General features: G+C 45.6%; 208 protein-coding genes, 2 tRNA genes and 1 riboswitch (2 of these 211 cut by a window edge). Of the genes, 140 read left to right on the top strand and 70 right to left on the bottom strand.

What is annotated here, in order from left to right:
• Both dapE and VEJY3_RS11715 read right to left on the bottom strand, forming a co-directional pair.
• Positions 1–896 carry the 5' portion of a succinyl-diaminopimelate desuccinylase gene (gene dapE / locus VEJY3_RS11720; protein ID WP_014232687.1) on the bottom strand. Its footprint begins 241 nt before the window's first position, so only the first 896 of its 1,137 coding nucleotides appear in the window; its start codon is at positions 894–896; its stop codon lies off the left edge, out of view.
• 18 nt (positions 897–914) lie between these two features.
• Positions 915–1,265, bottom strand: coding sequence for an ArsC family reductase (locus tag VEJY3_RS11715; RefSeq protein ID WP_014232686.1), 351 nt, complete (start codon positions 1,263–1,265; stop codon positions 915–917).
• 329 nt (positions 1,266–1,594) lie between these two features.
• Here VEJY3_RS11715 and VEJY3_RS11710 point away from each other — a divergent pair, with 329 nt between their 5' ends.
• Positions 1,595–1,882 (top strand): helix-turn-helix domain-containing protein, encoded by a 288-nt coding sequence (locus VEJY3_RS11710; protein ID WP_014232685.1) that lies wholly within the window; start codon positions 1,595–1,597, stop codon positions 1,880–1,882.
• 67 nt (positions 1,883–1,949) lie between these two features.
• On the opposite strand, the gene VEJY3_RS11705 is transcribed toward VEJY3_RS11710, so the two are convergent.
• Together VEJY3_RS11705 and VEJY3_RS11700 are read right to left on the bottom strand one after the other, a co-directional pair.
• Entirely contained in the window at positions 1,950–2,279 is a 330-nt protein-coding gene (locus VEJY3_RS11705; protein ID WP_014232684.1) for a DUF4156 domain-containing protein, read from the bottom strand.
• A 1-nt stretch (position 2,280) separates the two neighbouring features.
• Positions 2,281–2,637: a DUF2956 domain-containing protein gene (locus VEJY3_RS11700; protein WP_014232683.1), complete on the bottom strand. Its 357-nt coding sequence runs from the start codon at positions 2,635–2,637 to the stop codon at positions 2,281–2,283.
• Positions 2,638–2,857: 220 nt separating this feature from the next.
• Here VEJY3_RS11700 and VEJY3_RS11695 point away from each other — a divergent pair, with 220 nt between their 5' ends.
• The 49 genes from VEJY3_RS11695 to VEJY3_RS11450 all read left to right on the top strand — a co-directional run bounded on the left by VEJY3_RS11695 (position 2,858) and on the right by VEJY3_RS11450 (position 51,077).
• Entirely contained in the window at positions 2,858–3,343 is a 486-nt protein-coding gene (locus tag VEJY3_RS11695; RefSeq protein WP_014232682.1) for a DUF2919 domain-containing protein, read from the top strand.
• 46 nt (positions 3,344–3,389) lie between these two features.
• A complete protein-coding gene (locus VEJY3_RS11690; protein ID WP_014232681.1) occupies positions 3,390–4,292 on the top strand; it encodes a Dyp-type peroxidase in 903 nt (300 codons plus the stop codon).
• Between the two features lie 166 nt (positions 4,293–4,458).
• Positions 4,459–5,592 carry a flagellin gene (locus tag VEJY3_RS11685; protein WP_014232680.1) on the top strand — a complete coding sequence of 378 codons (1,134 nt, stop codon included), beginning with the start codon at positions 4,459–4,461 and terminating at the stop codon, positions 5,590–5,592.
• 262 nt (positions 5,593–5,854) lie between these two features.
• On the top strand, positions 5,855–6,988 hold the full coding sequence (locus VEJY3_RS11680) for a flagellin (RefSeq protein WP_014232679.1): 1,134 nt from the start codon (positions 5,855–5,857) through the stop codon (positions 6,986–6,988).
• 300 nt (positions 6,989–7,288) lie between these two features.
• Positions 7,289–8,419 carry a flagellin gene (locus VEJY3_RS11675; protein WP_014232678.1) on the top strand — a complete coding sequence of 377 codons (1,131 nt, stop codon included), beginning with the start codon at positions 7,289–7,291 and terminating at the stop codon, positions 8,417–8,419.
• A gap of 63 nt (positions 8,420–8,482) precedes the next feature.
• The gene (gene flaG / locus VEJY3_RS11670; protein WP_014232677.1) at positions 8,483–8,917 is read left to right on the top strand and encodes a flagellar protein FlaG; all 435 of its coding nucleotides are present in this window, start codon (positions 8,483–8,485) and stop codon (positions 8,915–8,917) included.
• Between the two features lie 184 nt (positions 8,918–9,101).
• Positions 9,102–11,108: a flagellar filament capping protein FliD gene (gene fliD, locus VEJY3_RS11665; protein WP_014232676.1), complete on the top strand. Its 2,007-nt coding sequence runs from the start codon at positions 9,102–9,104 to the stop codon at positions 11,106–11,108.
• A gap of 3 nt (positions 11,109–11,111) precedes the next feature.
• Positions 11,112–11,417 (top strand): flagellar protein FliT, encoded by a 306-nt coding sequence (locus VEJY3_RS11660; protein WP_014232675.1) that lies wholly within the window; start codon positions 11,112–11,114, stop codon positions 11,415–11,417.
• Positions 11,418–11,430: 13 nt separating this feature from the next.
• The gene (gene fliS / locus VEJY3_RS11655; RefSeq protein WP_014232674.1) at positions 11,431–11,844 is read left to right on the top strand and encodes a flagellar export chaperone FliS; all 414 of its coding nucleotides are present in this window, start codon (positions 11,431–11,433) and stop codon (positions 11,842–11,844) included.
• Positions 11,845–12,128: 284 nt separating this feature from the next.
• Positions 12,129–13,595: a sigma-54 dependent transcriptional regulator gene (locus tag VEJY3_RS11645; protein WP_014232672.1), complete on the top strand. Its 1,467-nt coding sequence runs from the start codon at positions 12,129–12,131 to the stop codon at positions 13,593–13,595.
• Positions 13,596–13,774: 179 nt separating this feature from the next.
• On the top strand, positions 13,775–14,806 hold the full coding sequence (locus VEJY3_RS11640; protein WP_014232671.1) for a PAS domain-containing sensor histidine kinase: 1,032 nt from the start codon (positions 13,775–13,777) through the stop codon (positions 14,804–14,806).
• A gap of 27 nt (positions 14,807–14,833) precedes the next feature.
• Positions 14,834–16,243, top strand: coding sequence for a sigma-54 dependent transcriptional regulator (locus VEJY3_RS11635; protein WP_014232670.1), 1,410 nt, complete (start codon positions 14,834–14,836; stop codon positions 16,241–16,243).
• Positions 16,244–16,388: 145 nt separating this feature from the next.
• Positions 16,389–16,700, top strand: a complete 312-nt coding sequence (gene fliE / locus VEJY3_RS11630) for a flagellar hook-basal body complex protein FliE (protein WP_014232669.1) — start codon at positions 16,389–16,391, stop codon at positions 16,698–16,700.
• Between the two features lie 14 nt (positions 16,701–16,714).
• Entirely contained in the window at positions 16,715–18,457 is a 1,743-nt protein-coding gene (gene fliF / locus VEJY3_RS11625) for a flagellar basal-body MS-ring/collar protein FliF (RefSeq protein ID WP_014232668.1), read from the top strand.
• Positions 18,450–19,505 (top strand): flagellar motor switch protein FliG, encoded by a 1,056-nt coding sequence (gene fliG / locus VEJY3_RS11620; RefSeq protein WP_014232667.1) that lies wholly within the window; start codon positions 18,450–18,452, stop codon positions 19,503–19,505. The genes fliF and fliG overlap by 8 nt, the downstream gene beginning before the upstream one ends.
• Positions 19,506–19,574: 69 nt before the next feature.
• Positions 19,575–20,375, top strand: a complete 801-nt coding sequence (fliH, locus tag VEJY3_RS11615) for a flagellar assembly protein FliH (protein WP_014232666.1) — start codon at positions 19,575–19,577, stop codon at positions 20,373–20,375.
• Positions 20,376–20,378: 3 nt separating this feature from the next.
• Positions 20,379–21,698, top strand: coding sequence for a flagellar protein export ATPase FliI (gene fliI, locus VEJY3_RS11610; protein WP_014232665.1), 1,320 nt, complete (start codon positions 20,379–20,381; stop codon positions 21,696–21,698).
• A gap of 5 nt (positions 21,699–21,703) precedes the next feature.
• The gene (fliJ, locus tag VEJY3_RS11605) at positions 21,704–22,147 is read left to right on the top strand and encodes a flagellar export protein FliJ (protein ID WP_014232664.1); all 444 of its coding nucleotides are present in this window, start codon (positions 21,704–21,706) and stop codon (positions 22,145–22,147) included.
• Positions 22,148–22,318: 171 nt separating this feature from the next.
• Complete coding sequence (locus VEJY3_RS11600; RefSeq protein ID WP_014232663.1) at positions 22,319–24,253, top strand: flagellar hook-length control protein FliK; 1,935 nt, start codon at positions 22,319–22,321, stop codon at positions 24,251–24,253.
• Between the two features lie 79 nt (positions 24,254–24,332).
• Positions 24,333–24,836, top strand: coding sequence for a flagellar basal body-associated protein FliL (gene fliL / locus VEJY3_RS11595; protein WP_014232662.1), 504 nt, complete (start codon positions 24,333–24,335; stop codon positions 24,834–24,836).
• A 7-nt stretch (positions 24,837–24,843) separates the two neighbouring features.
• Entirely contained in the window at positions 24,844–25,890 is a 1,047-nt protein-coding gene (gene fliM / locus VEJY3_RS11590; protein ID WP_014232661.1) for a flagellar motor switch protein FliM, read from the top strand.
• A gap of 59 nt (positions 25,891–25,949) precedes the next feature.
• Positions 25,950–26,360: a flagellar motor switch protein FliN gene (fliN, locus tag VEJY3_RS11585; protein WP_005448377.1), complete on the top strand. Its 411-nt coding sequence runs from the start codon at positions 25,950–25,952 to the stop codon at positions 26,358–26,360.
• Positions 26,360–26,785 carry a flagellar biosynthetic protein FliO gene (gene fliO, locus VEJY3_RS11580; protein WP_014232660.1) on the top strand — a complete coding sequence of 142 codons (426 nt, stop codon included), beginning with the start codon at positions 26,360–26,362 and terminating at the stop codon, positions 26,783–26,785. Before fliN ends, fliO begins: the two co-directional genes overlap by 1 nt.
• The gene (gene fliP / locus VEJY3_RS11575) at positions 26,772–27,641 is read left to right on the top strand and encodes a flagellar type III secretion system pore protein FliP (protein WP_014232659.1); all 870 of its coding nucleotides are present in this window, start codon (positions 26,772–26,774) and stop codon (positions 27,639–27,641) included. The genes fliO and fliP overlap by 14 nt, the downstream gene beginning before the upstream one ends.
• 24 nt (positions 27,642–27,665) lie before the next feature.
• Positions 27,666–27,935: a flagellar biosynthesis protein FliQ gene (fliQ, locus tag VEJY3_RS11570; protein WP_014232658.1), complete on the top strand. Its 270-nt coding sequence runs from the start codon at positions 27,666–27,668 to the stop codon at positions 27,933–27,935.
• Between the two features lie 8 nt (positions 27,936–27,943).
• Complete coding sequence (fliR, locus tag VEJY3_RS11565; RefSeq protein ID WP_014232657.1) at positions 27,944–28,726, top strand: flagellar biosynthetic protein FliR; 783 nt, start codon at positions 27,944–27,946, stop codon at positions 28,724–28,726.
• A 9-nt stretch (positions 28,727–28,735) separates the two neighbouring features.
• Complete coding sequence (flhB, locus tag VEJY3_RS11560) at positions 28,736–29,866, top strand: flagellar biosynthesis protein FlhB (RefSeq protein WP_014232656.1); 1,131 nt, start codon at positions 28,736–28,738, stop codon at positions 29,864–29,866.
• Positions 29,867–30,071: 205 nt separating this feature from the next.
• A complete protein-coding gene (gene flhA, locus VEJY3_RS11555; RefSeq protein ID WP_014232655.1) occupies positions 30,072–32,171 on the top strand; it encodes a flagellar biosynthesis protein FlhA in 2,100 nt (699 codons plus the stop codon).
• Between the two features lie 30 nt (positions 32,172–32,201).
• Entirely contained in the window at positions 32,202–33,722 is a 1,521-nt protein-coding gene (gene flhF / locus VEJY3_RS11550; protein WP_014232654.1) for a flagellar biosynthesis protein FlhF, read from the top strand.
• Between the two features lie 14 nt (positions 33,723–33,736).
• Positions 33,737–34,624: a MinD/ParA family protein gene (locus tag VEJY3_RS11545; RefSeq protein WP_020333595.1), complete on the top strand. Its 888-nt coding sequence runs from the start codon at positions 33,737–33,739 to the stop codon at positions 34,622–34,624.
• Positions 34,617–35,351, top strand: a complete 735-nt coding sequence (locus VEJY3_RS11540) for an RNA polymerase sigma factor FliA (protein ID WP_014232652.1) — start codon at positions 34,617–34,619, stop codon at positions 35,349–35,351. The genes VEJY3_RS11545 and VEJY3_RS11540 overlap by 8 nt, the downstream gene beginning before the upstream one ends.
• A gap of 46 nt (positions 35,352–35,397) precedes the next feature.
• Positions 35,398–35,766, top strand: a complete 369-nt coding sequence (cheY, locus tag VEJY3_RS11535; RefSeq protein ID WP_020333593.1) for a chemotaxis response regulator CheY — start codon at positions 35,398–35,400, stop codon at positions 35,764–35,766.
• A gap of 115 nt (positions 35,767–35,881) precedes the next feature.
• Positions 35,882–36,622 carry a protein phosphatase CheZ gene (locus VEJY3_RS11530; RefSeq protein ID WP_014232650.1) on the top strand — a complete coding sequence of 247 codons (741 nt, stop codon included), beginning with the start codon at positions 35,882–35,884 and terminating at the stop codon, positions 36,620–36,622.
• Between the two features lie 9 nt (positions 36,623–36,631).
• The gene (locus VEJY3_RS11525) at positions 36,632–38,818 is read left to right on the top strand and encodes a chemotaxis protein CheA (RefSeq protein WP_014232649.1); all 2,187 of its coding nucleotides are present in this window, start codon (positions 36,632–36,634) and stop codon (positions 38,816–38,818) included.
• 29 nt (positions 38,819–38,847) lie between these two features.
• Complete coding sequence (locus VEJY3_RS11520) at positions 38,848–39,960, top strand: chemotaxis response regulator protein-glutamate methylesterase (RefSeq protein WP_014232648.1); 1,113 nt, start codon at positions 38,848–38,850, stop codon at positions 39,958–39,960.
• 8 nt (positions 39,961–39,968) lie between these two features.
• A complete protein-coding gene (locus VEJY3_RS11515) occupies positions 39,969–40,745 on the top strand; it encodes a ParA family protein (protein WP_014232647.1) in 777 nt (258 codons plus the stop codon).
• Positions 40,738–41,778: a chemotaxis protein CheW gene (locus VEJY3_RS11510; protein ID WP_014232646.1), complete on the top strand. Its 1,041-nt coding sequence runs from the start codon at positions 40,738–40,740 to the stop codon at positions 41,776–41,778. The genes VEJY3_RS11515 and VEJY3_RS11510 overlap by 8 nt, the downstream gene beginning before the upstream one ends.
• Positions 41,779–41,813: 35 nt before the next feature.
• Positions 41,814–42,308: a chemotaxis protein CheW gene (locus tag VEJY3_RS11505; protein ID WP_014232645.1), complete on the top strand. Its 495-nt coding sequence runs from the start codon at positions 41,814–41,816 to the stop codon at positions 42,306–42,308.
• A 14-nt stretch (positions 42,309–42,322) separates the two neighbouring features.
• The gene (locus tag VEJY3_RS11500) at positions 42,323–42,814 is read left to right on the top strand and encodes a DUF2802 domain-containing protein (RefSeq protein WP_014232644.1); all 492 of its coding nucleotides are present in this window, start codon (positions 42,323–42,325) and stop codon (positions 42,812–42,814) included.
• 242 nt (positions 42,815–43,056) lie between these two features.
• A complete protein-coding gene (ccmA, locus tag VEJY3_RS11495; protein WP_014232643.1) occupies positions 43,057–43,674 on the top strand; it encodes a cytochrome c biogenesis heme-transporting ATPase CcmA in 618 nt (205 codons plus the stop codon).
• Position 43,675: 1 nt separating this feature from the next.
• Entirely contained in the window at positions 43,676–44,344 is a 669-nt protein-coding gene (gene ccmB, locus VEJY3_RS11490; protein WP_014232642.1) for a heme exporter protein CcmB, read from the top strand.
• Positions 44,345–44,464: 120 nt separating this feature from the next.
• Complete coding sequence (locus VEJY3_RS11485) at positions 44,465–45,208, top strand: heme ABC transporter permease (RefSeq protein ID WP_014232641.1); 744 nt, start codon at positions 44,465–44,467, stop codon at positions 45,206–45,208.
• 11 nt (positions 45,209–45,219) lie between these two features.
• Positions 45,220–45,426, top strand: a complete 207-nt coding sequence (gene ccmD, locus VEJY3_RS11480) for a heme exporter protein CcmD (protein WP_014232640.1) — start codon at positions 45,220–45,222, stop codon at positions 45,424–45,426.
• A complete protein-coding gene (gene ccmE, locus VEJY3_RS11475; RefSeq protein WP_014232639.1) occupies positions 45,423–45,908 on the top strand; it encodes a cytochrome c maturation protein CcmE in 486 nt (161 codons plus the stop codon). Before ccmD ends, ccmE begins: the two co-directional genes overlap by 4 nt.
• Positions 45,905–47,890, top strand: coding sequence for a heme lyase CcmF/NrfE family subunit (locus VEJY3_RS11470; protein ID WP_014232638.1), 1,986 nt, complete (start codon positions 45,905–45,907; stop codon positions 47,888–47,890). The genes ccmE and VEJY3_RS11470 overlap by 4 nt, the downstream gene beginning before the upstream one ends.
• Positions 47,883–48,437, top strand: a complete 555-nt coding sequence (locus tag VEJY3_RS11465) for a DsbE family thiol:disulfide interchange protein (protein WP_014232637.1) — start codon at positions 47,883–47,885, stop codon at positions 48,435–48,437. The genes VEJY3_RS11470 and VEJY3_RS11465 overlap by 8 nt, the downstream gene beginning before the upstream one ends.
• A complete protein-coding gene (locus tag VEJY3_RS11460; protein WP_014232636.1) occupies positions 48,434–48,919 on the top strand; it encodes a cytochrome c-type biogenesis protein in 486 nt (161 codons plus the stop codon). The genes VEJY3_RS11465 and VEJY3_RS11460 overlap by 4 nt, the downstream gene beginning before the upstream one ends.
• A complete protein-coding gene (gene ccmI, locus VEJY3_RS11455) occupies positions 48,919–50,133 on the top strand; it encodes a c-type cytochrome biogenesis protein CcmI (RefSeq protein WP_014232635.1) in 1,215 nt (404 codons plus the stop codon). Before VEJY3_RS11460 ends, ccmI begins: the two co-directional genes overlap by 1 nt.
• 173 nt (positions 50,134–50,306) lie before the next feature.
• Positions 50,307–51,077: a VacJ family lipoprotein gene (locus tag VEJY3_RS11450; RefSeq protein ID WP_014232634.1), complete on the top strand. Its 771-nt coding sequence runs from the start codon at positions 50,307–50,309 to the stop codon at positions 51,075–51,077.
• Between the two features lie 76 nt (positions 51,078–51,153).
• Here the strand turns inward: VEJY3_RS11450 and VEJY3_RS11445 are convergent, their stop codons facing one another.
• From VEJY3_RS11445 to VEJY3_RS11430, 4 genes are all read right to left on the bottom strand, one after another.
• Positions 51,154–52,449, bottom strand: a complete 1,296-nt coding sequence (locus VEJY3_RS11445; protein WP_041170257.1) for an outer membrane protein transport protein — start codon at positions 52,447–52,449, stop codon at positions 51,154–51,156.
• Positions 52,450–52,757: 308 nt separating this feature from the next.
• Entirely contained in the window at positions 52,758–54,020 is a 1,263-nt protein-coding gene (locus VEJY3_RS11440) for an outer membrane protein transport protein (RefSeq protein ID WP_014232632.1), read from the bottom strand.
• Between the two features lie 305 nt (positions 54,021–54,325).
• The gene (locus tag VEJY3_RS11435) at positions 54,326–55,054 is read right to left on the bottom strand and encodes a DUF3379 domain-containing protein (RefSeq protein WP_014232631.1); all 729 of its coding nucleotides are present in this window, start codon (positions 55,052–55,054) and stop codon (positions 54,326–54,328) included.
• Positions 55,047–55,595: a sigma-70 family RNA polymerase sigma factor gene (locus VEJY3_RS11430; RefSeq protein WP_373423024.1), complete on the bottom strand. Its 549-nt coding sequence runs from the start codon at positions 55,593–55,595 to the stop codon at positions 55,047–55,049. The genes VEJY3_RS11435 and VEJY3_RS11430 overlap by 8 nt, the downstream gene beginning before the upstream one ends.
• Before the next feature lie 771 nt (positions 55,596–56,366).
• Here VEJY3_RS11430 and fadI point away from each other — a divergent pair.
• A complete protein-coding gene (fadI, locus tag VEJY3_RS11425) occupies positions 56,367–57,674 on the top strand; it encodes an acetyl-CoA C-acyltransferase FadI (RefSeq protein ID WP_014232629.1) in 1,308 nt (435 codons plus the stop codon).
• Positions 57,674–59,785 (top strand): fatty acid oxidation complex subunit alpha FadJ, encoded by a 2,112-nt coding sequence (fadJ, locus tag VEJY3_RS11420; protein WP_014232628.1) that lies wholly within the window; start codon positions 57,674–57,676, stop codon positions 59,783–59,785. Before fadI ends, fadJ begins: the two co-directional genes overlap by 1 nt.
• Before the next feature lie 73 nt (positions 59,786–59,858).
• Here the strand turns inward: fadJ and VEJY3_RS11415 are convergent, their stop codons facing one another.
• Both VEJY3_RS11415 and VEJY3_RS11410 read right to left on the bottom strand, forming a co-directional pair.
• Complete coding sequence (locus VEJY3_RS11415; RefSeq protein ID WP_014232627.1) at positions 59,859–60,107, bottom strand: hypothetical protein; 249 nt, start codon at positions 60,105–60,107, stop codon at positions 59,859–59,861.
• Positions 60,108–60,231: 124 nt separating this feature from the next.
• Positions 60,232–63,009, bottom strand: a complete 2,778-nt coding sequence (locus tag VEJY3_RS11410) for an insulinase family protein (protein ID WP_014232626.1) — start codon at positions 63,007–63,009, stop codon at positions 60,232–60,234.
• A 375-nt stretch (positions 63,010–63,384) separates the two neighbouring features.
• Between VEJY3_RS11410 and sixA the strand changes: the two genes are divergently transcribed.
• Positions 63,385–63,849, top strand: a complete 465-nt coding sequence (gene sixA, locus VEJY3_RS11405) for a phosphohistidine phosphatase SixA (RefSeq protein ID WP_014232625.1) — start codon at positions 63,385–63,387, stop codon at positions 63,847–63,849.
• A gap of 80 nt (positions 63,850–63,929) precedes the next feature.
• On the opposite strand, the gene smrB is transcribed toward sixA, so the two are convergent.
• Positions 63,930–64,460 (bottom strand): endonuclease SmrB, encoded by a 531-nt coding sequence (smrB, locus tag VEJY3_RS11400; protein WP_014232624.1) that lies wholly within the window; start codon positions 64,458–64,460, stop codon positions 63,930–63,932.
• 62 nt (positions 64,461–64,522) lie between these two features.
• On the opposite strand from smrB, the gene prmB reads away from it, so the two are divergent.
• Positions 64,523–65,455 carry a 50S ribosomal protein L3 N(5)-glutamine methyltransferase gene (gene prmB / locus VEJY3_RS11395; RefSeq protein ID WP_014232623.1) on the top strand — a complete coding sequence of 311 codons (933 nt, stop codon included), beginning with the start codon at positions 64,523–64,525 and terminating at the stop codon, positions 65,453–65,455.
• A gap of 190 nt (positions 65,456–65,645) precedes the next feature.
• Positions 65,646–66,731, top strand: a complete 1,086-nt coding sequence (gene aroC, locus VEJY3_RS11390; protein ID WP_014232622.1) for a chorismate synthase — start codon at positions 65,646–65,648, stop codon at positions 66,729–66,731.
• A 59-nt stretch (positions 66,732–66,790) separates the two neighbouring features.
• Here the strand turns inward: aroC and VEJY3_RS11385 are convergent, their stop codons facing one another.
• A complete protein-coding gene (locus VEJY3_RS11385; RefSeq protein WP_014232621.1) occupies positions 66,791–67,414 on the bottom strand; it encodes a trimeric intracellular cation channel family protein in 624 nt (207 codons plus the stop codon).
• Positions 67,415–67,677: 263 nt separating this feature from the next.
• On the opposite strand from VEJY3_RS11385, the gene VEJY3_RS11380 reads away from it, so the two are divergent.
• From VEJY3_RS11380 to VEJY3_RS11370, 3 genes are all read left to right on the top strand, one after another.
• Positions 67,678–68,208 carry an elongation factor P hydroxylase gene (locus VEJY3_RS11380; protein WP_014232620.1) on the top strand — a complete coding sequence of 177 codons (531 nt, stop codon included), beginning with the start codon at positions 67,678–67,680 and terminating at the stop codon, positions 68,206–68,208.
• 15 nt (positions 68,209–68,223) lie between these two features.
• Positions 68,224–68,487 carry a YfcL family protein gene (locus VEJY3_RS11375; protein ID WP_014232619.1) on the top strand — a complete coding sequence of 88 codons (264 nt, stop codon included), beginning with the start codon at positions 68,224–68,226 and terminating at the stop codon, positions 68,485–68,487.
• A 147-nt stretch (positions 68,488–68,634) separates the two neighbouring features.
• Complete coding sequence (locus VEJY3_RS11370) at positions 68,635–69,159, top strand: NADPH-dependent FMN reductase (protein ID WP_014232618.1); 525 nt, start codon at positions 68,635–68,637, stop codon at positions 69,157–69,159.
• Positions 69,160–69,347: 188 nt separating this feature from the next.
• Here the strand turns inward: VEJY3_RS11370 and mnmC are convergent, their stop codons facing one another.
• Positions 69,348–71,366, bottom strand: a complete 2,019-nt coding sequence (gene mnmC, locus VEJY3_RS11365; protein WP_014232617.1) for a bifunctional tRNA (5-methylaminomethyl-2-thiouridine)(34)-methyltransferase MnmD/FAD-dependent 5-carboxymethylaminomethyl-2-thiouridine(34) oxidoreductase MnmC — start codon at positions 71,364–71,366, stop codon at positions 69,348–69,350.
• A 129-nt stretch (positions 71,367–71,495) separates the two neighbouring features.
• Between mnmC and fabB the strand changes: the two genes are divergently transcribed.
• On the top strand, positions 71,496–72,707 hold the full coding sequence (gene fabB / locus VEJY3_RS11360) for a beta-ketoacyl-ACP synthase I (RefSeq protein ID WP_014232616.1): 1,212 nt from the start codon (positions 71,496–71,498) through the stop codon (positions 72,705–72,707).
• A 230-nt stretch (positions 72,708–72,937) separates the two neighbouring features.
• Here the strand turns inward: fabB and VEJY3_RS11355 are convergent, their stop codons facing one another.
• Positions 72,938–74,761, bottom strand: a complete 1,824-nt coding sequence (locus tag VEJY3_RS11355; RefSeq protein ID WP_014232615.1) for an alpha-L-fucosidase — start codon at positions 74,759–74,761, stop codon at positions 72,938–72,940.
• A 331-nt stretch (positions 74,762–75,092) separates the two neighbouring features.
• Here VEJY3_RS11355 and VEJY3_RS11350 point away from each other — a divergent pair, with 331 nt between their 5' ends.
• A complete protein-coding gene (locus tag VEJY3_RS11350; RefSeq protein WP_014232614.1) occupies positions 75,093–75,845 on the top strand; it encodes a DeoR/GlpR family DNA-binding transcription regulator in 753 nt (250 codons plus the stop codon).
• Positions 75,846–75,971: 126 nt separating this feature from the next.
• Here VEJY3_RS11350 and VEJY3_RS25730 read toward each other — a convergent pair whose 3' ends face one another.
• Both VEJY3_RS25730 and VEJY3_RS11345 read right to left on the bottom strand, forming a co-directional pair.
• Positions 75,972–76,127: a hypothetical protein gene (locus tag VEJY3_RS25730; protein WP_158308261.1), complete on the bottom strand. Its 156-nt coding sequence runs from the start codon at positions 76,125–76,127 to the stop codon at positions 75,972–75,974.
• A 359-nt stretch (positions 76,128–76,486) separates the two neighbouring features.
• Entirely contained in the window at positions 76,487–78,406 is a 1,920-nt protein-coding gene (locus tag VEJY3_RS11345; protein ID WP_014232613.1) for an ABC transporter substrate-binding protein, read from the bottom strand.
• A 541-nt stretch (positions 78,407–78,947) separates the two neighbouring features.
• Here VEJY3_RS11345 and VEJY3_RS11340 point away from each other — a divergent pair.
• The 10 genes from VEJY3_RS11340 (at position 78,948) to VEJY3_RS11295 (ending at position 94,762) form a co-directional block, all read left to right on the top strand.
• Positions 78,948–80,081 carry a 4-phosphoerythronate dehydrogenase gene (locus VEJY3_RS11340; protein ID WP_014232612.1) on the top strand — a complete coding sequence of 378 codons (1,134 nt, stop codon included), beginning with the start codon at positions 78,948–78,950 and terminating at the stop codon, positions 80,079–80,081.
• Positions 80,078–81,091, top strand: a complete 1,014-nt coding sequence (locus VEJY3_RS11335; RefSeq protein ID WP_014232611.1) for an aspartate-semialdehyde dehydrogenase — start codon at positions 80,078–80,080, stop codon at positions 81,089–81,091. Before VEJY3_RS11340 ends, VEJY3_RS11335 begins: the two co-directional genes overlap by 4 nt.
• A 200-nt stretch (positions 81,092–81,291) precedes the next feature.
• Positions 81,292–85,380 (top strand): FimV/HubP family polar landmark protein, encoded by a 4,089-nt coding sequence (locus tag VEJY3_RS11330; protein WP_014232610.1) that lies wholly within the window; start codon positions 81,292–81,294, stop codon positions 85,378–85,380.
• A 124-nt stretch (positions 85,381–85,504) separates the two neighbouring features.
• The gene (gene truA / locus VEJY3_RS11325; RefSeq protein ID WP_014232609.1) at positions 85,505–86,299 is read left to right on the top strand and encodes a tRNA pseudouridine(38-40) synthase TruA; all 795 of its coding nucleotides are present in this window, start codon (positions 85,505–85,507) and stop codon (positions 86,297–86,299) included.
• 195 nt (positions 86,300–86,494) lie between these two features.
• Positions 86,495–87,421: an acetyl-CoA carboxylase, carboxyltransferase subunit beta gene (gene accD / locus VEJY3_RS11320; RefSeq protein ID WP_014232608.1), complete on the top strand. Its 927-nt coding sequence runs from the start codon at positions 86,495–86,497 to the stop codon at positions 87,419–87,421.
• 45 nt (positions 87,422–87,466) lie between these two features.
• A complete protein-coding gene (gene folC, locus VEJY3_RS11315; protein WP_014232607.1) occupies positions 87,467–88,729 on the top strand; it encodes a bifunctional tetrahydrofolate synthase/dihydrofolate synthase in 1,263 nt (420 codons plus the stop codon).
• A gap of 14 nt (positions 88,730–88,743) precedes the next feature.
• The gene (locus VEJY3_RS11310) at positions 88,744–89,337 is read left to right on the top strand and encodes an SPOR domain-containing protein (protein WP_014232606.1); all 594 of its coding nucleotides are present in this window, start codon (positions 88,744–88,746) and stop codon (positions 89,335–89,337) included.
• A gap of 61 nt (positions 89,338–89,398) precedes the next feature.
• Positions 89,399–89,890: a CvpA family protein gene (locus VEJY3_RS11305; protein ID WP_014232605.1), complete on the top strand. Its 492-nt coding sequence runs from the start codon at positions 89,399–89,401 to the stop codon at positions 89,888–89,890.
• A 36-nt stretch (positions 89,891–89,926) separates the two neighbouring features.
• Positions 89,927–91,441 carry an amidophosphoribosyltransferase gene (gene purF, locus VEJY3_RS11300; RefSeq protein WP_014232604.1) on the top strand — a complete coding sequence of 505 codons (1,515 nt, stop codon included), beginning with the start codon at positions 89,927–89,929 and terminating at the stop codon, positions 91,439–91,441.
• A gap of 417 nt (positions 91,442–91,858) precedes the next feature.
• Positions 91,859–94,762: a polysaccharide lyase family 8 super-sandwich domain-containing protein gene (locus VEJY3_RS11295; protein ID WP_049794638.1), complete on the top strand. Its 2,904-nt coding sequence runs from the start codon at positions 91,859–91,861 to the stop codon at positions 94,760–94,762.
• Between the two features lie 112 nt (positions 94,763–94,874).
• On the opposite strand, the gene VEJY3_RS11290 is transcribed toward VEJY3_RS11295, so the two are convergent.
• Positions 94,875–95,750, bottom strand: coding sequence for a LysR family transcriptional regulator (locus VEJY3_RS11290; RefSeq protein ID WP_014232602.1), 876 nt, complete (start codon positions 95,748–95,750; stop codon positions 94,875–94,877).
• 297 nt (positions 95,751–96,047) lie between these two features.
• Here VEJY3_RS11290 and VEJY3_RS11285 point away from each other — a divergent pair, with 297 nt between their 5' ends.
• The 7 genes from VEJY3_RS11285 (at position 96,048) to recR (ending at position 101,997) form a co-directional block, all read left to right on the top strand.
• Entirely contained in the window at positions 96,048–97,145 is a 1,098-nt protein-coding gene (locus VEJY3_RS11285) for a response regulator (RefSeq protein ID WP_014232601.1), read from the top strand.
• 230 nt (positions 97,146–97,375) lie between these two features.
• Positions 97,376–97,504: a hypothetical protein gene (locus VEJY3_RS26080; protein WP_014232600.1), complete on the top strand. Its 129-nt coding sequence runs from the start codon at positions 97,376–97,378 to the stop codon at positions 97,502–97,504.
• A 74-nt stretch (positions 97,505–97,578) separates the two neighbouring features.
• Positions 97,579–97,926, top strand: a complete 348-nt coding sequence (locus VEJY3_RS11275; RefSeq protein WP_237333481.1) for a YbaN family protein — start codon at positions 97,579–97,581, stop codon at positions 97,924–97,926.
• A 162-nt stretch (positions 97,927–98,088) separates the two neighbouring features.
• Positions 98,089–98,634, top strand: coding sequence for an adenine phosphoribosyltransferase (gene apt, locus VEJY3_RS11270; protein WP_014232598.1), 546 nt, complete (start codon positions 98,089–98,091; stop codon positions 98,632–98,634).
• 8 nt (positions 98,635–98,642) lie between these two features.
• Positions 98,643–100,793, top strand: a complete 2,151-nt coding sequence (dnaX, locus tag VEJY3_RS11265; RefSeq protein WP_014232597.1) for a DNA polymerase III subunit gamma/tau — start codon at positions 98,643–98,645, stop codon at positions 100,791–100,793.
• Positions 100,794–101,037: 244 nt separating this feature from the next.
• Positions 101,038–101,367: a YbaB/EbfC family nucleoid-associated protein gene (locus tag VEJY3_RS11260; protein WP_014232596.1), complete on the top strand. Its 330-nt coding sequence runs from the start codon at positions 101,038–101,040 to the stop codon at positions 101,365–101,367.
• 30 nt (positions 101,368–101,397) lie between these two features.
• Positions 101,398–101,997, top strand: coding sequence for a recombination mediator RecR (gene recR, locus VEJY3_RS11255; RefSeq protein ID WP_014232595.1), 600 nt, complete (start codon positions 101,398–101,400; stop codon positions 101,995–101,997).
• Between the two features lie 80 nt (positions 101,998–102,077).
• Here the strand turns inward: recR and aqpZ are convergent, their stop codons facing one another.
• From aqpZ to VEJY3_RS11240, 3 genes are all read right to left on the bottom strand, one after another.
• Positions 102,078–102,776 (bottom strand): aquaporin Z, encoded by a 699-nt coding sequence (aqpZ, locus tag VEJY3_RS11250; RefSeq protein ID WP_014232594.1) that lies wholly within the window; start codon positions 102,774–102,776, stop codon positions 102,078–102,080.
• A gap of 179 nt (positions 102,777–102,955) precedes the next feature.
• Entirely contained in the window at positions 102,956–103,204 is a 249-nt protein-coding gene (locus VEJY3_RS11245; protein ID WP_014232593.1) for a YkgJ family cysteine cluster protein, read from the bottom strand.
• A 124-nt stretch (positions 103,205–103,328) separates the two neighbouring features.
• A complete protein-coding gene (locus tag VEJY3_RS11240) occupies positions 103,329–103,577 on the bottom strand; it encodes a GlsB/YeaQ/YmgE family stress response membrane protein (RefSeq protein ID WP_014232592.1) in 249 nt (82 codons plus the stop codon).
• A 185-nt stretch (positions 103,578–103,762) separates the two neighbouring features.
• Between VEJY3_RS11240 and VEJY3_RS11235 the strand changes: the two genes are divergently transcribed.
• Both VEJY3_RS11235 and VEJY3_RS11230 read left to right on the top strand, forming a co-directional pair.
• Positions 103,763–104,200 carry a YcgN family cysteine cluster protein gene (locus VEJY3_RS11235; protein WP_014232591.1) on the top strand — a complete coding sequence of 146 codons (438 nt, stop codon included), beginning with the start codon at positions 103,763–103,765 and terminating at the stop codon, positions 104,198–104,200.
• Positions 104,201–104,479: 279 nt separating this feature from the next.
• Positions 104,480–106,090, top strand: a complete 1,611-nt coding sequence (locus VEJY3_RS11230; protein ID WP_372378679.1) for a mechanosensitive ion channel family protein — start codon at positions 104,480–104,482, stop codon at positions 106,088–106,090.
• Positions 106,091–106,308: 218 nt separating this feature from the next.
• Here the strand turns inward: VEJY3_RS11230 and VEJY3_RS11225 are convergent, their stop codons facing one another.
• The 6 genes from VEJY3_RS11225 to gap form a co-directional block, all read right to left on the bottom strand.
• Complete coding sequence (locus VEJY3_RS11225; RefSeq protein ID WP_014232589.1) at positions 106,309–107,886, bottom strand: alkaline phosphatase; 1,578 nt, start codon at positions 107,884–107,886, stop codon at positions 106,309–106,311.
• A gap of 158 nt (positions 107,887–108,044) precedes the next feature.
• Positions 108,045–108,404: a hypothetical protein gene (locus VEJY3_RS11220; protein WP_014232588.1), complete on the bottom strand. Its 360-nt coding sequence runs from the start codon at positions 108,402–108,404 to the stop codon at positions 108,045–108,047.
• A gap of 242 nt (positions 108,405–108,646) precedes the next feature.
• Positions 108,647–109,594 (bottom strand): ChaN family lipoprotein, encoded by a 948-nt coding sequence (locus VEJY3_RS11215; RefSeq protein WP_014232587.1) that lies wholly within the window; start codon positions 109,592–109,594, stop codon positions 108,647–108,649.
• Positions 109,595–109,688: 94 nt separating this feature from the next.
• Positions 109,689–110,513: a 23S rRNA (guanine(745)-N(1))-methyltransferase gene (rlmA, locus tag VEJY3_RS11210; RefSeq protein WP_014232586.1), complete on the bottom strand. Its 825-nt coding sequence runs from the start codon at positions 110,511–110,513 to the stop codon at positions 109,689–109,691.
• A gap of 206 nt (positions 110,514–110,719) precedes the next feature.
• On the bottom strand, positions 110,720–111,604 hold the full coding sequence (locus tag VEJY3_RS11205) for a D-hexose-6-phosphate mutarotase (protein ID WP_014232585.1): 885 nt from the start codon (positions 111,602–111,604) through the stop codon (positions 110,720–110,722).
• Between the two features lie 136 nt (positions 111,605–111,740).
• On the bottom strand, positions 111,741–112,736 hold the full coding sequence (gene gap, locus VEJY3_RS11200; RefSeq protein ID WP_014232584.1) for a type I glyceraldehyde-3-phosphate dehydrogenase: 996 nt from the start codon (positions 112,734–112,736) through the stop codon (positions 111,741–111,743).
• A 337-nt stretch (positions 112,737–113,073) separates the two neighbouring features.
• Between gap and msrB the strand changes: the two genes are divergently transcribed.
• Complete coding sequence (gene msrB, locus VEJY3_RS11195; protein WP_041170255.1) at positions 113,074–113,484, top strand: peptide-methionine (R)-S-oxide reductase MsrB; 411 nt, start codon at positions 113,074–113,076, stop codon at positions 113,482–113,484.
• Between the two features lie 109 nt (positions 113,485–113,593).
• On the opposite strand, the gene VEJY3_RS11190 is transcribed toward msrB, so the two are convergent.
• Positions 113,594–114,415 (bottom strand): DUF2989 domain-containing protein, encoded by an 822-nt coding sequence (locus VEJY3_RS11190; RefSeq protein WP_014232582.1) that lies wholly within the window; start codon positions 114,413–114,415, stop codon positions 113,594–113,596.
• 99 nt (positions 114,416–114,514) lie between these two features.
• Here VEJY3_RS11190 and VEJY3_RS11185 point away from each other — a divergent pair, with 99 nt between their 5' ends.
• Positions 114,515–114,799, top strand: coding sequence for a YeaC family protein (locus VEJY3_RS11185; RefSeq protein WP_014232581.1), 285 nt, complete (start codon positions 114,515–114,517; stop codon positions 114,797–114,799).
• A 70-nt stretch (positions 114,800–114,869) separates the two neighbouring features.
• Here VEJY3_RS11185 and ansA read toward each other — a convergent pair whose 3' ends face one another.
• The gene (ansA, locus tag VEJY3_RS11180; RefSeq protein WP_014232580.1) at positions 114,870–115,883 is read right to left on the bottom strand and encodes an asparaginase; all 1,014 of its coding nucleotides are present in this window, start codon (positions 115,881–115,883) and stop codon (positions 114,870–114,872) included.
• Positions 115,884–115,995: 112 nt separating this feature from the next.
• Complete coding sequence (gene sppA, locus VEJY3_RS11175; RefSeq protein WP_014232579.1) at positions 115,996–117,846, bottom strand: signal peptide peptidase SppA; 1,851 nt, start codon at positions 117,844–117,846, stop codon at positions 115,996–115,998.
• Between the two features lie 224 nt (positions 117,847–118,070).
• On the opposite strand from sppA, the gene VEJY3_RS11170 reads away from it, so the two are divergent.
• The 3 genes from VEJY3_RS11170 to VEJY3_RS11160 all read left to right on the top strand — a co-directional run bounded on the left by VEJY3_RS11170 (position 118,071) and on the right by VEJY3_RS11160 (position 122,883).
• A complete protein-coding gene (locus VEJY3_RS11170; protein ID WP_014232578.1) occupies positions 118,071–120,083 on the top strand; it encodes an NADPH-dependent 2,4-dienoyl-CoA reductase in 2,013 nt (670 codons plus the stop codon).
• 186 nt (positions 120,084–120,269) lie between these two features.
• Positions 120,270–120,818, top strand: coding sequence for an NAD(P)H nitroreductase (locus VEJY3_RS11165; RefSeq protein WP_014232577.1), 549 nt, complete (start codon positions 120,270–120,272; stop codon positions 120,816–120,818).
• Between the two features lie 100 nt (positions 120,819–120,918).
• Positions 120,919–122,883, top strand: a complete 1,965-nt coding sequence (locus tag VEJY3_RS11160) for a DNA topoisomerase III (RefSeq protein ID WP_014232576.1) — start codon at positions 120,919–120,921, stop codon at positions 122,881–122,883.
• A gap of 108 nt (positions 122,884–122,991) precedes the next feature.
• Here the strand turns inward: VEJY3_RS11160 and VEJY3_RS11155 are convergent, their stop codons facing one another.
• Positions 122,992–123,681 (bottom strand): SDR family oxidoreductase, encoded by a 690-nt coding sequence (locus VEJY3_RS11155; protein ID WP_014232575.1) that lies wholly within the window; start codon positions 123,679–123,681, stop codon positions 122,992–122,994.
• Positions 123,682–123,809: 128 nt separating this feature from the next.
• On the opposite strand from VEJY3_RS11155, the gene VEJY3_RS11150 reads away from it, so the two are divergent.
• Positions 123,810–124,727, top strand: a complete 918-nt coding sequence (locus VEJY3_RS11150; protein ID WP_014232574.1) for a histone deacetylase — start codon at positions 123,810–123,812, stop codon at positions 124,725–124,727.
• 60 nt (positions 124,728–124,787) lie between these two features.
• Here the strand turns inward: VEJY3_RS11150 and VEJY3_RS11145 are convergent, their stop codons facing one another.
• The 4 genes from VEJY3_RS11145 to VEJY3_RS11130 form a co-directional block, all read right to left on the bottom strand.
• Positions 124,788–125,513 (bottom strand): amino acid ABC transporter ATP-binding protein, encoded by a 726-nt coding sequence (locus VEJY3_RS11145; protein WP_014232573.1) that lies wholly within the window; start codon positions 125,511–125,513, stop codon positions 124,788–124,790.
• A gap of 19 nt (positions 125,514–125,532) precedes the next feature.
• Entirely contained in the window at positions 125,533–126,477 is a 945-nt protein-coding gene (locus tag VEJY3_RS11140) for an amino acid ABC transporter permease (RefSeq protein WP_024373041.1), read from the bottom strand.
• An 88-nt stretch (positions 126,478–126,565) separates the two neighbouring features.
• Positions 126,566–127,372: a transporter substrate-binding domain-containing protein gene (locus VEJY3_RS11135; protein ID WP_014232571.1), complete on the bottom strand. Its 807-nt coding sequence runs from the start codon at positions 127,370–127,372 to the stop codon at positions 126,566–126,568.
• A gap of 180 nt (positions 127,373–127,552) precedes the next feature.
• Positions 127,553–128,830 (bottom strand): PLP-dependent aspartate aminotransferase family protein, encoded by a 1,278-nt coding sequence (locus tag VEJY3_RS11130; protein ID WP_014232570.1) that lies wholly within the window; start codon positions 128,828–128,830, stop codon positions 127,553–127,555.
• A gap of 188 nt (positions 128,831–129,018) precedes the next feature.
• Here VEJY3_RS11130 and VEJY3_RS11125 point away from each other — a divergent pair, with 188 nt between their 5' ends.
• Positions 129,019–129,492 (top strand): Lrp/AsnC family transcriptional regulator, encoded by a 474-nt coding sequence (locus VEJY3_RS11125; RefSeq protein WP_014232569.1) that lies wholly within the window; start codon positions 129,019–129,021, stop codon positions 129,490–129,492.
• Positions 129,493–129,554: 62 nt separating this feature from the next.
• Here VEJY3_RS11125 and fecE read toward each other — a convergent pair whose 3' ends face one another.
• Genes fecE through VEJY3_RS11110 form a run of 3 tightly spaced genes read right to left on the bottom strand, consistent with a single transcriptional unit; the run spans position 129,555 to position 132,285 of the window.
• A complete protein-coding gene (gene fecE / locus VEJY3_RS11120) occupies positions 129,555–130,319 on the bottom strand; it encodes a Fe(3+) dicitrate ABC transporter ATP-binding protein FecE (protein ID WP_014232568.1) in 765 nt (254 codons plus the stop codon).
• Positions 130,319–131,287: an iron ABC transporter permease gene (locus VEJY3_RS11115; protein WP_014232567.1), complete on the bottom strand. Its 969-nt coding sequence runs from the start codon at positions 131,285–131,287 to the stop codon at positions 130,319–130,321. Before VEJY3_RS11115 ends, fecE begins: the two co-directional genes overlap by 1 nt.
• Complete coding sequence (locus VEJY3_RS11110) at positions 131,284–132,285, bottom strand: iron ABC transporter permease (protein WP_049794637.1); 1,002 nt, start codon at positions 132,283–132,285, stop codon at positions 131,284–131,286. Before VEJY3_RS11110 ends, VEJY3_RS11115 begins: the two co-directional genes overlap by 4 nt.
• Before the next feature lie 331 nt (positions 132,286–132,616).
• On the opposite strand from VEJY3_RS11110, the gene VEJY3_RS11105 reads away from it, so the two are divergent.
• Entirely contained in the window at positions 132,617–134,743 is a 2,127-nt protein-coding gene (locus VEJY3_RS11105) for a TonB-dependent siderophore receptor (protein WP_041170253.1), read from the top strand.
• Positions 134,743–135,627: a Fe(3+) dicitrate ABC transporter substrate-binding protein gene (locus VEJY3_RS11100; protein ID WP_014232564.1), complete on the top strand. Its 885-nt coding sequence runs from the start codon at positions 134,743–134,745 to the stop codon at positions 135,625–135,627. The genes VEJY3_RS11105 and VEJY3_RS11100 overlap by 1 nt, the downstream gene beginning before the upstream one ends.
• Before the next feature lie 323 nt (positions 135,628–135,950).
• Here VEJY3_RS11100 and VEJY3_RS11095 read toward each other — a convergent pair.
• The 3 genes from VEJY3_RS11095 to VEJY3_RS11085 all read right to left on the bottom strand — a co-directional run bounded on the left by VEJY3_RS11095 (position 135,951) and on the right by VEJY3_RS11085 (position 138,255).
• Positions 135,951–136,041: transfer RNA gene (locus VEJY3_RS11095), tRNA-Ser, on the bottom strand.
• Between the two features lie 155 nt (positions 136,042–136,196).
• The gene (locus VEJY3_RS11090; RefSeq protein WP_014232563.1) at positions 136,197–138,005 is read right to left on the bottom strand and encodes a DUF3413 domain-containing protein; all 1,809 of its coding nucleotides are present in this window, start codon (positions 138,003–138,005) and stop codon (positions 136,197–136,199) included.
• Between the two features lie 22 nt (positions 138,006–138,027).
• Entirely contained in the window at positions 138,028–138,255 is a 228-nt protein-coding gene (locus VEJY3_RS11085) for a YejL family protein (RefSeq protein ID WP_014232562.1), read from the bottom strand.
• A gap of 85 nt (positions 138,256–138,340) precedes the next feature.
• Here VEJY3_RS11085 and yejK point away from each other — a divergent pair, with 85 nt between their 5' ends.
• From yejK to VEJY3_RS11070, 3 genes are all read left to right on the top strand, one after another.
• Entirely contained in the window at positions 138,341–139,339 is a 999-nt protein-coding gene (gene yejK, locus VEJY3_RS11080) for a nucleoid-associated protein YejK (protein WP_014232561.1), read from the top strand.
• A 213-nt stretch (positions 139,340–139,552) separates the two neighbouring features.
• On the top strand, positions 139,553–140,845 hold the full coding sequence (locus VEJY3_RS11075; protein ID WP_014232560.1) for an Hpt domain-containing protein: 1,293 nt from the start codon (positions 139,553–139,555) through the stop codon (positions 140,843–140,845).
• Positions 140,846–140,953: 108 nt separating this feature from the next.
• On the top strand, positions 140,954–142,117 hold the full coding sequence (locus tag VEJY3_RS11070; protein ID WP_014232559.1) for a hypothetical protein: 1,164 nt from the start codon (positions 140,954–140,956) through the stop codon (positions 142,115–142,117).
• An 80-nt stretch (positions 142,118–142,197) separates the two neighbouring features.
• On the opposite strand, the gene nhaC is transcribed toward VEJY3_RS11070, so the two are convergent.
• Positions 142,198–143,631 carry a Na+/H+ antiporter NhaC gene (gene nhaC, locus VEJY3_RS11065; protein WP_014232558.1) on the bottom strand — a complete coding sequence of 478 codons (1,434 nt, stop codon included), beginning with the start codon at positions 143,629–143,631 and terminating at the stop codon, positions 142,198–142,200.
• A gap of 431 nt (positions 143,632–144,062) precedes the next feature.
• Here nhaC and asd point away from each other — a divergent pair, with 431 nt between their 5' ends.
• A complete protein-coding gene (gene asd / locus VEJY3_RS11060) occupies positions 144,063–145,178 on the top strand; it encodes an aspartate-semialdehyde dehydrogenase (protein ID WP_014232557.1) in 1,116 nt (371 codons plus the stop codon).
• Between the two features lie 33 nt (positions 145,179–145,211).
• Here the strand turns inward: asd and VEJY3_RS11055 are convergent, their stop codons facing one another.
• Together VEJY3_RS11055 and VEJY3_RS11050 are read right to left on the bottom strand one after the other, a co-directional pair.
• Positions 145,212–146,084: an ion transporter gene (locus VEJY3_RS11055; RefSeq protein ID WP_020334532.1), complete on the bottom strand. Its 873-nt coding sequence runs from the start codon at positions 146,082–146,084 to the stop codon at positions 145,212–145,214.
• 35 nt (positions 146,085–146,119) lie between these two features.
• Positions 146,120–146,758, bottom strand: coding sequence for a YchE family NAAT transporter (locus VEJY3_RS11050; protein WP_014232555.1), 639 nt, complete (start codon positions 146,756–146,758; stop codon positions 146,120–146,122).
• Between the two features lie 702 nt (positions 146,759–147,460).
• Here VEJY3_RS11050 and adhE point away from each other — a divergent pair.
• Complete coding sequence (gene adhE, locus VEJY3_RS11045; RefSeq protein ID WP_014232554.1) at positions 147,461–150,163, top strand: bifunctional acetaldehyde-CoA/alcohol dehydrogenase; 2,703 nt, start codon at positions 147,461–147,463, stop codon at positions 150,161–150,163.
• A gap of 154 nt (positions 150,164–150,317) precedes the next feature.
• On the opposite strand, the gene VEJY3_RS11040 is transcribed toward adhE, so the two are convergent.
• From VEJY3_RS11040 to sodB, 3 genes are all read right to left on the bottom strand, one after another.
• Complete coding sequence (locus VEJY3_RS11040; protein WP_014232553.1) at positions 150,318–151,001, bottom strand: SDR family oxidoreductase; 684 nt, start codon at positions 150,999–151,001, stop codon at positions 150,318–150,320.
• A gap of 182 nt (positions 151,002–151,183) precedes the next feature.
• On the bottom strand, positions 151,184–151,687 hold the full coding sequence (locus tag VEJY3_RS11035) for a VC2046/SO_2500 family protein (RefSeq protein ID WP_014232552.1): 504 nt from the start codon (positions 151,685–151,687) through the stop codon (positions 151,184–151,186).
• 154 nt (positions 151,688–151,841) lie between these two features.
• Complete coding sequence (sodB, locus tag VEJY3_RS11030) at positions 151,842–152,426, bottom strand: superoxide dismutase [Fe] (RefSeq protein WP_014232551.1); 585 nt, start codon at positions 152,424–152,426, stop codon at positions 151,842–151,844.
• 283 nt (positions 152,427–152,709) lie between these two features.
• Here sodB and VEJY3_RS11025 point away from each other — a divergent pair, with 283 nt between their 5' ends.
• The gene (locus tag VEJY3_RS11025; RefSeq protein WP_014232550.1) at positions 152,710–153,045 is read left to right on the top strand and encodes a Grx4 family monothiol glutaredoxin; all 336 of its coding nucleotides are present in this window, start codon (positions 152,710–152,712) and stop codon (positions 153,043–153,045) included.
• Positions 153,046–153,121: 76 nt separating this feature from the next.
• Complete coding sequence (locus tag VEJY3_RS11020) at positions 153,122–153,751, top strand: DsbA family protein (protein ID WP_014232549.1); 630 nt, start codon at positions 153,122–153,124, stop codon at positions 153,749–153,751.
• 84 nt (positions 153,752–153,835) lie between these two features.
• On the opposite strand, the gene VEJY3_RS11015 is transcribed toward VEJY3_RS11020, so the two are convergent.
• Complete coding sequence (locus VEJY3_RS11015; RefSeq protein ID WP_014232548.1) at positions 153,836–155,161, bottom strand: Na+/H+ antiporter family protein; 1,326 nt, start codon at positions 155,159–155,161, stop codon at positions 153,836–153,838.
• Between the two features lie 21 nt (positions 155,162–155,182).
• Positions 155,183–155,833: a ribonuclease T gene (gene rnt, locus VEJY3_RS11010; protein WP_014232547.1), complete on the bottom strand. Its 651-nt coding sequence runs from the start codon at positions 155,831–155,833 to the stop codon at positions 155,183–155,185.
• A gap of 318 nt (positions 155,834–156,151) precedes the next feature.
• Here rnt and VEJY3_RS11005 point away from each other — a divergent pair, with 318 nt between their 5' ends.
• Complete coding sequence (locus VEJY3_RS11005) at positions 156,152–157,033, top strand: OmpA family protein (RefSeq protein ID WP_014232546.1); 882 nt, start codon at positions 156,152–156,154, stop codon at positions 157,031–157,033.
• A 78-nt stretch (positions 157,034–157,111) separates the two neighbouring features.
• On the opposite strand, the gene VEJY3_RS11000 is transcribed toward VEJY3_RS11005, so the two are convergent.
• From VEJY3_RS11000 to VEJY3_RS10955, 10 genes are all read right to left on the bottom strand, one after another.
• Positions 157,112–157,546, bottom strand: coding sequence for a DUF2753 domain-containing protein (locus tag VEJY3_RS11000; RefSeq protein WP_014232545.1), 435 nt, complete (start codon positions 157,544–157,546; stop codon positions 157,112–157,114).
• A 141-nt stretch (positions 157,547–157,687) separates the two neighbouring features.
• Positions 157,688–158,104 (bottom strand): lactoylglutathione lyase, encoded by a 417-nt coding sequence (gene gloA / locus VEJY3_RS10995; RefSeq protein WP_014232544.1) that lies wholly within the window; start codon positions 158,102–158,104, stop codon positions 157,688–157,690.
• A gap of 32 nt (positions 158,105–158,136) precedes the next feature.
• On the bottom strand, positions 158,137–158,778 hold the full coding sequence (gene nth, locus VEJY3_RS10990; protein WP_014232543.1) for an endonuclease III: 642 nt from the start codon (positions 158,776–158,778) through the stop codon (positions 158,137–158,139).
• 75 nt (positions 158,779–158,853) lie between these two features.
• Entirely contained in the window at positions 158,854–159,546 is a 693-nt protein-coding gene (locus VEJY3_RS10985; RefSeq protein ID WP_014232542.1) for an electron transport complex subunit E, read from the bottom strand.
• The gene (gene rsxG, locus VEJY3_RS10980) at positions 159,543–160,175 is read right to left on the bottom strand and encodes an electron transport complex subunit RsxG (RefSeq protein WP_014232541.1); all 633 of its coding nucleotides are present in this window, start codon (positions 160,173–160,175) and stop codon (positions 159,543–159,545) included. The genes VEJY3_RS10985 and rsxG overlap by 4 nt, the downstream gene beginning before the upstream one ends.
• 7 nt (positions 160,176–160,182) lie before the next feature.
• Entirely contained in the window at positions 160,183–161,229 is a 1,047-nt protein-coding gene (gene rsxD, locus VEJY3_RS10975; RefSeq protein ID WP_014232540.1) for an electron transport complex subunit RsxD, read from the bottom strand.
• Complete coding sequence (gene rsxC / locus VEJY3_RS10970; RefSeq protein ID WP_014232539.1) at positions 161,229–163,610, bottom strand: electron transport complex subunit RsxC; 2,382 nt, start codon at positions 163,608–163,610, stop codon at positions 161,229–161,231. Before rsxC ends, rsxD begins: the two co-directional genes overlap by 1 nt.
• 8 nt (positions 163,611–163,618) lie before the next feature.
• Positions 163,619–164,215 carry an electron transport complex subunit RsxB gene (rsxB, locus tag VEJY3_RS10965; RefSeq protein ID WP_014232538.1) on the bottom strand — a complete coding sequence of 199 codons (597 nt, stop codon included), beginning with the start codon at positions 164,213–164,215 and terminating at the stop codon, positions 163,619–163,621.
• A 3-nt stretch (positions 164,216–164,218) separates the two neighbouring features.
• Positions 164,219–164,797: an electron transport complex subunit RsxA gene (rsxA, locus tag VEJY3_RS10960; protein WP_014232537.1), complete on the bottom strand. Its 579-nt coding sequence runs from the start codon at positions 164,795–164,797 to the stop codon at positions 164,219–164,221.
• A gap of 339 nt (positions 164,798–165,136) precedes the next feature.
• Positions 165,137–165,212 (bottom strand) — tRNA-Asn (locus tag VEJY3_RS10955).
• Positions 165,213–165,782: 570 nt separating this feature from the next.
• On the opposite strand from VEJY3_RS10955, the gene uvrB reads away from it, so the two are divergent.
• The 3 genes from uvrB to luxU all read left to right on the top strand — a co-directional run bounded on the left by uvrB (position 165,783) and on the right by luxU (position 169,846).
• Positions 165,783–167,813 carry an excinuclease ABC subunit UvrB gene (gene uvrB, locus VEJY3_RS10950; RefSeq protein WP_014232536.1) on the top strand — a complete coding sequence of 677 codons (2,031 nt, stop codon included), beginning with the start codon at positions 165,783–165,785 and terminating at the stop codon, positions 167,811–167,813.
• A gap of 330 nt (positions 167,814–168,143) precedes the next feature.
• Positions 168,144–169,505, top strand: coding sequence for a quorum-sensing sigma-54 dependent transcriptional regulator LuxO (gene luxO / locus VEJY3_RS10945; RefSeq protein ID WP_049794667.1), 1,362 nt, complete (start codon positions 168,144–168,146; stop codon positions 169,503–169,505).
• Positions 169,502–169,846 carry a quorum-sensing phosphorelay protein LuxU gene (luxU, locus tag VEJY3_RS10940; protein WP_014232534.1) on the top strand — a complete coding sequence of 115 codons (345 nt, stop codon included), beginning with the start codon at positions 169,502–169,504 and terminating at the stop codon, positions 169,844–169,846. The genes luxO and luxU overlap by 4 nt, the downstream gene beginning before the upstream one ends.
• 77 nt (positions 169,847–169,923) lie before the next feature.
• On the opposite strand, the gene VEJY3_RS10935 is transcribed toward luxU, so the two are convergent.
• Positions 169,924–170,820: a YvcK family protein gene (locus VEJY3_RS10935; protein WP_014232533.1), complete on the bottom strand. Its 897-nt coding sequence runs from the start codon at positions 170,818–170,820 to the stop codon at positions 169,924–169,926.
• Between the two features lie 180 nt (positions 170,821–171,000).
• Positions 171,001–171,138, top strand: a riboswitch (molybdenum cofactor riboswitch).
• Here VEJY3_RS10935 and moaA point away from each other — a divergent pair.
• The 12 genes from moaA (at position 171,127) to VEJY3_RS10875 (ending at position 182,709) form a co-directional block, all read left to right on the top strand.
• Positions 171,127–172,116 (top strand): GTP 3',8-cyclase MoaA, encoded by a 990-nt coding sequence (gene moaA / locus VEJY3_RS10930; RefSeq protein ID WP_014232532.1) that lies wholly within the window; start codon positions 171,127–171,129, stop codon positions 172,114–172,116. (Overlaps the previous riboswitch by 12 nt.)
• A gap of 100 nt (positions 172,117–172,216) precedes the next feature.
• Entirely contained in the window at positions 172,217–172,729 is a 513-nt protein-coding gene (gene moaB, locus VEJY3_RS10925; RefSeq protein ID WP_014232531.1) for a molybdenum cofactor biosynthesis protein B, read from the top strand.
• 27 nt (positions 172,730–172,756) lie between these two features.
• Positions 172,757–173,236, top strand: coding sequence for a cyclic pyranopterin monophosphate synthase MoaC (gene moaC / locus VEJY3_RS10920; RefSeq protein WP_014232530.1), 480 nt, complete (start codon positions 172,757–172,759; stop codon positions 173,234–173,236).
• On the top strand, positions 173,233–173,490 hold the full coding sequence (gene moaD, locus VEJY3_RS10915) for a molybdopterin synthase sulfur carrier subunit (RefSeq protein ID WP_014232529.1): 258 nt from the start codon (positions 173,233–173,235) through the stop codon (positions 173,488–173,490). The genes moaC and moaD overlap by 4 nt, the downstream gene beginning before the upstream one ends.
• 1 nt (position 173,491) lies before the next feature.
• Positions 173,492–173,947 carry a molybdopterin synthase catalytic subunit MoaE gene (gene moaE, locus VEJY3_RS10910; protein WP_014232528.1) on the top strand — a complete coding sequence of 152 codons (456 nt, stop codon included), beginning with the start codon at positions 173,492–173,494 and terminating at the stop codon, positions 173,945–173,947.
• A 561-nt stretch (positions 173,948–174,508) separates the two neighbouring features.
• Entirely contained in the window at positions 174,509–176,194 is a 1,686-nt protein-coding gene (locus tag VEJY3_RS10905; protein WP_014232527.1) for an ABC transporter substrate-binding protein, read from the top strand.
• A gap of 129 nt (positions 176,195–176,323) precedes the next feature.
• A complete protein-coding gene (oppB, locus tag VEJY3_RS10900; RefSeq protein WP_014232526.1) occupies positions 176,324–177,244 on the top strand; it encodes an oligopeptide ABC transporter permease OppB in 921 nt (306 codons plus the stop codon).
• 15 nt (positions 177,245–177,259) lie between these two features.
• Positions 177,260–178,162 (top strand): oligopeptide ABC transporter permease OppC, encoded by a 903-nt coding sequence (oppC, locus tag VEJY3_RS10895; protein ID WP_014232525.1) that lies wholly within the window; start codon positions 177,260–177,262, stop codon positions 178,160–178,162.
• A 25-nt stretch (positions 178,163–178,187) separates the two neighbouring features.
• Complete coding sequence (locus tag VEJY3_RS10890; RefSeq protein ID WP_014232524.1) at positions 178,188–179,159, top strand: ABC transporter ATP-binding protein; 972 nt, start codon at positions 178,188–178,190, stop codon at positions 179,157–179,159.
• Complete coding sequence (oppF, locus tag VEJY3_RS10885; RefSeq protein WP_014232523.1) at positions 179,156–180,148, top strand: murein tripeptide/oligopeptide ABC transporter ATP binding protein OppF; 993 nt, start codon at positions 179,156–179,158, stop codon at positions 180,146–180,148. Before VEJY3_RS10890 ends, oppF begins: the two co-directional genes overlap by 4 nt.
• 172 nt (positions 180,149–180,320) lie before the next feature.
• Positions 180,321–181,271 (top strand): glutathione S-transferase family protein, encoded by a 951-nt coding sequence (locus VEJY3_RS10880; RefSeq protein WP_014232522.1) that lies wholly within the window; start codon positions 180,321–180,323, stop codon positions 181,269–181,271.
• A 163-nt stretch (positions 181,272–181,434) separates the two neighbouring features.
• Positions 181,435–182,709, top strand: coding sequence for an MgtC/SapB family protein (locus VEJY3_RS10875; RefSeq protein ID WP_014232521.1), 1,275 nt, complete (start codon positions 181,435–181,437; stop codon positions 182,707–182,709).
• Positions 182,710–182,787: 78 nt separating this feature from the next.
• Here VEJY3_RS10875 and pta read toward each other — a convergent pair whose 3' ends face one another.
• Positions 182,788–184,932, bottom strand: coding sequence for a phosphate acetyltransferase (gene pta / locus VEJY3_RS10870; protein WP_014232520.1), 2,145 nt, complete (start codon positions 184,930–184,932; stop codon positions 182,788–182,790).
• Positions 184,933–185,069: 137 nt separating this feature from the next.
• Complete coding sequence (locus tag VEJY3_RS10865) at positions 185,070–186,266, bottom strand: acetate kinase (RefSeq protein WP_014232519.1); 1,197 nt, start codon at positions 186,264–186,266, stop codon at positions 185,070–185,072.
• Positions 186,267–186,611: 345 nt separating this feature from the next.
• On the opposite strand from VEJY3_RS10865, the gene yfbV reads away from it, so the two are divergent.
• From yfbV to VEJY3_RS10835, 6 genes are all read left to right on the top strand, one after another.
• Complete coding sequence (yfbV, locus tag VEJY3_RS10860; RefSeq protein ID WP_014232518.1) at positions 186,612–187,064, top strand: terminus macrodomain insulation protein YfbV; 453 nt, start codon at positions 186,612–186,614, stop codon at positions 187,062–187,064.
• 377 nt (positions 187,065–187,441) lie between these two features.
• On the top strand, positions 187,442–188,407 hold the full coding sequence (locus VEJY3_RS10855) for an ABC transporter substrate-binding protein (RefSeq protein ID WP_014232517.1): 966 nt from the start codon (positions 187,442–187,444) through the stop codon (positions 188,405–188,407).
• A 232-nt stretch (positions 188,408–188,639) separates the two neighbouring features.
• A complete protein-coding gene (locus VEJY3_RS10850; RefSeq protein WP_014232516.1) occupies positions 188,640–189,575 on the top strand; it encodes an ABC transporter permease in 936 nt (311 codons plus the stop codon).
• Positions 189,572–190,366: an ABC transporter ATP-binding protein gene (locus VEJY3_RS10845; protein WP_014232515.1), complete on the top strand. Its 795-nt coding sequence runs from the start codon at positions 189,572–189,574 to the stop codon at positions 190,364–190,366. Before VEJY3_RS10850 ends, VEJY3_RS10845 begins: the two co-directional genes overlap by 4 nt.
• A 156-nt stretch (positions 190,367–190,522) precedes the next feature.
• Complete coding sequence (malZ, locus tag VEJY3_RS10840) at positions 190,523–192,349, top strand: maltodextrin glucosidase (RefSeq protein WP_014232514.1); 1,827 nt, start codon at positions 190,523–190,525, stop codon at positions 192,347–192,349.
• Between the two features lie 77 nt (positions 192,350–192,426).
• Positions 192,427–193,890 carry a diguanylate cyclase gene (locus VEJY3_RS10835; RefSeq protein WP_014232513.1) on the top strand — a complete coding sequence of 488 codons (1,464 nt, stop codon included), beginning with the start codon at positions 192,427–192,429 and terminating at the stop codon, positions 193,888–193,890.
• A gap of 49 nt (positions 193,891–193,939) precedes the next feature.
• Here VEJY3_RS10835 and dusC read toward each other — a convergent pair whose 3' ends face one another.
• Positions 193,940–194,908, bottom strand: coding sequence for a tRNA dihydrouridine(16) synthase DusC (dusC, locus tag VEJY3_RS10830; protein WP_014232512.1), 969 nt, complete (start codon positions 194,906–194,908; stop codon positions 193,940–193,942).
• A 169-nt stretch (positions 194,909–195,077) separates the two neighbouring features.
• On the opposite strand from dusC, the gene VEJY3_RS10825 reads away from it, so the two are divergent.
• A complete protein-coding gene (locus VEJY3_RS10825; protein ID WP_014232511.1) occupies positions 195,078–195,686 on the top strand; it encodes an SEC-C metal-binding domain-containing protein in 609 nt (202 codons plus the stop codon).
• 78 nt (positions 195,687–195,764) lie between these two features.
• Here the strand turns inward: VEJY3_RS10825 and dsbB are convergent, their stop codons facing one another.
• Complete coding sequence (gene dsbB, locus VEJY3_RS10820; protein WP_041170251.1) at positions 195,765–196,301, bottom strand: disulfide bond formation protein DsbB; 537 nt, start codon at positions 196,299–196,301, stop codon at positions 195,765–195,767.
• A gap of 83 nt (positions 196,302–196,384) precedes the next feature.
• Positions 196,385–197,971, bottom strand: a complete 1,587-nt coding sequence (gene nhaB / locus VEJY3_RS10815) for a Na(+)/H(+) antiporter NhaB (RefSeq protein WP_014232509.1) — start codon at positions 197,969–197,971, stop codon at positions 196,385–196,387.
• Between the two features lie 641 nt (positions 197,972–198,612).
• On the opposite strand from nhaB, the gene fadR reads away from it, so the two are divergent.
• The gene (fadR, locus tag VEJY3_RS10810) at positions 198,613–199,452 is read left to right on the top strand and encodes a fatty acid metabolism transcriptional regulator FadR (protein WP_014232508.1); all 840 of its coding nucleotides are present in this window, start codon (positions 198,613–198,615) and stop codon (positions 199,450–199,452) included.
• Between the two features lie 80 nt (positions 199,453–199,532).
• On the opposite strand, the gene VEJY3_RS10805 is transcribed toward fadR, so the two are convergent.
• Both VEJY3_RS10805 and metG read right to left on the bottom strand, forming a co-directional pair.
• Positions 199,533–200,339, bottom strand: coding sequence for a hypothetical protein (locus tag VEJY3_RS10805; RefSeq protein ID WP_014232507.1), 807 nt, complete (start codon positions 200,337–200,339; stop codon positions 199,533–199,535).
• 215 nt (positions 200,340–200,554) lie between these two features.
• A complete protein-coding gene (gene metG / locus VEJY3_RS10800; protein ID WP_014232506.1) occupies positions 200,555–202,630 on the bottom strand; it encodes a methionine--tRNA ligase in 2,076 nt (691 codons plus the stop codon).
• A gap of 161 nt (positions 202,631–202,791) precedes the next feature.
• On the opposite strand from metG, the gene apbC reads away from it, so the two are divergent.
• The 3 genes from apbC to VEJY3_RS10785 all read left to right on the top strand — a co-directional run bounded on the left by apbC (position 202,792) and on the right by VEJY3_RS10785 (position 206,965).
• Entirely contained in the window at positions 202,792–203,868 is a 1,077-nt protein-coding gene (apbC, locus tag VEJY3_RS10795) for an iron-sulfur cluster carrier protein ApbC (RefSeq protein ID WP_014232505.1), read from the top strand.
• A gap of 191 nt (positions 203,869–204,059) precedes the next feature.
• Complete coding sequence (gene udk, locus VEJY3_RS10790) at positions 204,060–204,701, top strand: uridine kinase (protein WP_014232504.1); 642 nt, start codon at positions 204,060–204,062, stop codon at positions 204,699–204,701.
• A gap of 188 nt (positions 204,702–204,889) precedes the next feature.
• On the top strand, positions 204,890–206,965 hold the full coding sequence (locus tag VEJY3_RS10785; RefSeq protein ID WP_014232503.1) for an AsmA family protein: 2,076 nt from the start codon (positions 204,890–204,892) through the stop codon (positions 206,963–206,965).
• Between the two features lie 66 nt (positions 206,966–207,031).
• Here the strand turns inward: VEJY3_RS10785 and cobO are convergent, their stop codons facing one another.
• Positions 207,032–207,637, bottom strand: coding sequence for a cob(I)yrinic acid a,c-diamide adenosyltransferase (gene cobO / locus VEJY3_RS10780; RefSeq protein WP_014232502.1), 606 nt, complete (start codon positions 207,635–207,637; stop codon positions 207,032–207,034).
• Positions 207,638–207,759: 122 nt separating this feature from the next.
• Between cobO and VEJY3_RS10775 the strand changes: the two genes are divergently transcribed.
• Complete coding sequence (locus VEJY3_RS10775) at positions 207,760–208,209, top strand: low molecular weight protein-tyrosine-phosphatase (RefSeq protein ID WP_014232501.1); 450 nt, start codon at positions 207,760–207,762, stop codon at positions 208,207–208,209.
• A gap of 235 nt (positions 208,210–208,444) precedes the next feature.
• Here VEJY3_RS10775 and VEJY3_RS10770 read toward each other — a convergent pair whose 3' ends face one another.
• Both VEJY3_RS10770 and rne read right to left on the bottom strand, forming a co-directional pair.
• Complete coding sequence (locus VEJY3_RS10770) at positions 208,445–210,004, bottom strand: SulP family inorganic anion transporter (protein ID WP_014232500.1); 1,560 nt, start codon at positions 210,002–210,004, stop codon at positions 208,445–208,447.
• Positions 210,005–210,326: 322 nt separating this feature from the next.
• Entirely contained in the window at positions 210,327–213,416 is a 3,090-nt protein-coding gene (gene rne / locus VEJY3_RS10765; protein WP_014232499.1) for a ribonuclease E, read from the bottom strand.
• A 640-nt stretch (positions 213,417–214,056) separates the two neighbouring features.
• Between rne and rluC the strand changes: the two genes are divergently transcribed.
• Complete coding sequence (gene rluC, locus VEJY3_RS10760; RefSeq protein ID WP_014232498.1) at positions 214,057–215,001, top strand: 23S rRNA pseudouridine(955/2504/2580) synthase RluC; 945 nt, start codon at positions 214,057–214,059, stop codon at positions 214,999–215,001.
• Positions 215,002–215,057: 56 nt separating this feature from the next.
• On the opposite strand, the gene VEJY3_RS10755 is transcribed toward rluC, so the two are convergent.
• The gene (locus VEJY3_RS10755) at positions 215,058–215,639 is read right to left on the bottom strand and encodes a nucleoside triphosphate pyrophosphatase (protein ID WP_014232497.1); all 582 of its coding nucleotides are present in this window, start codon (positions 215,637–215,639) and stop codon (positions 215,058–215,060) included.
• A gap of 149 nt (positions 215,640–215,788) precedes the next feature.
• Between VEJY3_RS10755 and yceD the strand changes: the two genes are divergently transcribed.
• From yceD to ptsG, 16 genes are all read left to right on the top strand, one after another.
• On the top strand, positions 215,789–216,313 hold the full coding sequence (gene yceD, locus VEJY3_RS10750; protein ID WP_014232496.1) for a 23S rRNA accumulation protein YceD: 525 nt from the start codon (positions 215,789–215,791) through the stop codon (positions 216,311–216,313).
• Positions 216,314–216,372: 59 nt separating this feature from the next.
• Positions 216,373–216,543 carry a 50S ribosomal protein L32 gene (gene rpmF, locus VEJY3_RS10745; RefSeq protein ID WP_014232495.1) on the top strand — a complete coding sequence of 57 codons (171 nt, stop codon included), beginning with the start codon at positions 216,373–216,375 and terminating at the stop codon, positions 216,541–216,543.
• A gap of 10 nt (positions 216,544–216,553) precedes the next feature.
• On the top strand, positions 216,554–217,579 hold the full coding sequence (gene plsX, locus VEJY3_RS10740) for a phosphate acyltransferase PlsX (protein WP_014232494.1): 1,026 nt from the start codon (positions 216,554–216,556) through the stop codon (positions 217,577–217,579).
• A gap of 5 nt (positions 217,580–217,584) precedes the next feature.
• A complete protein-coding gene (locus VEJY3_RS10735; protein WP_014232493.1) occupies positions 217,585–218,535 on the top strand; it encodes a beta-ketoacyl-ACP synthase III in 951 nt (316 codons plus the stop codon).
• 76 nt (positions 218,536–218,611) lie between these two features.
• Complete coding sequence (fabD, locus tag VEJY3_RS10730; RefSeq protein ID WP_014232492.1) at positions 218,612–219,535, top strand: ACP S-malonyltransferase; 924 nt, start codon at positions 218,612–218,614, stop codon at positions 219,533–219,535.
• 41 nt (positions 219,536–219,576) lie between these two features.
• Positions 219,577–220,311, top strand: coding sequence for a 3-oxoacyl-ACP reductase FabG (gene fabG, locus VEJY3_RS10725; RefSeq protein WP_014232491.1), 735 nt, complete (start codon positions 219,577–219,579; stop codon positions 220,309–220,311).
• A 247-nt stretch (positions 220,312–220,558) separates the two neighbouring features.
• A complete protein-coding gene (gene acpP, locus VEJY3_RS10720; RefSeq protein ID WP_004406112.1) occupies positions 220,559–220,792 on the top strand; it encodes an acyl carrier protein in 234 nt (77 codons plus the stop codon).
• Between the two features lie 93 nt (positions 220,793–220,885).
• Positions 220,886–222,136 carry a beta-ketoacyl-ACP synthase II gene (gene fabF / locus VEJY3_RS10715; RefSeq protein WP_014232490.1) on the top strand — a complete coding sequence of 417 codons (1,251 nt, stop codon included), beginning with the start codon at positions 220,886–220,888 and terminating at the stop codon, positions 222,134–222,136.
• Positions 222,137–222,261: 125 nt separating this feature from the next.
• Positions 222,262–223,077, top strand: coding sequence for an aminodeoxychorismate lyase (pabC, locus tag VEJY3_RS10710; RefSeq protein WP_041170250.1), 816 nt, complete (start codon positions 222,262–222,264; stop codon positions 223,075–223,077).
• The gene (gene mltG, locus VEJY3_RS10705; protein WP_014232488.1) at positions 223,074–224,090 is read left to right on the top strand and encodes an endolytic transglycosylase MltG; all 1,017 of its coding nucleotides are present in this window, start codon (positions 223,074–223,076) and stop codon (positions 224,088–224,090) included. The genes pabC and mltG overlap by 4 nt, the downstream gene beginning before the upstream one ends.
• The gene (gene tmk / locus VEJY3_RS10700) at positions 224,087–224,719 is read left to right on the top strand and encodes a dTMP kinase (RefSeq protein WP_041170249.1); all 633 of its coding nucleotides are present in this window, start codon (positions 224,087–224,089) and stop codon (positions 224,717–224,719) included. The genes mltG and tmk overlap by 4 nt, the downstream gene beginning before the upstream one ends.
• A 25-nt stretch (positions 224,720–224,744) precedes the next feature.
• Positions 224,745–225,707: a DNA polymerase III subunit delta' gene (locus tag VEJY3_RS10695; RefSeq protein WP_014232486.1), complete on the top strand. Its 963-nt coding sequence runs from the start codon at positions 224,745–224,747 to the stop codon at positions 225,705–225,707.
• Entirely contained in the window at positions 225,698–226,465 is a 768-nt protein-coding gene (locus VEJY3_RS10690; RefSeq protein WP_014232485.1) for a TatD family hydrolase, read from the top strand. The genes VEJY3_RS10695 and VEJY3_RS10690 overlap by 10 nt, the downstream gene beginning before the upstream one ends.
• A gap of 445 nt (positions 226,466–226,910) precedes the next feature.
• The gene (locus tag VEJY3_RS10685) at positions 226,911–228,527 is read left to right on the top strand and encodes a PTS transporter subunit EIIC (RefSeq protein ID WP_014232484.1); all 1,617 of its coding nucleotides are present in this window, start codon (positions 226,911–226,913) and stop codon (positions 228,525–228,527) included.
• Positions 228,527–228,985: a hypothetical protein gene (locus VEJY3_RS10680; RefSeq protein ID WP_014232483.1), complete on the top strand. Its 459-nt coding sequence runs from the start codon at positions 228,527–228,529 to the stop codon at positions 228,983–228,985. Before VEJY3_RS10685 ends, VEJY3_RS10680 begins: the two co-directional genes overlap by 1 nt.
• A gap of 485 nt (positions 228,986–229,470) precedes the next feature.
• Positions 229,471–230,686 carry the 5' portion of a PTS glucose transporter subunit IIBC gene (gene ptsG / locus VEJY3_RS10675; protein WP_014232482.1) on the top strand. 215 nt of this gene lie beyond the right edge of the window, so only the first 1,216 of its 1,431 coding nucleotides appear in the window; the start codon lies at positions 229,471–229,473; its stop codon lies off the right edge, out of view.

Raw genomic sequence — 230,686 nt, 5'->3', positions numbered from 1 at the left:
GTGTCGGTTAAGAATGGGTCACCGTTGAACGTCCAGTTCAGCTCATAGTCCAGGGCATGCTTGTCTAGCGTTTCTGTCACTCTTTGAACAATAGTGTCGTTATTCAACTCTGTGCTAAAACGCAGGTTGAATTGAACATTGAACTCGCCCGGAATGACGTTTGAAGCACCGGTACCTGCCGACACGTTTGGAATCTGGAAGCTGGTTGGCGGGAAGTAGTCGTTACCCTTATCCCATTCCGTGGTTGCTAACTCGTGAATGGCTAACAGAGAAGAGTGAACAGGGTTATTAGCCAGATGTGGGTAAGCAACGTGTCCCTGAGTACCTTTAACCGTCAGGTCACCAGTGATTGAACCACGGCGACCATTTTTCACGACATCACCAACGATCTCGGTACTTGAAGGTTCACCCACGATACACATATCAATGTTTTCACCACGTTCCATCAGCGCCTCTACCACGCGAACGGTACCGTTGATGAAAGGACCTTCTTCATCTGAAGTAATCAAAAAGCCGATAGAGCCTTTATGATCAGGGTTCTCTGCAATAAAACGTTCCACAGCGACAATCATTGCCGCCAGAGAGCCTTTCATATCCGCCGCACCGCGACCATGCAGGTAGCCATCGATTATTGTTGGCTCAAATGGATGCGTATCCCATTGTTCAAGCTTGCCCGCAGGCACTACGTCAGTGTGGCCAGCAAAGGCAAATAGCGGTGCTTCGGTGCCACGGCGAGCCCAAAAGTTGGTTGTATCTTCAAACACCATGACTTCGATTTCAAAACCAAGCGCTTTTAGTCGCTCGATCATTAAGTCCTGGCAGCCCGCGTCTTCAGGCGTTACGGATTGTCTGCTGATTAGGTCTTTCGCAAGAGCCAGTACTGGACTGTCTGTCATCCTTGAGTGTTCCTTAATTTATGAGTTAAAAATCGTTGTGTATTGATCAGCTTTAAAACCAATATGGAACTGATCATTCACTTTTAAAATTGGGCGCTTAATCATCGCTGGGTTTTCCACGAGCAGCTTGATAGCATTTTCTTCATTCAGAGAATCTTTCTGTTCCTGAGTTAACTGGCGGAAAGTGGTACCACGTTTGTTGAGCACGATTTCCCAGCCTAGAGCATCACAAAATTCTGTCACCAATGCTTCATCTACGCCTTGTTTGCGGTAGTCATGAAACTCATACGCGATATCTTCGGCTTCTAACCATTTCTTGGCTTTTTTAATTGTGTCGCAGTTTGGGATACCGAACATGGTAATCGTCATAATTGTTTCCTTTTATCTTTACTTTGTTTTTATGCACAGAGGCTGAGATTCTCTGGTGCTCAAGCAATTTTGGGCTGTGTACCGCATCCTACCAAGAAGCAATCAAACTGACAAAATGCGAAAGAAAATAATTTATGACCTCGAAGCACGCCAAATTGCCGAGTTGGAAACGTTGATAACTTACAGAATGAGCGTAAATGGGAATTAACTTGTAGGAATTTGAGTAAAAAGACACCAAAAAAGGGTGGATAAGTCGAGTTATTGATCAAACGCAACATCTCTCTGTGCAAAAACGAAATAATGATTCAGCACAAGTTTAGGAGGTGTCAATGGAGTTGAGTCCTGTTTTTGCAAGGCGGTTATATTTGGCCTTGTTGGTCGAAAGCCTGGAAAGGCCAAATGTACCAAAATTAATCGAACAAACGGGTTGGCCTCGACGTACAATTCAAGATGTACTCAAGGCATTACCGGGTATCGGCATCGAGCTTATATTTGTTCAAGATGGTCGACGTCACAATGACGGCTATTACCAACTTTCGGATTGGGGACCTTTTGATAGTCAATGGGTTCTGGAGCGAGAGCGTGATATCGCTAGTAGCCTTGGATTTCGTGCATAAGCCAGCAATTGCTGGCTTTTTTTATCTGTCGAGGCAGGAGATACATTCCCTGAATAGGCAAGATGAATTACTTGCAGCGGTAGGCAACACCTAACAGGTTGAAAGACGTGACGAAATATTGAGGAGACACCATAAATACCGTATCAGCACCCATGGTCATCGCGTTGTTTTTTAGGTCGTTAACCGCACCTTTGATCATGCCATCATTGCTGTAGAACAGGTAGTTATACCAATGCCCTTCATTGCCAGTTACTTCACCAAGGTACTCGCACTGAGCAGGGTCGAACTGGCCATCAATCCTCACTTCGACCTGTTGGCTTTTATCGTGAGAATTGAGAGGTGTCGATGAGCAGCCAAAGAGAGTAAAGATTGATATGGCGACAATGATTCGAAGCATATTATTTTCCCATGAAAATAGTGGCGGCGAAGCCAATCCAACTGAGAACAAGTAGCACCCATGGCAGCGCGGATGATTTAGCCGTTGAGGACTCTACCGCAGTTTGAGGCTCATGTTGTGTTTGTTCTTCGGTCTCGCGTTGTTTTTCTCTTTGCTGTTTCTTTTTCGCTTTGTCTGCTTGGCGGCTTCGCTCTTTTTGTTGTTTTTTATATAACGCAATGCCTTTCTCGATACCCTGAGCAATGAGTTTGGTTTGTTCCTTTGTTTGCCCTGGTTTCTGAGTCGCTCTGGCGATGTTCATTGCTTCGTTCTGAGTTTCTTGGGAAGGAACGGGAGCTGCTGTATTTTTCTTTTTCATGTTTTTATTTACTCGGCGCTAGGAGCCTGCGTTTGAAATTACTTAAGCCTAGTCTACTCGCCAAGTTGGTTGAAATGAACCTTAGAGCGCAAGTTCTCTGAACAAGCTTTCGCTTTTTGCGTGGGGTGTGAGGCTTTATTACTGGCGGGAGGTACTTGCGTTGCAGTTTCGCTGCGATCAGGTAAAGTGACCACAGTAAGTTATTAAAGAAGAAGATATTGTGCGCTACGCATTTGATCAATATGACGCTCATGGCTTTTTAAAAGCGCCTATTTTTGTTTGGTTAGGGTGGATGTTTCTTGCCCGATCTTGGGTGGTGTTTGCCATGGCCGGTGTGAGCCGGGAGAGTGGAAGTAAACTGCTGTCGATTGTTTATCCAGATTCGAGCACACTGTATTTGGGTTTGTTAGCCGGTGTTCCCAGCTTACTATTGATGTGGTTGATGGGTTTACGCCAGCCAGACCGAAAATGGGTGAACAAAGTGATGAGCTACGGGCGAGAGGTGACCTTGATCTTGTGTAGTATTCAGCTTGCTCAGACCATGTATCATGTCTACCTGGAACATGGTGTATTCAATTGGGCAAACGCTCTTACCATCACCTTAATTACCTGGTTTATGATCTACCTTTTGAACGGAAGGTGGGTAAAAGACTGTTTTAATGTGCCACACTTTGAGCATAATAAAGAACAGCCTTCAAAGAATTAAAAATCAACAACTTCCCGCACAGGGGCAAAGTATAGAGGAAACCTCAATGTTACAAGCTCAAACGGCAATTGTGCCAGAAGCAGGACCATTTGCACTGTACACTCAACTGAAAGTAAACCAAAACCGTGAAAACGTATTGGCGAAGCTAAAAGCCCTTCCAGAGCTGGTTGAAGAGCTAAATAACAGCCAGCCAGGTGCTGACCTCACACTATCTATCGCATTCACAAAATCATTCTGGCAGCACTTAAATATCGATGCGCCTGAAGAGTTGATTGACTTCCCACAGTTAGGGGAAGGGGATGTTGTGGCGCCAGCAAGCGATGTTGATGTGCTCATTCACTGCCACTCAACTCGTCACGATTTACATTTTTATGTTCTGCGTAAATTCCTGGTCGACACGGCAGAAGATGTGACTGTCGTTGATGAAACGTATGGCTACCGTTACCTGGACGCTCGTGATATGACTGACTTTATCGATGGCACAGAGAACCCAGAAGGTGAAGCACGAGCTGAAGTTGCCTTGATCAAAGAAGGCCCATTTGCTGGTGGTAGCTACGTAATGGCTCAGCGTTTCGAACACAACCTTCCTGCATGGAATCGTTTGAACGTAAAAGCACAAGAGAAAGTGATTGGCCGTACTAAGCCAGATTCTGTTGAGTTGGATGATGTGCCGGCTGCGTCGCACGTTGGCCGTGTAGACATCAAAGAAGAAGGTAAAGGCCTGAAGATCGTTCGTCACAGTTTGCCATACGGCACCGTGACGGGGGCTCATGGCCTGTTGTTCATCTGCTACTGTCATACACTGCATAACATTAAAGTGATGCTTGAGAGCATGTACGGTGTGACGGATGGCAAAACCGACCAGCTTCTGCGCTTTACTAAAGCCGTCACTGGTGCGTACTTCTTTGCGCCATCTCAGGCTATGCTGGCGGAACTTGCGATTAAGTAATTCTAAGCCGGTAATTTTGAAGCTCTCCAATCGGAGAGCTTTTTATTTTCTGTATCTTTCCCGCATCCTATCTTTTTGCTCGTAATCCTATTTCTAAAAGCACTAAACCTTCCTAGAATCCGGCCGATAAATATCCAATACCTTCATCTTATTGGAGCACATATTTGTGGCTATCACCGTTAATACCAATATTTCAGCTCTGGTGGCACAGCGTCATTTAACTAACGCAACGGATATGTTGAACCAGTCCATGGAGCGTTTGTCTTCAGGGAAGCGCATTAACAGCGCGAAGGATGATGCCGCAGGTTTGCAGATTTCTAATCGCTTGCAAGCGCAAATGCGTGGTCTGGATGTCGCAGTTCGCAATGCAAACGATGGTATTTCAATCATGCAAACCGCTGAAGGCGCAATGAATGAAGTCACCAATATTATGCAGCGTATGCGAGATCTCTCCTTACAGTCGGCAAATGGTTCAAACAGCAATGCAGAACGTATGGCATTGCAAGAAGAAGTCAGCGCATTGAATGATGAACTGAATCGTATCGCGGAAACCACTTCGTTTGGTGGACGCAGATTGCTCAATGGCAGCTTCGGTAAATCAGCGTTTCAGATTGGCGCGGCTTCAGGAGAAGCGGTACAAGTTGAATTAAAGTCAATGCGTACTGATGGGCTAGATATGGGTGGATTCAGTTACATTTCGCGGGGCAGAGCAGGGTCTGATTGGAAAGTGAAGAGTGACTCAAACGAGCTTACTATGTCCTTTGTTAACCGCTTGGGTGAAACAGAGCAAGTCCATATTAGCGCGCAAGCCGGTGACGACATTGAAACGTTAGCCACTTACATAAATGGTCAAACCGACAAAGTGTCAGCGTCAGTGAATGAAGATGGGCAATTACAGATCTTTATGGCTGGCAAAGAAACGTCTGGCACGATTTCATTTTCCGGCGATTTGGCGAACGAGTTGGGTTTGGAGCTAAAAGGTTATCAAGCGGTCGATAGCATTGATGTCACCAGCGTTGGTGGTGCGCAGCAAGCTGTGGCGGTTCTGGATACGGCAATGAAGTATGTGGATAGTCACCGTGCCGAGCTCGGTGCCTATCAAAACCGTTTTAATCATGCGATAAATAATTTAGACAACATTCATGAGAATGTGGCAGCTTCTAATAGTCGAATTTTAGACACCGACTATGCCAAAGAAACCACACAAATGGTCAAACAGCAGATTTTACAACAGGTCAGTACTTCTATTCTTGCTCAAGCGAAACAAGCGCCAAATCTGGTTTTGTCTTTACTGGGGTAATGTCATTCCCGTTTAAAATTTAGAAAAAAACTGCCTGTATCGACAGGTGAAAAAGAAGCTTTAGTGAAAATTTAACGTTTTTTGTCTTTTTTACCTATTTCGTCACGATCCCCCCTAAATATGAACTTTTTCTAAAAAAATCGAACATTTTTCCTAAAGAAATCAGATTGTGCGTCGTTAATAAAAGTAACTTTGAGAGAACTACTTGGTTTTCCGAGACGTCGGAAACCGCTACACCGGAAAATCAATTGGAGAAATCACCATGGCAGTGACTGTAAACACAAACGTATCAGCGATGACCGCTCAGCGTTACCTTAACAATGCAAACTCAGCTCAACAAACGTCGATGGAGCGTCTGTCTACAGGCTTTAAAATCAACAGCGCAAAAGATGATGCAGCTGGCCTTCAAATCTCGAACCGTTTGAATGTGCAAAGCCGTGGTCTGGATGTGGCTGTTCGCAACGCGAATGACGGTATCTCTGTTGCACAAACTGCTGAAGGTGCGATGAACGAGACAACCAACATACTGCAACGTATGCGTGACCTGTCACTTCAATCTGCAAACGGTTCTAACTCAAAAGCAGAACGTGTTGCGATTCAGGAAGAAGTAACTGCACTGAACGACGAGCTTAATCGTATCGCGGAAACCACTTCATTTGGTGGTAACAAACTTCTTAACGGCACATACGGCACCAAATCGTTCCAAATCGGCGCAGACAATGGTGAAGCAGTCATGCTTGAGCTGAAAGATATGCGTTCTGACAACCAAATGATGGGCGGTCTTAGCTACCAAGCTGAAAATGGCAAAGGTAAAGACTGGAATGTTTCTGCCGATAAATCAGACCTGAAAATCAGCCTGACAGACAGCTTTGGTCAAGAGCAAGAAATCTCGGTTAATGCAAAAGCAGGCGATGATATCGAAGAGCTGGCAACGTACATCAACGGTCAGACTGACTTGGTAAAAGCTTCAGTGAATGAAGATGGCCAATTGCAAGTCTTTGCTGGTAACAACAAAGTGGAAGGCGAACTGTCATTCTCTGGCGGTCTATCTGGCGAATTAGGTCTGGATAAAGGCAACAGCGTCACGGTTGATTCTATTGATGTTACTTCTGTGGGCGGCGCACAAGAATCAGTAGCAATTATTGATGCTGCTCTGAAGTACGTAGACAGCCACCGCGCGGAACTAGGTGCATTCCAAAACCGTTTCAACCATGCAATCAACAACTTGGATAACATTAACGAGAACGTGAGTGCATCGAAGAGCCGTATTAAAGATACCGACTTCGCAAAAGAAACGACAGAAATGACCAAGTCACAAATTCTATCGCAGGCGTCAAGCTCAATCCTTGCGCAAGCGAAACAAGCGCCGAACTCAGCGCTAAGTCTGCTAGGTTAAGGGTTATACCCAGATTAACCTCAGACGAGAACCTCATTGGCTCGTGGTGAGAGATGAGCGAGTAAACCCAGCTTCGGCTGGGTTTTTTTCTATCTGAGGAAAGCACGCTGACGTGTTAATTTGGTCACAGTTGATACCGGTCACACTTCTCTAAGTAGAGGATACTAATCGCAAAAAAATGGGAAATTCTCCTAAAGGATATGTATTGATCGCCGTTAAAGGGATTGAGAGAAATGAGATGTACCTAAGTGAGGTGAGAGACACGAAGGTACATTCACAAAAGCCTTAAGGAGAACAACTATGGCGATTAACGTTAATACTAACGTTTCTGCGATGACCGCACAGCGTTACCTGAATCAGGCCGCTGAAGGTCAACAAAAATCAATGGAGCGTTTGTCTTCAGGCTATAAAATTAATAGCGCGAAAGACGATGCTGCAGGTCTACAGATTTCAAACCGCTTGAACGCGCAAAGCCGTGGTCTGGACATGGCAGTGAAAAACGCCAACGACGGTATTTCTGTTGCACAGGTTGCTGAAGGTGCAATGAATGAATCTACTAACATCCTACAGCGTATGCGTGACCTTTCGCTTCAGTCTGCGAACGGTTCTAACTCAAAAGCAGAACGTGTCGCGATTCAGGAAGAAGTAACAGCCCTAAACGATGAGTTAAACCGTATTGCGGAAACGACATCTTTTGGTGGTAACAAACTTCTTAACGGTACTTACGGTACACAGTCTTTCCAAATCGGTGCTGATTCAGGTGAAGCAGTAATGCTTTCTTTGGATAGCCTGCGTTCTGATACTTCTGCTATGGGTGGTAAGAGCTACGCTGCAGAAGAAGGCAAAGATGCATCTTGGGCTGTTGGTGAAAAAACTAAGCTTGAAATGAGCTACACCAATACACAAGGTGAAGAGCAAAAGCTGACTATCAACGCGAAGCAAGGCGATGATCTTGAGCAGTTAGCGACTTACATCAACGGTCAGAGCGATGACGTGAAAGCGTCAGTAGGCGAAGACGGTAAGTTGCAAGTATTTGCTTCTTCTCAGAAAGTAATTGGTGAAGTTGAATTCTCAGGCAACCTGGCTGGCGAAATTGGTTTCGGTAATGCTAAAGACGTCACGGTTAAAGACATCGACGTTACATCGGTAGCTGGCTCTCAAGAAGCTGTGGCTGTTATCGACGGTGCACTTAAGTCAGTAGACAGCCAGCGTGCGTCTCTTGGTGCTTTCCAAAACCGATTCAACCACGCGATCAATAACTTAGATAACATTAATGAAAACGTTAATGCGTCTAAGAGCCGTATTCAAGATACTGACTACGCGAAGGAAACAACGGCAATGACTAAGTCGCAAATCCTTCAGCAAGCGAGTACTTCGATCCTGGCACAAGCGAAGCAGTCACCATCTGCAGCGCTAAGCTTGTTGGGCTAATTAGGCTGGATTAGTCAAGCGATAGACCCTATCGTTAGCTCATAAGTTGGAAGGGAGATTGTAATGGAAATAGCCTCCTACACATCGAACATCCAGTCTTACGGTGCAGAGGATGGCACCAAAGTTGCTAGTAAAAATGGCTATGGCATAGGCGTGCCGGACCCAGCAAGTTCAGTCGGTGATATTTCTCTGTCAAAAGTGAAAGACACCGAGCGTGATTTCTCTGTTCAAGCTGCAATCAAAATGGCGGAAAGCCGTCAGGAGCTGAACAGAGAAGAACGTGAAAAAATGGTCGCACAAATGAATGAATTTGTGACATCCATAAATAAGGGAGTGGCGTTTCGCGTGGATGAAGAATCTGGCCGAGACGTTGTTACGATTTACGAAGCCAAAACGGGCGACGTGATTCGTCAAATTCCTGATGAAGACATGCTGGTCGTTTTACGTCGCCTAGCTGAGCACACAGCTAACAGCGGTTTGTTAGTTGAAAAAGTTTAATACCAATCGTAGTAAATAACTGGTCATTCTAGCTTGTTAAAATACTCGATAACGACGTTAAAATTTTTGATTGTAGAATAACTACTTATCGAAAAATTTTGCCTTGTTCTCAAGCATTTTTCCTACGCTATTTCTGATCACTTACTTACTGTGATTGGTATAAGCCGTTTTTAGAGGTGATTTAATGAGTTTAGGCCCGTTGGGGATGTCTGGTGGCATGGATATTAATGCCATGGTCAGCAAAATTGTCGATGCCGAGCGTGTACCAAAGCAGCAGAGCATTAACAATGAACGCACGACGATAGATGCCAGCATCAGTGCTTATGGGCGACTCAGAGAATCGTTGGATACGATGAAAAACCTCATGGTGAACTTCCGTCAGGAAAAAGCTTTTGCTGCCCGGACGGTTGATACCACGGACGATAAAATCGTATCTGCCACTGCAACTACCGATGCTATAGCTGGTAAGTATGCTATCGATGTGTTGCAGCTTGCACAAAGCCATAAAGTTGCGTCTGATGTGTTACCAGAAGACGCAAAGCTTGGTCCGGGTAAGCTGCATATTTCGCTTGGTGACGACAGCTTTAACATCAATGTCCGTTCAAGATCTAAGCTCGTAGATGTGGTACGTAGCATCAACGGTGCGAAAGACAACATCGGCGTTCGTGCTTCACTTATCAACGATGCCGAAGGCCCCCGCCTTATCCTTGCCTCAAACCAATCTGGTAAGGATCACCAAATTACCGTCACAGTGGACGCCGAACAAGGCAATCCACTCAAAAAATTCGCATATCAAACACTTGAAGAGCGAGTACGAGCTTTGGAAGAAGCACGTGCTGCCGCTGAAGAGGTGTTAGGTCCTTTGCAAGATCCTCAATCAGCCGAACCTGTTTTACTGGATGAAAGCGGCAACCCTCTACCTCCCGAAATGCAATCCTCGCAAGAGGAACTAGCAACTCAACAGGGGAGTGCAGTTGGTGAGCCTGTTTCTGCTGCCGGCGCAGATGCTGCCAAAGCGGGACAAGATGCACTCGATAAAGCGCAAGAACGCGCAAGTTGGCGTCCAGAGGATCGCATTCCTGGCTGGACGGAAACGGCCTCAGGCACCTTACTGGATTCATACCAAGAGCCAGAGCTGGAGCTGGACGAAAAGGCGATTGAAAAAGCGCCTGATGTTCCGGGTTGGAGCAATGCTGCATCTGGTACGCTGACCGACTCTTATGTCACCACCAAAGAAGCAAAGCAGCGGCTTGATCAAGAAAAAGCAGAAATTGAGCAGAGCATTGCTGATGAAAAGCAGGAGCTTGATGCGAAAGTAAAACGTGGTGAGTTGACGCAAGAACAAGCGAAGCAAATCCATCGTGCTCAGCTTTCACCTGAAGAGCGCGAGCGACTCGAAAAAATAGACGCTGCCGAAGCCAAAATTGCTCAGGCCGAATCTATGTTCGAAGGTTATAGCGGCATGACCGAAGTTCAGGCCGGCCAAGACTCGGTCGTGTTACTCGATGGCGTTGCGAAACTCTCGAGTCACAACAACGTGATTGAAGATGCGATAGAAGGCGTAGACCTCACATTGAAAGGGAAGTCTGAACCTAATCAAGCACCGGCGGAAATAGGCGTTGAATATGATCGTCAGGGCGTTCGCAGCGATATAGAAAACTTTGTTGCGGCTTATAATTCGTTTTATCAAACCTCTCGGGCGCTCTCGAGCGTTGATCCTCTTACCGGACAAAAAGGCCCTTTATCGGGCGACAGCACCGTGCGAAGTGCTGATGCCAGACTTAAATCGGTCTTTTCCGCCCAAATTGATAAAGCGCCAGAAAACCTCAAATCACTCACTGAGTTTGGTATCACCACGACTCGTCAGGGAACGCTCGAAATTAACTACGACATGCTCGATCGTCAGTTAAATAACAACTTCAATGAACTGGAAAGTTTCTTTGGTGGTAACACTGGTTTCGCAAAGCGCATTGAAGATGCCATTCATGGCATTACCGGAGTTACTGGCAGCATTCGTACCCGCGAAAAAAGTCTTACAGAACAGAATTACCGTTTAAATGATGATCAAACGGCCCTCGATCGCCGCATGGCGAGCTTAGAAGAGCGTACTCATGCAAAATTCTCTGCCATGCAAGATGCAACAGGCAAAATGCAAGGCCAGCTAGGCGCATTAATGAGTGCACTGGGTTAATCAATGCAAAGCGAACTTATTGAAATTAACGATTTGGATCAACGCATTAGCCAAGAGCTGCAAAAAGTCGATATTAATACTGAAGAAATTCTTCGTTTGGTCGATATCAGAGAAAGCTTATTGCAAAACTTGCTGTCAGTGGTTCAGAAAAACCCATTGGTTAAGCAAGACGTCGAGTGGCAAGACTTGCTTGCTCGTACCCAAAGTATTGTTGAACTGATGCAATCAGAGACGTCAAAAGTTGGAAAAGAGTTGCATAAATTGCGCTATGGCCAACGTTCGCTTCAGCAGTACAAAAAGTTTATTTAGAAAGAGGATTACTATGCGCGGATCTTTGCAAGCATACAAAAAGGTATCAGTCGACAGCCAGCTAAGCGCGGCTTCTCCGCACAAAGTCATTCAAATGCTAATGGCGGGAGCAATTGAGCGTCTTATTCAAGGTAAAGCAGCGATGCAAGCTGGCAACATACCAGTAAAAGGTGAGCGTTTGGGTAAGGCATTAGACATTATCATTGCGCTGAGAAGTTGTTTGTCAATGGATGATGGTGGTGAGATTGCCTCAAACTTAGATTCACTTTATGAATTCATGATTACGCAGATTTCTGCGGCAAATCACCAAAATGATCCGCAACTTATTGATGACGTTATCGATATTATTCGAGAGATAAAATCAGCGTGGGATCAAATTCCGGCAGAGTTTCACAACCTAACGGCCGAAGAGGTCGGTATTTATTAAATAAAACAAATCGTTATATTGACTTGAATATATATTGAGCGCCTAAGCAACAAGTTGTGCAGCAAGGTCACAATCACGCTTAGAGCTCTCGATTGCTTGGTTGCCTTATTTTTATATTCAAATAAAATAAGCGCCATTAGTAGCCCTAATGGCTTTTTTTGTTGCTGATTTCCCCTTTGTCTCTCGTGCATTGAGTGTGGCGTTCCCGCCTTTCTGAACACTCATTTGAGCTAATCAAGGTTTGGCCGCAACACATCCAAAAATAAAGGCAATCATTCTTAGTTATGCAAGGTTTGGCAAAACTGCTTGTAATTGATGACGATGCTTCAAGTCGTTTAAATTTAAGCAATATATTGGAATTTGTTGGAGAAAGTTGCGAAGCGGTCAGTTCTGATCAGCTAGGTGATGTTGATTGGTCTGAACTCTGGTCTGGTTGCATTATCGGCAATATTTCTTCATCTTCAGCAGCGACAACAGTCATGGCGCATCTTAGCGATGCTTACCACATTCCATTGCTCGTAATGGGGCGCTTATCGCTACCTGTTGATGACTTGCCAAGTTACGTCGGTGAGTTGGAACTGCCTTTAAACTACCCTCAACTTAGTAACGCCTTGCGTCATTGCAAAGACTTCCTGGGTCGAAAAGGTGTGAACGTGATCGCAAGTGAGCGCAAAAATACACTTTTCCGCAGTTTAGTGGGTCAGAGTCGTGGCATTCAGGAAGTTCGTCACCTTATTGAGCAAGTCGCCAAAACCGAAGCTAACGTTTTAATCCTTGGTGAGTCGGGCACGGGTAAAGAAGTAGTTGCGCGTAACATCCACTACCATTCCACGTACTCTAGTGGACCATTTGTGCCAATTAACTGTGGTGCGATTCCTCCTGAGCTTTTAGAGAGTGAGCTGTTTGGTCATGAAAAAGGTGCTTTTACCGGGGCGTTAACCTCGCGTAAAGGTCGTTTTGAATTGGCTGATGGCGGAACCTTATTCCTTGATGAAATTGGTGATATGCCAATGCCAATGCAGGTGAAGCTACTTCGTGTGCTTCAAGAGCGTTGCTTTGAGCGAGTGGGTGGTAACAATACGATTAAAGTGAACGTTCGCATCGTAGCTGCGACGCATCGCAACCTCGAGAGCATGATCGAAGAAGATACCTTCCGAGAAGACTTGTTCTATCGTCTCAACGTATTCCCAATTGAAATGCCTGCGCTGAAAGAACGTAAGCGTGACATTCCTCTGTTGCTGCAAGAATTGATGGCTCGTCTGGAAGCTGAAGGTGGACAGCCTATCTGCTTTACTTCGCGTGCGATTAACTCTTTGATGGAACACGACTGGCCGGGGAACGTGCGTGAGCTGGCAAACCTGATCGAGCGCATGGTGATTCTTTACCCGAACAGCCTGATCGATGTGAATCACTTGCCGACGAAATACCGTTACAGTGATATCCCGGAATTCCAGCCTGAAGGGAATCCTTTTGTCTCAGTCGAAGAGCAAGAGCGTGATGTCTTTCAGGATATCTTCTCGGGAGATTTCAGTTTTGATGAACTCAATGAGTTAGAGAGCAATGCAAATGCGCCGCAGGAGCTTCCTCCTGAAGGCGTAAACCTAAAAGAGCTATTGGCAGATCTGGAAATCAACATGATCAGCCAAGCGCTTGAAGCCCAAGGTGGTGTTGTCGCACGAGCAGCCGATATGCTGGGCATGCGCCGCACGACTTTGGTTGAGAAAATGCGTAAGTACAACTTGCAACGCTAACTCTGCACGCCCAATGAGTGGTTTTCTCCAAGACAAAACCGCTCAAATTCTTATGTCAATTTGGTGTCAACTTATTGTCGCTAATATAAGTTGCTGATAAATCGATTAAAATGGCTTGGTATGCTTATTGCTTACTAAGCTGTTTTACTATTTAGTGGCGATATTTCGACAGGCAGTTAATGGAAGATAACACCAACCAATCCCATTTAGACTCAGTAGAAAACCAGGTCGAACGTTATAAACAGGTTCTGGATGTGATGCCTGCGGGAGTCATCCTGCTCGATACGTTCGGTGTTGTGCGCGAAGCGAACCCGGAAGCACACCGCATTCTTGAAATACCCTTGGTCAACGAAAAGTGGTTTAACGTCATTCAGGCAGCATTTGACCCGCGTGAAGATGACGGCCATGAGGTTTCTCTGCGCAATGGCCGCAAAGTGCGTTTAGCGATTTCTGCTTCTGAAACGGGTCAGCTCATCCTTATTACTGACTTGACCGAAACGCGCTTACTTCAATCCCGAGTGAGTGACCTGCAGCGATTATCGTCTTTAGGACGTATGGTGGCTTCTCTTGCTCATCAAGTCAGAACGCCTTTATCCAGCGCGATGCTGTATGCGTCAAATCTGGCTGCGCCGAATCTACCTGCGAATACGAGAGATCGATTTCAAAGTAAATTGATGGATCGACTGCACGATTTGGAAAAGCAGGTTAACGATATGCTGCTCTTTGCTAAAGGTGGCGACAATAAAGTCATTAAGCCATTTACGATTGCTCAGTTGGTTTCGGAATATCAACCAATGGTTGAAGCTGCCTTAAAAAACAACAACATTGACTACTTTCTTGAAGTAGAGGAAGAGCAAACTGACCTGCTTGGAAATGCTAATGCGATTGCATCTGCCTTGAGTAACTTAGTCATGAATGCGATTCAGATGTCAGGTAAAGAATCGCAAATTGATATTTTCTTCCGCCCGGTCAACGGTGAGCTGCGCATTTCTGTGCAGGATAACGGACCGGGTGTGCCTAAAGAGCTACAAAGCAAAATCTTAGAGCCATTTTTTACCACCCGTTCTCAAGGAACAGGGTTAGGCCTTGCGGTAGTTCAAATGGTTTGCCGTGCCCATGACGGTCGATTAGAGCTTATTTCTGAGCAGGGTGATGGAGCCTGCTTCACCATGTGCATTCCGCTAGAGCGAGTGCAAGCAGAAGTGCAATAGTCGCTTCTGCCAATAAGGAGAATCAAAATGGCGCAAAGCAAAGTGCTGATCGTAGAAGATGACGAAGGTCTTCGTGAGGCCCTGGTAGATACTCTGGCTCTGGCAGGCTATGAGTGGTTAGAAGCGGGCTGTGCAGAAGAAGCTCTGGTTAAGCTGAAATCAAACACAGTAGACATTGTCGTCTCTGATGTGCAAATGGCTGGCATGGGCGGTTTGGCCTTGCTAAAAAACATCAAACAGAACTGGCCCAATCTTCCTGTTCTGCTGATGACGGCGTACGCGAATATTGAAGATGCGGTCTCAGCAATGAAAGACGGTGCGATAGACTACATGGCGAAGCCATTCGCACCTGAAGTGTTACTTAATATGGTCAGTCGTTACGCGCCTATCAAAAGTGACGATAGTGGCGATGCGGTGGTTGCAGACGAAAAAAGCCTGCGACTGCTAGCGCTGGCCGAACGAGTGGCGCGTACTGACGCCAACGTAATGATCCTAGGCCCAAGCGGCTCAGGTAAAGAAGTCATGTCGCGTTACATCCATAATGCTTCAAGCCGTAAAGATGGTCCTTTTGTCGCGATAAACTGTGCTGCCATTCCAGATAACATGCTTGAAGCCACGCTATTTGGCTACGAAAAAGGCGCTTTTACCGGTGCTGTTCAAGCGTGTCCGGGTAAATTCGAACAAGCGCAAGGCGGGACGATTTTGCTGGATGAGATCAGCGAAATGGACCTCAACCTTCAGGCCAAGCTGTTGCGTGTACTACAAGAACGCGAAGTCGAACGTTTAGGCAGTCGCAAGAGCATTAAACTGGATGTTCGAGTCTTGGCAACCAGTAACCGCGATCTTAAACAATATGTGTCGGAAGGTAACTTCCGTGAAGATTTATATTACCGCCTTAACGTTTTCCCAATTGCATGGCCAGCGCTGTGTGAGCGTAAAGGGGATATTGAGCCATTAGCCAAACATCTGGCGGAACGTCATTGTGGCAAGATGGGTATGCCTGTACCTAAAATCTCGGCATCTGCGGTAGATAAACTGCTCAACTATCCTTGGCCGGGTAACGTGCGTGAACTCGATAACGTCGTTCAGCGTGCTCTGATTCTGAGTGAAAATGGCGACATTGATGGCGAACATATTTTGCTCGAAGGTGTCGACTGGCAAGACGCGAACAGCCTGCAACGTGTGGTGCAAAATGCACAAACTTTGGTACCAGACGTCAAGCCGGTTGCTCAGGCAGAAAGCGTGAGTCGTATTGTGTCTGGTGGTGAAGGGTTAGGCAGCGAGCTACGCGACCAAGAGTATGCCATCATCCTTGATACCCTGGTTGAGTGTAACGGTCGTCGAAAAGACATGGCGGATAAACTTGGTATCAGTCCACGCACACTGCGCTACAAACTGGCTAAGATGCGTGATGCGGGTATCGACATTCCCAATTAGTTCTGCTGAGTTTAGCTGAGCCTTTTGCGTATAGAGTCACAATGCTTGGGCAAAACCAAACAAATCATTACCGCCTTATGGCACGTTAATTGCTTCGATAATGAACAATTTTATTAATAGTCAAAGATTTGGCTCCGGGGTGGTAATGAAAATTGATGGTATTCAAGCAGATATGCGCGCCATGATGGTAGAAGCAACGAACACGGCGCCTGTGGCAACAGGTGCCAAAGTTGGTGCCGATTTTGGTGATCTCCTCACATCCGCTATCAATAACGTAAATTCACTTCAAAAAGCCTCGGGTGATCTTCAAACCCGCTTTGACCGTGGCGACGCCGATGTTTCTCTTTCAGACGTGATGATTGCCCGAAACAAATCCAGTGTGGCGTTTGATGCCACAGTCCAAATCCGCAATAAGCTCGTCGAGGCCTACAAAGACCTCATGAATATGCCAGTGTAATTTAGGTAATCAGTGTGGCAGACAAGTCTACAGATTTAACCGTCACTGATGGCGGTGCAGATGGTGCGCTTATCGCGAACTCTGAACTGGATGTGGAAAGTCAAAATCCAGATTTGGAAGAGCGCAGCGCGTCAAAACTAGATATGGCCGTAGGCGATCTTGATTTACTTCGTCAGGTCGTGCTGGTGTTGTCCATTTCCATCTGTGTTGCGTTGATCGTGATGCTATTTTTCTGGGTGAAAGAGCCAGAAATGCGTCCGCTTGGCGCGTACCAGACCGAAGAACTGATCCCGGTTCTGGACTATCTTGATCAGCAAAAAATTGACTACAAACTGGATGGTAATACCGTCTCGGTTGAAGCGAGTGATTACAACTCGATCAAACTTGGTATGGTGCGAGCGGGGGTCAATCAGGCTACAGAAGCTGGCGATGACATTTTGCTGCAAGACATGGGTTTTGGGGTTTCCCAGCGTCTGGAGCAAGAGCGTCTGAAACTCAGTCGTGAGCGACAACTTGCTCAAGCGATTGAAGAAATGAAGCAGGTTCGCAAAGCTAGGGTGTTACTGGCATTGCCTAAACACAGTGTTTTTGTTCGCCATAACCAAGACGCTTCGGCCTCCGTTTTTCTGACTTTATCCACTGGGGCTAACCTCAAGCAGCAGGAAGTCAACTCTATCGTCGACATGGTCGCCAGCGCGGTTCCGGGAATGAAAACCTCGCGTATCACCGTAACGGATCAGCATGGTCGTTTGCTGAGTTCAGGCTCTGAAGATCCGGCGTCGGCTGCTCGTCGAAAAGAGCAAGAGTTGGAGCGAAATCAAGAACAAGCGCTACGTGAAAAAATTGATTCCGTGTTACTGCCAATTTTGGGTATCGGCAATTACACCGCGCAGGTTGATATCAAAATGGACTTCAGCGCGGTAGAACAAACCCGAAAACGTTTTGATCCAAATACGCCAGCGACACGCAGTGAATATGCACTGGAAGATTACAACAACAGCAACACGGTGGCTGGGATTCCAGGCGCTCTGAGTAACCAACCGCCAGCCGATGCGTCGATTCCTCAAGATATTGCTCAGATGAAAGATGGGTCGTTATCAGGGCAAGGTTCCGTGCGTAAAGAATCGACACGTAACTTTGAATTGGACACCACCATCAGCCATGAACGTAAACAGACTGGTACCGTTGCGCGTCAAACGGTTTCTGTGGCAATCAAAGACCGCCGGGAAGTTAATCCAGACACCGGTGAAGTCACTTACACGCCGATGTCTGAACCCGAAATTAATGCGATTCGTCAGGTGTTAATTGGCACCGTCGGTTTTGATCAGTCGCGTGGTGATTTACTCAATGTATTGAGTGTCAAGTTTGCAGAGCCCGAAGCGGAGCTGCTTGTCGACCAACCAATTTGGGAACATCCAAACTTTAACGATTGGGTTCGCTGGTTTGCCAGCGCCTTGGTCATCATCGTGGTGGTGTTGGTTCTGGTTCGCCCTGCAATGAAGAAACTGCTTAACCCAACCAGCGACAACGAAAATGAAATGTACGGCCCAGATGGCATGCCTATTGGTGCGGACGGTGAAACCAGCCTGATTGGCAGTGACATTGAGAGTAGCGAGCTGTTTGAGTTTGGTTCAAGTATCGACTTGCCGAATTTACACAAAGATGAAGACGTACTGAAAGCGGTTCGTGCGCTGGTGGCAAACGAACCAGAACTGGCAGCTCAGGTTGTGAAAAACTGGATGAATGAAAATGGCTAACGATATCGTACCTCAGGGTGAAAATGGCGCAGGCATGCCAGTGGAGTTTGATGCATCAACCATCAGCGGTGAAGATAAAGCCGCCATTTTGTTGTTGAGCCTCAATGAGCAGGATGCGGCGGGCATCATTCGCCACCTGGAACCAAAACAGGTACAGCGTGTTGGTGGTGCGATGGCTCGAGCAAAAGATCTGAGCCAGGAAAAAGTGTCTTCTGTACACCGTGCTTTTTTGGAAGATATCCAGAAATACACCAATATCGGTATGGGCAGTGAAGACTTCATGCGTAATGCGCTGGTAGCCGCTCTGGGTGAAGACAAGGCGAATAATCTGGTTGATCAGATTCTGCTTGGAACGGGTTCAAAAGGTCTGGATTCATTGAAATGGATGGATCCGCGTCAAGTCGCAAGCATCATTGTCAATGAGCACCCACAAATCCAAACCATTGTTTTGTCGTATTTAGAAGCAGATCAGTCGGCAGAAATTCTGTCACAGTTCCCGGAACGTGTGCGTCTGGATTTGATGATGCGTATTGCCAACCTGGAAGAAGTTCAGCCATCGGCGTTGGCGGAGCTGAACGAAATTATGGAGAAGCAGTTTGCTGGTCAGGCTGGCGCGCAGGCTGCCAAGATTGGTGGTCTGAAGGCAGCAGCCGAAATCATGAACTACCTCGACAACAATGTCGAAGGCATCTTGATGGACCAAATCCGAGATCAGGACGAAGACATGGCGACGCAAATTCAGGATTTGATGTTCGTATTCGAGAATCTGGCGGAAGTCGACGATCAGGGTATTCAGAAATTGCTGCGTGACGTTCCACAAGATGTACTTCAGCGAGCACTGAAAGGTGCCGACGATTCTCTGCGTGAGAAAGTATTTAAGAACATGTCAAAACGTGCGGCTGAGATGATGCGTGACGACATTGAAGCGATGCCGCCAGTGCGTGTCGCTGATGTGGAATCAGCGCAGAAAGAAATTCTTGCGATTGCACGCCGTATGGCGGATGCGGGCGAGCTCATGCTCTCTGGTGGCGCAGACGAATTCTTGTAATCTGTTTTGCCCTGCTATTTTCCTACCGCAGGGCAACTTCAACACAAATCAAATATGCATAGGTAACCCATGGTTGGCGATAGAAAACGTGGATTTATTCGTCCTGATGAAAATGATGCGATGATCGAACCGCAACGCTGGGGGTTGCCTGACTATGGCGAGCCAAAAACCAAGCAAGCCAGACAAACGGCGTTGAATTACGATCCGGGCTGGACTCCAAACTTTGATGAGCCAGAAGAAGAGCAAGTTCTTGAACTGACCGAAGAGCAGATTGAGCTGATCAAGCAAGGTGCTTATCAGGAAGGATTGCACCAAGGTCAGGAGGCGGGCTTTAAACAAGGTTACGATAAAGGCAAAGAAGAAGGTTTGCAGGCGGGTCATGCTGAAGGTTTAGAACTCGGTAAAGCAGAAGGTGTGAGTGCCGGACAAGAGTTTATTCAGCAGCAGGTGGAAGTATTCATGAATCTGGCCAATCAGTTCGCGCAACCTCTGGAGCTGATGAATGCTCAGGTTGAAAAACAGCTGGTGGACATGGTGCTTTGCCTTGTTAAAGAAGTGGTTCACATCGAGGTTCAGACCAATCCTCAAATTATTCTCGATACGGTCAAGCAGTCGGTTGAAGCACTACCTATCTCCGGTCATCCCATTACGTTACACCTGAATCCGGAAGACGTGTCCATCATTCGCTCTGCATACGGTGAGCAGGAATTAGATTGTCGTAACTGGACGCTGGTTGCTGAGCCTTCACTCAATCGTGGTGATGTGCAGATCGCAGCAGGTGAATCGAGCATTAATTATCGTATGGAAGAGCGGATTAAAAATGTACTGCAGAGCTTTTGTGGCGCAAACCGTCACCAAGAGGGTGAGTAACCCATGTTAGCGCTGGCGGACCGTCTCAAAAACTACAAAGTCGAAGGGTTGACCACAAGACCGGTGGCATCTGGCAAGCTTGTTCGTGTGGTCGGTTTGACCTTAGAAGCGACAGGATGCCGGGCTCCGATTGGCAGTTTATGTCTGGTCGAGACCATGTCCGGGCACATGGAAGCTGAAGTGGTGGGCTTTTCTGGCGACAACCTGTTTTTGATGCCGAGTGAACAAATCACCGGTATTTTGCCTGGCGCAAAAGTAACGCCATTGACCACTGACGCAGGCTTACCAGTAGGAATGGAGCTACTTGGGCGTGTTATTGACGGTGTGGGTAATCCACTCGATGGCCTTGGCCCTATCTATACCGACCACCGTGCTTCATTTAATGCGGAGCCCATCAACCCACTGGCGCGCAAACCGATTTCAGAACCTCTCGATGTGGGATTAAAAGCGATTAACGGATTGCTGACGGTTGGTAAAGGTCAGCGTATTGGTTTGTTCGCCGGCTCTGGTGTGGGTAAATCGGTCACGCTGGGCATGATGACCAGAGGCACTACCGCGCAAGTTGTGGTCGTAGGGCTGATTGGTGAGCGTGGACGAGAAGTTAAAGAGTTCATCGAAGAGATCTTGGGTGAAGAAGGGCGTCGTCGATCTGTTGTGGTCGCAGCGCCTGCCGATGCTTCTCCACTGATGCGGTTAAAAGGCTGTCAAACCGCGCTGACTATTGCAGAGTACTTCCGCGATCAAGGGTTGGACGTGCTGTTGCTTATGGACTCTTTGACCCGTTTTGCTCAGGCGCAGCGTGAGATCGCCTTATCTGTCGGTGAGCCGCCTGCAACCAAAGGTTATCCGCCATCGGTGTTTGCCAAATTGCCGGCATTGGTCGAGCGGGCGGGTAACGGCGGCGCAGATCAGGGCTCAATCACTGCATTTTTTACCGTTCTAACCGAAGGTGACGACCTGCAAGACCCGATTGCCGATGCATCTCGTGCGATTCTTGACGGTCATATTGTGCTGTCTCGTGAAATGGCGGATGCGGGACACTACCCGGCGATTGATGTCGAGAAATCCGTCAGCCGTGTGATGCCGCAAATCACAACCGAAGAGCACGTACTGATGTCGAAAGCCGTTCGTCAGGTGCTGTCGATTTGCCGCAAAAATCAGGACTTGGTTTCGATTGGTGCTTACAAACCGGGTACCGACCCTGCTATCGACAGTGCGTTTACGCTTAAGCCGAAGTTAGACGAATACTTGCAACAGCGTATGAAAGAATCCGTTCCATATGACATGTGCGTCAACATGCTGAGAAGTATTTTAGGTGGGTAATCGCTATGAATAACGCTATGGAATTTTTGTTTGATCAAGCAAAAGAGCGGGAAGAGCAAGCTGTATTAGCTTTGAATAAAGCGCGTGCTGAATTAGAGGATTACTACCGTCAAGTTGAACAAATTGAAAAGTATCGGCTCGATTACTGCCAGCAGTTGGTGGACCGGGGACAGGCTGGATTAACGGCAAGTCAGTATGGTCATTTGAATCGATTTCTTACTCAGCTGGATGAAACCTTGTCTAAGCAGAAGCAAGCGGAAAGCCACTTTAGAGCGCAAGTCGAAAACGGCAAAGAGTACTGGCTAAAAATGCGTCAAGAGCGCATGTCTTATGAGTGGATGATTGAGAAGCGAGCTAAAGAGAAACAAGCCGCTGAAGCCAAGCGTGAGCAAAAGCAAATGGATGAGTTCTCGACGTTGCTCTACAGCCGTAAGGTCAAAATGTTCTGACCATTACTCAGAGAGCTTTTGCACGATCACGTTGATGTTCTTTCAGCGTCAGGAAAATTACGTTTTGTATTGGCGTGATTTTTGCAGATTCACCTTTTAATAATTCAACTTACCTCTGACATGTGATTTGGCTGAGCGAAGTCGTTCAATGCCAAAAACGAGAATGTTTATATGAATGTGAATTTGTCTAATGTTGCTGCGACGAATAAGACCTCGGTGTCTGAGGTTGGCGCAAAAACGTCTACAGAAGGCTCAGAAAGCAAAGGTTTTATGGAAACTTTAGCTGGAGTATTCGCAGATTCACTCAAAGTTGAAGTGACTGATGAAAAATTGACGCCAGAGGTACCTGAAGCTACAGAAACGAGTGATAACGCTCGTGCTTCTTCCGTGGAAACCTCTGAAGCAGAAAGTGAAGTTGAAGAGGCCGTTGTATCTGAAGGACAAAGCGAAAATCAGTCAACCAAGGCATTGTTAGAACAAGACAATGAGCAGGCAGAGCCTGAAGAACAGGTAATGCCGTCGGTAACGCGCGAGAGTGGAAGTCAGGAGATAGCGACGAGCAATCAGGTCGCAACTAAAAAACAAGCGCTGTCTGATCTTGAACATGCAGTTGTGGAGACAGACAAGCCTGAGCCGAAAATTGCCAAAACTGATGAAGTTGTCGACCTTGATGTCACTCGTTCTATGGACGAAGGACAGCAACTGCTCGGACGAATTGAACAAGCGAATCAAGCCCTGAACTCTGTCAATCAAGAGCTAGAGCGTGGCAAGGTTTTGCCTCCCAAGACGACTGATGTTTTAGATCACGTTGGCAGCAAGAACGCTAAACACCCAGAGGATTTAGAGCTCGTTGAACCTTTTGAGCCTGTTGACGATGTCGAAAGTGTCAGAGGCGTTGTTTCTGAAGATGAACTGAAGCCCGCTGTCATTGAAGCAAAAAATCATGTTTCTGATTTGGCTGGTGGGAAAGATGGTTCTCCTTTGAGCTCAGAGCCTGAAACAACACTGGAACCAAATGCCGTCAATATCGAGGCTATGGCGTACACAGCGAATGCTATTAGCAACGATGAGCCAGGTGTCATGAGTGCGAATGCAGTTCAGCGCGTCTCGATTGAAGAACTTGAAGTTATCGACACCAAACTGGCTCAGGGTAAACCACTGACGAACCAAGAGTCTGACATTATTGACGGTTTGAAAACGGGAGCCGTTCTCGCGGAGTTATCCGACGATGAACTTTCTCAATTAGTGGCTTTTCCAAACGAAGTAAAACTCGCAATATCAGAGCCACAAACGGCGCAACACAACGTTACGCGCCACCAGATGAACGCTTCGACTCCGACACCGCAAGTGGCGGCTCAAGAGTTGAAAGCCGCGGTTGGACAAGTACCAACGCAGGTGGCTGAAAAAGCCGATTTACCTGCCATGCCAGAAGGGCTAACGACGGCTACTATCAATCCTGCGATTGGGCAGACGCTGGCAAATACAGAAGCCAGCCACAAAGCGATGAACTCAGCATTAGCGGCCGGAATCCTCAAAGCTACGACGGATAAGCAGGATAAAACCGAGCCACAGCAGGGGTTAGCTGGTCAGTTGCAAGCCGCTGTCAGTCAGCATGGCGTAACCACGCCACAGCAAGCCCGAATCGATGCCGCGCAGCAAGCACAATTACCATTGCAGTTGACCAAGGAGTTGGCTAACGATCAGGTAGCAGAAAAAGTGCAAATGATGATGTCGAAAAACTTGAAGAACCTTGACATCCGCCTTGATCCACCTGAGCTTGGCCGGATGCAGATTCGCATGACTATGAACAGCGATTTGGCCAATGTTCACTTTACGGTATCCAATCCGCAGGCGCGCGAGATCATTGAACAAACACTGCCTCGACTGCGAGAAATGCTTGCCCAGCAGGGTATGCAGTTGGCTGACACTTCGGTTCAACAGCAAAATAGTGGCCAGCAGCAACGTGGATATTCTGCGGCGGAGCAAAATAAGAAAGGTGGCTTTGGGCGAGGTTTCTCAGGTCAGACTGATGAAGACTTTGATGGCGGCGTTGAACTTAATGTGAATGTCACCTCGCCGCGTGATGGGATTAGTTTCTACGCATAACATTATTGAATTTGGATGATGAGAACCAATATGGCCTCGTTATCCGCCAGATTAAATAAAACAAAAATAAGAGAAAAGAATGGCTGAAGAACAGTTACAAGGGGTGGGCGCACCAAAAGGCAAAGGTAAGCTACTGATTATCATCGCAGTCGTGGTCCTTTTGTTGGGAGGCGGTGCAGCTGCGTTCTTTTTCATGGGATCGGATGATTCGGAGAAGTCGAGTAATGCGGAACCGCAACAAGCTCAAGTAGCCGCAGCCGAAGTTCCCATTGCGTATGTAAATCTTCCCCAGCCGTTTGTTTTCAACGTGACCGGAGACAGTCGCGACAGACTGGTACAAATCAAAGCTCAGTTGATGGTACGTGGTTCAGAGAATGAACAACTGGCGCGTTATCATTCGCCACTGATCGAAAGTTCACTGTTGTCGACGTTCGCTTCGGCAACCGTAGAGCAGTTGCGCTCGCCAACGGGACGAGTGGAGTTACGCGATCGCGCGTCTGAAGATATTAAAGCAGCACTGAATGCCGCTGTCGGAAAGTCAGTGATTGAAAAAGTACTGTTTACAGATTTTGTTATTCAATAGGTAAAACGTGACCGATCTATTAAGCCAAGACGAAATTGATGCGCTATTGCATGGCGTTGACGATGTTGATGACGTTGACGATTCCATCGATGACGATCCCGGTGGTGCTGTCAGTTTTGACTTCTCATCTCAAGACCGAATAGTCCGTGGTCGTATGCCGACGCTCGAGCTTATCAACGAGCGTTTTGCCCGACATATGCGTATTAGCCTGTTCAATATGTTACGCAAAACGGCAGAAGTGTCGATTAACGGCGTTCAGATGATGAAATTTGGCGAGTACCAGAACACCTTGTATGTTCCAACCAGTTTAAACATGGTTCGCTTTCGACCGCTAAAAGGTACGGCGTTGATCACCATGGAAGCGCGCTTGGTATTTATTCTGGTAGAAAACTTTTTTGGTGGTGATGGTCGATTCCACGCCAAAATTGAAGGCCGCGAATTTACGCCGACTGAGCGACGTATTATCCAACTGCTGTTGAAAGTCGTCTTTGAAGATTACAAAGAAGCATGGTCGCCAGTCATGGGCGTGGAGTTTGAATATTTAGATTCTGAAGTCAACCCGAGCATGGCCAACATTGTCAGCCCAACAGAAGTGATTGTGGTCAGTTCTTTTCACATCGAAGTCGATGGTGGCGGCGGTGATTTCCACGTGGTCATGCCGTACTCCATGGTTGAACCGATCCGCGAACTGCTGGATGCCGGTGTACAGTCAGACAAGATGGAAACTGACGTTCGCTGGAGCTCGGCTCTGCGCGAAGAAATCATGGACTGCCCGGTTAACTTCCGCGTGAACCTGCTGGAAAAGAACATTTCGCTGCGTGATCTGATGGAGCTGCAACCCGGAGACATCATCCCGATAGAAATGCCGGAGCATGCGACCATGTTCGTCGAAGACTTGCCGACCTATCGAGTAAAAATGGGACGTGCAGATGACAAGCTGGCGGTACAGATTTCACAAGAGATTGAGCGACCTCACGTCGTGAAAACCGATTTAGCTTTCTTGAGTAAAGACATCATGTCTGAACTTGAGAAGGACAACCAAACAGAAGATTAAGACACCTTACAGGGCTCCTATGTAGAGGGGGCAAGTAAGGAAAAGCACAGGATAGAAAAATGGAACCAAGTGACGATCAAAAACTAGCGGACGAATGGGCGGCCGCTCTGGGTGAGGACCCGTCTGCACCGTCAATTGACGTTGATGAAGTTTTAGCAGCACCACTGGAGGAGCTGAAAGACACCTCAAGCCCAATATCTGATGATGAACGTCGTAAACTCGACACCATCATGGATATTCCGGTAACGATTTCTATGGAAGTTGGCCGTTCGCAAATCAGCATCCGCAATCTATTGCAATTGAACCAAGGCTCCGTGGTGGAACTGGATCGTCTGGCGGGTGAATCACTGGATGTGTTGGTTAATGGCACTCTGATTGCGCACGGTGAAGTGGTTGTGGTCAACGACAAGTTCGGTATCCGTTTAACAGACGTGATCAGTCAGACTGAACGCATTAAGAAGCTTCGCTAATGAGCATTGGTTCAAAAAGATGGAAGCAAATAGCTGGCGCGCTGAGTTGCACACTAAGTGCGCCACTGGCTCTGGCTTCTTCTGCTTCGATGTCTGCGCCAAGCAGTTTTGATTTGCTGACGACACTCGGTTCTCTGGTGCTGGTTATCGGGGTGATATTGCTGCTTGCCTGGTTGTTGAAGCGCATGCAAGTGCCAGCATTCGGGCAACAAAAAGGCTTAAAAATCGTCAGCCAGTTACCTGTGGGAACCAAAGAGCGAATTGCAGTGATTCAGGTTGGTGAAGAGCAATTTTTAGTCGGCATCACTAGCCAATCTATCCAAACGCTTGCCAAGCTCGAGAAGCCTCTCAAAGAGGAAGAGTTGGCGAATAATGCTTTTGCTAATCAATTTAGTCAGCTGATAAAGAAAAATGACCAACGCTAACCCAATTCGTCTCATCATGAGCACCTTTATTTTGCTGGCGAGCGTACTGTTTTCTTCACTTTCGTTTGCTCAGGTGGAGGAGTCTTCACTGCCTGCTAATTTGGCAGAAGGGAACAGCGTAACCGTTCAGGCGATGCAGACTGATACAGGCGCTAGCCGCACGATGTCGGTCACCAATAGCGGTGGAATACCAGCGTTTACCATGACCACCAATTCGGATGGTAGCGAAGATTATTCCATCACGCTGCAAATCCTCGCCTTAATGACCATGCTTGGCTTCTTGCCAGCAATGGTGATTTTGATGACGTCATTTACGCGAATTGTCGTGGTCATGTCGATTCTTCGTCAGGCGATGGGCCTGCAACAAACGCCTTCCAATCAGGTGATCATTGGTATCGCACTTTTCCTTACTTTCTTTGTGATGTCACCGGTGCTAAACGAGATAAACGATACCGCCATTCAACCTTATTTGAATGAGCAAGTGACTGCCAGAGAAGCGTTTGATGCCGCGCAGGTGCCAATAAAAGCCTTTATGCTCAAACAGACTCGAATTAAAGACCTAGAAACCTTCGTCAATATGTCGGGCGAGCAGGTGACAAACCCAGAAGACGTTTCTATGGCTGTACTGATTCCGGCGTTTATTACCTCTGAGCTGAAAACCGCCTTCCAAATTGGCTTTATGTTGTTCTTGCCGTTTTTGATCATCGACCTTGTCGTCGCTTCAGTACTTATGGCGATGGGTATGATGATGTTGTCACCGATGATTGTATCGTTGCCGTTTAAGCTGATGTTATTCGTGCTGGTGGATGGCTGGAATTTGATACTGTCGACGCTCGCCGGCAGTTTTGCCCTGTGATTGGCGCGGAGTAGAGGATAAGACATGACTCCAGAAATGTTTGTCGAGCTGTTCCGCGAAGCACTGTGGATGGTGCTGATCATGGTCTGCGCCATTATCATACCAAGCCTGCTCGTGGGGCTGATCGTGGCCGTTTTTCAGGCGGCAACTTCAATTAACGAACAGACCTTAAGCTTTTTGCCTCGTTTGATCATCACTTTGCTCGCTCTGATGCTCTTTGGACACTGGATGACACAAATGTTGATGGAGTACTTCTACGGTTTGATTGAGCGCCTGCCTCAAGTGCTGTACTAGGGACGAGCATGGAATACCCGTCTGGTATCATTTTAGAGTGGATTGCCAACTATTTTTGGCCGTATGTCCGCATCTCTTCCATGTTGATGGTGATGACCGTTACCGGGGCACGTTTTGTGTCGCCTCGAATTCGTCTCTACCTGGGGCTCGCCATTACGTTTGCGGTCATGCCTGCCATTCCTACTGTTCCGCAAGATATAGAGTTGGTCTCATTTCGAGGTTTTATGACCATTGCCGAGCAGATGATTATCGGCATTGCGATGGGCATGGTGACTCAATTCATGATTCAGACCTTTGTCTTGTTAGGTCAAATTCTTGGCATGCAATCCAGTTTGGGCTTTGCTTCGATGGTTGATCCGGCTAATGGACAAAATACCCCGTTGCTCGGTCAGCTGTTTATGTTTTTAACCACCATGTTCTTTCTTGCCACAGACGGGCATTTAAAAATGTTGCAGCTGGTGGTTTTCAGCTTTAAAACACTACCTATCGGCTCTGGCACTCTAACGGCAGTGGATTTCCGTGAGTTGGCGGGGTGGCTGGGCATCATGTTCAAAACGGCATTAAGTATGTCGCTATCAGGCATTATTGCTCTGTTGACCATCAACTTATCGTTCGGTGTGATGACGCGTGCAGCACCGCAGTTAAACATCTTTTCACTCGGCTTTGCATTCGCCTTGATGGTCGGTTTGTTAATTTGTTGGTACATCTTGGCTGGCTTGTACAGCCATTACGAGTTGTACTGGGCTGTGGGTGAGGAGCAGATTTGTCGCCTCATTCGCCTAGATTGTTAGGAGGCTGGTTTGGCAGAGTCAGACGGTCAGGAACGCACCGAAGAAGCCACGCCCCGACGGTTACAACAAGCCAGAGAAAAGGGGCAGGTTGCTCGGTCTAAAGAGCTTGCGTCAGCGTCGGTATTGATAGTTGGGGCTATTTCGCTGATGTGGTTTGGTGAGACATTAGCACGCGCGTTATTTTCCATCATGAGCCGTCTGTTCAATCTGAGCCGTGATGAAATTTTTGATACCGCTAAGTTGTTCGATATCGCGTTAGGCGCGATGACGGAACTGTTTTTCCCACTCTTCCTTATTCTGGCCACCTTATTTGTCGCCGCGATGATAGGTGCAGCGGGTGTTGGTGGCATCAGTTTTTCTGCCCAGGCGGCCATGCCTAAGCTGTCAAAAATGAACCCGCTTAGTGGCCTCAAACGTATGGTTGGCATGCAAAGTTGGGTTGAGCTGATCAAATCGATCTTAAAAGTCGTACTGGTGACTGGATTCGCTATGTATTTGATTCAGGCGTCTCAAGCGGACTTGATTCAACTCAGTATGGACGTTTATCCGCAGAATATTCTCCATGCCCTCGATATCTTGCTGAACTTTATCTTACTGATCAGTTGCTCGTTACTGATAGTGGTTGCTATCGACATTCCCTTTCAGATTTGGCAACACTCCGATCAATTGAAAATGACCAAGCAAGAGGTCAAAGATGAATACAAAGAGACAGAAGGTAAGCCTGAGGTTAAAGGGCGAATCCGTATGTTGCAGCGGGAAGCAGCACAGCGCCGAATGATGGCTGACGTACCTCAAGCGGATGTCATCATCACCAACCCTGAGCACTTCTCGGTTGCGCTGCGCTATAAGCAGAAAACGGATCGTGCCCCTGTGGTTATCGCCAAAGGCACCGACCATATGGCAATGAAAATCCGCGAGGTGGCTCGTGAGCATGACATTACCATTGTCCCTGCGCCACCATTAGCTCGTGCGCTCTACCACAGTACGGAACTGGAGCAGGAGATCCCGGATGGTCTGTTTACCGCAGTGGCGCAAGTACTCGCATTTGTCTTCCAGTTAAAACAGTACCGCAAGCGTGGTGGTCAGAGACCTAAGCTTCAGGACTATGACTTGCCTATCCCACCGGAACATCGTCACTAGACGGCGTAGCGCGTCAAATAAAAGTTCTTTGATTCAATGATTTGTGACCTGTTGAGCCTTTAGTCATTATTTTGGCGTAAATCATGGTACGCAGATTGCTAAGAATGATGTAACTATCAACAATTCCTAAACTTTTAGGCTAAAGCCGTCGCGCATAATCTCGTTACCAACGCGATGCTTTCACTCGATTGAGATACCTTGCAGTATGAAGTTAAACCTGCCATTTGCAGATAAATTGCCACGAATTCCTCAGCGTGAAATGCCAGCCATTGGCGCACCTGTTATGGTCTTGGCCACCCTTGCAATGGTGGTGTTGCCGATACCTGCATTCCTGCTGGATATGTTTTTCACCTTCAATATCGCGCTATCTATGGTGGTGTTGTTAGTGACGGTTTACACCCGGCGTCCGCTCGACTTTGCGGCATTTCCTACTGTTCTGCTTATCGCGACGTTACTGCGTCTGGCACTAAACGTCGCGTCGACGCGTGTCGTATTGCTGCATGGTCATGAAGGCGGAGATGCGGCAGGTAACGTTATCGAGGCGTTTGGTAACGTAGTAATTGGCGGCAACTACGCAGTTGGTTTGGTTGTTTTCCTCATCTTGATGATCATTAACTTTATGGTGGTCACCAAAGGTGCCGGTCGTATTTCAGAGGTGAGCGCTCGCTTTACTTTGGATGCTCTACCGGGCAAACAGATGGCGATCGATGCTGACTTGAATGCGGGTCTAATCGATCAGGAACAAGCGCGCGTGCGCCGTTTTGAAGTGACCAAAGAGGCGGATTTTTACGGCTCAATGGACGGTGCATCGAAGTTTGTGAAAGGGGATGCGATTGCCGGTATCCTGATTCTGTTTATCAATATTATCGGTGGTCTTTCCATCGGTATGGCGCAATACGGTTTAGGTTTTGGTGATGCGATTGAAATCTACACGCTGTTGACCATTGGTGACGGCCTTGTCGCACAGATACCGTCACTATTGCTGTCGATTGCCGCTGCAATGATGGTGACGCGTCAGAACACGGATGAAGACATGGGCGAGCAGTTGGTGTTCCAAATGTTCGATAATCCCAAAGCGTTGATGATCACTGCAGCGATTCTTGGTGTGATGGGTATCGTCCCGGGCATGCCACACTTTGCGTTTTTATCGTTAGCCGTTGTGGCAGGAGCGGGCGCTTACTTTATCGATAAGCGTCAAAAACAGAAAGCCAAAGAGCCTGCTTTACCCGCGACAGCCGATGAGGGTAATGAGCCATCTTCACAACGTGAGCTTTCGTGGGATGACGTTCAACCCGTTGATATTATTGGCTTAGAAGTCGGCTATCGTCTGATTCCGCTTGTTGACCGTGATCAGGGTGGTGAACTGCTGGAGCGTGTCAAAGGTGTGCGTAAAAAGTTATCTCAGGACTTCGGCTTCCTCATCCCCGCCGTCCATATCCGAGACAATCTGGAACTGACCCCAAATAGTTACCGCATTACTTTAATGGGCGTCGCGGTAGGTGAAGCAGAAATCCGTCCGGACCAAGAACTCGCGATTAACCCCGGGCAGGTTTACGGCATGATTGATGGGGAACCAACCATTGATCCGGCATTTGGACTTGAAGCCGTATGGATCCGTGAGGAGCAGCGCGAGCATGCTCAGGCGCTGGGTTACACAGTGGTGGATTCGTCCACGGTACTGGCAACGCACCTCAGTCAACAGCTGACCAACAATGCCTCGCAATTGATTGGTCATGAAGAAGTTCAGAACCTGATGGAAATGCTGGGTCGAAGTGCACCTAAGCTGGTGGAGAGTTTTATACCCGATCAGCTACCGCTGGGTGTGGTGGTGAAAGTACTGCAAAACCTGCTTAACGAAGCGATTCCAATTCGAGATATCCGTACCATCGTGCAAACCTTGGCGGAGTACTCCAGTAAGAGTCAAGAACCTGACATTTTAACGGCGGCCGTTCGTATCAGTCTGAAACGTTTAATTGTTCAGGAAATCAATGGTATAGAGCCTGAATTGCCAGTGATTACGCTGATTCCTGAACTGGAACAGATATTGCATCAAACAATGCAGGCGTCGGGCGGCGAATCTGCAGGTATTGAACCTGGGCTTGCCGAACGATTGCAGTCTTCACTGAGCCAAGCAACGCAAGAACAAGAATTGAAAGGCGAACCTTCTGTTCTGCTAACTTCTGGCGTTCTGCGCTCCACGTTGGCTAGATTTGTGAAGAACACAATCCCTAATCTTCGGGTACTTTCCTATCAGGAAATACCGGATGAGAAACAGATCAGAATTGTGCAAGCCGTGGGTAATTGATTCTCACGCCTTTTTTAATGGATTGATAGTTTGAAAATAAAGCGATTTTTTGCCAAAGACATGCGAACAGCGCTGCTCCAAGTAAAAGAGGAGTTGGGTGCGGAAGCGGTAATCATGTCGAATAAGAAAGTGGCTGGGGGGGTAGCTATCGTGGCTGCCATCGATAGTGAATCAAACTCGTCTTCACCACAGGCTTCTGCGCAACCTAATCGCGCTACCTCTCTACCTAATCGCTACAACGAACATCGTCAAATGTCCTCTTCAGCGGCTGAGCGCTTTCAGGAACGCAGCTTAGAAGAAGATAAAATCAGCCTGCGTAGCAATAAAACGGATTCTCACGAAAAATCAGGCTCAATGACGCAGCGTTTTGCGAGCATGCTTAAGCATTACAGTGGTGGTGCAGAGGACCCGGATGAGTACGTTGCTGAAAATGAAGATTCACTGTCAGCACTCTTAAAGCGCCAAAACAAGCAACGTGACGAATATAGCCAAGAAAGAGCTGCGCCTTATCAGCCCGATTCTCCGTTGGCGAAGCTGATCGCTCAAGACGATCGCTTTGAACGTCCAAAGCCAAAACTCGACCCAACACGTTACGATCGCCGCAGACCTTCAGATGCCCGTGATGACTCACCGACAGAGCTGGAAAATATGCGCGAAGAGATGACATCAATTCGACGTCTTTTGGAGCATCAGGTTTCTGGGTTGATGTGGCAGGAAGTAGAGCGCCGCGAGCCGTTAAGAGCCATGCTCATCAAACGATTAGAACGAATGGGCGTGTCTCCTGAGCTGGCGGATCAAATGGCGTGTTATATCCCAGAAGATACCAAACCAGCACGAGCATGGAAGGCGCTACTTTCTCTCGTCGCGGACCAAATCCATATTCCAAAGCAAGATATTTTAAAGCGCGGTGGTGTGGTTGCATTGCTTGGACCAACAGGCGTTGGAAAAACCACAACCGTGGCAAAGCTGGCGGCCAGGGCTGCGATGGAATACGGTGCCGACAACGTGGCACTGGTGACTACAGATACTTATCGTATCGGTGCCCATGAGCAGCTCTCAATTTATGGAAGAATTATGGGTTGTCCCGTAAGAGTTGCTAAAGATTCTAAAGAGTTAGCCGATGTAATATATCAGCTACGAAACAGAAGATTGATTTTGGTTGATACGGCAGGGATGGGCCAACGAGATGTGAGGCTGACCGAGCAACTCGACACCCTGATGCAAGAGAGCGGAGAAGTGATTCACAGCTACCTTGTTTTGCCCGCTACCGCACAACGCCGCGTTCTGCAAGAAACACTGGAACACTTCAGACGCATCCCACTGTCAGGTTGTATAATGACTAAACTTGATGAATCCCTGAGTCTAGGGGAGTTCATCAGTGTGGTGATTCAAAATGCACTGCCAGTGGCTTACATCGCTAATGGTCAGCGCGTGCCAGAAGACATTGTGATAGCACAACCAAAATACATGCTTGCGAAAGCAAATGAACTGTTAGAGAAGTCGATAGAGAACGAACCTCACTTTTGGAACAGTGAAAGTGAAGGACTCTAGGGCGACGGATTACTATGACTGAGAATATGATACACGATCAAGCAAGCGGCCTCCGTCGCTTAACACAGCCATCATTAACCAAAGTAATTGCTGTTACTGGTGGTAAAGGTGGTGTGGGTAAATCAAACGTAACACTGGGTCTTGCGATCTCTATGGCTCGTCAAGGCAAGAAAGTAATGGTTCTTGACGCTGACCTAGGCCTGGCTAATGTTGACGTAATGCTCGGGATTCGTTCAAAGCGCAACTTAGGACATGTCCTGGCTGGGGAGTGTGAGTTAAAAGATGCGATTGTTGAAGGACCTTATGGCATTAAGATAATTCCGGCAACATCTGGCTCACAGAGCATGACTGAGCTTTCTCATTCACAGCATGCTGGGCTTATTCGTGCATTTGGCAGTCTTGAAGATGAAATGGATGTCCTACTGGTTGATACCGCTGCAGGTATCTCAGACATGGTGATCAGTTTCTCACGAGCCGCCCAAGATGTGGTTGTGGTTGTGTGCGATGAGCCGACGTCGATCACTGACGCTTACGCACTAATCAAACTGTTGAGTAAAGAGCATCAGGTCCAACGCTTTAAAATCGTCGCGAACATGGTTCGAAGCTATCGTGAAGGGCGAGAACTGTTTGCAAAACTGACACTTGTCACTGAACGATTCCTGAATGTAAGCCTTGAACTCGTCGCCTGCATTCCTTTAGATGATAAAGTCCGTCAGGCCGTTAAACGCCAGAAAATTGTCGTAGATGCGTTCCCTCGCTCTCCTGCAGCGTTAGCGATCAGTTCTTTAGCGAATAAAGCATTAACGTGGCCAATACCAAAAACGCCAAGTGGACACTTGGAGTTTTTTGTCGAAAGGCTGCTAAATCGTAGTGAATTCACAGAGGACCCATTTGGTGAATAATGCAGTAACCTACGATCAACGCGGGAAAGTAAACAGTCAACAGGCGTTCATAGAGCGTTATTCTGTGTTGGTTAAGCGTATTGCTCATCACCTTTTAGGCCGCTTACCGCCGAGTGTTCAGGTAGAGGATTTAATCCAGGCCGGCATGATCGGTCTTATCGAAGCTCAGCAGAATTATGACGGCACGAAAGGTGCGAGCTTTGAAACCTATGCTGGTATCCGTATTCGCGGCGCCATGTTAGACGACATGCGCAAAGGGGATTGGGTTCCGCGTTCGGTTCATAAAAACAATCGTGAAATTAATCAAGCTATTGCAGAGCTCGAAGGCATTCTCAACCGTGACCCGACAGACTCTGAAGTGGCGGCACATCTCGAAATGACGTTGGATCAATATCATAGTGCGCTAACTGATATAAACTGCTCAAAGTTAGTCGGTATTGAGGATTTAGGCGTTTCAGATGATGTCATTTCTCCGTCAGATGAAAGTGATAACAGCAACCCATTTAAAGGTGTGGCTGACGAATCTTTTCGTAAAGCACTGATTGAATCAATAAAACAGCTTCCAGAGCGTGAAGCATTGGTACTTTCGCTTTATTATGACGAAGAACTTAACTTAAAAGAAATTGGCGATGTTTTGGGCGTAAGCGAATCTCGCGTAAGTCAAATTCTGAGTCAATCGATGCAACGTTTACGCACCAAGCTGAGTGCGTGGACACAAAATAATTAGAAAACACTGACTTTATGATTCAGTGGAGGCAATTTTGAATAAAAACATGAAGATCCTTATTGTTGATGATTTCTCAACAATGCGCCGTATTGTTAAAAACCTGCTTCGTGACTTGGGTTTCAATAACACTCAAGAAGCGGATGACGGTTTAACTGCATTACCAATGCTGAAAAAAGGTGACTTCGATTTTGTGGTAACTGACTGGAACATGCCAGGTATGCAAGGTATCGATTTGCTAAGACATATCCGCGCGGATGCTGAACTAAAGCACCTTCCTGTTCTTATGATTACAGCTGAAGCGAAACGTGAGCAGATCATCGAAGCGGCTCAAGCTGGTGTTAATGGTTACATTGTTAAGCCATTTACCGCTGCAACACTAAAAGAAAAACTAGAGAAAATTTTCGAGCGTTTATAACTCTTTTATTCTTTGTTAGTCGAGTCATTCATACCAAATAAAAAAACCTCAACAATGACTCGATTAGTGTTTCCCAAAGCGATAAGAAGAACTAAACGTAAAAGGTCTATTCAGAATGATCTCACTAGAGCAGGCGAAGTCGCTCGTTCAAATGTTAGAGAACGGGCAACAAGAGCAAGCCAATATGCTCGTTGCCTCGTTATATGAAGGCGTTGAGAATCCAATGCTTCAAGAAATTGGAGCCTTAACTCGCGATCTTCACGATTCACTCAAGCAGTTCAACTTCGATCAGCGCATGACCGAAATAGCTCAGGATGAAATCCCGGATGCACGGGATCGTCTTAACTATGTGATTGAGAAAACGGAGCTGGCAGCCAACAAAACGATGGATGCAGTCGATTGCTGCCTTCCCATCGCAGATAACTTGCATGAAGGTCTTCTGCAAGTCCGTCCTCAATGGAATGAACTGATGCGCGGTCGTATAGAGTTAAGTGAATTTAAAGCACTTTGCCATCGTATCGACAAGCTATTGGTTCAGGTAGAAGGCGACAGCACCGAATTGCGCGGCCAATTGACCGAAATTCTCATGGCACAAGACTTCCAAGACTTAACAGGCCAAATCATTCGACGAGTGATCACACTGGTGAATGAAGTGGAAGGCCGTTTGGTAGACATCCTCACCGTATTCTCTGGTAACAAACCAGAAGAACAGACTCAAGTTTTGACAACATCGGCAGATAAAAAGAATAAACCATCAAGTGAAGCCGAGGGTCCGATTCTTCACCCTGAACTGAGAGAAGATGCGGTTTCATCGCAGGACGAAGTCGATGACTTGTTGTCCAGTCTTGGATTTTAAAGGTAACGTATGAGCTACGATTTAGACGAAGATATTCTGCACGACTTTCTCATTGAAGCGGGCGAAATTCTAGAGCTGCTTTCCGAGCAATTAGTAGAACTGGAAAACAACCCGGAAGACAAAGACTTACTCAATGCTATTTTCCGCGGTTTCCATACTGTAAAAGGAGGCGCTGGCTTCCTTTCATTAGCTGAGCTAGTGGATACATGCCATGGTGCGGAGAACGTTTTCGACGTATTGCGTAATGGTCAACGCTCAGTAACGCCAAGCCTGATGGATACCATGCTTAAGGCGCTGGATACGGTCAACACTCAATTCCAGGCAGTACAAGCCCGTGAAGTGCCAGAAGTCGCAGAACCTGCACTCCTCGCAGAGCTACACCGTTTATGTAAGCCTGAATCCGAAGATGAGGCAGTGACAATCGCAGTTGAAGAGCCTGTGACTCCATCAGAGCCAGCCGCTCCGCAGCAAGAACTGTCGTTACCGACTGCTGGTTCAAGTATTGGTTCTGTAGACGAAATCACTCAAGACGAATTTGAAAAGCTGCTGGATGAATTGCATGGTAAAGGCAGCGCACCGGGTGTCTCTAAATCTGAACCTAAACCAACACAAGCAAACGCTTCTGTTAGTGATAGCGGTGATATAACCGACGACGAATTTGAACGTCTTCTGGATGAACTGCATGGTGTTGGCAAGAGCCCATCATCGTCGACTTCTGCGCCAGTTGAGCCACCAAAATCGCCAGAACCAGCCGCTCCGGTTAGTTCTTCATCATTTTCGGATAACGACAGTGATCTGATGACGGATGAAGAGTTCGAGAAGTTACTCGATGAACTGCACGGTACGGGTAAAGGACCATCGGTTGAAGAGCTCGACATGGCGACTAAGCCCGCCTCTACAAACCCAGCTCCAGTAGCACCGAAAGCGACAGCAGCACCTGCACCACAGACAACTGCCAAGCCAGTCGCGGTGAAGGAAGAAACCAAAGCTTCGGCACCCGCGGTCAAGAAACCACAGGCGGAGGCAACGGTACGTGTTGATACCTCCACGCTTGATACCATTATGAATATGGTTGGTGAGCTGGTATTGGTTCGTAACCGTCTATTAAGTCTTGGACTTAACAGTAACGACGAAGAAATGTCGAAAGCAGTGGCAAACTTAGATGTTGTCACGGCCGATCTGCAAGGTGCGGTCATGAAAACGCGCATGCAGCCAATCAAAAAAGTGTTTGGTCGCTTCCCGCGTGTTGTTCGCGATCTGGCGCGTAACCTGAATAAAGACATCGTGCTGGAAATGCGCGGTGAAGAAACGGATCTGGATAAAAACCTGGTGGAAGCCTTGGCCGATCCATTGATCCACTTAGTGCGTAACTCGGTCGATCACGGCATTGAAATGCCAGAAGATCGCGTAAATGCGGGCAAATCACGCACTGGTAAAGTGATTCTTTCTGCGTCTCAGGAAGGGGATCATATTGAACTGGCGATCGTCGATGACGGTGGCGGTATGGACCCGAACAAACTTCGTGGTATCGCCGTCAAACGCGGCATGATGGACGAAGATGCCGCTGCTCGCTTGACCGACAAAGAATGCTTCAACTTGATCTTTGCTCCTGGTTTCTCAAGTAAAGAAAAGATCTCTGATATCTCAGGTCGCGGCGTTGGTATGGATGTCGTAAAAACCGCCATCAATACCCTCAATGGTTCAATCGATATTGATTCTGAGCTTGGTAAAGGCACCAAGATTACCATCAAAGTGCCGTTGACACTGGCTATCTTACCAACACTGATGGTGGGTGTTGGTGGTCATCCGTTCGCGTTACCTTTGGCGTCTGTGAATGAAATCTTCCATTTAGATTTAAGCCGCACGAACGTTGTCGATGGTCAGCTGACGATTATTGTCCGTGATAAATCAATCCCGTTGTTCTATCTGCAAAACTGGCTAGCGACTAAGTCCCCACGAGTTCAGGAGCGCACTGGTCATGGTCATGTTGTCATCGTGCAAATAGGCAGCCAACGTGTTGGTTTTGTCGTTGATACGCTGATTGGACAGGAAGAAGTGGTGATCAAACCGCTGGATAAGTTATTGCAAGGTACCCCGGGTATGGCGGGAGCAACAATCACCAGTGATGGTCACATCGCATTGATTCTTGATGTGCCTGATTTACTGACGCGATACGCATCGGGTTCACGCATTTAACCGAAGCGGTCGTTTAGAAAAGGAATAAAATGGCGATTAAAGTACTAGTCGTTGATGATTCGAGTTTTTTCCGTCGTCGCGTTAGCGAAATCATCAACTCAGAATCGCGCCTTGAGGTGATTGACGTTGCTGTTAACGGCAGAGAAGCGGTAGAAAAAGCCAAATCTCTTAAGCCTGACGTCATTACCATGGACATTGAAATGCCCGTGATGGATGGTATCACGGCAGTTCGTGAAATCATGGCTGCGTCACCGACGCCAATCCTGATGTTTTCGTCACTGACTCATGATGGAGCGAAAGCAACGCTGGATGCGCTGGAAGCGGGCGCTCTGGATTTCTTACCGAAAAAATTTGAAGACATCGCGCGCAACCGTGATGAGGCGGTTTCGCTACTTCAGCAACGTATCATTCAGATTGCGTCCAAGCGTGCTTTCTTACGTCGTCCTGTTGCCCGCACATCTTCAGCGGCAACCACGTCACTGACTCGGCCGCTTGCGACGCGCGATCCGATCCCGGCTGCACCAAAGCCTCGCTCTTCGGTGGCGAAGTATCGAGCATCCGGTAAAAGATATCAGCTGACAGCTATCGGCACGTCGACAGGTGGCCCTGTGGCACTGCAAAAGATTTTGACGCGTTTGCCTGTGAATTATCCGCATCCGATCGTGCTTATTCAGCACATGCCGGCAACTTTTACCGCCGCTTTCGCCAGTCGCCTGAATACGCTGTGCAAAATTCAAGTGAAAGAAGCGCAGGATGGCGATGCATTGCAAGCTGGCGTGGCGTATCTCGCTCCGGGCGGTAAACAGATGATGGTCGATGGCCGCGCAGGTGTAGCGAGACTACGCATTATTGATGGCGGCGATCGAATGAACTACAAACCGTGTGTCGATGTGACCTTTGGTTCAGCTGCGAAAGTGTACGGTGATAAAGTGCTCTCGTTAGTGCTCACGGGAATGGGTGCTGATGGCCGTGAAGGCGCACGCATGTTGAAATCTGCAGGTTCAACCATTTGGGCGCAAGACGAAGATAGCTGTGTGGTTTACGGTATGCCTCAGGCTGTTGCGAAAGCGGGGATTTCGTCTGAAGATTTACCCCTGGATCGCATTGCTGAGCGCATTCTGGTCGAAGTGGGGTTAGCGTAGGATAAAGCATGATCGTTTGGAGTGTAGCTAACCAAAAAGGTGGGGTAGGCAAAACCACCACCACAGTGACATTAGCCGGTCTTTTAAGTCAAAAAGGTCATCGCGTGCTCATGGTCGATACCGATCCGCATGGTTCACTTACGACTTATCTCGGTTATGACGCTGATAACGTGGCATCAAGCTTGTTTGATCTTTTTCAGCTTAAGACCTTCACGCATGAAACCGTAAAGCCGTTGATTATTAAAACGGAACTGGACGGTATGGACATCATTCCTGCCCACATGTCTCTTGCGACGCTGGATAGGGTGATGGGCAATCGCAGTGGTATGGGGCTTATCCTGAAGCGAGCGCTCAAAGCGGTTTCCCAAGATTATGATTACGTGCTGATTGACTGTCCGCCGATTCTTGGTGTGATGATGGTGAATGCGCTTGCCGCCAGTGACCGTATTTTGATTCCGGTGCAGACAGAGTTTTTGGCGATGAAGGGGCTTGAGCGCATGATGCGCACCCTGAGTATCATGAAAAAATCACGTCCGAATGGCTTTAACGTCACGATAGTGCCAACCATGTACGACAAGCGCACGCGAGCTTCATTGCAGACCCTGACCCAACTGAAGCAGGACTACCCAAATCAGGTGTGGTCATCGGCCGTGCCGATTGATACTAAGTTTCGTGATGCGAGCCTGAAGCATCTGCCCGTTTCGCACTTTGCATCCGGCAGTCGCGGTGTCTTTGCGTATAAGCAGTTACTGATTTATCTGGAGAGGTTAGCACTCGATGAGTAATCATGATGTCATATCCAGTGAACAGGCACTTGATGATTACTTCTGCGCATTGCTAGACGAAGACACTGAGCTTGAAGAGCTGGATGAAGAATTTGACTTACTTGCTCAAGAACTTGCATCTTCAGAGCCAGAGCCAGAGCCAGAGCCAGAGCCAGAGCCAGAGCCAGAGCCAGAGCCAGAGCCAGAGCCAGAATTGCAGTTGCAACCTATTCAAGATGAGCCTTCTTCATTTCGAGAAAACAATACTCCTGAGCTGGAAGCCCCTAACTTAGAAGACGTAGAACGTTTATTAAGTCAGCTTGAGTCGACCAATGTGGTTGACGAACTGGATATCGAAGAGATTCTGGCTGAGAACACTATGGCGATTGCTCAGCAAGCTAAGCCGAGTTTGGCAGAGGTTTCCCAGTCTGCAGAAATGACTGAAGAAATTCAGGAATGGGTTACCGAAGTGCCGGTTATCGAAGTAAACCAGCCTGAAATAATTTCGGTTCAACCAGAACTCGAACAAGTTATCGAACCTGAGCCAGAACTGGCAGAGGCTTCTGAGTCCAAAGTTTTAGCAGGCTCATGGGAAACGACTCAGCGAAATGAAGATTTTCAGGTGCTTTACTTCGATGTGAACGAAGTGATGTTTGCGGTCGCTCTCGATGAGTTAGGTGGCATTCATCGTATCACTGAACTGAATCATTTGATTGGTAAACCCGAATGGTACTTAGGATTGCAGACCAATCGAGAGCAAAAGTTTGATGTGGTTGATACCGCAAAGTGGGTGATGGCCGACAAGCTTTGCGGTGAAGAATATAAAGATAACTACCAATATGTCGTCATGCTTGGGGAGAGCATGTGGGGGTTAGCCAGTAACCAGTTGATGGGGACTGAGACACTCAATGTCGACAACGTTCGCTGGCGTGAAAAGGCGGGAAAACGCCCATGGCTAGCGGGCATGGTGAAAGAAAAAATGTGTGCTTTAATTCACGTCCAAGCACTTATTGACATGCTATACGCTGGTTTAGATGTCAAATCAATGAATTAGAATGAAGTCGGGAACGACATTAACGAGGATTAACTATGTCTCAAGCTTTTGAAGTTGAAGTGAAGAAAGATGCCACAAATGACGAAGTGCTTCAGTGGGTGACGTTCCAGCTAGAAGAAGAAACGTACGGCATTAACGTTATGCAGGTACGTGAAGTTCTTCGTTATACAGAAATTGCACCTGTACCTGGTGCGCCAGATTACGTGCTGGGTATTATTAATCTGCGTGGTAACGTCGTTACTGTTATCGATACGCGTTCACGCTTTGGCTTAATTGAAGGCGAAGTGACGGATAATACACGTATCATCGTTATCGAATCTGAGCGTCAGGTGATTGGTATTCTGGTCGACAGTGTTGCTGAAGTGGTTTACCTGCGTTCTTCTGAGATCGACACCACACCTTCTGTGGGTACTGACGAAAGTGCGAAGTTCATTCAAGGCGTTAGTAATCGCGATGGCAAGCTTCTTATTCTGGTTGATTTGAACAAGCTATTGACTGAAGACGAATGGGATGACATGGCTCATCTGTAATTGGCTGAATGATCATGGCTGAAGTGAATTTTTTATCTATCCCCGTCATTGCTGGTGGTGTCGCTTTTATAGTGCTCGTACTGCTCGTTTTGCAACTGCGTATTCGCTCCGGTTTGCAAAGGAAAATCGAACAGCAAAGAGCCCAAACTCGACATACTGAGAAAGAAGTACAGAAACTGAGTAAGCAGCTACTGGAAGTTCGATCTGTGGTTGTTGGCTTAGGGCAAAAGGTTACCGAGCAACAAGATATTATCCAGCACCTCAACGAGCGTATTCGCGAGCTGGAACATGCCGATACAGACGGGCGCTTGTATAGCCGAGCCTCCAAAATGGTTCAACTCGGCGCGGATATTAACGAGTTGATTGAAGAGTGCGAATTACCTAAAGCTGAAGCTGAGCTAATGTTATCGCTACAGAAAAAGCTGGCCGGGAAAGAGAAAATTCCGCCACTCAGTAGCCGTCCTTCAGAGATGTCGAGGTATCCATCGTCAGGCATACGACGTTAGTTATAAAAGAAGCTTCGGCTTCTTTTTTTAATCTACCGCCCAAAACGGTAGGTTTTCTCCCTTATGAAATTAAGGCCTCATCCTCATTAATCTTTATAACCATTTATGGTTATATTTATCGAATTGTGTAAGTAAGTTAACAAAAATTCATGAACTTACTTACATCTCTTGGCTCTTGTTCTGTTTCGTCTTATCTAAGCTGTGCTAATATAGCCGCTCGTTCATTATTTAGTTGAAGCCCTATGTTAGAAGTGTCTAACCTTACTGCGATCCGTGACGAAAGGGTCCTGTTTGAAAACCTGAAATTTACGATAAAACCAGGCGAACTAGTCCAGATTGAAGGGCGAAACGGAACGGGCAAAACGACGTTATTACGCATTGTTACAGGGTTAGGCGACAGAGAAGACGGTATTATCAAATGGAAGGGAGAAGAGGTTGAAAAGTCTCGTGACATCTTTCACCGGGATCTACTGTTTCTGGGACACCAAACGGGCGTAAAACGTGAACTTACCGCATTAGAAAACTTACGTTTTTACCAGTCTATTCATAACAACCAAATCTCCGATGAAGAAATCTTTACTGCGTTAACTCAAGTTGGGTTAGCAGGAAGAGAAGATATTCCCGTCGCTCAACTTTCAGCTGGTCAGCAACGCCGCGTAGCGCTGGCGAGGCTTTGGCTAAGCAAGCAAATCTTGTGGATTCTGGATGAACCACTTACGGCGATAGATAAGCAAGGTGTCAAAGTGTTAGAGGCTTTGTTTGCTAATCATGCTGATAATGGTGGAATTGTGATTTTGACCACACACCAAGATATGTTTTCTGATAGCCCGAAACTTAGAAAAATAAAACTGGGTGATTAATATGATATCGGCCATGACTACTATTATCCGACGTGAACTCTTGATTGCGTATCGCCGTCAAGCCGACATTCTGAACCCACTTTGGTTCTTTATTATTGTTATCACATTGTTTCCTCTGAGTATTGGCCCCGAGCCTAATTTGTTAGCACGTATTTCAGCAGGCATTGTTTGGGTTGCTGCATTGTTGTCTGCATTATTATCATTGGAGCGGCTGTTTCGTGACGACTTTCAGGATGGTGCATTAGAGCAAATGATGCTTATGCCTATTCCATTGCAACTTGTGGTGATTTCGAAAGTCATAGCACATTGGCTATTAACCGGATTGCCTCTGATTTTGATAAGTCCTCTGTTGGCGGTTTTACTTTCTCTGGATTTCGATACTTGGCTGGCGGTTGTACTTACGTTATGTATCGGGACTCCGGCGTTAAGTTTTATTGGTGCCATTGGGGTGGCACTGACAGTTGGGCTACAAAAGGGTGGGGTACTTTTAAGTTTACTCGTTCTTCCGCTCTATATCCCGATTCTGATTTTTGCAACGTCTGCCATTGATGCCGCAGCGCTTGGTGTAGCGTATAACGGCCAACTGGCGGTGCTAGGCGCGATGCTGATGGGGGCGATGACCCTCACACCATTTGCAATAAGTGCAGCGTTGCGAGTTAGTGTTAACTAACATTAACCAAATAGTCCTTTACTACGATTGGTATTAAAAGGACTTAAATAATGATTAAAGCACAGCGATGGTTTCGGCCTCAGAGATTGTGCCCCTATAAAGCAAAAGTGAGATTGAAATATGTGGAAATGGCTACATCCTTATGCCAAGCCTGAAGCAGCGTACCGCCTTAGTGGTAAGTTTCTGCCTTGGTTTTCTGTATTGGCCCTCGTATTTTTAACGGCAGGGACCATTTGGGGACTGGCATTTGCGCCTTCAGATTACCAACAGGGTGATAGTTTCCGAATCATTTATATCCATGTCCCGTCCGCAATGTGGTCTATGGGGGCTTACCTGTCGATGGCAATTGCTGCTTTCATCGGTTTGGTATGGCAAGTTCGACTTTCAGATATGGCGGCGTTAGCAATGGCCCCTATCGGAGCGGTATACACCTTTATCGCACTTGTGACTGGTGCTGTATGGGGTAAGCCGATGTGGGGGACTTGGTGGGTATGGGATGCTCGCCTGACTTCTGAGCTCATTCTTCTGTTTTTATATCTGGGTGTTATTGCGCTTTATCATGCTTTTGACGACCAGAAGACCGCAGCAAAAGCAGCAGGTATTCTAGCGATCGTTGGTGTTGTGAACTTACCGATCATTCACTTTTCTGTGGAATGGTGGAATACGCTACACCAAGGCGCAACCATCACAAAATTCGAACAACCATCCATCTCAGCTGACATGCTTTGGCCTCTGCTGCTGAATATCTTTGGTTTTGCGTTCTTCTTTGGCGCTGTGACTATGGTGCGTTTCAGAAATGAAATCATCAGCAAAGAGAGTCACCGCCCTTGGGTACGTCAAATTGCAACAGAAAAAACTCAGTGAGGTAGTGAATTATGTATTTTGAATCTCTGAGCGACTTTTTTGCCATGGGTGGCTACGCATCATACGTATGGAGCTCATTTGGCATCACTTTTCTATCGATGCTGATTCTCTTAATCACCAGCCTTCGTCGCGGTGATGCATTATTGAATGAAGTGAAAGCAAAAATAGACCGTCAAGCTCGAATTGACGCAGCGAAGAATATGGAGAACACCTTATGAACCCGAGACGTAAAAAGAGGCTAGGTATTGTACTGGCTATCTTTGTCGGTATTAGTGCCACCATTGGTTTGATGCTTTACGCGCTCAACCAGAATATGGACCTTTTCTACACGCCTACGGAATTGGTCAATGGTAAGCCTGATGGTACTAAACCTGAAGTTGGTCAACGTCTACGTATCGGTGGCATGGTAGTAAACGGCTCAGTTCGTCGTGATCCTGACTCTTTGAAAGTAAGTTTCGACCTACACGATATCGGCCCGAAAGTGACCGTAGTTTATGAAGGTATTCTTCCGGATTTGTTCCGTGAGGGGCAGGGTATTGTTGCACAAGGTGTTTTGCGTGATGCGACCACGATTGAAGCATTTGAAGTACTAGCAAAACACGATGAAGATTACATGCCGCCAGAAATCGCTGCAGCGATGGAAAAGACGCATGAACCAATGAAGTACAGCTCTGAGCAGACACAAGGAAGCGGCCAATGATTGCAGAAATCGGTCACTTTGCCCTCATACTATCGCTTGCGATGGCAGTGCTGCTGAGCATACTGCCACTCTGGGGGGCATCAAATAACAACACCATGCTGATGAACACCGCTCGTCCACTGTCGTGGTCGATGTTTCTCATGTTGTTGTTCTCGTTCATTATTTTATGCTGGGGCTTTTATACCAACGATTTTACCCTGCAATATGTGGCAAGTAACTCGAACAGCCAGCTACCTTGGTACTACCGTTTAACTGCGGTGTGGGGTGCGCACGAAGGCTCACTACTTCTTTGGGTGTTGATTCAGGCTGCTTGGACTGTTGCTGTCGCGACATTCAGCCGTGGTATGCCGCAAGAATCTGTCGCGCGCGTACTGGCAGTAATGGGGATGATTTCGGTCGGCTTCCTGATGTTTATTATTTTCACATCAAGCCCATTCCTGCGTACCTTGCCGTTCTTCCCGATTGACGGTCGTGACTTGAACCCACTTCTACAAGACCCGGGGCTGATTGTTCACCCTCCGATGCTTTATATGGGGTATGTAGGTTTCTCGGTTGCGTTCTCATTTGCTATTGCTTCTCTGATGACGGGCCGTTTAGATACCGCCTGGGCTCGCTGGTCTCGTCCCTGGACAACGGCGGCGTGGGTATTTTTAACTCTAGGTATCGCGCTAGGTTCATGGTGGGCATATTACGAGCTCGGCTGGGGTGGCTGGTGGTTCTGGGATCCAGTAGAGAACGCGTCCTTTATGCCTTGGTTGGCTGGTACCGCACTGATGCACTCTTTGGCCGTCACCGAAAAACGCGGCACCTTTAAAGCGTGGACAGTACTGCTTGCTATCTCTGCATTCTCATTGAGTCTGCTGGGGACGTTCCTGGTGCGTTCAGGTATTTTGGTTTCAGTGCACGCGTTTGCCTCTGACCCGGCTCGCGGCATGTTTATTCTTGCTTTCCTTGTATTTGTTATCGGCGGCTCGCTGCTACTGTTCGCGGTAAAAGGCGCATCGGTTCGTGTCCGTGGTAACTTCGATTTAGTGTCACGAGAGAACGTTTTACTTGGCAACAACGTACTGTTGATCGCAGCACTGGTTGTTGTTTTAGTCGGTACATTGTTACCGCTGGTGCATAAGCAAATTGGTCTTGGCTCTGTCTCAATTGGCGCGCCATTCTTCGACATGCTGTTTGCATGGTTGATGATGCCATTTGCTTTCTTATTGGGTATTGGTCCGCTTATTCGCTGGAAACGAGATCAATTGTCTTCAATCGTTAAGCCGATGGTGATCTCTGGCGTGACTGCTCTGGTACTGGCGGCGGTTTGCGTATACCTATTCGCAGATTTCTTCCAAATTATGGCTTACATCGGTTGGGTAATGGCAATTTGGATCATCGTCATGCACGGCTTCGAGCTTCACGAGCGTGCAACTCACCGACATAGCTTCGTCGAAGGCGTAGGTAAGTTGCAGCGCAGTCACTGGGCAATGATGTTAGGTCACATTGGTTTGGCGGTAACCGTTATCGGTATCGCGATGGTGCAGAACTACAGCATTGAGCGTGATGTGCGTTTAGCTCCGGGAGAACACTTCCAAATCCAGGGTTATGATTTCTATTTCTCTGGCTTGCGAGACAAAGATGGCCCTAACTACGATGGTTATATCGCGGATTTTGAAGTTACGCATAACGGTAACTACGTCAATACGCTGCATGCAGAGAAGCGTTTCTACCGTACTGCTAAGTCTATGATGACAGAAGCAGCGATTGATCGTGGCGTAACGCGAGATCTTTACATTGCGATGGGTGAGCGTTTAGAAGACAACCGTTCATGGGCTGTACGTATTTACTACAAACCGTTCGTTCGTTGGATTTGGGCTGGTGCTTTGATCATGGCAATTGGTGGTGGTCTGGCTATTTCAGACAAGCGTTACCGCTTCCGTAAGTCATCTAAGAAGAGTGCTAAGGCAAAGGAGCAGGTCGCACAATATGAATAAGAAAGTCTTGTTTATCCCGTTAGTCGCTTTTATGGTCCTAGCGGGGATCTTTGCAACCCAGTTGATGCGTAACCAAGAGGGTGATGACCCGACAAAACTTGAGTCGGTATTAGTGGGTAAACCTGTACCAGCTTTTCACCTTGAAGACTTGGCTGAGCCGGGTAAAGAATACGATCAATCTATTTTCAAAGGCGAACCTTTACTGCTCAACGTTTGGGCTACCTGGTGTCCAACCTGTTATGCAGAGCATAAGTATCTCAATGAACTAGCTGGTAAAGGTGTCAAGATCATCGGTATGAACTACAAAGATGATCGCACTAAAGCAGTAGGTTGGTTGAATGATTTGGGTAATCCTTACCTGATCAGTTTGTTTGACGGCAGCGGTATGCTTGGTCTGGACTTAGGCGTTTACGGAGCACCGGAAACTTTCATTATCGATGCTAGTGGTGTTGTTCGTTATCGCCATGTTGGGGATGTCAATCCACGCAATTGGGCTGATACATTAGAACCGCTTTACAATCAGTTGGTTGAGGAGGCGAAGCTATGAGAAAGGTAATTTTAGCCGTATTTGCAGCGCTGACATTCTCGTTAGCGGCTCAAGCTGCTATTGAAGTGTACGAGTTTGACAACCTCAAACAAGAACAGCAGTTCAAAGAACTAAGCCACACTCTGCGCTGCCCTAAATGTCAGAACAACACGATCTCTGATTCTAATGCCGAGCTTGCTCAAGACTTACGCCATAAAGTGTATGAAATGACCAAAGAAGGTAAGTCTAAGGAAGAGATCGTCGATTACATGGTGGCGCGTTACGGTAACTTTGTGACTTACAATCCGCCATTCACTATTGCGACGGCTATCTTATGGCTGGGGCCGCTTTCTGTTGTACTGGGTGGCTTTGCTCTGATCGTATTACGTAGTCGCAAAATAAAAGCAAAAGTCGTCGCAAATAGTGATGAAAAGTGGGACGAACAAAAAGAAGCTCGCCTCAAAGCATTGCTTGAAGAAGAGAACGACGGAGATAAGAAGTAATGACACTATTTTGGATATCTACTGTTGTTCTTACGCTGATCGCTTGTGCTCTAGTAGCCATGCCGTTACTAAAACAAAAAGCGAACAACGATGAAGTACTACGCGATGAACTTAATAAAGCGTTTTACAAAGATCGTTTATCAGAGCTTCAAGAAGAGACCGAAGAAGGTTTGGTTGAAAGCCAGGAAGACCTGATTTCGGATCTTAAACAATCATTGCTAGATGATATTCCAGGCGATAAAGGGCACAAAGAAACAAAAATTTCTCCTATCGCGGTATTGGTTCCTTCTGTGGTGCTGACTGTTGTCTTGAGTTACGGTTTGTATTACCAATTTGGCGCATCTCAAGAAGTGGTTAGGTGGCAAGAAGTGTCGGCAAACTTACCTGAGTTGTCGAAAAAGCTGATGTCGTCTTCATCTGAACCTCTAAGTGATCAAGAGATGGAAGATTTGACATTAGCACTGCGTACTCGTCTGCATTATCAACCGGAAGATTCAACCGGTTGGTTGTTGCTGGGACGTATTGCTCTGGCGAATCGTGATGTGACCACTGCTATCGATTCCATGGAAAAGTCGTACAACCTTGAACCTCAAGACCCGGATATTATGCTGGGGTATGCGCAAGCTCTGATGCTTTCTCAGGAAGAAATGGATCAGAACACCGCACGCTCTCTTTTGGGCCAGCTGGTTCAGCAGGATAGAGTGGATCTGCGAGTCTTCTCGCTGCTTGCGTTCGATGCGTTTGAACGTCAAGACTACCCAGCAGCGATCAAATACTGGGGTGTAATGCAACAGATGATCGGTCCTGAAGATAGCCGCTATGAGATGCTTTCTCGCAGTATTGATAGTGCGCGTAAACAGATGGGCGAAGCGGTTTCTCCGGATAAGAGCGTGGCGGTTACCATCAGCCTTGCTCCTGAAGCTCAGGTCGATCCTAACGGAGTACTTATCGTATCTGTCCACCGTGCTGATGGCTCTCCAATGCCAGTAGCTGCGGCTCGTTACCCGTTAGCATCATTCCCGCGAACAGTGGTACTGGATGATGGCAATGCCATGATGCAAGGTTCAAAGTTGTCTTCATTGGATAAGCTTTTGGTGCGTGTACGCGTTGATTCTGATGGTAACGTGGCAACCCGTGATCATGACTGGCACGGTGAGAGTGGTGTCGTAGAGTTCGGGCAACCTGTTGAAGTTATTATCAATAAGCAATTTTAAAAGTTGCGAGTCATATCCGTATAGTGGTATGGCTCTAAACTATCGAGTAGAATGACAAAGGCCAGCTTATGCTGGCCTTGTTTTTATACTTAAGTGACTTCTAAACTGTATCCGAGTCATGAATTTTATAGCAAGGTTGCTTAAGTATATTAATAGTCGTTATGGAACATAGAATGTATAACAAGGGTAAATCCATCTTCTTGATGCTGTTAGCAATTGGACTGGTTGGCTGTTCAAGTGCGCCTGAGGAGGCAGCAACAGAAGAAACAAATCAAACGACTTCTGATGCGTACGATCCGTTGGAAGGCTTTAACCGTGCCATGTGGGACATTAACTACGACTACCTGGATCCGTATTTAGTACGTCCGGTGTCATTAGCCTATGTGGAATACACGCCTACACCTATTCGTTATGGTATTGCTAACTTTCTGGCGAACTTAGACGAGCCAGCAAGTATGGTGAACAATCTGCTGATGGGTAATGGTGGTAAAGCCGTCGATCACTTTAATCGATTCTGGCTTAACTCCACATTTGGTCTCCTTGGTCTGGTGGATGTCGCCACCGCTGCGGGAATTACCAAATACGATGAAAAAGTTTTCAGTGATGCCGTCGGTCATTACGGTGTAGGTAACGGGCCTTACTTTATGGTTCCGGGATACGGCCCTTACACGCTGCGTGAAGTCACCGATACAGTAGACAGTATGTATGTCCCTCTGACCTACCTAAACTTCTGGGCAAGCCTTGGTAAATGGGCTTTCGAAGGCATGGAAAAACGTGCGTTGCTTGTTTCTCAGGAAGCGCAGCTGGACAACTCACCAGATCCTTATGTTTTGACTCGTGATATTTATATCCAGCGCCAAAACTTTAAAGCAGAAGTGGAGACTGTAAAAGAAGTCGATGCAGAAGAAGAAGCTTACCTGGACGAATACTTAGACGAATTTTAAACCTCTCAGGTTTAAATAGTAGATACGAAAAAGGCTTAGCAGTTGCTAAGCCTTTTTTCTTCAATGGTGTATTCGATTAGAAACGGTAGTTCGCCTGAAGGCCAATTAACCAAACGTTACCCGTTGTTTCACCTACAAACTGACCACCAACTTGTTCTGCAGTGTTGTCCGAATCATAACCGCGTGACTCTGTAATTGAGGCATCTTTCGCGATGATGTAAGTGAAACCTGCATCTAAGCTGAAATCTTTTGTCCAGTCGTATGTTGCGCCAATACTTAGCCAGGTACGATCGGTTTCTGGAATAGTGATAGTACGGTTTTTATCGCTAACGGCTGATGTGTCGTACGCAATACCTGTTCTTAATGCCAGTTGCGGCTGAAGCTGGTAGGTCGCACCTAACGCAAAACGGTAGTTATCTTCCCAGTTTTCAACTTTAACCATGTGCGTACCTGCGGTATCAAGGTGGGCTTCCAGTTTTTCGAATGAGCTCCAGTCAGTCCAGTTAAAACTCGCGTGCAGGGCAAGTTGTTCAGTAATCTGGTGGTAGCTTGCCAGCTCCGCAGTCGCTGGTAGCGTCAGGTACATGTAACCATTGTCGCGGGTTTGTGGCAGTTGGGTACCAAAGCCAAAACCAAGACCTTCAGCATGACCCTGCAACTTCAGTTCTACTTCTGATTTGTATGCGAAGCCGATGCGGTTATTGTCGTTGATCTGCCATGCCGTACCGACTTGCCAACCCCAAGCGGTATCATCACCTTCCATGTACTTCAGCGTGGTATCTTGAGGAAGACCCAATGCATTTGTGGCAGGTGTTGTTGCGCCAAAGCTACCTTCACCAAGGATATAGCGAACGCCCCCGCCGATACTTACAGCGTTGTTAATCTTGTAGGCTGCATTCAGGTTGACTTCCATTGTGGTCACGCTGGCTTCGTTGCCGAAGTGTGACGCCGCAAAACCAGTACCAAGATCCGTTTCCATACCGTAGTTGGTTCCCAACGCTAAGCCGACAACGAACTCGTCGTTGTACTGATGCGATAGGTAGAAGTTAGGGATGATTGCATCGTGAGCGAAGTCATCTGAAGACGCTGGAATGTTATTGCCATAGAAATCGACGTCACCGTCTACATCAAGATTTGGATTCACATAGATAGCACCAACAGATACTTGTGTGCCTTCTAAGTAAGTGAGCATCGCCGGGTTTCGCCATTGTGCACTTGCATTATCTGCCATTGCTGCTTCACCTGCGTATGCGCGGCCTAAGCCTGTCGCAGAGAACTCCGCAAGTTGGAAACCGGCTGCATGAGTCGCGCTTGCTGTGCCCAGCAGACTTAGTGCTACTGTCATAGAAAGAAGGGTCTTGTTGGTTTTCATTTTGTGTTCGCTGAATTATTTAAAACGTAGGGTAAAATTTTAAAGATAGAGCTTTTACTTTAGAAATGAAAATCCGGAAAGGATACGTTTTTAGTATTAAATTCTGACCAATTATCTTATAGAAGATTAAAAGCCTGGCTGTAAAAGAGTTGTGAAAGATATTCAGCGAACAGCTGTGCGTCCTAATATAGGTTTTTAGATACACGTGTTCACTGAAATCGAGCGTAGAATAACTCGCAGGTAAGAAAAAAGGCTGGAAATCCAGCCTTTTATATAGAAAGTTTTTGCAATAGCGACTAATACGTCAATTAGAAGCTACGGCTGTACTGTAAGCCAACTAGAATCGCGTCTGCGTGAGTTGTTGCACTTACGCCAGTAGACAGCATGCCAGGGATAATAGTCGTGCTCTCGTTAACTTTAATGTCATCACCCATTAGGTATGTGAAACCAAAGTCGATGTTAGCTTTGCTGTCAAGATGGTAAGTGAAACCAGTTGAGAACCACTGACGGTCTGAATCTGGTACAGAAATAGACGTTACATTGTCTTGTGCACTAGTGTCGTACATGTAACCAGCGCGAAGCGTCCAGTCATTGTTTAGGAAGTAAGTACCACCAATCGCGTAGTGCCAGCCGTCTTGCCACTGATATTGTTTAGCGTAGCTGCCAGTTAGCATACCTTGATCTAGGTTTTCAAAATCAATCTGGTCAAAGTCTTTCCAGCCAATGTATTGTACGCTGTAGTGCACCGCGAACTTGGTGTCCTTGATTTTGTGGTAGCCAGAGAACTCAGCCATGTCTGGCAGAGGTAGCGTGATCTTTTGGCCTTCGTCGTCTTTTGCTTCAAATTCTGGGCTGTAGTGGTATGCAAAACCAAAACGGTTATTTTCGTCTAGCTCAAATACGGTACCTACGTTGAAACCTACGGCCCAACCGTCAGCAGAATCAACATCAAGAAGCGTTGCACCACCTAGAGCAGGATTTACAGCAGCAAGAGCAGAGCTCGTTACGCGTTTCATTGTGCCTTTACCGTAAATCACATCCAGGCCAGCACCAAAGCTCCATTGGTCGTTCAGACGGTAAGAACCCGCCAGACCAAAGTTAGCGCTTTTCACGTCGGTCAGGCCGCCGTATTCAGCCGCTACGTAGCTGTCAGAGAATTCAGTCTTTGTACCGAAGTTAGAGTAGGCATTCACACCCCAGGCAAACTTGTCGTTTACCGGTACAATTAGGTGAATGTTTGGAGCAAGAGCAGTGTCACCTACATCGTCAACGTCTCCAACAGGGATGTTGTTGCCGTTAATGTTGTAAGTGGCATTTTTCACTTCAATAAGTGAAGTAATAGTTTCAAAACCAACAGACAGTTCCATTTTGTCAAACAGCGCCATTGCAGCTGGGTTACGCGCCATTACTGAAGCGTTATCTGCAATTACCGCATCACCAGCAAAGGCACGGCCAAGGCCAGTCGCTGATTGGGCATTAATTTGGAAACCTGCTGCCATCGTTTGACCTGAGGCAAAAGCTACCGTTACTGCTAAGAGAGTCTTTTTGAACAGACGCTTATTATAAGTCATGTGTTTTTCCTTATTAGATTCGTCTCTTTGGACGATAATTCGAGCTTTTGCTCAGTGGCGCAGATAGTAGTCACAAGAATGTTATTAACAAATCCGACCATTGGATAAAATTTAGGAAAAATTATAAAAATGATGCTAAATGCAGGGAAATGACATCTAAACTGTAATATTTAGAGTTTATACTCTAATGGCGCTGCGACGGGTTGTAGGCGGTAAACGTTTGCGTCCTACAAATACACAACTGCCGCATAGAGGTCACAGTAGGCGGCAGCTAATGGGTTTTACACTAATTATGTTTCAACTTATTACATAGGTTGGATTAGAGGGGTCAGTTTACTGGCGATCACATTGATATCCTCACCTTGTTGACCGACCAAGATCATACTTGCGCTACCTATAGGTTGAACAACGCCACTCATGCCTTCTTTGTTGAAGTCGACAGCTTGCTCACTTGGGATTCTGGTAATGAACATGGTGACTTTACCTTTCAAACCCTGAAAAACCATATGCACGGCATTAGACTCTCCGAATCCACAGTGATTTAAGTAATAAACGTGGTAAGGAAAGTTCTGGTTGAACTTAAAATTCAGCGGAGACATTTTGGCGTTGATGAATGTGCTTGGCACATTTTCATCCAAGTGACGGACAAAAGGCTCTTCGTCTATTACATGTTTGATTGCTGTATCCGCCAATGTAGCATGTGCCGGTGAGACGAGAATATTGCTCCAGTTGACCTGACCAACTAACAAGCCAGCTGTAAATGCTACCGATGCAGCCAAAGCCATTGCCTTCTTAGCAAAAGTAGGGCGGACAACGTTTTGTTCAAGAGAGCTCGAACTTTGGCTGAACAAAATTTTGTCAGCAAGATCTTCAGGCACATCGACATTCATAGCCTGTTTGATTTTTTCATCGAGATCCAAAACGTCTTCAACAAACTTATGGTTAGCACTGTTGTCTGCCAAAGCTTGCAGTATCTCTTCATCCTTCTGTTTTGGATCCGACAAAATACGACGACGAAATTCTAAATCATCCATTTTTTTGTCCTCTCTTTGTATCTTGAGAATCCAACATCTCTTTAAGTTGATTACGAGCACGAAATAGTCGAGTCATCACAGTGTTTTTGTTCAGTTCCAGTATGTCGCCGATCTCTTCTCCACTGAAACCGCCTACGACTTGCAGAAATAAAGGTTCACGATATTCGACGTCTAATTTCATGATCTGTGCCTGAAGCCACTCTTGCTGGTGATGAGGGTCGTCGCTGACCTTTGCATCATTGCCATAGTCATCGATATCAACTAAATCAAATTGTTTGCGTTCGAACCGGCGTGCATTTTCTCGTCTTAATATGGTAATAAGCCAAGACTTTGCCGCTTTTTCGTCCAGCAAGCTATCCAGAGATTTCCATGCACGAAGACAGGTTTCTTGCACCAAATCTTCGGCTACCGCTTTATCTTTACACAACCAGTAAGCATAGCGATATAAATCACGATGGTAGCCCCGAACGAGCGATTCATATTTTCTTTGTTTGTCCATATCAGAGTTGACCGGACTGTTGGAATTTTTCTTTCCAAACATTTTTAACATGGCTGCAAGAGCCCCCATTTGTTATTTAACCAGTACTGTGTGGTCATTCGGATAGACATACAGAGTTTAGCAGTATCAACTGTTTTGTCTCACAGTAGTCAGGTTCAGACTTCATTATTACGACTCAGATAAAAAACCAGTAGCCATGCATTTATTTGGAAGATTGAAAAAATAGATCGCTTGATAAGCGCTAAATCAATATAAAATTGATCTATTTCAAAAACTCGATCAGTGAAGCGGTTATAGTTACTCCTGTCATCTCGTTAGTCCTTGTGACTAACATGTTGAGCAAGATGACACTTCCTTTTGAAGGCTGACTTTACTTTCTCCTAATCAGGAAACTGATTAATGTTCAATTGGCGTAAGTTAATTGTTTTTATAGATATTCCGACCACACAGTTCTGTGTGGTTTTTTTTTACCTAAATTTCGCTTTCTAACCCAGTTCTTATTCAACTATCTTCATTGTTCATAGTCGGTTAATCGCGCCGTCAGCATAATGTATTTCATATCAATCAAAGCCAAAAGCTAGTATTTATCTAGGCATCCGGTTTGTGATCAATCTTTATTACACTTGGCGAAAAGTTTACTTAAATCGAGATATTAGGTGACTTATAGCCATTGTAACGTTTTAAAATCGCTATTGGTGGTGATTTAGAGTAATTGATCTACTTGCTTCACGTTTATCTAAACGCACCTTTGATAAATTTAACAAGTTGATTACAATGCGTCAGGTCAGACCTCTTGTTAATTAAGGAGAAACAATGGGCAAGCAGGAAGTAAAGACGCGTCATGGTGAACGCGTTGCTATTGTCGCGGGGCTTCGAACTCCCTTTGCTCGTCAAAGCACGGAATTTAGCCAAGTGCCAGCAGTCGATTTAGGCAAGATGGTAGTAAGTGAAATGCTTGCTCGAACCGATCTTGATCCGAAATTAATAGAACAAGTGGTATTTGGACAGGTTGTACAAATGCCAGAGGCACCAAATATTGCACGTGAAATCGTATTGGGGACGGGAATGAACGTCCATACCGATGCCTACAGTGTGACTCGCGCATGTGCCACGAGTTTTCAAGCCGCCGTTAATGTTACGGAAAGCATCATGGCAGGCACGATTGATATCGGTATCGCGGGTGGCGCTGATTCCTCATCGGTACTACCGATTGGTGTTTCCAAAAAGCTTGCAGCCAACCTGCTGGCTCTCAGCAAGACCAAAACGCTCGGCCAAAAGCTCAATGTGCTTAGAAACCTTAGCTTTAAAGATTTAATGCCAGTTCCTCCTGCGGTTGCTGAGTACTCGACGGGTTTGTCGATGGGGCAAACGGCAGAGCAGATGGCGAAAACACACGGTATTTCTCGTGCAGAGCAAGATGCTCTGGCACACCGTTCTCATACTCTGGCGTCGCAAGCGTGGAAAGAGGGCAAGATTCAAGGTGAAGTCATGACCGCTTTCCCTGAACCGTACAAAAAGTGGATTTCAGAAGACAACAATGTTCGTCATGACTCTACGTTAGAGGGATACGCAAAACTTCGCCCAGCATTTGATCGCCAATATGGCAGCGTAACCGCAGCAAACAGCACGCCTCTGACTGATGGCGGTGCGGCTGTGATGCTCATGCGCGAAGGTAAAGCGAAAGAGCTTGGTATGGAAATCCTTGGCTACATTCGCGGCTACGCTTTCTCTGCTATTGGCGTAGAGACCGACATGTTAATGGGCCCTTCTTACGCGACGGCGAAGGTATTGGAGAATACAGGGCTGGAATTGTCGGATCTGACTCTGATTGATATGCATGAAGCCTTTGCGGCTCAAGCGCTGGCTAACGTGAAAATGTTTGCCTCTGATAAGTTTGCTCAAGAAAACCTTGGCCGTTCAAAAGCCATTGGTGAAATCGACATGGATAAATTCAACGTACTTGGTGGTTCGATTGCTTATGGACATCCGTTTGCAGCAACGGGGGCGCGCATGATGACGCAAACACTGCGCGAGCTAAAACGTCGAGGTGGTGGTATTGCATTGAACACCGCATGTGCGGCGGGTGGTCTTGGTGCAGCAATGATTCTGGAGGTTGAGTAATGAGCGAGCAAAAAGCATTTAGTCTAAAGATTGACGAGCAGAATATCGCTTGGTTGGCAATTGACGTGCCTAATGAAAAGATGAACACGCTACAGGCAGCTTTTGTTGAAGATATGCAGGAAATTTTCGCACAGCTAAAAGACTCAACTGGAGTGAAAGGGATGATCATTCATTCCCTGAAGCCAGATAACTTTGTTGCGGGTGCCGATGTACGCATGCTTGACGCATGTACTACCGCAAGCGAAGCGGAAGCATTGGCAAAACAAGGACAAGAACTCTTCCAACAATTGTCTGACCTGCCTTATCCGGTCGTTGCTGCTATTCATGGCCCTTGTCTCGGAGGCGGCTTAGAGCTTGCTCTGGCGTGTGACTATCGTGTCTGTACGGAATCCGACATCACACGTTTAGGTCTGCCAGAAGTACAGCTAGGCTTGCTACCAGGCTCTGGTGGTACACAGCGACTTCCTCGACTAATTGGTCTGCTACCTTCACTTGATTTAATCCTGACGGGTAAACAGCTCCGCGCTAAAAAAGCGAAAAAGCTTGGAGTAGTAGATGCCTGTGTACCAGAGACTATTTTGCTTGATGTCGCTAAGCAATTTATCGACAAAGGCAAAAGCAAAGGTAAGAAAAAGCAGTCGACCAAAGAAAAGCTGATGTCGGGCAGCGGGTTAGGGCGCAAGTTTGTATTTGAGCAAGCCGCGAAGAAAACCAACGAAAAAACCCGAGGCAACTATCCTGCTACAGTGGCGATTTTGGAAGTGATCCAGCATGGTTTGGAGAAAGGGTTCGTTAAAGGCCAGGAGCTTGAAGCGAAGCGCTTCGGCGAACTGGTTATGAGCTCAGAATCGAAAGCGCTGCGTTCCATCTTCTTTGCTACCACAGAGATGAAGAAAGAACACGGCACGGATGCTAAGCCTGCTGCCGTGAAAAAAGTCGGTGTACTTGGTGGTGGTTTGATGGGTGCTGGCATTAGTCATGTCTCCGTTGCGAGAGCTAAAGTGCCGGTTCGAATTAAAGATGTGAGCAATGACGGGGTCTTAAATGCGCTGAACTACAACTACAAGTTGTTCGACAAGCAACGTAAGCGTCGCATTCTCTCTAAAGCGGAACTCCAAGCAAAAATGATGCAGCTTTCGGGTGGCGTAGACTTCACCAGTTTCAACCAGATCGATGTGGTTATTGAGGCGGTTTTTGAAGACCTTGATTTGAAACAGCAAATGGTCGCAGATATTGAAGCAAACGCGAAGCCAGAGACCATTTTTGCGACCAACACATCGTCACTGCCAATCCATAAAATTGCAGAAAAAGCTGAACGTCCAGAGAATATTGTCGGTCTGCACTATTTCAGTCCGGTAGAGAAAATGCCGCTGGTGGAGGTTATCCCGCATGAAACCACATCAGACGAAACCATTTCTACGGTTGTTGCGTTAGCCAAGAAACAGGGCAAAACGCCAATCGTGGTGAAAGACAAAGCTGGCTTCTACGTAAACCGCATTCTTGCACCTTACATGAACGAAGCTGCGCATATCTTGCTGGCAAACGAGCCGATAGAAAAGATAGATAACGCGTTACTGGATTTTGGCTTCCCGGTTGGGCCAATCACACTGCTTGATGAAGTAGGCGTGGATATTGGCGCTAAAATCATGCCGATTCTGGTCAATGAATTGGGCGAGCGATTCAAAGGTCCGGATGTATTCGATACGTTGCTTAACGACGGCCGTAAAGGTCGTAAGAGTGGCAAAGGTTTTTACACATACAAAGGTAAGAAGAAAGAAGTCGATAAGTCTGTCTATAAGTTATTGAAACTTGAGCCTGAGTCTAAGCTCAGCGACAACGATATTGCACTGCGCTGTGTGCTGCCAATGTTGAATGAAGCGGTACGCTGTTTAGATGACGGTATTATTCGTTCGCCACGCGATGGTGATATTGGTGCGATTTTCGGTATTGGCTTCCCACCATTTTTGGGTGGTCCTTTCCGTTATATGGATCAGTATGGCTTGAAAGAGCTGGTCGAGAAAATGAACGAATTTGCATCGAAATACGGTGACCGATTTGCACCTTGTGACGGCTTACTCACCCGAGCGGGTGAAGAACGTACGTTTTATTAATTCTCAGCGCTGAACAACGTTGAAAACAAAAAGGCTTGCATCTCGCAAGCCTTTCTTTATTTTGCAGAAGAGATTATTTCTTCTTGTCTTTTTTATCTTTGTGACCCTGACCTGGGTTGTCATCACCGTGAACGCTCGCATTACCCTTCTTGTCTTTATCCCAATTTTTAGAAGTACAGTCATCTGACTTCACAGAGATATTGTCACCGCTCAAGCGTACACAGTCTTTGCTTAGCTCAAAGTCATCACCTTTCACAGTGATTTCTGCATGAGCTGATGCGAATGGAAGTAGAACTGCAGCAATTAATAGGAATTTTTTCATAGGTGCCTCATATGCAAGTTGTTGTAATTTGAGTATAAGCCAATTGGAGCATAAGCTAATTAGAGCATAAGCTGCAATTGCGTTATTTCAAATTTCTGCCAATTTTATCTGAAACCAAAGTCCTTTATCCTAATCCGCAATCTTTCGGTCGTAGCTGAAACTCTTCTATTGAGCCAATTTCCTGACCTAAGTGAATGCGCGGTTCATCGATGTGAGCCAGACCTTGAGAATGCATAACCAAACGGTTTGCTGTTCTAGGTTTTAGCTCATTTACAACGAAACGGATCATATCTGCACGAGTCAGCTTTTTAAGCTCTGCCAGTACTTTCTCTCGCTGATTAAATTCAGTGTCTTTATTACCTATTGCTACCCAAAGGCGTTGAGCGCGACCACGCAGTGTGGTGTCTGGTGTGGCAATTTGATTCCATAAGCCGCGTTTACTGGTATGCCACTGATAATCATTGAGCTCTAACAGCACCATGTAAAAGGCATTTAAGAATTCATCAATAGAGGTGACGAGCTCTGCAGGTGCTGCATTGGGAGACTGAACATAAAGCACGATACCAGGGTGTCGGTTTAGCGGCATGTTCCCTGTGCCGACCATGTAGCCTAATTGCTGCTTGGTGCGGATTTCGTGAAAAAACGTTGCCGACATCAAATGGTTTGCCAGTGAATAAAGCGCGATATTACGTGGCTCAATATCCTCGCACTGATGATAAATCACGACAGCCGAGTCCTGTTGGTCACAGTGCACTTCACGCTGAAAACTGCCGTTTTGACCTAGCATCACTAATGGTCGAAGTGCTTCTTCATAGCGCTGCTCTTTGACTCGCAGTGCATCTTTTAATGTGGTAGCCATGTCATGCGCTTGCTGGCGTTGCCAGTCGCCATAGACAAACATCTCTACGTGCAATTCGGCGAGAATCGACTCGACGAATACCGACAACTCATCGACTTCAATTTGCTCAAGTGCTTCAGCAAGCGTCGCAAAAGGAGGATTGTTAGGCTGTAATAATCCCGTTAACGAGTTGAACAGTTGCGAAATAGGGCGATCTTGCGCTGAGTTTCGCCAGTTCCTGAGTAGCTGTTGTTTGATTGTGTCAAATCGAGCCTGGCTGAACTCACGAGCGGCAAAGCGGCGCAAAATCATTTCTAATAGCTGGGGAAGCTTTTGGCTAAAGCCGGACAAAGTCAGCGTCACGCCACCCTGGTGGGCATACATGTTGTAGCCCATGCCAGCAATTTCGGCCTGATAAGTTTCTTGTGCGAGTGAGTCGAGAAACATCTCAACGCAGAGACGAGTCTTGACGATGTTTTTAGGTGAAGCGACGGCATGCGAACTGTCTATCGCTACATAGAGCACGCCCTTAGGCACGCGAAATTCATCATCTTGTAAATGCCATAGGCGGAAGCCTTCCAAGTCTTCAATTAACTCGGGGAGGGAGTTGCCGTGTTCCAGAGGAATAGGATCAAGGTTGTAGCATATATACGGGTTCTTCTCGGGCAGTACAAATTGCCAACGTGGGTCAATTTGATGGAAGAAACGTTTTTGCTCGCTGGTAAATGTCGTCACTGAGTACGGAGTGAAATACCATTCTGCGGTACGATCGTAGTCTAAGCCTTTGGCAATCAGCGTCACTCTTACATTGTCGATGCTCAAGTAATTCAACAAATCACGTTGCAGCGCTTCGTCGTAACCTGCCATTTTGTAATCGCCGTAGATGGTATCGTCCGGCTGATAGTGCTGCATATTGACGACAAGGTGGCTAACAAAATCAAGCGGCCTTGATGGTTCCTGAAAACGAAATGCAGATTCGAGCACTGCCTGTTTCTCCAGGTAGCGCCATTCGTCCATGCCTTCTTGACGAATCAAGGTTAAATATTGGAATACTGCCTGAACGATATCATCGACGTGGTCGAGGCCTGTTGGTGTAAGCGTACAACTCACGGTAAAGTCACGGTAATTGCTGCCGCTTGCACCGCCTCCAGCAGAAAGAGAAGTGATCCATCCCTTACTCTTAAGCTTAATCATTAAGCTGCCTTCCCCCTCATAGCCCAGTAAATGAGCAAAATAGGAGAGGGGTTTTGTGCCGTAATACTCGTCCATTCCCGGCATGGGAAAAGTTAAAATTAACTTGCGAAATTCCTTAATGGGCTCAATCTGGACAAAGATTCCGGTGCTGCTTTCCGTGCCAATAGGCACATCAATCGATTTACCTTTCAATTGATGATTAGGGATGGCCGCGAACATACGCTCTACCCACGCTTGCTGCTGATCAAGGGATTGAGGGCCAAACAGGGTTAGCGTCATTAAATCAGCAGAGTATTGAGAATGATGGAACTCGACGATTTCGTCACGAATAGACTTACCGTTTCTGTCGCCGAGCGTATCAATATTCCCTACGGAAAACTTTGAAAATGGATGCTCTGGATTGATGACTTCTTTATTAACCTGATACAAACGACGAGAATCGTCATTCAGTTTTAGCTTGTATTCTGAATCGACCGCCTGACGCTCTTTGTCTAATGCTTCCTCGTTAAATAAAGGTGCGGTAAAGAATTGGCTGAAGCGATCTAGCGAGTTTTCAAAGGCATTTGGAGTGACATCGAAAAAGAAACACGTGTGCTCTGTTCCTGTCCAAGCGTTGTTTGTACCACCATGTTGGCTAATATAGCTTTGAAATTCGCCTACTTTAGGGTATTTTTCCGTACCCAAAAAAAGCATGTGTTCTAAATAGTGCGCTAAACCTTGGCGATCATCAGGATCGTCAAAGTGTCCGACGTTCACTGCTAGAGCGGCTGCAGACTGTTGAGCTGTATCGGAATGAATCATCAACACGCGCAAATCATTACTCAGCGTAATGTAGCGGTATTGATTTGAATCGTTAGGACTTAGGTGCACGATGCGTCTCCAGATTTCGCATTACAGTAATTATGAACCCTGAGTGGGGCAGCGCAAATGTTGCGCGTCGACAAATACTGCTCCCTGCGTTTTTGTTTTTCGTAAGACTACTGCATAGGCCCATCGCTTTTGCGTATGGGTAGGGCTGTTTGAAGGAATGCACTGAGTTCATGGCATAGCCAAAGCGGTGATGAACTGAGTATATTCTTTTTTAATAGATTGTTAAGAAAGTCGCTATCTTTGGCAAGCTAATTGGTATAATGAACAGACAATTATATCAGTATTTATGTTTCGACATTATTAAAATTAGCCCCGAATATCTTATAAAGATAGCAGTCAACCTTTTGGTAGCGTTAGCTATCCATAGGAAATAACATGAAAATATTCATTATGCGTCATGGCGAAGCCGAACACTTTGCGGATTCTGACGCTGCTAGGCAACTGACCCAAAGAGGCAGAGATGAGTCACAAGCTGTCGCCCGAGCGTGCAAAGAACAAGGTTGTGCTCAATTCGACAAAGTACTCGTGAGCCCGTACATCCGTGCTCAACAAACCTGGCAAGAAGTCAGCGAACACTTTTCGGCCCAAAGTATTGAAACGTTTGAAGATATCACGCCTTACGGACAATCTGAATGCGTGTACGACTATGCTAATGCCCTCATTGAAGTTGAAAAGCTTGAGTCGTTGCTGTTTGTTTCGCATTTACCGCTAGTCGGATATTTAACGGCAGAGTTTGTGAGAGATATGGCTCCACCAATGTTCCCAACATCCGGATTGGTTTGTGTCGAATACGATCCTCAAACCCAGCAGGGTGAGGTGTTGTGGCATATCACGCCATAAGCGTTGAACCAAATTTAATCAAAAGGCAGGAATATCCTGCCTTTATTGTTATGGAAAACAGATTGTTATTGAACGAATTTTTACTTCTCTGGAATCGAGAGAAGGACGAGCAGCGCACCGTCACCCCCAAACTCTAAAGGCGCTTGGTGAAAGGCCATCACATCAGGGTGTTGAGCCAGCCATAGTGGCGATTTTTGTTTGAGGATATGCTTGCCAATCCCGTGCTGAACGCAAGCACAGTGAATTTCGTTCTTTACGCAGTACGCGATCATCGCGCCTAATTCGCGCTTTGCTTCCTGCTGAGTCATACCATGCATGTCGAGGAACACGTCGGGCACATAAACACCGCGACGCAGACGTTTTACCTCATAGGTGGAAACGTCGTCACGTGCATAGCGAGTCGGCCCTTCTTCATTGAGAAGAGGGACAAACTCATCAGAAAAGTAAAATTCTGAATCACTCGCTTCACGGTTTGAGCGTTTGATTTCTTTTTGCTTAGTATTTTTTTTTGGTTGCTGGATTATGGTATCCTGTCGCAACTTTTTTACGCCCTGTACTGCTTCCTGAAACAAGGCGAAATCGTCATCGTGTTCGGTGTCTTTTTTGCTCATTAGGTAAACAAATTCATTAATAAATTTTATTAGCAGTATTGTAGCGCTTTTCGGAGGCAATTTTGGATAAGATTTTTGTAGAAGAAGCGGTATCTGAGCTACATACCCTTCAAGATATGATTCGTTGGACGGTCAGCCGCTTTAATGCTGCGAACCTGTTTTACGGTCACGGTACTGATAACGCGTGGGATGAAGCCGTGCAGCTTATCCTGCCAACGTTATACTTGCCGATCGATGTGCCTCCACACGTATTGAGCTCTCGCCTGACAACCAGCGAGCGCATGCGTATTGTTGAGCGTGTAGTAAAACGCATCAACGATCGCACACCTACCGCATACCTGACTAACAAAGCGTGGTTCTGCGGTCTTGAGTTCTTCGTGGATGAACGTGTACTTGTGCCGCGTTCCCCAATTGGTGAACTGATCCAAGCAGAATTCCAACCTTGGTTAGTGGAAGAGCCAGTTCGTATCATGGATATGTGTACGGGTAGTGGCTGTATTGCTATTGCTTGTGCGCACGCATTCCCAGAAGCAGAAGTTGATGCTATTGATATCTCGACGGATGCACTGCAAGTGGCTGAACAAAACGTTCAGGATCACGGCATGGAACAGCAAGTATTCCCAATGCGTTCGGATTTGTTCCGTGACTTACCAAAAGAGAAATACAACCTGATCGTGTCAAATCCACCGTACGTGGACGAAGAAGACATGAACAGCCTGCCAGACGAATTCACGCATGAGCCAGAGCTTGGCCTGGCTGCGGGTACGGATGGTCTGAAACTGGTTCGTCGTATTTTGGCTAATGCACCGGATTATCTGACAGACAACGGTATCCTGATTTGTGAAGTGGGTAACTCTATGATTCATATGATGGATCAATACCCACAGATTCCATTTACCTGGATTGAATTTGAAAATGGCGGCCACGGTGTATTCATGCTGACTCGTGATCAACTAGTTGAATGTGCAGAAGAGTTCAAACTGTACAAAGACTAATAGCCATACCCATCATTTTCTAAAACACCGAGCCTAGTGCTCGGTGTTTTTTTATGCGGAATTCATCAAGATTAAGTGAATATTTACTCTTTACATCAAAACGTAATAGAGCCACTATGAATCCACGAAGAATTGATAAGCAGTTGCGCCTCGATTTGAGAAGGCGTGGCGACAATAACTTGAGGAAGTAATGGCAGGGAACAGTATCGGACAACATTTCCGAGTGACGACATTCGGGGAAAGTCACGGTATCGCACTGGGATGTATCGTAGACGGGTGCCCGCCGGGGTTAGAAATTACAGAAGCAGATCTGCAAGTCGATCTGGACCGTCGTCGTCCTGGCACATCACGTTACACTACACAGCGTCGTGAGCCGGATGAAGTGAAAATTCTTTCAGGTGTGTTCGAAGGTAAAACGACGGGTACATCAATCGGTCTGTTGATTGAGAACACCGATCAACGCTCGAAAGATTATTCTGAGATCAAAGATAAATTCCGTCCAGGGCACGCAGATTACACTTACCATCAAAAATACGGCATTCGTGATTATCGTGGTGGCGGCCGTTCGTCAGCTCGTGAAACAGCAATGCGTGTTGCGGCAGGTGCGATTGCGAAAAAATACCTGAAGGACGAATTCGGCGTAGAAATCCGCGCTTACCTATCACAAATGGGTGATGTGTCTATCGACAAAGTGGATTGGGATGAAATCGAAAACAACGCGTTCTTCTGTCCGGATGTTGATAAAGTTGAAGCGTTTGATCAGCTTATCCGTGACCTGAAAAAAGAAGGCGACTCAATTGGTGCGAAGATTCAGGTTGTCGCAACCAATGTGCCTGTCGGTCTTGGTGAGCCAGTCTTTGATCGTTTAGATGCAGATATTGCGCATGCGCTGATGAGCATTAACGCGGTGAAAGGTGTTGAAGTTGGTGATGGTTTTGATGTTGTGAACCAACGCGGCAGCCAGCACCGTGATACGCTTTCTCCACAAGGTTTTGGCAGTAACCATGCTGGCGGTATTCTTGGTGGTATTTCTACCGGTCAGGATATTGTGGCAAATATTGCGCTTAAGCCAACCTCAAGCATCACGGTTCCGGGTGACACTATCACCAAAGAAGGTGAGCCAACTCAGCTGATCACTAAAGGTCGTCATGACCCATGTGTTGGTATCCGCGCGGTACCTATTGCTGAAGCAATGCTGGCGATTGTTGTGATGGATCACTTGCTTCGTCACCGTGGTCAGAACTTTGGTGTGACGACAGAGACGCCAAAGATTTAACCATTGTTTTGAATACAAAAAAGGTTGCCTTATTGGCAACCTTTTTTTGTTTTGCATGTTTAATGAAGTGAGCTTTCGGTTTCCAAATGGAAAGATGGCAAACGCCATTTAAATCGAACCGCTGCCATACGTAACACATAGCCAACCACCAGCGTTACGATAGTGGCCGTGACGTCCGGCACATTAAATTCTAATAATGCTAAGTACAGCCCAGAAGCGATTAAGGCTACGGATGCGTAGAGCTCTTCATGCAGTACTAACGGCGTCTGACGACAAATCAGGTCACGAAGTAGTCCGCCAAATACGCCAGTCACTAATGCAGACACCATACAGATGCCAGGGTGCAGCCCCATATCCAGTGCGATTTTAGTGCCGATAATACTAAAGACGATCAAGCCTAACGCATCGAGACGAATAAACAGACCTTTTAATTTGATCACCCATTTCGCTAGCCCTGTTGTTAAAATCCCTGCAAGGCAAGTGATGGCGAGAAACTCCGGGTTTTTTACCCAGCCGAGCGGATAGTGCCCTAATAAGATATCACGGACGGTGCCGCCACCGATGGCCGTGGCACTCGCGACCAACATAACTCCAAACCAGTCCATTTTTCTTCGTCCGGCACTTAACGCACCAGTCATGGCTTCAGCCGTGATACCAATGACATACAACACACTTAGCAGCATAAGGGACACTCAACATCAAATACAACCAGGCTTGAAGCGATGGGAAAGTGCCTCAAACCTATCAATACGCTCTACTCATCTGAGAGCATAAAATATTGCGAGAGTGTAGTGGGAAATGTGATCTGTGACGAATGAGAAATTGTATCGAGAAGTAAGGTTTCAGATTAATCCAGCTAATAACCAAACCTGTTGTGTGGCTTTACGAGCTGGATAAAAACAGCGACAATACGCAGAGTAAGTCCGTATGAAATACAGAATCTATGATGACCCACCACTATCAAGACCTTATCACCCTATTTAACGACACATTTCTTGAACCTTTTAACACGAAATTAGAGCTGGGCGGAGATGAACCTATCTACCTTCCTGCGGATGAAGAGCAACCTCACCACCGGATTATTTTTGCTCGTGGTTTCTATGCGTCTGCACTTCATGAAATCTCGCATTGGTGTGTAGCTGGCCCTGAGCGTCGTTTGTTGGAGGATTTTGGTTATTGGTACGAGCCGGATGGCCGAACTGCAGAGGTACAGGCTGAGTTTGAGAAAGTAGAAGTTCGCCCTCAGGCATACGAGTGGATACTGTCTAAAAGTGCTGGCTTCCCTTTTACTGTCAGTTGTGACAATCTACACGGCGATTTTGAACCAGATAGGCTTGGTTTTATGCATAAAGTGCATAACGAAGTGTTAGGTATTCTGGAGGCAGGATTGCCACAACGAGTGAAAATGTTGTCTGAAGCGCTACGCTCTTTTTACCAAACTAAGCCGCTGGAAGCGTCTGACTTTATCGTTAAATAACCTCAGAGATACCCCATGATTATTGAATTTGAAGAAAAACTACTGGAACTGATTGATGCTCGAATTGAAACAGCATCAGATGACGAGCTGTTTGCTGGTGGTTATCTGCGTGGTCACATCTCTTTATCTGCTGCATCGTGTGAAGACGAAGGCATCAATGATATTGAAGAGCTGAAAGCTCGCATCGCCAACAGTTTAGATGAAGCTCGTACAGAGCTAAGTCCATCCGATCGCATTATTGTTAGCGATCTATGGCAAGAGCTACAGGCTCAAGCTTAATTATTCCTACCCCATTTCTAATTGTTTCGAAGTAGGCCTACGTACTACTTCGAAAAATTTGAATCTCTCCGTAAAATTTTTGTGGTTGTTGGCAAACTGTTTAACTTTTATTCTGATGGCATAAAGAGTGAACAAAAGGATACAACCATGAAAATTGTCGCATTTGCTGCTTCTACCAGCTCAACATCAATCAACAAAGTACTTGCTACTTACGCAGCCAATCAAGTTGAAGGCGCGCAAGTGAACGTATTGGACCTAAACAACTATCAAGTTCCAATGTTTAGTGAAGATACAGAGAAAGAGATCGGCCAGGCAGAGGGTGCGATTGCCTTCTTAAGAGAGCTAGAACAAGCGGATGCAATCGTGGTTTCTTTTGCTGAACACAACGGTTCTTACGCTGCAGCGTACAAAAACTTGTTTGACTGGGCGACGCGTATTGAACGTAATGTATTCCAAAACAAGCCAGTTGTTTATCTAGCTACATCTCCAGGCCCTGGTGGCGCACAAAGCGTATTGGCAGCGGCAACAGGTTCTGCTCAGTTCTTTGGTGCAGATGTTAAGGCGTCTGTGTCAGTGCCAAACTTCTACGAGAATTTTGACGTAGAAACAGGTGCAAGTCTAAATGCAGAAATCGCTGATCAAGTACAACAAGCAGTCGCTCAATTGGCGTAACCCAGCCAGGATTTACTTCCACCGTTATTATTTCTCGGGAATGACCCCCGTGTTTAGTGAATGGTAAGCGCCCCCACCTATCTCTAAGCTCAGTCATTCCTTCGAGTTTAGTGTGGTCTGGAAGCCTCTAATAACGCATCGTTGTTACAAGCTCCCTGACCACGATTTTTGTTTCTGCCAAAACTTAACTAAAGTTCAGTAATCGCCTTACCTTTGCGCAGCTTACGAACCCACATCCGACCTGGATGCAATTCAGCTAACACTTCTACAGGCAATGGCAGAGGGTCGCCACAAATTTGTGAAGCCAGCAGTTCAGCCATCAGTGGTGCAGAGCTCAATCCGCGAGAACCCAGACCTAAAAAGCAGAATAGGTTAGGGAACTGATGAATTGCTTCAACTTCCTCTTCCTTCTGGTTTTGCAAGTTTGCGTATTGTGTTTTAACTGACTCAAAATCACTTACATTACCAATAAATGGCAGGTGGTCGCGACTCACACAGCGAATTCCTTGGCGTGATAAGTTTCCTGTTATGTCGACCTCGTTGGTCCACGTCTGATTTGGCACACACTTGACGAGCTTGTCAGCATTGTCTTGTTGCGCGTTGCTATCAAACTCGTAATCCAAGTGGCTGCGATCGTAACTTGCGCCAATGCAGAGCTGCTGATTATTTGGGTTAACAGGCGTCATGTAGCCATCGTAGCAAAGCACCGATTTCAACTTAGACAGCGTTTCTGTCGCTGGTGCGTGGCTTACCTGACCTTTCACTTGTCCCATCGGCAGATCTGCGGTTTGGCACAGCGTTTGGAACTCATGGCCATTGGCAATCACGACAGTAGAATGCTCAAAGGTTTGGCCATTCGATGTTAGTGCCCAGCTTTGACTTTCTTCATTCCAAGTGAGCGCGTCGATTTTGTGTTCAAACTTGGCTTCGAAATTGTCATTTTTTTCAAGCTGAGCGATCAGCCCACGAGTTAACTCCGCAGGACAAAGCCAACCACCCAAAGGGTAGTGCACTGAAGGCATATCGATAGGCAAGCCAATAGCTTTAGCCGTTTCTTCTGTTGAAAGTTTCTGAATGAGCTCGGGCGTGAAGTTGCCTTCTAATATCCTTTCTAACTTAGCTGTGGACTTTTCATCCCACATCAATTGGGTGACGCCACACCACTCATGGTCAAAACTGATTTCTTCCGCCGTTTGCTCAATAAACTGACGAGCGAATAAAAAGGCAGGAGCAAACACACGCGACACACCAGTGTGAGGGCCATTAAGTAGTGGATAAACGGCGCCTTGTCGGTTACCCGATGCCCCTTCTGCTGGTCGAACATCTTTACAATACAGTGTGACGTTTTGACCACGACGGTTTAATGTTTTTGCCAGGGCTGCGCTTGCTATGCCACCACCAATAATGGCTATTGAGTCAGAATGGCTTGCCGCTGTTCGGTTAAACCAGGGTAAGTGATTGGTGTGGGTTTGACGCTGTTCCATCGCGCCAGCGATCATTTCGCGTTTGGTACCAAAGCCTTTTACTTTGGCCATGGTAAAGCCTGCTTCAATCAAGCCACGACGCACAAAGCCTGCAGCAGTAAAGGTCGCGACCGTACAATCTTGCTTGGCCAGTTTTGCCATGCCGTTGAACAGATTCTGATTCCACATCTCTGGGTTTTTACTAGGTGCAAAACCATCCAGGAACCAAGCGTCGATCAAGCCTGATTCACCATAAGGTACTTGTGGCATGCAGTCTTTGATATCACCAAACCACAGGTCGAGGGTAATTGCGCCATCTTCTAATACGATTCGATGGCACTCTGGTACTGCGGCTGGATAATGTTTTTGCAGTTTCGCGGCATACTCTGCTAACTCTGGCCACGCTTGATGGGCTTTTATTAGATCCGTTTGACTCAGAGGGTACTTTTCGAAACTGACAAAATGCAGCTCTTTTAATGTTGCCTCAGGGTTTTCACGACGAAAGTCGTTAAACCACTGCCATACCGCTAGGAAGTTTAATCCAGTGCCAAATCCGGTTTCACCAATGACAAAGCGTCTTTGGTCAAACTCCTGCCATCTTTCTGGGAGATGATTTTTTTTGAGGAAAACGTAGCGTGTCTCTTCAAGACCGTTTACGTTAGAGAAGTAAACATCATCAAATTGGTCAGAAACTGGCGTACCAGATTCGTTCCAACCCAGTTCTGCGTTTTTTATTGAAGTCATATTGGTCGTAATTTTGTGATTTGGCACGGTAACAATAGGACGATTGTACGAATTTATAGGAAAGCTGACCACTTTTGTTGACTATCTTAGTTATTATCTAGCGGATTTTTGAATTATAGGAATGTCATAATGAAACGAGTCGTAATCACCGGTATGGGTATTGTTTCAAGTATCGGTAACAACGTCGAAGAAGTTCTAGCGTCTCTTAAAGCGGGCAAATCTGGCATCACTGCATCTGAGCAGTTCAAAGAACACGGTCTTCGTTCGCAAGTATGGGGTGATCTGAAAATTAACCCAGCGGAACACATCGACCGTAAACAGATGCGCTTTATGGGTGATGCGGCTGCTTATGCATACCTATCAATGCAGCAGGCAATCGAAGACGCTGGCCTATCTGACGATCAAGTTTCAAACGATCGTACTGGTATTGTTGCTGGTTCTGGTGGTGCTTCTGCGTTAAACCAAACACTAGCGACAGATACGATGCGTGAGAAAGGCGTGAAGCGTATTGGTCCATACATGGTTCCACGTACCATGTCTTCTACTGTTTCTGCGTGTCTTGCTACACCGTTTAAAATTCGCGGTGTGAACTACACAATGAGTTCAGCTTGTGCAACTTCTGCACACTGTATTGGCCACGCTATGGAGCTAATCCAGCTTGGTAAACAGGACATCGTATTTGCGGGTGGTGGTGAAGAGCTAGATTGGTCTCAAACTATGATGTTTGATGCGATGGGCGCACTTTCTACTAAGTACAACGACACTCCAGAAAAAGCATCTCGTACGTACGATGCTGACCGTGACGGTTTCGTTATCTCTGGTGGTGGCGGTATGCTGGTTATCGAAGAACTAGAGCATGCACTAGCGCGTGGCGCGAAAATCTACGGTGAGATCGTAGGTTACGGTGCGACTTCTGATGGCTACGACATGGTAGCGCCATCAGGTGAAGGTGCTGTTCGTTGTATGAAGATGGCAATGCAAGGCGTTGACCACATCGATTACATCAACACACATGGTACTTCTACGCCTGTAGGTGATGTGAAAGAGCTAGGTGCGATTCAAGAGCTATTTGGTGAAAACAGCCCTGCAATCTCTGCGACAAAAGCGATGACTGGTCACGCACTAGGTGCAGCTGGTGTTCACGAAGCGATTTACTCAACGCTAATGCTAGACAACAACTTCATTGCTCCAAGCATCAACATTGAAAACTTGGATGAAGCTGCGAAAGGTCTGGATATCGTGACTGAAGCTCGTGATGCTGAGATCGATACGGTAATGTCAAACAGCTTTGGCTTTGGCGGTACTAACGCAACGCTAGTTATCAAGAAATACCAAGGTTAGTCAGTACACTGCTAATCGAAATTGTTGGGGCCTTTCGTTCGACGAAGAAGTGTCCCAACAAACCAGTTTCCAGAGCTTGATCAGTTTAACTGGTCGAACAGACGCAGACTTTATCCCAAGGAGAGCGGGATAAGATCCTTTTGTTCTGGAACTTTGCCCGGCTTAATGCCGGGCTTTTTATTTGGTGTAATAAGAGTCACACCTCACCGAGTTATCAGCAAATTTCAGGCTCACGCCAAGCGGGGGCCCAACTGCAGATATTCAAGATTAATGTAATCCTGACCATATTTCTCAGACTGATCGATAGCCAGCGGCAACTCGCTGAACTCCAGTGTATATTCACCGGCTTGGGGAAAATGCAGCTCGCCCAAGCGACTGTGAATGTTTTTCCACGGTACCTGGGCATCGTTGGTGTCTGTTTTGTCGAGGTTTAGCTCAAACTCCCAAGACTGACCTCCACAACTTATGCGACCGGTTTTACCGTTGTGTACCCATTGAGGGTCTTTATGATGCATGGTTTCCAAAGAAACCAGATCTAAGGCGAACCGGCCCGGGCTCTGAATTTGGAAGGTCCAGCGGTAAGTGAGTTTTTCAGGATCAAAGTGAGCGATATTGAGCGTGTCCAGGCGCACTTTGGCCAGTCGGTCCTGATGGACGATAGGATTGATGTCCAGCTCACCGTCATACTCCAGCTCGATCACCAGAGGCATCCGATCATAATTGTGCCCGAGTTGCAGGTTGAGGGTGCTGGCCGTGATGCCCGTATCCGTATGTGTTTTCTGCAAATAGGAAACATGGCCTTTGATTTGATTATCAAGCAATCGCACCTGTTTGATTCGATTATTGAGACTATGTAAGCAGATAACGTTTTGCTCTGGCTGACGCTGCACATGCAGATACAGCTTATTGGTGGCTGGTCTATGTGTTACCACGCCCCAATTGAAGCCGGTCTGCAGCGGGGTAGCTTCTGTATCGATCACCGCTTCCTGATTCACCTGCATCCATTGGCCTATCTCGCTAAGTAATCGCACAAGGGACTGGGGAATACGCCCGTTATGATCCAGAGTTATATTGAGCAGAAAGTTTCCGCCCCGGCTGACTACAGAACACAGCTGGTTTATCAGATCCTTACTGGATTTGGTATTGTTGTCGTTGCGGCTATAACCCCAGTTGTCATTACTGGTAGCAATGCCTTCCCAGTAATATGGCTTGATATAAAGTGGCTCCATGTAGTTATCATGGCCGGTTTTAATATCCCAATCCAACTGGTACTCACATTCCGGTGCCGTAACTCGGCTATTAACCACCGCATCAGGCTGTTTTTTCCGGATTAATGCCATCAGTTCGCCGATCCGACGTACGTGGTCAGCTTCTTCTTGTACATCAAAGCCTCCCATATCAAACCACAGCGAACATAGATCTCCGTACTGCTCAAGCAATTCATTAACCTGAGGTAAGCACTTGTTATTCCAGTATTCCTGATAATTGGCTTGGTCTGGGTTGAAGTCCCAATCATTGGGGGCTTTTGACACTGCGTTTTCGTTCTCCCAGTCGATCACATGCGAATAATACAGGCCAAAATCCAAGTCCTTATGACGACAGCTTTGACTGAGTTCTGCGACTGGATCGCGTTTAAACGGTGTGGCGTCTGTGATGTTGAAAGGATGTGATGGGCTGTGATACATGGCAAACCCGTCGTGATGCTTAGCTGTGACCACCATGTAATTCATCCCGGCTGTTTTGGCCAACGCCGTTACCTGGTCGGCATCAAATTCGCTAGGGTTAAAGTCAGAAGCGTATTCTTTGTAGTCCCGCATAGGAATACGGGCAAAGTGGGGCAGCCATTCGCTAATGATGTCGTAGTATTGTCCCTGATAATACCCGGCCAGATCCCGGTGGCAATAAAGCCCCCAGTGGATAAACATGCCAAAGGTATTTTTTTTCCAGCGGTTCAGCCCTTGCTTACTGACGCCAGTAAAGGCATTGCGATTGTCCAACTGGCTTGTAGCCTGGCTGCTTGTTCCTGTCAGCTCACCTGCTGTGGGCTTGGTCATGATACACCTGTCTAATTTATGAAATGCCTTTTCATAATAATTGTTTTGTTTGATTCAATAGAGTCAGGTGCAGTTAGATGCGAGCTTTCTCACGCTAACTTTGGTTTGTTGATGTAAATACGCTCTTACCTAATGCAGGTTAATGCCCGCTTCAACCGTTACCTTTTTAAATCGGTCATCAACTCATTGTAATCCTTCAACCAAAACGCCCACTTTGCCCGGACTTGCGTGATATTAATCGCACAAACAGTTTGAACGGGTGCTGTGCTTGCAATTTTCAACTTAACATTTGCTTTATTGAAATGATGTTTCATTAAGTGATGTTTAGAGCATGAACAACAGACAAAATCACATTGTTGATCAAGTCCGAAAGCAAGGTGAGGTTAAGGTTGAGGAGTTAGCTGTCGAGTATGGCGTCTCTGTTGAGACCATACGCCGCGATCTGAATACATTAGCAAAACACAGCCTGTTATGTCGTACTCATGGTGGTGCAGTCAGCCTGCAGACTCGTGACATAGGCCAGACATTCTCCTCACGACAGAAGTTAAACGCACAAGCTAAGCATGTAATGGCAAAGCATGCACAGCACTACCTTATCGAGAGAAGCGTCATTGGAATGGATGCCAGCTCTACCTGTCTGCACGTTGCCCGACAGATGCCCGATATGGCGTGCACTTTGGTAACCAATTCCACTGGCATAATGCAATGTATAGCATCAAAAGAACAGGTGTCAGTCATTGTCACTGGGGGCAGTTTTTCCGTCAAATACTCTGCCTTTCACGGCCCTATTGCCGAACAGGCGTTGTCCCGTCTGAATCTGGATGTGGTTTTACTGTCCTGCAGTGGGGTCGATGAAAACGGAGCCGTTTGGGAGTCGAACGAACTAAATGCCTCCATCAAGCGTCGCATGTTGGGTTGTGCGGCTCAGGTGGTACTGCTTGCCGATACGAGCAAAATAGGCAAAAAGGGGCTGATCAAGATTTGTGATGCCACAGAGATAGATATCTTTATCAGTGACTGCCGAGTAAACAGTAAGTTACGGCAGTGCCTTAAGAAAAACCAGGTTCTGGTTATTGATGGATAAGCTCGCTGATATAAAACAAACAAAGAAACAGAAATAAGAAGAGATAGAACGAAACGGAAGATATCTCCATTACTGAAAACGTTGAATCCAAGTTGTTACGTTTTGCTTGCGCCGGTTTAGCAGTAGCTAATATATGCGGCAAGTCTTACCTGCCTGTAGATGCACTACCGTAGGCGTAACCATGCCATCCACTGTGCCGCTATTTCCACTCTGAACAATGACATTCCCGCCATTCATTACATGATCGCTGCCAGATCCGGCAACGATATTCCTCGCATACATTATGCAGCCTTTGGGCTGCCAAGCTATCTGAGTGCTGAGGCATCGCCAAGCGCAAGGCTATCCTGCTGCTGCATTAAGGCCTGATCGCCGCTGATGAGAACCTACGCGGTTAACTTCAATTCACGTCGTATCGTGTCGATCTCTTCTTTTATCCTCCCTCCAATTTAATACAGATAGTTTGCGTCAGAGAATTAATGTTGGGTGTGCTTGCCTGTGCGCCAAAGTAATTCTGAAGACGGACAATCGGTTCGGTTAGTGAGAAACGGGCATAGCGTCGACTTTACGATACGCTTTGGGGCATACATTTGTTTTGTGCATAAAAAAGCCGGCATGGCCGGCTTTTTCACTCTTAAGTTATATTATTGTGACTCTTTCCACAGCTGCGAAGTACGCATTGGACCTGGAGAAGCAATGGAATAAGAATCCGGTACTTGCGTATCGGTATTGTGTACGCCATTTTTGATTACAACACCTTCATCCAAAGAAGACACTGTACCGATGGTGTAGAAGTTTTCTTTGGAGATCTGGAGGATTTCTTTCATCAGTTTGTTTTGCTCTTCCTGAGATGCAGTTTCCCCCATTTTGCGATACAGCTCGATTTGCTTTTTCACATGCGCCGGCGGCTCAACTGCTGTGGCATGGTTTTTATCAGACATCCAGTAGTAGTAACCAATGCCCCAGGTAGAGGCAGGGTTCTGCACTGCATAGTTCGCGAACGAGTCCAATACACCGATACCACCATCGCCTGGAGGCGGCAGTAAATCGAAGTTGTTGTCGAGGCGCTGTGTCTGCATAAATGAACCTTCAACAATGCGAATATCTAAAAATATACCCACTTCTCGCCAGTCATTTTTAACTAACTCAAGGATGTCGGTGCGCTCGCCTACGTGAGATTGATCCATCAAGGCTTCAATACGCAGACGTTCACCAGTTTTATCCAAACGATAGCCTTGTTCGTCACGTTTGTTCAAACCGATAGCGTCCAGCATCTTATTGGCTTTATCTGGGTCATACTTGGTAAATTGCGTGGCGAACTCTTCATCATAGAAAGCAGAGCCTTCGGCTGGTGCCGCCTGATAAGCCTTTACTACACCGGAGTAAATGGTTTCACTGATCCCATCACGATCGATGGCATGAGACAGAGCAATACGGAAATCTTTATTGCTAAATAGCTCTTGTTTAACTGGATCTCTATGCGTTTGGTTAAACGGTAAGACTAAAGCGTTCATCCTAGTACTAGGGCGGAAGTCGTATTTGTAGCCACCTTTTTCTTGATTATCCATCAACATAGGGCGATAGGTGCTCAGGCCGATATGGCGGGTTTGGAAATCAGTCTCACCTGCAGCAGCGCGCAACACCATTTCTTCTTTATTCTCAGAATAGGAGAAATAAATACTATCCAGATAAGGCAGTTGGTTGCCCGCTGTATCTACCATCCAGTAGTAAGGATTTCGCTCCCATACGGCATACTGTGTTTTTGGACCTGGCGGAACTTTCACTTTCCAGGCGTTAACGGTTGGGCGCTCAGGGTTGGTGTAGTGCTCAAAGAAGTAGTGAGCGCGGCACTTGGTCTGGAAGTACTGCTGCCAGCTATCAAATCCCGCTGCTTTGGCGTTTGCTTCGGCGTTATTGTTGAATTCAGGCAGGAACTGTTGGCAATAATGTTTAGGGAACTGAACGATGTTGGAGCCGTCGGTGTTGGCCAGCTTACGGATGAACATACCGTCTGGTTTAGACAGAGTGAACTTAATCGTGTTGGTGTTGATCACTTCTGCTTTGGCGTCGCCTACATTACGGGCAAAAAACGGACGGTTACCAGACCAGTCGTCACGGTTCATCAGATCGATATAAAATGCGATGTCTTCAGCGGTAAATGGGTGACCGTCAGACCACTTCATGCCTTTGCGCAGGGTAATGGTGTATTCGGTCAAATCTTTGTTGACCGTGTAGCCAGTGGCTAAGTTTGGCTCAATGCCGGTGTAAGTGCGGTTGAAGTTGAACAGGTTGTCGTATTTAAGCATACGCATACGATGGCCATTGTCTTTCTTCAGACCCAGCAGTCGTAACTCTCCACCGTATTGGCCAATAGATTCAATCGGTTCAACGACCAACGGGTTTTCCGGTAGGCGTTTTTCCACTGCAGGCAGCGTTCCGGAGTTAACTAATTCAGCTAATTGTGGCGCTTCATTGTATGTGGCCGCTTGACTGGAAAAGGAGATTGCAAGCGCAACACTTGCTGCAACTTGGGTAACAAAAAGGGGTAGGGCAGTATTTTTCACAGGGCACCTTTATTATTTATTTCACGTCGAAAGAACAGTCACGGGTTATCCGTGTTCGCCAAGGAACGGGTTAGCAACGATGCTTAAACAAACATTCCGAAACGATGTTTCAACTAATTTATTCGAGTCTGATTAATATGTGGTGGAACGACAGATGTTCTGCGAGTACTCTCTCAAAAAAAGTCAGATAGGCCCATCTGCTATTGCCCATCATTATTTATTTTTGCCCGTTTATCGGGGAGTTAAGTTTGTTCGGGCAATGGTAAGTAAGACCACGGATGGTCAATAGCGATACACAAATACTCAACCTGATTCCTATAAATGTTGATGATAATGCTCAACCTAGTTAGAGGTATTTGCGAGACTGAAACGTTTCTATGCAAAAATGTTTTACCGCGTAACTATCCATTGATGAGCTGCGACAAACTCACACTCTCCTTCGACAGGGGCTGGAAGTCATTTGGGTATATTTCTTGAGATTTCTCGGGAAAAAGGCACAATCACTGCAATTTTTAAAAATGGACCTTAAAACGCTGGCGCTATGAAAATTATTGTTGATGAAAATATGCCGTACGCTGAAGAACTATTCAGCCAAATCGGTGAAGTGATTCTAAAACCGGGCCGTTCACTAACGGCTGATGATCTGATTGATGTTGATGCACTTATGATTCGCTCTGTTACCAAGGTCAATGCGGAGCTGATCAGTAAAGCAAACAAACTTAAATTTGTTGGTACCGCGACTGCAGGTATGGATCATGTTGATCAATCACTTCTAAAAGAAAAAGGTATTTTCTTTACGGCAGCGCCGGGCTGTAACAAAGTTGGTGTTGCAGAATATGCGTTCAGCGTAATGATGGTATTGGCGCAGCAACAAGGCTTCTCTGTCTTTGATAAAACCGTCGGGATTATCGGCGCTGGGCAGGTTGGCAGCTACTTGGAAAAATGCTTAAAAGGCATGGGCATCAAAGTGATGCTTAACGACCCGTTCAAGCAGGAAGAGGGTGACCCGCGTAGCTTTACGCCGCTTGAAGAGCTGATTGAAACATCAGACATCATCACCGTGCATACGCCAATTACCAAAGCAGGCAAGTACCCAACCCATCATATGTTTGATGAAGCGGTATTAAACGGTCTACGTGCAGATCAAATTCTTATCAATGCCGCGCGAGGTCCAATTGTTGACAACAGCGCATTAAAGCGTCGATTACAGAAAAATGATGGCTTCACTGCGGCTCTGGATGTATTTGAATTTGAGCCAGAGGTTGATATGGAGCTTCTGCCTCTGCTAGCATTCGCCACCCCTCACGTTGCAGGCTATGGTCTGGAAGGGAAAGCTCGTGGTACAACAATGATTTTCAATAGCTACTGTGAGTTCTTAAATAACGAATTACGTGCGCATGCCAGCGATTTATTGCCAACCGCGCCAGTGCCAACCATGATGTTGGATAGAGCATGGGATGAAGCAACACTGCATAACATCACGCAGTTAATTTATGATGTGCGTAAAGATGACGCTCTTTTCCGTCGCGAAATCGGTAAGCCGGGTGCTTTTGACCTGATGCGTAAAAATTACTGGGATCGCCGTGAATACAGCGCTGTCACTCTAATGGGTAATGAATCTTGCAATCTTGCCCCATTAGCAGAACTAGGTTTTCAGATTGAGGTAAGTCAATGAGCCAACAATATAATGTTGCCATTTTAGGCGCGACCGGAGCGGTCGGTGAAACAATTTTAGAAGTGCTTCAAGAACGCAAATTCCCAGTAGGTGAACTGTACCTTTTGGCGAGTGAGCGCAGTGAAGGCAAGACTTACCGCTTTAATGGTAAAACCATACGCGTACAAAACGTAGAAGAGTTTGACTGGTCACAAGCACACATCGGTTTATTCTCTGCTGGTGGCGACCTGTCAGCAAAGTGGGCGCCAATTGCTGCTGATGAAGGTGTGATTGTTATCGATAACACGTCACACTTCCGTTACGAGTACGACATTCCATTAGTGGTTCCAGAAGTAAACCCGGAAGCCATTGCAGAGTTCCGTAACCGTAACATCATTGCGAACCCTAACTGCTCTACCATTCAAATGTTGGTAGCACTAAAACCAATCCATGACGCAGTAGGTATTGAGCGCATCAACGTTTCAACTTACCAGTCGGTATCGGGTGCAGGTAAAGCGGGTATTGATGAACTAGCAGGTCAAACAGCCAAGTTGCTTAATGGTCTGCCAGCGGAAACAAAACAGTTTTCACAGCAGATCGCGTTTAACTGTATTCCACAAATCGATCAGATGATGGAAAACGGCTACACCAAAGAAGAAATGAAAATGGTGTGGGAAACGCAAAAAATCTTCAATGACCCAAGTATCACGGTAAACCCAACTTGTGTGCGTGTTCCTGTGTTTTACGGTCACGCAGAAGCCGTTCACGTTGAAACTCGTTCGCCAATCGATGCGCAAGAAGTGATTAACCTCCTTGAGCAAACTGAGGGTGTTGAAGTGTTCCACGGCGAAGATTTCCCAACTCAAGTTCGTGATGCGGGCGGCAAGGACCACGTTATGGTTGGTCGAATCCGTAACGATATCAGCCATCACAGCGGCATTAACTTGTGGGTAGTGGCAGACAACGTACGCAAAGGCGCGGCAACGAACGCTGTACAAATTGCAGAAGTGCTTATTCGCGATTACTACTAAGCTCTTAGAGTTATTGAAACCAAGGCCTCGCATCATGCGGGGCTTTTTTTGTTCTATCCGCGAGTAATTGTGTGAGATTAGTACGAATATGGTTAATGTCACACATTTTTTACACCTAAAGCTATAGTTTTGCTTGATATATCCGATATATTTAACTGATCACCATTTCAAATTGTATCAAGCACAAAACTGAGCCTTCTATGCGCCAAATTTATAAGCGTTTGTTAACAACCTTAGTGTTAATAAGCGCGACTCAGACATCGTCAGTGGTTCAAGCCGAAGGAATTCGTCTTGTTGGACCTTCAGGTGAAGTGCAATCGTCTCCTAGCTATGCTGAAGAGATTGAACGAGCATTACCCGCTCCTCCTGCAAATTCTCAGCCTTCTCGTTTTATCGGGCCTACGGGTGAAAATCAGACGTTATGGTCGATCGCGTCTCAAGTGCGGCCATCTCGCAGCGTGACAGTTCAACAAACGTTGCTTGCTATCTATCGAATCAACCCTCAAGCGTTCGAAAATCAAAATATCCACGAACTGATCCCGGGAAGCAGACTGCGTCTTCCTTCCTTGGAGCAAGTGCAAAGTGCGAGCACAGAGCAAGCCGTCGCAATCATGAAGGCGCATGAGGCTAAACTCAAACAGACTAAGCCTGTCACTAAGCCAAAAGTGGTTAAGCGCGCAGAGCCACAGCCAACAGCACCGCAAGTCAAGCAAGAACCCGTTTCCCCTCAACCAGTGTCTCCTCAACCAGAGTCGGTTACGCCTGTTAACGCTGAACCGGTTAAGGCCGATGAACCAATTGCTGCTGTTCCGCCAGTCAATACGTCTGCGAAAGGTGAGCAGCAAGTCACTGAGCTAAAAGCGAAACTGCAAGGTTCACAGAGCGAGCTCAGTTCTCTGGAAGAAAAAAATCATCGTTTACGCCTGATGCTGTCAGAAGTGCAGAGTGAAGTTCAGACACTGAAAAATGAACTTAACGATGAAGAGCGTATCCGCTCAGAAGTTGAAAAACTGTTGGCAGAAGAGCGCCAGCGTGCTGATGAGCAGCAGCGCATGCAGCCAACCGCATTAGACAAATTCTTATCTAATGGCTGGCTTGTTGGACTGGCGGCGCTTATTCCAGGCGCGTTACTTGCGTTCTTAGTCGTCATGCTACTCGGTCGTCGCAGCAAAGAAGAAGAGCCAGCTCCAGCTTCGCAGCAGCAATCTCCAGCGGTTGATCCACTAGCGGCCCCAATTGGTTTGGCTGCAGCGGATGAGCTCGAAGAAGAATTGAATCTGGATGACGATCTCTTCGCCGATGAAGAGAACGATATTTTATCTGAGCAGGCGAGCACTCCTGAGTTAGAGGATGATGTTTTTGCTGGTCTTGAGGATGAAGAGCTTGATTTCAATCTAGAAGGTGATGATGGCGAAGATCCTTTCGCTGGTATCGGTGACGATGGTGACCTTGACGTCGGCTTTGACGAGTTTGAATCCTCAACGAACGGAATCAAAGTCAATGGTGAAGAGAAAGCACTTGGCCTTGAAGAAATGGAGCGAGCGTTAGACGAGGCCTCGCCGGAACTCGAAGTTCTTGATGAACCAGACTTTGACCTGTCGGAAGGTGAGGGGGAAGAGTTTGAAAAAGAAGATCTCTTCGCAGAACTATTAGCCGACGACACACCGGAAGACGAAGAAGTTAGTGCGCAAATAGACCAAGCGACGTTGGACGAATTGTTAGCTGAGCTTGATGATACTACTGGAGACTTGGATGAAGATTCATCAACCGTTTCAGAGTATTCGTTTACTGCCGGTGAAGCATCAGATGATGAAATTGACAACCTTCTGGCTCAGTATGAGCAGTCTGAAGTGCAAACGCCTGCTAGTGGAGTGGAGCCTTCGCTTGATTCCAATGAACAAGAGGGCGTGACGAAAACCGAAGAGATCAGTGCTTCAGAGTTGGATGACAGCCTTTTCGACTTATCCGATAGTAATGACAATATCGATGAGAACAGCACGGACTTATTGGATGAACTTATCGAATTTGATGGCGATGAGGCCGACGACGAATTTGATCCGCTTGACGAACTAGAATCATTGTCAGGCTTTGGCAGTGAGGAATTCGAAGAGCTGGACGCAGACAGTGTCGATTTGCTTGATGAGTTGCTTGATGATGACATTAATCATTCGTTAGATGATGAGGTCTCTGGTGAACTCGATCCGTTTGATGAGCTGATTCGTGAGGATGATGCGCCAGAAAGCGAGCTTAACCAGCGAGAGCAGAGTGCTCCTAAATCAGAAAGTACGCAGGATTTCCCATTAGAAGAAGCCCAAGCGAGTCAAATAGAGCCAGTTCATTCTGCTAAGGATAATCTAGAGCTTGAGTCGGACTTAGATATTGATGCGCTTCTTAATGAGCATCAGCCTGAGCTGTTGCAACAGCCTGAGAACCAAGAACCTGAAAAGCAAGCGAGTGAAACGGCTGTTAGTGATGAATTCTTGGAAGATATTGAGGATATCTCACTCGAATACGATCCTTTGATGCGTGAGTTGGATGAGCTTTTTGAATCAAGTCACGATGACGCAAGTTCTGAAGAGCAAGACAACAAAGAGGAGCCTTCTGAGCTGGATTCGTTGTCTGATGAGCTAGAAGAATCTCTAAATACAGAAGAAAAGGAATCTGAGCCTGAATTTACACCAACGCCGAATGCCGTTGAAAATGAATTTGGCATGCCGCTCGAAGAGGACTGGTTACTGGATGAATCTGAACCAGAGTCCGAAACAAAACAGGAACTAGAGCCTACTGCTACAACGTCCGAAGAGAGTGACGAAGACGAATTTGCTTTTGATGAGTTAGAGCTGCCAGAATTCAGCGAAGAAGACGCCTTGGCATCCATGGCGGATGAGCCGGAGCGCGCAGAATCGGAAAGTGAACGACCTGTAGCTAGTTCAGAAGCGGACGATGAGTTTGAATTTGATGAGCTAGAACTACCAGAGTTCAGCGAAGAAGACGCCCTAGCATCCATGGCGGATGAGCCAGAGTTAGCCGAATCGGAAAGTGAACGACCTGAAGCCGTCTCAGAAGCGGACGATGAGTTTGAATTTGATGAGTTAGAACTACCAGAGTTCAGCGAAGAAGACGCCTTGGCTTCCATGGCGGATGAGCCAGAGTTAGCCGATTCGGAAAGTGGACGACCTGAAGCCGTTTCTGAAGCGGACGATGAGTTTGAATTTGATGAGTTAGAACTACCAGAGTTCAGCGAAGAAGACGCCTTGGCCTCCATGGCGGATGAGCCAGAGGCAGCAGATTCGGAAAGTGAACGACGTGAAGCCGTTTCAGAAGCAGACGATGAGTTTGAATTTGATGAGTTAGAACTACCAGAATTCAGCGAAGAAGATGCCTTGGCCTCCATGGCGGATGAGCCAGAGTTAGCCGAATCGGAAAGTGAACGACCTGAAGCCGTTTCAGAAGCGGACGACGAGTTTGAATTTGATGAGTTAGATCTGCCAGAATTCACAGAAGATGACGCGCTTGCGTCTATGTCTGATAGGACAGCACCAGATTCAGAATCCCCCGTCAGCCCTAAAATTACGCTGAAAGCAGACAACGATCATGATGCACTGTTCGAACTGTTTGCTCAGCAGCAGAATGGCCTAGATGCAGAGCCAGAACCGACTCAAACCACTCAAGAACCAAACATTGCTGGTTTAGCTGAGTCTGATATGGAAAGTCTGTTATCTGAAAAAGGCGAATCTGAAGCTTTTGAAGGCCAGTTAGATCGCGACACGATAGACAGCGCAGGCATGGACTTCGAGACTATGTTTGATATCGGTGACGATTGGGAAGGTTTTAAAACACCGAATGATAATAGCGCGTCGGAAGCCGAGGATGTACCTGAAGATCAGCGAGACATCTGGAACTCAGAAGAGGCTCTGAGCGAACCAGAAATTGCTGAAGAAAACTGGGAACAGCAAACGACCCTGGACGATTTTGATCCTAAGAAAAGTCAATTCATGACTATTGATGAATTGATGGCACAGGTTGATAACGAGAGTGGAGAGTTTGAAGAACAAGACTTGAAGCTGGATGTTGGGTTAAATGAGTTTCCGGATGTCATTGGTGACATCACTGATGTGGACGTCGATTCCGATGCAGAAGGCGCAGGTAAGCTGGATTTAGCTAAGATATACCTAGAAATGAACGATCCGAAAGGGGCGATCAAACTGCTGGAAGAAGCTATTGTATTCGGTGAAGATGACGTTCGCCGTGAAGCGAAAAACCTCATCGACTCCATTAATGGTAGATAAATCAATAGGGGTGGCGTAAGCCGCCCTTTTTGTCTCTGCAAGCAAAGTCATTCTCGCTGAAACTGGCAACTAGAGGTGAGTTGGGTATATACTTCCCGCCCCATTTTAGAGTTCGAAGGTTAAGATGAGAATCGCATTAGGTATCGAGTATAACGGTACAAACTACTTTGGTTGGCAACGCCAGAGAGACGTAAAAAGCGTCCAAGAAGAGCTGGAAAAAGCATTGTCTATCGTTGCAAACCACCCTGTAGAAGTGCAATGTGCAGGTCGTACTGATGCTGGTGTACACGGCACCGGACAAGTTGTTCACTTTGATACCAACGTAGATCGAAAAATGGTGGCTTGGACGATGGGCGCAAATGCGAACATGCCAGGTGATATCGCTGTTCGCTGGGCAAAGGAAGTATCAGACGATTTCCATGCTCGATTCTCAGCAACAGCGCGCCGTTACCGCTACATCATTTTCAATCACGCTTTACGTCCGGGGATCTTAAGTTCGGGTGTCAGTCACTATCATGGTGATCTGGATGAGAAAAAAATGCATCAAGCAGGTCAGTATTTGTTGGGAGAAAATGACTTTTCATCATTTCGAGCAGCTCACTGTCAGTCTCTGAGTCCATGTCGCAACATGATGCACCTGAACGTGACTCGTCATGGTGATTATGTTGTCATTGATATTAAAGCGAACGCCTTTGTTCATCATATGGTGCGCAATATTACAGGCAGCCTGATAAAAGTTGGACGTGGCGAAGAAAATCCTGAATGGATTAAGTGGCTGTTAGAGGCAAAAGACCGCAAACTTGCCGGAGCGACAGCAAAAGCAGAAGGCCTATATTTGGTCGATGTAGATTATCCGCAAGAGTTTGATTTACCACGCGTACCGATCGGCCCGTTATTTTTACCAGATAATTTGAACTAAATTTACAAACTTGCTTCAAAATATCGGTAGCTTACACTGAATGTGTACGGAAACTATGCGCTATTTATGATAACAAAAATAGGTACAACCAGTTTTTTATCTACAGTAGCGGTAAGATATGGTTTAATCCGTCGGTGTTATTTCGAATTACTATCTTTCGCAATGAAGCGGAAGAGTTGAGAGAAAAGGTCTTCCATGAGTTGGCTTGAAAAGATTTTAGAAAAAAGCAATCTTGTAAGTTCACGTAAAGCTTCTATCCCAGAAGGTGTGTGGACAAAATGTACCTCTTGTGAGCAGGTTCTGTACCATGCTGAACTGGAGCGTAACCTAGAAGTATGTCCTAAGTGTAACCATCACATGCGTATGAAAGCGCGTCGTCGTTTGGAAACATTTCTGGACGAAGGTAACCGTGTTGAACTGGGTTCTGATCTTGAGCCTCAAGACAAGCTGAAGTTTAAAGACTCTAAGCGCTACAAAGAGCGTATTTCAGCGGCTCAAAAGAGCAGCGGTGAGAAAGACGCATTGGTTGTAATGCAGGGTGAACTACTAGGCATGCCACTGGTAGCTTGTGCGTTTGAGTTCTCTTTCATGGGTGGCTCAATGGGTTCTGTCGTTGGCGCTCGCTTTGTTAAAGCGGTAGAAGCTGCAATCGAGAACAACTGTGCACTTGTTTGTTTCTCCGCAAGTGGTGGCGCACGTATGCAAGAGGCATTGATGTCTCTAATGCAAATGGCAAAAACCAGTGCAGCACTTGAACGTCTATCTGAAAAAGGTCTGCCGTTCTTCTCAATCCTGACTGACCCAACCATGGGTGGCGTATCAGCAAGTTTGGCAATGTTAGGCGACATCAACATTGGCGAGCCTAAAGCGTTGATTGGTTTCGCGGGTCGTCGCGTAATTGAGCAAACGGTACGTGAAGATCTTCCAGAAGGCTTCCAGCGCAGTGAGTTCCTGCTTGACCACGGTGCTATCGATATGATCGTTGATCGTCGTGAAATGCGTCAACGCGTGGGTGGTCTTATCGCTAAGATGACTAACCACAAGTCTCCTTTGGTGGTTTCGGTTAACGAATCTCCAAATGAAGAGCCATATTCTGTACCAGAAGTGGACGAAAAAGGGTAAAGTAACAGCTAACATAAAGCCAAAGAAATTAATGGTTAAAGTTAGATGACCCAAAACTCAATTCCTCAAGCCACATCCTCTCTAGAGATGTGGCTTGATTATTTAGCAAATATTCATTCCTCAGCAATCGACCTTGGCTTAGACCGTGTTCAAGCGGTAGCAAGTAAAGCCAACCTCACAAAACCAGCTCCGACGGTTATCACTGTTGCCGGTACCAATGGTAAAGGCTCAACGTGTGCGTTAATGGAAGCGATTTTATTAGACGCCGGCTATTCAGTAGGTGTTTACAGTTCACCCCACCTGATTCGTTATAACGAGCGTGTACGCATTAATGGCGTAGACGTAGAAGACGCGAAACATTGCCAAGCGTTCGACTTTGTAGAAAAGCAGCGTGGTGATATCACGTTAAGTTTGTTTGAATTTGGAACCCTTGCCGCATTACGAATCTTTCAGACAGAAAAAGTAGATGTTGTCCTGCTCGAAGTGGGTTTAGGCGGCCGTTTGGATGCCACCAACGTCGTTGATCACGATGTGTCAGTCATTACCAGCTTAGCTGTTGACCATGTTGATTGGCTTGGTGATGACATCAATGTTATCGGATTTGAAAAAGCGGGCATCTACCGCTCAGGTAAGCCTGCCATCTGTGGTCAGCCTTTACCTCCTGCAACTGTGGCCGCGCACGCGGACGATATCGGTGCAGAGTTTTTCCAGGTTGGCATCCAGTTTGACTATAAACTGACCGACAAAGGTTGGAGTTGGACAAGTGGTGCGTTCGATCTTGAAGATTTACCTGTCCCGTCACTGCCGTTACCAAACGCGGCGACAGCACTTATGGCGCTTGGTGCTTCAGAATTGCAAATCACTGACATAAACCTCGTCAATGGCTTGAATAATGCTCGACTCGCAGGTCGAATGCAGGTGTTACAGAGCGAGCCAGAAATCGTACTTGATGTTGCTCACAATCCACACTCTGCTGAATATTTAGTGGAAAAGGTGAAGCATCAGTATGCGGGTAAGCACATTCATGTTGTGATTGCTATGCTGCACGATAAGGACATAAAAGCCACCGTTGAAGCACTGGCACCTATTGCCACTCAATGGTACCCAGCATCGCTTACAGGCCCTCGTGCTGCGACTGCAGAAGAGTTGTGTCAATACTTACCTCAGGGGCAAGTTCAGTTCCAGACACCCGTAGAAGCGTTTGAAAATGCGAAAACAAGCGCACAACAAGACGATGTTATTTTGGTGGTTGGTTCTTTCCATACCGTGGGTGAGGTGTTGGAGCATTGGCAAGCAAGTAATAAATAACCAAAGGTAATTTGATGGCAAGTAAATTTCAGAGTCGTTTAGTCGGCACTATCATTCTGGTGGCAGTGGGAGTGATTGTGCTCCCAGATGTACTAGATGGTAAAAAACTTCACTACAAAGAAGAATTTGCCAGCATTCCTATCAAACCTGAGCTTGATAGTGATGTGGAAAACTTCGAAATACTCGAGCCTGTCGAAGATGATATTGCATTGCCTGACTCTCCAGTAGAGGCAGTGGTGCAGGAGTCAGAAGAGCCTCAGGTCGCCGTTTCAAAACCGCAACCTGAACCGGTAGCGCAGCAAGAAGAGACTAAACAACCAGAGCAAGTTGAAGTCGATGCTCGTCCGGTTGTTGAGAAAAATCAATATGAAGATTCTGCATGGATCATTCAGTTGATGGCACTTAAGAATCATGACAATGCGGTCGCGTTAGTTGCCGATTTGCAAAAGCGTGGTTATCAGGCTCACACGAAACAAGAAAATGAATTTACGCGTGTCATTGTTGGCCCAGATGTGTCAAAAAGTAAACTGGAACGACAAGTTCAAGAATTACAAAAAATTACTGGCTCAAAAGGTCAATTGCTTAAATTTAAGCCGTTAAATCCATAAGAAAACGTTTGCGTCAGCATTTTTTCTGTTAAAATGCGCGCCAACTTAAGATGAAGAAAATATGAATTGGTTAGATTTTGTCATTTTAGGGGTGATCGGGTTTTCAGCTTTGATCAGTTTAGTTCGTGGTTTTGCTAAAGAAGCGTTGTCTTTGGTGATTTGGTTTGGAGCGTTTTTTATCTCCAGTAACTACTACACCAAATTGGCGGTATATTTCTCCAATATCGAAGACGACATGTTCCGAAACGGAGCTGCGATAGCGGCATTATTTGTCGCAACACTAATCGTTGGTGCAGTGGTGAATTATGTCATTGGCCAACTAGTACAAAAAACAGGGCTATCAGGTACTGACCGACTTCTTGGTATGGTCTTTGGTGGTTTACGCGGAGTTTTAATTGTTTCTGCGCTACTGTTTTTTATGGATGCGTTTACCGCATTCCCAAGCTCGGATTGGTGGAAAGCGTCACAGTTAGTCCCTGAGTTCAAACGTGTGATCGCTCCCTTCTTTGAGCATTTACAAGCAACGTCAAGTTTTCTTTCTGGCACTATCTAGTAGTGCCAGCTACTGTCGCAAATCGAGGATTAGGACATGTGTGGTATTGTTGGAATCGTGGGCACAACCCCTGTAAACCAGTCTATTTATGACGCGTTAACGGTGTTACAGCATCGTGGCCAAGATGCAGCGGGTATTTGTACCATAGAAAGCAATCGTTTTCGTCTGCGTAAGGCGAACGGTTTAGTCAAGGATGTGTTCGAAGCAAAACATATGCAACGCTTGCAAGGTGAAGTTGGTATCGGTCATGTACGCTACCCAACTGCTGGTAGTTCAAGTGCTTCAGAAGCTCAGCCTTTCTACGTAAACTCTCCTTTCGGTATTACACTTGCCCACAATGGTAACTTAACCAACGCTCACGAAGTTCGCCAAAAGCTGTTTGAAAAAGACCGTCGCCACATCAACACGACGTCAGATTCAGAAGTGTTGCTGAACGTGCTTGCTCACGAAATCGATTCTGTGAAAGGCAATGTAACGACAGAAGACGTCTTCCGCGCGGTGACTAACGTCCATCGTACAATTCGCGGCGCATACGCAGTAACTGCAATGATCATTGGCCACGGTATGATTGCGTTCCGTGACCCGAATGGCATTCGTCCTCTTTGTTTGGGTAAACGCGAAGAAAAGGGTCGTACTGAATACATGGTGGCATCTGAGTCTGTTGCTCTTGATGCAGTAGGTTTTGACTTTGTTCGAGACGTGGCACCAGGTGAAGCGGTTTACGCAACTTTCGATGGTGAGCTATACACTAAACAATGTGCAGATAATCCAAAGCTAAACCCATGTATCTTTGAGTTTGTTTACTTTGCTCGTCCTGACTCATTCATTGATAAAATTTCTGTTTACAGCGCTCGCGTTGAAATGGGTAAAAAGCTAGGTGAACGTATCAGTGAAGACTACGCTGATCTTGATATCGACGTTGTTATCCCAATTCCAGAAACCTCGTGTGATATTGCTCTGCAAATTGCGCAAGCTATCGACAAACCATACCGTCAAGGCTTCGTGAAAAACCGCTATGTAGGCCGTACGTTCATCATGCCGGGTCAACAACAGCGTAAGAAGTCTGTACGCCGTAAACTGAATGCGATTCGTTCTGAATTTAAAGACAAGAATGTACTTTTGGTTGATGACTCTATCGTTCGTGGTACGACGTCAGAGCAGATCATTGAGATGGCTCGTGACTCTGGTGCGAAGCGTGTATACATGGTCTCAGCTGCTCCAGAAGTTCGTTTCCCGAACGTTTACGGTATCGACATGCCAAGTGCTACCGAGCTAATCGCTCACGGTCGTGACAACGAGACTATCTGTAAGCATATTGGCGCAGATGCGTTGATCTACCAAAAGCTTGAGGATTTAGTTCAAGCCGTTGGCCTTGGTAACCAAGACATCACCCAGTTTGATACATCGGTATTTAACGGTGAGTATGTGACGGGTGACATTGATCAGCAGTACCTAGACTTCCTAGATGGCTTGCGTAACGATGATGCAAAAACTCAACGTGAGATTCAGCAAGATTTAGCGAACCTAGAGCTTCATAACGAAGGCGCGTAACGCGCATTGATCATCCGGGATAACCCCGGTTGATCCTAAATGAAGATAGCCAATATATTAAGCACTGAACGTGAATACGTTCAGTGCTTTTTCATTTTTTAAAGCCTCAAAAATTCAAGAAACATCACCGTTTCACCTCTTTCCAACCATTAGCCAATAATACCGCTGCTGTTATTGGCATAGAAAAATCCTGTTTATATCAACTCATATTTTTAAACAGTAAATCACGACTTTTCACATGTTACAAAGCGTATTTTTTAAAATTAAAACATCATTTCGATATTGTGGTTTTGTTTTTGATTTCCGTCGCAACAATAGTGAAACAGCGTTCCAATTATGTTGTTGTGTTTTCTATTATTAGTGCCGCAATAAGCGATGCAGCGTGAAACGTTGTTTATAAACTAGAAAGGAATGAACGTGAGAACATTTAAATATTCGCTACTGGCTATGTCATTGATGGCGGTGACTGGCTGCTTAGACGATACCTCTGCGCCTAGCAATAACCAAAAACCACAAGAGGTGGTTCAGGATGGTGTCCAGGCAACAGCCGAAGACTTTGAAACCCTGAAAAACCGCGTAATCCCTGATTTCGTTGCTAGTGCAAAATCCACAGCAACGAATAAGGGAACCACTCTAGAAGCATTGGCAGCAGAATATCTTCAGCTCGAGAGAGAAGTGGAGCAGGAAGATGGCACCAAGGTGAAGGAGAAGTACTGGAATCCTGAAGGTTATTGGTATGATGTCAATTACAAGCAGGTAGAAAAACCAGGTTGGTCGCCAAAAGATCACCTGGAACGCTTAGTTATTCTGGCAGCGACATACAATGAAAACCCTGATCCTGAGTTGGGTACTGCGATCAGCAACGCTCTGATCTATTGGTTAGATGCGGATCCACAAAGCTGGAACTGGTGGTGGCATGATATCGGGATTCCGAAACGAATCGGTTCCAGTGCTGTAATGGCAAAAGATGCGCTGAGTGAAGCATTAAGTAAGAGAGTTGCTGCTTATCTGCCGAGCATTCCGAATTACTCGCCAAACAACCCGAACAGCCCAATTCCAAAAGCGGCTAACCGTACCGATATCGCATTAGCCGTATTGAATCACGGTATACTGGCTGATGATGCAGAGATGGTCGGTAAAGCGATTGCTGACATCGAAGCTACTATTGGGGTTAGTACCGGAGCAGGTGTTCAGCCCGATTATTCATTCCATCAGCACGGTCCACAATTGTATACCTCTGGCTATGGACCGGTGTGGTTCAATTCTGCAGCGAAATGGGCGAACTTTGTGGAAGGCCTGCCTTGGGCATTTGGCCAGGATAAAATTGATGTTTTGGTTGCTTATATGCTGGATGGCCAACGCTGGTCAAAACGCCATGGGCAATGGGACTACAACACCATGAGCCGCGGTATCAGCCGCACTAAGAACACCGAATTTACACCTAATAGTACGGACGCATTACCGGAAAACACCGCGATAGATATCGTTGCAGGATGGGCTCCGGAACGAGCTGAAGAGGCTGAGGCCTTTAAACGCCATGAATTTGGTGGTGAAGGCTCGGGCCTGAACGGCTTTAAGCACTTCTGGCGCAGTGATTATTCGGTGAAAGCTGCTGACGGCCATATGTTCAGTATTGGTATGAACTCTCAACGAGTGGAGCCAGCCGAAGCGGGTAATGGCGAAAACCTGAAAGGCTTCTGGCTTAGTTTCGGCAGCACCTTCCTGCTACAGCGTGGTAACGAATACCATAACATCTTCCCTGTATGGGACTGGAAGCTGGTTCCGGGCGTAACTGCACCTGAATATGTCGCTCAGGGTGCGGATTGGGGACGTATCATGCAGCAGGATGTTTCGTTTGTTGGTGGCGTCACCAACGATCGCTACGGTGTTTCTGTGATGGATATGGATATCACTATTCGCCATTCACAAACTGCCCACTCAACTAAGCCGGATTTCTATGAATTCGGTGAAGGCAAAGGCCGAACTCAGGCTAAGAAAGCGTGGTTCAGCTTTGCAGATGAAGTTGTCGCGCTGGGTGCTGGTATCAACTCTACCCACTATGAACCGGTTAATACTTCGGTTAACCAGGTACTGCTTAATGGGGATGTGACCGTTGATGGTCAGGTAGTTCAGAAGGGCAGCCGCTTGGTAACGGACGCTAAGTGGGTACACCATGACAACGTGGGTTATGTATTCCCAGACAGTTGGAAGGGTACTGTATCTAATCAGACCCAAACGGGGACGTGGAAATCGATCCGTCGAACCAGCAGTGCGGAAGAGGTCAGCAAGGACGTATTTACTCTGTCTATGACGCATGGCTCACAGCCTAACGAGGCTAAGTACCAGTATGTGATTGCCCCGGGTAAGAGTGCTGAGCAAACCGCAGAATACGCGAAGGTATTGCCGGTAGAAGTATTGCAGAACAACAAGCAAGTTCAGGCAGTACGTCACAGCGATCTGAACGTGACAGGCATTGTGTTCCATGAAGCGGGCAGCATTAAGCTTGGCGGTGACGTAATGATTACCGTTAACCTGCCGAGTGTTATTTTGCTTGATGAAAGCGGTAAGCAGCCAACAGTCAGTGTGTCTACTCCTGGAGCAGAATATGCTGACCTAGAGCTGGTGTTACAGTCGGCTACTCATGGTAACGTGACTCATCGAGTACTAACGCCGGGTGGTGCAGCTGAGCTAGGTAAAAGCGTGACCTTTAACTGGAACGAAGGACCAGATAACAGTGAGCGAGATGCCGCACAGGAAGCACAGAAGCATGCTGAACTGGAAGCTGCGAGTCAGCCGGAACTGACACTGCTGGCAGTAGCGGATACAGAGCTACAAGGTGGCAAATATGCTGATGAAAACTTCGACGTTGTATCGCGCTGGGATCTGTGGGTAGGTCAGATTGCTGATAAAGAAGCAGCTGAAGCAGGCGCGACTAAAACGGTGAAGTCGGTGTTGAAGTTTGACCTGAGCCAGTTGCGCGATACGGCAGTAGAGAAAGCAACACTGAAGCTGCATGTGCGTAATATTGGCGGGGATTCGTCCCAGACGGTTAATGTATCCGTACTGGCAGATAATGACTGGAGTGAAACTGGTATTACTTGGAATACATTACCAGCCAGCAAGTCTAGCAATGCGGCATTGACAGTAAGCAGTGAGCAGAAGAAGCAGTGGGTTGAGCTGGATGTAACAGAGTTGGTTAACAATGCTCGTTCTGATGGCGCTATTGGCTTGCTGTTGGAAAACTCAGGTCTTGGTTTTGTCGCGTTTGGCTCTGATGAAACCGATCAGATTCCTGAATTGGATATCAAACGTGCACTCTAACGGTGAGTGAGTCCTGAATTAATCTGATCTTCAATATTCAACGGCGACCACATTGGGTCGCCGTTTTCTATTAAAAAAGAACCTAAACGGAACTGTATAGGTACTGGATGCCTTAGTGAATGTTATAAGCAATCACGTAGTCGATGAAGAGGCGTACTTTTTCTGGCAAATGATCTTTATGGTTATAAAGCATATAGATGTCGCGAGGGTTAGCACTCCAGTCTGGCAAAATACGAATTAAGTCACCACGCTCGATGTATTCTTTGACCATAACATTCGGCATCAAAGTGATGCCCAAGCCTTCAGAGCAGGTACTGCGAACCACATTCAGTGCATTAGCCTGAAAGCGTGCACGATCCGTGTTTACGACAGACTCTCCCTTACTGTTTTTCAGTGTCCACTTGATTAAAGGGTAGCCTTTAAGCAGAGAGTGGTTGGAAAGCTCTTCAGCGTGCTCTGGTGCTGGGTTTGCTGCAAGGTAGTCAGGGCTCGCAACCAAAATGTCTTTTACTTCGCCCACTTTACGAGCAATCAGGCTGGAGTCACGCTGTGGACCAACTCGGAAGATGACATCCCATTCTGTTGGATCGAGTTTATCCGCGTTATTTTCTGTTGTTAGCTCAATATTTATATCGGGGTACTGCTTCATAAAGCCATTGAACATCGGCATCATCATACGTTTTGTTAGATTGTACGGAGCCGATATTTTGATTCGCCCGGATGCGCCACGACAGTCGTCTGTAATTTCCTCGGCGGTAGAAGTTAGGCTTTGCAGTAGTGGTGAACATTCTTTGTAAAAGCGTTCACCAGCTTCGGTAAGAGAAAGCTTACGAGCATGACGGTTCAGTAGTCGAAGATTAACAGAGTCTTCTAGCGCTTGAATGCGTCGGGTGATGGTCGCAACCGGAATCATAGTTTTTCGCGAAGTTGCTGTATAGCTCCCATTTTCGACAACCAATCGAAATAGGTTTAAATCATCTAATTTCATATTTCCAGACACATTAAGTTACTAATTGACGCTAATTTATAATTAACTTTGCTATGAAAGATTGCTTTAAGTCAACATGTTGCACTATTTGACCACACCAGGCCGCTACGAGCAAACATTGATATAGCTATGCTATTCCAATGAATATTTGTATAAACGCCTTTTTCAGACTACGTTTTATAACGAGGTGAGACCACCTAAGCCTTTAAATGGCGGGGGATTCATCGATAAAAGTACAACAATAATAAAGACTTAATAAAAACTTGTTTTTGACTGACCTATGTGAGGTGTAAAGGTATGTTTAAGGCTCACAGTCATACGGCAATGGTCTCGGCGCAGGAAGCGGTTCATCATAAACTCATTATGTTAGTGGATGATGATGCCATTTTTCGCAATGTAACTAATGCCTATTTAGAAAGTCAGGGTTTTGAGGTAGTAGAAGCTGAAAATGGCTTAGACGCACTTCAACAACTTAGGGAATGCCAACCCGATCTTGTCTTATGTGATTTATCTATGCCGTTGTTGGATGGTATAGAGTTCGTCGAAGAAGTCAGCCTGGAATATCCATCGTTGCCGCTTATAGTGGTGTCTGGCACGGATGAAATGTCAGACGTTGCAAAGGCGTTGCGTTTTGGTATTAAAGACTTTCTTCCCAAACCGATAGGTAACTATAAACATTTAACACAAGCCATCGATAATACGCTTGAGGATTGTGACTGTCATTTTTCTGAACAACGTGACTTTTCAAGTCAATGGTTCAGGGTTGATGATGGTGGAGAAATACCAGATGAACAAGAGCTTCACTGGCATTTAGAGTACTTGCAAGAAAACCCGAATGCGGCAAGAGATTTGCTTCATGCATTATTACCGGATAAGGATGCTTCTCAAGGAGACTGGCGTTGTTCATACCGGCTACTTCAATCGACAGACGTAATGCCGTTGGTGTTCGATTATCGTTGGCTGATGAATGGACAGTTTGCTTTCTACTTGGTGGACTCTGCTTCCCAAAGTAACAGCGGAGTAGGGACCACTTTACTCATACGCGCATTATTTGATGATTACCTACGCAACTTAAAGAACTTTAGTGCCGATCTTAAAGACATGGTGGGAATCATTGAGAAGGGTATTGAATGCTCGGAATGTGCAGGGCCAATTAATGCTGTGTTTGGTGTTGCAGATTTGGCGTCATCTACGGTCTCGATTTTACCTGCGGGTTTAGATAGCCAGTGGTCAAATGGTGATTCCAACCAGCATATCGCAGCAGGAAATAGCTTGGGTGGTGGCAGCTTGAAAAACTTCATCACCAGGGACTTACCGTTAAATACCGCTGGGCAGTTGTCTATCGGATGTCTGGGCTCTTCAAGTTTTAGCCTAAATATCACTCGCCACGAATAATTCACTAGATACGAATCTGGTAAACGAAAAGCAGCAATAATGCTGCTTTTTTTATATCGTTTTCGAGCCATTCAATCGTATTGATAGATTAATAACCTTACTTTTTGTTTGTGTTTATCACCGCCTGTATAAGGTATAGTCAGCGCCTAAACAATAATGACCCATTTGTGTAACGTGTGCTTAACGTTGCGGCATGGGAGAAGCAAAGTCAAATAGTGAGAAGAAACATCATGGCAGACAAAGAGTTTAAAGAGCCTTATAATATTTTGTACTTTTTAGGTTTCATTGCAGTACTTATGATCCCAACACTACCTGCAACGTTAACCTGGCTGCGTGTATTCAACGGCTACGCGGGCTAACAAACTAGCTATCGTTTCTGGAGTTCACCATTCGTATTAAGCGTTACTTATTCAATATCGTTGGTGGACTCTGCATTTTGCTCGGCATAGCCGGAATTGTCCTTCCTCTACTACCAACTACTCCATTTATCTTGCTCGCCAGTGCGTGTTTTATGCGAGGCAGCCCAGCATTCCATCATTGGTTACATAATCACAATACGTTTGGCCCTATTTTGTATAACTGGCATCAAAATAAAGCCGTTGAGCCTAAAGTAAAACAACGTGGCGCGATTTTTATTGTGATCAGCTTTACGATTTCAATTGTTGTTGTCCCTGTCGTTTGGGTGAAAATTGCACTTTTAGGGATGGCAATCGTTTTACTTAGCTGGTTTATGCGGCTACCTGTGATTGAGCCGGTTGCTGACCGAGAAGAAAATCACTAATATTGTAGGGAATAGTGTGCCCGCTCTTCGAGTGGGCGTTTGTATTTTCAGCACCTGTGAGTTTACGAATATAAACACATAGCGATGAAAACCTATTGTTCGTTGCCCTCGTGATACTGAGATAGCGAGAGGGTGATGAGCCAATCTAAGTAAATCGGTATTATGACTACAGAAACAATTTCACTGATCAAATCTAGCATCAAAAGCATCCAAGATTACCCAAAACCAGGCATCCTTTTCCGTGACGTGACCAGTCTGCTAGAAGACGCGAAAGCGTACCAGGCGACTATTGGCCTATTGGTTGAACGTTACAAAGCGATGGGATTTACAAAAGTTGTGGGTACAGAAGCGCGCGGCTTCCTGTTTGGTGCGCCACTAGCGCTTGAGCTAGGTGTGGGTTTTGTTCCAGTACGTAAGCCAGGAAAACTGCCACGTCCAACGATTGCTCAGTCATATGAGTTAGAGTACGGCATGGATACATTAGAAATCCATACTGACGCGATCGTAGAAGGTGACAAAGTACTTGTTGTCGACGATTTGCTAGCAACTGGCGGTACTATCGAAGCAACAACGAAACTGATTCGCCAATTAGGTGGGGAAGTTGAGCATGCTGCATTCGTTATCAATCTACCTGAAATCGGTGGTGATAAACGTTTAGAAGCGTTAGGTCTAAATGTGTACAGCATCTGCGATTTCGAAGGACATTAATACATTCAATGAGTTATTTAGCTTTAGCGCGAAAATGGCGTCCTAATAAGTTTGACCAGGTCGTGGGGCAGAAACATGTCCTGACGGCATTGGAGAATGCGTTAGCGCAAAATCGCCTCCATCATGCGTACTTGTTTAGTGGTACTCGTGGTGTTGGTAAGACGAGTATCGGCCGTTTGTTTGCCAAAGGGCTGAACTGTGAAACCGGTATTACCGCAACCCCTTGTGGTCAATGTGATACTTGCCGCGAAATCGATGAGGGTCGATTTGTTGACCTGCTAGAAATCGATGCGGCCTCACGTACTAAAGTTGAAGACACTCGTGAACTGTTAGACAACGTTCAATACAAGCCTGCTCGTGGACGCTTTAAGGTGTACCTCATCGATGAAGTACACATGTTGTCGCGTCACTCTTTCAATGCACTGTTGAAAACACTGGAAGAGCCGCCGGAATACGTTAAGTTCTTACTGGCGACAACCGATCCGCAAAAGTTGCCTGTGACGATTTTGTCTCGTTGTCTGCAGTTCCATCTGAAGCCAATCAGTGTTGATGAAATTCACCAGCAGCTTGATTATATCCTTGAGCAAGAGCAGGTCTCAGCAGAGTCTAAAGCTTTGGGTATGATTTCCCATGCGGCTGATGGCAGTATGCGTGATGCACTGAGTCTGACTGATCAAGCGATAGCTTTAGGCAATGGTGTGGTACAAGTGGATACCGTTAGCCATATGCTAGGCACGATCGACACCGATCAGGCGATTCACTTACTTGAGTCGATCAGTAGCAAGCAGCCTCAGCAAGCCATAGAGAAAATCCAACAACTGGCGTCCAATGGCGTTGAGTGGGACGGCTTGTTGCAACAGTTGGCTTCCCAATTACATCGAATTGCTATGTATCAAGCTTTGCCATCTACTTTAGATCAAGCTCAGCCTGATGCAGAAAAAATAGAATTATTAAGTAAAGCGCTCAGTCCACAAGATGTGCAGCTTTATTATCAAGTTGCGATAAAAGGTCGTGAAGATCTCTCATTGTCACCAAACGGCCGTGTTGGCATGGAAATGATCGTATTGCGCATGATGGCATTTCGTCCGTCGGCGAATAACGTTGCTAACACTATTTCTACTGCGGCTCCAACGCAACAAACAGCGCCGGCAGCTCGATCGAGCCAGGGTAATGCTACGCCAAATCAACAAGCGTCGGTTCAACCCCCGCAGTCGCGTCCGTCGCAAGTGTCGTCACCGCAACCAGTTAATCAGCCAGTAAGCCAGCCTGTAGTCAACAATCAGGCTCCAATGCAGGAAGCGCCTCAATACCAGCCAGAGTATCAACCGGCTAAGTACGAAGTGCCACCTGCTCAATATGATATGGCGCCACCAATGAGTGAGAACCCTGCGCCTCAGGCTCAACCTCAGCAAGCGTCAGAGCGGGTTCAAGCAGCACCGTCTCGTGGCGGCTTAAGTGGTTTACGTCACCAACTTCGCTCTCAGCGTCAGGGTTTACAACAAAGTGCCCCGCAGCAAAGTGGTGGTCCAAAAAAGCCTAAAGCGACATCTGCTAAACCAGAGTCGGTTCTTGATCGTGTCGCGCAAAGACACGGCAGTTCCGCGCAGGTGTCGCCAAGCTCAATGCCTCAAGCGGAAGAGCAAGTCGTTGAAGAAGCGTATCGCTGGCGTCCAAGCAAACCTGCTGAGACGAAAGTCAATACGAAACTGACACCTACGCAGCTCAAGCAAGCGCTTGAGCATGAAAAAACGCCTGAAATGGCGCAGAAGCTGGTCGATGAGTCTCTAGAGCAAAATGAGTGGGCAAAACTCATTAGTCTGATGAACATGCCTAAGCTGGTGGAGCAAGTTGCGCTAAACTCACATTATAGTAAAGAAGGTTCCACCGTTTCTTTGCAGCTGAGAAGTGCTCAGGCACACTTAAATACAGATAGAGCACAAGGTGAATTGCTCAAAGCTCTAAACACGCTTTTGGGTGAAGATTGCCATTTAACAGTGGAAATAAGTGATGCTGGTGAGACACCGTTAGAATTGCGAGATCGACTCTATCAAGAAAAGTTACAACAAGCGCTGAATAGTCTGGAAAACGATCCAAACGTTCATTTTATTGAACGTCGATTTGCTGCAGAGCTTGTGAAAGATAGCGTGCGCCCTATCTAATAATCGAACGGAGTGGGGTTGAAAACGTTAAGTCATAACCCCATTAATTGATGCAACACCTCATAGCAATCACAGTAAATAAATGAGCAGAAATAGCGCAGGAAAAATACTTGAGGACAAGGCGTAATTTTTCGATAAGTAGTTATTCTACAATGAAAAGTTGCAACGATGTTATCGAGTATTTTAACAAGCTAGAATGACCAGTTATTTACTACGATTGGTATCACAAACCAGAGAGATAAACATGTTTGGTAAAGGCGGTATGGGCAACCTTATGAAGCAAGCCCAGCAAATGCAAGATCGCATGCAAAAGCTTCAAGAAGAAATCGCGAATATGGAAGTAACTGGCGAGTCTGGTGCTGGTCTAGTTAAAGTTACAATCACTGGTAGCCACAATGTACGTCGTGTTGACATCGATGAAAGTTTGATGGAAGACGACAAAGAAATGCTGGAAGATTTGATTGCGGCTGCATTCAACGATGCGGCTCGTCGCGTTGAAGAAACTCAAAAAGAGAAAATGGCTTCTGTAACTGGCGGTATGCAACTACCACCAGGTATGAAAATGCCATTCTAATCTGCTGAAATCTAATTAAGCGGATTTTCAATGCGTACCAGTCATATGCTGGAACAATTGATGGAGGCCTTACGTTGTCTACCTGGGGTTGGTCCCAAGTCGGCGCAGCGTATGGCCTTTCATTTGTTACAGCGAGATAGAAAAGGCGGCTTACAGCTCGCCGATGCTCTTAGTCAGGCAATGACGGAAATTGGCCATTGCTCAGAGTGCCGCACTTTTACTGAAGAAGACATCTGCCATATTTGTACCAATCCTAAAAGACAGGAAAACGGTCAGATCTGTGTGGTGGAAAGCCCGGCAGACATCGCAGCCGTAGAGGCGACAGGACAATACTCCGGACGATACTTTGTTTTGATGGGGCATTTATCTCCGCTTGATGGTATCGGTCCAAGTGATATTGGCTTAGATGTGCTCGATTATCGTCTTCGCCGAGGTGATATTACTGAAGTGATTCTGGCTACCAATCCAACGGTAGAAGGTGAAGCTACGGCACATTACATCGCAGAGCTGTGCAGAGAGCATCAAGTCGAGGCAAGCCGAATTGCACATGGTGTTCCTGTTGGCGGTGAACTTGAACTTGTTGATGGCACCACCTTGTCACACTCACTGTTAGGTCGACACAAATTATAATAAAAGCCGCTGAATTCAGCGGCTTTTTTCTGTCTGTTTATCGAGTGATATTGTTTTCTTATTGATGGCTTATAGGAAGGTTAATTGTCTGAATCGGAAGCCAGTAGGTTTTTATAGATAATCGCACCCACAACACCCCCAATGATTGGCGCAATCCAGAACAGCCATAATTGAGAGATGGCCCAGTCACCGAGATAAATAGCCACAGCGGTACTACGTGCAGGGTTCACCGAAGTGTTTGTCACCGGAATACTGATTAAATGAATAAGCGTGAGGCACAAGCCGATAGCAATTGGCCCAAACCCTTCCGGTGCTCGTTTGTCTGTTGCACCCATGATGACAATCAAGAACATCATGGTCATGACGATTTCTGTTACTAAAGCGGCTAACATCGAGTATTGGCCGGGTGAGTGCTCACCGTAACCGTTCGCTGCAAATCCTGAGGCGACAATATCAAAGCCAATTTGACCCGATGCAATCACGTATAGGGCTCCACCCGCGATGATACCGCCAATGACCTGAGCGATGATGTAAGGTAAAACCTCTTTGTTCTCAAAACGACCGCCAGCCCAAAGGCCAATTGTCACGGCAGGGTTCAAGTGGCAGCCGGAAATATGGCCAATAGCAAATGCCATGGTGAGAACGGTTAAACCAAATGCCAGCGCCACGCCTAACAGTCCGATGCCGACTTCGGGAAATCCAGCGGCCAATACCGCACTACCACAACCACCTAGTACCAACCAGAACGTACCAAAAGCCTCAGCCAAATATTTATTCATGCAATTTCCTATTTCTTATTCTATAACTTGCTGAACATAGTTGAGAATTGTCAGTTAAGTGTGAGGCAAAACACGAAAAGAAAAGAATAGGAATGGTATGTACGACAGTGTCTCAGAGATGAAACCAAAAGAACGAAGATAGTGCAACGGTGAAGTGGGGAGAAAAGATAGGGCAAGGCCTACGTTAACTGCTCTAATTCAGTAATATTCGTCAGCGCTTCTTGGTTGGTCTTTCCGCACACAACGGGACAAGGTTTGAAATCATGGCAGACTTTTGGTCGCTCAGGCTGACCAAATAGCTTACAAAGGTTGTCATCGTTAAGTTGTACGCAACGAACACCAGCGGGCTTACCGTTTGGCATGCCGGGAATCGGTGAAGAGATACTTGGGGCGATACAACACGCGCCACAGCCTAAGCGACAATCCATAATGTAAACCTCTTAAAAATTGAGGTGGCAATTATGGTCATTTTGACGTGGATTGGAAGGGGAACTGCATAAAAAAGTACAAGTAGTGTTGCAATACTTGTACTCTTCTAGATTGGTCGAATGGTCACTTAAGAAAACGGTTATAGACAAATAAGATCACAAACGCCCCTAAAGTCGCCGTAATAATACTGCCGACGTTGATACCCGTAGCGCCACCTTGTCCCAGAAAGCTTCCTAAAAAGCCACCAACAAACGCACCAGCAATCCCCAAAAACATTGTGGCAATCCAACCACCACCGTCATTACCAGGCATTAACCACTTTGCTAATGCTCCTGCGATCAAACCTAAGATTATCCAAGATATGATGCCCATAAGTGACTCTCCCTCTTATCAATATTTAAACCAACTTACACTGGTTTAAGGATAGAGCATGCCAACAGAAAATCTCTGATCGTCGTAAACGGATAAATGCGCTTTGATGATAATTGCTGAATACTTGAACTTTTGTGGTGAGAAAGGTATAAATCGCCCCTAATTCCCTTGGCGAGACCGAAAGTATGAGCACTCCATTTTGGCAAAGTAAAACGTTGGAACAGATGACCGAAGAGGAGTGGGAGTCTCTGTGTGATGGCTGTGGTAAGTGCTGCCTTCACAAGCTCATGGATGAAGATTCTGATGAGGTGTATTACACCAATGTCGCGTGTAGCTGGTTAAACAGTAAGACATGCTCGTGTAAAGATTATCCTAATCGATTTTCTTCAGGAGAAGAGTGCCTGAAGCTTACGCGCGAAAAAATCCCGGAGTTTAACTGGTTGCCTTTAACTTGCGCTTATCGTCTTTTGGCTCAAAATAAGCCGCTACCCGAATGGCACCCACTGATTACTGGGTCTAAATCAGCGATGCACGCAGCCGGTGAGAGTGTGCGTAATCGTGTTGTTTATGAAATTGATGTTGTTGACTGGGAAGATCACATCATCGAACTACCTAACGAGTAATATCCTGAGCAATATGAGTGTCGCTCAAATTTAAAATTACCGTTCTAAGAGGTTTGACACACTTTTGCTGTGTGCCTTACCTCACTTTTACATCTAATACCTTCTTTTGACCCGTTCTTGTCTTCACGTGATGTAAAATAAACACAGGTGATGTTCTCGCCTGTTCCAGCTCTGATCGATTTTGAGATTTCAGTTTTTTACGAGGTAAAAATGACGTTTTGTTTCCCGCAGAAAAATCGCCTGACACCTTGGGTTGCGTTACTTTCTATTTTCATCGCGATGATGAATCCTTTCTTTGCAAACGCGGCAGAGAAAACAGAAGCGCCTGTTGTATCGGAGGCCGAAGCATCCATCGATAATCTGAACATCGATATTATCGACTTAACGCAGAGCTTAGCTCAGACAAATGGTGACGAGCGTGATGCCCTCCAGTTGCAGCTTTTTCAGAAAAACCAACAACTACGCGCTCAGTTGGCGACTGCGATTGAAAAAGAATCTATCCCGCACAAAAAACTGGTTCAATTAGTTAAAACGCAAGAAAAATACACTAACGATGCGACAGCCTATCTGGCATCGAAAACGAAGTCAGTGACAGAAAAACTGAACGCGGCTAAGGATGAGGAAAAGCTGTCGATCATTAATGACTATCGTGAGATTCAGCACTATCTAGACGTGATTTTTGAGGCAAGTTGGCAAAACTTAGTTTGGTTAGAACGACTGGGTGAACAGAATAAGCGTGCTGAAACTAAATTTAAAGAAACGGTAGATAAGCGTATTCGCTTGCTTTCTGCATCCGTGCAGTACTTAAGTCAGCAGAGCGAAATCATTGGCGGACAGCTGTCTTCTAGCCCTGAATCGGAAAAAGCCTCGCAGCAATTGAGCCAGATGCTCGTTAAGCACAGGTTGGAGATTGCAACTGAGAGTCTGCGTAACTTGATGTCTATTGGTGACAAGATTGGCATCGAAACTTCTGAGTACAAGCGCCAAATATTTGAAGTCACTGGTAGCATTACTCACGATTTACTTAACAGCAAAGTTGTCTGGTCAATCGTCAGTCACTGGTCAAACTCTGCAGTGGACTGGTTAGCTGGAAATGCACCACAGCACCTATTTCAACTGTTTATTTTCGTATTAATTTTGGTTATTGCTCGCGCATTAGCGAAAATAACCCGCAAAGTGATGAGTAAAGCGGTTGCGTCTAAAAACTTAAAACTCTCCCACTTGATGCAGGATTTCTTTATTTCGATGTCCGGCAAGTTCGTATGGGTGATCGGTATTATGGTTGGTCTATCCCAGATTGGCCTGAACCTTGCGCCTATCCTGACGGGTTTCGGTATTGCCGGTGTGATCATTGGTTTCGCGTTGCAAGACACCTTGTCTAACTTTGCGGCAGGGATGATGCTTCTGATTTATCGTCCGTTTGATGTTGGCGACTTCGTTTATGCTGGTGGTGTGGATGGTAAAGTCAGTCATATGAGCTTGGTCAATACCACAATTCGCACCTTCGACAACCAGATCATTATTGTACCGAATAGCAAAATCTGGGGTGATGTGATTAAAAACGTAACCCATGAGCGCATTCGTCGTGTGGATATGGTTTTTGGTATTGGCTACGCGGATGACTTGTTAAAAGCGGAATCGGTACTGACGGATATCATCACTTCTCACCCAGCCGTGCTGCGTACGCCTGAGCCAAATATTAAAGTGCATACGCTTAATACCTCTTCGGTGGACTTTATTGTTCGTCCTTGGGTGAAAACAGACGATTACTGGGACGTTTACTGGGATGTGACCAAGGAAGTGAAGCTTCGCTTTGACCGAGAAGGCATTTCTATTCCGTTCCCGCAACAGGATGTACATCTGCATATGGTTGAGAAGAAAGACGCTTAATTGCTCGCCCTTTGTTTGGAAAAGCACTCATATTGTTGAGTGCTTTTTTGTTTCTATCGGGTAGAGAGGTTCAAGTATTGAGTTGAAGGTGATTAGCCGAAGTATTGCAAAACAATCAGCGGCATAGGTTTGTGTGACCTCAGTTTTCACCCATAAAAAAACGCTCTCGTGGGAGAGCGTCTGAAAAACCACAAAGTGGTAAAGTAAGTGCAAAGTGATTATTTGATTTGCTGCTTTAGGAATTCGCCCAGCTCAGAGTGATGCATGATCTTAGATACAGGGAGAATTTTCTCAGCCGGTCCCCAAGCAAATACATTTACAGGAGTATGCGTGTGGGTACCTGTGCCCCATACCGTGTTTTGGCCAGTCGCATGCTCACGTGCAATCAAGTTTGTGCGGTCATTATATGGGAAGAACGCATCAAAATCGTGAATAGCAGGTACTTGCTCTTGTGCCAGGTAGCTATGACCGTCTACATGATATGGGTTTGGCTTATCTTGCATAATGTGCGCAGCTTGATCCGCTGTGATAGGGAAATCGCTATTCTCGTTGATGATCTTAGCTAAGTTTTCCGCTGTTCTATCTGCTTCAGGTAATGCTGCGAATTTATCCAACATGCCGTAGTAACTGGTTTTTTGGTTGTACAAGCCATCAAGGATAGAGAAATCACCGAAATTAAAGTTAGGCGCGTAGTCTCTGTTTTTGAACGCTTCGCCGCTGCGCTTCTCTGGTTTTGGCAGATTCGCTGATGAATAGCTGAAGCCAAAAGAGCCAGTTTCATGGTCAGCCGTCACGACGATAAGTGTGTCATCACGTCCTTTCGCCCATTCGTAAACAGAGTTCACCGCTTCATCAAACTTAATCATTTCGTGAAGCATGGTGCCCGCATCGTTGCTGTGTCCAGCCCAGTCGATTTGTCCGCCTTCAACCATTAGGAAAAAGCCGTCTTCATCTTTGGATAGAACATCCAATGCTTTTACGGTCATCTCTTTAAGAGAAGGTTGTGTGCGTTTTGGATCGTTTTTACTTTGGCTGTACGCGATGCCATCGGCCATACCTGAGTTAGCAAAAAGACCAAGTAATTTGTCACCTTTTGCTTCAGCCAGCATATCGCGGCTAAATGCCAGGCTATAGCCTTCTTCTTGAGCTTCAGTCAGCAAGTTGCGCTCGTCTTTACGTTTAGATTTAAGAGCAACGTTACCTTGAGTGAGTTTCTCAAGCTGCTTGTAAGTGTCGCCTTTGTCATTCGCTGAACCTGGAATCCAGTGACGAAGACCACCAGAAAGCAGAACATCTACTTCTGTTTCCAGCATGTCGACAGCAATGTCGTTTTCTAAAGAACGGTGAGGTTGATGAGCGGCAAAGGCTGCTGGTGTAGCGTGCGTCATGCGCGTATCAGAAACCAAGCCCGTTGCTTTACCTTTGCTTTTGGCTTTTTCTAAAATGGTTTCAACGTGGTTGCCCTGGCTATCAATACCAATTACTTCTGAAGCGGTTGGCATCCCAGTTGCTAGCATCGTCGCAGAGCAAGCAGAGTCGACTACGATAGCATCTTCAGGGTTAGTCAAAGAAGATCCAATCACACCTTCTTGTGCCAATTTGTAAAGTGCTGTGGTTTCGCCTTTATAAATTGAGTGCGGGGCGTGGTTTGCGTAGGTTTCAAGTAGGCCTACTTGCTGAGGGCCCATGCCATCACCAATCATCAAAATGACGTTTTTGATCTCTGCTGAAAGGGCATTGAAAGAGAGTGTTGAGGCAGCAAGAGCGGTAACTACAGGGTATGCTAAGCGCTTCATTGTATTTTCCTTGTCTATTAAAAGCGCAGGCATTAAAACAATAAATCATGACACTTTTGTGTAAGTCATGAAAGCTTAACCAGATTGTCATTTTCATTGACTAGCAAATTGCCCATCGAGCCAATAGGTCGTGACCGACTGGGCAATGTTTTGGGCCATTATGCAAGCGCGAGAATAATGCCACCCACACTTAAAGCGGCAGAGAGATATTGTCCGGCAGAATAGGAGCTGTCTTCCTCTTCCTCGATTTTATCAGGGCGATCCATTCCCAAAGCGCCATGCGTAAATGATTCGACCTTCTCACCTACAGTTTTATTTTCCGCTTCCACTTTTTTGCTTTTGTGGTCGATTTCTTGCAGAGCGGTAAGAAGCGCTTTGCCTTCAGGAGAAAGTGTCACTTTGTTCTGTTCCACTTTTATTGGTGACGCGTTGACTTCTCCTGCGGTTTTCTCTGTCGACGTCAGAGTGGACTGCAAATTTGCGTAAGTATTAACTTGATTGCTTCCTACTGGATTCATCGCATACTCCTTGAAAATCGACACTCGCTCATTGAGTGTGGGTAAAAAGCAGTTATGGACTTTATCGGCAACGTTTGGCAATTCTTAAATCGTTTAAATAAAAAACAGGCCTGTTCTTGCCGCCTCTTGTAATTACGTAGAGACCAAAGCAAAAAGCAGACCGATATAATTCAATTCTCGTTCTGGATAGACTGGATTTGCCGCAATAAAATGGCGATTTGTGATCTTAATTCGGGCGTAGTTTATTCACACTCAAGGTCAGTATTACGCGTGATCAGGTGACTAAAGGCTTTCATACGATTGCTATCCTTCACGTAGCGAACCGGTGGCGCTAACACTTTAAGCTGATAATCGGAGCTGTCTAAAGTGATGTCGGTGACTGGGGTTATTACAACAACGTTTAAGCGTGGGTTGCGGTTCAGGATCGATGTAGCTGTGCCTAATCCACCCTCGATATGGAACCTCCCAGCCACATGTACCATTTGAGTTCCCGGATGCTTAGTGAGGTAATCGACAATGGACTCGGCCATGGTCTCGTCCCAGGTCATTTGAGCTGCGTATTGTTTTTCTGTTTGCTCTGGCTTGCCGTGATGCATGGAAGCCATAAACTTGTCTTTGTACTGGCTGTCATCGGTATTGATGGTCGCAGCGACAAAACCACGTTGTTTGTTATCAAGTTTATCTAGGTAGTCGACACCATTAAAGCCAATGCAGCGCACAATTTTTCTCGGCGCGTTAGCCGCAATTACCGCAATATTTGCATGTTTTGCAAACTCGACAAGGGGACGATAGTCACTTTCATAGTTTGGCCAGGCGTCACTTTGCTGGATGAAGGTTTGCTCACCAATCAGGCCATCTAAATACTCGTCTAGTACGCTTTGTTTATCGCGACTGAATTGTTCCATTGAAAGGGCAATGGGGCGTTTTCCGCTCGATAATTGTTTCAGAATATCTGTCTGGAAACGGTGGATACCGGCATGAGTGTGCCATTCACCGATCATGATTACGTCGGCTTGCAGTAACTCAGGATTCAGGTCAGTCAGGGACACAGGAGTGCCTGACGGGGTGTGCAACTTGTAATCGTAAAAGCTGATCACGTCGGGGGTATTGGGAGTGGATATCGTTGCTGGGGTTGAGACACAACCAGTCAACACAATGGCAAACGCAAGACCTAAAATAGAAAAGCGCATGAGAAGCCTCCAAAAATGTCTAAGAGATATTTGTGGAGGCGACAGAATTAAAGTGAACGAGAGCCATGTTCACCTGCGTTGTACTTGAGCAGTATTAATGCGCGGATTTACGATAGACACGCAACATAAAATCGGCCTCACATTGGAAAAGTGTAGCGGATTTTAGCTCTTCTCGGAGTTCGTCAGTCGCTTTCCAGGCGAATGGTGTCATTTGCAGCAGGTCAAATGCGTCTCCGTCTTTCAAGTCCATCACATAGTTAAGTTGGTGTTGCTGCTCGAGTTCATAGCCATCGATGGTTTCAGGGGTTTCATCGTGGAGACGAACGTCTTGGTAAATTCGTTCACGAAGCTGGTAAAGATGTCTGCCTGCTGGCGTAACGGTAATCACGACACCATTATCTTTGATTACACGCTTGAGCTCTTCTGCTTTACATGGCGCATAGATTCGCAGGATTGCATCCAAAGATTGATCCGAGAATGGAAGTCTATGGCTTGATGCGACACTAAAATGACAATCTGGGTAGCGTTTGGCTGCATAGCGAATGGCTATTTTCGAGATATCTAAACCAAACGTGGCGGCTTGCTCATCTTGGGCTAGCAATGATTTTTGTACCAGATCGGTGTAGTAGCCTTCACCGCAGCCGATATCTAACAGCTGGTGAGTCGTTCCTTTGGTGTACTCAGTGCAAAGGCGGGCGACTTCCTGGCGCATCGGATCGTAATACTTTCCTTCCAGAAAGCGACGACGCGCTTGCATCATTTCCTTGTTATCGCCGGGATCTTTAGAACGCTTATGATGCGCCGGCATCAGGTTTACGTAGCCTTCTTTTGCCATGTCGAATTGATGGTTATTTTCACACTTAAACGTTTTTACGCTTAATGTAAGAGGTTGGTGACATAGAGGGCATTGATAGTTCATGACGATCTCGAGCTGAAAGTAGGGCGACAAATTCTATCAAAAAGCACGACTTTAAGTGAAACAAAACCGTGAAATAGCCGTGGTTAGCGAGTGCTTTTCTAGATTTATAACGACCAGAAATAAAATTTTAAATGAGAACAGGGAAGAGAAGGGTGAAGTTGAACTGCTAGCAATAAAAAAGCCGGCGTAAACCGGCTGTGATGACGTTATTGTGCGGAAATAACGGTAACCAGTTCGTAGCTTTCACCTGGTTGCAAGGTTTTGCCTTGATCAATACTGGAAGCATGCAGAGCAGATTCGACGCATAGCATGGTTTCGTAACCATTATCAGCCATGTCTCCCATTGACTGAGCTCCTTCTGCCCAAGGGTTCCATAGTACTGCTGAGTTGTGGCCATGGTTTTCTACGCTCAGAGTGCGTCCTAATACAGGGTCTTTGACTAAGATCTGCGCTTCAGGCTGCGTGTATACGCGGTCTATGGTGTCGGTCAGTTGCAGGACTTCACCACCTTGACATACCTCGTTGCCTTTCAAGCTGTCGATGTACTCGCTACCCATGCCTGAAGTTTGGGCCTGTAAAACATCGCCAACGTTAAGGTAAGTATGCAATGCACCAGAGAATGTCCATGCCTTGTCATCGATATTCAGCACTTTCAGTGTCACTGTCAGCTCATCGCCGACTTCTACCAAAAGGCGAGTTTCAAACATATGAGGCCAAATTTGGTGTGTCTCTTCGCTTGGGAACAACGCAAGTTCGACAATCACACCATTTTCATTTTCACGGTGTTCTATCAGTTCCCATTCTGTAGTACGTGCAAAACCATGAGCCGGTGCAGCAATGCGACCAAACCATGGCCAGCACACTGGAATACCACCACGCAAAGCGGCTTTGCCATCGAATACGGCTTTTTCGCTCATCCAAATTAGATCTTCCTGACCTTGTGGTTTGTATGACACCACATGACCACCGTGCAAAGCGATACCAGCGGTTGCTTTATCGTGAATGATACGAACAACTTTGACCTGATTGATTTCTACTACGGTGACATTGTCAGAAAGGACGGTTAGGGCAGGAAGGGTGTTTAAATCCATCTGATTATTTTCCTATCGCTGGGAGAGGTTGCGAGCGCTTGAAGCCCAAATACACCCCTCAAATTCCAGATACAAAAAAGGCGACTATAAAGCCGCCTCTTTTTCAACTCAGTTAAGAGCTAATCACTGTTTCTAATTACTTAGAGATGTGTGCGATTAGGTCTAGAACTTTGTTTGAGTAACCGATTTCGTTGTCGTACCAAGATACAACTTTAACGAATTTGTCAGTTAGAGCGATACCAGCTTTAGCATCGAATACTGAAGTGCAAACTTCACCGATGAAGTCTTGAGATACTACTGCATCTTCAGTGTAACCTAGAACGCCTTTTAGTTCGCCTTCAGAAGCTTCTTTCATTGCTGCACAGATAGCTTCGTAAGATGCGCCGTTTACTAGGTTAACAGTTAGGTCAACTACAGAAACGTTAGCAGTTGGTACGCGGAAAGCCATACCAGTTAGTTTGCCGTTTACTTCTGGAAGTACAACGCCTACAGCTTTAGCAGCACCAGTTGAAGATGGGATGATGTTCTGAGAAGCACCACGACCACCGCGCCAGTCTTTAGCAGAAGGACCGTCAACAGTTTTTTGAGTTGCTGTTGTAGCGTGAACTGTAGTCATAAGACCAGATTCGATACCGAACTTGTCGTTAAGAACTTTAGCGATAGGTGCTAGACAGTTAGTAGTACAAGAAGCGTTAGAAACGATGTCTTGACCAGCGTAAGTGTCGAAGTTTACGCCGTTAACGAACATTGGAGTTGCGTCTTTAGAAGGACCAGTTAGTACAACTTTTTTCGCGCCAGCAGTGATGTGCTTACGTGCTGTCTCGTCAGTTAGGAAAAGACCAGTTGCTTCAGCAACAACGTCAACACCGATTTCGTCCCATTTTAGGTCTTCAGGGTTGCGCTCTGCAGTTACACGTACAGTTTTGCCGTTAACGATTAGGTTACCGCCTTCAACTTCAACAGTACCGTTGAAACGGCCGTGAGTTGAGTCGTACTTAAGCATGTATGCCATGTAATCTACGTCGATAAGGTCGTTGATACCTACAACTTCGATGTCGTTACGCTCTTGCGCTGCACGGAAAACGAAACGGCCGATACGGCCAAAACCGTTAATACCTACTTTGATAGTCATTATAGTTGCTCCACAACTTAATTTCTGATTAAAGATAACTGGTAGTAAAATTACAGAATCCAGTAAACATCTGCAACAGATAATCGGACTTAACTTGTTTAAAGTCAAAAAAAAGCGACGCTTTTTTTAACAATTCTTCGCAAATGTTCGTTTTTTAAACTTTTTACTGCTTTTACTCTAGCTCAGTTGGCGTAATATAACCTGCGAGATGAGTGCTCGTATCAAATTAATTACACATGGTGTCCTGGTGAGAAAGTATGTGCTACAACTGTTACGAGAATCAAGTTTTTTGCTAAAAAAGTCATTGCGAAAAACAGGAAATAAGGATCTAAAATTAGTGGAACAAAGCGGAGGAAAAGTGACGAAGTCCGATGAATATTGGCGTGAGCGTCTATCTGATGAAGAGTTTCGTGTTTGTAGAGAGCAGGGAACTGAGCCACCGTTCAGTGGTAAGTTATTGCATAATAAGGAAACTGGTATATATAGCTGTACCTGCTGTAATGCCCCTCTTTTTGTCTCTGATAACAAGTACGATTCAGGATGTGGATGGCCGAGTTTTGATGCGCCAGTTAATGACCAAGCGATACGCTATTTAGATGATCTGAGTCACGGAATGGTACGTACTGAAATTCGCTGTGCGACATGTGATAGTCATCTGGGGCACGTTTTTGAAGACGGACCACAAACAACAGGCGAGCGTTACTGTGTTAATTCAGTGTCGTTAATTTTCAACAAATCTGAAGATTAGTAACAAAATTGCAGTTAAGAGTGTTTCATCCTTTCAGAACTGTATCGGTCAACATATAAACACTGAAAACTTGAATGAATAAAAAAACTCCCGACTAGCGGGAGTTTTTTTATATATTTTCGGGAATTAAATCGGGGGAATAACTTCCCTCTTCAATATTATTTGCGATCGACTTTGCCAGGTCGTCCAGTTTTTGATATTGGTTTGGATCATTGAAATCGAACATTCTCTGCAGTTGCTTTTCATCTGCTACTGACACACCAAATCTTTTGGCTACCATTGCCCAAAGGTAAGCACGTTTTTTCTCCCCTTGTCCCTGATGAATACTCGCCAATGATTTGAGTATGGCAGGGTTTAGGTTGTCTTCATTTGACAAACTTAACGCATTATTTAACAAGATAAGCGTTTTAGGGGTGTCTCTGTTGACGTAGAAGGTAGCTAAGGCGTACTGCATTTCCGCAGTGTTTAGTGTCGGTGAGCCTTCCATCTGTAAAAATCGGTGCTGAGCCTGTGTGTCTCCGGTCTGTGACCAAAGGAAATATAAGGTCTCTGGCTTTTCCGATACCTTTAACTCGCTAACGATGCGTTCAAGCTCGTCGATGCTGTGCACCAGCGCATTAAAGCGTTGTGCTTTTAGCTCGCTTTGGTCAATCGGAGCGATCTGGGAGGCTAGCTCCAAGCACTTTCTGTATTCAGCGACGACGCTGTATTCTTCTATCTGTTTTTCTTCGCTTGGGTGTTTGAACTGCTCATAACGATGCCAAATTAAGTTGGTACGCGGGATGCGGCATTGTCCATCGTCGATGTTGAGCTTTTCGCAGCGCAGTTCTGGGTTATTTTCACACAGTTGTTCAGTAGATATGTTGCGTTCAAAGCAACCTGTGATGGATAGAGTGGCGAGGCTTGCCAGCAACCAGTATGTTGTTTTCATGGTTTTGCCTGTGATCCGTTACACCAATTCATTTTCGTGTTCTTGACTCCATTTCTTAACCCGCTATGTTCTGAACAGAATGTAATAAGAAGGTACATTATGGACACAGAACAATTATTAAAAGCGATGACACCAGAAGTTTACGATCGCTTGGTATATGCAGTAGAGACGGGAAGATGGCCAGAGGGTACAACACTTTCTAGAGAGCAGCGAGATTCGTGTATGCAAGCTGTGATGTTGTATCAATCAAAACATAATACAGACGCTCAACATATGACCGTTGCTGCCGGTGGTGAAATCAGTTTTAAGTCTAAGCAAGAATTGAAAAAGCAATTCAGTGGTGATGAGAGCGATATCGTTCGAGTAAATCCAAACTTCGATTGATATGTTTAACGCGTAAAAAGCCCAATGTAATCATTGGGCTTTTTAGGTTTTAAGTGCTGAGTATTGAGTTTTACAGGCTCATTTCACCACGTAATACTTGCTGCATTTTGTCTTTTACTTCTTCGTAAGACAGGTTCTGGCTTAGAAGATAATGCAGTTTGGCTAGTGCAGCTTCAGGCGTCATGTCAAATCCACTGATCACTCCAGCATCAGCCAACGCACAGCCTGTAGCGTAACCACCCATGTTAACTTTACCAGCTAAGCACTGCGTTAAGTTCACCACGATAACACCACGTTCAGATGCTTCTTTCAGATGACCAAGCAGTTCTGGGTTTTGTGGTGCATTACCTACGCCAAACGTTAGCAGAATCATCGCGTTAACCGGCTGAAGTAACGTGTTGCGAATCACTTCATGAGAAATGCCAGGGTACATGGTGATCACACCGATCGGCTGAGGTGTAATGTTGTGTACTCTAAATTCGCCTTCAGGCTGAGCACCAACTGTCACGCTATTGCTAATCTGAATATTGATTCCCGCTTCCAGCAAAGGAGCAAGGTTTGGCGAAGTGAAGGCATTGAAGCCGTCAGCATGTGATTTCGTGCTGCGGTTACCACGCATTAACTGATTGTTGAAGAACAGCGTTACCTCGTTGATAGGGAAGTTAGCCGCGATATGCAGTGCGTTCAGCAGGTTTGCCTGACCATCAGAGCGAAGCTCTGCCAATGGGATTTGAGAACCAGTCACAATAACTGGCTTGCCAAGGTTTTCCAGCATGAAAGACAGAGCCGACGCAGTGTAAGCCATCGTGTCTGTACCATGCAGAATAACGAAACCATCGTACTTATCGTAGTTATCACGAATATCATCAGCAATTTGTTGCCAATCGGCAGGAGTCATGTCTGATGAATCGATCAGCGGATCGTATTCATGGATGGTGTAATCCGGCATCTCTGGACGATGAAATTCTGGCATTGCTGCTAATTGCTTCTCCATAAAGCCAGCGATAGGCACATAACCGTGATCTGACTTTTGCATACCGATGGTGCCACCGGTATAAGCGATATAGATGTGTTTTCTAGTCATCGTTCTATTTACTTTCATGTAGGGGAGCTGTGCGCGGATTATAACGAATTGATGGGTAATAAAAAGGGGCATATCACTAAGATATGCCCCTTTTTTGACTAGTTAAGCACGGCTATTGAACTTGGCAATTCAAACAGAAGGCGTATTGACCTCTTGGGTCATTAAAGCTCTGTAGCACGCTCGCATCCTGTTTAAGCTGCTGAGCTACAGGTTGCAAGCTCTGCGGCAACATGCTTGTGACATCAATACCAAGGGAAACTTTGACGTTATTCATGAATTCGTCGAGGAATATCTCCGCTGGTGAAAGGGGTTCTTCAACCCAGTACAGGTTGTAGTCCGTGATGTTAGCCAGTTTCGCTGCTAAATCGACCGCATCGTCAAAGTCACCCATTTGGTCTACCAAGCCATATGACATGGCATCCTGACCTGTCCATACGCGACCCTGTGCTACGTTATCTACTTCTTCAACAGGGATCCCACGGTTATCGCCGACCAAAGAAATAAAGCGCTGGTAGCCGTGTTCAATTGACATTTGGATAGCTTGCGATGCGCCTTCTGACAGACCGGTTGACAGTCCGTCACCGGAGAATGGCGACGTACCAACGCCGTCAGTATGGATACCAAGCTTATTGAAACCTTTTTCAAAGGTAGTAATCACACTGAAAATGCCGATAGAACCCGTTAGTGTGGTTGGCTGAGCAACAATTTTATCTGCACTCATTGAAATCCAGTAACCGCCTGAAGCCGCTAAGCTTGACATGGACACCACCACAGGTTTACCTGCTTGCTTTAACGCGGAGACTTCGTTACGAATCACTTCCGATGCAAAGGCGCTGCCACCCGGGCTATTCACACGAAGAACAACCGCTTTAACGTTTTTATCGTTACGTGCCTGACGAAGAAGGCTCGCCACCGTGTCACCGCCTACAGTGCCTCTCGGTTGCTGACCATCCATTATTGCGCCACTCGCAACAACCACTGCAATATCATCTTCAGATGAACTGTAGTCAGGGTGCATCGTTGCTTGGTAGTCGTAATAGCTGATCGCGTTGTAGCTGTCTTTACCGTCGCTACCAAACTCTTTGGCAAACAGGGTACGAATGTCTTGGCGAGTAGCCAGTTCATCCACCAGACCCAGTTTCAGCGACAGTTTTGCAATATCGCCATTCACAGAGCGCATTTCCGCTAACAATTCGTCCATGGTTGGATTAAGAACTTTGGCATCAATGTTTCGATTGGTTGCCACATCATCGACAAATGCACTCCATAGCTGAGTGATCCAACGTGTCGCTGACTCTTCTGCAGCATCGGACATGTCGTCTCGCGTAAATGGTTCTATCGCCGACTTATAAGTACCGACACGGAACACATGCGTCGAAACATCTAATTTTTCTAACAGCGATTTATAGTACATCGAGTAAGCGCTGTAGCCTTTAATCAGGACTCCGCCGTCTGGCCCCAGGTACACTTTATCGGCGTAGCTTGCGAGGTAATATTGACTTTGATTGTAGAAATCGCTGACCGCGTAAATCGGCTTACCAGATGTTTTGAACTCGTTCAGCGCTTTCGCGATATAGCGTAACTTGGTTAAGTTTGTTTCTGGCATCTCACGCAGAGATAAAACCAAACCGGTAATTTTAGGGTCATCTTTGGCGTAGCGGATGGTATCAACGATATCAAACAATACGTTTTCTTTTGGTATCTCTTTGCCAAGTAGTGAACCTGTAAAGGAGTCCATCGGGTTGGTGTAGCGTCTTTGTTCGACGATGGGACCAGATAAATTCATCACCAGTGCAGACTCTTTCTCTATCACTGGTCGACCTTCTCCGGTGTAGGTAAACGCAAAGTAAAAAACGGCAAGCATCAGAAGGAACAGCAGATTTGCCAAAGCAAGCCTGACAAAGGTGATGCCTTTCCATATTCCTTTAAATATCAGACCAATAAATTTGAAGAGTTTTTTCATCATGTCTCCATCACGAGATAATCAATTCGTAATTTTACAAATTATGGGTTCTTATCTCTAAGATCTCAAAAGATAACGTGTTTTTAGCTTATCACGCTCCTTCAACAATTGGCATATTTTAACGCTAGATTGATCGGTGTTACAAAAATGTAAACGCCTGTTTGATTTTTTGGTTCGCAGAACGTAATGTCACTTCACAAGATAATAAAAATGGATGTTTAGTAATGTCTGCACTGTACCCAAACCTATTAAAACCACTGGATCTCGGTTTCACTCAATTACGTAACAGAGTGCTGATGGGATCAATGCATACCGGCTTAGAAGAAGACAAGGAAGGCTTGCAAAAGCTGGCTGCGTTTTATGAAGAACGCGCGAAAGGTGGCGTTGGTCTGATTGTAACAGGAGGTTTCTCTCCAAACCTTCGTGGTCGACTTCACCCTCTGAGCGCAGAGTTCAGCAAGCCTAAACATGCAGAGGCGCATAAAGTTGTCACTGAAGCCGTTCACAAACACGGCAGTAAAATTGCACTGCAAATTCTGCATGCAGGGCGTTATGCCATGCACCCTTTAGCGCAAAGTGCGTCGGGTATTAAAGCGCCGATTTCTAAGTTTGCTCCAAGTGAAATGAGCGAGCGTCAAATCAAGAGCACGATCGAAGATTTTGCGAAAAGTGCCGAGCTGGCTCAGATCGCTGGCTATGACGGTGTAGAGCTGATGGGCTCTGAAGGTTATTTGATTAACCAGTTCCTGTGTAAACGCACCAACATGCGTTACGACGATTGGGGCGGCAGCTATAAAAAACGTATGCGTTTCCCTCTGGAGATCGTTAAAGCGGTACGTGAAGCGGTGGGTGATAAGTTCATCATCATTTTCCGTCTTTCTATGCTGGATCTCGTCGAACAAGGCAGCACGTTTGAAGATGTCATTGAGCTGGCAAAAGCACTTGAAGAATCGGGTGTTACCATCATCAACACCGGTATTGGCTGGCACGAAGCGCGCGTTCCGACTATCGCGACACAAGTTCCGCGTGGCGCGTTTACTTGGGTAACCGAGAAAGTGAAGCCGCACGTTTCTGTACCGATCATCACCTGTAACCGTATTAATACCCCAGAAGAAGCAGAGCGTATTCTTTCTTCTGGCCATGCGGATATGGTCTCTATGGCTCCCCCATTCTTGGCAGACCCGTATTTTGTGGCGAAAGCCGAGCAGGAGAAGGCGCAGTTCATCAATACCTGTATTGGCTGTAACCAAGCCTGTCTGGACAACGTCTTTAAGGGTAAGCGTGCGAGCTGTTTGGTTAACCCATTAGCGTGTTATGAAACCGAAATCGTTGTTGAGCCAGCACTGAAGAAAAAGAACATCGCCGTAGTAGGTGCGGGTCCTGCAGGTCTTGCATGTGCGACAACATTGGCAGAGCGTGGCCACAAAGTTGATTTGTTCGAGAAGAATGATCGTATTGGTGGACAATTCCGCCTGGCGATGCAGATCCCGGGTAAAGAAGAATTCCGTGAAACCATTCGCTACTTTGCCAACCGCCTTGATGAGACAGGGGTCAACTTGCACCTTTCAACTGAAGCGAACTTCGATTTACTCACTGAGTACGATGAAATCGTGATGGCATCTGGCGTAGAGCCTCGCAAAGTGAAGATTGAAGGTATTGATAACCCAGAGAAAGTTGTGGATTACCAGACCTTGATTCGTGAAAAAACACCGGTTGGTGAGAAAGTTGCAATCGTTGGTGCGGGTGGTATCGGTGTTGATATTGCAACCATGATTACTGAGCCTGTCGATCATACGTTGGATGACTGGCTACACGAGTGGGGCATTGATAAAGAGATTTCTCAGCCGGGTGGTTTGTATCCTTTCCCTGATTCAGTCAGTGACAAAGAGGTGTGGGTATTACAACGTCGCCAAGGGCAAGTCGGTAAAGGTCCGGGCAAAACAACGGGCTGGATCCATAAACGTACTCTGGAAAAACGTGGAGTTCATCTTCTGGGTGGCGTTTCTTACGAAAAAATTGATGATCGTGGATTACACATTCAGGTTGATGGTAAATCACAAGTGCTGAATGCAGATAAAGTCGTTATCTGTGCGGGTCAGGAATCGGTTCGACCGTTTGAAGATAAATGGTCTCAGCTAGGTGATAAGCTGCACATTATCGGTGGTGCTGACCACGCTGGTGAGCTGGATGCCGTAAGAGCAATCCGTCAGGGTGTGAAGCTCGCCGTGAAGCTATAAAAAGCATTCACAAATACTTATGAAAAGCTGCGCATTTTGCGCGGCTTTTTTCGTTTCTAGCCGACTGGAATAGGCATTTTGTGGGTTAGGTATAATCCCCAAAAAACAGGTTGTTATTCAGTGGGCTAGATTGTGCTAAAGTGACCAGCAGATAAAATACAAGTTAGATTTAATAAGGACCAGTTCATGGAAGCTCTCGATCTCTTGCTTAACCGCCGTTCTGTCGGCAAGTTATCCGCGCCAGCACCAGAAGGTAAAGTGTTGGAAAATATCATACGTGCGGGCCTGCGCGCGCCCGACCATGCTGGTTTAACGCCTTGGCGCTTTGTGATTTCACAGGGTAAAGGTCTAAACAAACTGTCTGATATTTTGGTTAAAGCTGCATTGGCGGATAACAGCGAGGAATCGGTGGTTGAAAAGCTGAAAAATGCTCCATTCCGAGCACCAATGGTTATCACCGTTATTGCAAAAGTGACGCCGCATGAAAAAGTGCCTGCATTGGAACAGTACCTGTCGGCAGGCTGTGCCGTTCAAGCAATGCAAATGGCCGCCGTTGCGCAGGGCTTTCAGGGCTTCTGGCGCTCAGGACCATGGATGTTCCACCCTGAAGTGCATAAAGCGTTTGGCCTGGAAGGGGAAGATGAAATCGTTGGTTTCCTTTACTTGGGCACCCCAGATGGCACACCAATGAAAGTGCCAGAGCGTGACTTGACGAAGTTTGTTGAGTTTCAATAAACGCTAACCACATTCTTACTGTCTATCTATACAGTTTTTCTTGATTTATTAGGGCTACATTCGATAATGTGGCCCTAATTATTATTACTTTCCCAAGCTTATGTCTCGTCTGTTTATTGCTGAAAAACCAAGTTTAGGCCGCGCGATCGCTGCCGCACTACCTAACCCTCAAAAGAAAGACCAAGGCTTTATTCGCTGTGGTAATGGAGATGTAGTGACCTGGTGTATTGGACACTTGCTGGAACAAGTGGAGCCAGATGCTTATGACGAACGCTACAAAAAATGGAACATGGCGGATTTGCCGATTGTGCCGGAGCAGTGGCAGCTAAGGCCAAGAAAAACTTCGAGTAAGCAATTGACTGTGATTCGTAAATTGTTAAAAGAAGCGACGGAAGTCATTCATGCAGGAGACCCAGACCGAGAAGGCCAACTCTTGGTGGATGAAGTGCTCGATTACTGCAAACTGTCTAAAACTAAGAAGCAAGCAACTCAACGTTTGCTGATTTCAGATTTGAACTTACCAGCAGTAAAACGAGCTTTGAGTTCAATGCGCAGCAACCGTGACTTTATCCCGCTTTCTGTTTCTGCGCTCGCTCGCTCCAGAGCGGATTGGCTCTATGGCATGAATATGTCTCGCGCCTACACCTTGCTAGGGCAGAAAGCCGGCTATCAAGGTGTATTATCGGTCGGGCGAGTGCAAACGCCAGTGCTTGGGTTGGTGGTACGTCGCGATGAAGAAATCGAAAACTTTATCCCTAAAGATTATTTCACCCTACATGCGTTAATCCCATATCAAGATCAAAACGGCGCATTTGATATTCGTGCGAGGTGGAAACCAAGCGAAGCGTGTAAACCTTGGCAAGATGAGGAAGGGCGAGTTCTCAACCGAAAGCTGGTGGAGAATGTTGCTGCTCGTATCAAGAACCAACCCGCCACGGTGAAAGAGTCCGAGCAAAAACAAACCAAGCAATCTGCCCCTTTACCTTATTCTTTGTCTGCATTGCAGATTGATGCGGCAAAACGTTATGGCATGAGTGCCCAGCAAGTCTTGGATACCTGTCAGGCATTGTATGAAAAGCATAAGCTGATCACTTACCCACGTTCGGATTGCCGTTACCTGCCGATGGAGCACTATGCACAAGTGGGTTCAGTCACTTCTGCAATTGCCAACAATGCCAAAGAGCTACAAAGCGCGGTTCAGGGCGCGGATTTGTCGATTAAATCGAAAGCATGGAACGACAAAAAAGTGGATGCTCACCACGCGATCATTCCTACGCCTAAGCAAGCTAATGTGAATGCGTTATCCGGCAATGAGATGAAGGTGTATCAACTCATTGCCCGACAGTACCTAATGCAGTTTTATCCTGCGGCCATTTACGCTGAAGCGAAGCTGGTATTTGATATTGCTGGAGGTACTTTTATTGCTAAAGGTCGTCAGCTTGTTTCTCCGGGCTGGAAAGCCTTAATGGGCAAAACCGATAAAGAAGACGACGGGATTGATGCGGTGCCACCTTTAGCAGAAGGCACGGTGCTCACTTGCCGGGAAGGGGAAATAAAAGATCGCAAGACCGAGCCACCAAAACACTTCACCGAAGCGACCCTGTTGCAGGCGATGACGGGTATAGCACGCTATGTTGCAGATAAAGAGTTGAAGAAAATCCTACGTGATACGGATGGCCTTGGAACCGAGGCAACACGTGCTGGCATTCTCGACACACTCTTCAAGCGTCAGCTTTTGACTCGGCAGGGTAAATCGATTTTAAGCTCACCAGCTGGCCGAGGGTTGGTTCATGCGCTGCCGCAAGATGCGACTTATCCGGATATGACGGCGCACTGGGAATTCCAATTGCAAGGAATGGCTGAGAAAAATCAAGCCTATCAGCCGTTTATGCAAGCGTTGGAGCAAAGGATAGATAGCCTGATGGGGGAGGTTAAGTCAGGGCCGATTCCTGAGTCTTTACGTCACTTACCTAAAGTCGAGCGCCCGGCCTTTAAGCGTAAGAAACGCAGCTATTCGAAGGGCAGTGCCTCTAAGTCTGGCGCACCAAAACGTAAGTCATCTTAAAAACAAAGCGGCACTGAAACCTGCCGCTTTAGTCTTAAACTTTACTACTCAAACAAGCCGCCATTCTTGTCAAGTGAGCCTTTGACATCATCTTGAGTCAGAACACGCCTACCAAGGTAGCTCGGTACCATCGTAATTAATAAATTGTCCGGAATTCTTTTGTGTGCTTTGTTCAATCACGTTAGCAAGCCCTGCGGCCGAGAATTCTGCTTCAATTAATGCATTCGGCCCGCCCATGTCTGTGCGAACCCATCCGGGATGAAGGGCTAGAACGGTGAACCCTTGGTCGGATAAGTCGTTGCTTAAACTTTTTACGACGGAGTTAAGTGCAGCTTTGGAAGAGCGGTAGATGTAACCACCACCTGAGGTATTCTTCGTCATGCTGCCGACTTTAGAAGAGATGCAGGCGATTTTCTTCATTTGGCCCTGTTGCAGCAATGGGTAGAATGTTTCGACTAATTTGAGTGGTGCAATGGTGTTGATTTCAAGAACTTTACGCCACTTATCCACATCGGTATTTCCAAACCCATAACCTTTAGGACCGTAGTAACCCGCGTTGTTTATTAATAGGTCGATAGCAGGCAGGTTCTTCGCGAGTTGCTCTACCTGCTTGTAGTTGGTGACATCTAGTTCATGAAGCGTTAAAGAGAAGTGCTGGTCGCTTAAACTGACTAATTCGTCGCTGTTCGCTAAGTTCCGAGTAGTCGCATGTACTTGCCAGCCATTGTCGAGATAGAGCTTAGTTAAACTCAGGCCGATACCGCGATTTGCACCAGTAATAAAAACGGTAGAACTCATCTGATTCCCTTATCCCTATTTGTTATCGAGTTATTGTTTTAGCTCTTCAAACCTTAGCAGTGAAATGGCATTTTATTCAATGGTTGAACTTGGTACTATTTCGCCACTATTGTTAAAAAGAACCTTCCATGCTGCCACTTATTTATCACCCGATATATTCAAAACTTGCTTTGCCTGAAGGGCATCGTTATCCGATCATGAAGTATCAATATCTTTATGAAGCAGTGCAAGAAAAGCTAGAGAACGAAAACAGCCAATCGCGGGTTCAGTTTTTCGAGCCTACGGCGCTTTCTGTAGCAGATATTAAGCGAGTGCATGAGGCCGAATATGTTGATTTATTGGTTAGCGGTTCGATGCCAGCGGCTAAAATGCGCCGTATCGGGTTTCCCTGGAGTGAGGCTCTGATCACCAGAACACTCACTTCTGCGGCTGGCACGGTTTTGACGGCGGAGAAAGCGTTGGAACACGGTGTGGCTTTGCATTTGAGTGGTGGATATCATCATGCTCACAGAGACTTCGGCAGTGGTTTCTGTCTGTTTAACGATCTTGTGATAGCCGCAAAGCATATGTTGGATCACGACGATGTCGATAAAGTCTTAGTCATTGATAGTGACGTACACCACGGTGATGGTACGGCAACCTTGTGTCAGGAAGAGCCGGATATTGTCACGCTCTCTTTCCACTGTGATAAAAACTTCCCGGCAAGAAAGCCTGAGTCTGATCTCGATGTCCCTTTGGTGAGGGGCACCGACGACGAAACGTTTTTGATGACGTTTAAAGAAGTGGTGCAAATGGCGCTGAACCTGCATCGCCCTGATATGGTGATTTATGATGCTGGCGTTGATATACACACTGACGACGAGCTTGGGTATTTTGATGTGTCTACGCAAGGCATACTTGAGCGTGATCGCTTTTTGATGCAGTTAATGAAAGAGCGCGGTATTCCAGTTGCGGCGGTTGTCGGTGGTGGTTACCGAAGTAATCATGAAGATCTTGTCCCGATTCATATGAATTTGATTCAGGCTAGTTTGGAAGTTTTTGGCTAAAAAGCACCACAAAAGAAAAAACCGAGCTTTAGAAGCTCGGTTTTCATTTCACAAATACAGTTACAGCACTTTTGCCAAGAACTGCTGTAGACGAGGATGAGTTGGGTGATCAAATACCGCTTGAGGGCTGTCATCCACCAACAATTTACCGTCTTCCATAAACAACACACGGTCGGCCACTTCTCGGGCAAAGCCCATTTCGTGAGTTACGATAACCATGGTCATCCCTTCTTTTGCTAATGACTTAATAACATCCAGTACTTCACCTACCATTTCAGGGTCGAGTGCTGAAGTTGGCTCATCAAAAAGCATCAGATCGGGCTTCATTGCGAGTGCTCGGGCAATCGCAACACGCTGTTGCTGACCACCGGATAAATGCGTTGGGTAGTTGTTCATACGATCTTCTAAACCAACACGTTTGATCAACACTTTCGCCTCGCCTTCCACTTCATGCTTCGGGCGCTTAGCCACTTTCAATGGCGCGATCATTACGTTTTCTAACGCGGTCATGTGTGGAAAGAGGTTAAAGCTCTGGAATACCATTCCAACGTTTTGACGCAAAACGTTGATGTCGGTGCTTCGCGCATACATGTCGAAACCATCAACAATGATAGTCCCAGTGCTTATCTCTTCTAACTGGTTCAATGTACGTAAGAACGTTGATTTACCTGAACCTGAAGGCCCGATAATCACCACCACTTCACCACGTTTTACTGTCGTTGAAACTGATTTTAAAGCGTGGCAGCCATTAGGGTAATACTTGTCTACATTGTTGGCGTAAACCATATCTTCGCCGTTGTATTCACTAGTCACTGGCTGATAACCTCTTCTCTAAACGTTGAATTGCCCAAGACAGAGTCCCGGTTACTAGTAGGTAAAGTGCCGCGACAGTGAACCACACCTCGAAAGGTGCAAAGCTGCCACTCACAACTTCACGACCCGCTTTAGTTAAGTCGGTAATAGAGATAACTGAAACAAGCGAAGAGTCTTTAATCAGGTTAATAAACTGACCAGCCAAAGGTGGCAGTGTACGCTTTAGCGCTTGTGGCAGAATGATGTAGCGCATTGCTTTTGGATAGGTCATACCCAGTGAGCGCGCCGCTTCCATTTGGCCTGTAGGAATTGCCTGAATACCTGCACGAACAATTTCTGCAACGTAAGCGCCTGTAAATACAGATAATGCTACTACCCCTGCGGTGAATCGATCAAAATCGAGTACGGTTCCGATAAAGAAATAAACGATAAAAATTTGCACCAGAAGCGGTGTACCGCGAATCAATTCAACATAGGTAACAGCTAAATTTCTCGCTGTTTGGTTCTTCGCAACCCGCATGAGGCCGAATATCAGGCCAAGTAAGACGGCAAAAATGAGGGAGATAAAGGATATTTTTACCGTCACCCATAAACCGTGAGCAATCGGTCCGAATTTCCATTCGTTAAGCTGGGCAACAGTGTCACCTTGGAATACCAAGTCACCGTTTCCAACTAAAAGTGTTGTGTAATGATCAATGACTTGAGACTGACTAGAGTCATCAAACTCAATCGTTAACTGACCAGCGTTAACCACGGCAGTACCGTCACCGTTTGCTCGGAGCTGTTGCATTTCGGTGTTGACGACATACGGCCAGAGGCGATCCCAATGCCAGTTATAGTTAATACTCTTGCCAGAGAAATAGACCGCGCCAATCAGCATGGCCATTATTAGGACATAAATTCCATGTCCTATCCATTTTGAGGATTTAGACTGCATCACTCAGATTCTCTTTTTTCTTTTTAATGAACTGGGCAACTTACGCTACCCAGTTGACTTAGTTTTAGTTCGCTAGGCTTAAAGCTAATTATTGAACTTCTTTTAACCAGTCGTCAGACTTGAACCACTTGTCGTACATACGATCGTACGTGCCATCGCCTTTGATTTGACGCAAGTAGTTATTCAAGAAATTTAAGAAGTTAGGGTCATCTTGACGAATCGCCCAACCTAGAGGCTCGTAAGTGAAAGGTTCAGCTAGGTGTCCAACTTTGCCTTTGTTTTGAGCTGCGTAGATCGAGTTGTATGGAAAGTCATAAACGAAAGCATCTGCTTTACCGTTAACAACTTGTAGAACTGCATCAACCTCAGTGTCGTAAAGGTCAATTTTTGCGTTGAATAGACGTTTCTTCGCCGCTTCTACACCAGTTGTGCCTAGCTTAGTGGAAATTGTGTATTTAGGATCATTTAGATCTGTGTAGCTGTTAATCTTACCTTCAAGAGCTGGAGATAGGATAATAGACTGACCGATAACGATGTACGGGTCAGCAAAATTAACTTTCAAGTTACGCTCAGGAGTGATTGTCATACCACCCATGATGATGTCACATTTGCTAGTTTGTAGCGCAGGGATAATGCCATCCCAAGCTGTGTTCACAGGAGTGAATTTAACCCCCATAGAACGAGCCATGTGCTTACCTAAATCGACATCAAAACCAATGAAACGGCCATCTTTGGTTTTCATTTCGAAAGGCATATAGCCAGCATCAAAACATACTTTTAGTTCACCTGAACTAATAACACCTTCTAGGTCAGACTTTGCCATGGCTTGATTAGCACCAAGCAGGGAGCAAGCAAACACAAGTCCAGCTGCTGAAGATTTAATATATTTTTTCATAATATCCCTTATAAAAATTTTGTTATTTTTTTGTTCGTCCAATGACAGATACGATGTTGTATTGAGTGTCACGCAAACGCGAACTTACATCAAAAACGACAAGATAATGCAACACAATCTAGTAACGTTTCAATAACATTCCGAATTTAAAACCAATAAATTGCCATACAAATTCAATTTTCATCTAAGAAGGTGACTCAAGTCCCGAATTAAATCGACCGGAGACTCAAGACCGATTGAAAGCCGCACGACTCCTTTACCCGCGTCGCGGCAAAAGTTCGCTTTTTGTTCTGGGCTAAATCGATAAGTAGACTTGTCCAAATCATCAGTTTTCAACACCACCGCTAAGCTTCGCTGATGTCCAATCGAATATGCGTAATAAAACATCTTCGACTCATGCGCAAATCGTTGCTCAATCAGTTCGATGTCCTCTACTTGGAATGCAATAATGCCGCCAAAAAATGCCATTTGCTGTTTAGCTAGTGAAAATTGTTGGTGTGACTCTAGACCGGGATATAAAACCCTTTGTACATTTGGGTTGTTTTCTAACCAATTCGCAATGGCGTGAGCCGACTCACACAGTGTTTTCATACGTGGATAAATAGTCTCCATTCCCCGCATAATTAACCACGCACTCTGTGGGCTCAAAGATGCACCAAAATAGACGCCAGCAACGCTTCTAAGCTTGCTAATTAAGGCTTTCGAGCCTAAAACACACCCACCGAGAACATCGCCATGGCCGTTAATGAATTTGGTTAAAGAGTGAACGACTAAATCTGCTCCAAGATCAAGTGGTCGGGTAATAACCGGTGTTGAAAACGTCGAATCTGCACTCAGTAAGATCCCCCGGCTTTTAAGCAATGAAGAGAGCGCTTTTATATCAGAGAGCCTTAATAGAGGGTTACATGGTGTCTCTATATGCACCAACTTGGTGTTTTCGCGTAGAGCCTTTTGCACATTAGTAGTGCATGTGGTGTCAACTGCTGAAACCTCAATTCCAAATTGAGGCAAAACTTGGGTAGCGAACTCAAAAACGGCGGCGTAGCAAACATCGCTGATAACAAGATGATCTCCTGCTTTCAGTAGTGACATGAAGACCGCTGTGATAGCTGCCATACCGCTTGCTGTTGCGAGTCCATCTTCCGCCTGTTCTAAAATGGCCAAACGTTCTTCGAGTAAACGAACCGTTGGGTTTGTCCAACCTGCGTACAGGAAAGGTGCGTCGGCGAGGTCTTGCATACCTTGTGCAGAAAAAGCCCCGTCATTGGGTAAAAAGCTGTGATTTACCGACATCACGATATTCGGTGCGATGGCTTTTGTTTGAGGGTCAGGTCGAACAGCGGCATGAACCGCCAGAGTTTCAGGAGCTAGGGTTTCAGGAGCCAAGGTTTCAGTAGCCAATGCTTGAGAGTCAATAGACTCTGGAGGCAATCCAAATTTGAAATCATCGTTATGCATTATTGTTTAATCCAGTCGTTGTCATTAGCCATAAGTCTGTTTGGCTGAAATCAGTTTTTAGTTCTACTCGAACGCATGGTTTAATTGTGGATTCCAATTGGTGAGTAAAATCCGCTATTCTTGGCTCGACACGGAAGATTTCCCGCATTTAAACCCCAATAATGCGGAATAACAGTAAGAGGAAAACCATGGGTGACGTTTCCACTCTGGATAGTTTCGATAAAAAGATTCTGGAACTGATGCAAAGCAACTGTCGTTTGGCGAGTGAGGTCATTGCCGAGCAAGTAGGGCTGTCTGCTTCTGCTGTACAGAGAAGATTAAAGCGGCTGCGGGAAGAGGGCGCAATCCAAGCCGAAATAGCTGTCGTTAAATCAGAGCTTTCTACGCACCCAATGACGTTTATTGCAGGTATTGAAATCGAAAGAGATAACTACTCAGTACTCAATAAATTCAAACGCTGGGCAGAGTCTCAACCTTCTATACAGCAGGTGTTTTATGTCACAGGTAATGTCGATTTGATGGTTGTGATTACAGCGGAGAATACAAAAAGCTACGACGGGTTTATTGAGCAGATAATGGAGCAGTTCCCACAGATTCGCCGCGTCATGACCAACGTGGTACTAGATACACCAAAACAAAGTCTTTACCTGCCTCTTGAGTAGCCTACCTGTAGAGCGGGGCCTATAAAACCCCGAGAGAATGTCTCTTATCAGGGTTCTATTACTTAGTGGGCAATGCACATCGGGGTATTAGCGACAGGGTCCTGAATGACTCGTGCATCAAGTGAAAATACGTCCTTAAGCAGGGTTTGAGTAAAAACATCCTGCGGTGTGCCTTGGGCTACGAGCTGACCTTTTTTGAGGACAACTAAGTGATCACAGTAGCGACATGCCTGATTCAAGTCGTGTAATACAACGATCACCGTTTTTCCTTTGTTGTTCATTTCACGCATGATCTTCATCAACTCAATCTGGTGCGAAAGATCGAGGTAGGTAGTGGGCTCATCAAGCATCACAATATTGGTGTCTTGTGCCAGAATCATGGCTATCCAGGCTCTTTGTCTTTGTCCTCCGGATAACGATTCAACCGTTTGTTCCGCCAAGTCATCTACGCCTGTTTCTCGCATTGCACTCGCGACCATGTTGTTGTCATGCTCACCTAATTTACCCCAGTGAGAAAGGTAAGGTGAGCGACCATATTCTACCAGACGTTTTACTGTGATTCCCTCTGGCGTTTCTAACACCTGAGGCAATAAAGACATTTCTTGTGCCAGGTGTTTGTCACGGTATGATTTCAATGCCTTTCCATTAAGTAAAACCTCACCTTTGGTTGGCATATTAATTCGAGCCAGTGTTTTTAATAAGGTCGATTTGCCACATCCATTGGGACCGATAAGAGCGGTGATTTTGCCTTTAGGCAGTGTGAGATTGAGCGCTTCAATAATGATTTTGTCACCATAAGAAACGTTTAAATTATTTGCAGCTATCATCACCACCCCTTGTAGCGTTGCAGTAAGAAAATAAAGTATGGTGCGCCAATTAAAGACGTTAATACGCCAGCTGGAAGTTCCAAAGGAGGGTGTATTCCCCTTGCTAACGTGTCGGATACCAATACCATTAGTGCGCCAAGTAAGGCAGCGCTTGGCACAAGCAATTTATGATTATGACCAAATAGCATTCTTGCTAAATGCGGTGCCAGCAATCCAACAAAGCTAATCGTGCCACATACCGACACGCTGACGCTGGCAAGAATAACGGCACTAATCAGTGAGAGTAATTTGATGCGCTGCGGTTTAATACCAAGTGAGGTCGCGCTATCTTCTCCCAGCCCCATTACATCCAATCGCCAGGCTAACCAGCAGGAAAACGGAACCATGATAGCGAGCGTTATCCATATAAAAGGGACTTGCTCCCAGTTTCTTCCCCACAAGCTACCCGTCAACCAAACCATGGCTGTGTTGATCTCTATCGGGTGTACCACCATCAAAAAATCAATAAAGCTGGATAGAAACGCGCTGATCGCGATACCGATTAACGCCAGTCTTGCCGCAGTTGGCTGTATTTTGTAGCTGACGAGCAGAATCATTCCGGCGGCAGCAAAGCCACCGACAAGAGCGGCCAGAGGTAAGTAGTGTGTCGGGGCTTGCGGAAACATCACTAACAAGGTCGTTGCTGCTAACCCTGCGCCGGCACTTATCCCCATTAAATCTGGCGATGCGAGCGGATTTCGGATCACGCCTTGTACCAACATGCCAGATAAACCCAGACCAGCTCCAACGCCAATAGCGAGAATGATACGTGGTAAACGATATTGATTGATAGTGAAGTCAAACTCTCCACCGCTGAGTAGGGTCGTTGAGATCTGACTTATAGAAATATCAGACGCTCCCACAATCAGGCTTAGAATTGCGATAATCAGGAGTGAAGAAGAGAGCAGAGTGAGTTTTATGTTGTTCATGAAGATTGACTTCTCATGGCTAAAAACACAAAGCAAGGCGTTCCGATAAGGGCTGTAATTACGCCAACCGGAGTTTCGGCAGGAAAAGCAATTGCTCGCGACAAAGCATCAGCCCAAACAATCAATGCAGCACCAAGTAATGCACTCGCTGGAATGAGGGTTATAAAGTCGTTACCGACAAACCTTTTTGCAATATGAGGGACGAGCATACCAACGAAGCCGATTGGCCCCGCGATTGCGACGCTGGAGGCGGTAAGTAAAACGACGGCGATATAAGTCAGTGCTCTGGTAAGTCTAATATTTATTCCCAGGCTGGTGGCAACGTCTGAACCCAGCGCAAGGAGATTCAGCTGTCTCGCGACAAAAAGAGACACAATCAATCCTAATACGCTGGTTGGCCATAATGTATTCCATTGTTGCCATTCGACAGAAGAAAGAGACCCAGCCAGCCAACTGATGATGGAATACGCTTTATCATCGGCCAGTATCACCGCCGCTCTGGTCACACCGACAAGAAGTGCATTGATGGCAATCCCTGCTAGCACAAGCTTGAGAGGGTGGGACTTTGCAGAAAAGAAGCCACCCAGTGTTAATACAACTGCGCCGCTGAGAACGCTACCAATTGAGGCTATTAATACACCCGGCATAGTTTCTAAAAAGGGGACACCGATACTTGCCAGCGCCATTAAACAGGCTGCGCCTGCATTGACCCCTAAAATGGAAGGGGAAGCGAGAGGGTTTCTGGTCAACCCCTGCATCATTAATCCTGCGACGGCTAGGTTTGCGCCAATCAAAAGACCAGCCAGCACTCTGGGCATACGAATCGAAGCAATGATTTGTTGCTCCATACTCATAGGATCAAATTCAAACAGATACTGGTATATGTGAGAGACCGATAGCGGAAAACTAGACCAGGCGGTAAGAGAATAACAAGATCCTACAAGTGATAATAAAATCAATGGTATCCAGAGATAAAGAGTGGAGGAAAAAATTCGCATCGATTACTACGTATGAACGCTCAGGCTAAAAATGGTTACAAGCCACAAGGAATAAAAGTTCATCGAGTGTAACCTTTATGATAATTGTAATCAATTGCACTTATTCATTTGCTGATCGCTTGTTTTTATTATGCATTGTGGATTGTGGTAATAATTTCAAGCGGTAGATGGCGGCTCTCAAACACAAACAGACTCATTAAGTTAAGTTTAACTTGAATTGATAATGATAATAATTATTATATCCAACTTCATTTTGTATCTAATTATGTACAAATGAAACAAAATAATAATGAATTTATATGCAATAAAGTTAATTTAATTGAGCCGTTTTATGAGATTTGCTGTAAACACAATCACCCAGAGTTTATTAATTACAATGGGGCTTAGCTCCGTTGTTTTCGCCGGAGAAAATACTACCGCAGAGGTAGCAAGTGTGGATGAGAGTATGGTGGTTTTTGGCCAGCAAAACTCGTACTTGAACCCTAGAGTAACGACCGCAACCAAAACGGATATTGACCCGTTAGACACGCCACAAACGGTTAACGTCATCAACCAGCAGTTCTTGCAGGATATCCGAGCGACGACATTGGATGATGCCTATGGATACACCACGGGTTTAACCCGCTCTAATGTCGATGCCGACGGTTTTACGTTGCGTGGTATGCCAGCCGATCTTAATACCATTCAAGTTAACGGCCTACCGGGTCTTGCCTCTCGATTTGGATCGCCGACAACAGCAAACGTAGAAAGAGTAGAAGTTCTCAAAGGTCCTGCTTCTATTATGTATGGTCAAATCCAGCCCGGTGGTATGGTCAATATTATTACTAAGAAGCCGCAAGATACCGCCTCGTTTAGCTATGATGTGTCGGCGACAACATACGCGACCAGCGTGAGCGATTTCGGCGACGATAACGGGTTTACCGGGACAATTGATGCCACCGGGCCGCTAAATGCAAGCAAAACCTGGATGTATCGCCTGATTATCAGTGGCGAAAACGCAGACTCATACCGTGACGATGTTGACCAGCAGAATTACTACTTATTCCCGACACTGACTTATCGTCCATCGGAATTAACTGAACTCACCTTTGGTCTGGAACTGCAGTCAGAACATCGTGTTGCGGACGACGGGCTGGTGGCATTAAACAACGATATCGACCAGGTTGCATCCATTGATACGCACTACCAGTCGTCTGATGATACCGACGAAGACGAAGGGTTAGTTGCGTTTGCCAGTTACAACACCATGCTGATCAACGGATTCGATCTCACTGTCGATTGGCGTAGTGTGTGGCATGAGGACACACGTGATCTTCATGAAACCAGAGATGTGGTTGACTCGACCAGCTTGGTTAAAGTACGCGACCGAGATCAAGTGAATAAGCGTGAATATCACTTCGTCGATGTCCGTACTACCGGTAGCCTTTGGACGGGTGACGTTGAACATCAACTCCTTTTTGGCGGAAATATCGGCCTGGAAAAGCGAGATTTCCTGCGTGAAACTTACGCGACGACAACGGTAGATTTTACCAACCCACAAGACGTGACCGGACGAGATCAAAGCGCGTATAAAGTGGATCACCGTATTACTGATTACACAAACTATGGTTTATACCTGCAAGATACGGTGTACCTGACTGAGAAATGGACCGTGATGGGCGGACTACGTTACATGCGTCAAGATGTCGATTTCGACTATGTCAGCAAGTCGACGGATGACACTCAGTCTACCGATGCCTTCGTTTCTCAGGCAGGTATCGTTTATAAAATTATCGATGGGACTTCTCTTTACACCAGTTATGGCGAAAGCTTCAATCCAAACAGCGTCGAGAAGAAAAATGCCAACGATGATGCTTTCGACCCAGAGGAAGGGCGTCAATATGAAGTCGGGGTGAAAACCGATTTGTTGAGCAACAACAGTAATTTAACCATCGCTTATTTTGATATCGAAAAATCCAATGTTGTAGAGAAAAACAGCAGTGGTGATTACGAATTGCTTGGTGAAGTGCGCAGTAAAGGCGTGGAAACCGAGCTACTGATGAAGCCGCTAGAGAACTGGCAGGGTAAGCTGGGGTATGCGTATGTAGACTCTGAAATCTCAGAGAATCCAGACGCGAGTATTCAAGGTAGCAGAACCCCTATGACGGCTTACCATGATGCTTACTTCTGGACGAAATATAACTTCCCTTACCAAATTGCTGGTGGTGTAGTGGGTACGACCCTTGGGGCCAACTATGAAGGTGCGCGTTACACCAGTGAGGACCCGTCTGATCGAGTTGAGCTTCCTGCTTACATGACCGTTGATGTTGGTGTTCACTATGAAGTAAAAGACTACCGTCTATCGTTGAATGTGGCTAACCTGCTTGATGAAGAGTATTACGTAGGCGGAACGGACAGCCATAGATTGTACCTGGGTGACCCGCGTAACGTTACCTTGAGTGTGTCAGGTAAGTTCTAATGGCATTCATGCGCTTACTAACTGTTTTGCTTGTACTGTGCGTTTGCACGGTACAAGCCGCCGCTAGGCCAGAAACTAATGTACCAACAGATTCTGCACCTAAAAGAATAGTCGTGTTGGAGTACTCTTTTGTTGATGCGTTGGCTGTCATTGGCATTTCACCTGTTGGCGTGGCTGACGACAAAGACCCGACCAGAATAATTCCACAGGTGAGGGATCTCATTGAGCCTTGGACTTCAGTCGGTATGCGTTCCCAGCCAAACTTGGAAGTCATCGCTCAGCTTAAGCCAGATTTAATTATTGCTGACAGCTATCGTCATAAAATTAGTCTGCATGATTTGTCTCAAATCGCTCCGACAATTTTGCTCAAAAGCAGAGGAGAAACCTATCAAGAAGGACTTGAGTCTGCCTTAGCGATTGGTAAAGCCGTCGGTAAAGAGCAGGAAATGAAAGCGCGTTTGGCCAAGCATCGTGAGCTTATGGCGTCTTACAAAGGCAAGTTTAAAGCTAACGGAACGGTACAGTTTGCCAACGTTAATGAAAGGGGCATGTGGATGCATGGCCCTTTGTCTTATACGGGAAGTTTATTAAGTTACCTCGGCCTTCAGCCCGCGCTACCCGATCTCAAACAGAGTCATTTGATGGAAGCAAACCTAGAAGTTCTGCTGAAAGTAAATCCAGATTGGCTTTTCTACAGTAAAAGGGCAGGAAATACTGTGTTGGATAACTGGCAGAAAAGCCCGCTTTTTAAACTGTTAAAAATCAATAAAACTGGGCAAGAGATACAGGTGTCACCTGAGCTTTGGTCACTTAACAGAGGCATACTCGCCGCAGAGTCAATTGCTAAAGAGCTGGATACAATAATCGAAAAGACTTCGACTTAGCTGCGAGTGGGGCTGGGGTTACATCCAACTAGGGATTTAGTACAAATCCCTTTCAAACTGTGGAAACGAAAAAGGCCGCTAATTTCTTAGCGGCCTTTTTACTAAATGTGGCTGAGTGCCGGGGTTGCGCTCAACTAGGGATTTAGAAATCCCGTAAAATTTTCACATAGGCTAAAACGACGAAAGCCTGCAAATTTCTTTGCAGGCTTTCTAAATGTGGCGGAGTGCTGGGGTTGCATCCAACTAGGGATTTTGTACAAATCCCTTTAAAACTTTGGAAACGAAAAAGGCCGCTAATTTCTTAGCGGCCTTTTTACTAAATGTGGCGGAGAGATAGGGATTTGAACCCTAGATACGCTATTAACGTATGCCGGTTTTCAAGACCGGTGCTTTCAACCACTCAGCCATCTCTCCGTTGTTGACGCGAATAATATAAGGCTTTGAAAAGCTTGTAAACCCTAAATCTAACTGTTTGCCTGTTTACTGCTCAATTTTGTGTTGTTTGTTGTTTTAGTAAACAAAAAGCCCTCATTAGAGGGCTATTTTGAATGAAACGCGTAAAAACAGTATTAATTGCTCTTGGTATAAAAGCGCTGTAACTCCGTTAAACCCTGCATTAGCACCGGCATTTTAGGGCTGTCATCACGCAGACGCTTGTAGTCTTTGTCGTACAGCTTGTAGTTACCAAACTTATCGATAACCGTGGTTTGCGTATTGGTGATTAACGCTAATTCTCTTGAGTCTCCGGCCAATATCCAGCGTCGGCGACTTTCATCGAATAAGTTGCGGCCACTACTGTAATCATAAGGGTTCGATGAAACCCCAAGCATGTCTTGAAGCAACGTGACCGAAAGGTCCAAGTGGCTGGTGCTATGAGTAAAATCACCTGCAAGTCTGCCTGGCCAATGAATCACCATTGGTACCTGCAGTTGATATCGGCTGTAGTTGCTGTTCGCACCCCAACTATTGGTGTTGGTTTCGTTGAACTCACTGCCGTGATTTGAAGTGATGATAACCACGGTGTTTGTGAGTAAGTGCGTTTCTTTTAATTCGTTAATAATGCTGGCAACGGTATTATCCGCTGATTTAACCGCAAACTCGTACGCTTTTTTGAATCGTTCGCTGGCTGGCATTTCTTCATCTGTATTTGAAGGAATCGATTCAAAGTTATCAACTGCGGTAACTTCGATGTAGCTAAACCAAGGCTGTTGTGCATTCTCTACCAGCCATGTGTTCCAATCGGAGATGGACTGTTTGTCAGTGTGCGTTTGTTGTCCGTCTAGTTTCTCAGCCAAGTTCAAGTTTCTGAAAATGATCTCTGAATAAAGATCATCTTCAAAGCCATTGCCACTGAATAAACCAAAGCTGTAACCCTGTTCTTTCAGGACATCAAGCATGACAGGTGAAGAGCCTTGTGCCTGAATGCTTGAAGCGTAACTGGTTGGCAGACCATAGAACAAACCGAATGCACCATAGGTGTCATTGCTTGAACTATAGTGGTTGCGGAAATTCTGATTTTCCTGCGCAAACCCATAAAGGTTTGGCATCTCTTGTTCATTTAATGCATCCGCTCTCAAATTATTCACGCTGATCATCAAAACGTTAAGTTTGTTTACGCGGCGATTGAACTCTAATTTTTCAAGCGGGTAGTTAACCAGTTCTACATTACCTTGGTTTTCAGCTAAGCGTTTTAGGTACTCTTCACGATCCAATAAGCCGTGTTTTTCCATAAAGCTTTTCGCTGTCATTGGGTATGAAAGCGGGAAGTTAGCGCGTTGACTGGTAATTGGGTTATAGAAATAAGCATCCGCCCAGATGTACACCAAATGACTGGTCATAAAACTCAAGAAGAACAGTATAGCCAGCGGGCGGCCAACGTGTTTATGAGAAAGTTTACGTTGTTTTCGCCACACCCACTCTGAAAGCGCGAGCTGGATCAGGAAGATGAATGGCATCACAACAAACAGGTGTTGCAGATCTGAGCTTAAAACGCTTTTATCATCACTAAATAAAAGCTCCCAAACCACGGGGGTCAGGTGTAAGTTGATCGACTGATAGGCTTGGGTATCGATCAATAAAATAGTCTGACCGACCGTAGCAAATATCACTGCCACCAAGCGGAATAGCTTCCGAGATGGCAGGACAAACGTCAACGGGAATAGAACCAGCAAGTAAAGAGCGAAAACAAGGAAGCCAAAATGGCCAACCCAAGAGATTGCCAGGTAAAACTGACCGAGCAAGGTCTCAGGCCAAGGCGATTGAGTAATATAGCGTGTGCCTATCAACATTGAAGCAACAATGTTGAAGAATGCAAACCAATGTCCCCAACCTACCAGTCGAGATACACGTTCGCCGTATGAGTTTCCGCTGTCTACCATGTATGTGTCTAATTATCCGTTATTAATGTGTTTTTGGTGTTTCTAATGAAGACATCAGTGCCTGAGCAAATTTTTCAGCAATCGCTTTACGTTGTGAAGCGGCAACTCGTTGATTTAAGACATTGGTTGCGATATTTCCGGCAATCATTAGTGTTAACTCAGGTGAAGCTGCATGTTTTTCAAGAACTAACGCGACTTCCGCAAGAATGTTCTCTACTTGTTCGTCAGTATATTTAGATGTAATCGGCATAAAGACTCTAATAATGATAGTAAAAGCGGCTTATGATAACCTACAATGCCCATCAACTAAAACCTTGTAGCAAGATAAAATCACTATGAGCCTTCATCTTTCAAACGTTATTCTGCATCAATTATGCAAAAACGATCAGGACGAACTGGTTGTTAAACTTCGTCCCGCATCACTAGAAAATGATTCGTCGACTGAAAACCTTGTCGCGGAACTTCATCGAGTGTTCCATTCTAAAGCTGGTAAAGGTTTTGGTTCTTTCCAGTCAGACAGCGAATTTCAGTTTTGGCTTCAAGAAATGCGCAAAGGTGAGCGAGATTTTTATGATTTCTCACAAATTAGTGCAAATCGACTGAAAGAAGAGTTGATTAAGTACCCGTTTGCAGACGAAGGCATTTTGGTTTTCGCTGAGTATCAGAGCCTTGCGACGGATTATTTGTTTATTGGTATTTTGCCAATGAATCAAAGTCTGAAAGTAACTGAAGGTCTGGACATTAGTGCGACCGACTACTTAGACATTACGAAAATGGATATCGCGGCACGAATTGATTTGTCGAGCTACGACACTGACAAAGAGTCCAACCGTTATCTGTCGTACATTAAAGGTCGGGTTGGGCGTAAAGTAGCAGACTTTTTCCTCGACTTCCTTCAGGCAGATATTGGGTTAGATACGAAGCAACAAAACTTGGTATTGATGCAAGCCGTTGATGATTTTTGTGCTGATTCAAAGTTAGAAAAGCAGGAAGTAAACGAGTACAAAAAACAAGTTTACGATTACTGTAACGAGCAGATTAAATCCGGCGAAGAAGTGCAAGTCTCTGAGCTTTCGGGTGAATTACCACCTAGTCAGGATGGCACCAGCTTTATGGACTTCACTAAAGAGCAAGGTTACGAACTTGAAGAGTCATTCCCTGGTGATCGTGCAACGGTTCGTAAGTTAACTAAGTATGTTGGAGCGGGCGGTGGTTTAAACATCAGCTTTGACAGCTTACTTCTTGGTGAGCGTATTTTTTATGATCCAGAGACCGATACATTAACGATCAAAGGAACGCCACCGAACTTAAAAGATCAGTTGAGTCGCAGTTAATCGAAACGACGAGTGACAATTCAAATCAGAGAGCCTTAGGCTCTCTTTTTTTATGTGCGTCAAATATCGCGAATGGTATTTGCCCACAATGAATGAAACCTTGCCATTGCGTAGCGTTTTTTCTTGAGCTTACGCCCGTGTCAACGCTAAGAATCCTGTATCTTGAAAGATAATGATATATCCTTGTTATTAATGGAAATATGCGAGGGTTAGGTGTTGCAGCAATTAAAGGCAAGTTTAAGACGTTATGTTTGGCTTCTATTCATTTTATGGTGTGTATTAGCGGTTGGCTTTTGGCAGCAATCGAAGCAAACCATTCAAATGCTTTCAACCGTTAATGAGTTGGGAAGTAAAATAGAGGAAGTTCGTAATTTTTTTAATTTCGAACTGACCAATCGCGTGCAGCACGTAGACCCAACTGCTCTAAAACTTCAGCTTGTTTATGCCGTCCGCCTTCAATTAGAGCATGAATCTTCGGGCGGTATATTTCCCCCGGACTTAACCCAGTTATTCTATGCTACGGATCGTTTTCTTGAAAATGCGCATGCTTTTATTGGCAGTGATCATGAATTGGTTTCACTCGCAGAGCAGTTGCGAAGCAGTCGAGCCAGAGGCAATAACTCAGAAAAAGTTCACTCAATGTATTATCGCTTGGGGGCGCTGGTATTAGAGTCAATTTTCAGTGATTCAACCACAAGTGCAGACACTTACCGTGAGCTTGACTCCCTATTCATTGAATCGGATTCATTAATTGTCGAAGAGCGCTCGGCGTTTCAACGCCGACTCGCGCAAACCTCAAATGTACTCGCCGCGAACGCGCAAGGACGTTATTTAGCTAAGCAGCTACTCAAACCTGACTTAGCGAATCAGTTAGCAACGACGAATATGACCTTAGAGCGAGCACTCACGCAGCTAATCGTGTTGTTTGGCGGAGTAAGCGGACTATTTTTATGGGTCGTCACCTGGGCTGCCTTCGGCAAAAAAGAGCCTAATAACCTGAACGGAATAAAGGTAACGGATACCAGTGCGGATCTTCTTCAGACAGACAAGCCTGACATTAGCATCGATGAAGGATCATCGAAGAAAAATGAACAACAAGTAACAGTTACCCATTCATCTTCAGAAAAAACGCCTGCGCTGGTTGATGTTCCCTATATTGACATTAACAAGATGCTTGAATCTTTGTCTGGCGACGAAGAAGCCGTTCATATGTTGTTAGAAGTGTTTATTCAGGACCATTCCAACGACGGCGCGAAGTTATGTCAATTGTTGGACGCCGATAAAGAACAAGCTCAAAGAGTCGTACATAGTCTGAAAGGCGTTTCAGGCAGTCTGGGAGCGATGCCTTTAAGTTCCATATCGGGTGATATTGAGCTATTGATTAAAGAAAAACAAAACGTACCGGAAAGTAAGCTCAATAAGTTGAAGGATATATTGGAGCAAACCATACTTTTTGCAAAGCGTGTTCTCAAAAGTGAAAAGATACAAAAAACGCTAACAGATTGATATTACTCTGACTTAAACCGTCAGAGGTTGAGGTATTCAAGGGCGCACTGAACTGTTTCTCAGTTCGCCTTGATTCCTGTTCTACACCAATTTATTAAAGGTAATACCATGTCTGCTCATCGAATATTTTCAATGATGGTTATGTGGGTGGCTATGACAATCTCTGGATGTTCACTTTTATCAGTGAAAATTGATAGCCAAACCGTACCGCTTACCAAGCAAGAGCTCAATATGCGTATATTGACGAGAGAATATGCGTTGCAATATTTTGCTCAGGTAGAGCAAGCTGCTGATTCTTTAGAAGCTAAGTATGACCCCAACGACCAAATTAACCAATCTTACATTCTATTATGGAAAATAAACGCGGAAGAAGGCTTACAGGCCTCGGCTTATCAGGTCACCCCTATGGCTGGCCTGATTGATACGTGGGTATTCGCGCATCAAGTCGACGAGTTTTTTGCTACAGGAGCAGGCAGCAATCTGTTTGCCACGGATGAAGCCAAAAACGTCTCTGAGCATTTGGCGAATGAAGTCGACAAGCTCGCTCAATCCATATTAAAAAAAGAAGTGTATGACAATACAAAACCGTTTGTGGCTAATTTCGTCAAGCAACATCCCTTTGCTGACCTGAGTATGATCAGAACGCCAGCCTACCGGGCATGGTTGGAATTTTCTCAAATTAGTGAGGAAGAAGCCGTAATGACGTTAGGAACAATGCCAGAAGCGCTAGGGGATGTGTCTGATCGGTTAAGTTTAGCGTCTAAACAAGCACCAAAGATCATGACATGGAAGGCACAATTACTGGCATTAAACAGCTCAGCCAGCATTGAAAAAGTCAACGCGGCGCTAAATAGCCTGCAAGTGACAGCCGATTCGATGAGAGACTTTATCGATAATAACCCAGAATATATGCGCTATTTGGCTGAGCAAATGGCACTTGAACTTCAGCCTCTGGTTGACGATATCGATATGAAAACCGAAGCTCGTCTATCTCAGTTAGGTGAAGAGCGTCAGGCGCTAGAAGAAATGGTGGCGAGAGAGCGTCAGGAAATTGCGTTGATTATTACTCATGAAAGAGAAAAATTTGCACAAGATATCGATCGCGTCTCTCAACAGGTTGTCGATTTGGCAATGACAAAATTGATTGAACTCGTCAGAAGCACCATTATCTATTTCATTCTGTTCATTATCGCGATCTTCTTCGCTCCGCTAGGTCTTGGCTATGTACTGGGCAAGCGGGCATCCGTCAAAGCAAACATAAAAGAAAGCTAGTTTGACTGCATTTACCTGAATTCAGCATAAATAAAAAGAGCGCCTTGGCGCTCTTTTGTTTTTGATATCAGTAAACGGTATTAAGCAGTTTGCTGTTGCAATTCCGTTTCTTCTTGTGCGGTAGACTCTGCCACTGGCTCGCACTTATCAACGAACCACCCCATGTAAGAGCTAATGATTGTCACAATGATACAGACAAAGCTAAGCCACATGAACGGTGCGTAAGACAGGGTCGCGACACCTAGGATACTTGCCATGTAGATGCCGTTGTCACTCCAAGGAACCATACCAGAGGTTAAGGTGCCACCGAACTCTGCGTTACGAGATAAGTTTTTGCGTTTGTAACCAAGACGGTCGTAGTTTTTAGCACAGATTTTTGGCGTCAGGATGAGAGACACGTACATTGCTGAACCAAATACGTTACCCATAAATGCGGTACCAATGGTGCTGGTTGCCAATGAACCAGAGCTCTGGACACGTTTTTCAAATAGCTTCGCAATGGTTTCTAACACGCCAACTTTATCCAGCAAGCCACCAAAGCCCAAACCAAATACGATCACGGCAACGGAGCCTAGCATAGACGACATACCGCCTCGGTTTAGGATAGAGTCGATGAAATCAACACCAGACGAAATCGCAAATGGCGCCCACGCTGTATTGAATGCCGTCAGAAAATCCACATCCTGAATCATGACAGCCCAGATAATACCCAGTAACGAGCCAAAGCTGATAACTGGGAAAGAAGGCATGCGCATCGCCAGTAGGCCAAGCACGATTATCACTGGTACAAATGAGTAAGGTGTGATGTAGAACTGTTGCTCCATCGCTTTGATCACAGAGTCTACCTGGCTCATATCGACTTGGCCGGCATAGTGAAAGCCAAATGCGGTGAACATGATGCCAGTGATGATGTAGCTGATAAGAGCAATAGGTAACATACCTTTGATATGCTCCATCACTTCGACGTTAGACATGGAAGAAGCAAGGATTACAGAATCAGACAACGGCGACATTTTATCTCCGAAGTAACATCCAGAGAGAACCGCACCCGCTGTAATCGGAGCCGGAACACCAAGACCCTGACCAATTCCCATCATGGCAATACCCGCAGTACCAGCTGCACCCCAAGATGTACCCGTTGCTAATGCTGTTAAAGAACAGATGATCATCGTAGCGAGCAAAAAGATGGATGGATGAATAGCTTGTAGCCCGTAGTAAATGATGGTCGGAACAATACCACCGGAGATCCAGGTGCCAACAAGTGCACCTACGGCAAGGAGGATTAAAACCGCACCCAAGCCATTAGAAATACCATTTAATGCTGCTTTTTCAAGGTCTTTATACTGATGACCCAGCTTTATGCCCAATAGCATAATAATGAACCAACCAATGTACAGCGCCAGTTGGATTGGAAGATCGAGTTTAGCAGTGAACGAAAATGCCAAAAGAAGGAATAAACCTAACGAGATAAATACCTGAATCAGGTTAGGAAGGCGTGTTGTAACTTGCTTCATACGTGCCTCTGTATATCGTGGAGCAATAGAAGAAGACGCTCCTTGTTGTAATAGCGGCATAACATACAGTAACCAGCATTATATTTCGAATCTTTGGTGTTTTATGTTGATCTAGGGCGAGTTAAACGTTTGCATGTGAAGTTATTTTCTAGATATGTTTAATAAAATTGGTGGTAAATGTTTTGTAGTGTGAAAATTATGTGCCTCAAATGTTACAGACAAAAGAGTGGTAAGACCAATGTGGGTAAAAAATAACTTTTCCTACTTATAAATGACGATTCCACGGAGTTCAAATGCTCAAAAATTACTTCTAAAGCAATTTTTCGGTAGAAAACGTTAAAAATTGCGCTCATTTACAAATTAGGGCTTGAGATTTTGCTGCGAAAATTGAACTATGGGAGAAGGTTTTTAATACATGGAGAGTTAAGGCGATGAGAGTTGGTTTAGTTGGTTGGCGCGGTATGGTAGGTTCAGTCCTGATGCAGCGCATGGTTGAAGAAAAAGACTTCGATCTAATCGAACCAGTATTCTACAGTACTTCTCAAATTGGTATTCCTGCTCCTAACTTAGGAAAAGACGCAGGCTTACTACAAGACGCGTTTGATATTGAAAGTTTAAAACAGCTTGATGCGGTGATTACGTGTCAAGGTGGTGGTTACACTGAAAAAGTGTACCCAGCACTTCGTCAAGCTGGTTGGAAAGGTTACTGGATTGATGCTGCTTCTACTCTGCGTATGGCAGAAGATTCAATCATCACACTGGATCCTGTAAACCTGAAGCAAATCCAGCAAGGCATCCACGGTGGCACTAACACGTTTGTTGGTGGTAACTGTACAGTAAGTTTGATGCTAATGGGCCTTGGTGGTCTGTTTGAGAAAGGCTTAGTTGAGTGGACAAGCGCGATGACGTACCAGGCGGCTTCTGGCGCAGGTGCACAAAACATGCGTGAGCTGATCTCTCAAATGGGCGTTATCAACGATTCAGTGAGCTCAGAACTTGCTAACCCAGCAAGCTCTATCCTGGATATCGATAAGAAAGTTGCAGAGACGATGCGCAGCGCTTCTTTCCCAACTGACAAATTTGGTGTGCCACTAGCTGGTTCGCTTATCCCGTGGATCGATGTGAAACGTGATAATGGTCAGAGCAAAGAAGAGTGGAAAGCGGGCGTAGAAGCAAACAAGATTCTTGGTTCTCAAAGCTCACCAGTTCCTATTGATGGTACTTGTGTACGTATCGGTGCGATGCGCTGTCACTCACAAGCATTGACTATCAAACTGAAGCAAAATGTGCCAATGGATGAAATCGAAGAGATCATTGCGACTCACAACGATTGGGTAAAAGTGATTCCAAACGAGCGAGACATCACGGCGCAAGAGCTATCGCCAGCGAAAGTAACGGGCACGATGTCTGTACCAGTTGGTCGTTTACGTAAAATGGCGATGGGTGATGACTTCCTGAACGCGTTTACGGTTGGTGACCAATTGCTATGGGGCGCAGCTGAGCCTCTACGTCGTACACTAAGAATTATCCTTCAAGAGAAAGCATAACGTTTCTCTATTTTTGATGAAAAGAGCTCCTCATTAGGAGCTCTTTTTTTTGCTTTCTCCCCGAACGACACGTTTGTCCGGATCGGCAAGTTCACTACCACAGTGCTTGCAATAGATAGCATCTGGATCATGGCCTGCTTGCGAACAGTTTGGGCATTTGACCAATTCTTTATGTGATTGAATTTCCTGGTGCAACTCTGCGGTAAAGATACCTGTTGGCACGGCGATTATCGAATAACCCAGCAACATCGTTATTGAAGCCAGTGCTTTTCCTAGGTTGGTTTGGGGAACCAAATCACCGTACCCAACCGTGGTAATGGTCACGATGGCCCAGTAAATGCTTTTTGGGATACTGGTAAATCCATTCTCTGGCCCCTCAACGATATATATCAGTGACCCAAATATGGTTACTAGAATGGCAACTGCACTGAAAAATATGAAGATTTTCCTGCGAGCCATGAGCAATGACCGAAGAAGGACATTAGAGTCTTGAAGATAGCGTACTAACTTTAAAATTCGGAAAATACGCAACACACGCAGTGCTCTAATCACGCCCATAAATGACGCTGATGGGAAGAATAGCACTAAGTAGGTTGGCAGAATCGCCAGTAAATCAACAATCCCGTAGAAGCTTTTTGCATAAGCGGCGGGTTTAGGTGAGCAATATAGGCGAAGAAGGTACTCGATGGTAAACAGGCCGGTAAAGGTGTACTCCAGGTACTTTAGCTCCTTTGCCCATTCAGCTTGCACCGCAGGAATAGAGTCGAGGACCAGCACAGCCAGTGAGCTTAATATCGCAATAATTAATACGATATCAAACGTTCGACCAGCCTTGGTATGCGTGCCAAAAATGGTAACGTAGAGTGTATTTTTCAGAGAGTGAGTCTTCATGACAAAGCGATCCATGGTTGAATCGCTCTATCATACAAGCTTATGGAATATCAGGCTAATCCGGGAAATAGGTTACGTAGCCCGTTAGCGATGAACTCAATGCCGAGTGCACCAAGGATCAGGCCCATAATACGGGTGATTACGTTGATCCCTGTTTGGCCTAAAAAGCGAACGATCAATGGAGCGGAGCGGAACAGCAACCATGAGCAAAAACAGAACACCCCAATAGTAATACTAATGCCTACCGTATCTAGCATACTTGGGTAGCGAGCTCCGTAAACAATAGTCGAGCTGATTGCACCCGGTCCCGCCATTAGAGGCATTGCTAAAGGAACAACCCCGATCTGTTCACGACTGACGTATTCAGATTTCTCTTGTTTATTTTGTTTATCCTCACCCAACTTACCACTCATCATTGAGAATGCGATGCTTAGCAGCAGCAATCCGCCAGCAACTCGAAATGAATCCAGAGAAATGCTGAACATGTCCAGCAGGAGCTGACCTGCGAGTAGCGAGATACAAAGGATTATTGCAACGGCAATGTTTGCGGTTGTGGCTGTTTTACTCTTTTCTTCAGGTGTCATGTGGCCTGTCAGAGAGACGAACACTGGCATGATACCAACTGGGTTAACGGCAGCAACCAGACCTAAAAAAAACTGTAAGAAAATAGCGAGCTCAAAAGTTTGCATAGTGCATTCTCATAAACATTCACATAAGTGAAAAATGGAGAGAGTAGGTTATCTAAATCGTTTGAAGTTAAAGACACTCTATTCAGACGATATGACGTTGGACGCTAAATGTAAGTGAAAACACCACCCAGTAGAAATGAAAAAAACTAACGTATTTCCCATACTATTTGTGAGAAAAACTAATTTTTTAAAAATCTGTATCTAATCTGCAAATCAAATGTTGCATGGAGTGCTATTGTTTAACAGTTGTGTTTTACACAAACATTCACAATGGTGCACTTTTGATTAAAAACAAAGGGTGATTGCAGAGGGGTGAGGTAATTCTATATACTATTAGTAGCACATTAAATTAGGCGTACATGTAATTTTTATGTCTAAAAATGAAACTTTTTTACAGTCTGGTGTAGTTAATTTAATTTTTTTGTCTGTTTGCTGCTTTTTTGTTCTATGGTTTGTAAGGTCTAAAGTTGTTTATTATCAGTTGGTTATAATTATACCTGTCGCTTATACTACACTTTGGTGGTATTTCGAGGATGAGAACTGATCCAAGTCAATTATTTTCATGCTTTGAAACATTATACTCAGCCATGAAAGCAATTTACTAAGTCGTTTGTTTGTTAAGTGGCTGATAAGCAGCAAAAAGAGATAAGCAATAGCCTTACTAAAAAGTTTTTAATATTTGTTAATTTTAGGAGAATCCCTATGCCTGTAACTAATATGGCTGAACTAGATGCAATGGTTGCCCGCGTTAAGAAAGCGCAAGAAGAGTTCTCTACTTACTCTCAAGAGCAAGTAGACAAAATCTTCCGTGCCGCTTCTCTTGCCGCTAACCAAGCTCGTATCCCTCTAGCGCAGCAAGCGGTTGAAGAATCTGGTATGGGTATTGTTGAAGATAAAGTAATCAAGAACCACTTCGCTTCTGAGTTTATCTACAACAAATACAAAGACGAACAGACTTGTGGCATCCTGGAAGAGGATGACAACCTGGGTACGATGACTATCGCTGAGCCTGTAGGCATCATCTGCGGTATCGTACCAACCACTAACCCAACTTCAACTGCGATCTTCAAATCTCTAATCTCTCTGAAGACTCGTAACGGTATCATCTTCTCGCCACACCCACGTGCGAAAAACTCTACTAACGATGCAGCGAAACTTGTTCTGGATGCAGCAGTAGCAGCGGGCGCACCAAAAGACATCATCGGTTGGATTGACCAACCTTCAGTTGAGCTTTCAAACGCTCTAATGAAACACGATGACATCGCACTTATCCTTGCAACTGGTGGTCCAGGTATGGTGAAAGCCGCTTACTCTTCTGGTAAGCCAGCAATCGGTGTAGGTGCAGGTAACGTTCCAGTTGTTATCGATGAAACGGCTGACATCAAACGTGCAGTGGCTTCTATCCTAATGTCTAAAACATTCGATAACGGCGTAGTGTGTGCTTCTGAGCAGGCTGCAATCGTGGTTGACGAAGTATACGACGAAGTGAAAGAGCGTTTCGCAACGCACAAAGCTTACGTACTAAGCAAAGCTGAAGCAGAGAAAGTTCGTAAAGTTCTTCTTATCGACGGCGCACTAAACGCGAAAATCGTTGGCCAACCAGCAGCGGCTATCGCTGAAATGGCAGGCGTTAAAGTGCCTGCGGACACTAAAGTGCTTGTTGGTGAAGGTCTGGGTAAAGTTTCTTACGACGACGCATTCGCTCACGAGAAACTGTCTCCAACGCTAGGTCTATTCCGTGCTGACAACTTCGAAGACGCGGTTGCTCAAGCGGTAACAATGGTTGAAATCGGCGGTATCGGCCACACTTCTGGTCTGTACACTAACCAAGACGTTAACGCAGACCGTATCCGTTACTTCGGTGACAAGATGAAGACGGCTCGTATCCTAATCAACATCCCGACTACTCACGGTGGTATCGGTGACTTGTACAACTTCAACGTTGCTCCTTCTCTAACGCTAGGTTGTGGTTCATGGGGTGGTAACTCTATCTCTGAGAACGTAGGTCCTAAACACCTAATCAACAAGAAAACTGTTGCGAAGCGAGCTGAAAACATGTTGTGGCATAAACTACCTAAGTCAATCTACTTCCGTCGCGGTAGCCTTCCAATCGCGCTTGGCGACCTAGAAGGTAAGAAACGCGCATTCCTGGTAACTGACCGTTTCCTATTCAACAACGGTTACGCAGATGACGTAGTGAAACTACTGAAAGCACAAGGCATGGAAGTTCAAACGTTCTTCGACGTTGAAGCTGACCCAACGCTATCTGTAGTAGAGAAAGGTGCTGCTCAAATGGCGAGCTACCAACCAGACGTGATCCTAGCGCTAGGCGGTGGTTCACCAATGGATGCTGCGAAAATCATGTGGGTAATGTACGAGCACCCAGAAACGCACTTCGAAGAACTTGCAATGCGCTTTATGGACATCCGTAAACGTATCTACAAGTTCCCTAAAATGGGTCAAAAAGCTGAGCTTGTATGTATCACTACAACTTCAGGTACGGGTTCAGAAGTTACTCCATTCGCGGTTGTTACTGACGACAAGACTGGTGCTAAATACCCACTAGCGGACTACGAGCTAACCCCTAACATGGCTATCGTTGATGCGAACCTTGTTATGAACATGCCTAAGTCTCTAACTGCATTCGGTGGTTACGATGCAGTAACTCACGCACTAGAAGCTTACGTATCTGTTCTAGCGAACGAATACTCTGACGGTCAGGCTCTACAAGCACTTAAGATGCTAAAAGAGTACCTACCATCAAGCTACGCGAACGGTGCAAACGACCCAATCGCTCGTGAGAAAGTACACAACGCAGCTACTATCGCTGGTGTGGCATTTGCGAACGCATTCCTAGGTGTTTGTCACTCAATGGCGCACAAACTGGGTGCTGAGTTCCACGTACCACACGGTTTGGCTAACGCACTGCTTATCTCTAACGTTGTACGTTACAACGCGAACGATAACCCAACTAAGCAAACTGCGTTCTCTCAATACGACCGTCCACAAGCACGTCGTCGTTACGCTGAAGTTGCTGACCACCTAGGCCTAAGCCAGGCTGGTGACCGCACTGCTCAGAAGATTGAACGTCTACTGGCATGGATGGATGAGCTAAAAGCTAACCTAGACATCCCAATGTCTATTCAAGCGGCTGGTGTTGCTGAAGCTGACTTCTTCGCGAAACTGGATGAGCTAGCGGTTGAAGCGTTCGATGACCAATGTACTGGTGCGAACCCTCGCTACCCACTAATCAGCGAGTTGAAAGAAGTTCTGACTGCTTCTTACTACGGTAAAGCTTTCGTTGAAGGTGAAACTTTCGAAGGTACTACTGTAATCAAGAAAAAAGCAGACCAAGAAGCAGCGAAACCTGCTCCTAAAGCTAAAAAAGAAAAAGCAGACGCGTAAGTAAGCGTTGTTTTGAACAAGGTTTTCGCTAGCACGAAACCTTAATCGGGAAAAGTTAAAAGCCCCAGTCAAATGACTGGGGCTTTTTTTATCTTCTTTGTTCAACCTTCAAGCGCATTCCCGTATTGATGACGAATCAAACAGATACCATTTTTTAGACTTCGGTAGATACGACTCTACCGCTAAAGTACTCATTCGCGACTATGTACTCAGTATTACGTACGAGCTCGTCCTGGATTTCCGCCCAATGGATCGCGTCTAAATCTTCTTTGGTATGAGAGACCGATGGGATTACACCGCCGACCCTGATATTGAAAGGAGTCAGCTCTTTTGCCCAGCTATGAGTGAACCCAGATACCAACGCCGCCAAACTTTCTACGCCAGTCAGATCTTCGTGGTTATCATGCGAAATCACATTAACGATAACGCCTTTCTTATTCCGGCTACGGAAACGATCTGCGGCAACCTGCCCATAGGTATAAAGAAAACGAGCGGCAGAAGAAAGATGGTCGATATATATACTCATTGGTTCTGGCGCCATTAAGCTCGGCATTGGGGAGCTGGTCCAGCAATTGACCACCACATCTGGTGTTGCGCTAAGTTCGGATTCTATTTGGTCAAATAACAAGTTGATCGAAGTTGTGTCGTCACTGCATACGTGCATGGCGAAAACCTTATTGGTAAACGCGCTAATTTGCTCGTAACTTTCCTTAAGCGAGTCGGCATTTTGATCACATAGAATCAACGTAGCGCCGAGATGGGCAAAGTGGCTAGAGCATGTTCTGCCAATGACTGAACCTGCTGATGTGACGAGTATAATTGATTCTTTGATATCCATATAACACCTATACAGCTCCGTATAAACCAGTGGTTTGTGCTATCAGCATGGATTAATTTCAAACGGCTCAGTGTGAAAAGCTTCAAACTAACGCTTTTGGGGGAAGACTATTGTGTGGGAATTAGTAAGTCGTCACATTTCGTATGTGTTACAAGTGTAATCAGGTAGTGAAAAGTTGAATACTAAGCCCGAGTTTGAATTTGGTATTGGCGCTGAGCGGTAACCAGTTGGTTATATAGCCCGGCATCAGCAATAAGAGTCTGATTTCTCGTACCTAAACGACGTCGTTCATGGCCTGATAGGTTATGGTAGACCTCTTCTGGAAGGTTAAACGTGTCTTGGGGCATATAAGTTAGCGCATCTGGCTTGAGGTAATGACTAAGCTTTGCGGAAGGTAAGCCTGCATTATGAAATTGTTTCGCTTGTTCTGCAGCGAGTTCATAACTGCTGCTGTCTGAACGCAAATTTTGTGGTTGAGAAAGGCCAAATTGCTGACGTAGAACTTCGTCACTTGCCTTTACTTCGCTGACTTCTTCTACAGGAACCACATCGCGTATATCGTTCGAAAACATAGATAGAATCAAAGCAAAATCGGCACGACGACCTTCGTGTACGGCACTATTAATACCATAACCGAATTGAAGTTCGTTGATAATTGCTGCTTTGTCTAAAGTATGAATTTGCATGATGCTCCTCGTCAGATGCTTTTATAGCGGCATGAAAGAGAAGAACTTTAGAAAAAAGAAGGCACTAAGAGGGTATTGAAGGGGGCTGTAATAAAAAAGCCCGCTGTATTAGCGAGCTTTTGAATAAGACTAAATTAAACTAGGGGGAAGTAAATTACTTCGCTAGGTTCTCTGCTACGAAATCCCAGTTTACAAGAGCCCAGAAGCCGTTCATGTAATCAGGACGTACGTTGCGGTAATCGATGTAGTACGCGTGTTCCCATAGGTCAACAGTTAGAAGTGGAGTTACACCTTCTTCTGTTAGAGGAGTTGCTGCGTTAGAAGTGTTAACGATGTCTAGAGAACCGTCAGCCTTCTTAACTAGCCAAGTCCATGAAGAACCGAAGTTGTTGATTGCTGCATCAGTGAACTTCGCTTTGAATTCTTCGAAAGAACCGAATGCTGCGTTGATTGCATCAGCAACTGCGCCAGTTGGCTCGCCGCCCGCGTTTGGAGCTAGACAGTGCCAGTAGAACGTGTGGTTCCAGATTTGAGCAGCGTTGTTGAATACGCCACCAGTAGAAGTCTTGATGATCTCTTCTAGAGTTTTGCCTTCGAACTCAGTACCAGGAATAAGACCGTTTAGCTTAACTACGTAAGTGTTGTGGTGCTTACCGTGGTGGTAATCTAGAGTCTCTGCTGAGATGTGTGGTTCTAGTGCGTCTTTCGCGTAAGGAAGAGCTGGTAGTTCAAATGCCATTACTCGATTCTCCATTGATATGAAAGGGTAACCTTTCGATTGCTTCCAGTGTTTTTATTCGTTCTGAGTCGATACGACTGACTTGCTAGGTATTTTAGCAAGTTTTTACTTTATTAAAACCCCGATATGAAAATATTTTAAGATGTTAGCTGTGACGAAGTGATGAATCTTGCGTCATCAAACAAGCTTAGTTTAAACCATACCAATTATATGGTTTTTATTCTGCCGTTATTGAGTAGAATGTGGCAGATAAACAAAGTTAAAACCTATGAATGAGGAAGCGATGGAAACTATCGACAAAATCAAACAGCAGATTTCAGAAAACTCTATCCTGCTGTACATGAAAGGATCACCGAAACTGCCAAGCTGTGGTTTCTCTTCTCAAGCGTCACAAGCACTAATGGCATGTGGTGAGAAGTTCGCTTACGTAGACATTCTACAAAACCCAGACATCCGTGCTGAGTTACCAAAATACGCGCAATGGCCAACGTTCCCACAACTGTGGATTGAAGGTGAGCTAATTGGTGGTTGTGACATCATCCTGGAAATGTTCCAGAAAGGTGAACTTCAGCCGCTGATCAAAGAAGCTGCAGCACGCGCTGAAGGTGAAGCTGAGTAATTCGTAAATACTCACATTTAGCGATAGAATACGAGGGAGCCGCACTGGCTCCTTTTTTCTTTTTTAAGGTAGTGGAATGAACATAAAGCTTTACTACGTGCATGATCCTATGTGCAGTTGGTGTTGGGGATACAAACCAACCATCGATAAACTGAAGCAGCAACTGCCGGGTGTGATTCAATTTGAGTATGTGGTGGGTGGGCTTGCACCAGATACAAATTTACCAATGCCACCAGAGATGCAACAAAAGCTCGAAGGGATTTGGCAGCAGATTGAGCGTCAGTTAGGAACTAAGTTCAACTACGACTTTTGGAAATTGTGTACGCCAGTAAGAAGTACTTACCAGTCTTGCCGAGCTGTGATTGCTGCGGGTTTTCAGGACAGCTATGGACAGATGTTGGAAGCGATTCAGCATGCTTATTATCTGCGAGCGTTACCACCTCATGAAGAAGCGACGCATTTACAGCTAGCAAAAGAGATTGGCTTGAATGTCCAGCAGTTCAAAAACGATATGGATGGCACCCTTTTAGAGGGCGTATTCCAAGACCAACTGAGTTTAGCCAGAAGCCTTGGGGTGAACTCTTATCCGAGTTTGGTTCTGCAAATCAATGATGCTTATTTCCCTATCGAAGTGGATTACCTATCGACCGAAACAACGTTGAAGGTAATTCGTGAGCGCATCATCGAGAATATGCCTGCTGAATAATGTAATCGCTTAAACAACAAAAAACCGCTCAATGAGCGGTTTTTTCGTAACTAGGGTATCACTTCTTCTTTCGAAGCACGGATACTAAAGCACCATTGCAGCAATCCAGCCGAAGATGATCAGTGGGATGTTGTAGTGGATAAATGTCGGTACTACGGTTTCCCAAATGTGCTCATGTTGACCATCGGCATTCAGACCCGATGTTGGACCTAATGTTGAGTCAGATGCTGGAGAACCTGCGTCACCGAGTGCTGCTGCGGTACCAACTAGCGCAATTGTTGCCATCGGTGAGAAGCCAAACGCTAATGAAAGAGGTACATAAATGGTCGCAATAATTGGGATCGTTGAGAACGATGAGCCAATACCCATAGTTACCAGCAAGCCCACAACCAACATCAGCAATGCAGCCAGTGGTTTGTTATCGCCGATACTTGTAGAAAGCGATTGAACCAAGGTTTCTACGCCACCAGTTTGCTTCATTACTGCGGCAAAACCTGCTGCAGCGATCATGATAAAGCCAATCATAGCCATCATGTGAACGCCTTTAGTGAATACGTCGTGCGTTTCTTTCCACGCAATCACGCCACCAAAGGTAAAGACCATGAAACCAGCCAGTGCACCAATGATCATTGAGCCCGTGTATAGCTGAACACTCAACGCAGCAACAATGCCGATCGCAGCGACAAGGATGTGTTGCTTATTGATCACATGATTTGTTTCATGGACAACGGTCAACTCGGTTTCTTCATAGATACGAGGCTTACGGTAGCTGACAAAAATCGCGATCAATAAGCCAAAAATCATACCTGCACCAGGAAGCAACATCGCCGTTGGAACTTGGCTTGCCACAACGTTTTCTAGGCCGTTGTCATGTAAGTTCTTTAATAGGATGTTGTTTAAGAAGATGCCACCAAAACCTACAGGTAATACCATGTATGGCGTGATTAGGCCAAAAGTCAGAACACAGGCAATCAGACGGCGATCCAATTTAAGCTTCGCAAATACGCCCAAAAGAGGTGGAATCAAAATTGGAATAAAGGCGATATGGACAGGAATCACGTTCTGAGAAGACATGGTAACTAAGATCAATGCTACCAATACCGCGTATTTTAAACCGGTCGTTGATGCAGAACTTTCTTTACCATTGATGCGTTTAATCACATCTTTAGCTAACAGATCAGTAATACCAGACTTAGAGATTGCAACGGCAAATGTACCGAGCATCGCGTAGCTTAAAGCAATAGTTGCACCGCCACCGAGACCGCTTTCAAAAGCAGCAACGGTATCGCCTAGGCTCATGCCAGCGACAAGACCACCGACAATGGCACTGAACGTGAGGGCGACCACCACGTTTACCCGCATCAACGCTAACACGAGCATGACGCAAACAGAAATAACGACAGGATTCATACTTTTTCCAATATATTGTGTTTACTTATTATTTTCGTCAACAAGCGGCCAACCACCCAGGGCCTTCCATTTGTTAACAATGCCACAGAATAACTCTGCAGTTTTTTGTGTATCGTAAAGTGCCGAATGCGCTTCACGATTGTCGAATTCCATACCCGCCGTTTTACATGCTTTAGCAAGAACGGTTTGGCCGTAAGCAAGACCACTTAGTGCAGCTGTGTCAAAAGTGGCAAACGGATGGAAAGGGACTCGTTTTAGTTTGCAACGTTCGTTCGCTGCGTTAACAAAACCTAGGTCGAAAGCGGCATTATGCGCAACCATGATCGCTCGTGAACAGTCTGCGGCTTTTTGCTCTTTACGGATGAGCTTATAAATTTCTTTTAGTGCTTCTTGTTCAGAAACCGCGCCACGTAGTGGGCTAAAAGGGTCACGAATGCCATTGAATTCTAACGCTTCTTTCACCAAGTTAGCGCCTTCAAACGGCTCAACATGAAAATGAATGGTAGAGGCTGGATGCAGGACACCGTCTTCATCCATGCGAAGGGTAACGGCACATATTTCTAAAAGTGCATCAGTTTGAGCATTGAAACCCGCGGTCTCAACGTCAACTACCACAGGGAAATAACCACGAAAACGCTTTTTCAGGGTTAGAGCTTCATTTTCTATTGTCATGTTGGCTTATTTTTGTGTGACGAGGGCGGCATTATTACAGATTCTTACGATGAGAAAAACCGCAATATCAGATAAAAATACAATTCTGCTTTTTAGATAGTCAATCCGTCACAGTGGTACGAAATCCGCAGGTAACAACCACTGAAGCGCTGCTTTTATTTTTGTCGACACCCATTAACCTGACCGCAAATATTGATTGCTAGCAGGTATAAAACAGGGTTGGTTTAGTTATTGGCGGGGTTATTGCATTAGAAGTAGTTGTTTTTGAATTGATGCAGATTGGCGGCAAAAGACTGCCATTTAAGAGAATGATCGCAGATGAATAAATGGCTGATAACCAGCGGTGTTATGTTTTCATTGTTTAGCGCTAGCAGTCACGCAGAGTTGAGCAAGCGCTATGTCGCAACGCCGCAGCAGTCTCAATGGGAGATGATTGTTAACACACCACTCGAATGTCAACTTGTACATCCCATCCCAAGTTTCGGTGACGCGGTATTTTCGTCACATGCGAGTAAAAAGATCAATTTAGACTTCGAGTTAAAGATGCGTCGCCCAATGGGGGAGACTCGTAGTGTGAGCCTGATATCGATGCCTCCACCATGGCGTCCGGGTGAGCATGCGGATCGCATTACTAACCTAAAATTCTTCAAGCAGTTTGACGGCTACGTGGGTGGTCAAACCGCGTGGGGTATTTTGTCTGAGTTAGAGAAAGGCCGTTATCCAACCTTTAGTTATCAGGACTGGCAAAGTGGTGACCAAAGAATCGAAGTCGCACTGTCATCGGTGTTGTTTCAAAGTAAATACGACGCCTTCAGCGATTGTATTGCCAATTTATTGAAGTACAGTTTTGAAGATATTGCGTTTACGATTTTGCATTACCAGCGTCTGGGCGATCAACTGACCAAAGCATCTAAAAAGCGATTGTCGCAAATAGCGGATTATGTCCGCCATAATCAAGACATCGATTTAGTGCTGGTCGCCACTTATACCGACTCGACCGATGGCAAAAGTGCCAGCCAGGATTTATCGGAAAGACGTGCAGAATCGCTACGAAACTATTTCAAATCCTTAGGTCTACCAGAAGATCGTATTCAGGTGCAAGGCTATGGTAAGCGTCGACCAATTGCTGACAATAACTCGCCAATTGGTAAAGATAAAAACCGCCGCGTTGTGATTTCTTTGGGGCGAACACAAGTCTAGTGTTCGCGTCACTTTAGATTGCTGATGGTGAGAGTGATTTGATAGAACCTGTATTAAAACGGACTTGAGCCGTTTCCTCTAGTTCAGGCGAAACTTGGCAATGATTTCACAGTTAGTGGCGGTGTCGATTTTTTCAACTTGTTTAGCAATCACAGGGTTAGGATGACGTTTCATAAAATCAATCAGTGCTTTTGTGCAGCAACCAATGGATTCCATAAAGCTTGCACAGTCCTTATTTGGGCATTGAGGAATGAGAGTCAGGACTCTTTCAGACGCCAGTTGAAGGTATCGGAGCTCATATTCTGTGTCACCTGCCCAGCGCCAGAATTGTGCTAGGTTATGACAGGAAATAACTGAGATTAACAGGCGTTCGTCAGCTTCAATCTCCACACATTCACTGATGTCTTCACTTAACCTAAGCGCCTGTTGATAATGAAGAATACTACGTATAGGGTCATCTAATTGAAGGGCGGTATCGGCCAGAAGTGTGTGTTTTTCCCATTCACTGATCATTATCGTTATCCCACATATCGAAGTTGGACTTAAATCTAAACGATAACCATTATCAAGTAAAGTATTTTGTTTACAAATAAAAAGGCAGGTCTCACACCTGCCTTTCGTTCATGCTTTTAACAACCGTTCACTAGAGAAGTATTAGCCTTCTAAGCCTGCCGTTGCTTGTTTGTTTTGGATCAGCTCGATCATGTAGCCATCTGGATCTTTTACGAAAGCGATGTGAGTCGTACCACCTTTAACCGGACCTGGTTCACGCGTTACATTACCGCCAACCGCTTTGATAGCGTCACAAGTCGTGTAGATGTCATCTACGCCGATTGCGATATGACCATAAGCATTGCCCAGGTCATACTCGGTTGTACCCCAGTTGTAAGTCAGCTCAATAACCGCACCTTCTGACTCATCGCCGAAGCCTAGGAAGGCAAGTGTGTACTCGTACTCTTTGTTTTCATTGGTACGAAGCAGCTTCATACCCATAACGTCAGTGTAAAACTTGATTGATTTGTCTAGATCACCAACGCGTAGCATAGTGTGTAGAATTCGACCGTTTGACATTTTTAACTCCTAGCTTTCATTTTCAAATAGCATTAACTATCTGGATATACTTTCTCTTTATATTCGCACAAATCTTCAATGATGCAGCTACCGCAGCGTGGTTTTCTCGCCAAACAAGTATAGCGTCCATGAAGAATGAGCCAGTGGTGAACATCGAGTTTAAACTCTTTAGGTACCACTTTTAATAGTTTGTGCTCGACATCATCGACCGTTTTGCCCATCGCAAATTTCGTGCGATTAGAGACACGATAAATATGCGTATCGACGGCAATGGTGGGCCAGCCAAAAGCGGTGTTGAGCACAACGTTTGCCGTTTTTCTCCCAACGCCAGGCAGGGCTTCAAGTGCGGCACGATCTTCCGGAACTTCACCGTTGTGCTTTTCCAGCAAGATCTTACAGGTTTTGATGGTGTTTTCTGCCTTCGAATTAAACAGGCCAATGGTCTTGATGTATTCTTTTAAGCCATCAACACCTAAATCAAACATGCTCTGTGGCGTATTTGCTACAGGGAAGAGCTTGTCAGTGGCTTTGTTTACGCTCACATCCGTCGCTTGTGCTGAGAGCAATACAGCGATAAGCAGTTCAAAGGGAGAGTTCCAGTTTAGCTCGGTCTGAGGGTTTGGGTTGTTTTCCCTTAATCGTTCTAAAATTTCAATTCTTTTGACTTTGTTCATTGCGGATTTCCAGTACCGTCTTGGCGGATTAAAAAGGCCCTACGAATGGTAGAGCCTAATTTTTTATTCTGCGTACTAAGCGTTGGTGACGCGGGCACGTTCAATGGTCGGTTTTTCTTCTTTTGGTTGTCGTGCCTGAATCGAGTTATCGATAATATTTTTTAAAGCGATCAGCAAGCCAACACCAATGAAAGCGCCTGGCGGTAGCAGAGCCAGAAGGAAGCTGCTATCAAAGTGGAACACTTCAATTCTAAGTGACGCTGCCCAATCGCCTAGTAGTAAATCTGCACCGTCGAATAACGTGCCGTTACCAATGAGCTCACGCATTGCACCTAGTACAACTAGTACACTGGTCATGCCCAGCCCCATCCATAAACCGTCTAACGCTGAAGGCAGTACATCGTTTTTAGACGCATAGGCTTCTGCGCGGCCGATAATAATACAGTTGGTTACGATCAGCGGGATAAAGATACCGAGTGAAAGATACAAACCGTATGCGTAAGCATTCATTAACAGCTGTACACAGGTAACCAGTGAAGCAATTATCATGACGAAGACCGGAATACGGACCTCTTTTGGCACGTAGTTACGGATAAGAGAGACCGTCACGTTTGAGCCGACCAGCACCAATAGCGTAGCAATGCCAAGGCCAAGTGCGTTTGTGATCGTAGATGACACAGCCAGCAGAGGACAAAGACCAAGCAATTGAACTAATGCCGGGTTGTTGCTCCACATGCCGTTTTTCATCAGCAGTTTGTTTTCACTCATTGGTTGCCTCCTGCGCAGTCTAGGGGCTGACTAAGAATCTCGTCACGGGTGTTATTGACATAGTTTACGGTGTTTCTCACCACTTTGACCACTGCTCTTGGCGTAATTGTCGCGCCAGTAAACTGATCAAAATCACCGCCGTCTTTACGAACTCGCCAAGAGTTCCAGTTTGCTTCTGTGACTTCTTTTCCGGTAAAACTCAGGATCCAATCTGATACACGAAGGTCGATTTTATCGCCTAACCCCGGTGTTTCTTTTTGGCTGAGGACGCGAGTTCCCAGAATTTTCCCTTCGCTATCAATACCTGTGATGACTTTTATCTCACCGTTGTAACCGTCTGGGGCGATAGACTCAATCGCGATCGCGGTTGGTTCGCCATCTTTCGTCGCAATATAAGCTGGCATCGCATATGCTCCTAGCTCCGGTGAGCTGACCATAGTGCACGCCTGCGTTAACGCGTTGTCATGCATGGTCTCAGGAATGACCTGATTAAGCACCGACAACAACTGTTTGCGTTCTTGTTGTTTGATTTGATCTTCGGTTAAGTACTGAGTCAATGCCACTAGACCAGTTGTGGCACAAGCAAAGATAGCGAGTGTCAGACCATTTTTTCTAATTGCGGTTAACATGTTTACCTCAGTGACCGTAAGTTCTAGGTTTGGTGTAGTAGTCAATCAGTGGCACGCACATATTGGCTAGCAGTACGGCGAATGCAACGCCATCAGGGAATCCACCCCAACTGCGAATGATAAAGACGAGTGCACCAATTAAAGCGCCAAAGATTAGGCGACCTTTTACCGTAGTTGAAGCAGAGACTGGATCCGTAGCGATAAAGAAAGCACCCAGCATGGTCGCGCCCGATAGCAAGTGGAAGATCGGGGACGCTGTTTCTCCCGGAGTGATTAGCGAGAATACCAGACTAAACAACGTCAGACTCGCTAAGAAGCCCACCGGAATGTACCATTGGATGAGACGCTTTTTAATCATCACCAGTCCGCCAATGAAGTAAGCAATATTAACCCATTGCCAACCAACACCCGCTAAACCAGAAAAAATAGGCTGTGACAGGATTTCACCTGGAGTTGCACCAGTATGCAGCCCTGTTTTAAAAGCATCGAGTGGTGTTGCCATTGTCACGCCATCTACGCCTGCACGAACTTGCTGAAGTGATAGGCCATCACCATCAAACCCAGTAAAAATCAGTGACAGGACGTCGGCAAAATTCACGTGATCCGGAATCAGAGATGTCGGAACACTCCAGCTCGTCATTTGAACAGGGAAGGAGATAAGCAGCACAACATAAGCCACCATCGCAGGGTTAAACAGATTCTGCCCAAGGCCACCATAAAGATGTTTGGCTATGACAATCGCAAACACTAAGCCGATCACAGTCAGCCACCAAGGAGACCAAGGCGGAATAGCAACAGCCAGCAGCCAAGCGGTAACGATGGCACTGTTATCTCGAAGAGCTCGAACTGGAGAGCGCTTGCGAGCGATCATCACTAATGCTTCCAGAGATATCGCAACAGCAATGGCAAACATAAGCTGGATCAGTGTTCCCCAGCCAAAAAAGTAAGTTTGAGCCGCTAAACCAGGGATCGCACACAGTGCCACCCATTTCATCAAATCAGGCGTGCTACGACGACTGTGGGTATGCGGTGAGCTGGCTATAAAAAACGACATTACTCGTTCTCCTCGGTATTATTTTTATCTGCTTCTTGCTGAGCTTTACGTGCTTTCGCGCGGGCAATGGCAGCAGCGACAGCGGCTTTCTTCGGATCGTCGGTTTGTTCGGCCGGCGCTTCATCTTCAGCAGGTTTTGTTTCTGATTCTTGCTGAGCTTTACGAGCTTTCGCACGAGCAATGGCAGCGGCGACAGCGGCTTTCTTCGGATCGTCGGTTTGTTCAGCCGACGCTTCATCTTCAGCAGGTTTTGCTTCTGATTCTTGCTGAGCTTTACGAGCTTTGGCACGAGCAATGGCAGCAGCTACGGCGGCTTTCTTCGGATCGTCGGTTTGTTCGGCCGGCGCTTCATCTTCAGCAGGTTTTGATTCTGATTCTTGCCCAGCTTTACGAGCTTTCGCACGAGCAATGGCAGCAGCGACAGCGGCTTTCTTCGGATCGTCGGTTTGTTCAGCCGACGCTTCATCTTCAGCAGGTTTTGATTCTGCTTCTTGTCCTGCCTTGCGTGCTTTAGCACGAGCTATAGCCGCAGCAACCGCTGCTTTTTTATCTTCCGGTTCAGCAGAGGTGCTGGTGTCTTCTTGCTGTGCCTTTTTAGCTTTGGTGCGAGCAATAGCAGCGGCCACGGCTGACTTTTTATCATCAGTGTCGTTTGAACCTTCACTTTGCTCTTTTTCTGCTTTGCGTTCTCTAGCCAGACGCTTGCGCTCTTCACGCAGCTTGGCCATCTCGGTGTTATCCGGTTCTGCAGCGCCTGCTTCCGCGGCAGCGGCTTGTTTGGCTTTTGCTTTCGCTATCGCAGCAGCCACCGCTGGTTTCACGGCAGGTTCTGCTTTTTCTTCTGCATTAGCTTTTTGAGCTTTCACACGCGCAATCGCAGCGGCTATCGCATCGTCGCCACCTTTAGACTTCATATCTTTGCGGCGTTCATCAGCTGCTTTCTTAAAGCGGTTTTCTCGCTCTTCTTTTTCGCGTTCCATACGCGCTTTTTTCTCTTCAAAGCGTTGTTTTGCTCGCTCAGCAGCTTCTGCTTCTTGCGCTCGGGTGCGAATTTCGGCTTTTGCCTGGCGATAGTATTGCACCAGTGGAATTTCACTTGGGCAAACAAATGCACACGCACCACACTCAATACAGTCTTTGAGGTTTAACTCTTCAAGCTTTTCATATTCTTCTGCTTTGGAATGCCAAAGTAGTTGCTGAGGAAGCAGTGACGCCGGGCATGCTTCAGCACATTGACCACAGCGGATACATTCCATTTCGTATTGACTGGCTGAGATCTCAAAGCGAGTTGGCGCAAGAATACAGTTGGCCGTCTTGGTAATCGGAACATGGGAGTGGGGCAGTGTGAACCCCATCATTGGGCCGCCCATGATCAAACGTTGGAGCTTTTTATCGGCCTTGTAGCCAAATTCATCAAGCAACGCTTGAACAGGGGTTCCCAAAAGAGCCCAAACGTTACGTGGCGTCTTAAAGGTTTTACCTGTCAGAGTGACAACGCGTTCAATCATTGGCTCGCCATCAATGACGGCACGTTTGATTGAATACAAAGAACCTACGTTTTGAACCAGAATGCCGATATCAGCAGGGATCGCACCGCTCGGTACTTCTTTGTTGGTCAGAATTTTGATCAGTTGCTTTTCGCCACCTGAAGGGTATTTCGTTGGAATGACGCGGATAACTATATCTTTGTTTAAAGCTGCATTCTCCAGTGCTTTGATCGCATCTGGCTTGTTATCTTCAATACCAATGATCGTCAGTTTTGGTTTTAGGATATGTTCGACAATCTCAATGCCCTGAATCAGTTCATCGGCATGTTCCTGAATCAGTTTGTCGTCGGCTGTAATATATGGCTCACATTCCGCTGCGTTGACAATCAGGATTTCCGTTCGAGCAACACCAGATTGGATCTTCTTCGCAGTTGGGAAGCCTGCGCCACCCATACCCGAAATACCCGCAAGACGGATAACGTCGATTAGCGCATCTGCAGATTCTTGTGTGTAATCGACAACAGGGGTTTTCTTACACCACGTATCGTTACCGTCAGGCGTGATAACTGCGCACAGTTCACTTAGCCCTGATGGGTGAGCGACCGTTCTTGGCTCGATCGCGGTGATTTTACCTGATGTTGGCGCATGAACAGGTACCGTAAAACCGGTTTCGGATTGTGTTAAAGGCTGGCCTTTTAGTACATTGTCACCTGCGGCAACAAGTAGGTTACCTGCTTTACCAATATGCTGTTTCAATGGCAGAACGATCTCTGCCGGAATTGCTGCGCGTAGTAATTCTGCTTTATTGGATTGTTTTTTATTTTCTGCCGGATGCACACCGCCTGGGAAATCCCAAAGCGACCCAGTACGAATTTGTTCAATCAAAGACAACATACGAAACCTTAATTAATTGAATCTTTCACGTTCGCTGCATCTTTGGCAGCATCCGTAATATCCACAACTGGAATGGTATTAAGTTTCCACTTCCAGCTGTCTGTGGTGGTTGCCACAGGAATCATTTCAATACAGTCAGTCGGACATGGCGCTACGCACAAGTCACAACCAGTACATTCTTCTTTGATAACGGTATGAAGTGCCTTGGTGCCACCAACAATGGCATCGACAGGACAAGCCTGAATGCATTTGGTACAACCAATGCACATGTCTTCATGAATGAACGCGACCGTAGGAACTTTATTATCAAGATCGTGTGCCGACTCTTCTGGCTCTACGCCCATGAGATCGGCTAGCTTTTCTATCGTTGCTTGACCGCCAGGAGGACATTTGTTGATATGGTCACCATTGGCAATCGCCTCTGCATAAGGGCGACAGCCTGGATAGCCACATTGGCCACACTGGGTTTGAGGCAAAATAGCATCGATCTGATCGACGATAGGGTCCGCCTCAACTTTGAAGCGAATAGAAGCAAATCCGAGGATGGCTCCAAAAATCGCAGCAAGCACAGCGAGTGCGATGATCGCAATTAGAATCGTACTCATCGTTTACTTCACCAAACCAGTAAAGCCCATAAAGGCAAGCGACATCAAACCAGCAGTGATCATAGCGATAGAGGCCCCTTTAAAAGGAAGCGGTACATCTGCGGCAGCAATTCGCTCACGCATAGAGGCAAATAGAATTAATACCATAGAAAAACCAACTGCTGCACCAAAGCCATAAATGATAGATTCGATGAAGTTATGGTTCTCATTGATATTGAGCAGCGCAACACCAAGTACCGCACAGTTAGTGGTAATGAGCGGTAAGAAGATGCCGAGTAGGCGATAGAGTGTCGGGCTGGTTTTGTGCACAACCATCTCTGTGAACTGAACCACAACAGCGATAACCAAGATGAAACTCATGGTTCTTAGATATTCGATACCTAATGGGCGAAGGATGTAGCTTTCTACTAAATATGAACACACCGACGCGAGCGTTAGCACGAAAGTGGTTGCTAAGCCCATACCTATTGCTGTTTCCAGTTTTTTGGACACGCCCATAAATGGACAGAGGCCCAAAAATTTTACCAGTACAAAGTTGTTTACCAGCACAGTGCCGACTAACAACAAAACATATTCGGTCATAGTTTTTACGTTCTTAAAATCCGATCCCAATATTATCGTGTTTTGTGACACCAATAACAACCAGTGAACGATGTGGTTTTATATACACGGTGGAAAAATAGCCGTCTATGTGATTCAGATAGATGAATTTTTATCGAAATAAGAGATTTGGTGAATGATTTGTAAGACAAAAGAGGAGAAGAGGATTGTTGCTTATGCTGATTTTGACGCATTTTGTCGGAAAGTGACTCGGGTGGCGAGATGGCCCAAAACTTCGGCCTGAGACATTTACTTGGAACAAATCATTCGCAGCTTGGAAACGAAAAAGCCGCGTCTTACGACACGGCTTTTTCTGAAATTTGGCTCCCCCTGCGGGACTCGAACCTGCGACATACGGATTAACAGTCCGCCGTTCTACCAACTGAACTAAGGGGGAATTGCTTTGCTTGAAAGCGGGGCAAATCTTACCGACCCCAAAATCCACTGTCAACAGGAATAAAATACATTTTTTTGAAAAAATATCACGGTTGGCTCTTTACTTTTTTGTATGGCTTACCAGTAAAGGGCTAGGGTTACTTATCCACTAAATTTGTGGATAAGTGTGTTGATGAAATCTGAGTAAAGTTAATTGATATGCAACACGGTTTATTTTTTCTGCATTTGTAAGCAGGATTATGCACTAATTAGGCAAATAATACAGAGGTTTATTGGTAATCGAGTAGAAATAGTCAAAGTGGATAAAAATTAGACTTTAGGGGATAAGCTTACTTTGTACTGCTTTTTGGGGAAAAGTTGTGGAAATATGATAAATGATATTTGAGAATAATCATTGACTAGGGCGACGTACTATATCAGAGCATCTCAGGTAAGGCTATAGCGAGTTGTACAAAGGCACAAATTTAATAGTAATGGTCGATAATACTCCGACAGGCATAGATTTCATTGACTAAGGTGTATATATAGTGTGTATATATACAGTTAGTCCGTAGTAGAGTTAAGGAACGGTATGAGCAAAGTTTATGAGCTGGTCTCTAGTTATCAGCCATCAGGAGATCAACCCGATGCAATTAAGCAATTACTTGATGGGTTAGACTCGGGTTTAGCACATCAGACACTGTTAGGTGTGACAGGTTCAGGTAAGACATTCACATTAGCGAATGTGATCGCTCAAGCGCAACGTCCTGCAATTTTGCTCGCACCTAACAAAACACTGGCCGCGCAGCTTTATGGAGAGATGAAGTCATTTTTCCCGAATAATGCGGTTGAGTATTTCGTTTCTTACTACGATTACTACCAGCCAGAAGCTTATGTGCCAACCACCGATACGTTTATCGAAAAAGACGCTTCTGTTAACGCTCACATTGAACAGATGCGATTATCCGCGACCAAAGCGTTATTAGAGCGTAAAGATGCCATTATCGTCGCGTCGGTCTCTGCCATTTACGGTTTGGGTGATCCTGAGTCTTATCTGCAAATGATGTTGCATTTACGTCGTGGCGATGTAATCGACCAACGTGACATGCTTCGTCGCTTGGCTGAGCTGCAATACTCACGTAACGATGTAGCCTTTGAGCGAGGCCAGTTTCGCGTTCGTGGTGAAGTGATTGATATCTTTCCTGCTGAATCCGATCAAGATGCAGTTCGAGTTGAAATGTTTGATGACGAAGTCGACTGCATCAGCGTGTTTGACCCGCTTACCGGAGTCGTGAAACAGCGCGATTTACCGCGTTATACCATCTATCCGAAAACGCATTACGTTACGCCTCGCGATCGCGTCCTGGAAGCGATTGAAAATATCAAAGTGGAACTTGAAGTACGTAAAAAGCAGTTACTGGACAACAATAAGCTGTTGGAAGAACAACGTATCAGTCAGCGCACACAGTTCGATATCGAGATGATGAACGAGCTTGGATTCTGCTCGGGAATCGAAAACTACTCTCGTTACCTCAGTGGTCGTGCTGAGGGAGAGCCGCCACCGACACTTTTTGATTATCTACCACATGATGGTTTATTGATTATTGATGAGTCACACGTAACCGTCCCACAAATTGGCGCCATGTATAAAGGTGACCGTTCTCGTAAAGAAACGCTGGTGGAATTCGGGTTTCGTTTACCTTCAGCACTGGATAACCGCCCGCTTAAATTTGAAGAGTTTGAATCGCTTGCGCCGCAGACTATTTTTGTGTCTGCAACACCGGGCAATTATGAACTTGAAAAGTCAGATGGCGATATTGCTGATCAAGTTGTTCGCCCTACGGGATTACTTGATCCTATACTGGAAGTTCGTCCTGTCGCAACACAGGTCGATGATCTGCTTTCCGAGATTCGTATTCGTGCGGTGAAAGATGAACGAGTCCTCGTTACAACGTTAACCAAACGTATGGCAGAAGATTTGACCGAATACCTGCATGAACACGATGTTCGCGTACGTTATCTTCACTCCGATATTGATACCGTAGAGCGTGTCGAGATTATTCGAGATCTTCGACTAGGCGAATTTGACGTGCTTGTCGGTATCAACTTATTACGAGAAGGTTTGGATATGCCGGAAGTGTCGCTGGTGGCGATATTGGATGCTGATAAAGAGGGCTTCTTGCGCTCGGAACGCTCACTGATCCAGACCATTGGCCGTGCTGCTCGAAACATAGAAGGTAAGGCCATTTTGTATGCCGACTCCATCACCAAGTCGATGAAGAAAGCGATGGATGAAACCAACCGTCGTCGTGAGAAGCAGCAAGCGTACAATGAAGAAATGGGGATTGTACCGCAGGCATTGACGCGTAATATCAAAGACATCATGGAGCTAGGTGATATCACTAAGTCCAAACGTCAGCGCACTGGCAAACAGGTTCCATTATCCAAAGTCGCAGAGCCGTCTCAGTCTTATGAAGTCATGTCGCCACAACAGTTGGAAAAAGAAATCAGCAGACTGGAAGCAGCGATGTACCAGCATGCTCAAGACCTTGAGTTTGAGCTGGCGGCTGAAAAACGTGATGAGATTGAAAAACTGCGTGCTCAGTTTATCGCTAATAGCTGAGCTTAACGCTAACAACTGACTAACCTGATACGGCAGGCAAAAAAGAAGCCAATAGGCAGTCGTTTCTATTGGCTTTATTTGCGAACATAATGTTCACTAACAACGTCAGTTGGCTAGGTGACCCGAGGGGTCATAGTTATTCGAGCATGATTTATGCCAACTTCTTAACTTATTGATCTCTGTTTTTATTGATCTAAATTGCCCCTGATTTATGTATTGTTATTTGCATAATGCAAAGCGTAATGCGATTATTGTTTAAAAGATTACAAAAAAGCTAGCTAGGTTATGCAACAACAAACTACTAAAGATCCAAAGGCTCGTTATCTGTTAATGGTCGAGGATACTGCGTCGGTTGCGGCGTTGTATCGCTCTTACTTGACGCCACTAGGTATTGACATCAATATTGTCGGTACCGGGCGTGATGCGATCGAAAGCCTGAAACATCGTATCCCCGATCTTATTCTGCTTGATCTTCGTCTGCCTGACATGACGGGTATGGACGTTCTGCATGCAGTGAAACAAAGTCACCCAGACGTTCCTATCATCTTTATGACTGCACACGGCTCTATCGACACTGCGGTAGAAGCGATGCGTCATGGCTCTCAAGACTTTTTGATTAAACCGTGTGAAGCCGACCGATTACGTGTCACGGTGAACAACGCAATACGAAAAGCGACCAAGTTAAAAAACGAAGCGGATAATCCCGGAAACCAGAATTATCAGGGTTTCATCGGTAGTAGCCAAACCATGCAGCAGGTTTACCGCACCATTGACTCAGCCGCGAGCAGTAAGGCGAGTATTTTCATTACTGGCGAAAGTGGTACGGGTAAAGAGGTGTGTGCCGAAGCTATCCATGCCGCAAGTAAACGAGGTGATAAACCATTTATTGCGATTAACTGTGCAGCGATCCCGAAAGATCTGATTGAAAGTGAGTTGTTTGGTCACGTAAAAGGCGCGTTTACTGGTGCGGCGAATGATCGTCAAGGTGCGGCAGAATTAGCGGATGGCGGCACGCTTTTTCTCGATGAATTGTGTGAAATGGATTTGGACTTACAGACCAAGTTGTTGCGATTTATCCAAACGGGTACCTTCCAGAAAGTTGGCTCCTCAAAAATGAAAAGCGTGGATGTGCGTTTTGTGTGCGCCACCAACCGTGACCCTTGGAAAGAGGTTCAGGAAGGGCGCTTTCGTGAAGACTTATATTACCGCTTATACGTAATACCATTGCATCTACCACCTTTGCGTGAGCGTGGCGAAGACGTTGTCGAAATTGCTTATTCTTTATTGGGTTATATGTCTCATGAAGAGGGGAAAGGCTTTGTACGCTTTTCGCAAGAAGTGATAGATCGATTTAATAACTATGAATGGCCCGGTAACGTACGTCAGTTACAAAACGTGCTTCGCAATATCGTGGTGTTAAATCACGGTAAAGAAATTACTTTGGATATGCTTCCGCCTCCATTGAATCAACCTTTGGAGCGTAAGACATCAAGCGCCACAGTTGAGTCTCAAGTGATGACAGCCTCGGACATTGTGCCACTGTGGATTACGGAAAAAACGGCGATTGAACGCGCAATTGAAGCGTGCGACGGTAATATTCCTCGAGCGGCAGGGTATCTAGATGTCAGCCCATCGACGATTTACCGTAAGCTACAAGCATGGAACAGCAAGGATGAGCGGCAAAAGGTATGAGCATGAATATACTTAACCAAAAGAAAATAGACGATCTGTCCATGGAGATTGGCAGCGACAATGTACCAGTGTTGCTTGATATTTTTTTAGGTGAAATAGACACTTACATTAGAAACTTGTCTCAGTTCGATGACGCCGATCAACTGGTATATTTGAAAGAAATCAGCCATGCGTTAAAAAGCAGTGCTGCCAGTTTTGGTGCTGATCGTTTGTGTGACTTAGCAATCTCTATTGATAAGAAAGCGAAAGCGGGAGAGTTGGCGGTAGAAGGAGAAGAAGCCACGACCATGATCGACGTTCTGCGCGATACACAAGAGGTTTACCGCTCCTGGAGCCGATAACCGACAAGAAGTGACAGCAAAGTTTAAAAGTAAAGCCCCTCACATTCAGTGAAGGGCTTTACTGTTTCTGGATAAGATTAACTCTGGCTAACAAGTTGATCTTCGATGGCTTTCTTGAGTTTATTACGGTCATGACGCCAGTCGCGATTGCTTGAAGCCAGTGACTCGGTGACCACATTCCATCTATCGAGCACTTCTTGTTCTGCTTTTTCAGCAAGAACGACATCGATTTTTCTGCCTTGCAATGCGCGTTCACACCATTCTAATTTTTGCTCCATGCTCATACGGCCGGCAGGACCATATTCCGGACTCAAGTTCGCGACAAAAATGACTTTGGCGTTTTTATTGTTGGCGATCGCTTTACCTAGCTCTGGCAATAACAGCGGTGGCATGATGCTGGTCAGAAAGCTTCCCGGCCCCAGAACAATGGCATTAGCCTCTGATAATGCTGCCACTGCTTCTTTTGTTGCGGGTACTTCAGGAGATAGGTCTAAACGGCGAAGGTCAGCCTCCATGTGGTCGACATTGGTTTCTCCGGTGACCCATTTGCCGTCGACAGATAGGGCAGACAGATCGGATGGGTGCTCTGACATAGGCAGAATATTCACATCGACTTTAAGCATATTGCGAATAAGATTTATGGCATCCAATGGACGGACCGAAAGGTTGTCCAGAGCAGTGAGCATTAAATTTCCCAAATTGTGACCATCAAGTTCGCCACTGCCCTTGAAGCGATACTCGAACATCATTGAACTGATAGATGGTTCCGTGATCAGCTGGTTGATGCAGTTGCGCATATCACCCCAAGCGATACCACCCTGACAATGACGAATTCGGCCAGTGGAGCCGCCATTATCCGTGGTAGCGACGATGCCCGTCGCGTTGCCACGAAAATCGCTCAGTGCTGCTAACATTCTACCTAAACCATGGCCACCGCCAACTGCGACTACTTTGTTATCCGTATAGATACTCATACGTTACATTCTTCTAATAAAATTCGTAAAAACGGCTACAATTTAACGTAATGAGTGCACTAACGGTACTCACTTAGCGGTAAATTGTGTGACTTGAGATATTTTTTAGTGCTCAAGTCTGGATTCCCTTATAAATATTCAGTATTTTACACAGCAAAGCTATCAGAGTTTTACTTTCTCTGGTTGCCATAACTCCGAGCTCACAACACTAAGTTCGATTAAGGATAGGTGTTCTGAGCCAGTGGCATACTGCCACAAGGGCTTGGTTGGAAATGACCACGCCTCCCGTGTTTGGAAAGGTGTTCCGTGGCGCAACAATTCGAAGACAAATTTCATCGTAAATTCTATTACTTACGTCTGTCTGTAACTGACGTTTGTAATTTCAAATGTACCTATTGCCTGCCTGATGGTTATAAACCTTCGGGCAAAAAAAACTCGTCTTTTTTATCGCTACCTGAAATTAAGCGGGTAGTCACCGCGTTTGCAGATTGTGGTACTTCAAAAGTCCGCATTACTGGCGGTGAGCCAAGTTTACGTAAAGACTTTACTGACATCATCCATGCTGTCGCAACGACACCTGGTATTGAGAAAGTCGCGACAACGACAAATGGCTATCGCATGGCCAAACAGGTTGCAGACTGGCGCGAAGCTGGCCTCACGCACATCAATGTGAGTGTGGATAGTCTGGACCCACGCATGTTCCATCAAATCACGGGTGAAAATAAGTTCACCGAAGTGATGAATGGTATCGAGCGTGCGTTTGAAGTCGGCTATGAACAAGTGAAGGTGAACGTGGTGTTGATGAAAGATCTCAACCATCACGAGCTACCTGCCTTCCTCAACTGGATCAAAGATAGACCAATTCAATTGCGTTTTATTGAACTGATGCAGACGGGGGAAATGGATGACTTGTTTAATAAGCACCACGTTTCTGGTGTCGCGATCCGTAATCAGCTCATTGCTAATGGATGGTTACTGAAAGTCCGTTCTCACAATGATGGTCCTGCTCAGGTATTTGTTCACCCGGATTACAAGGGTGAAATTGGGCTAATTATGCCTTATGAGAAGGACTTTTGTGAGAGCTGTAACCGGCTTCGTGTTTCTGCCATGGGTAAGCTGCATCTGTGTTTGTTTGGCGAGCATGGCATTGACTTACGTGACCTTCTGCAAGGTGATGAACAAGAGAATGAGTTAATTGAGCGTATTCAAGCTCAGCTGCAGACTAAGTCTGTCAGTCACTTCTTGCATGATGGCAACACTGGGATGACGCCTCATCTCGCGTCCATTGGCGGCTAACATCACACAACTTTTATAGAGGAAGCTCGCGGGCTTTCTCGATGATATTTCCTGAATCGATATAACGAATCCAAGCTAACTTTAGAGAATAGGTGAACTAATGGGTCACGCTGAAAGCAAATTTCAACCTGCAAATATTGCCGTTCTAACGGTATCTGACACTCGTACTGAAGAAAATGACACATCAGGTCGCTACCTTGTAGAACACGCCCAGGAAGCTGGCCACAATGTCGTTGATAAGCAAATCGTCATTGATGATATGTATAAGATTCGAGCAATTGTTTCTCAGTGGATTGCCGACGAAAACGTACAAGCGGTCATGATCACCGGTGGTACAGGTTTTACTTCTCGTGACAGCACTCCAGAAGCACTTAAGCCGCTTTTTGATAAAGAAGTGGAAGGCTTTGGCGAGTTATTCCGTATGGTTTCTTATGAAGAGATTGGCACATCGACTATCCAGTCACGTGCAATTGCTGGTTTTGCTAACCATACCGTCATCTTTGCTATGCCAGGGTCTACAGGTGCATGCCGCACTGGCTGGACGAAAATAATCAAGCAGCAGATGGACGCAAGTCACCGCCCTTGTAACTTTATGCCACACCTATCTGTATAACCTTTTCTACTAAGTGAAGCAAAAGCAATGACCCAATTTACACACATTAATGCATCCGGCGAAGCTAACATGGTAGATGTTTCAGCGAAAACGGAAACGGTCCGTGAAGCAAGAGCAGAAGCATTTGTGCACATGGCACCAGAAACTCTCGAGTTGATTGTCTCTGGCCAACATCATAAAGGCGATGTGTTTGCTACCGCACGTATAGCAGGTATTCAAGCCGCGAAAAAAACCTGGGATCTGATTCCGCTTTGTCATCCGCTTTTACTGTCTAAAGTTGAAGTTCAGTTAGAAGCGATTGAATCGGAGAGCAAGGTTCGTATCGAGTCTGTTTGTAAACTTGCAGGTAAAACAGGCGTAGAGATGGAAGCGTTAACGGCGGCTTCTGTTGCAGCGCTGACTATTTATGACATGTGTAAAGCGGTGCAAAAAGATATGGTCATTGGTCAGGTTCGTCTTCTTGAGAAGACGGGCGGAAAGTCAGGACACTTCAAGGCAGAATCATGATTAAAGTACTTTTCTTCGCTCAGACACGTGAGTTGGTGGGAATCGACAGTGTTGATTTAGAAGGGCAGTTTGAAACGGTTGAAGCAGTTCGTGCTCATTTGGTCGAAAAGGGCATGGAAAAAGACGGCAAGTGGGACTTGGCTCTCGAGCCCGGAAAGCTACTTGCAGCAGTTAACCAGTCTATTGTGCCGTTAGATACTGAAGTGAAAGCGGGAGACGAAGTGGCATTCTTCCCGCCAGTGACTGGAGGTTAAGATGGATCCTCGTGTTTCTATACAGGCTGAAGATTTTTCTGTCGATCAAGAATACCAAGGTTTGTCCGAAGGAACGTCTTCTGGTGCCGTCGTGACATTTATCGGTAAAGTGCGCGATATGAACTTAGGCGATAACATTGTTGGTCTGCATCTAGAACATTATCCTGGTATGACGGAAAAGAGCCTTATCGACATTTGTAAGCAAGCTGAAGATCGTTGGCCATTACTTGGTGTGCGTGTTATCCACCGTATTGGTGATTTGGATATAGGTGATCAAATTGTTTTTGTTGGTGTTTCTAGCGCTCATCGAGGTGCGGCATTTGAAGCGTGCGAATTCATTATGGATTATCTAAAAACGAAAGCACCATTTTGGAAAAAAGAACGCACAACGACTGAAAATCGCTGGATTGAATCAAGAGACACTGATCACAAAGCTGCACAGCGTTGGCAAAAGTAGAGTAGAAAGTATTTCTCGCACAATCAAAGTGAAAAGCTAAGCATTACAGGTGCTTAGTTTTTTTTATATTTACCTTTTTAGATATAAAGATTGTACATTTATTGCCCACATAAAACGCAAGCTATTCGTCTGTATTACTCCATAAATTTGCACAATATTGGATCGCTCTAAACAATACATAAGCAAACGTTTGCTAAGTTCTTTGTGTCAGAAGTGTTAAGTTTGTGCATATGCTTAGTATATGATGCTGCTAATTGGTTTAAATTTAGATTAATCGAAACTTTAATCTGTTGAGGAGAGATTGAGCTAGCCATTGGACTAGCAAAATGTTTTTAATTAGCTTTTTTTGCTGGATTTGTGCGACAGATACAGGATTATCGGTCTTTTTGCTACATTTTTATGGCAAATAACTTCAATGATTGCTAATGTGTGCCGCAGTCTTTGTATGGTTTTAGGTTCTTGGTGCTTAGTTTTGGCGCTAAAAAGATCTAAATCACAGCCCGTTTTTGTGAACCTACAAAGAGGTCATGGATGCTAACAAAAAAATTTGGAGTTTTACGCATGTATAAGAATAAAATCACGCGCGCTTTATTCATTGGCGCTGGTCTTTCTCTAGCTCTTGCTGGTTGTGGTGGTGATAAGCCAGAAGAGAAGCAAGCAGCTCAGCCTGCTCCTGCACCAGCCCCTGCCTCTGAAGCGAAATCTGATTCTTCGGAGCCAAAACTTGCTGCGGTTCAAGAATTAGTGCGTGGTAACGGTACAGAAGTAGCGACAATCGACCCACACAAATCACAAGGTGTTCCTGAATCTCACGTGATTCGCGACCTACTTGAAGGCCTTGTAAACCAAGACGCAGATGGTAATACCATCCCTGGTGTTGCTGAATCTTGGGAAACTGCAGACAACAAAACATTCACTTTCCACCTACGCAAAGACGCAAAATGGTCTAACGGCGATCCTGTTACGGCCGGTGATTTCGTCTACAGCTTCCAGCGTGCAGTCGATCCTGCAACCGCTTCTCCATACGCTTGGTACATGGAATACACCAAGATGAAGAATGCGAAAGACATCGTTGCTGGTAAAAAAGATAAAAGCGAGCTAGGTGTGAAAGCGGTTGACGACCAGACGTTGGTTGTTGAGCTTGATACTGCAGTACCGTACTTCGTAATGATGATGGGCCATACAACGGTTAAGCCAGTTCACCAAGCTACTGTTGAAAAATTCGGTGATCAGTGGACCAAACCAGAGAACTTTGTAGGTAACGGCGCATATGTTGTTGATAACTGGGTTGTAAACGAGCGCTTAGTATTGAAGCGTAACGAGCAATACTGGGACAACGAACACACTACTTTGGATAAAGTTACTTTCCTACCTATCGAAAACCAGGTAGCGGAAATGAACCGTTTCCTAGCAGGTGAAATCGACTTTACCAATGAACTGCCAACTGAGCACTTCAAGCGTCTGCAAAAAGAACATCCAGAAGAAGTTTCTGTAACGGGTAACCTATGTACCTACTACTACATCTTCAACACTAAGAAAGAACCGTTTGATGATGTTCGTGTTCGTAAAGCGATCTCGTACGCAATTGACCGTAACATCGTAACGGATGCGATCCTAGCTCAAGGTCAAAAGCCTGCTTACTTCCTAACGCCTGAAATCACAGCAGGCTTCAACCCTGAAATTCCAGCTTACGGCAAGATGACTCAGGCAGAACGTGATGCAGAAGCTGCACGTCTTCTAGAAGAAGCTGGTTACGGCAAAGATAACCCACTGAAATTTAACCTTCTTTACAATACTTCAGAGAACCACAAGAAAATTGCGGTTGCTCTAGGTTCAATGTGGAAGAAGACTCTGGGTCTTGACGTCACTCTAGAAAACCAAGAGTGGAAAACTTACCTATCTTCTAAAGATGCGGGTGACTTCGAAGTGGCTCGTGCAGGTTGGTGTGGTGACTACAACGAAGCCTCATCATTCCTGACGCTAATGATGAGTAACAACACCACTGGTGGTATTCACTACGATAGCAAAGAGTACGACGAGATCATGAACAAAGCATTTGCTTCTACATCAGATGAACAGCGTCAAGCACTATACTTGGAAGCTGAGAAGTTGATGGCGAAGGATATGCCAATTGCACCTATCTACCAGTACGTGAAATCACGTCTACTGTCTCCTAAAGTTGGTGGCTTCCCAGCTAACAACGCAGAAGAAAAGATCTACTCAAAAGACCTATACATTACTGAGTAAATCTTAATCAGATAGAATTATAAAAAATTAGGCACTGCATGTGAGAGATCGCATGCAGCGCCTATGTTGTGTCCAAAATTTGGACATTTGGTTTTCATTTACACTGTCACAGACTGAAAGAGTGAGTTTATGCTTAAATTCATCGCAAAAAGGATATTTGAGGCGATCCCAACAATGTTGGTTTTGATCACCGTATCTTTCTTTCTCATGCGTTTTGCTCCGGGAAATCCATTCTCGACAGAACGTCCATTACCACCAGAAGTTATGGCTAACATCGAAGCTAAATATGGCCTAGATAAGCCTGTATTCGAGCAATACACGACTTACTTGTTTAACGTTATCCAAGGTGACTTCGGACCGTCATTTAAGTACCTGGATTACTCAGTTAATGAATTGATTTCTGTTGCGTTACCTGTATCTGCAAAAGTCGGTTTCATTGCCTTCATTTTCACCCTGATAATGGGGGTGACGGTTGGCACAATAGCCGCTTTAAAACAGAATACCTGGGTCGATTACACGATTATGTCAACGGCGATGATAGGCGTTGTCATGCCATCATTCGTATTGGCTCCAGCACTGATCTACCTATTCTCTCTTCACTGGCATCTTTTCCCAGCTGGTGGCTGGCAAGATGGTGGATTGAAGTACCTCGTACTTCCAGTGATTGGTATGTCATTGCTTTACGTTGCAACATTCGCACGTATTACTCGTGGCTCGATGATTGAAACATTAAACAGTAACTTTATTCGTACCGCACGCGCGAAAGGTCTAAGTTACCGTTACATCATCCTTAAGCACGCACTTAAGCCAGCACTACTCCCTGTCGTTTCTTACATGGGTCCTGCTTTCGTAGGTATCATTACCGGTTCTGTTGTTATCGAAACCATCTTTGGTCTACCAGGCATTGGTAAGCTTTTCGTTAACGCTGCATTTAACCGTGACTACTCGCTAGTAATGGGTGTAACCATTCTGATTGGTTTCCTATTTATCTTATTCAACGCGATTGTCGATATCCTACTAGCAATGATTGACCCGAAAATTCGCTACTAACAGGGAAGTTTGGTTATGTTAACGAAAAAAGAAAACCTAGAAGCGATTGAAAAATTCTCTGAGAGTTTAGAGATTGAAGGTCGCAGTCTTTGGCAGGATGCTCGAATTCGCTTTATGCGTAACAAAGCAGCAATGGTGAGTTTATTTATCCTGGCTCTAATGACGTTGGCGGTGATTGTTCTGCCAATGATCGCACCTTATGCATTTGATGATACAGATTGGTACGCAATGCACGTTGCACCTAACGCTGACCACTGGTTTGGTACTGACAGCTTAGGTCGCGACTTGTACGTTCGTACACTGATTGGTGGCCGAATCTCCCTAATGGTAGGGGTGATGGGTGCATTCGTAGCAGTTTTGATTGGTACGCTTTACGGCGCAGCATCTGGCTTCATTGGCGGTAAAGTTGACCGTATCATGATGCGTATCCTTGAGATCCTATACGCGGTACCGTTTATGTTCCTAGTTATCGTACTAGTAACCTTCTTCGGCCGTAACATTATTCTTATCTTCGTAGCGATCGGTGCAATCGCATGGCTGGATATGGCACGTATCGTACGTGGTCAAACGCTTAGCCTACGTAGTAAAGAGTTCATCGAAGCGGCACACGTTTGTGGTGTAAGTAACTGGAAGATCATTACTCGCCATATCGTACCGAACGTACTTGGTATCGTAGCAGTTTACTCAACGCTGCTTATCCCTAGCATGATTCTGACTGAATCATTCCTATCGTTCCTTGGTCTTGGTGTTCAGGAACCAATGACAAGTTGGGGCGCACTTCTACAAGAAGGTGCACAGACAATGGAAGTAGCAATCTGGCAGCTGGCATTCCCAGCCGCGTTCATGGTTGTGACTCTGTTCTGCTTCAACTACGTTGGTGACGGTCTGCGCGATGCGCTGGATCCTAAAGACAGATAATTACAGATAGATTAAGGAAGCAACGATGAGCTTATTAGATGTCAAAGATCTGCGCGTCGAGTTTACCACTCAAGATGGTATCGTAACCGCAGTAAACGATTTGAACTTTTCTCTTAACCAGGGTGAAACCTTAGGTATCGTAGGTGAGTCAGGTTCAGGTAAATCTCAAACAGTATTCGCAATCATGGGTCTACTGGCTAAAAACGGTATCATTTCTGGTAGCGCAAAGTTTGAAGGTAAAGAGATCCTGAACCTGCCTGAAAAAGAACTTAACAAAGTTCGAGCAGAGCAGATCGCGATGATCTTCCAAGACCCAATGACGTCACTAAACCCTTATATGAAGGTTAGTGATCAGCTGATGGAAGTATTGATGCTTCACAAAGGCATGGGTAAAGCGGAAGCATTTGAAGAATCGGTACGTATGCTTGAAGCGGTGAAAATTCCAGAAGCCCGCAAGCGTATTACCATGTATCCGCACGAGTTTTCAGGCGGTATGCGTCAGCGTGTAATGATCGCAATGGCGCTGTTATGTCGTCCTAAACTGTTGATTGCTGATGAACCGACAACGGCACTAGACGTAACCGTTCAGGCGCAGATCATGGATCTGCTTAACGAACTGAAAGACGAGTTTAATACCGCAATCATCATGATCACGCACGACCTGGGTGTTGTTGCGGGTTCTTGTGACAAAGTATTGGTAATGTACGCTGGCCGTACAATGGAATACGGAACGGTTGATGAAATCTTCTATAACCCGAGCCACCCATACGCAGAAGGCCTGCTGAAGGCGATTCCTCGTTTAGATACTGAAGGTGAGATCCTGCCAACTATTCCGGGCAACCCACCAAACTTACTTCGCCTACCACCTGGCTGTCCTTATCAGGAACGTTGCCACCGTGTAATGGACCGTTGTAAGCAAGAAGCGCCAATTCTGACACCGTTTGGTGATGGTCGTCAGCGCGCATGTTTTTCGCAGTGGGAGGCTTGGAAAAAATGAGTGTAGATAAATCATTACTACTCGATGTTAAAGAGCTTAAAGTTCACTTTAGCATTGCAGCAAAATCAGCATGGCCTTGGTCTAAGCCTTCAAACCTAAAAGCAGTCGATGGTGTTAATGTCCGTCTGTACGAAGGCGAAACTCTGGGCGTTGTAGGTGAATCAGGTTGTGGTAAGTCGACGTTTGCGCGCGCTATCATCGGCTTGGTAGAAGCGACTGACGGCGAAGTGGTGTGGTTAGGTCAAGACCTGACTAAGATGAAAGATGTTCAGCGTCGTGAAACGCGTAAAGAAATCCAAATGATTTTCCAGGATCCTTTGGCTTCTCTGAACCCGCGTATGACGGTTGGTGACATCATTGCTGAGCCGCTAGAAACCTTTTATCCAGAGCTTTCAAAGCAAGAGATCAAAGATCGTGTTAAAGAGATGATGGCGAAAGTAGGTCTGCTACCAAACGTGATCAACCGCTATCCACACGAGTTCTCTGGTGGCCAGTGTCAGCGTATTGGTATCGCACGTGCACTTATCCTTAAGCCAAAAATGATCATCTGTGACGAACCTGTATCAGCACTGGATGTATCGATTCAGGCTCAGGTTGTGAACTTGCTTAAAGAGCTTCAGAAAGAGCTTGGTCTATCTTTGGTATTCATTGCACACGATCTGTCTGTGGTAAAACATATCTCTGACCGTGTTCTGGTTATGTATTTGGGTAACGCCGTAGAGCTTGGTGAAGCTGACGCACTATTTGCTGATCCTAAACACCCATACACGCGTGCATTGATGTCGGCTGTACCAATTCCAGATCCGAATATCGAACGTCAAAAGAAAATCCAAATGCTGGAAGGTGATCTTCCTTCGCCAATCAACCCACCATCGGGTTGTGTCTTCCGTACTCGTTGCCCACAGGCCACGGAAGAATGTGCGAAGACAAAACCGACGATTCAAGGTAACGATGTTCATGCGGTATCTTGTTTACACGTTCAAGTGTAAGTCATTCAGCCTGTGACGGGCTTAAGCGCGGCTCTTTAATTAGGGGCGCGCTTTTTTTATGCCTAACCGAGCACTTATTCAAATTTCTTGAACGTCATGTCCGAAGCCCGGTTGTTTTCTGTTCGTCACGAATCGCTAATATAGAGGAAAATAGAACGAGAGGAGAACTAAGATGGGTAAATTGGTCGAAGGTGTTTGGCACGACGTCTGGTACGATACGAAATCAAGCGGCGGTAAATTTGTCCGCGAAGACGCAGGTTTTCGTAATTGGATCAAGAATGAGCCGGATGCAGAATTCCAGCCAGAATCTGGTCGTTACCATTTGTATGTTTCTCTTGCTTGCCCCTGGGCGCACCGAACTCTTATTTTCCGAAAACTCAAAGGGCTAGAACAGCATATTGATGTCACGGTTGTTTGTCCTGACATGCTTAGCCAAGGCTGGCAGATGGGCTTACCTGAGCCATTGTTTGGCCATACGCGTATGCATCAAATTTATACCCAAGCTAAGCCAGACTATAGTGGGCGTGTGACCGTTCCTGTCTTATGGGATAAAAAAACCAATACGATCGTATCCAATGAATCTTCTGAGATTATCCGTATGTTCAACTCAGCATTTAATGGGTTAACGGGTAACGAAGATGATTACTACCCTGAATATTTGCAAGCCTCTATTGATGAGTGGAATGATTTTATCTATCCGAATGTGAATAATGGGGTTTATCGTTGTGGTTTTGCGACAACTCAGGAAGCGTATGAAGAAGCTTTTGATTCACTGTTTTCTGCGTTAGATAAAATTGATACGCATCTGGCGACACATCGTTATTTAACAGGCAATCAGATCACCGAGGCTGACTGGCGTCTGTTTACTACATTAGTACGTTTTGATGCTGTGTATGTTGGCCACTTTAAATGTAATAAAAAGCGCATTGCGGATTACACCAATATTCAGGGCTACTTAAAAGAACTCTATCAAGTCGATGGTGTGGCAGAGACGACGGATTTCTACCACATTAAACGTCATTACTATTTCAGTCATACAGGAATCAACCCAACACAGGTTGTACCAAAAGGCCCGGACTTAGATTTAGAGTCGCCTCACGGTCGTGAACCACTTTCAAATTAGTTCTTCTGCTAAAGCGTCATTTTCTATGGCGCTTTGTTATCTCCTTACTAAAGCGATATGCATTTATACGCTGTTTTATCGGTTATTTCCCCAAGCATCACAGATTATTCCAGTACATGACATAAACTAATGATATAGAACCGATCTTTTAGCGAGGTGAGGTATGGATATCAACGAGTTTGCATCTGGCGAGCATCAAATCTGGAATTTGCTGATTGCTCTTCTGTTAGGGTCGATAATTGGCATTCAGCGCGGATGGGTGAAGCGCAATAGTGTTGAAGGCAGCCGGGTCGCAGGTATTCGTACTTATTCTTTGGTCGGCTTGCTTGGTGGTCTGGTTGCAATTCTCGCTTCCCACTATTCCCCGTTACTGCTTGGCTTTGCTCTGATCGCGTTGGTGATTTTGGCTTGCATCGCGTTTTTTGTTAAGCAAAAGAACAGCGGTGATGTCAGTATCACTGGCTTAGTAAGTCTGCTGGTGACGTTCGTTTTAGGCAGTTTAGCGGTGGCTGGCGAAGCGGTACTTGCTGCATCCGCGGCCGTGATAACCGCTCTGGTTCTGGATAATAAGAGAGAGCTCCACGAGGCGTTGCAAAAGTTACAAGAGTACGAATTAGATGCAGCTCTGCGCTTACTTCTCATTTCTATTGTTTTACTTCCACTCTTACCTGATAAAACTTATGGGCCATGGAAAGCTTTAAACCCTTACGAGATATGGTGGATGGTCGTGTTGATCGCCAGTATTTCTTTTGTTGGCTACTTTGCGATTAAAATTGGCGGCGCGAAGCGGGGGATTTTATTTACGTCCGTTTTTGCTGGCCTCAGTTCTTCAACGGCATTGACCCTACAGTTTTCCCATCTGTCTCGTGAACAGCCTGCAATTAGCCCACTGCTGGCAAGTGGCATCTTAATAAGTTGTGGAACCATGTTCCCACGGCTCTTGTTCATACTCTCTGTCATTAACCCTCCATTAGTGAAAATGCTTTGGCCAATCGTACTAGCGATGATGGTTGCACTTTACTTACCGGCTTGGTGGATATGGAGACGGTGTGAAATGGAAAAGGTGGAGCAATCAAACAAGCAAACTAATCCTCTTGCTTTGCAGTCCGCTCTCTTTTTTGGTGTTGTACTGGCGGTGATCATGTTGCTCTCACATGCACTATCAGATTGGTTTGGCGATGCGGGGGTTTTGATGCTCTCAGCAGTGTCAGGTATCACTGATGTGGATGCAATTTCATTGGCTCTTGGTCGGCAAAGTGTCCTGCACTTGAGTGTAACCACCGCGGCGCTGGGTATCCTCATTGCGGCTTCGGTAAATACCATAGTGAAAATGGGAATGGTGGTGGCTTTAGGCGAGAGGAGGTTATGGCACCGAGTCGCGCCAGTGATGATTGGGTGTGTGATTGTCGGTGGGGTGATGTTCTTAGCTATTTCGTAACCAGCTCAGTAAAAATCGCAACAAAAAAGCCCTCGACGAATCGAGGGCTTTGAATATTCAATCAAGCAGAGAAAAGAATTACTTCTGTTCTTGAGTTGCTTGGATTGCTGTTAGAGCGATTGTGTACACGATGTCGTCTACTAGCGCGCCACGAGACAGGTCGTTTACAGGCTTGCGCATACCTTGCAGCATTGGACCGATAGATACTAGATCTGCTGAACGTTGTACTGCTTTGTAAGTCGTGTTACCCGTGTTTAGGTCTGGGAATACGAATACTGTCGCTTTACCTGCTACTGGAGAGTTTGGCGCTTTAGAAGCCGCAACGTTTTCCATGATAGCCGCGTCGTACTGTAGAGGACCGTCGATGATAAGATCAGGACGTTTCTCTTGAGCTAGTTTCGTCGCTTCACGTACTTTATCAACGTCTGCACCCTTACCAGATTCACCAGTAGAGTAAGAGATCATTGCAACGCGTGGGTCGATACCGAATGCAGCAGCAGAATCCGCTGATTGGATAGCGATTTCAGCAAGCTGTTCAGCCGTTGGATCTGGGTTGATTGCACAGTCACCGTAAACCAGTACTTGATCAGGCAGAAGCATGAAGAATACTGAAGAAACGATAGACGCATTAGGTGCAGTCTTGATGATTTGGAACGGAGGAACGATAGTGTTCGCCGTAGTGTGAACAGCGCCAGAAACCAGGCCATCAACTTCGTTGTTCTCAAGCATCATTGTGCCCAGGAATACTGAGTCTTGTAGTTTCTCACGAGCTACAACTTCAGTCATACCTTTCGCACCACGTAGCTCAACCAGGCGAGCAACGTAGTTTTCACGGATAGCATCAGCGTCGATGATTTGAACGCCAGCGCCTAGCTCAACACCTTGTTGTGCAGCTACGCGACGGATTTCTGCTGGGTTACCCAGAAGCACACATTCTGCAATGCCGCGCTCAGCACAGATAGCAGCAGCTTTCACGGTACGTGGCTCATCACCTTCTGGAAGAACGATGCGCTTGCCAGCTCTACGAGCAAGTTCAGTTAGCTGGTAACGGAATGCTGGCGGGCTTAGACGACGAGACTTCTGAGTACCTTCAGTCATTGACTCGATCCAGTTACCGTCGATGTGACCAGCAACGTGCTCGTTAATGAATTCGATACGCTCTTTGTCGTCTGCAGGTACTTCAATGCTGAAGCTCTGTAGATTTAGAGAAGTCTGCCAAGTGTTGCCTTGAGCTTTGAAGATAGGTAGGCCTGTTTCGAATGCTGGCTTACATAGACCTTCAATTTCGCGTGGGATGTCGTAACCGCCGGTTAGCAGTACAGCACCGATGTCAACACCGTTCATCGCCGCTAGAGAAGCAGCAACGATTACGTCTGGACGGTCTGCAGAAGTAACAAGTAGAGAACCTGGTTTGAAGTGCTCAATCATGTTTGGCAGAGAACGCGCGCAGAACGTGATGCTCTTGATACGACGAGTGTTGATGTCACCTTTGTTGATGATATCAGCATTCAGGTGTTTCGCCATGTCGATAGCACGAGTCGCAATCAGGTCGATGCTCCATGGCACGCAACCTAGTACACGAATTGGAGAAGTGTTGAAGATCTCCATCACTTTCATTTCGTTTTGCTTCGCGCTGTCTGCATCATCAAAGATCTCAGACAGGTCAGGGCGAGTACGGCCAGCTTCATCAACAGGTGCGTTTAGCTTGTTGATGATAACACCAGAGATGTTTTTGTTCTTAGTACCGCCGAAGTTAGAACATGCTACTTCGATGCGCTCTTTAAGCTGAGCTGGGTTATCTGTGCCAGGCGTTGCCACTAGAACAATTTCAGCACCAAGTGTTGCTGCGATTTCCGCGTTCACTTGGTTAGCGAATGGGTGCTTACGAGTTGGTACCAGACCTTCAATTAGAGTTACATCTGCATCTTTATTGATTTGGTTGTAACGCTCAACGATGGTTTCTAGCAGCTCATCCATGTTGTCGTTACCGATCAGGCTTTCAGCAACAGACATCGCCATAGGTTCGCCGATCTTCATATCGCTGTTGTGGCCAACGATAGTTGAAGTTAGATCCGGTTGATCGCCGCCACTGCGTGGCTGACAAATAGGTTTGTAGAAAGAAACTTTAACGCCTTTGCGCTCCATAGCGCGAAGAACACCCATGCTTACGCTAGTTAAACCAACACCAGCACTTGCAGGGATAAGCATAATAGTACGAGACATTCGTAGAGTACCTTTGCTATTGGGAGAGATAAAAGCTCAATTCTTATTCCATGATCTTCAAAGAATAGGAGCTGAGCCCCTAAAGAAAGCTCTTTGGAAGAAAAACTGGCTAGCCAATTGGCTAGCCAGTTTATGCATTAAAGACCTGCTAGGCGTGCAGTGTCTTCAGCAATCACAAGCTCTTCGTTAGTAGAGATTACCATTGCTGGGATACGGCTGTTCGCAGTAGTGATAGTGCCTTCGCCGCCGAAACGTGCTTTAAGGTTTGCTTCACTGTCTACTTCGATACCGAAGATACCTAGACGGTTTAGAACCATTTCACGGATAGGGCCAGAGTTCTCGCCGATACCGCCAGTGAAAGTGATCGCATCTAGACGGCCGTCCATTGATGCAGTGTAACCCGCTACGTATTTAGCTAGACGGTGACAGAACACGTCCATTGCACGCGTTGCTTCTTCTTTCTCACCGTAGTTGTCTTCAACGAAACGACAGTCAGAAGTCACTTCAGTCAGACCTAGTAGGCCAGACTCTTTAGTTAGCATCGTGTTGATTTTCTCAACAGAGTAGCCTAGTGCGTCGTGTAGGTGGAAGATGATCGCAGGATCGATGTCACCACAACGAGTACCCATTACCAGACCTTCTAGAGGAGTCAGACCCATAGAAGTATCTACTGATTTACCGTTTTTAACTGCACATACAGACGCGCCGTTACCTAGGTGACAGTTGATGATGTTTACTTCTTCAACTGGCTTGTTCAGTAGACCTGCAACTTCACGAGTGATGAATAGGTGTGAAGTACCGTGCATACCGTAGCGACGGATGCCGTGCTCTTTGTACAGGTTGTATGGAAGAGCGTATAGGTAAGACTCTTCTGGCATTGTTTGGTGGAATGCAGTGTCGAACACAGCAACGTTTTTCAGTGCTGGGAAAGATTTTTGAGCTGCTTTGATACCGATGATGTGTGCTGGGTTATGAAGTGGTGCTAGTGTTGCACAGTCTTCGATACCTTTCAGTACGTCATCAGTGATAAGAGCAGACTGAGTGAACTTCTCGCCGCCGTGTACTACACGGTGACCGATAGCTGCTAGGTTTTCAGAAAGCTCTGGCTTAGAAGCAAGAATAGTTTCTACCATGAACGCTAGTGCTTCTTCGTGAGCTGCACCGTTACCTAGTTGAGCTTCGTGCTTGCCATCAAGTTTCCACTTGATACGAGCTTCAGGAAGGTGAAGACACTCAGCAAGACCTGATAAGTGCTCGTCGCCGTTCTCGGCATCAACTACGGCAAATTTAAGAGAAGAACTACCGCAGTTTAAAACTAAAACTAGCTTAGACATGTATGACTACCTGTTATTCGTCTGATCAAAATCAGTTAAAGAATGAAAAATTAATCACAAGAATAGTCGATACCAGCAAGGGTGCGTACTAATCTTGGTCAAAAATTGTTCTAATTCCATATAAAGATATAGTGATGAGCCCACTCATCACGATGACGCGTTCCTTGCAGATAGTGACCTCAGAGTTGCTTAAATTGTAAATAACGGCAACAATGAGGTTGAGGGCCTGCAAAGGATAGCGATAATGGGCAATGATAACAAAAAAAATTTGAAATAATATTAATTTTCATCAATTTTTTGCACCTTCAGTTGAAACGTTCAACTATTTTTTAGTGAGAGAGTGGTATGAGTAATAAAGTCGGATTGATCCATAGCCTGAAAGATGGCCAAAACTACATGGAGATCTGGCCGGTTCGTAAAGAGCTGAATGCCGTATTTCCAGAGCAGCGAATCATTAAAGCGACGCGATTTGGCATTAAAGTCATGCCAGCGGTTGCTGCGATAAGCGTCCTCACTCAAATGGCGTTTAACAACTATAGTGCGCTGCCTCAGTCGATCATTGTTGCCTTGTTCGCTATTAGTTTGCCGTTGCAGGGGATTTGGTGGTTAGGTGCCCGTTCAAATACTAAATTGCCTCCTTCTCTGGCTACCTGGTATAGAGAGCTGCACCACAAAATAGTTGAGAGTGGTTTCGCGTTAGAACCAGTCAAGACAAAGCCTCGTTACAAAGAACTGGCGTTAATCTTAAATCGTGCTTTTAGGCAGTTAGATAAATCCTCGTTAGAGCGTTGGTTCTAAACAAGCCAACATCGTGAAATTTAGAAAAATGGAGTGCGTAAAAGCCACTCCATTTTTTGTGCTTCGTCCTGTTCAATAATCCTATCGATCCACTTCTTTTTGTCGCTTTTCGTTCACCCTGACAAAGATTTCCCTCTTTCCCGTTGATTTTGCACGACTCGATTACTACTCCGCGATCACAATTGTTGTTTTACTGTTAAATGTTTCTTTTCTTTACTGAGACTTAGTAGTAATAATAAAAATAAGATGCACAAGAAGTGCACAGCTAAATTTATTACAAACACAACAAAAAACGCCTTCCCATTTTGGGGCTTGCGAGCGTACACCAAAAGGTGAATGTTCGCAGAACAAGGACGAAGACACATCAAGGAGTTATGATGATAACGAAACGTTTACTTGCCACCGCAATTTTATCTGCGACTGCCGTTCTTTCTTCTGCTGGTGCTATTGCTAATACAGCGACTGTTGCGGTTTCACAAATTGTGGAACATCCAGCATTAGATGCTGCCCGTCAGGGACTCTTAGACGGCTTGAAGGCGAAAGGGTATGAACAAGGTAAAAACCTAGAGTTTGACTACAAAACGGCACAAGGTAACCCTGCTATCGCGGTTCAGATAGCGCGCCAGTTTGTTGGTGAAAGCCCAGATGTTTTAGTCGGTATCGCGACGCCATCTGCACAAGCTCTCGTCTCCGCAACGCGCTCAATCCCGGTTGTTTTTACTGCAGTAACGGACCCAGTGGGTGCAAAACTGGTTAAAACCATGGAACAGCCTGGTCAGAATGTGACTGGACTTTCTGACTTGTCGCCAGTTGCCCAGCATGTTGAGCTTATCCAAGAGATCCTGCCTCAAGTGAAAAGTATCGGTGTTGTCTTCAATCCAGGTGAAGCTAATGCTGTAACCTTGGTCGAACTTCTAAAAGTGAGCGCAGCAGCGAAAGGGATTGAAGTTGTAGAAGCAACGGCTCTGAAAAGTGCCGACGTACAATCTGCGACTCAGGCTATTTCTGCAAAATCTGACATTATTTATGCACCGACAGACAACACAGTGGCAAGTGCAATCGAAGGTATGATCGTTGCTGCGAATCAGTCTAAGACGCCAGTATTTGGTGGTGCCACATCTTATGTTGAAAAAGGCGCGATCGCTGGCCTTGGCTTTGACTACTACCAAGTAGGTGTTCAAACCGCGGATTATGTCGCGGCGATTCTTGATGGTCAGGAGCCGGGTAAGCTAGACGTAAAAGTCGCAACAGGTTCTGACTTGGTGATCAATCAAGATGCTGCTTCTAAGCTAGGTATTCAAATACCGAGTTCAGTCGTAGAACGTGCAACAAGCATGCAATAAGTCGCTTTTTTGGGGCGTATTCGACTCATTCGAGCAAGTTAACTGCATTGGCGAAAGTAATAAGTCATGTCATTGGCTTATTGCTTCTCCCAAGAATGTTTAAACCTATGAGCGAAGCTATACCTTGCTCGAACAAACTTGAGTTTGAGTTGAAAAGTTCGTCCTGACTAAAGTGAGAAGTCTTACTTTCAGATCCCGATATTGATCTGAACATGCAGAAAGGAGCCGTTTTATGTCTGCATTTGCATTTTTTGGCGCTCTTGAGATTGGCTTGATTTATGGGCTGGTCGCTTTGGGCGTATACCTCACGTTTCGTGTACTCGATTTTCCCGATCTAAGTGTTGATGGCAGTTTCCCTATGGGAGCTGCAGTTGCCGCGACTGCCATCGTTGCTGGTATTAATCCTTGGGTCGCCACAGGAATGGCGATTATAGCCGGTGCTATGACGGGCTGGGTTACCGCGTTTTTGGCTGTCCGCTGCGGTATTTTGCACCTGTTAGCCTCAATTCTTACCATGATCGCTGCCTTTTCCATCAATATTCGTATTATGGGTAAGCCCAATATGGCGCTACTCGGCGAGGATACGATCCTGACACCGTTTGAAGCGATGGGCGACTCAATGTTCGTGCGTCCACTTGTGGTTGGGGTGCTAGTTTTATTATCAGCCTTTTTTGTGGCTCGTTTGCTCAACAGTGACTTTGGCCTTGGTCTAAGAGCAACTGGCGTCAACGCCCGAATGGTTTCTGCTCAAGGTGCCAGCACAGGTTTTTACACCTTCTTTGGCTTGGCACTATCCAATGGTTTCGTTGGCTTTGCCGGCGCACTGTTTGCACAGACTAACAGCTTCGCCGACGTAACATCTGGGGTCGGTACCATTGTTGTCGGCCTAGCTGCGGTGATTTTAGGTCAGACCTTGATCCCTGGGCGCAAGATTTGGGTGGCAGTGTTAGCCGTAATCGTTGGTTCTGTCCTTTACCGTCTTGCCGTCGCGTTTGCTTTGAGCTCTGGAATGTTTGGCTTGCAGGCATCCGATCTAAACCTTGTTACTGCTGTGCTGGTTGCGGTCGCATTGATAGCACCAAAACTTAAACAGCGCATGAAGGCGAAACAACGAGTTTCAGATGCTAAACAGGCTGCATCTAAAAAAGGTTCAGGGGAGACATTATGATTGAACTCAATAATATCCAAGTGACGTTCAACCCTGGAACTATTCTGGAGAACCGAGCGTTAAAAGGGGTGTCTCTAGAGGTGCCTGAACATCAGTTTCTTACCGTCATTGGTTCTAATGGTGCTGGTAAATCGACGTTACTTGGTGCTACGACTGGTGAAACCCCGATGATTGGCGGGCAAGTGATTATCGATGGTAAAGACGTGACCCGACAAACCGTGGCTCAGCGTGCGACTCAATGTGCGCGGGTCTTTCAGGACCCATTGGCTGGTACTTGTGGCGAATTAACCATTGAAGAAAACATGGCACTGGCTTTCATGCGTGGCAAAAAGCGTGGTTGGGGACTGGCACTCTCATCCCAGCGCCGAAAGTTGTTCCAAGACCGAATCAGTATTCTTGGTTTGGGGTTAGAAGATAGGCTAGGGGATAGCATTGGCTTGTTGTCCGGTGGTCAACGCCAAGCGGTGAGTTTGGTAATGGCAACCTTGTCGGAAAGTAAGCTGCTGCTACTCGATGAACACACGGCGGCGCTTGACCCGCGTATGGCTGCTTTTGTTATTGATCTGACCAAACGTATCGTGAACGAGTTTAATTTAACCGTGATGATGGTTACCCACTCAATGAAAGATGCATTGGCTTGTGGTGACAGAACCGTGATGCTTCATCAGGGGGAAATTGTGCTGGATGTAGCAGGGGAACAAAGATCAAATATGCAGGTACCAGATTTGCTGGAAATGTTCTCGAAAGTACGTGGTGAAGAACTGTCCGACGATAGTTTGTTACTCAATTAGTCAGCACGGTATGTTACCTGACTTCGGTTATGGTTAATGATACCTACCGAACGTGATCCTCCTTGAGAAACGTGACTAACGGACCGTTTCACAAGGAGGATTTTTATTCTTGCTATAGTAAAGTCATCGCATATGCCCGCTACAGGAATATTTGCTATGACCCTTCCTTTCATTTTCCACAGTCAGACGTTGGATGGTCTTTCTTTCAACGAAGAAGCCATAACGGTCACGCTTAAGACGGAGAGTCTGGATTTTGATCGTGTCTATGTTCGCTCCGAGCCTGATAACGAAGAATATCTGACTGAAATGCATCCGGCGGGAACTTCAGGAGAACTAAAACTCTGGAAAGCAACCTTTGCCCCTAATAAAGACCGAGATGTCACTCACTACGTATTTAAGCTCGTTCTGGGCGAGCAGCAGTTTTGGCTGGATGGAAGGGGCGTACAGTCGCGTATTCCACCTAAAGAGTTTCACTTTAAATTGAACGTGAATAACCAGCCACCTACATGGGTGCAACAGCAGATCTTCTACCAAATTTTTCCAGACCGTTTTGCACTAAGTAAGGATGAAAAATCGATTCGACACGCCTATGGCGAATACAATCCTGAAGCGATAGTAAAGTCATGGGGTGAAGCGGTTGGGGAGCACCAGCATACCGGAGCCAAAGAGTTTTTTGGTGGCGATCTGAACGGCGTTGAGCAGAAGCTGGATTATCTTGAAAATCTGGGCGTGACAGCTTTGTATTTCAATCCGGTCTTCCGCTCTCCGAGTAACCATAAATACGACACCACTGACTATTTCAACATAGACCCAATGTTTGGAAGCAATGAACAGTTTGCTCAGTTGTGCAACAAGATACGTTCTAAGCAAATGAAAATTGTTTTGGATGCAGTATTTAATCACACTTCAGTTCACCATCCTTGGTTTGATGTGAAAATGGAAGGTGATGGGGCGTATGGCCATCCGGCCTCGAAGTATCGCAATTACTATTTCTTTGACGATGACAGCAATCATTACATCGGCTGGAAAGGTATCAGCAGTTTACCTGTGTTGAACTTCGAGAACAAAGAGGTGCGGGATTACATTTATCAAGGCAAACACGCGGTGATCAAACACTGGCTAAAAGCCCCTTACTCAGTTGATGGCTGGCGCTTTGATGTGATTCATATGCTCGGAGAGGGAGAAGGAGCAAAAAATAACGCTCATTACGTCGAAGCGTTCCGTAAAGCGACAAAGTCGGTGAACCCGAATGCCTATGTCCTTGGAGAACATTTTTTTGAGGCAACTCAGTGGCTACAGGGTGATCAAGAAGATGGAGCAATGAATTATTACGGCTTTGCTCATCCCGTAAGAGCATTTATTGCCAAGCAAGATATCATGTACGATCCTATCCAGATCAATGCATTAGAGTTCAAAGAGTGGTTAGATGAAGCAAGAACGAAGATTCCATTTGCGAACCAGCTATCCCAACTCAATCAACTTGATAGCCATGATACGGCTCGATTCATCACTCTTGTAAGCCGTAGCGAAGACAAAATGCACATCGCGCTAACTTTGTTAATGACTTATGTCGGTACACCTTGCCTTTATTACGGCAGCGAAGTTGGGCTGGAAGGTGGATTAGATCCTGATAACCGACGTTGTTTTCCTTGGCATGAAGTGGCGAACTCTGAATGGTTGGGTATTTATCGACGCTGGATAGAGATTCGTAAAAAGTTCAAATGCCTACAATCCGGCAGTATTCAATGGCTTTATTGCCATAATGACGCGTTGGTATATGCGAGACAGTTGAAAGGCGAAGCGGTCATTGTTGCAATCAACACCAGTGAAAAAGCAGTGAGTAGTGAACTACCACTATGGCAGTTAGGTCTGAGTGCGAAAAGCTTGCACAACATATTGGATGATCGTGAAGTCATTAATTATAAGAAAAGCCTTAGCATTAATCTTCCTGCGGAGAGCGGTAAAATATGGTGGCTAAAGTGACACTGTCGTCCACCTTTATTAAAATGGTTGAATATGTTCGTTCATTTCAACATCCAAGCTCTTACTTATGGTACTGAATGTTTAATAAAAGACGTTTTAGCAACTCATTTGTTATTTTTTTCCCGCTTACTTTATTTGTTGTGGTGTTACTTGTCAGTGCCAAAAACTATTACGACGCGGTTAACCGCAACTTAGATAGCGAATATGCGCGGATTGAGCGTGCGATCGTTCGCGGTATGAAGGTCCTCACTGCACTTGATTACAGTTTCAGTAACTTTACCAATAAAGAGAACCCATTATCTGGCGGTCATAGTTACTTAGTGAAAGACGGCTTTTGCTACATTTGGCCCATTCAAATGTCGCGGGCACAAGATGTCGATGAAAGTAACCCGCCGTCAGAGCTTGAGTACATGCTAGTGGGTATTAAGAACTTATGCGAAAAAGGCTCTGAAATTAACAAATTAGCAGAGCAAAAAGCGGGCTTCGCACCATCGCTGTCTTTTCTTCATGATATAGAGCCTCACATCGTTGGGATTCATTACATTGATAAGCGCGGATACATTATTTCGTCGCCTGACACCTACGCGAAGAACGTCACAAAAGAGCTTTTATTAACATTGAAGGCACGTCCATTCTGGCAAAAAACCGCTCAGGACAAGGTTAATATTACTTTAGCTGGGCCGGGGCCAATCCTAGATTCGATGCAAGGGAAAGTCATTACATTGGCAGTGCCTTACTATGAGAACGGTGTTCACCAAGGCGCGTTGTCTATCGACTTTAATTTGGATTTACTGCTTAACAGCTCGGGGCGTTTTGCGGGCAAGTTGCATTTAGTTTCGAACATTGGAGCGCTTCCTAACAATGCCGTTCGAATTAAAACCATTGATCTAGAGCGTTTGAGCGCCAACCACAGCCTTTATTATGAGTACAATTTGTGGAGCGAGATTAAAAACTTAGTCGTGTTCCAAAAGTACAGCATTATTGTCGCGCTGTTTATTTATGTTCTGTGCACTATCGTGATTTTTTACGTCAATATGCACACTGAACGACGTTATTTTAAAGATCTTGCTGCAAAAGACCCGATGACCGGGTTATTGAACCGTCGAGGGATGGAAGCGGTTTGGCGCAATAAAATGACCAAGCAGAAGGTTGCATTAGCGGTTTTTGATATCGATAACTTCAAAGCAATTAATGACAATTACGGTCACGATGTGGGTGATATTGCCATTCAACTTGTCGCTAAGTGTATACGTGAGAATATACGCCATACCGATGTGGCCTCTCGTTTTGGAGGCGAAGAGTTTGTGTTAGCGATATATGGCGAAGACAGTGAGTCGATGATGAGGATACTCGAACGAGTAAGAAAAACCATCGTAGAGCGCTCGACACGTGTCACTAGCAGTGGATTCACCGTATCAGGAGGCGTTGTTTTCTGTTCAGAAGGCGGAGATAAAAGCTTTGATGAGTTATTTAAAGCGGCGGATGAAAAGTTGTATCAGGCAAAGCATAGCGGAAAAAATCAAATTTGTTATGCGTGCTGAAATGGATTTAAAAAAGGGCGAATTGTCGCCCTTTTGAATGTTTAAAGACTTAAGCCACTTTTGATGTCGCTTGCACCAATTCATCGCGATATCGTTGAATATGTTCAACGATGGGTGCGGCTTTATTAAAGGTGCGGATTTCACGGAACAAATCTTGTGCTTCTGGGTAAGATTGACGCAAATAAGCGAACCATTGTTTTACTCGGTTCGGGTAATACAGCCCTTTGTCGCCTTTCATTTCGAACTTAGAGTAGTAAATCAGCAATTCAACTACTTCCGGCCAGGACATAGGCTGGTGGTTGTGTTTGACCATATTGCCTAAATTTGGAATGTTAAATGCGCCTCGGCAAACCATGAGGGAATCAACACCTGTGGTTTCAATGCAGCGTTGACCATCTTCATAGTTCCAGATTTCCCCATTAGCAATTAATGGAATAGAGAATCGCTCGCGGATCTTCGTAATGTATTCCCATTTGATCTCCGATGCTTTATAGCCGCCTTGCTTTGTGCGAGCGTGGACCGTTAGTTCATTTGCACCGGCCGACTGGATCGCATCGACAATTTCAAAGCAATCTTCAGGGTTTTCCCAACCCAGGCGTATTTTCGCGCTAACCGGGATGTTTTCAGGAACCGCTTCACGGCATGCTTTTACGACTTGGTGAATCAACTCTGGATGTTGAAGAAGTGCTGCACCACCTTTACTTTTGTTCACCATTTTTGCAGGGCAGCCAAAGTTGATATCGATACCACGAGCGCCAAGCTCAGCCGCTTTGATAGCGTTCTCGGCCATCCAGTTTGGTTCTTGACCCAACAATTGAACATGTACTGGTACACCAGATGCAGTTTGAGACCCTTGCAGAAGCTCCGGACACAAACGATGGAATACGTGATCCGGTAATAACTGATCGATAACTCGAACGAATTCAGTCACGCAGAGATCATAGTCGTTTATTTCGGTCAAAATTTGGCGCATCAAATGGTCTAAAACGCCTTCCATTGGGCCTAATACAACTCGCATAGTTTGCCTAGTACAGTTTGGTGATAAAAGGAGGGCGATTGTAGCGATGTAAGCCTAGTTTGTCATTAAAAGACTCGAAGCGCGCAAACTTATCAAACCGGTATGCCGAGGTTACTTGAGTTAAAGCTCTGGGGTATAATGCCGGCAAATTTATGGGAAACCAGATGTCATGCAATATACATTGATTGAAAAGGGTGAGGTTCAACTAGATGAATCTTCACTGTTTATTGAAGGGGCTGTGTTAGCTGCAAACCTGACCACTAAGCCCTTGGCACCAGAGACTTGGTTAGAGCCGCTACTAGGCGCTGACTTTAAAGCCATTCAACCTGTGGTTGAAGAGCAGATTCACAAGCAGCACAACCGCATTCTGCGTAACGAGTATTCAGTACTTGCTCTTACAGACAATAATTCTGAGCAACTGGCTGATTTCGCTGAAGGATTCATGTCGGTTTGGCCGATGATTGAAGAACAGTGGCAAGGTGCCGAGCTCAATGACGGTTTACAGCGCATGCTGCAAGCTTTGCTCACGACGATGATGTTAGCGATCGATGAATCTACGACTCAACAACAGATGCGTGATGCAGGTATTGAAAATCCGCCGGCACTGAGTGATTTGATTGATCAACTTGACTTGATGATCAGTGAGGCGGCATTGGGTGCAGACGAGCTCATGGTTGGGAACAAAGCAAAGAGTCTCAATCCATTTAAAGGTGTGGGTCGTAACGATCCTTGCCCATGTGAGAGTGGCAAAAAATTCAAGCAGTGTTGTGGTAAGTAATCAGGTTGTTCTGATTAAATACCGAAGGTTAATAAAGCCGACCACGAGGTCGGCTTTATCGTTATTTGGGTTTATGTTTTAAAGAATTGGGTTCTTACGTCTTGCTGGGAAAAACTGGGCAATCACGACCAGAGCGAGAAAGACCAGATTACCTGCAAAAATAACTGCTAACCATTGTGGCATGGATAGCGTTAAGAACTGCCACACAATCTCAGAACAATCGCCATAGGCTTCAAACATCCAAGGTACCCACTGGTTCAGCGGTGCCCAGCTTGGGAACGTAACGAATACGTCACAGGTAGCAAATGGCGATGGATTGAACTGATAATCGACGTGCTGTAGCGCGAGCAACAAGCCTTTGTAGGCACTAAGTCCCCATGCGATCAAACCTAGCCATCGGAAGAGTGGGTTACTTGGTGAAATAAACCCGATAATTGCAGCTCCGCCAATGCCCAGCATAGCCACTCGCTCGTAAATACACATTACACACGGTGCCAACATCATGACATGCTGAAAGTAGAGGGCACATGCTTCAAAGAAAATGATAAACAAGAGAAGAAGCATCCAAGATAAGCGCCCCTTGGAAAACTGGTTTAGTGATCTAAAAATATTCACGGTTTCAATCCTGTCTGAAAAATAAAAAGCTCTGATTACTCAGAGCTTTTTATCGTGTATAAGTTTCTTAATCAACTTAAATATTAATGTCCACCAGATACTGCTGGAGTTAAATCAACATTGTGCAGAGTTATCCAGCCCGCTTCGTAGAAAGACGCGGTTGCTGGTTCTAAGAAGAACATAATCCCCATCAGACCTACAATTGCCAACACTACGGTATAAGGCAATGCCATGATAACCATTCGACCATAAGAAAGGCGAATAAGTGGTGCAAGTGCTGAAGTCAGCAAGAATAGGAACGCTGCTTGTCCGTTTGGCGTTGCAACTGAAGGCAGGTTAGTACCTGTGTTGATAGCCACAGCCAGCAAATCGAACTGCTCACGAGTAATCAAGCCTTCAACAAGAGCGGTTTTCACTTCGTTAATGTAAACCGTACCAACAAACACGTTGTCCGAAACCATGGATAGTAAGCCGTTGGCGACATAGAACAGAGCGAGCTGTGTCCCTTTGTCTTCTACAGCAAGTACGGCATCAATAACGGGTTTAAATAGCTGTTGGTCGATGATGACGGCAACGATAGAGAAGAACACCGCAAGTAGGGAGGTAAAAGGTAGAGCTTCTTCAAACGCTTTACCCATCGAGTGCTCATCAATAACACCAGTAAACGAGGTCGCAAGAATAATCACCGACAGACCAATCAGACCAACTGCCGCTAAGTGTAGTGCGAGAGCCACAATTAGCCATACTGCGATAAAGCCCTGCACCCATAGCTTCGCCACATCTTGTTTGGTACGAGTTTTACGCTCTTCGCGGTCGTAGTCCACGAGAATTTGGCGAACATTGTTTGGCAGTTTTGAGCCATATCCAAAGACTTTTAGTTTTTCTACGAGCGCACACGTAATGAGGCCACAGAAGAGTACGGGTAACGTAACTGGCGACATACGAATCAGGAATTCACCAAAAAACCAACCCGCTTGGTCGGCAATAATCAGGTTCTGAGGTTCACCAACCATAGTGGTAACACCGCCAAGTGCGGTACCCACACCTGCGTGCATTAGCAATGAACGTAAAAATGCGCGGTAGTTTTCTAAGTCATCACGAGTCAGCTCGGTGATGGTGTCATCTTGTGTATGGTCATGGTCACCAATAGGGTTTCCTGAAGCCACTTTGTGGTAAATCGAGTAGAAGCCCACTGCTACGCTGATAACAACTGCGATAACGGTCAGTGCATCCAAGAACGCGGACAAAAATGCTGCAGCAAAACAGAATGCGAGTGACAGTAGCGTTTTTGAGCGAATGCCAAGTAATATTTTGGTAAAAATAAACAGCAGAAGGTGTTTCATGAAGTAAATGCCAGCAACCATGAATATTAGAAGTAGTAACACTTCAATATTCGCTACCAATTCATGCTTCACTTGTGCAGGGCTAGTCATCCCAATTGCTATGGCTTCTATTGCTAGTAAACCACCAGGTTGTAGTGGGTAGCATTTTAATGCCATTGCTAGCGTGAAAATAAATTCAGCGACCAGCAACCAACCTGCAATAAATGGACTGACAAAAAAGAAAACAAGAGGGTTAATTATTAAGAAGGCTATAATGGCAACTTTGTACCAATCAGGCGCTTTACCTAGAAAGTTCTTGATAAAAGCGTTTCCGAGCGATATCGGCATGATAAATCTCTTTATAATAAATTTATGAATAGACACTACGAAATAGTGCATAAGTACTTGTTTGTTAGACTTATTAGCTAGTCTTTTAAAACAGTAACTTAGTAAAACAACAATCCTTTGTTTTATTGTAGTCTTGCCAAGTTACTTCCTTTGAACTTAAGCACCGCTCACTTTCGATCGCAAACTCTACACGCAGGTTTTTATTAGTCAATAACAAAGCTTAAGGCTTCTGACTTAAACAACTTTTTTAATGTAAGAGCGCGAGCGAACGTGCATTATTATATCATGAAAGTTTTAGAAAACTCCTTTTGGGATTCTAAATGATGACTAGATACGAAAAAATATAATTTAACTGAGAAATTTATTGAGTGGATACAAATTAATTTTTCATATTCTGAATATAAAAATGTGACGAAAGTTTCGTTACTTTCAGGGAAATTATGACTAGTACTTTTTAAGTAAAATGTTGGTTTTACTTGTTATAGGTACGTTAACGATGATTCACTATTGAGACTACTTGTAGAGTTTTTGCTCTACTTGTGGGGTGTTTCAAATATTCTTCGTTAGTTTTCTCAAACCGTTAACTAGTGGTATGATGAGTAGTATCGACCCTCAAAAATCAATATTGGATAAAACGTAGAATGGTCATAAAGGCGAAAAGCCCTGCTGGATTTGCAGAAAAGTACATTATCGAGAGCATTTGGAACGGCCGTTTTCCTCCGGGCTCAATTTTACCTGCTGAGCGTGAGCTGTCTGAACTGATCGGTGTTACGCGCACGACGCTGCGAGAGGTTCTTCAACGATTAGCACGTGATGGATGGTTGACTATCCAGCATGGCAAACCAACAAAAGTAAACCAATTCATGGAGACGTCAGGTCTGCATATTTTGGATACGTTGATGACTCTGGATGTCGATAACGCAACGAATATTGTAGAAGATCTGCTTGCAGCACGCACCAACATCAGCCCAATCTTCATGCGTTACGCGTTCAAGATGAATAAAGAAAGCTCTGAGCGTACAATCAAGAACGTGATTGAGTCTTGTGAAGCGCTTATGAATGCCCCGTCTTGGGACGAATTTATCGCCTCTTCTCCGTATGCAGACAAGGTGCTGCAGAACGTTAAAGAAGAGAACGAAAAAGACGAGGCGAAGCGACAAGAGATCCTTATCGCTAAAACGTTCAATTTCTACGACTATATGTTGTTCCAGCGTTTAGCATTCCATTCTGGCAACCAGATTTACGGTCTTATCTTTAACGGATTGAAAAAGCTGTATGACCGTGTCGGCAGCTACTACTTCTCTAATCCGGCTTCACGCGAGTTGGCGTTGAAATTCTACCGTCAGCTTCTGGAAACGTGTGAAAATGCGGAGCGTGATCAGCTTCCTGTTGTTATTCGTCATTATGGTATCGAAAGCGCGTTGATCTGGAACGAAATGAAGAAGCAGTTACCAACTAGCTTTACTGAAGATGATAGCTAAGTTTTAATACTTACTCATGGTTCTGAAAAGCCGCAGACTTAGTCTGCGGTTTTTTATTGTCTTCTTTTCAGTGGTGTTGATTACGCTAGTGTGAGTCTGGGAAGAGGTAAGTAAAGTTCTTCAACTATCGTTGAAAGTACATGGTCGTACGTATTAAAAATCGTCAACGATAAATCCGAGGTAATATTGTATAGCTCCTCTTCGGTCAGCCCTGTGACTCTATCTTCAACATAGTCGTGGAGAGCCTGTATAGAACGGACTGCGACTGGTGACGCTATACTGAGTGGGGCGATTACGGCTAATTGATTGAGCTTACGAAGCATAATAGCGGCCGTATTCTTTAACCGCTCCTGATCGGACACATCATCAAAATCTCTGATACAAATTCGTAACTGAGTGAGTGTTTCGAGATTATCAATGATGGCCTGCCAGCTAATATGGTACTCGTCATGGAGTTCGTCTCTTTGCTCAATAGCTAGCCAAGCGATGGTGACTTCATCCATTAAGAACAGGCAGTGACGGATTAGCTTACCATGTTCCATCTGATTACGAGCTACACTGTTGTCTTGCCACTGCTCCAGCATTTTGTTTACGTTTATCTGCAAGACTCGATACATAGGCTTATTTTCTGAGCGAGATGATTCCACAAGAAGATACAGTTTCTGAGTCAAAGCCTGATTAAGATCCTCTATTTCCTGTTCTTTATTTTTGTTGAATTGAATAGAGTAGTGTGTCGCGGCACGGTGACGACGAAGTAGGTGCACTACATCACGTAGTAGCGTTAGTAACTGATATTTACTTGCATGTTGCTGCTCTCGTTTAGATGAGAGGTGGTAAATACCAGCGAGAATTACTATAGACAGTAATGTCGAAATCAAAACAAACATGACTAACTCCTTGTTAGTTCTTAAGACCTAGCTAAGGTAGTCATGCAAAAATTATTCCCAACCAGTGGTGCATATAAACAGGGCCAGTTAGACCTATATTGTTATTTTTGCTCGTTTTTGGTGCGATAAATGCACAGTATTGTGAAATTGATCAAAAAATCCCCACCAGTTTGGCGGGGATTTTATCAAGGTCGTTAGCTTTAACGCGTTAATGATTACATTACGCGCATGCCAGGTTGAGCGCCTTCGTGTGGCTCAAGGATCCATAGGTCGCTGCCACCAGGGCCCGCTGCTAGGATCATGCCTTCTGACATACCAAACTTCATCTTACGAGGTTTGAGGTTTGCTACCATTACCGTTAGCTTGCCTTCTAGCTCTTCAGGTTTGTACGCTGACTTGATGCCAGAGAACACTTGGCGAGTTTCACCACCGATATCTAGCTGGAATTTAAGCAGTTTGTTTGCTTTTGGTACTTCTTCACAAGAGATGATTCGAGCGATACGCATATCCACTGCAGCAAAAGCGTCGAACTCAATCTCTTCTGCGATTGGATCTTTGTCTAGTTCAGTTTGGCTAGCCTTGTTCTTTTCTGCTTCGGCTTTCTCTTTCGCCGCCATTTCTGCCGCCGCATCTTCTTTTGACGCTTCGATCATCGCTTCGATGTTCTTAGGATCAATACGGTTGAACAGTGCTTTGAACTTAGTGATTTCGTGACCTGTTAGCGGCGCAGCGATGTTTTCCCAAGTCAGTTCTTGGTTTAGGAACGCTTCAGTACGTGCAGCAAGTGCTGGCATTACTGGTTTTAGGTAAGTCATCAGCACGCGGAACAGGTTGATACCCACAGAACAGATTTCTTGTAGTTCCTGATCTTTGCCTTCTTCCTTCGCCACAACCCATGGTGCTTTTTCGTCAACATATTGGTTTGCTTTGTCCGCTAGCGCAGTGATTTCACGGATTGCACGACCAAATTCACGTGTTTCGTAAAGCTCAGCGATACGGTCAGCCGCAGCAACGAACTCGTTGTACAGCTCAGGCTCTGCAAAGTTGTCAGAAAGTTTGCCTTCAAAACGTTTTGCGATGAAGCCAGCGTTACGTGATGCCAGGTTAACGATCTTGTTCACAACGTCAGCGTTTACGCGCTGAGTGAAGTCTTCAAGGTTAAGATCCAGGTCATCGATACGGCTGTTTAGCTTCGCAGCGTAGTAGTAACGCAGACATTCTGGGTCTAGGTGCTCTAGGTAAGTGCTCGCTTTGACGAAGGTACCTTTAGACTTAGACATTTTCGCACCGTTTACTGTTACGTAACCGTGTACGAATACGTTGTTCGGCTTGCGGAAGCCAGAACCGTCTAGCATTGCTGGCCAGAATAGGCTGTGGAAGTAAACAATGTCTTTACCGATGAAGTGGTACAGTTCAGCTGAGCTGTCTTTGTTCCAGTACTCGTCGAAGTCTAGATCGTCGCGTTTGTCACATAGGTTTTTGAAAGAGCCCATGTAGCCGATAGGTGCGTCTAGCCATACGTAGAAGAACTTGTTCTTCTCACCTGGGATCTCGAAACCAAAGTAAGGCGCATCACGCGAGATGTCCCATTGTTGCAGGCCAGATTCAAACCACTCTTGCATCTTGTTTGCGGTTTCAGATTGTAGAGAGCCAGAGCGAGTCCACTCTTTTAGCATGCTTTCAAACTGAGGCAGGTCGAAGAAGAAGTGCTCAGAATCTTTCATTACTGGAGTTGCACCAGAAACGGCAGATTTAGGATTGATCAGTTCTGTCGGGCTGTAAGTCTCACCACAGTTGTCACAGTTGTCACCGTACTGGTCTTCAGACTTACATTTAGGGCACGTACCTTTTACAAAACGGTCCGGTAGGAACATTTCTTTTTCTGGATCGAATAGCTGAGAAATAGTGCGGCTAGAGATAAAGCCGTTTTTCTTCAGCTCAAGGTAGATATGCGAAGCCAGCTCGCGGTTCTCTTCTGAGTGCGTGCTGTGGTAGTTATCAAAGCTGATATCAAAGCCAGCAAAGTCTTTTTGATGCTCTTCGCTAACTGCGGCAATCATCTCTTCAGGAGTAATACCCATCTGTTGCGCTTTAAGCATGATTGGCGTGCCGTGAGCATCGTCAGCACAGATGAAGTTTACAGTGTTGCCGCGTAGGCGTTGGTAACGAACCCAAATGTCCGCTTGGATATGCTCAAGCATGTGGCCAAGGTGGATCGAACCGTTAGCGTACGGAAGGGCACAAGTTACCAGCATTTTTCTTGAAGAAAGAGGTCTTGGATCGTTTGCCATACTTAATATTCGCTTTTCTTGATAGGTATAAAGATTTTTGATGGATAATACTACCGCATGAGCTCACTAACTCCAAGGTGTCAAACTGCGGAATGCCTTAGTTTTTTTGGGGTTCTGATTACGATAGGTCGGTGGTAGCATGGGACTCAAAAGGAGGGCGTATGCATCAGTTCACTTCAAAACAAGATTTTTGTGATTGGTTTAATCAATTTCAACACCCACTGCTGGTGGAAAATTGGTCAGATATTAATGGTGTCGTAACGATAACAGCACAAGGTGGTGTTGATATTACTTTGCCATTTGCAAGTAATGAGCTTAAAACTTCTCTACACCAATGGGTTACGCAGCAGCAAAGCTCCGGGGCTGTGCCTGAGTTTGCGTTTCAAATTGAATCGAGTGTTAAAGCGCTGGAAACCCATGTTACTAATAGCGTTAAAGGCGTAAAAAATATCATTGCGGTCAGTTCGGCCAAAGGTGGCGTAGGTAAATCAACCACAGCAGTAAACTTAGCATTGGCGATTGCTCAATCCGGTGCAAAAGTTGGTCTGCTGGATGCTGACATCTATGGTCCTTCGGTCCCTATGATGCTTGGTCAAGAAGATGCTAAACCAGAAGTTCGTGATTCAAAATGGATGGAGCCTATTTTGGCTCATGGGATCTATACTCATTCTATTGGTTATCTCGTGGACAAGTCTGAAGCGGCGATTTGGCGTGGTCCTATGGCCTCGAAAGCATTGTCTCAATTGCTTACCGAGACCGACTGGCCTGAGTTGGACTACTTGGTTATCGACATGCCACCAGGTACCGGGGATATACAGCTTACGTTGTCACAGCAAATTCCAGTAACAGGAACAGTATTGGTGACGACACCACAAGACCTGGCATTGGCTGATGCACGTAAAGGTGCAGCAATGTTTAACAAAGTGAATGTGCCTGTTGTGGGTGTGGTTGAAAATATGAGCTACCACATCTGTAGCCAATGTGGAGCAACTGAGCATATCTTTGGTATGGGTGGTGCTGAGAAAATGTGTCAGGAGTTTGGTTTAGCGCTGTTAGGCCAAATCCCACTGCATATCGCCATGCGAGAAGACATTGATGCTGGGGTCCCAACGGTTGCGAGAAGACCAGACAGTGAGCATGCAGGCTATTATAAACAGCTAGCAGATCGTGTATGCAGCACGATGTATTGGCAAGGCAAAGCCAAGCCAGATGCAATCAGTTTTACAATGGTGAATTAATTCTTAACTAAGTTTGTTAAGTTTTGTGGTTGAAAGTTGCGCATTTTAACGTTTGCCCGGAGGTTAATCCTTCGGGTCGTTAGAAACTTACAACTAAACTCCAATTCCAGCTAGTAACTAAGAGGTGAACTCCCTATAATCACGCGGTTTACCTTTTTATGTCACTAGAAATCATCATCGGGTGCAAATTAATGTCTGATAATAATCATTGCGTCATCGTAGGTATTGCTGGCGCTTCTGCTTCTGGAAAAAGTCTGATCGCGAGCACCATTTACAATGAGCTTCGCGAAAAAGTAGGCGATCATCAAATCGGTGTCATCACGGAAGATTGCTACTACAACGACCAAAGCCACCTAAGCATGGAAGATCGAGTAAAGACTAACTATGACCACCCGAGTGCGTTAGACCACGATCTGCTGTGTGAGCACCTTGAGAAGTTGGTTCGCGGTGAAGCAGTAGAAGTACCTGAGTACAGCTACACTGAGCACACCAGAACAAGTCACACCACTACATTGACGCCTAAAAAGGTCATTATTCTAGAAGGCATTCTTCTTCTTACTGATCCTCGCTTACGTGACCTAATGCACGCGACAGTATTTATGGATACGCCGTTAGATATCTGTCTGCTTCGTCGTGTTAAGCGCGATGTTGAAGAGCGTGGCCGAACAATGGAATCCGTTCTAAAGCAATATCAACAGACAGTGCGTCCGATGTTCATGCAGTTTATCGAACCTTCTAAGCAATATGCGGATATCATTGTTCCTCGTGGTGGTAAAAACCGCATCGCGATTGACGTACTTAAAGCTCATATTGCAAGACTTTTGAAAGCATAAGCCTCTAAACAGCTATATCGCTTTATTTTTGTAAAAAGAAGTGGCACCTTAGGTGTTACTTCTTTTTTTTGTTTTTAAATTAATCAGTTGCACTACAATAAAGGATAAATTAACGCTTTCACGGAACTGTCAGCGATAGAACAATTCAACTATTATGAATTTAAAAACACACGAGCAAGGATAAACAAATGAAGAAACTGCTCTTAATTATTGCAATACCAGTTGTGCTAGTTGTTGGGGCGATTCTCGCTTTAACTATTTTTGTAAACCCTAATCAATTTAAACCCCTTATCGTTGAACAAGCCCAAAAACAAACGGGATTGGAGTTAGTGATAGAAGGGGATCTTAGCTGGCAATTCTTCCCGTCCATTGGTCTTGAGCTAGGTCGTACGGAGCTAAGAAATCCACAAGGCTTCAGTCAGCCAAATCTGTTCAAAGTGGATACCGTGAGCGTAGATGTGTCGGTTACTCCGTTGTTCAGCAAGCAGTTGGAAATTGGCAATGTCACACTTGATGGTGCCGAGTTTTATCTTGAAACCAAGCAGGATGGCAGCAAAAACATTGATGCTCTGACAAAAGCGCAACAGTCGCAACAAACGGATAGTGCAGCATCGGAACAGAGCACAGAAACTCAACAGTCAGGTTCTGATTGGGCGATCAACCTTGCTGGTGTCACCGTATCTAATGGTTCTTTAGAGATTCAGGACAAGCAAGCTGACAGCTACACTAAGCTGTATGATATTTCTCTCAACCTTTCTGAATTTGCTTTTGACAATTGGACGACAGCAGATTTCGGTATAAAAGGTGAGATGAATGACCAGAAGTTCACCGCTCAAGGTCAGGCGGACTTTAAATTAGCTAAAGGTCTCGCTAGTTATGAGCTAAAGAACATCAAGTTTGATGCCACTTACGCTGATCCAAGCAACAATATCGAATCGGCTAACATCACTTTGGATACTTTTGCATTTGATACCGTTAATAACCTTAGCTATGCCCTGAAAGGCAGTGCTGCGGATATGAAGTTGGACATGCAAGGCGCCGCTCAGCTCAGTATCGACAACGCGGTCAGCAAAGTACAATTAGACAAGTTATCACTTAAATCGACTTTTGAAGGTGAGACTTTGCCTCAATCACCAATGAAGGTGGATATGTTGTCTGATTTGTCTTTTGATCTGAACAAAAGCCACTTGAGTTTTGTGTTGGAGAAGCTCACAGCAAATGCTATCGAGCTAGACGGCAAAGCGGATGTGACGTTGAGCGATATCCCGAAAGTTCGTTTTGCGCTGCATAGTCCAAATATTGATTTGGATGAATTCCTGGGGCTAAACCAACAATCTGGTGACAAATCGGCATCAACTAGCGGAACCAGCCAAACAGGTCCTGAAGTAGAACCTGATTTGTCAGCACTGAAGACACTGGATGTTAAAGGTGACATCACGATAGACAACTTCAAAGCGGCAAACGCAAAAATGGAGGCCGTGAAGGCAAGCTTTACGGTCAACCGTGGCGTTGCTGAACTGACTTCATTCAGCTCGAAACTCTATCAAGGCACGATTAACGCGAAAGCTCAGTTGGATGCTCGTAAAACGCCAGCGACATACATTGCGACTAGTACGATTAAAGGTGTGAAAGTACAGCCGTTATTAGTGGATGTTGCAGACAATGATAAGTTGGAAGGTACCGGTAATATAGACGTCAATGTCAAAGGCAGCAGCCTGACACCGACTGGTATTAAACAGAACCTAGTGGGCACAGTGGCGATTAACTTTGCTGATGGTGCTGTTCATGGCATTAACGTGGCACAGTTAATTCGAGAAAACTACGCAAAATTCAAAGGTCAGTCGGTTGAAAGCACGAAGGAAGTTAAGAAAACGGACTTCAGTGCAATGACAGCGACGTTGAAGCTAAACAAAGGCGTGGCATCCACAGATGATATGAAGGCGCAGTCACCACTGCTTCGTGTGCGTGGTAATGGTAAGGCAAATTACCTGAACGAAACCGTCGATTTCACTATCAGCACTTCTATTGTTGGTACGCTAGAAGGGCAAGGTGGTAAGAATATCGATGAGCTGAAAGACATTACGATACCAATCAATGTGTCTGGTAAGTGGGCAGACCCTAAATTCAAACTGGTATTCGATGATGTGCTGAAACAAAAAGCACAAAAAGAGATTGACCGTGGTGTAGAGAAACTGACGGATAAGATCAAAGACGAAAAGACTAAAGAAGCGGTTGATGGTTTATTGAAAAACTTGTTTAACTAACTTCATTCAGTACGTAAAGGGTTGGCATTTCGCCAACCCTTTTTATTTTTATGGCTAATCGTCAAACTACCAATCGACACCTTTCAAGGCTTTTACGCCGGACTCGAAAGCGTGTTTCACGTTTTTCACTTCAGATACGGTGTCGGCCATTTCAATCAATGTACGATGCGCACCGCGTCCTGTGATGACTACGGACTGCATTTTAGGACGATTGTTGAGTGCTTCTACAACCTCGTCTAAATCTATGTAGCCGTAACTCACCATGTAAGTCAGTTCGTCAAACAGAACGACATCGAGAGATTCGTCTTGCAGCATGCGCTTACACTCTTGCCAGACCAATTGCGCAGCTTCAGTGTCTGCCGCTTTGTTTTGCGTTTCCCAGGTAAAGCCTGTCGCCATAACTTGAAACTCAACACCTAATTTCTCAAGCAGGTTACGTTCACCGTTATCCCAAGTACCTTTAATAAATTGAGCTACAGCGCAATTCAAACCGTGCCCTACAGCACGAGCTACCGTGCCAAAGCCAGACGTTGATTTACCTTTGCCATTTCCTGTAATAATCAGGAGCAGGCCTTTTTCTTCCTGGGCGGCCGCGATTTTAGCGTCTACCTGTTCTTTCACTTTCTGTTGGCGAGCCTTGTGACGGGCTTCTTTATTTTCTTCGATAGACATATCAGTACCTCAATTCCTTTTATTACACCCAAGGTTCGGTGTTAACTTGGGCTAGTCGTATTATGTCGCTATGATAGATCAACAAGTGATTCAGAAAAACCACCGATAATTCAGGGAATAAAATGAAGAGAATACTCGTTGTTTGTATGGGAAATATTTGTCGTTCACCGACCGGAGAGGCGGTAATGAGAGCGAAAGCAAAAGAGCTTGGTGTTACGGTAGAGGTTGATTCCGCAGGGACAATTGGTTATCACGCAGGAAATTCACCAGACACGCGCGCGATGGCGGCAGGTAAACTGCGAGGCTACTCTTTTAAAGGCATGAAAGCACGTCAGGTCAAAAGTGAAGACTTCGATTACTTTGATATGGTATTGGCGGCGGACAAAGCCAATTTAGCCGATCTTTTGGATAGTTGTCCTGTTGAGCACCGACATAAACTCTCTTTGTTTCTTAGTCACTCTGATTCCAGCTATGACGAAATTCCCGATCCATACTACGGCGGAGACGATGGCTTCGAGTTGGTGTTGGATTTAATTGAAGAGGCATCAGAAGTCATTTTGAAGAAGTTGTAACTTCTAATATCAATCACAGTAAGTACGTGATCAGAAGTAGCGTAGGGAAAATGCTTGAGAACAAGGCAGAATTTTTTGATCAGTAGCTATTCTGCAATCAAAAATGATGACGCAGTTCTCGAGTATTTTAACAAGCTAGAATGACCAGGTATTTACTACGATTGGTATAATATCCAACCAAATGAAAAAGGGATGAGTTCAACTCATCCCTTTTGCTATTTATTTATCAATGCTATTAGCCGGCTAACAAGTCGGTTGCAACTTTGTAGCTAGGGTCTTCTTTCACATTGATTTCTACCAGACTGCCCGCTTTATCGAGAAGTTTACGGCAATCCGGGCTTAAGTGGCGCAGATGAAGTGTCTTGCCAAGCACCGCGTAGCGTTCTGCCAACGTTTCAATCGCTTCTATCGCCGAGTGGTCAGTCACTCGTGAGTCAGCAAAGTCGACAATGATATCTTTCGGGTCGTCTTGCGCATTGAACAGTTCAAGGAAGTTCGCAGCAGAACCAAAGAAGATAGGGCCGTGGATTTTGTATTCTTTTGAACCTTCTTCGTTCAGGCATGTGTCAGCGTAGATGTGCTTAGCATGCTGCCAGGCAAACATCAGCGCAGAAGCGATAACACCGACGCCTACAGCAACAGCCAGGTCGGTAAGTACGGTCACAACAGTAACCAGTACGATAACGAAGAAGTCCTGTTTTGGTACGCGGCGCGCCAGTTTAAATGTCGCCCATTCGAATGTACCGATGACAACCATAAACATTACACCAACAAGTGCAGCGAGAGGAATCATCTCGATCAACGACGATGCGAACAGAATAAACATCAACAACGCAACTGCGGCAACGATACCAGAAAGACGACCACGGCCACCTGAGTTTACGTTGATCATCGATTGACCAATCATCGCACAACCACCCATCGCACCGAATACGGAACAAGTCATGTTAGCCATGCCTTGGCCAATACATTCACGGTTAGATTGGCCGCGTGTGTTTGTCATTTCATCCAATACTGTCAGCGTCAATAGTGACTCGATCAGACCGATTGCAGCCAAAATAATCGCGTAAGGCAAGATGATTTGCAGAGTTTCAAGCGTGAATGGCACCATTGGAATAGAGAATGTTGGCAGAGAGCCCGCTAGGGTTGCTGCTTCATCACCAGACATTGTGCGCAAGAAGTCAACGACGGTACGGGTTTCAAGATCCAAACCAACCACTAGCGCGGTAACCGTTACGATAGCGACCAGCGAAGATGGTACTGCTGTTGTGATTTTAGGTAAGAAATGAATGATTGCCATTGTCAGTGCAACCAAACCAAGCATTAGCATCATCTGGTCTTGTGGTAACCAAGTCAAAATGCCGTTGATGTCAGGCGCTTTAAATTGGCCAAGTTGAGCCAGGAAGATAACGATAGCTAAGCCGTTTACGAAGCCGATCATCACTGGATGAGGAACGATTCGGATAAACTTACCTAACTTGAACAGACCAGCGGCAACCTGAAGAATACCCGCGAGCATAATCGCTGCGAATAGGTATTGGACACCGTGGCTGGCAACAAGAGATACCATTACAACGGCCATTGCGCCTGTTGCACCGGAAATCATGCCTGGGCGACCACCAAAGATAGAAGTGATCAAGCCAACGATAAATGCAGCGTAAAGACCAACCATTGGGTCTACACCAGCAACGAATGCGAATGCGACTGCTTCAGGAACCAATGCTAACGCTACGGTCAAACCTGAGAGCACATCATTTTTTACAGAGTGCTTTGAAAATTGCGGAAATTCGAACATGTTTGTTTTAAGTTCTCGTTGAGATGAGTTTATCCCGACACATATTCTTATTTGCACAAGCCACTGAGAGGTGGGTTTGTCATCCGCTCACTCAGTGTAAATCGGAGTAGTAAAGGAGTGGCATTAGAATGGTGTCGAAAACTTTAGTCGGCGAATGCTACCGAAAAGTGTGATTAAGTTCAAGAATGACACGTATATTGACCCACAATTGTGATCGGACATTGATATTAAATTGAACAATGAAAGTTGATTCAACGGAAAGTAAAAAAGGCTGCCATTTGACAGCCTTTTTAGTTGCTTTTCAGCTAATTACTAACTCAAACTAGTTGAAGTTTGGTTTAGTCATCGCTGCAGAAGCTTGGTTTTTCGCTACTTGACTACCAGCGCCTTTAGGCTGGTAGCGGTCAGCTTTAAATGGCGCCGCAGCAACTTCAATTTCACGCAGCTCTTGAGGACCCGGAGCTTTTGTCATTGGTGCACTTGCGTTTGGCTTAGCGACCGCTTTGGTCACATCCACGACAATCTCTTGAACTTCAGCAGGAGCTGGTGCTTTCACCTCTTCTACTTCTACCGTTTCAATGGTTTCGGCAACAGCTTCAACTACTGGTTCTACAGGTTGCTCTGTTGTCGTTTCTGTCACTGGTGCAGTTACTTCAACAACAGGTGCCTTTTCTTCCACGATTGGTGTCGCAGGTGCTTGCTCAACAACAGCAGGTTCAGTAACCACTGGTTCAACAACAGGCGCTTCAACTTTAACCGGTTCTTGAGCTTTAGGCTCTGCAACGACTGGTAGTTCGCGGCGGATAATCACTTTACCCATTGCCATCTCAGGACAAGCGAAACCACCTTGCATAGCCGGTACTGCAGCAACTACTGCTTCTTCCTTAACTTGCTCTTCCTTCTTAGGCGCTGGTTTTGGAATGTAACGTGGCATCACTTTACCCATTGCCATCTCTGGAGAGGCAACACCACCTTTGCGTAGGCGGAATGGGTTAGGGCGACGATCGCGACCACGACGACGGCGTTGACCACTTGCACGAAGGTGACGCGGTGAACGACGATTACGACGTTGTTTAGACTCGGCTTGCTTGTTTTCTTGCTGAGTTTCTACTGCTTCTACTACTGGTTTCTCTACTGGTGCTTCAACAGATTCAGTAGCTTTAACTAGTGTTTCTTCAGCTTGCTCAGCAGCCTGCTGATCTTTAACGCGAACAGATTTGTTTAGTTTACGACGTTGGCGACGTTCTTTAACTTTTTCTGCTTTAGCATTAGCGTTAGCGTTTGGTTTCGCTTTGCTGCTTTCAGGTTTTGTTTCAGAACGAGCTTCGGCTGCAAGTTGAAGGCCTTTTTCCGCTACTTTTGCATTCGCTTTTTGCTCTTGAGCATTTTCTGCTTGTTGAGCTTTAGGCTTACGCTTCTGGTTACGGTTTTGCGGTTTATTGCCGGTTGCTTGGCCAGCGGCTTGTTGCTGCTGAGTATCATTCTGCTCAGTAGCTTGCTCGTCGCGAGGCTTACGGCGGCGACGGTTATCGCGGTTATCTCGATTATCGCGGTTATCACGTTGATTACCACGACGGCGATCGTTGCGATCTCGCTTGTTACGCTTGTTGTCGCGACTAGGCTTTTTCTCTTCTTGTTGCTTAGGCTCTTCTTTTACTTCTTGAGAACCGCCGAATAAGAAGCTACCAAGCGCTTTGAATAAACGGCTAAACAGACCAGGCGAAGCTTCTTTCTTCACTTCATCGCTTTCCTTCTTCTTCGCCACTGGTGCTGGCTTAGAAGCTGGAGCAGGTGCAGATTGTGAAGGTGCAGCAAAGCCCTTAAGTACTGGTTCTTCTAGTCGTTTAGGTTTGATGTCCGTTTCTACAGGATCTTTACCTTCTGCTTCTTTCAACGCTTCCAGTTTCTTAGGAAGTAGGTAAGAAATCAGATCAAATTCTTCGCCTTCACGGACACGAATCACTTCGAAGTGCGGTGTTTCCATATCAGAGTTAGGAACAACCGTGATTTTTACTTCTTGAATGCGTTCGATGTGGTTAACCGAACGACGTTTTTCGTTCAATAGGTAAGACGCGATTGGCACTGGGACGACAGCCAATACTTGCGCAGTATTGTCTTTCAGTGCTTCCTCTTCGATTAGACGAAGAACAGAAAGCGCTAGAGATTCGTTGTCACGAACAACACCCGTACCACTACAACGTGGACAAATGTGGTGGCTCGCTTCTGCAAGAGAAGGGCTCAAACGTTGACGAGACATCTCCAACAAACCGAAACGAGAGATACGACCAATTTGTACGCGAGCACGGTCTAAACGAACAGCTTCACGCAGACGGTTTTCTACTTCACGCTGGTGGCGAACAGGTGTCATGTCGATAAAGTCGATAACAACCAGACCGCCTAGGTCACGTAGACGTAGCTGACGAGCGATCTCATCGGCTGCTTCTAAGTTAGTGTTCAGTGCTGTCTCTTCGATATCTCCGCCTTTAGTTGCGCGAGCAGAGTTGATATCGATAGAAGTCAATGCTTCTGTTGGGTCGATAACAATTGAACCACCAGATGGCAGGCGCACTTCACGTTGGAAAGCAGATTCAATCTGGCTTTCAATTTGGTAGTGGCTGAACAGTGGCACTTCGCCGTCGTATTTCTTAACTCGGTTAATAAAATCAGGGCGAACCAATTGAATGTGCGCTTTTGCACGCTCATAAATGGTGTTGCTATCGATAAGGATTTCACCAATATCACGACGTAAATAGTCACGAATTGCGCGAACAATAACGTTACTTTCCTGGTGGATCAGGAATGGAGCAGGGTTAGAGTCTGATGCATCTTTGATCGCCCCCCAGTGGTTTAGTAGTACGTTCAAATCCCATTCAAGTTCTTCTGCACTCTTACCAACACCTGCGGTACGCACGATCAGACCCATGCCTTGTGGCAGTTCTAATGTGCTTAATGCAGCTTTTAGTTGAGTACGCTCGTCACCTTCGATACGGCGAGAGATACCGCCAGCACGAGGGTTATTAGGCATAAGAACAAGGTAGCTACCTGCTAGAGAAATGAAAGTAGTCAGAGCTGCGCCCTTGCTACCACGTTCCTCTTTTTCCACTTGTACAATTACTTCCTGGCCTTCTGTCAGCACTTCTTTAATGCTTGGACGGCCTTGGTAGGTGTAACCTTCTGGAAAATATTCGCGGGCAATTTCTTTGAGAGGGAGGAAACCGTGACGCTCAGCACCGTAATCAACGAATGCGGCCTCTAAGCTTGGTTCAATACGTGTGATACGTCCTTTGTAGATATTCGCTTTTTTTGATTCATGTCCTGGACTCTCGATATCAAGATCGAAAAGTCGCTGGCCATCAACCAGAGCGACACGCAACTCTTCTTTTTGAGTTGCGTTAATTAACATTCTTTTCATTGAAAATTCTCGTTGTCTTTTCTTTTATATCTTTCTTGTCGACTTGCCACTGTTTGGTCGCTTTTCCACGGTGCCTGATCCCATGACTTATATTTTGCAGCCTCCCGGCTGGAAGGGGATGCTCTAGGGCACTTCAGTTATCACAAATCTCTTTAGGTTTCTGTCGGAAACGCAGACTTGTGACCCGCTATTAGGGCGGTAGGTACTCAACGTGAATATGCGAGGAGTAGGGTGGCAAGTGTGTTGAATTCAACGTGTCTTACGCCAATTGCAGCACCTGACTTTCAACGTTCTACTCACACTGCTTGAGGAGTAATGAATGGTAGTGAATAAAATGTAACCAAACCTTCCTTAGCAGCTGTGAACTATAGCAGTGCACGTCGCTATCAGCAATCTGCTTTGGTGCAAACGATAGAAAAATTGCCACAAAATTCAAATTTTGTAATTTATAACTGGCTGTTTCCTAAACAATTGAATCGTGTAAAGTGATGAAGACACAAAACAAACCTAAATCTTGACAGAGAGTTTTAATAATTTAAACAAAAGCTTGGGCGATTTCAGACCAGTCTGCGCTGGCAAGTGTTTCTTTTGCAGAAAGAATAATGTGAAGTCACGAGTATTTGCGTTTACAATAGCGCGCATGAGCGAAATAAGAACTAAAGTCCAGTTTGTCGACATCGATGAAGACATGGCGGGGCAGCGCATTGATAACTTTTTGCGCAACCAATTAAAAGACATTCCGAAAAGCATGATTTATAGAATCGTGCGAAAGGGTGAGGTACGCGTTAATAAAAAGCGTATTAAAGCAGAGTACAAACTAAAAGCGGGCGATCTGGTTCGTATTCCTCCGGTTACTATGGAGAAGAAAGAAGACGACGTAGCGCCGAGCACGAAACTTAATCGCGTTGCTGAGCTTGAAGATATGATCATTTTTGAAGATGACCATATGCTTATTCTCAACAAACCATCCGGGACCGCGGTTCATGGCGGTAGTGGTTTGAAGTTTGGTGCGATAGAAGCGCTGCGTGCTTTACGTCCTGAAGCACGTTTTCTTGAGCTTGTGCATCGTATTGACCGTGATACCTCTGGTATTTTACTTGTGGCTAAAAAGCGTTCAGCGCTTCGCCACCTACAAGCACAGTTCCGAGCAAAAACAGTGAAGAAGTTTTATTTTGCACTGGTGATGGGGCAGTGGAAAAGCAGTTGTAAAGTGGTTAACGCGCCATTGTTGAAAAATGAAGTAAACAGCATCGTTCGTGTTAATCCAAACGGTAAGCCATCTGAGACACGCTTTAAGATCTTGGAGAAGTTCGAACAGGCGACCTTGATTCAAGCGAGCCCGATCACTGGGCGTACACACCAAATTCGTGTCCATACGCAGTACGCCGGGCACCCAATCGCTTGGGATGACCGTTATGGTGACCGCCGTTTTGATGCTTACACTGGTCAGTATGGTCTGGATAGGTTGTTCCTTCATGCGGCGAATATTAAGTTCCAGCACCCTTCAAATGATGAATGGATGGAAATTAACGCGAAGATGGAACCTAAGTTAGAGAAAGTGCTGGCTGGTTTAAGAAAAGCTTAACGGTATTTTTCTCGCTTAAACTAAGGGAGCCATTGGCTCCCTTAGTTCTATTTGAGTTAAAGGACATCAAACCCTTGAACACGCAACATATCAATCAAGTCAATGAGTGGTAGCCCGACAAGCGTGTTCGGGTCTTTCCCTACAAGCTTGTTGAACAAGCAAATCCCCATTCCTTCACTTTTGAAACTGCCTGCGCAGTAAAATGGCTCTTCTCTGTCTACATATCGTTCTATTTGTTCACGAGTTAAATCCCGGAAGTGAACTTCGAAAGTATCGTAACCAACCTCGGTATGGTTAGTCGCAGTATTGTGTACGGCAAGGCCGGTATAAAAAGTAATCACGTTTCCACTTTGCGCAAGTAGCTGATCGATGGCATTTTCACGATTGAGTGGTTTGCCAACGATCTTATCGTTAATCACACAAACTTGATCGCTACCGACGATTAGGCTTGGTTGATCTGTTGTACAAGACGTCGCTTTATTCGCGGCTAACCGCATCACAAGTTCTACAGGTTTTTCGTCGTCTAACGGAGTTTCATCGCAATCAGGTGACAGGCAAATAAACGGTACTGAGAGTTTTTCCATCAGTTGTCGGCGAAAAGGGGAAGTTGAGGCTAAAACCAGTTGGTAATTTTTCATTTTGAATTACAATTTGCAGGAGCATTTCCGATAGGATAATCGATCAAAAATGATTCTGGCTAATGCTCTGTATGTTAAGCGTAAAAAAGTACAACTTTTTTGCCTTTTTCTTTGACTAATTTTGATTTGGAAGATAAGATTCGCGCCCTATGCAAAAGGTAAAAATACCGCGAACGGTTGATCCGGCGAAGGCGGCACAGAAACGATTGGATTACGATGGCATCATCCAAGCTAGTCTTTTCAAACGCTTAGCGGAAGCAACTGAAGGCGTAAAACGCGACGCAGAAGTCTCATTGTCATTTGAGATAGATGAACAGCGACTTGTTGTTATCTCTGGTAAAGCTAACATCGAAGTCGAATTAGAGTGTCAGCGTTGTAATGAGGTATTCACACATCAGTGTGAAGTTGAATTCCTTTACACTCCTTACTACGGTGAGAAGACAGAAGAGGAAGCACCGGAAATTTATGATTTGGTAGATCTAAATGAGTACGGTGAATTAGACCTTATACAACTGGTTGAAGACGAGTTCATCTTAGCATTACCTCAAATTGCGATGCACGATGAAGCGGATTGTAGCGTTGATTCAAATAACATGGTTTTTGGTGAGCTTCCTGAAGAAATTGAGGAAAAGAAACCGAATCCATTCGACGTTTTGAAAAGTCTGAAAAAGTAATAGGTGTGGTAGCCGATTCTTCTTCAGGTTTTTAACCCAATAGTATAGGAGTAGGGTCAATGGCCGTACAGAAAAACCGTAAAACTCGTTCTAAGCGCGGTATGCGTCGTTCACACGATGCGCTAACTACAGCTGCTCTATCTGTAGACGCGACTTCTGGTGAAACTCACCTACGCCACAACGTAACTGCTGAAGGTTACTACCGTGGCAAGAAGGTTATCAACAAGTAAGGTTGAACCTTTGCAAACTATTACCGTTGCACTTGATGCAATGGGCGGGGATTTCGGTCCTCGCGTAACAGTGCCTGCCGCCGTGCAGGCACTGTCTCATTTCCCAGAGCTAAAAGTGATCCTTATTGGTGATCAATCCTCGATCACGTCTGAATTATCTCAATTAGGTGCTTCTACCCAATCTCGTTTGACTATTCTCCATACGGAGAAAGTAATTTCTAACTCAGAAAAGCCCTCTTTAGCACTACGCAATAGCCAAAATAGCTCGATGCGTAAAGCCATCGATCTTGTTTCCGAGCAAAAAGCCGATGCTTGTGTCAGTGGTGGTAACACTGGTGCATTGATGGCGCTGTCACGTTTTATTCTCAAATTGCTACCTGGCATTGATCGTCCTGCTTTAGTGTCTGCATTGCCAACAATCAGCGGAAAGCGCACTTGGATGTTGGATCTGGGAGCGAATGTATCTTGCGATGCCGATAGCCTGTTCCAGTTTGCCGTGATGGGCAGCGCGTTGGCTGAACAGCACCTGGGTCATCCCGCTCGCGTAGCGGTTCTCAATATCGGTGCAGAAGAGATAAAAGGCAATGATCTCGTTAAGCGCTGTGCAGAAATGCTTTCTCAAACCGACGCAATTAATTTTGTTGGTTATATTGAAGGTAATCAAATATTGCATGACGTTGCCGATGTCATCGTTTGTGATGGGTTTGTTGGTAACGTATGCTTAAAGGCCAGCGAGGGAACAGCACAACTTTTTATCGAAAAAATTAAAACCAGTATGATGGCGTCTACGATAAAGGGTTGGATTGCTAGAAAGTTGTTTTCTCGGCTATTTAATGAACTAAAAACACTGAACCCCGACCAGTATAACGGCGCAAGTTTGCTAGGATTGCGCGGCATTGTCATTAAAAGCCATGGAAGTGCTGATGTATCTGCAATTGTCAATGCACTTGGAGAGGCAGTACACGAGGTCAAACGACAAGTACCAGGCCGTATTAGCGATCGTTTGGAAGCGGTTTTACTCGAGAGGCATTATTAGTCTTCATGTATAGCAAAATTTTAGGTACTGGCAGCTACCTGCCATCTCAGGTGCGTACTAACGCAGATCTAGAGAAAATGGTAGATACAAGTGATGAGTGGATTGTTGCTCGCACGGGTATTAAAGAGCGTCGAATCGCAGCAGAAGATGAAACTGTCGCTGACATGGCATTCTACGCAGCTGAAAACGCTATCGATATGGCAGGTATAGATAAGAACGACATCGATCTTATCATTGTAGCTACTACCAGCAGTAGCCATACTTTCCCTTCATCTGCGTGTCAGGTGCAGGGAAAGCTTGGCATTAAAGGATGTCCGGCTTTTGACTTAGCCGCTGCTTGTTCTGGCTTTGTTTATGCTCTATCTGTAGCTGACCAGCACATCAAAACAGGTATGTGTAAAAACGTATTGGTGATTGGTGCAGACGCATTGTCAAAAACATGTGACCCGACTGACCGTTCTACCATTATTCTGTTTGGTGACGGCGCGGGTGCCGTTGTTGTTGGAGCAAGTGAAGAATCTGGCATCATCTCTACTCACATATACTCGGATGGTCAATTTGGTGAGCTATTGAGCTTACCAGTGCCTGAGCGTGGTAAAGATGCTGACAAATGGCTTCACATGGCTGGCAACGAAGTATTCAAGGTTGCAGTAACTCAATTGTCTAAATTGGTTAAAGACACACTTGAAGCCAACAACATGCACAAGTCTGAGCTAGACTGGCTAGTACCGCACCAAGCGAACTACCGAATTATCTCAGCGACAGCTAAGAAACTATCAATGTCTTTGGATCAAGTGGTATTGACCTTAGACAAGCATGGTAATACATCGGCAGCGACCGTTCCGACAGCGTTGGATGAAGCGGTGCGCGATGGCCGCATCAAGCGTGGACAAACTTTGCTACTAGAGGCATTTGGTGGCGGTTTCACTTGGGGCTCTGCTCTGGTGAAGTTCTAAGTTTCACGAGTATTCAAAATTTAAGGTGCACTTAAGTGCATCTTATTTCTTTTTACATTGCTTAAAGGAAAACAACATGAGCAAGTTTGCTATCGTATTTCCAGGCCAAGGTTCTCAAGCAGTAGGTATGCTGGCTGAGCTTGGCGAACAATATGACGTAGTAAAACAAACATTTGCAGAAGCATCTGACGCACTAGGTTACGATCTATGGGCGCTTGTTCAAAATGGCCCTGCTGAAGACCTCAATCAAACGTTCCGTACACAGCCTGCATTGTTAGCGTCGTCTGTGGCTATTTGGCGTGTATGGCAAGAACTTGGTCTTGAGCAACCTGCAAACCTAGCAGGTCACAGCTTGGGTGAGTATTCAGCACTAGTATGTGCAGGTGTGATTGACTTTAAAGAAGCAATCAAACTGGTTGAGCTTCGTGGTCAGCTAATGCAAGAAGCCGTACCTGCAGGCACTGGCGCAATGTACGCAATCATTGGCCTAGATGATGAATCTATCGCAAAAGCGTGTGAAGAAGCAGCGCAAGGCGAAGTGGTATCTCCGGTTAACTTCAACTCTCCTGGTCAAGTTGTTATCGCTGGTAGCAAAGATGCAGTAGAGCGTGCGGGTGCATTATGTAAAGAAGCGGGTGCGAAGCGTGCGCTTCCTCTTCCTGTTTCAGTGCCTTCTCACTGTGCTCTAATGAAACCTGCGGCAGAAAAACTGGCTGTTGCTCTAGAGTCTATTGAGTTTAATGCGCCACAACTTCCAGTGATCAACAACGTTGATGTGGTGGCTGAAACTGATCCGGCAAAAATTAAAGACGCGCTTGTTCGCCAGCTACATAGCCCAGTTCGTTGGACTGAGAGCGTACAGCTGATGAGTGAGCAAGGCGTAGAGAATCTTCTTGAGCTTGGTCCTGGCAAAGTGTTGACAGGTCTAACAAAACGTATCGTGAAGACACTAAGTGCAGCGGCTGGTAACGACGTAGCGTCGTTAGAAGCGGCTAAATAATTTAGCGTTAAGACACGATAACAAAAGGAAAACACAACATGATGAATCTAGAAGGTAAGATCGCTCTAGTGACTGGCGCAAGCCGTGGCATTGGCCGTGCGATTGCTGAACTTCTTGTTGAACGTGGTGCAACAGTTATTGGTACTGCGACGTCTGAAAGTGGCGCAGCTGCTATCAGCGAATACCTAGGCGAAAACGGCAAAGGTTTGACACTTAACGTTACTGACGTTGAGTCTATCGAAGCGGCACTAAAAACCATCAATGATGAGTTTGGTGTGATCGATATTCTAGTAAACAACGCAGGTATCACTCGTGATAACCTACTAATGCGTATGAAAGATGATGAGTGGAATGACATCATCGATACTAACCTGACACCAATTTTCCGTATGTCTAAAGCGGTATTGCGTGGCATGATGAAAAAGCGTGCAGGTCGTATCATCAACGTAGGCTCTGTAGTGGGTACTATGGGTAATGCAGGCCAAGCTAACTACGCAGCAGCAAAAGCAGGTGTGATCGGTTTCACTAAATCGATGGCTCGTGAAGTTGCTTCTCGTGGTGTAACAGTAAACACTGTTGCTCCAGGTTTCATCGAAACTGACATGACTAAGGCATTAAATGACGAGCAACGTGCGGCAACTTTGTCTAACGTTCCTGCAGGTCGTTTGGGTGATCCTCGCGAAATTGCATCAGCAGTAGCTTTCCTTGCTTCACCTGAAGCAGCGTACATTACTGGTGAAACTTTGCATGTAAATGGTGGCATGTACATGGTTTAATACGACAGTTTCGGCAAAATAAGCTATTTTACATTGTGAAGAATAGCTTATAGTTGCACTTTACTGTCATGAACTTGTCATGCTTATGCGCAAGATTTGTGCATGATTTAAGTCAAAAATGTATTGAAATTCGGTTAAATTCGCTAATTTTGTGGTTTGACCAGCAAGGACCCCCTTGCAACTTTCAATAGTTCGAATAAACTACGGAATCATCGCATTAGGCGAAATCTGTAAAGGAAAAGAAAAAATGAGCAACATCGAAGAACGCGTAAAGAAAATCATTGTTGAACAGCTAGGTGTAGACGAAGCAGAAGTTAAAAACGAAGCTTCTTTCGTTGACGATCTAGGTGCTGATTCTCTAGACACTGTAGAACTAGTTATGGCTCTAGAAGAGGAATTCGACACTGAGATTCCTGACGAAGAAGCTGAGAAGATCACTACTGTTCAAGCTGCAATCGACTACGTAAACAGCGCTCAGTAATTATCTCTCCCAGGCGGTCTCCTAGACCGCCTGTGTTCTTTCTAACTTCTTCTATCCTCTCATAGAAATATTCAATTCCCGGAGAATTATATCGTGTCCAAGCGTCGTGTAGTTGTCACTGGCATGGGTATGTTGTCACCGGTAGGCAACACAGTAGAATCATCTTGGAAAGCCCTGCTAGAAGGTCAAAGTGGTATTGTGAATATCGAGCACTTTGATGCTACGAACTTCTCAACTCGTTTTGCAGGTCTTGTGAAAGATTTCGATTGCACAGAGTACATGTCTAAGAAAGATGCTCGTAAAATGGATTTGTTTATCCAGTACGGCGTCGCAGCAGGTATGCAAGCAATTGATGACTCTGGCTTACAAATTACCGAAGAAAACGCGGCTCGAGTTGGTGTTGCCATCGGCTCAGGTATTGGTGGTCTGGAACTGATTGAATCAGGTCACACTGCGTTAGTAGACAAAGGCCCTCGCAAAGTTAGCCCATTTTTTGTTCCTTCGACCATCGTAAACATGGTTGCAGGTAACCTATCTATCATGCGTGGTCTTCGTGGTCCAAACATCGCGATTTCTACTGCATGTACTACTGGTCTGCATAACATCGGCCATGCTGCTCGCATGATCGCTTATGGCGATGCTGATGCTATGGTTGCTGGTGGTTCTGAAAAAGCGTCAACACCGTTAGGTATGGCAGGCTTTGGTGCTGCTAAAGCGCTATCTACTCGTAACGACGAACCTCAAAAAGCTTCTCGTCCATGGGACAAAGGCCGTGATGGTTTCGTTCTTGGCGACGGCGCTGGCATTATGGTACTTGAAGAGTACGAACATGCTAAGGCTCGCGGTGCTAAGATCTACGCAGAGCTAGTTGGCTTTGGTATGTCGGGCGATGCTTACCACATGACCTCTCCAAGTGAAGATGGTTCAGGTGGTGCATTGGCGATGGAAGCTGCAATGCGCGATGCTAAAATCGAAGGTACACAGGTGGGTTACGTAAACGCACATGGTACTTCGACTCCTGCTGGTGATGTGGCTGAAATCAAGGGTGTTAAACGCGCTCTTGGTGAAGAAGGCGCTAAGCAAGTTCTAGTCTCTTCGACGAAGTCTATGACAGGTCACCTACTGGGTGCTGCTGGCTCTGTAGAAGCAATCATCACGGTTATGTCTTTGGTTGATCAAATTGTTCCGCCAACCATTAACCTGGATGATCCTGAAGAAGGCCTGGATATCGACCTTGTGCCGCATACAGCGCGCAAAGTTGAAGGTATGGAATACGCAATCTGTAACTCGTTTGGCTTCGGCGGTACAAACGGTTCTTTGGTATTCAAAAAGTTCGCTGAGTAACATTTGTTTTCAGAGTAACACTGTCTAACTCAATTTAGATAAGTGGAACTTGTATTCTAACGGCTCGATGCTTAGCATTGAGCCGTTTTGTTTTATTTGATAGCCACAAATTTTAAGGTAGCCGAATGTTTTGGGTAAATGGAATTCCACAAACACATGTCTCATTGAGCGATCGTTCCTTTCAATATGGTGATGGGTGCTTCTCGACAATCCTGACTAAGAAGGGACAGTTGGTATATTGGCCTGAGCATGTTGCGAGGATGGAAGCCTGTCTCAAAGCGTTACACATTCCTTTCCCCGATTGGCAAGTCGTTTTTGAATGGGCCACTAATGCAGCTTTGTCAGATGATGATGCAGGCGTGAAAATTCATATCAGTCGTGGTACGGGTGGACGCGGATACAGCCCGTATGGCATTGAAGGGCCAACCGTGACCATTTCTAATTTCCCTTTCCCTAGTCATTACGCTGCTTGGCAATCAAATGGTGTAAGCCTTGGCGTGTGTGAAACTCGCTTAGGTATTCAGCCGCTACTTGCAGGTCACAAGCATAATAACCGCTTAGAACAGGTGCTCGCGAAATCTGAAATTGACGGGACCGAGTTTGCCGATGCAGTAACGTTAAATGTGCAAAATCATGTCATTGAAACTACAATGGCCAACCTTTTTTGGGTTAAAGATAATAATGTTTATACGCCTGATTTAAGTTTGTCTGGTGTTGCCGGTGTCATGCGTCGCAAGGTGCTTGAATTTTGCTCGGCGAATAGCATCAACGTGAAGGTAGACGCCTTCTATCTTTCTGATGTGCTCAATGCCGACGAAGTCTGGATGTGTAACTCACTATTAGGTGTGGCTCCTGTAACGAGCATTACAACACAAAATAAGAAAAACGTATTTCCGATTGGAAAACTGACTCAACGACTGCAAGGGAAGTTAACTACGTGATTAAAAAACTATTGGCTGTTGTTGTACTGATTGCTTTGATTGGTGCAGCAGGTGTTTTTTACGTTGTTTCACAGGCGAAGCAATACGTAAATAAGCCAATTCTACTTGAGCAACCACAGCTATTTACGGTAGAAAATGGTACAAGCTTTAACCAAATAATACGTAACTTGGTGAAAGCAGAAGTTATCGAGTCTTCTGAATATACTCGTTTTATTCCGCGTCTATATCCGGAACTGTTACAAGTTAGGGCAGGGACGTATCAACTCGAGCCTAAGATGTCGCTTTATCAAGCGTTAGAGCACCTCAACACAGGCAAAGAATATCAGTTCGCGATTACTTTTGTAGAAGGCAGCCGCTTTTCTGAATGGTTGGCCTTGTTAAAAGAAGCACCTTACGTAGAGCATGATTTGACGGCACTCTCTGAAAAGGAGATGGCGGCTAAGCTGGGTATTGAACGTGAAAAGCTAGAAGGGCTATTCCTGGCAGAAACATACCATTACACTGCTGGTACCACAGAAAGCCAGCTACTAAAGCGTGCGCATCAGAAATTAAATAGCATACTTGATGCTCAATGGGCGTCACGTCAGGAAAAATTGCCTCTTGAAGATAAATACCAAGCTTTGATTTTGGCTTCAATTATCGAAAAAGAGACCGCGATTGATTCAGAGCGTGAGCGTGTTGCATCGGTGTTTGTTAACCGTTTGAACAAGCGTATGCGTTTGCAAACGGATCCGACAGTGATTTACGGAATGGGCGATGAGTATGACGGCAATATTCGTAAAAAAGATCTGCGCACGCCTACTCCATACAATACGTATGTCATTAGTGGGTTGCCGCCAACGCCAATTGCCATGGCGGGAGAAGCGTCAATCGTTGCGGCGTTGAACCCTGAAGAGAGCGCATACTTATACTTTGTCGCAAGCGGAAAGGGCGGACATGTGTTCAGCAAATCCCTTGCGGAGCATAATAGTGCCGTAAGAGCCTATTTAAGAGAACTAAGAAAGAATAAATGATGAAAGCGAATTTTATTGTCATAGAGGGCCTGGAAGGCGCGGGTAAAAGTACTGCGATTCAAACTGTGTTAGATACTCTTAAATCTGCAGGTATCGAAAATATTGTCAATACTCGTGAACCCGGTGGCACACCGCTCGCAGAGAAGATGCGCGCGCTAGTCAAAGAAGAACACGAGGGTGAAGAGCTTCAGGATATGACGGAATTGCTGCTGCTTTACGCAGCACGTGTTCAGCTTGTAGAGAACGTCATCAAGCCAGCTCTAGCTAACGGGCAGTGGGTTGTGGGTGACCGTCATGATATGTCTTCTCAGGCTTATCAGGGTGGTGGCCGTCAGATCGATGCATCACTTATGAAGAACCTTCGTGATACGACTCTTGGTGATTTTAAACCGGCTCTGACGCTTTATATGGATATCGACCCTCGAATTGGTCTGGAACGTGCTCGTGGTCGCGGTGAGCTTGACCGTATTGAGAAGATGGACATCAGCTTCTTTGAGCGCACACGTGAACGTTACTTGGATATTGCCAATAGTGATCCATCGGTGGTCGTGATCAATGCTGAGCAGTCGATTGAGAAAGTGTCTCATGATATTCAAGAGGCGTTGAATGAGTGGTTATCGCGTCAATAAGCGCGAACGAGGATTTAAATGACTCATGTTTAATGATTTTCCATGGCTCAACCCTATTTGGGATAATCTAAAAGCGGGTTTAGACTCAGACCGAATTCCCGGCGCTTTGTTGATACAAAGTGAGCCTGGTTTGGCCGTTGAACAACTCGTTGAGCGTTTTAGTCACGCACTTCTGTGTCAGAATTACAGTAGCGAAGCTTGTGGCTTTTGCCATAGCTGTCAGCTTGTTCAATCGCAAAGTCATCCAGACTTGCACTGGGTTAAACCAGAGAAAGAGGGTAAAGCAATAACGGTTGATCAGATCCGTGCTTGTAATCGCCTTGCGCATGAGTCATCACAACTCAACGGTTATCGTTTATTTGTTATTGAACCTGCGGACATGATGAATGAGTCGGCGTCTAATGCGTTGTTAAAGACGCTTGAAGAGCCAGGAGACAAGTGCTTGTTCTTGCTTGTCACGCATAATCAAGAGCGCTTACTTCCGACGATACGCAGCCGCTGTCAGCATTGGGTCGTTACCCCACCGTCGACCGAGCAAGCCATGCAGTGGCTAAGAGAAAACGGAGCATCCGATCTTCCTGGTTATGCGTTGAAGCTTAATATGGGGTCACCAATAAAAACGCTAGAGGCAAAAAGTAGTGGTGAATTGGATGAGTATTTGACATTCGAACAGGACTTCATCGAAGCGATGACATCTGTTGTTGCAGACTTATCAAGATGCGCGTCTTACATGGCGAAGAATCCTGACAACACCATAAACTGGGCCTGGTATTTGCTCACCGATGCTCAAAAGCTTCAATTTGGTGTTTCCGAAAGCGATCTTTTACCGGGAGCTCATCAGCTTCAGCAAACAAACTACAACGGTTTATATTCATCAGCGAAGAAGTTGATGGAACTCAAGGCTCAACTGCAAGCATTTCCGGGCTTAAACGTTGAGCTATTATCTATGAATTGGTTAATTGAATCACGAGAGGCATTATGTTCGTAGATTCGCATTGTCATTTGGACAAACTGAATTACGACGATCTCCACACTAGCGTGGAAGACGTTATTAACAAAGCCAAACAGGCTAATGTGACAGAGTTGCTCTCTGTAGGGGTGACTTTAGACTCGTTTCCTAACATGTTGGAAATGATTACGCCATACCAGAATGTTTACGCTTCTTGCGGCGTTCACCCTCTGGATGTAGAAAGTGCATTTTCTCTGGATACACTTCATCAGCACGCTTCACACAATAAGGTGGTGGCGATTGGTGAAACGGGTCTCGATTATCACTACAAGCCAGAAACGGCGGCGTTACAAAAAGAACGTTTTGAGCAGCATGTTGAACTTGCGGTTGAACTTAATAAGCCTCTGATTATCCACACGAGAAACGCTCGTGCAGATACATTAGATATTCTGCGTAACGGTGGAGCAGAGAAGTGCGGTGGAGTGATTCACTGCTTTACGGAAGATCTCGCTTTTGCTGAAGCCGCGTTAGATTTAGGCTTTTACATCTCTATTTCAGGGATCGTCACTTTCCGTCAAGCAACGGAACTCAAAGAAGTGGTGAAGACACTTCCTTTGGACAAGCTACTTATTGAAACTGACTCACCTTATTTAGCACCCGTTCCTCATCGAGGCAAAGAGAATCAGCCAGCCTATGTTGTCGAGGTGGCAGCTTACATCGCGCAGCTTAAAGGGGCTTCTCTTTCAGAGGTTGCACAAAAAACTACCGAAAACTTCAGAAATCTTTTTTTACGATAGATATAAAGATTTTGATAAAAAAGGGGCCTTTGCCCCTTTTTTTATATCAAATTACCGTCTTATATATATAAACCTGATGAGTTAACTGATTTTGTTGATTTTGTGGTGTCAAATTAATCGGGCTTTATTTTGTGATAAAAAGTAACAATGATGGCTATTTTATTTACTCTTTAAAATTAATGTTGTTAATTAATAAGTTCAAATAAATCAAAGCTTTATATTAGATGTAATGCATTGCTTAGCGGCTTTTGGACTGTGATCTGCATATTACTTTGAAACTAATCTCAAGCATCCGCTAGAAACCGGTACCAGTTACGAGATATATTTAGAGCCGGAAAATATATCGCGTCCGCGGTTATATATTCCATAGAGGCTAGCATTCAGGCTGCGGGGGTGTGCCGCTAGCCCTCTAACTATTCTAAAAATTCTATCAGGAGCAAAACTAATGAAAGGTTTCTTTAGTAAACTTTCGCAATCCATTATGCTGCCCATCGCTTTGCTACCAGCTGCGGGTATCATGTTGGGTATCGGGGGTAGTTTTACTAACCCAACAATGATCGAAGCGTACAATATCGATGTGCTTCAAGACGGAAGTCTGTTAAACAGCTTCCTACAAGTTATGACTGCTGCTGGCGGTATTGTATTTGCAAACCTTCCAGTAATGTTTGCTCTAGCGATTGCTGTTGGCTTCGCTCGTGCAGAAAAAGGTGCTGCAGCACTAGCGGCTCTTATCTCTTACTTGGTTATGAACGTTGCTATCGCTAAAACGCTAGTCGTTGCAAACATGATCAACGCTGACGCAAACACTGTTATCCTTATGGGTAGTGAATACGCGGGTGTCTTGGCTGATACGCTAGGTATTGCTAATACGCTAAGTATGGGTGTGTTTGGTGGTTTGATCGCTGGTGCAATCACTGTCGTTCTTCATAACAAATACCACGATGCAAAACTGCCTGATTACCTAGGTTTCTTCGGCGGTGCTCGCTTTGTTCCTATTATCAGTGCTTTCGCAGCGCTGTTCTACGGTATCGTTCTGACTTTCATCTGGCCATTCTTTGGTGCTGCGTTCGGCGCTATCGGTGCGGCACTAGGTGAAATGACAGCATCTGGCCACGGCTACATTGCTTCTTTCATCTTCGGTGTTATCGAGCGTTCTCTAATTCCTGTAGGTCTGCACCACGTATTCTACTTGCCACTTTGGCAGACAGAAATCGGCGCGACAGCAGAAGTTGCTGGTGAAGTGATCAAAGGTACACAAAACGTCTTCTTCGCATCTCTAGCGTCTGGCGATTTCTCTCAGTTTACTTCTACTAACTTCATGACTGGTAAGTTCCCGTTCATGATGTTTGGTTTGCCAGCTGCAGCATACGCGATGTACACACTAGCGGATGACGAAAACAAGAAAGCAGCAGGTGGTCTACTGTTCTCTGTAGCTCTAACTGCATTCCTAACGGGTATCACAGAGCCAATCGAATTTACATTCCTATTCCTATCTCCAGCGCTTTACTACGCGATCCACGTGCCTTTAGCTGGTGTATCGTTCATGCTGATGGATATGCTGAATGTTAAAGTAGGTATGACGTTCAGTGGTGGTTTCATTGACTTCTCACTATTCGGTATCCTTCCTGGTGTAACTGGTGTTGAAAACCACTGGTACTACATTCCTCTAGTGGGTATCGCATACGCGTTCGTTTACTTCTTTGTTTTCCGTTGGTTTATCGTTAAGTTCGACATTAAAACTCCGGGTCGCAAAGGCAGCGCAGTAGCGGTTGTATCTAAGAAAGACTACCACGCAGCGAAAGGCGGTGCTGGTGACAACCAAAAAGCAAAAGACATGATCGAAGCACTTGGTGGAGCTGAGAACATCGTTGACGTTGATGCTTGTATCACTCGTCTACGTATCACTGTGAAAAGTGGTGCTGACGTTAAAGATAACGATTACTGGACTCAAGAGCTTGGTGCTCGTGGTCTAGTGAAAGTTGGCGACACTGGTATTCAGGCTATTTACGGTGCTGAAGCTGCTGGTTACAAAGCTCAAATTAACTCGCTACTTGGTAAATAATGAGTATTGGTGACAAATTTCGTAGAACAGGCGCATTCGTTGTCGACCTGATGATAGCTAAGATGTTTACTCAGGTCGTCTTGTCTGTTCTCGCACTTCTCGTGTCTAGTTTATGGAGCGATAAGGTTTCGGGCTTATCACTAAACGATGATATGGCTCTGCCGGTTTTATTGGCAACGGTAGTGATTATGCTGTTGACCTATATCGGCATCTACCTAGGATACTGCGCGGTTTGTTTTAAAATGATAAACAAGTCGTTAGGTAAGTATCTGCTTCAAGTAGAGAACAGTCGCGGGATTGCGCAACTTGATTTGTCATCATATTTATCTCGTGAAAGAGAGAAGATTGTATATTTTCTTGCAACGCTAGGGCTTTATGCCGCGTACTCAGCGATACAGTTTTACATGTATGACAGAGAACCTTTGCATGAGGTCCACGCCCAGCAAGCTCAGAAGTAACATTTCTTTCTAGTAAAAGCCCGCGATAAGTCAGCGGGCTTTTTTATATTCTAAAAAGCCTAAACTCATCATCCCTTCATTTTTAATTTATTCTCGATTTCAGCATCCTAAGTGCTATTTATCGCCTATGCTTCTGATAGATTTTTTCGTCAATTTATAGATCTGGTGTTTATTGAACTCATAATTGACGCTGCGATTTTGTCTACTTTATTCTTTTAGTGATATTCGCCGTATTTATATTTAATAATAAGGTATTGATAGGTGGTATGAGTCGCATTTTTTAGAGTAATTTGCCAATCAATTTGTTGTTTTCGTGATCTTGAAAGGATTATTGTCATCGAACTTTGAGGGTTATCAATAATATATTTTGAGCCATAAAATATACTCAATTTGTGGTTACATCTTAATTGGGTGCTAACATTTAGGCTACGGGGGGTGGCCGTTAGTACCCAAATAATACTTATATACTTATCAGGAGCTTGAACATGTTCAAAAACCTTTTTGCTAACCTGCAAAAAGTCGGTAAATCACTGATGCTTCCAGTATCGGTATTGCCGGTTGCAGGTATTCTTCTGGGTGTTGGTGCTGCCCATCTGAGTTTCATTCCAGAGATTGTTTCTAACCTAATGGAACAAGCTGGTGGTTCTGTATTTGGCCAAATGGCCTTGCTATTTGCTGTCGGTGTTGCTCTAGGCTTCACAAATAACGATGGTGTAGCAGGTCTGGCTGCAATCGTTGGTTACGGTATTATGACAGCGACGCTTGGTGTAATGGCTGGCGTCATGGGTGTTGAAAAAATCGATACTGGTGTACTAGGCGGTATCTTAAGTGGTGGTTTGGCTGCCTGGGCATTCAACCGTTTCTTCAAGATTCAGTTACCAGAATACCTTGGCTTCTTCGCGGGTAAACGTGCAGTGCCAATCATTACTGGCTTTGGTGCGATCATTCTTGGTGTTATCCTTTCTGTAATCTGGCCACCAATTGGTAGCGGTATCAGTGCGTTCTCTCACTGGGCGGCGGATCAAAACCCACAGCTAGCATTTGGTATCTACGGTATTGTTGAGCGTTCACTGATTCCATTCGGTCTACACCATGTATGGAACGTACCTTTCTTCTTCGAAGCAGGTAAATGTGTTAACGCTGCAGGCCAAGCTCAAAACGGCGTGTTAACTTGTTACCTTGTTGCTGATGAAGCATCACGTGCTGCTGGTAATGGCTTCGGTCAGCTAGCGGGTGGTTACATGTTCAAAATGTTCGGTCTACCAGCGGCAGCTATTGCTATTGCTCATTGTGCTAAGCCTGAAAACCGCGCGAAGGTAATGGGTATCATGGCGTCAGCTGCGTTAACATCATTCCTTACTGGTATTACTGAGCCAATCGAGTTCTCGTTCCTATTCGTTGCTCCGCTACTATACGGAATCCACGCGCTACTAGCTGGTTCTGCATACGTTGTTTCGAACACGCTAGGCTTTGTTCACGGTACTTCTTTCTCTCACGGTCTTATCGACTTCTTAGTGTTGTCTGGTAATGCTCAGAAGATGGTTCTGATGATTGGTGTAGGTCTGGTTTACGCGGTTATCTACTACGTTGTGTTCCGTGCAGTAATCACTGCTCTTGACCTAAAAACACCGGGCCGTGAAGATGAAACTGAAGCAGCTGCAACAACTTCTGGCTCAGACATGGGCGGTGAACTAGTAGCAG

The organism is Vibrio sp. EJY3 (assembly GCF_000241385.1).
Lineage (GTDB): Bacteria > Pseudomonadota > Gammaproteobacteria > Enterobacterales > Vibrionaceae > Vibrio > Vibrio natriegens.
This window is presented reverse-complemented; position numbering and strand designations above follow the sequence as displayed.

Coding starts and splice junctions, on each gene's coding strand:
- gap (WP_014232584.1), bottom strand. CDS start 112,736: ATGACTATCAAAGTAGGTATTAACGGTTTTGGCCGTATCGGCCGTTTC.
- dnaX (WP_014232597.1), top strand. CDS start 98,643: ATGAGTTATTTAGCTTTAGCGCGAAAATGGCGTCCTAATAAGTTTGAC.
- VEJY3_RS11635 (WP_014232670.1), top strand. CDS start 14,834: ATGGCGCAAAGCAAAGTGCTGATCGTAGAAGATGACGAAGGTCTTCGT.
- rsxD (WP_014232540.1), bottom strand. CDS start 161,229: ATGTCGTTTTTTATAGCCAGCTCACCGCATACCCACAGTCGTCGTAGC.
- VEJY3_RS11530 (WP_014232650.1), top strand. CDS start 35,882: ATGATCTCACTAGAGCAGGCGAAGTCGCTCGTTCAAATGTTAGAGAAC.
- VEJY3_RS11135 (WP_014232571.1), bottom strand. CDS start 127,372: ATGAAAAAATATATTAAATCTTCAGCAGCTGGACTTGTGTTTGCTTGC.
- rsxG (WP_014232541.1), bottom strand. CDS start 160,175: ATGTTAACCGCAATTAGAAAAAATGGTCTGACACTCGCTATCTTTGCT.
- fecE (WP_014232568.1), bottom strand. CDS start 130,319: ATGATAGCTGCAAATAATTTAAACGTTTCTTATGGTGACAAAATCATT.
- VEJY3_RS10735 (WP_014232493.1), top strand. CDS start 217,585: ATGTATAGCAAAATTTTAGGTACTGGCAGCTACCTGCCATCTCAGGTG.
- VEJY3_RS11350 (WP_014232614.1), top strand. CDS start 75,093: ATGAACAACAGACAAAATCACATTGTTGATCAAGTCCGAAAGCAAGGT.
- flhA (WP_014232655.1), top strand. CDS start 30,072: ATGAAGTTAAACCTGCCATTTGCAGATAAATTGCCACGAATTCCTCAG.
- recR (WP_014232595.1), top strand. CDS start 101,398: ATGCGTACCAGTCATATGCTGGAACAATTGATGGAGGCCTTACGTTGT.
- VEJY3_RS11680 (WP_014232679.1), top strand. CDS start 5,855: ATGGCAGTGACTGTAAACACAAACGTATCAGCGATGACCGCTCAGCGT.
- accD (WP_014232608.1), top strand. CDS start 86,495: ATGAGTTGGCTTGAAAAGATTTTAGAAAAAAGCAATCTTGTAAGTTCA.
- ccmE (WP_014232639.1), top strand. CDS start 45,423: ATGAACCCGAGACGTAAAAAGAGGCTAGGTATTGTACTGGCTATCTTT.
- ccmI (WP_014232635.1), top strand. CDS start 48,919: ATGACACTATTTTGGATATCTACTGTTGTTCTTACGCTGATCGCTTGT.
- VEJY3_RS11505 (WP_014232645.1), top strand. CDS start 41,814: ATGTCTCAAGCTTTTGAAGTTGAAGTGAAGAAAGATGCCACAAATGAC.
- VEJY3_RS11380 (WP_014232620.1), top strand. CDS start 67,678: ATGACCCACCACTATCAAGACCTTATCACCCTATTTAACGACACATTT.
- VEJY3_RS11700 (WP_014232683.1), bottom strand. CDS start 2,637: ATGAAAAAGAAAAATACAGCAGCTCCCGTTCCTTCCCAAGAAACTCAG.
- VEJY3_RS11485 (WP_014232641.1), top strand. CDS start 44,465: ATGTGGAAATGGCTACATCCTTATGCCAAGCCTGAAGCAGCGTACCGC.
- VEJY3_RS26080 (WP_014232600.1), top strand. CDS start 97,376: ATGGCAGACAAAGAGTTTAAAGAGCCTTATAATATTTTGTACTTTTTA.
- VEJY3_RS11240 (WP_014232592.1), bottom strand. CDS start 103,577: ATGGGCATCATATCTTGGATAATCTTAGGTTTGATCGCAGGAGCATTA.
- fliJ (WP_014232664.1), top strand. CDS start 21,704: ATGAATAACGCTATGGAATTTTTGTTTGATCAAGCAAAAGAGCGGGAA.
- fliP (WP_014232659.1), top strand. CDS start 26,772: ATGACCAACGCTAACCCAATTCGTCTCATCATGAGCACCTTTATTTTG.
- gloA (WP_014232544.1), bottom strand. CDS start 158,104: ATGTCAAACGGTCGAATTCTACACACTATGCTACGCGTTGGTGATCTA.
- VEJY3_RS10690 (WP_014232485.1), top strand. CDS start 225,698: ATGTTCGTAGATTCGCATTGTCATTTGGACAAACTGAATTACGACGAT.
- VEJY3_RS11460 (WP_014232636.1), top strand. CDS start 48,434: ATGAGAAAGGTAATTTTAGCCGTATTTGCAGCGCTGACATTCTCGTTA.
- fadR (WP_014232508.1), top strand. CDS start 198,613: ATGGTCATAAAGGCGAAAAGCCCTGCTGGATTTGCAGAAAAGTACATT.
- VEJY3_RS11465 (WP_014232637.1), top strand. CDS start 47,883: ATGAATAAGAAAGTCTTGTTTATCCCGTTAGTCGCTTTTATGGTCCTA.
- VEJY3_RS11515 (WP_014232647.1), top strand. CDS start 39,969: ATGATCGTTTGGAGTGTAGCTAACCAAAAAGGTGGGGTAGGCAAAACC.
- VEJY3_RS11675 (WP_014232678.1), top strand. CDS start 7,289: ATGGCGATTAACGTTAATACTAACGTTTCTGCGATGACCGCACAGCGT.
- cheY (WP_020333593.1), top strand. CDS start 35,398: ATGAAGATCCTTATTGTTGATGATTTCTCAACAATGCGCCGTATTGTT.
- oppB (WP_014232526.1), top strand. CDS start 176,324: ATGCTTAAATTCATCGCAAAAAGGATATTTGAGGCGATCCCAACAATG.
- truA (WP_014232609.1), top strand. CDS start 85,505: ATGAGAATCGCATTAGGTATCGAGTATAACGGTACAAACTACTTTGGT.
- VEJY3_RS11330 (WP_014232610.1), top strand. CDS start 81,292: ATGCGCCAAATTTATAAGCGTTTGTTAACAACCTTAGTGTTAATAAGC.
- fadJ (WP_014232628.1), top strand. CDS start 57,674: ATGAGCGAGCAAAAAGCATTTAGTCTAAAGATTGACGAGCAGAATATC.
- VEJY3_RS10845 (WP_014232515.1), top strand. CDS start 189,572: ATGATTGAACTCAATAATATCCAAGTGACGTTCAACCCTGGAACTATT.
- VEJY3_RS11525 (WP_014232649.1), top strand. CDS start 36,632: ATGAGCTACGATTTAGACGAAGATATTCTGCACGACTTTCTCATTGAA.
- moaB (WP_014232531.1), top strand. CDS start 172,217: ATGGGTCACGCTGAAAGCAAATTTCAACCTGCAAATATTGCCGTTCTA.
- VEJY3_RS10680 (WP_014232483.1), top strand. CDS start 228,527: ATGAGTATTGGTGACAAATTTCGTAGAACAGGCGCATTCGTTGTCGAC.
- rpmF (WP_014232495.1), top strand. CDS start 216,373: ATGGCCGTACAGAAAAACCGTAAAACTCGTTCTAAGCGCGGTATGCGT.
- VEJY3_RS11310 (WP_014232606.1), top strand. CDS start 88,744: ATGGCAAGTAAATTTCAGAGTCGTTTAGTCGGCACTATCATTCTGGTG.
- luxU (WP_014232534.1), top strand. CDS start 169,502: ATGAGCATGAATATACTTAACCAAAAGAAAATAGACGATCTGTCCATG.
- VEJY3_RS10855 (WP_014232517.1), top strand. CDS start 187,442: ATGATAACGAAACGTTTACTTGCCACCGCAATTTTATCTGCGACTGCC.
- dusC (WP_014232512.1), bottom strand. CDS start 194,908: ATGCGAGTTGTATTAGGCCCAATGGAAGGCGTTTTAGACCATTTGATG.
- VEJY3_RS11355 (WP_014232615.1), bottom strand. CDS start 74,761: ATGACCAAGCCCACAGCAGGTGAGCTGACAGGAACAAGCAGCCAGGCT.
- fliO (WP_014232660.1), top strand. CDS start 26,360: ATGAGCATTGGTTCAAAAAGATGGAAGCAAATAGCTGGCGCGCTGAGT.
- VEJY3_RS11115 (WP_014232567.1), bottom strand. CDS start 131,287: ATGAACAACATAAAACTCACTCTGCTCTCTTCTTCACTCCTGATTATC.
- oppF (WP_014232523.1), top strand. CDS start 179,156: ATGAGTGTAGATAAATCATTACTACTCGATGTTAAAGAGCTTAAAGTT.
- VEJY3_RS11055 (WP_020334532.1), bottom strand. CDS start 146,084: ATGGATCGCTTTGTCATGAAGACTCACTCTCTGAAAAATACACTCTAC.
- rne (WP_014232499.1), bottom strand. CDS start 213,416: ATGAAAAGAATGTTAATTAACGCAACTCAAAAAGAAGAGTTGCGTGTC.
- VEJY3_RS11290 (WP_014232602.1), bottom strand. CDS start 95,750: ATGAAATTAGATGATTTAAACCTATTTCGATTGGTTGTCGAAAATGGG.
- yceD (WP_014232496.1), top strand. CDS start 215,789: ATGCAAAAGGTAAAAATACCGCGAACGGTTGATCCGGCGAAGGCGGCA.
- VEJY3_RS10850 (WP_014232516.1), top strand. CDS start 188,640: ATGTCTGCATTTGCATTTTTTGGCGCTCTTGAGATTGGCTTGATTTAT.
- VEJY3_RS11230 (WP_372378679.1), top strand. CDS start 104,480: ATGATGAATCCTTTCTTTGCAAACGCGGCAGAGAAAACAGAAGCGCCT.
- VEJY3_RS10825 (WP_014232511.1), top strand. CDS start 195,078: ATGCAATATACATTGATTGAAAAGGGTGAGGTTCAACTAGATGAATCT.
- VEJY3_RS11170 (WP_014232578.1), top strand. CDS start 118,071: ATGTCTGCACTGTACCCAAACCTATTAAAACCACTGGATCTCGGTTTC.
- yfbV (WP_014232518.1), top strand. CDS start 186,612: ATGAGTAATAAAGTCGGATTGATCCATAGCCTGAAAGATGGCCAAAAC.
- fabD (WP_014232492.1), top strand. CDS start 218,612: ATGAGCAAGTTTGCTATCGTATTTCCAGGCCAAGGTTCTCAAGCAGTA.
- udk (WP_014232504.1), top strand. CDS start 204,060: ATGTCTGATAATAATCATTGCGTCATCGTAGGTATTGCTGGCGCTTCT.
- VEJY3_RS10985 (WP_014232542.1), bottom strand. CDS start 159,546: ATGAGTGAAAACAAACTGCTGATGAAAAACGGCATGTGGAGCAACAAC.
- VEJY3_RS11500 (WP_014232644.1), top strand. CDS start 42,323: ATGGCTGAAGTGAATTTTTTATCTATCCCCGTCATTGCTGGTGGTGTC.
- fabG (WP_014232491.1), top strand. CDS start 219,577: ATGAATCTAGAAGGTAAGATCGCTCTAGTGACTGGCGCAAGCCGTGGC.
- VEJY3_RS11520 (WP_014232648.1), top strand. CDS start 38,848: ATGGCGATTAAAGTACTAGTCGTTGATGATTCGAGTTTTTTCCGTCGT.
- VEJY3_RS11145 (WP_014232573.1), bottom strand. CDS start 125,513: ATGGTTTACGCCAACAATGTAGACAAGTATTACCCTAATGGCTGCCAC.
- VEJY3_RS11000 (WP_014232545.1), bottom strand. CDS start 157,546: ATGATCAGTGAATGGGAAAAACACACACTTCTGGCCGATACCGCCCTT.
- fabB (WP_014232616.1), top strand. CDS start 71,496: ATGAAACGAGTCGTAATCACCGGTATGGGTATTGTTTCAAGTATCGGT.
- tmk (WP_041170249.1), top strand. CDS start 224,087: ATGATGAAAGCGAATTTTATTGTCATAGAGGGCCTGGAAGGCGCGGGT.
- VEJY3_RS11110 (WP_049794637.1), bottom strand. CDS start 132,285: ATGCGAATTTTTTCCTCCACTCTTTATCTCTGGATACCATTGATTTTA.
- VEJY3_RS11245 (WP_014232593.1), bottom strand. CDS start 103,204: ATGGATTGTCGCTTAGGCTGTGGCGCGTGTTGTATCGCCCCAAGTATC.
- VEJY3_RS10805 (WP_014232507.1), bottom strand. CDS start 200,339: ATGTTTGTTTTGATTTCGACATTACTGTCTATAGTAATTCTCGCTGGT.
- folC (WP_014232607.1), top strand. CDS start 87,467: ATGACCCAAAACTCAATTCCTCAAGCCACATCCTCTCTAGAGATGTGG.
- VEJY3_RS11435 (WP_014232631.1), bottom strand. CDS start 55,054: ATGGATGATTTAGAATTTCGTCGTCGTATTTTGTCGGATCCAAAACAG.
- rluC (WP_014232498.1), top strand. CDS start 214,057: ATGAGCGAAATAAGAACTAAAGTCCAGTTTGTCGACATCGATGAAGAC.
- fliD (WP_014232676.1), top strand. CDS start 9,102: ATGAGTTTAGGCCCGTTGGGGATGTCTGGTGGCATGGATATTAATGCC.
- ccmA (WP_014232643.1), top strand. CDS start 43,057: ATGTTAGAAGTGTCTAACCTTACTGCGATCCGTGACGAAAGGGTCCTG.
- VEJY3_RS11640 (WP_014232671.1), top strand. CDS start 13,775: ATGGAAGATAACACCAACCAATCCCATTTAGACTCAGTAGAAAACCAG.
- VEJY3_RS10875 (WP_014232521.1), top strand. CDS start 181,435: ATGGATATCAACGAGTTTGCATCTGGCGAGCATCAAATCTGGAATTTG.
- VEJY3_RS11190 (WP_014232582.1), bottom strand. CDS start 114,415: ATGAAAACAACATACTGGTTGCTGGCAAGCCTCGCCACTCTATCCATC.
- VEJY3_RS11165 (WP_014232577.1), top strand. CDS start 120,270: ATGGAAGCTCTCGATCTCTTGCTTAACCGCCGTTCTGTCGGCAAGTTA.
- VEJY3_RS11510 (WP_014232646.1), top strand. CDS start 40,738: ATGAGTAATCATGATGTCATATCCAGTGAACAGGCACTTGATGATTAC.
- sppA (WP_014232579.1), bottom strand. CDS start 117,846: ATGAAAAAACTCTTCAAATTTATTGGTCTGATATTTAAAGGAATATGG.
- VEJY3_RS11025 (WP_014232550.1), top strand. CDS start 152,710: ATGGAAACTATCGACAAAATCAAACAGCAGATTTCAGAAAACTCTATC.
- metG (WP_014232506.1), bottom strand. CDS start 202,630: ATGGCAAACGATCCAAGACCTCTTTCTTCAAGAAAAATGCTGGTAACT.
- rsxA (WP_014232537.1), bottom strand. CDS start 164,797: ATGACCGAATATGTTTTGTTGTTAGTCGGCACTGTGCTGGTAAACAAC.
- VEJY3_RS11185 (WP_014232581.1), top strand. CDS start 114,515: ATGGACACAGAACAATTATTAAAAGCGATGACACCAGAAGTTTACGAT.
- VEJY3_RS11645 (WP_014232672.1), top strand. CDS start 12,129: ATGCAAGGTTTGGCAAAACTGCTTGTAATTGATGACGATGCTTCAAGT.
- VEJY3_RS10935 (WP_014232533.1), bottom strand. CDS start 170,820: ATGAGTATCTATACGGATAACAAAGTAGTCGCAGTTGGCGGTGGCCAT.
- VEJY3_RS11205 (WP_014232585.1), bottom strand. CDS start 111,604: ATGGATTTAAACACCCTTCCTGCCCTAACCGTCCTTTCTGACAATGTC.
- apt (WP_014232598.1), top strand. CDS start 98,089: ATGACTACAGAAACAATTTCACTGATCAAATCTAGCATCAAAAGCATC.
- fliH (WP_014232666.1), top strand. CDS start 19,575: ATGGTTGGCGATAGAAAACGTGGATTTATTCGTCCTGATGAAAATGAT.
- adhE (WP_014232554.1), top strand. CDS start 147,461: ATGCCTGTAACTAATATGGCTGAACTAGATGCAATGGTTGCCCGCGTT.
- VEJY3_RS11710 (WP_014232685.1), top strand. CDS start 1,595: ATGGAGTTGAGTCCTGTTTTTGCAAGGCGGTTATATTTGGCCTTGTTG.
- VEJY3_RS11370 (WP_014232618.1), top strand. CDS start 68,635: ATGAAAATTGTCGCATTTGCTGCTTCTACCAGCTCAACATCAATCAAC.
- VEJY3_RS11305 (WP_014232605.1), top strand. CDS start 89,399: ATGAATTGGTTAGATTTTGTCATTTTAGGGGTGATCGGGTTTTCAGCT.
- VEJY3_RS11600 (WP_014232663.1), top strand. CDS start 22,319: ATGAATGTGAATTTGTCTAATGTTGCTGCGACGAATAAGACCTCGGTG.
- VEJY3_RS11340 (WP_014232612.1), top strand. CDS start 78,948: ATGAAAATTATTGTTGATGAAAATATGCCGTACGCTGAAGAACTATTC.
- malZ (WP_014232514.1), top strand. CDS start 190,523: ATGACCCTTCCTTTCATTTTCCACAGTCAGACGTTGGATGGTCTTTCT.
- VEJY3_RS11020 (WP_014232549.1), top strand. CDS start 153,122: ATGAACATAAAGCTTTACTACGTGCATGATCCTATGTGCAGTTGGTGT.
- VEJY3_RS11140 (WP_024373041.1), bottom strand. CDS start 126,477: ATGCAGTCTAAATCCTCAAAATGGATAGGACATGGAATTTATGTCCTA.
- ccmB (WP_014232642.1), top strand. CDS start 43,676: ATGATATCGGCCATGACTACTATTATCCGACGTGAACTCTTGATTGCG.
- VEJY3_RS25730 (WP_158308261.1), bottom strand. CDS start 76,127: ATGTATGCGAGGAATATCGTTGCCGGATCTGGCAGCGATCATGTAATG.
- pta (WP_014232520.1), bottom strand. CDS start 184,932: ATGTCTCGTACTATTATGCTTATCCCTGCAAGTGCTGGTGTTGGTTTA.
- VEJY3_RS11715 (WP_014232686.1), bottom strand. CDS start 1,265: ATGACGATTACCATGTTCGGTATCCCAAACTGCGACACAATTAAAAAA.
- VEJY3_RS11375 (WP_014232619.1), top strand. CDS start 68,224: ATGATTATTGAATTTGAAGAAAAACTACTGGAACTGATTGATGCTCGA.
- fliR (WP_014232657.1), top strand. CDS start 27,944: ATGGAATACCCGTCTGGTATCATTTTAGAGTGGATTGCCAACTATTTT.
- moaC (WP_014232530.1), top strand. CDS start 172,757: ATGACCCAATTTACACACATTAATGCATCCGGCGAAGCTAACATGGTA.
- yejK (WP_014232561.1), top strand. CDS start 138,341: ATGAGCCTTCATCTTTCAAACGTTATTCTGCATCAATTATGCAAAAAC.
- VEJY3_RS11225 (WP_014232589.1), bottom strand. CDS start 107,886: ATGAAGCGCTTAGCATACCCTGTAGTTACCGCTCTTGCTGCCTCAACA.
- VEJY3_RS11385 (WP_014232621.1), bottom strand. CDS start 67,414: ATGCTGCTAAGTGTGTTGTATGTCATTGGTATCACGGCTGAAGCCATG.
- VEJY3_RS10865 (WP_014232519.1), bottom strand. CDS start 186,266: ATGTCTAAGCTAGTTTTAGTTTTAAACTGCGGTAGTTCTTCTCTTAAA.
- fliE (WP_014232669.1), top strand. CDS start 16,389: ATGAAAATTGATGGTATTCAAGCAGATATGCGCGCCATGATGGTAGAA.
- asd (WP_014232557.1), top strand. CDS start 144,063: ATGAGAGTTGGTTTAGTTGGTTGGCGCGGTATGGTAGGTTCAGTCCTG.
- fliQ (WP_014232658.1), top strand. CDS start 27,666: ATGACTCCAGAAATGTTTGTCGAGCTGTTCCGCGAAGCACTGTGGATG.
- VEJY3_RS11005 (WP_014232546.1), top strand. CDS start 156,152: ATGAATAAATGGCTGATAACCAGCGGTGTTATGTTTTCATTGTTTAGC.
- flaG (WP_014232677.1), top strand. CDS start 8,483: ATGGAAATAGCCTCCTACACATCGAACATCCAGTCTTACGGTGCAGAG.
- smrB (WP_014232624.1), bottom strand. CDS start 64,460: ATGAGCAAAAAAGACACCGAACACGATGACGATTTCGCCTTGTTTCAG.
- pabC (WP_041170250.1), top strand. CDS start 222,262: ATGTTTTGGGTAAATGGAATTCCACAAACACATGTCTCATTGAGCGAT.
- VEJY3_RS11235 (WP_014232591.1), top strand. CDS start 103,763: ATGAGCACTCCATTTTGGCAAAGTAAAACGTTGGAACAGATGACCGAA.
- VEJY3_RS11040 (WP_014232553.1), bottom strand. CDS start 151,001: ATGGATATCAAAGAATCAATTATACTCGTCACATCAGCAGGTTCAGTC.
- nhaC (WP_014232558.1), bottom strand. CDS start 143,631: ATGAAGCAAGTTACAACACGCCTTCCTAACCTGATTCAGGTATTTATC.
- nth (WP_014232543.1), bottom strand. CDS start 158,778: ATGAACAAAGTCAAAAGAATTGAAATTTTAGAACGATTAAGGGAAAAC.
- sodB (WP_014232551.1), bottom strand. CDS start 152,426: ATGGCATTTGAACTACCAGCTCTTCCTTACGCGAAAGACGCACTAGAA.
- apbC (WP_014232505.1), top strand. CDS start 202,792: ATGCATCAGTTCACTTCAAAACAAGATTTTTGTGATTGGTTTAATCAA.
- VEJY3_RS10685 (WP_014232484.1), top strand. CDS start 226,911: ATGAAAGGTTTCTTTAGTAAACTTTCGCAATCCATTATGCTGCCCATC.
- fadI (WP_014232629.1), top strand. CDS start 56,367: ATGGGCAAGCAGGAAGTAAAGACGCGTCATGGTGAACGCGTTGCTATT.
- VEJY3_RS10880 (WP_014232522.1), top strand. CDS start 180,321: ATGGGTAAATTGGTCGAAGGTGTTTGGCACGACGTCTGGTACGATACG.
- rsxB (WP_014232538.1), bottom strand. CDS start 164,215: ATGAGTACGATTCTAATTGCGATCATCGCACTCGCTGTGCTTGCTGCG.
- fliL (WP_014232662.1), top strand. CDS start 24,333: ATGGCTGAAGAACAGTTACAAGGGGTGGGCGCACCAAAAGGCAAAGGT.
- VEJY3_RS10905 (WP_014232527.1), top strand. CDS start 174,509: ATGTATAAGAATAAAATCACGCGCGCTTTATTCATTGGCGCTGGTCTT.
- VEJY3_RS11660 (WP_014232675.1), top strand. CDS start 11,112: ATGCAAAGCGAACTTATTGAAATTAACGATTTGGATCAACGCATTAGC.
- sixA (WP_014232625.1), top strand. CDS start 63,385: ATGAAAATATTCATTATGCGTCATGGCGAAGCCGAACACTTTGCGGAT.
- rsxC (WP_014232539.1), bottom strand. CDS start 163,610: ATGTTGTCTTTGATTGAACAAATTCGTACTGGGTCGCTTTGGGATTTC.
- VEJY3_RS11260 (WP_014232596.1), top strand. CDS start 101,038: ATGTTTGGTAAAGGCGGTATGGGCAACCTTATGAAGCAAGCCCAGCAA.
- aroC (WP_014232622.1), top strand. CDS start 65,646: ATGGCAGGGAACAGTATCGGACAACATTTCCGAGTGACGACATTCGGG.
- acpP (WP_004406112.1), top strand. CDS start 220,559: ATGAGCAACATCGAAGAACGCGTAAAGAAAATCATTGTTGAACAGCTA.
- VEJY3_RS11155 (WP_014232575.1), bottom strand. CDS start 123,681: ATGAGTTCTACCGTTTTTATTACTGGTGCAAATCGCGGTATCGGCCTG.
- VEJY3_RS11285 (WP_014232601.1), top strand. CDS start 96,048: ATGTTTAAGGCTCACAGTCATACGGCAATGGTCTCGGCGCAGGAAGCG.
- fliG (WP_014232667.1), top strand. CDS start 18,450: ATGGCTAACGATATCGTACCTCAGGGTGAAAATGGCGCAGGCATGCCA.
- VEJY3_RS11445 (WP_041170257.1), bottom strand. CDS start 52,449: ATGAAAACCAACAAGACCCTTCTTTCTATGACAGTAGCACTAAGTCTG.
- VEJY3_RS11215 (WP_014232587.1), bottom strand. CDS start 109,594: ATGCGCTTTTCTATTTTAGGTCTTGCGTTTGCCATTGTGTTGACTGGT.
- VEJY3_RS10835 (WP_014232513.1), top strand. CDS start 192,427: ATGTTTAATAAAAGACGTTTTAGCAACTCATTTGTTATTTTTTTCCCG.
- VEJY3_RS11070 (WP_014232559.1), top strand. CDS start 140,954: ATGTCTGCTCATCGAATATTTTCAATGATGGTTATGTGGGTGGCTATG.
- VEJY3_RS11100 (WP_014232564.1), top strand. CDS start 134,743: ATGGCATTCATGCGCTTACTAACTGTTTTGCTTGTACTGTGCGTTTGC.
- ansA (WP_014232580.1), bottom strand. CDS start 115,883: ATGACTAGAAAACACATCTATATCGCTTATACCGGTGGCACCATCGGT.
- VEJY3_RS11090 (WP_014232563.1), bottom strand. CDS start 138,005: ATGGTAGACAGCGGAAACTCATACGGCGAACGTGTATCTCGACTGGTA.
- luxO (WP_049794667.1), top strand. CDS start 168,144: ATGGTCGAGGATACTGCGTCGGTTGCGGCGTTGTATCGCTCTTACTTG.
- VEJY3_RS10770 (WP_014232500.1), bottom strand. CDS start 210,004: ATGTTCGAATTTCCGCAATTTTCAAAGCACTCTGTAAAAAATGATGTG.
- moaE (WP_014232528.1), top strand. CDS start 173,492: ATGGATCCTCGTGTTTCTATACAGGCTGAAGATTTTTCTGTCGATCAA.
- uvrB (WP_014232536.1), top strand. CDS start 165,783: ATGAGCAAAGTTTATGAGCTGGTCTCTAGTTATCAGCCATCAGGAGAT.
- oppC (WP_014232525.1), top strand. CDS start 177,260: ATGTTAACGAAAAAAGAAAACCTAGAAGCGATTGAAAAATTCTCTGAG.
- moaD (WP_014232529.1), top strand. CDS start 173,233: ATGATTAAAGTACTTTTCTTCGCTCAGACACGTGAGTTGGTGGGAATC.
- VEJY3_RS10890 (WP_014232524.1), top strand. CDS start 178,188: ATGAGCTTATTAGATGTCAAAGATCTGCGCGTCGAGTTTACCACTCAA.
- VEJY3_RS11220 (WP_014232588.1), bottom strand. CDS start 108,404: ATGAATCCAGTAGGAAGCAATCAAGTTAATACTTACGCAAATTTGCAG.
- VEJY3_RS11035 (WP_014232552.1), bottom strand. CDS start 151,687: ATGCAAATTCATACTTTAGACAAAGCAGCAATTATCAACGAACTTCAA.
- VEJY3_RS11105 (WP_041170253.1), top strand. CDS start 132,617: ATGAGATTTGCTGTAAACACAATCACCCAGAGTTTATTAATTACAATG.
- VEJY3_RS11050 (WP_014232555.1), bottom strand. CDS start 146,758: ATGCAAACTTTTGAGCTCGCTATTTTCTTACAGTTTTTTTTAGGTCTG.
- VEJY3_RS11545 (WP_020333595.1), top strand. CDS start 33,737: ATGACTGAGAATATGATACACGATCAAGCAAGCGGCCTCCGTCGCTTA.
- fliI (WP_014232665.1), top strand. CDS start 20,379: ATGTTAGCGCTGGCGGACCGTCTCAAAAACTACAAAGTCGAAGGGTTG.
- VEJY3_RS11430 (WP_373423024.1), bottom strand. CDS start 55,595: ATGTTTGGAAAGAAAAATTCCAACAGTCCGGTCAACTCTGATATGGAC.
- VEJY3_RS11690 (WP_014232681.1), top strand. CDS start 3,390: ATGTTACAAGCTCAAACGGCAATTGTGCCAGAAGCAGGACCATTTGCA.
- fliS (WP_014232674.1), top strand. CDS start 11,431: ATGCGCGGATCTTTGCAAGCATACAAAAAGGTATCAGTCGACAGCCAG.
- rlmA (WP_014232586.1), bottom strand. CDS start 110,513: ATGAACTATCAATGCCCTCTATGTCACCAACCTCTTACATTAAGCGTA.
- VEJY3_RS10785 (WP_014232503.1), top strand. CDS start 204,890: ATGAAGAAACTGCTCTTAATTATTGCAATACCAGTTGTGCTAGTTGTT.
- aqpZ (WP_014232594.1), bottom strand. CDS start 102,776: ATGAATAAATATTTGGCTGAGGCTTTTGGTACGTTCTGGTTGGTACTA.
- VEJY3_RS11150 (WP_014232574.1), top strand. CDS start 123,810: ATGCTGCCACTTATTTATCACCCGATATATTCAAAACTTGCTTTGCCT.
- nhaB (WP_014232509.1), bottom strand. CDS start 197,971: ATGCCGATATCGCTCGGAAACGCTTTTATCAAGAACTTTCTAGGTAAA.
- VEJY3_RS10775 (WP_014232501.1), top strand. CDS start 207,760: ATGAAGAGAATACTCGTTGTTTGTATGGGAAATATTTGTCGTTCACCG.
- purF (WP_014232604.1), top strand. CDS start 89,927: ATGTGTGGTATTGTTGGAATCGTGGGCACAACCCCTGTAAACCAGTCT.
- VEJY3_RS11160 (WP_014232576.1), top strand. CDS start 120,919: ATGTCTCGTCTGTTTATTGCTGAAAAACCAAGTTTAGGCCGCGCGATC.
- VEJY3_RS11440 (WP_014232632.1), bottom strand. CDS start 54,020: ATGACTTATAATAAGCGTCTGTTCAAAAAGACTCTCTTAGCAGTAACG.
- VEJY3_RS11335 (WP_014232611.1), top strand. CDS start 80,078: ATGAGCCAACAATATAATGTTGCCATTTTAGGCGCGACCGGAGCGGTC.
- VEJY3_RS11130 (WP_014232570.1), bottom strand. CDS start 128,830: ATGCATAACGATGATTTCAAATTTGGATTGCCTCCAGAGTCTATTGAC.
- ccmD (WP_014232640.1), top strand. CDS start 45,220: ATGTATTTTGAATCTCTGAGCGACTTTTTTGCCATGGGTGGCTACGCA.
- VEJY3_RS11470 (WP_014232638.1), top strand. CDS start 45,905: ATGATTGCAGAAATCGGTCACTTTGCCCTCATACTATCGCTTGCGATG.
- VEJY3_RS10755 (WP_014232497.1), bottom strand. CDS start 215,639: ATGAAAAATTACCAACTGGTTTTAGCCTCAACTTCCCCTTTTCGCCGA.
- VEJY3_RS11450 (WP_014232634.1), top strand. CDS start 50,307: ATGTATAACAAGGGTAAATCCATCTTCTTGATGCTGTTAGCAATTGGA.
- fliN (WP_005448377.1), top strand. CDS start 25,950: ATGGAACCAAGTGACGATCAAAAACTAGCGGACGAATGGGCGGCCGCT.
- VEJY3_RS11705 (WP_014232684.1), bottom strand. CDS start 2,279: ATGCTTCGAATCATTGTCGCCATATCAATCTTTACTCTCTTTGGCTGC.
- VEJY3_RS11415 (WP_014232627.1), bottom strand. CDS start 60,107: ATGAAAAAATTCCTATTAATTGCTGCAGTTCTACTTCCATTCGCATCA.
- VEJY3_RS10695 (WP_014232486.1), top strand. CDS start 224,745: ATGTTTAATGATTTTCCATGGCTCAACCCTATTTGGGATAATCTAAAA.
- mnmC (WP_014232617.1), bottom strand. CDS start 71,366: ATGACTTCAATAAAAAACGCAGAACTGGGTTGGAACGAATCTGGTACG.
- VEJY3_RS11125 (WP_014232569.1), top strand. CDS start 129,019: ATGGGTGACGTTTCCACTCTGGATAGTTTCGATAAAAAGATTCTGGAA.
- cobO (WP_014232502.1), bottom strand. CDS start 207,637: ATGTCTATCGAAGAAAATAAAGAAGCCCGTCACAAGGCTCGCCAACAG.
- rnt (WP_014232547.1), bottom strand. CDS start 155,833: ATGACAATAGAAAATGAAGCTCTAACCCTGAAAAAGCGTTTTCGTGGT.
- VEJY3_RS11015 (WP_014232548.1), bottom strand. CDS start 155,161: ATGAATCCTGTCGTTATTTCTGTTTGCGTCATGCTCGTGTTAGCGTTG.
- VEJY3_RS11085 (WP_014232562.1), bottom strand. CDS start 138,255: ATGCCGATTACATCTAAATATACTGACGAACAAGTAGAGAACATTCTT.